The organism is Pseudodesulfovibrio sp. lm2024, assembly GCF_051175575.1.
GTDB lineage: Bacteria > Desulfobacterota > Desulfovibrionia > Desulfovibrionales > Desulfovibrionaceae > Pseudodesulfovibrio > Pseudodesulfovibrio caledoniensis.
On sequence record NZ_CP195092.1, the window covers coordinates 2146458 to 2368880 of the forward strand.

The 222423-nt window shown below is 62.3% G+C and carries 233 protein-coding genes, 8 tRNA genes and 1 pseudogene (2 of these 242 running past the window's edge); 125 read left to right on the forward strand and 117 right to left on the reverse strand.

The genetic code is table 11. The features are described 5' to 3' along the window. On the forward strand, positions 1-455 hold the 3' portion of the coding sequence (locus tag ACR42D_RS10075; RefSeq protein WP_484566680.1) for a hypothetical protein. 379 nt of this gene lie to the left of the window's left edge; 455 of the gene's 834 nt are visible here — the last part of the coding sequence; the start codon falls outside the window, past its left edge; its stop codon occupies positions 453-455. A gap of 137 nt (positions 456-592) precedes the next feature. Here ACR42D_RS10075 and ACR42D_RS10080 read toward each other — a convergent pair whose 3' ends face one another. After that, on the reverse strand, positions 593-787 hold the full coding sequence (locus ACR42D_RS10080) for a hypothetical protein (protein WP_484566681.1): 195 nt from the start codon (positions 785-787) through the stop codon (positions 593-595). 292 nt (positions 788-1079) lie between these two features. Between ACR42D_RS10080 and ACR42D_RS10085 the strand changes: the two genes are divergently transcribed. Then, entirely contained in the window at positions 1080-1343 is a 264-nt protein-coding gene (locus tag ACR42D_RS10085) for a hypothetical protein (protein WP_484566682.1), read from the forward strand. A gap of 10 nt (positions 1344-1353) precedes the next feature. On the opposite strand, the gene ACR42D_RS10090 is transcribed toward ACR42D_RS10085, so the two are convergent. From ACR42D_RS10090 to ACR42D_RS10100, 3 genes are read right to left on the reverse strand one after another with little or no spacing between them, the layout of a single operon-like run. After that, positions 1354-1860: a hypothetical protein gene (locus tag ACR42D_RS10090; RefSeq protein ID WP_484566683.1), complete on the reverse strand. Its 507-nt coding sequence runs from the start codon at positions 1858-1860 to the stop codon at positions 1354-1356. Continuing rightward, positions 1857-2114: a hypothetical protein gene (locus ACR42D_RS10095; RefSeq protein ID WP_484566684.1), complete on the reverse strand. Its 258-nt coding sequence runs from the start codon at positions 2112-2114 to the stop codon at positions 1857-1859. The genes ACR42D_RS10090 and ACR42D_RS10095 overlap by 4 nt, the downstream gene beginning before the upstream one ends. Before the next feature lie 56 nt (positions 2115-2170). Beyond that, positions 2171-2302 carry a hypothetical protein gene (locus ACR42D_RS10100; protein WP_484566685.1) on the reverse strand — a complete coding sequence of 44 codons (132 nt, stop codon included), beginning with the start codon at positions 2300-2302 and terminating at the stop codon, positions 2171-2173. Between the two features lie 351 nt (positions 2303-2653). On the opposite strand from ACR42D_RS10100, the gene ACR42D_RS10105 reads away from it, so the two are divergent. Further along, positions 2654-3106 (forward strand): hypothetical protein, encoded by a 453-nt coding sequence (locus ACR42D_RS10105; RefSeq protein WP_484566686.1) that lies wholly within the window; start codon positions 2654-2656, stop codon positions 3104-3106. 20 nt (positions 3107-3126) lie between these two features. Further along, positions 3127-3582, forward strand: coding sequence for a hypothetical protein (locus ACR42D_RS10110; protein WP_484566687.1), 456 nt, complete (start codon positions 3127-3129; stop codon positions 3580-3582). A gap of 48 nt (positions 3583-3630) precedes the next feature. Here the strand turns inward: ACR42D_RS10110 and ACR42D_RS10115 are convergent, their stop codons facing one another. Further along, the gene (locus tag ACR42D_RS10115) at positions 3631-3858 is read right to left on the reverse strand and encodes a hypothetical protein (protein ID WP_484566688.1); all 228 of its coding nucleotides are present in this window, start codon (positions 3856-3858) and stop codon (positions 3631-3633) included. 112 nt (positions 3859-3970) lie between these two features. Between ACR42D_RS10115 and ACR42D_RS10120 the strand changes: the two genes are divergently transcribed. From ACR42D_RS10120 to ACR42D_RS10180, 13 genes are all read left to right on the forward strand, one after another. Continuing rightward, the gene (locus tag ACR42D_RS10120) at positions 3971-4327 is read left to right on the forward strand and encodes a hypothetical protein (protein WP_484566689.1); all 357 of its coding nucleotides are present in this window, start codon (positions 3971-3973) and stop codon (positions 4325-4327) included. 23 nt (positions 4328-4350) lie between these two features. After that, positions 4351-4725: a dATP/dGTP diphosphohydrolase domain-containing protein gene (locus tag ACR42D_RS10125; RefSeq protein WP_484566690.1), complete on the forward strand. Its 375-nt coding sequence runs from the start codon at positions 4351-4353 to the stop codon at positions 4723-4725. Positions 4726-4781: 56 nt separating this feature from the next. After that, positions 4782-4967, forward strand: coding sequence for a hypothetical protein (locus ACR42D_RS10130; RefSeq protein WP_484566691.1), 186 nt, complete (start codon positions 4782-4784; stop codon positions 4965-4967). Between the two features lie 78 nt (positions 4968-5045). Further along, complete coding sequence (locus ACR42D_RS10135; RefSeq protein WP_484566692.1) at positions 5046-5270, forward strand: helix-turn-helix domain-containing protein; 225 nt, start codon at positions 5046-5048, stop codon at positions 5268-5270. 17 nt (positions 5271-5287) lie between these two features. Continuing rightward, on the forward strand, positions 5288-6361 hold the full coding sequence (locus ACR42D_RS10140) for a site-specific integrase (RefSeq protein ID WP_484566693.1): 1074 nt from the start codon (positions 5288-5290) through the stop codon (positions 6359-6361). Between the two features lie 328 nt (positions 6362-6689). Then, positions 6690-7460, forward strand: a complete 771-nt coding sequence (locus tag ACR42D_RS10145; RefSeq protein ID WP_484566694.1) for a substrate-binding periplasmic protein — start codon at positions 6690-6692, stop codon at positions 7458-7460. Between the two features lie 429 nt (positions 7461-7889). Continuing rightward, positions 7890-8957 (forward strand): DctP family TRAP transporter solute-binding subunit, encoded by a 1068-nt coding sequence (locus ACR42D_RS10150; RefSeq protein WP_484566695.1) that lies wholly within the window; start codon positions 7890-7892, stop codon positions 8955-8957. 103 nt (positions 8958-9060) lie between these two features. Beyond that, entirely contained in the window at positions 9061-9540 is a 480-nt protein-coding gene (locus tag ACR42D_RS10155) for a TRAP transporter small permease (RefSeq protein ID WP_484566696.1), read from the forward strand. A 4-nt stretch (positions 9541-9544) separates the two neighbouring features. Next, entirely contained in the window at positions 9545-10834 is a 1290-nt protein-coding gene (locus tag ACR42D_RS10160; RefSeq protein WP_484566697.1) for a TRAP transporter large permease, read from the forward strand. A 279-nt stretch (positions 10835-11113) separates the two neighbouring features. Then, positions 11114-11950 carry a hypothetical protein gene (locus ACR42D_RS10165; protein ID WP_484566698.1) on the forward strand — a complete coding sequence of 279 codons (837 nt, stop codon included), beginning with the start codon at positions 11114-11116 and terminating at the stop codon, positions 11948-11950. Between the two features lie 181 nt (positions 11951-12131). Next, positions 12132-12389, forward strand: coding sequence for a type II toxin-antitoxin system Phd/YefM family antitoxin (locus ACR42D_RS10170; RefSeq protein ID WP_484566699.1), 258 nt, complete (start codon positions 12132-12134; stop codon positions 12387-12389). Beyond that, on the forward strand, positions 12389-12652 hold the full coding sequence (locus tag ACR42D_RS10175) for a Txe/YoeB family addiction module toxin (protein WP_484566700.1): 264 nt from the start codon (positions 12389-12391) through the stop codon (positions 12650-12652). The genes ACR42D_RS10170 and ACR42D_RS10175 overlap by 1 nt, the downstream gene beginning before the upstream one ends. A gap of 93 nt (positions 12653-12745) precedes the next feature. Further along, the gene (locus tag ACR42D_RS10180) at positions 12746-13240 is read left to right on the forward strand and encodes a hypothetical protein (protein WP_484566701.1); all 495 of its coding nucleotides are present in this window, start codon (positions 12746-12748) and stop codon (positions 13238-13240) included. Positions 13241-13250: 10 nt separating this feature from the next. Here ACR42D_RS10180 and ACR42D_RS10185 read toward each other — a convergent pair whose 3' ends face one another. Beyond that, on the reverse strand, positions 13251-13382 hold the full coding sequence (locus ACR42D_RS10185; protein ID WP_484566702.1) for a hypothetical protein: 132 nt from the start codon (positions 13380-13382) through the stop codon (positions 13251-13253). A gap of 455 nt (positions 13383-13837) precedes the next feature. Beyond that, positions 13838-14170, reverse strand: a complete 333-nt coding sequence (locus tag ACR42D_RS10190; RefSeq protein ID WP_484566703.1) for a zinc ribbon domain-containing protein YjdM — start codon at positions 14168-14170, stop codon at positions 13838-13840. 552 nt (positions 14171-14722) lie between these two features. Here ACR42D_RS10190 and fdnG point away from each other — a divergent pair. The 10 genes from fdnG to thiE all read left to right on the forward strand — a co-directional run bounded on the left by fdnG (position 14723) and on the right by thiE (position 30473). After that, positions 14723-17764, forward strand: coding sequence for a formate dehydrogenase-N subunit alpha (gene fdnG, locus ACR42D_RS10195; RefSeq protein WP_484566704.1), 3042 nt, complete (start codon positions 14723-14725; stop codon positions 17762-17764). A gap of 11 nt (positions 17765-17775) precedes the next feature. After that, complete coding sequence (locus ACR42D_RS10200; RefSeq protein WP_484566705.1) at positions 17776-18510, forward strand: 4Fe-4S dicluster domain-containing protein; 735 nt, start codon at positions 17776-17778, stop codon at positions 18508-18510. 103 nt (positions 18511-18613) lie between these two features. Beyond that, complete coding sequence (locus ACR42D_RS10205; RefSeq protein ID WP_484566706.1) at positions 18614-19408, forward strand: formate dehydrogenase accessory sulfurtransferase FdhD; 795 nt, start codon at positions 18614-18616, stop codon at positions 19406-19408. A gap of 162 nt (positions 19409-19570) precedes the next feature. Continuing rightward, positions 19571-21646: a bacteriohemerythrin gene (locus ACR42D_RS10210; RefSeq protein WP_484566707.1), complete on the forward strand. Its 2076-nt coding sequence runs from the start codon at positions 19571-19573 to the stop codon at positions 21644-21646. Between the two features lie 365 nt (positions 21647-22011). Next, positions 22012-23058, forward strand: a complete 1047-nt coding sequence (locus ACR42D_RS10215; RefSeq protein ID WP_484566708.1) for a hypothetical protein — start codon at positions 22012-22014, stop codon at positions 23056-23058. 76 nt (positions 23059-23134) lie between these two features. Further along, a complete protein-coding gene (locus ACR42D_RS10220; protein ID WP_484566709.1) occupies positions 23135-24517 on the forward strand; it encodes a rhodanese-like domain-containing protein in 1383 nt (460 codons plus the stop codon). 379 nt (positions 24518-24896) lie between these two features. Beyond that, complete coding sequence (nifJ, locus tag ACR42D_RS10225; RefSeq protein ID WP_484566710.1) at positions 24897-28403, forward strand: pyruvate:ferredoxin (flavodoxin) oxidoreductase; 3507 nt, start codon at positions 24897-24899, stop codon at positions 28401-28403. Positions 28404-28723: 320 nt separating this feature from the next. Then, positions 28724-29026: an MTH1187 family thiamine-binding protein gene (locus ACR42D_RS10230; protein WP_484566711.1), complete on the forward strand. Its 303-nt coding sequence runs from the start codon at positions 28724-28726 to the stop codon at positions 29024-29026. Further along, positions 29023-29835, forward strand: coding sequence for a hydroxyethylthiazole kinase (gene thiM, locus ACR42D_RS10235; RefSeq protein ID WP_484566712.1), 813 nt, complete (start codon positions 29023-29025; stop codon positions 29833-29835). The genes ACR42D_RS10230 and thiM overlap by 4 nt, the downstream gene beginning before the upstream one ends. Continuing rightward, on the forward strand, positions 29835-30473 hold the full coding sequence (thiE, locus tag ACR42D_RS10240; RefSeq protein ID WP_484566713.1) for a thiamine phosphate synthase: 639 nt from the start codon (positions 29835-29837) through the stop codon (positions 30471-30473). Before thiM ends, thiE begins: the two co-directional genes overlap by 1 nt. 66 nt (positions 30474-30539) lie before the next feature. On the opposite strand, the gene ACR42D_RS10245 is transcribed toward thiE, so the two are convergent. The 3 genes from ACR42D_RS10245 to ACR42D_RS10255 are packed head-to-tail and all read right to left on the reverse strand — an operon-like array spanning position 30540 to position 36458. Beyond that, positions 30540-33713, reverse strand: coding sequence for an efflux RND transporter permease subunit (locus ACR42D_RS10245; RefSeq protein ID WP_484566714.1), 3174 nt, complete (start codon positions 33711-33713; stop codon positions 30540-30542). Beyond that, a complete protein-coding gene (locus tag ACR42D_RS10250) occupies positions 33706-34974 on the reverse strand; it encodes an efflux RND transporter periplasmic adaptor subunit (RefSeq protein WP_484566715.1) in 1269 nt (422 codons plus the stop codon). Before ACR42D_RS10250 ends, ACR42D_RS10245 begins: the two co-directional genes overlap by 8 nt. A 2-nt stretch (positions 34975-34976) precedes the next feature. Beyond that, positions 34977-36458: an efflux transporter outer membrane subunit gene (locus ACR42D_RS10255; RefSeq protein WP_484566716.1), complete on the reverse strand. Its 1482-nt coding sequence runs from the start codon at positions 36456-36458 to the stop codon at positions 34977-34979. A gap of 147 nt (positions 36459-36605) precedes the next feature. Between ACR42D_RS10255 and ACR42D_RS10260 the strand changes: the two genes are divergently transcribed. From ACR42D_RS10260 to mdoH, 5 genes are all read left to right on the forward strand, one after another. Then, positions 36606-37304, forward strand: coding sequence for a response regulator (locus tag ACR42D_RS10260; protein ID WP_484566717.1), 699 nt, complete (start codon positions 36606-36608; stop codon positions 37302-37304). Next, the gene (locus tag ACR42D_RS10265; protein ID WP_484566718.1) at positions 37301-38677 is read left to right on the forward strand and encodes a HAMP domain-containing sensor histidine kinase; all 1377 of its coding nucleotides are present in this window, start codon (positions 37301-37303) and stop codon (positions 38675-38677) included. Before ACR42D_RS10260 ends, ACR42D_RS10265 begins: the two co-directional genes overlap by 4 nt. Before the next feature lie 275 nt (positions 38678-38952). Further along, a complete protein-coding gene (locus ACR42D_RS10270) occupies positions 38953-40554 on the forward strand; it encodes an OpgD/OpgG family glucan biosynthesis protein (protein ID WP_484566719.1) in 1602 nt (533 codons plus the stop codon). Continuing rightward, positions 40538-40909: a hypothetical protein gene (locus ACR42D_RS10275; RefSeq protein WP_484566720.1), complete on the forward strand. Its 372-nt coding sequence runs from the start codon at positions 40538-40540 to the stop codon at positions 40907-40909. The genes ACR42D_RS10270 and ACR42D_RS10275 overlap by 17 nt, the downstream gene beginning before the upstream one ends. Positions 40910-40917: 8 nt before the next feature. Then, the gene (mdoH, locus tag ACR42D_RS10280; protein ID WP_484566721.1) at positions 40918-43014 is read left to right on the forward strand and encodes a glucans biosynthesis glucosyltransferase MdoH; all 2097 of its coding nucleotides are present in this window, start codon (positions 40918-40920) and stop codon (positions 43012-43014) included. A 248-nt stretch (positions 43015-43262) separates the two neighbouring features. Here the strand turns inward: mdoH and ACR42D_RS10285 are convergent. After that, positions 43263-43338, reverse strand: a tRNA-Lys gene (locus ACR42D_RS10285). A gap of 98 nt (positions 43339-43436) precedes the next feature. Between ACR42D_RS10285 and ACR42D_RS10290 the strand changes: the two genes are divergently transcribed. Next, positions 43437-45269, forward strand: a complete 1833-nt coding sequence (locus ACR42D_RS10290) for a protein-disulfide reductase DsbD family protein (protein ID WP_484566722.1) — start codon at positions 43437-43439, stop codon at positions 45267-45269. Between the two features lie 28 nt (positions 45270-45297). After that, positions 45298-46494, forward strand: a complete 1197-nt coding sequence (locus ACR42D_RS10295) for an iron-containing alcohol dehydrogenase (RefSeq protein WP_484566723.1) — start codon at positions 45298-45300, stop codon at positions 46492-46494. A 51-nt stretch (positions 46495-46545) separates the two neighbouring features. Here ACR42D_RS10295 and ACR42D_RS10300 read toward each other — a convergent pair whose 3' ends face one another. Continuing rightward, positions 46546-46935, reverse strand: a complete 390-nt coding sequence (locus tag ACR42D_RS10300) for a hypothetical protein (RefSeq protein ID WP_484566724.1) — start codon at positions 46933-46935, stop codon at positions 46546-46548. A gap of 90 nt (positions 46936-47025) precedes the next feature. Next, a complete protein-coding gene (locus tag ACR42D_RS10305) occupies positions 47026-48249 on the reverse strand; it encodes a M24 family metallopeptidase (protein ID WP_484566725.1) in 1224 nt (407 codons plus the stop codon). A gap of 85 nt (positions 48250-48334) precedes the next feature. Between ACR42D_RS10305 and ACR42D_RS10310 the strand changes: the two genes are divergently transcribed. The 5 genes from ACR42D_RS10310 (at position 48335) to hisF (ending at position 51547) form a co-directional block, all read left to right on the forward strand. After that, positions 48335-48754, forward strand: coding sequence for a CoA-binding protein (locus ACR42D_RS10310; protein ID WP_484566726.1), 420 nt, complete (start codon positions 48335-48337; stop codon positions 48752-48754). Then, on the forward strand, positions 48751-49188 hold the full coding sequence (locus ACR42D_RS10315) for a YkgJ family cysteine cluster protein (protein WP_484566727.1): 438 nt from the start codon (positions 48751-48753) through the stop codon (positions 49186-49188). The genes ACR42D_RS10310 and ACR42D_RS10315 overlap by 4 nt, the downstream gene beginning before the upstream one ends. Positions 49189-49204: 16 nt before the next feature. After that, positions 49205-49981, forward strand: a complete 777-nt coding sequence (locus ACR42D_RS10320) for a J domain-containing protein (protein ID WP_484566728.1) — start codon at positions 49205-49207, stop codon at positions 49979-49981. A 155-nt stretch (positions 49982-50136) separates the two neighbouring features. Further along, a complete protein-coding gene (hisH, locus tag ACR42D_RS10325; protein WP_484566729.1) occupies positions 50137-50778 on the forward strand; it encodes an imidazole glycerol phosphate synthase subunit HisH in 642 nt (213 codons plus the stop codon). Then, a complete protein-coding gene (gene hisF, locus ACR42D_RS10330) occupies positions 50768-51547 on the forward strand; it encodes an imidazole glycerol phosphate synthase subunit HisF (RefSeq protein WP_484566730.1) in 780 nt (259 codons plus the stop codon). Before hisH ends, hisF begins: the two co-directional genes overlap by 11 nt. A gap of 76 nt (positions 51548-51623) precedes the next feature. Here hisF and moaC read toward each other — a convergent pair whose 3' ends face one another. The 4 genes from moaC to ACR42D_RS10350 are packed head-to-tail and all read right to left on the reverse strand — an operon-like array spanning position 51624 to position 54827. Next, on the reverse strand, positions 51624-52103 hold the full coding sequence (gene moaC / locus ACR42D_RS10335; RefSeq protein WP_484566731.1) for a cyclic pyranopterin monophosphate synthase MoaC: 480 nt from the start codon (positions 52101-52103) through the stop codon (positions 51624-51626). Positions 52104-52106: 3 nt separating this feature from the next. Next, positions 52107-53219: a molecular chaperone DnaJ gene (dnaJ, locus tag ACR42D_RS10340; protein WP_484566732.1), complete on the reverse strand. Its 1113-nt coding sequence runs from the start codon at positions 53217-53219 to the stop codon at positions 52107-52109. Positions 53220-53228: 9 nt separating this feature from the next. Continuing rightward, positions 53229-53456 (reverse strand): DNA-directed RNA polymerase subunit omega, encoded by a 228-nt coding sequence (gene rpoZ, locus ACR42D_RS10345; protein ID WP_484566733.1) that lies wholly within the window; start codon positions 53454-53456, stop codon positions 53229-53231. A gap of 33 nt (positions 53457-53489) precedes the next feature. Next, positions 53490-54827 (reverse strand): DUF4340 domain-containing protein, encoded by a 1338-nt coding sequence (locus ACR42D_RS10350; RefSeq protein WP_484566734.1) that lies wholly within the window; start codon positions 54825-54827, stop codon positions 53490-53492. A gap of 168 nt (positions 54828-54995) precedes the next feature. Between ACR42D_RS10350 and ACR42D_RS10355 the strand changes: the two genes are divergently transcribed. The 14 genes from ACR42D_RS10355 to ACR42D_RS10420 all read left to right on the forward strand — a co-directional run bounded on the left by ACR42D_RS10355 (position 54996) and on the right by ACR42D_RS10420 (position 67293). Continuing rightward, positions 54996-55745: a tRNA lysidine(34) synthetase gene (locus tag ACR42D_RS10355; protein WP_484566735.1), complete on the forward strand. Its 750-nt coding sequence runs from the start codon at positions 54996-54998 to the stop codon at positions 55743-55745. A 62-nt stretch (positions 55746-55807) separates the two neighbouring features. Continuing rightward, entirely contained in the window at positions 55808-56713 is a 906-nt protein-coding gene (locus tag ACR42D_RS10360) for a M23 family metallopeptidase (RefSeq protein ID WP_484566736.1), read from the forward strand. 121 nt (positions 56714-56834) lie between these two features. After that, positions 56835-57623, forward strand: a complete 789-nt coding sequence (gene fliR / locus ACR42D_RS10365; RefSeq protein ID WP_484566737.1) for a flagellar biosynthetic protein FliR — start codon at positions 56835-56837, stop codon at positions 57621-57623. An 8-nt stretch (positions 57624-57631) separates the two neighbouring features. Continuing rightward, positions 57632-58702, forward strand: coding sequence for a flagellar biosynthesis protein FlhB (gene flhB / locus ACR42D_RS10370; RefSeq protein ID WP_484566738.1), 1071 nt, complete (start codon positions 57632-57634; stop codon positions 58700-58702). Between the two features lie 61 nt (positions 58703-58763). Next, positions 58764-60863 (forward strand): flagellar biosynthesis protein FlhA, encoded by a 2100-nt coding sequence (gene flhA, locus ACR42D_RS10375; RefSeq protein ID WP_484566739.1) that lies wholly within the window; start codon positions 58764-58766, stop codon positions 60861-60863. A gap of 9 nt (positions 60864-60872) precedes the next feature. Next, positions 60873-61952, forward strand: a complete 1080-nt coding sequence (locus ACR42D_RS10380; RefSeq protein WP_484566740.1) for a flagellar biosynthesis protein FlhF — start codon at positions 60873-60875, stop codon at positions 61950-61952. Positions 61953-61969: 17 nt separating this feature from the next. Beyond that, positions 61970-62797: a MinD/ParA family protein gene (locus tag ACR42D_RS10385; protein WP_484566741.1), complete on the forward strand. Its 828-nt coding sequence runs from the start codon at positions 61970-61972 to the stop codon at positions 62795-62797. Then, entirely contained in the window at positions 62739-63524 is a 786-nt protein-coding gene (locus tag ACR42D_RS10390) for a FliA/WhiG family RNA polymerase sigma factor (RefSeq protein ID WP_484566742.1), read from the forward strand. Before ACR42D_RS10385 ends, ACR42D_RS10390 begins: the two co-directional genes overlap by 59 nt. Before the next feature lie 23 nt (positions 63525-63547). Continuing rightward, positions 63548-63928: a chemotaxis response regulator CheY gene (locus ACR42D_RS10395; protein WP_066803674.1), complete on the forward strand. Its 381-nt coding sequence runs from the start codon at positions 63548-63550 to the stop codon at positions 63926-63928. Between the two features lie 27 nt (positions 63929-63955). Beyond that, positions 63956-64657, forward strand: coding sequence for a flagellar basal body-associated FliL family protein (locus ACR42D_RS10400; protein WP_484566743.1), 702 nt, complete (start codon positions 63956-63958; stop codon positions 64655-64657). Between the two features lie 3 nt (positions 64658-64660). Continuing rightward, positions 64661-64987 carry a hypothetical protein gene (locus ACR42D_RS10405; protein ID WP_484566744.1) on the forward strand — a complete coding sequence of 109 codons (327 nt, stop codon included), beginning with the start codon at positions 64661-64663 and terminating at the stop codon, positions 64985-64987. A gap of 20 nt (positions 64988-65007) precedes the next feature. After that, a complete protein-coding gene (locus tag ACR42D_RS10410) occupies positions 65008-65415 on the forward strand; it encodes a hypothetical protein (RefSeq protein WP_484566745.1) in 408 nt (135 codons plus the stop codon). 9 nt (positions 65416-65424) lie between these two features. Further along, complete coding sequence (locus ACR42D_RS10415; RefSeq protein ID WP_484566746.1) at positions 65425-66252, forward strand: hypothetical protein; 828 nt, start codon at positions 65425-65427, stop codon at positions 66250-66252. A gap of 275 nt (positions 66253-66527) precedes the next feature. Next, positions 66528-67293, forward strand: a protein-coding gene (locus tag ACR42D_RS10420; protein ID WP_484564834.1) for an IS5 family transposase whose coding sequence is annotated in 2 segments (ribosomal slippage) — positions 66528-66880 and positions 66879-67293 — 768 coding nt in all. Because the reading frame shifts where the segments join, the coding sequence is not laid out codon by codon here. A 139-nt stretch (positions 67294-67432) separates the two neighbouring features. Here the strand turns inward: ACR42D_RS10420 and lpxC are convergent. From lpxC to ACR42D_RS10470, 10 genes are all read right to left on the reverse strand, one after another. Further along, the gene (lpxC, locus tag ACR42D_RS10425) at positions 67433-68350 is read right to left on the reverse strand and encodes a UDP-3-O-acyl-N-acetylglucosamine deacetylase (protein WP_484566747.1); all 918 of its coding nucleotides are present in this window, start codon (positions 68348-68350) and stop codon (positions 67433-67435) included. Between the two features lie 181 nt (positions 68351-68531). Beyond that, on the reverse strand, positions 68532-69383 hold the full coding sequence (gene prmC, locus ACR42D_RS10430) for a peptide chain release factor N(5)-glutamine methyltransferase (RefSeq protein WP_484566748.1): 852 nt from the start codon (positions 69381-69383) through the stop codon (positions 68532-68534). A 22-nt stretch (positions 69384-69405) separates the two neighbouring features. Next, the gene (gene prfA, locus ACR42D_RS10435) at positions 69406-70473 is read right to left on the reverse strand and encodes a peptide chain release factor 1 (protein ID WP_484566749.1); all 1068 of its coding nucleotides are present in this window, start codon (positions 70471-70473) and stop codon (positions 69406-69408) included. Positions 70474-70475: 2 nt separating this feature from the next. Continuing rightward, a complete protein-coding gene (locus ACR42D_RS10440; RefSeq protein ID WP_484566750.1) occupies positions 70476-71405 on the reverse strand; it encodes a DUF1385 domain-containing protein in 930 nt (309 codons plus the stop codon). A gap of 197 nt (positions 71406-71602) precedes the next feature. Continuing rightward, positions 71603-71830 (reverse strand): 50S ribosomal protein L31, encoded by a 228-nt coding sequence (gene rpmE / locus ACR42D_RS10445; protein WP_319585044.1) that lies wholly within the window; start codon positions 71828-71830, stop codon positions 71603-71605. A 181-nt stretch (positions 71831-72011) separates the two neighbouring features. Beyond that, positions 72012-72329 carry a TusE/DsrC/DsvC family sulfur relay protein gene (locus ACR42D_RS10450; protein WP_014321317.1) on the reverse strand — a complete coding sequence of 106 codons (318 nt, stop codon included), beginning with the start codon at positions 72327-72329 and terminating at the stop codon, positions 72012-72014. A gap of 211 nt (positions 72330-72540) precedes the next feature. Beyond that, complete coding sequence (locus ACR42D_RS10455; protein ID WP_484566751.1) at positions 72541-74268, reverse strand: YcaO-like family protein; 1728 nt, start codon at positions 74266-74268, stop codon at positions 72541-72543. Then, a complete protein-coding gene (locus tag ACR42D_RS10460) occupies positions 74265-74990 on the reverse strand; it encodes a class I SAM-dependent methyltransferase (protein WP_484566752.1) in 726 nt (241 codons plus the stop codon). Before ACR42D_RS10460 ends, ACR42D_RS10455 begins: the two co-directional genes overlap by 4 nt. Before the next feature lie 45 nt (positions 74991-75035). Then, positions 75036-75827 (reverse strand): TIM44-like domain-containing protein, encoded by a 792-nt coding sequence (locus tag ACR42D_RS10465; protein ID WP_484566753.1) that lies wholly within the window; start codon positions 75825-75827, stop codon positions 75036-75038. Between the two features lie 35 nt (positions 75828-75862). Further along, positions 75863-76261 carry a response regulator gene (locus ACR42D_RS10470; protein WP_484566754.1) on the reverse strand — a complete coding sequence of 133 codons (399 nt, stop codon included), beginning with the start codon at positions 76259-76261 and terminating at the stop codon, positions 75863-75865. A 188-nt stretch (positions 76262-76449) separates the two neighbouring features. On the opposite strand from ACR42D_RS10470, the gene ACR42D_RS10475 reads away from it, so the two are divergent. The 4 genes from ACR42D_RS10475 (at position 76450) to ACR42D_RS10490 (ending at position 79353) form a co-directional block, all read left to right on the forward strand. Beyond that, positions 76450-76779: an SHOCT domain-containing protein gene (locus ACR42D_RS10475; RefSeq protein WP_484566755.1), complete on the forward strand. Its 330-nt coding sequence runs from the start codon at positions 76450-76452 to the stop codon at positions 76777-76779. Between the two features lie 3 nt (positions 76780-76782). After that, positions 76783-77571 carry an HD domain-containing protein gene (locus tag ACR42D_RS10480; RefSeq protein WP_484566756.1) on the forward strand — a complete coding sequence of 263 codons (789 nt, stop codon included), beginning with the start codon at positions 76783-76785 and terminating at the stop codon, positions 77569-77571. A 17-nt stretch (positions 77572-77588) separates the two neighbouring features. Beyond that, positions 77589-78371 (forward strand): sterol desaturase family protein, encoded by a 783-nt coding sequence (locus ACR42D_RS10485; protein WP_484566757.1) that lies wholly within the window; start codon positions 77589-77591, stop codon positions 78369-78371. A 73-nt stretch (positions 78372-78444) separates the two neighbouring features. Further along, on the forward strand, positions 78445-79353 hold the full coding sequence (locus ACR42D_RS10490) for an NAD(P)/FAD-dependent oxidoreductase (protein ID WP_484566758.1): 909 nt from the start codon (positions 78445-78447) through the stop codon (positions 79351-79353). 10 nt (positions 79354-79363) lie between these two features. On the opposite strand, the gene ACR42D_RS10495 is transcribed toward ACR42D_RS10490, so the two are convergent. Next, a complete protein-coding gene (locus ACR42D_RS10495; RefSeq protein ID WP_484566759.1) occupies positions 79364-79993 on the reverse strand; it encodes a PilZ domain-containing protein in 630 nt (209 codons plus the stop codon). Between the two features lie 65 nt (positions 79994-80058). Between ACR42D_RS10495 and ACR42D_RS10500 the strand changes: the two genes are divergently transcribed. The 11 genes from ACR42D_RS10500 (at position 80059) to ACR42D_RS10550 (ending at position 88611) form a co-directional block, all read left to right on the forward strand. Next, positions 80059-80346 (forward strand): potassium:proton antiporter, encoded by a 288-nt coding sequence (locus tag ACR42D_RS10500; protein WP_484566760.1) that lies wholly within the window; start codon positions 80059-80061, stop codon positions 80344-80346. A 127-nt stretch (positions 80347-80473) separates the two neighbouring features. After that, complete coding sequence (locus ACR42D_RS10505; RefSeq protein WP_484566761.1) at positions 80474-81214, forward strand: cytochrome c3 family protein; 741 nt, start codon at positions 80474-80476, stop codon at positions 81212-81214. A 14-nt stretch (positions 81215-81228) separates the two neighbouring features. Continuing rightward, a complete protein-coding gene (locus ACR42D_RS10510) occupies positions 81229-82434 on the forward strand; it encodes an electron transporter RnfC (protein WP_484566762.1) in 1206 nt (401 codons plus the stop codon). Continuing rightward, a complete protein-coding gene (locus ACR42D_RS10515; RefSeq protein ID WP_484566763.1) occupies positions 82428-83408 on the forward strand; it encodes an RnfABCDGE type electron transport complex subunit D in 981 nt (326 codons plus the stop codon). The genes ACR42D_RS10510 and ACR42D_RS10515 overlap by 7 nt, the downstream gene beginning before the upstream one ends. Beyond that, positions 83409-83987, forward strand: a complete 579-nt coding sequence (rnfG, locus tag ACR42D_RS10520) for an RnfABCDGE type electron transport complex subunit G (protein ID WP_484566764.1) — start codon at positions 83409-83411, stop codon at positions 83985-83987. Positions 83988-83997: 10 nt separating this feature from the next. Next, positions 83998-84675 carry an electron transport complex subunit RsxE gene (rsxE, locus tag ACR42D_RS10525; RefSeq protein WP_484566765.1) on the forward strand — a complete coding sequence of 226 codons (678 nt, stop codon included), beginning with the start codon at positions 83998-84000 and terminating at the stop codon, positions 84673-84675. Between the two features lie 2 nt (positions 84676-84677). Further along, positions 84678-85181 carry a DUF2059 domain-containing protein gene (locus ACR42D_RS10530; RefSeq protein ID WP_484566766.1) on the forward strand — a complete coding sequence of 168 codons (504 nt, stop codon included), beginning with the start codon at positions 84678-84680 and terminating at the stop codon, positions 85179-85181. Beyond that, complete coding sequence (locus ACR42D_RS10535) at positions 85178-85705, forward strand: DUF2059 domain-containing protein (protein ID WP_484566767.1); 528 nt, start codon at positions 85178-85180, stop codon at positions 85703-85705. The genes ACR42D_RS10530 and ACR42D_RS10535 overlap by 4 nt, the downstream gene beginning before the upstream one ends. Then, on the forward strand, positions 85705-86280 hold the full coding sequence (locus ACR42D_RS10540; RefSeq protein ID WP_484566768.1) for an electron transport complex protein RnfA: 576 nt from the start codon (positions 85705-85707) through the stop codon (positions 86278-86280). The genes ACR42D_RS10535 and ACR42D_RS10540 overlap by 1 nt, the downstream gene beginning before the upstream one ends. A 75-nt stretch (positions 86281-86355) precedes the next feature. After that, complete coding sequence (locus ACR42D_RS10545; protein ID WP_484566769.1) at positions 86356-88458, forward strand: FAD-dependent oxidoreductase; 2103 nt, start codon at positions 86356-86358, stop codon at positions 88456-88458. A 76-nt stretch (positions 88459-88534) separates the two neighbouring features. Beyond that, a tRNA-Val gene (locus tag ACR42D_RS10550) sits at positions 88535-88611 on the forward strand. A gap of 83 nt (positions 88612-88694) precedes the next feature. On the opposite strand, the gene ACR42D_RS10555 is transcribed toward ACR42D_RS10550, so the two are convergent. From ACR42D_RS10555 to ACR42D_RS10575, 5 genes are all read right to left on the reverse strand, one after another. Further along, positions 88695-89618 carry a tyrosine-type recombinase/integrase gene (locus tag ACR42D_RS10555; RefSeq protein WP_484566770.1) on the reverse strand — a complete coding sequence of 308 codons (924 nt, stop codon included), beginning with the start codon at positions 89616-89618 and terminating at the stop codon, positions 88695-88697. Between the two features lie 823 nt (positions 89619-90441). Further along, positions 90442-90789 carry a hypothetical protein gene (locus ACR42D_RS10560; protein WP_484566771.1) on the reverse strand — a complete coding sequence of 116 codons (348 nt, stop codon included), beginning with the start codon at positions 90787-90789 and terminating at the stop codon, positions 90442-90444. A 33-nt stretch (positions 90790-90822) separates the two neighbouring features. After that, entirely contained in the window at positions 90823-91191 is a 369-nt protein-coding gene (locus tag ACR42D_RS10565; protein WP_484566772.1) for a hypothetical protein, read from the reverse strand. 25 nt (positions 91192-91216) lie between these two features. After that, positions 91217-91522: a hypothetical protein gene (locus ACR42D_RS10570; RefSeq protein WP_484566773.1), complete on the reverse strand. Its 306-nt coding sequence runs from the start codon at positions 91520-91522 to the stop codon at positions 91217-91219. Between the two features lie 29 nt (positions 91523-91551). Continuing rightward, positions 91552-94065 (reverse strand): DNA methyltransferase, encoded by a 2514-nt coding sequence (locus tag ACR42D_RS10575; protein ID WP_484566774.1) that lies wholly within the window; start codon positions 94063-94065, stop codon positions 91552-91554. Positions 94066-94142: 77 nt separating this feature from the next. Here ACR42D_RS10575 and ACR42D_RS10580 point away from each other — a divergent pair, with 77 nt between their 5' ends. Then, complete coding sequence (locus tag ACR42D_RS10580) at positions 94143-94499, forward strand: hypothetical protein (RefSeq protein ID WP_484566775.1); 357 nt, start codon at positions 94143-94145, stop codon at positions 94497-94499. A gap of 53 nt (positions 94500-94552) precedes the next feature. On the opposite strand, the gene ACR42D_RS10585 is transcribed toward ACR42D_RS10580, so the two are convergent. The 9 genes from ACR42D_RS10585 to ACR42D_RS10625 form a co-directional block, all read right to left on the reverse strand. Next, positions 94553-94774: a hypothetical protein gene (locus tag ACR42D_RS10585; protein WP_484566776.1), complete on the reverse strand. Its 222-nt coding sequence runs from the start codon at positions 94772-94774 to the stop codon at positions 94553-94555. Positions 94775-94786: 12 nt separating this feature from the next. Then, positions 94787-95161 (reverse strand): ASCH domain-containing protein, encoded by a 375-nt coding sequence (locus ACR42D_RS10590; RefSeq protein ID WP_484566777.1) that lies wholly within the window; start codon positions 95159-95161, stop codon positions 94787-94789. Between the two features lie 9 nt (positions 95162-95170). Continuing rightward, positions 95171-95383: a hypothetical protein gene (locus tag ACR42D_RS10595; RefSeq protein ID WP_484566778.1), complete on the reverse strand. Its 213-nt coding sequence runs from the start codon at positions 95381-95383 to the stop codon at positions 95171-95173. Positions 95384-95586: 203 nt separating this feature from the next. Then, a complete protein-coding gene (locus ACR42D_RS10600) occupies positions 95587-95955 on the reverse strand; it encodes a hypothetical protein (protein ID WP_484566779.1) in 369 nt (122 codons plus the stop codon). Continuing rightward, positions 95952-96101: a hypothetical protein gene (locus ACR42D_RS10605; RefSeq protein ID WP_484566780.1), complete on the reverse strand. Its 150-nt coding sequence runs from the start codon at positions 96099-96101 to the stop codon at positions 95952-95954. The genes ACR42D_RS10600 and ACR42D_RS10605 overlap by 4 nt, the downstream gene beginning before the upstream one ends. 106 nt (positions 96102-96207) lie before the next feature. Continuing rightward, on the reverse strand, positions 96208-96672 hold the full coding sequence (locus tag ACR42D_RS10610) for a helix-turn-helix domain-containing protein (protein WP_484566781.1): 465 nt from the start codon (positions 96670-96672) through the stop codon (positions 96208-96210). A gap of 106 nt (positions 96673-96778) precedes the next feature. Beyond that, positions 96779-97012 carry a hypothetical protein gene (locus tag ACR42D_RS10615; protein WP_484566782.1) on the reverse strand — a complete coding sequence of 78 codons (234 nt, stop codon included), beginning with the start codon at positions 97010-97012 and terminating at the stop codon, positions 96779-96781. Between the two features lie 26 nt (positions 97013-97038). Further along, positions 97039-97533 (reverse strand): phage regulatory CII family protein, encoded by a 495-nt coding sequence (locus ACR42D_RS10620; RefSeq protein ID WP_484566783.1) that lies wholly within the window; start codon positions 97531-97533, stop codon positions 97039-97041. A gap of 76 nt (positions 97534-97609) precedes the next feature. Beyond that, entirely contained in the window at positions 97610-97897 is a 288-nt protein-coding gene (locus ACR42D_RS10625) for a hypothetical protein (RefSeq protein ID WP_484566784.1), read from the reverse strand. Between the two features lie 112 nt (positions 97898-98009). Here ACR42D_RS10625 and ACR42D_RS10630 point away from each other — a divergent pair, with 112 nt between their 5' ends. From ACR42D_RS10630 to ACR42D_RS10650, 5 genes are all read left to right on the forward strand, one after another. After that, entirely contained in the window at positions 98010-98567 is a 558-nt protein-coding gene (locus ACR42D_RS10630; protein WP_484566785.1) for a helix-turn-helix domain-containing protein, read from the forward strand. A 198-nt stretch (positions 98568-98765) separates the two neighbouring features. After that, complete coding sequence (locus ACR42D_RS10635; RefSeq protein ID WP_484566786.1) at positions 98766-99578, forward strand: hypothetical protein; 813 nt, start codon at positions 98766-98768, stop codon at positions 99576-99578. Further along, positions 99575-102628, forward strand: a complete 3054-nt coding sequence (locus tag ACR42D_RS10640) for a tetratricopeptide repeat protein (protein WP_484566787.1) — start codon at positions 99575-99577, stop codon at positions 102626-102628. Before ACR42D_RS10635 ends, ACR42D_RS10640 begins: the two co-directional genes overlap by 4 nt. 185 nt (positions 102629-102813) lie before the next feature. Beyond that, positions 102814-103269, forward strand: coding sequence for a thermonuclease family protein (locus ACR42D_RS10645; RefSeq protein WP_484566788.1), 456 nt, complete (start codon positions 102814-102816; stop codon positions 103267-103269). A gap of 4 nt (positions 103270-103273) precedes the next feature. Beyond that, the gene (locus tag ACR42D_RS10650) at positions 103274-103609 is read left to right on the forward strand and encodes an HNH endonuclease signature motif containing protein (RefSeq protein WP_484566789.1); all 336 of its coding nucleotides are present in this window, start codon (positions 103274-103276) and stop codon (positions 103607-103609) included. A 45-nt stretch (positions 103610-103654) separates the two neighbouring features. Here the strand turns inward: ACR42D_RS10650 and ACR42D_RS10655 are convergent, their stop codons facing one another. The 11 genes from ACR42D_RS10655 to ACR42D_RS10705 are packed head-to-tail and all read right to left on the reverse strand — an operon-like array spanning position 103655 to position 113925. After that, complete coding sequence (locus tag ACR42D_RS10655) at positions 103655-103861, reverse strand: hypothetical protein (protein ID WP_371386559.1); 207 nt, start codon at positions 103859-103861, stop codon at positions 103655-103657. 32 nt (positions 103862-103893) lie between these two features. Further along, the gene (locus ACR42D_RS10660) at positions 103894-104250 is read right to left on the reverse strand and encodes a hypothetical protein (RefSeq protein ID WP_484566790.1); all 357 of its coding nucleotides are present in this window, start codon (positions 104248-104250) and stop codon (positions 103894-103896) included. 9 nt (positions 104251-104259) lie between these two features. After that, complete coding sequence (locus ACR42D_RS10665) at positions 104260-104601, reverse strand: phage tail fiber protein (protein WP_484566791.1); 342 nt, start codon at positions 104599-104601, stop codon at positions 104260-104262. A 2-nt stretch (positions 104602-104603) separates the two neighbouring features. Next, positions 104604-106130, reverse strand: a complete 1527-nt coding sequence (locus ACR42D_RS10670; protein WP_484566792.1) for a hypothetical protein — start codon at positions 106128-106130, stop codon at positions 104604-104606. Positions 106131-106132: 2 nt separating this feature from the next. After that, positions 106133-106477: a hypothetical protein gene (locus tag ACR42D_RS10675; RefSeq protein ID WP_484566793.1), complete on the reverse strand. Its 345-nt coding sequence runs from the start codon at positions 106475-106477 to the stop codon at positions 106133-106135. Between the two features lie 8 nt (positions 106478-106485). Then, the gene (locus ACR42D_RS10680) at positions 106486-107421 is read right to left on the reverse strand and encodes a glycine-rich domain-containing protein (protein ID WP_484566794.1); all 936 of its coding nucleotides are present in this window, start codon (positions 107419-107421) and stop codon (positions 106486-106488) included. Then, a complete protein-coding gene (gene gpJ / locus ACR42D_RS10685) occupies positions 107421-110156 on the reverse strand; it encodes a TipJ family phage tail tip protein (protein WP_484566795.1) in 2736 nt (911 codons plus the stop codon). Before gpJ ends, ACR42D_RS10680 begins: the two co-directional genes overlap by 1 nt. Then, positions 110132-110557 carry an NlpC/P60 family protein gene (locus tag ACR42D_RS10690; RefSeq protein ID WP_484566796.1) on the reverse strand — a complete coding sequence of 142 codons (426 nt, stop codon included), beginning with the start codon at positions 110555-110557 and terminating at the stop codon, positions 110132-110134. The genes gpJ and ACR42D_RS10690 overlap by 25 nt, the downstream gene beginning before the upstream one ends. Then, positions 110550-111212, reverse strand: a complete 663-nt coding sequence (locus ACR42D_RS10695; RefSeq protein ID WP_484566797.1) for a hypothetical protein — start codon at positions 111210-111212, stop codon at positions 110550-110552. Before ACR42D_RS10695 ends, ACR42D_RS10690 begins: the two co-directional genes overlap by 8 nt. Continuing rightward, a complete protein-coding gene (locus tag ACR42D_RS10700; protein ID WP_484566798.1) occupies positions 111212-111565 on the reverse strand; it encodes a hypothetical protein in 354 nt (117 codons plus the stop codon). Before ACR42D_RS10700 ends, ACR42D_RS10695 begins: the two co-directional genes overlap by 1 nt. Next, positions 111565-113925 (reverse strand): hypothetical protein, encoded by a 2361-nt coding sequence (locus tag ACR42D_RS10705; protein WP_484566799.1) that lies wholly within the window; start codon positions 113923-113925, stop codon positions 111565-111567. Before ACR42D_RS10705 ends, ACR42D_RS10700 begins: the two co-directional genes overlap by 1 nt. 49 nt (positions 113926-113974) lie before the next feature. Here ACR42D_RS10705 and ACR42D_RS10710 point away from each other — a divergent pair, with 49 nt between their 5' ends. Further along, positions 113975-114190, forward strand: a complete 216-nt coding sequence (locus tag ACR42D_RS10710; protein ID WP_484566800.1) for a hypothetical protein — start codon at positions 113975-113977, stop codon at positions 114188-114190. On the opposite strand, the gene ACR42D_RS10715 is transcribed toward ACR42D_RS10710, so the two are convergent. The 20 genes from ACR42D_RS10715 to ACR42D_RS10810 form a co-directional block, all read right to left on the reverse strand. Then, a complete protein-coding gene (locus tag ACR42D_RS10715; RefSeq protein ID WP_484566801.1) occupies positions 114150-114599 on the reverse strand; it encodes a DUF1799 domain-containing protein in 450 nt (149 codons plus the stop codon). The two genes, ACR42D_RS10710 and ACR42D_RS10715, sit on opposite strands and share 41 nt — an antisense overlap. Next, positions 114482-114784 (reverse strand): hypothetical protein, encoded by a 303-nt coding sequence (locus tag ACR42D_RS10720; protein ID WP_484566802.1) that lies wholly within the window; start codon positions 114782-114784, stop codon positions 114482-114484. The genes ACR42D_RS10715 and ACR42D_RS10720 overlap by 118 nt, the downstream gene beginning before the upstream one ends. 3 nt (positions 114785-114787) lie before the next feature. Continuing rightward, positions 114788-116227: a phage tail tube protein gene (locus ACR42D_RS10725; protein WP_484566803.1), complete on the reverse strand. Its 1440-nt coding sequence runs from the start codon at positions 116225-116227 to the stop codon at positions 114788-114790. A 9-nt stretch (positions 116228-116236) separates the two neighbouring features. Next, entirely contained in the window at positions 116237-116695 is a 459-nt protein-coding gene (locus ACR42D_RS10730) for a hypothetical protein (RefSeq protein ID WP_484566804.1), read from the reverse strand. A gap of 9 nt (positions 116696-116704) precedes the next feature. Continuing rightward, a complete protein-coding gene (locus ACR42D_RS10735) occupies positions 116705-117394 on the reverse strand; it encodes a hypothetical protein (protein WP_484566805.1) in 690 nt (229 codons plus the stop codon). Continuing rightward, complete coding sequence (locus tag ACR42D_RS10740) at positions 117391-117738, reverse strand: hypothetical protein (RefSeq protein WP_484566806.1); 348 nt, start codon at positions 117736-117738, stop codon at positions 117391-117393. The genes ACR42D_RS10735 and ACR42D_RS10740 overlap by 4 nt, the downstream gene beginning before the upstream one ends. Positions 117739-117747: 9 nt before the next feature. Then, complete coding sequence (locus ACR42D_RS10745) at positions 117748-117948, reverse strand: hypothetical protein (RefSeq protein ID WP_484566807.1); 201 nt, start codon at positions 117946-117948, stop codon at positions 117748-117750. A 13-nt stretch (positions 117949-117961) separates the two neighbouring features. Continuing rightward, positions 117962-118447 carry a hypothetical protein gene (locus ACR42D_RS10750; RefSeq protein WP_484566808.1) on the reverse strand — a complete coding sequence of 162 codons (486 nt, stop codon included), beginning with the start codon at positions 118445-118447 and terminating at the stop codon, positions 117962-117964. Continuing rightward, positions 118447-118869 (reverse strand): DUF5675 family protein, encoded by a 423-nt coding sequence (locus tag ACR42D_RS10755; protein WP_484566809.1) that lies wholly within the window; start codon positions 118867-118869, stop codon positions 118447-118449. The genes ACR42D_RS10750 and ACR42D_RS10755 overlap by 1 nt, the downstream gene beginning before the upstream one ends. Next, positions 118862-119140 carry a hypothetical protein gene (locus tag ACR42D_RS10760; RefSeq protein WP_371386538.1) on the reverse strand — a complete coding sequence of 93 codons (279 nt, stop codon included), beginning with the start codon at positions 119138-119140 and terminating at the stop codon, positions 118862-118864. Before ACR42D_RS10760 ends, ACR42D_RS10755 begins: the two co-directional genes overlap by 8 nt. A 93-nt stretch (positions 119141-119233) precedes the next feature. Then, positions 119234-119590 (reverse strand): DUF2190 family protein, encoded by a 357-nt coding sequence (locus ACR42D_RS10765; RefSeq protein WP_484566810.1) that lies wholly within the window; start codon positions 119588-119590, stop codon positions 119234-119236. A 57-nt stretch (positions 119591-119647) separates the two neighbouring features. Then, entirely contained in the window at positions 119648-121819 is a 2172-nt protein-coding gene (locus ACR42D_RS10770) for a phage major capsid protein (protein WP_484566811.1), read from the reverse strand. Continuing rightward, a complete protein-coding gene (locus ACR42D_RS10775) occupies positions 121809-123368 on the reverse strand; it encodes a phage portal protein (protein WP_484566812.1) in 1560 nt (519 codons plus the stop codon). The genes ACR42D_RS10770 and ACR42D_RS10775 overlap by 11 nt, the downstream gene beginning before the upstream one ends. 2 nt (positions 123369-123370) lie before the next feature. Continuing rightward, positions 123371-123586 (reverse strand): hypothetical protein, encoded by a 216-nt coding sequence (locus tag ACR42D_RS10780; protein ID WP_484566813.1) that lies wholly within the window; start codon positions 123584-123586, stop codon positions 123371-123373. A gap of 85 nt (positions 123587-123671) precedes the next feature. After that, positions 123672-125123 carry a KAP family P-loop NTPase fold protein gene (locus tag ACR42D_RS10785; protein WP_484566814.1) on the reverse strand — a complete coding sequence of 484 codons (1452 nt, stop codon included), beginning with the start codon at positions 125121-125123 and terminating at the stop codon, positions 123672-123674. Positions 125124-125398: 275 nt separating this feature from the next. Beyond that, positions 125399-127285 (reverse strand): terminase gpA endonuclease subunit, encoded by a 1887-nt coding sequence (locus tag ACR42D_RS10790; protein WP_484566815.1) that lies wholly within the window; start codon positions 127283-127285, stop codon positions 125399-125401. Continuing rightward, positions 127272-127916: a hypothetical protein gene (locus tag ACR42D_RS10795; RefSeq protein WP_484566816.1), complete on the reverse strand. Its 645-nt coding sequence runs from the start codon at positions 127914-127916 to the stop codon at positions 127272-127274. Before ACR42D_RS10795 ends, ACR42D_RS10790 begins: the two co-directional genes overlap by 14 nt. Beyond that, positions 127909-128187 carry a hypothetical protein gene (locus ACR42D_RS10800; RefSeq protein WP_484566817.1) on the reverse strand — a complete coding sequence of 93 codons (279 nt, stop codon included), beginning with the start codon at positions 128185-128187 and terminating at the stop codon, positions 127909-127911. Before ACR42D_RS10800 ends, ACR42D_RS10795 begins: the two co-directional genes overlap by 8 nt. Continuing rightward, on the reverse strand, positions 128177-129601 hold the full coding sequence (locus tag ACR42D_RS10805) for a primase-helicase zinc-binding domain-containing protein (RefSeq protein ID WP_484566818.1): 1425 nt from the start codon (positions 129599-129601) through the stop codon (positions 128177-128179). The genes ACR42D_RS10800 and ACR42D_RS10805 overlap by 11 nt, the downstream gene beginning before the upstream one ends. A 273-nt stretch (positions 129602-129874) precedes the next feature. Beyond that, positions 129875-131704 carry a DNA primase family protein gene (locus ACR42D_RS10810; protein ID WP_484566819.1) on the reverse strand — a complete coding sequence of 610 codons (1830 nt, stop codon included), beginning with the start codon at positions 131702-131704 and terminating at the stop codon, positions 129875-129877. 416 nt (positions 131705-132120) lie between these two features. Here ACR42D_RS10810 and ACR42D_RS10815 point away from each other — a divergent pair. Then, positions 132121-132190: transfer RNA gene (locus ACR42D_RS10815), tRNA-Leu, on the forward strand. Positions 132191-132297: 107 nt separating this feature from the next. Here the strand turns inward: ACR42D_RS10815 and ACR42D_RS10820 are convergent. Then, on the reverse strand, positions 132298-132897 hold the full coding sequence (locus ACR42D_RS10820; protein WP_484566820.1) for a TetR/AcrR family transcriptional regulator: 600 nt from the start codon (positions 132895-132897) through the stop codon (positions 132298-132300). A gap of 285 nt (positions 132898-133182) precedes the next feature. On the opposite strand from ACR42D_RS10820, the gene ACR42D_RS10825 reads away from it, so the two are divergent. Next, complete coding sequence (locus ACR42D_RS10825) at positions 133183-133923, forward strand: SDR family oxidoreductase (RefSeq protein ID WP_484566821.1); 741 nt, start codon at positions 133183-133185, stop codon at positions 133921-133923. Between the two features lie 89 nt (positions 133924-134012). Here ACR42D_RS10825 and ACR42D_RS10830 read toward each other — a convergent pair whose 3' ends face one another. Together ACR42D_RS10830 and ACR42D_RS10835 are read right to left on the reverse strand one after the other, a co-directional pair. Then, a complete protein-coding gene (locus ACR42D_RS10830; RefSeq protein ID WP_484566822.1) occupies positions 134013-134375 on the reverse strand; it encodes a SpoIIAA family protein in 363 nt (120 codons plus the stop codon). Positions 134376-134481: 106 nt separating this feature from the next. After that, entirely contained in the window at positions 134482-135036 is a 555-nt protein-coding gene (locus tag ACR42D_RS10835) for a hypothetical protein (protein ID WP_484566823.1), read from the reverse strand. Between the two features lie 198 nt (positions 135037-135234). Between ACR42D_RS10835 and ACR42D_RS10840 the strand changes: the two genes are divergently transcribed. From ACR42D_RS10840 to rfbD, 11 genes are all read left to right on the forward strand, one after another. Further along, positions 135235-136962: an aldehyde ferredoxin oxidoreductase family protein gene (locus ACR42D_RS10840; protein WP_484566824.1), complete on the forward strand. Its 1728-nt coding sequence runs from the start codon at positions 135235-135237 to the stop codon at positions 136960-136962. Between the two features lie 92 nt (positions 136963-137054). Continuing rightward, a complete protein-coding gene (locus ACR42D_RS10845) occupies positions 137055-137282 on the forward strand; it encodes a MoaD/ThiS family protein (protein ID WP_484566825.1) in 228 nt (75 codons plus the stop codon). 4 nt (positions 137283-137286) lie between these two features. Next, complete coding sequence (locus ACR42D_RS10850) at positions 137287-138123, forward strand: HesA/MoeB/ThiF family protein (protein ID WP_484566826.1); 837 nt, start codon at positions 137287-137289, stop codon at positions 138121-138123. 124 nt (positions 138124-138247) lie between these two features. Then, the gene (locus ACR42D_RS10855; protein ID WP_484566827.1) at positions 138248-138634 is read left to right on the forward strand and encodes a winged helix-turn-helix domain-containing protein; all 387 of its coding nucleotides are present in this window, start codon (positions 138248-138250) and stop codon (positions 138632-138634) included. Between the two features lie 54 nt (positions 138635-138688). Beyond that, complete coding sequence (locus ACR42D_RS10860) at positions 138689-139513, forward strand: ABC transporter substrate-binding protein (protein ID WP_484566828.1); 825 nt, start codon at positions 138689-138691, stop codon at positions 139511-139513. A gap of 68 nt (positions 139514-139581) precedes the next feature. Next, the gene (locus ACR42D_RS10865) at positions 139582-140277 is read left to right on the forward strand and encodes an ABC transporter permease (protein ID WP_484566829.1); all 696 of its coding nucleotides are present in this window, start codon (positions 139582-139584) and stop codon (positions 140275-140277) included. Further along, positions 140274-140927, forward strand: coding sequence for an energy-coupling factor ABC transporter ATP-binding protein (locus ACR42D_RS10870; RefSeq protein WP_484566830.1), 654 nt, complete (start codon positions 140274-140276; stop codon positions 140925-140927). Before ACR42D_RS10865 ends, ACR42D_RS10870 begins: the two co-directional genes overlap by 4 nt. 15 nt (positions 140928-140942) lie before the next feature. After that, positions 140943-141650 carry a molybdopterin-guanine dinucleotide biosynthesis protein MobB gene (locus ACR42D_RS10875; RefSeq protein WP_484566831.1) on the forward strand — a complete coding sequence of 236 codons (708 nt, stop codon included), beginning with the start codon at positions 140943-140945 and terminating at the stop codon, positions 141648-141650. Between the two features lie 3 nt (positions 141651-141653). After that, complete coding sequence (locus tag ACR42D_RS10880) at positions 141654-142115, forward strand: tRNA (cytidine(34)-2'-O)-methyltransferase (RefSeq protein WP_484566832.1); 462 nt, start codon at positions 141654-141656, stop codon at positions 142113-142115. Positions 142116-142188: 73 nt separating this feature from the next. After that, positions 142189-143205: a dTDP-glucose 4,6-dehydratase gene (rfbB, locus tag ACR42D_RS10885; RefSeq protein ID WP_484566833.1), complete on the forward strand. Its 1017-nt coding sequence runs from the start codon at positions 142189-142191 to the stop codon at positions 143203-143205. Continuing rightward, positions 143205-144080, forward strand: a complete 876-nt coding sequence (gene rfbD, locus ACR42D_RS10890; protein WP_484566834.1) for a dTDP-4-dehydrorhamnose reductase — start codon at positions 143205-143207, stop codon at positions 144078-144080. Before rfbB ends, rfbD begins: the two co-directional genes overlap by 1 nt. Here the strand turns inward: rfbD and ACR42D_RS10895 are convergent. Next, positions 144077-146863 (reverse strand): SulP family inorganic anion transporter, encoded by a 2787-nt coding sequence (locus ACR42D_RS10895; protein ID WP_484566835.1) that lies wholly within the window; start codon positions 146861-146863, stop codon positions 144077-144079. The two genes, rfbD and ACR42D_RS10895, sit on opposite strands and share 4 nt — an antisense overlap. Before the next feature lie 277 nt (positions 146864-147140). On the opposite strand from ACR42D_RS10895, the gene ACR42D_RS10900 reads away from it, so the two are divergent. Next, complete coding sequence (locus ACR42D_RS10900) at positions 147141-148043, forward strand: glycosyltransferase family 2 protein (protein ID WP_484566836.1); 903 nt, start codon at positions 147141-147143, stop codon at positions 148041-148043. Positions 148044-148353: 310 nt separating this feature from the next. On the opposite strand, the gene ACR42D_RS10905 is transcribed toward ACR42D_RS10900, so the two are convergent. The 6 genes and pseudogenes from ACR42D_RS10905 to ACR42D_RS10930 form a co-directional block, all read right to left on the reverse strand. After that, positions 148354-149295, reverse strand: a complete 942-nt coding sequence (locus tag ACR42D_RS10905) for an aminotransferase class IV (RefSeq protein WP_484566837.1) — start codon at positions 149293-149295, stop codon at positions 148354-148356. A gap of 10 nt (positions 149296-149305) precedes the next feature. Further along, a complete protein-coding gene (locus ACR42D_RS10910; RefSeq protein ID WP_484566838.1) occupies positions 149306-150331 on the reverse strand; it encodes an aspartate-semialdehyde dehydrogenase in 1026 nt (341 codons plus the stop codon). A gap of 18 nt (positions 150332-150349) precedes the next feature. Continuing rightward, a complete protein-coding gene (locus tag ACR42D_RS10915; protein ID WP_484566839.1) occupies positions 150350-151222 on the reverse strand; it encodes a methylenetetrahydrofolate reductase in 873 nt (290 codons plus the stop codon). Between the two features lie 123 nt (positions 151223-151345). Next, positions 151346-151735: a (deoxy)nucleoside triphosphate pyrophosphohydrolase gene (locus ACR42D_RS10920; protein ID WP_484566840.1), complete on the reverse strand. Its 390-nt coding sequence runs from the start codon at positions 151733-151735 to the stop codon at positions 151346-151348. Then, positions 151732-153177: an ABC-F family ATP-binding cassette domain-containing protein gene (locus ACR42D_RS10925; protein WP_484568459.1), complete on the reverse strand. Its 1446-nt coding sequence runs from the start codon at positions 153175-153177 to the stop codon at positions 151732-151734. The genes ACR42D_RS10920 and ACR42D_RS10925 overlap by 4 nt, the downstream gene beginning before the upstream one ends. Then, a pseudogene (locus tag ACR42D_RS10930) lies at positions 153163-153807 on the reverse strand (ATP-binding cassette domain-containing protein); the annotation flags it as partial. The gene ACR42D_RS10925 and the pseudogene ACR42D_RS10930, both read right to left, overlap by 15 nt. Between ACR42D_RS10930 and ACR42D_RS10935 the strand changes: the two are divergent. From ACR42D_RS10935 to ACR42D_RS10945, 3 genes are all read left to right on the forward strand, one after another. Continuing rightward, positions 153806-154081 carry a GIY-YIG nuclease family protein gene (locus tag ACR42D_RS10935; RefSeq protein WP_484566841.1) on the forward strand — a complete coding sequence of 92 codons (276 nt, stop codon included), beginning with the start codon at positions 153806-153808 and terminating at the stop codon, positions 154079-154081. The pseudogene ACR42D_RS10930 and the gene ACR42D_RS10935 sit on opposite strands and share 2 nt — an antisense overlap. A gap of 101 nt (positions 154082-154182) precedes the next feature. Next, positions 154183-154431, forward strand: coding sequence for a hypothetical protein (locus ACR42D_RS10940; RefSeq protein ID WP_484566842.1), 249 nt, complete (start codon positions 154183-154185; stop codon positions 154429-154431). Beyond that, on the forward strand, positions 154428-154880 hold the full coding sequence (locus tag ACR42D_RS10945; protein WP_484566843.1) for a hypothetical protein: 453 nt from the start codon (positions 154428-154430) through the stop codon (positions 154878-154880). The genes ACR42D_RS10940 and ACR42D_RS10945 overlap by 4 nt, the downstream gene beginning before the upstream one ends. 77 nt (positions 154881-154957) lie before the next feature. Here the strand turns inward: ACR42D_RS10945 and leuB are convergent, their stop codons facing one another. The 6 genes from leuB to ACR42D_RS10975 form a co-directional block, all read right to left on the reverse strand. Beyond that, on the reverse strand, positions 154958-156025 hold the full coding sequence (gene leuB, locus ACR42D_RS10950; RefSeq protein WP_484566844.1) for a 3-isopropylmalate dehydrogenase: 1068 nt from the start codon (positions 156023-156025) through the stop codon (positions 154958-154960). Positions 156026-156314: 289 nt separating this feature from the next. Continuing rightward, entirely contained in the window at positions 156315-156806 is a 492-nt protein-coding gene (locus tag ACR42D_RS10955) for a 3-isopropylmalate dehydratase small subunit (protein WP_484566845.1), read from the reverse strand. Positions 156807-156818: 12 nt separating this feature from the next. Further along, positions 156819-158078 (reverse strand): 3-isopropylmalate dehydratase large subunit, encoded by a 1260-nt coding sequence (gene leuC, locus ACR42D_RS10960; RefSeq protein ID WP_484566846.1) that lies wholly within the window; start codon positions 158076-158078, stop codon positions 156819-156821. A 4-nt stretch (positions 158079-158082) separates the two neighbouring features. Continuing rightward, positions 158083-159615: a 2-isopropylmalate synthase gene (locus ACR42D_RS10965; protein ID WP_484566847.1), complete on the reverse strand. Its 1533-nt coding sequence runs from the start codon at positions 159613-159615 to the stop codon at positions 158083-158085. A 139-nt stretch (positions 159616-159754) separates the two neighbouring features. Next, entirely contained in the window at positions 159755-160522 is a 768-nt protein-coding gene (gene pssA, locus ACR42D_RS10970; RefSeq protein ID WP_484566848.1) for a CDP-diacylglycerol--serine O-phosphatidyltransferase, read from the reverse strand. A 27-nt stretch (positions 160523-160549) separates the two neighbouring features. Further along, positions 160550-161197: a phosphatidylserine decarboxylase family protein gene (locus ACR42D_RS10975; protein WP_484566849.1), complete on the reverse strand. Its 648-nt coding sequence runs from the start codon at positions 161195-161197 to the stop codon at positions 160550-160552. A gap of 106 nt (positions 161198-161303) precedes the next feature. Here ACR42D_RS10975 and ACR42D_RS10980 point away from each other — a divergent pair, with 106 nt between their 5' ends. Both ACR42D_RS10980 and ACR42D_RS10985 read left to right on the forward strand, forming a co-directional pair. Beyond that, on the forward strand, positions 161304-162305 hold the full coding sequence (locus ACR42D_RS10980; protein WP_484566850.1) for a metal-dependent hydrolase: 1002 nt from the start codon (positions 161304-161306) through the stop codon (positions 162303-162305). Continuing rightward, positions 162302-163168: a DMT family transporter gene (locus ACR42D_RS10985; protein WP_484566851.1), complete on the forward strand. Its 867-nt coding sequence runs from the start codon at positions 162302-162304 to the stop codon at positions 163166-163168. The genes ACR42D_RS10980 and ACR42D_RS10985 overlap by 4 nt, the downstream gene beginning before the upstream one ends. A gap of 396 nt (positions 163169-163564) precedes the next feature. Here ACR42D_RS10985 and ACR42D_RS10990 read toward each other — a convergent pair whose 3' ends face one another. The 5 genes from ACR42D_RS10990 to ACR42D_RS11010 form a co-directional block, all read right to left on the reverse strand. After that, complete coding sequence (locus ACR42D_RS10990; RefSeq protein ID WP_484566852.1) at positions 163565-164584, reverse strand: hypothetical protein; 1020 nt, start codon at positions 164582-164584, stop codon at positions 163565-163567. Positions 164585-164773: 189 nt separating this feature from the next. After that, a tRNA-Gly gene (locus ACR42D_RS10995) sits at positions 164774-164848 on the reverse strand. Between the two features lie 64 nt (positions 164849-164912). Further along, positions 164913-164987, reverse strand: a tRNA-Gly gene (locus ACR42D_RS11000). Between the two features lie 4 nt (positions 164988-164991). Further along, positions 164992-165066 (reverse strand) — tRNA-Cys (locus ACR42D_RS11005). Between the two features lie 7 nt (positions 165067-165073). Beyond that, positions 165074-165148 (reverse strand) — tRNA-Gly (locus tag ACR42D_RS11010). 224 nt (positions 165149-165372) lie between these two features. Between ACR42D_RS11010 and dksA the strand changes: the two genes are divergently transcribed. Together dksA and ACR42D_RS11020 are read left to right on the forward strand one after the other, a co-directional pair. Continuing rightward, positions 165373-165735, forward strand: coding sequence for an RNA polymerase-binding protein DksA (gene dksA / locus ACR42D_RS11015; protein ID WP_484566853.1), 363 nt, complete (start codon positions 165373-165375; stop codon positions 165733-165735). 30 nt (positions 165736-165765) lie between these two features. After that, a complete protein-coding gene (locus tag ACR42D_RS11020; protein ID WP_484566854.1) occupies positions 165766-167283 on the forward strand; it encodes an NFACT RNA binding domain-containing protein in 1518 nt (505 codons plus the stop codon). A gap of 350 nt (positions 167284-167633) precedes the next feature. Here the strand turns inward: ACR42D_RS11020 and ACR42D_RS11025 are convergent, their stop codons facing one another. From ACR42D_RS11025 to ACR42D_RS11045, 5 genes are all read right to left on the reverse strand, one after another. Continuing rightward, on the reverse strand, positions 167634-168599 hold the full coding sequence (locus ACR42D_RS11025) for a VgrG-related protein (RefSeq protein ID WP_484566855.1): 966 nt from the start codon (positions 168597-168599) through the stop codon (positions 167634-167636). Between the two features lie 108 nt (positions 168600-168707). Next, entirely contained in the window at positions 168708-169802 is a 1095-nt protein-coding gene (gene mutY / locus ACR42D_RS11030) for an A/G-specific adenine glycosylase (RefSeq protein WP_484566856.1), read from the reverse strand. A 12-nt stretch (positions 169803-169814) separates the two neighbouring features. After that, on the reverse strand, positions 169815-170561 hold the full coding sequence (gene gpmA / locus ACR42D_RS11035; RefSeq protein WP_484566857.1) for a 2,3-diphosphoglycerate-dependent phosphoglycerate mutase: 747 nt from the start codon (positions 170559-170561) through the stop codon (positions 169815-169817). Between the two features lie 83 nt (positions 170562-170644). After that, complete coding sequence (locus ACR42D_RS11040; protein WP_484566858.1) at positions 170645-173302, reverse strand: tetratricopeptide repeat protein; 2658 nt, start codon at positions 173300-173302, stop codon at positions 170645-170647. Between the two features lie 79 nt (positions 173303-173381). Further along, positions 173382-174242 (reverse strand): glycosyltransferase family 2 protein, encoded by an 861-nt coding sequence (locus ACR42D_RS11045; protein WP_484566859.1) that lies wholly within the window; start codon positions 174240-174242, stop codon positions 173382-173384. A gap of 72 nt (positions 174243-174314) precedes the next feature. Here ACR42D_RS11045 and ACR42D_RS11050 point away from each other — a divergent pair, with 72 nt between their 5' ends. Further along, positions 174315-175424, forward strand: a complete 1110-nt coding sequence (locus tag ACR42D_RS11050; protein WP_484566860.1) for a glycosyltransferase family 4 protein — start codon at positions 174315-174317, stop codon at positions 175422-175424. A gap of 6 nt (positions 175425-175430) precedes the next feature. Here ACR42D_RS11050 and ACR42D_RS11055 read toward each other — a convergent pair whose 3' ends face one another. The 5 genes from ACR42D_RS11055 to ACR42D_RS11075 form a co-directional block, all read right to left on the reverse strand. Continuing rightward, entirely contained in the window at positions 175431-176354 is a 924-nt protein-coding gene (locus tag ACR42D_RS11055; protein ID WP_484566861.1) for a lytic murein transglycosylase, read from the reverse strand. 19 nt (positions 176355-176373) lie between these two features. After that, positions 176374-176580, reverse strand: a complete 207-nt coding sequence (locus ACR42D_RS11060) for a dual CXXC motif small (seleno)protein (protein ID WP_484566862.1) — start codon at positions 176578-176580, stop codon at positions 176374-176376. A gap of 4 nt (positions 176581-176584) precedes the next feature. Then, the gene (locus tag ACR42D_RS11065) at positions 176585-177946 is read right to left on the reverse strand and encodes a TolC family protein (RefSeq protein WP_484566863.1); all 1362 of its coding nucleotides are present in this window, start codon (positions 177944-177946) and stop codon (positions 176585-176587) included. A gap of 98 nt (positions 177947-178044) precedes the next feature. Beyond that, positions 178045-178836 carry a MogA/MoaB family molybdenum cofactor biosynthesis protein gene (locus tag ACR42D_RS11070; protein ID WP_484566864.1) on the reverse strand — a complete coding sequence of 264 codons (792 nt, stop codon included), beginning with the start codon at positions 178834-178836 and terminating at the stop codon, positions 178045-178047. A gap of 17 nt (positions 178837-178853) precedes the next feature. Next, positions 178854-179585, reverse strand: coding sequence for a DUF1614 domain-containing protein (locus tag ACR42D_RS11075; RefSeq protein WP_484566865.1), 732 nt, complete (start codon positions 179583-179585; stop codon positions 178854-178856). A 137-nt stretch (positions 179586-179722) separates the two neighbouring features. Between ACR42D_RS11075 and rfbA the strand changes: the two genes are divergently transcribed. Beyond that, positions 179723-180604 carry a glucose-1-phosphate thymidylyltransferase RfbA gene (gene rfbA / locus ACR42D_RS11080; protein ID WP_484566866.1) on the forward strand — a complete coding sequence of 294 codons (882 nt, stop codon included), beginning with the start codon at positions 179723-179725 and terminating at the stop codon, positions 180602-180604. A gap of 106 nt (positions 180605-180710) precedes the next feature. Here rfbA and ACR42D_RS11085 read toward each other — a convergent pair whose 3' ends face one another. Then, entirely contained in the window at positions 180711-180854 is a 144-nt protein-coding gene (locus ACR42D_RS11085; RefSeq protein WP_207259676.1) for a hypothetical protein, read from the reverse strand. Positions 180855-181109: 255 nt separating this feature from the next. On the opposite strand from ACR42D_RS11085, the gene ACR42D_RS11090 reads away from it, so the two are divergent. Further along, the gene (locus ACR42D_RS11090; RefSeq protein ID WP_484566867.1) at positions 181110-181682 is read left to right on the forward strand and encodes a PilZ domain-containing protein; all 573 of its coding nucleotides are present in this window, start codon (positions 181110-181112) and stop codon (positions 181680-181682) included. Here ACR42D_RS11090 and ACR42D_RS11095 read toward each other — a convergent pair. After that, entirely contained in the window at positions 181679-182056 is a 378-nt protein-coding gene (locus tag ACR42D_RS11095; protein WP_484566868.1) for a hypothetical protein, read from the reverse strand. The genes ACR42D_RS11090 and ACR42D_RS11095 overlap by 4 nt on opposite strands. A gap of 164 nt (positions 182057-182220) precedes the next feature. Between ACR42D_RS11095 and rdgC the strand changes: the two genes are divergently transcribed. From rdgC to ACR42D_RS11110, 3 genes are read left to right on the forward strand one after another with little or no spacing between them, the layout of a single operon-like run. After that, positions 182221-182835 carry a recombination-associated protein RdgC gene (gene rdgC / locus ACR42D_RS11100; protein WP_484566869.1) on the forward strand — a complete coding sequence of 205 codons (615 nt, stop codon included), beginning with the start codon at positions 182221-182223 and terminating at the stop codon, positions 182833-182835. A 9-nt stretch (positions 182836-182844) separates the two neighbouring features. Next, a complete protein-coding gene (locus tag ACR42D_RS11105; protein ID WP_484566870.1) occupies positions 182845-183366 on the forward strand; it encodes a hypothetical protein in 522 nt (173 codons plus the stop codon). A gap of 4 nt (positions 183367-183370) precedes the next feature. Continuing rightward, a complete protein-coding gene (locus tag ACR42D_RS11110) occupies positions 183371-183937 on the forward strand; it encodes a GDSL-type esterase/lipase family protein (protein WP_484566871.1) in 567 nt (188 codons plus the stop codon). On the opposite strand, the gene ACR42D_RS11115 is transcribed toward ACR42D_RS11110, so the two are convergent. Beyond that, positions 183927-184673, reverse strand: coding sequence for a TVP38/TMEM64 family protein (locus tag ACR42D_RS11115; RefSeq protein WP_484566872.1), 747 nt, complete (start codon positions 184671-184673; stop codon positions 183927-183929). The two genes, ACR42D_RS11110 and ACR42D_RS11115, sit on opposite strands and share 11 nt — an antisense overlap. 152 nt (positions 184674-184825) lie before the next feature. Here ACR42D_RS11115 and ACR42D_RS11120 point away from each other — a divergent pair, with 152 nt between their 5' ends. Continuing rightward, positions 184826-186496 carry a YcaO-like family protein gene (locus tag ACR42D_RS11120; protein ID WP_484566873.1) on the forward strand — a complete coding sequence of 557 codons (1671 nt, stop codon included), beginning with the start codon at positions 184826-184828 and terminating at the stop codon, positions 186494-186496. On the opposite strand, the gene ACR42D_RS11125 is transcribed toward ACR42D_RS11120, so the two are convergent. Beyond that, entirely contained in the window at positions 186480-187775 is a 1296-nt protein-coding gene (locus tag ACR42D_RS11125; protein ID WP_484566874.1) for an APC family permease, read from the reverse strand. The genes ACR42D_RS11120 and ACR42D_RS11125 overlap by 17 nt on opposite strands. Positions 187776-188004: 229 nt before the next feature. Here ACR42D_RS11125 and ACR42D_RS11130 point away from each other — a divergent pair. Next, positions 188005-188091 (forward strand) — tRNA-Leu (locus ACR42D_RS11130). Between the two features lie 77 nt (positions 188092-188168). After that, positions 188169-189017, forward strand: a complete 849-nt coding sequence (locus ACR42D_RS11135) for an FRG domain-containing protein (RefSeq protein WP_484566875.1) — start codon at positions 188169-188171, stop codon at positions 189015-189017. A 76-nt stretch (positions 189018-189093) separates the two neighbouring features. On the opposite strand, the gene ACR42D_RS11140 is transcribed toward ACR42D_RS11135, so the two are convergent. Next, positions 189094-190155 carry a TOBE domain-containing protein gene (locus ACR42D_RS11140; protein WP_484566876.1) on the reverse strand — a complete coding sequence of 354 codons (1062 nt, stop codon included), beginning with the start codon at positions 190153-190155 and terminating at the stop codon, positions 189094-189096. A 159-nt stretch (positions 190156-190314) separates the two neighbouring features. Between ACR42D_RS11140 and modA the strand changes: the two genes are divergently transcribed. From modA to ACR42D_RS11220, 16 genes are all read left to right on the forward strand, one after another. Beyond that, on the forward strand, positions 190315-191049 hold the full coding sequence (gene modA, locus ACR42D_RS11145) for a molybdate ABC transporter substrate-binding protein (protein WP_484566877.1): 735 nt from the start codon (positions 190315-190317) through the stop codon (positions 191047-191049). Between the two features lie 3 nt (positions 191050-191052). Beyond that, complete coding sequence (locus ACR42D_RS11150) at positions 191053-191721, forward strand: molybdate ABC transporter permease subunit (RefSeq protein ID WP_484566878.1); 669 nt, start codon at positions 191053-191055, stop codon at positions 191719-191721. 8 nt (positions 191722-191729) lie between these two features. Next, positions 191730-192455 (forward strand): Rossmann-like domain-containing protein, encoded by a 726-nt coding sequence (locus ACR42D_RS11155; protein WP_484566879.1) that lies wholly within the window; start codon positions 191730-191732, stop codon positions 192453-192455. Between the two features lie 224 nt (positions 192456-192679). Continuing rightward, positions 192680-194491, forward strand: a complete 1812-nt coding sequence (locus ACR42D_RS11160) for an ABC transporter ATP-binding protein (protein ID WP_484566880.1) — start codon at positions 192680-192682, stop codon at positions 194489-194491. A gap of 138 nt (positions 194492-194629) precedes the next feature. Next, a complete protein-coding gene (locus tag ACR42D_RS11165; protein WP_484566881.1) occupies positions 194630-196069 on the forward strand; it encodes a glycosyltransferase in 1440 nt (479 codons plus the stop codon). 20 nt (positions 196070-196089) lie between these two features. Beyond that, positions 196090-197205: an FkbM family methyltransferase gene (locus tag ACR42D_RS11170; RefSeq protein WP_484566882.1), complete on the forward strand. Its 1116-nt coding sequence runs from the start codon at positions 196090-196092 to the stop codon at positions 197203-197205. Between the two features lie 429 nt (positions 197206-197634). Further along, positions 197635-198477, forward strand: coding sequence for an FkbM family methyltransferase (locus tag ACR42D_RS11175; protein WP_484566883.1), 843 nt, complete (start codon positions 197635-197637; stop codon positions 198475-198477). 21 nt (positions 198478-198498) lie between these two features. Beyond that, positions 198499-199236 carry a cephalosporin hydroxylase family protein gene (locus tag ACR42D_RS11180; RefSeq protein ID WP_484566884.1) on the forward strand — a complete coding sequence of 246 codons (738 nt, stop codon included), beginning with the start codon at positions 198499-198501 and terminating at the stop codon, positions 199234-199236. Positions 199237-199274: 38 nt separating this feature from the next. After that, positions 199275-200288, forward strand: a complete 1014-nt coding sequence (locus tag ACR42D_RS11185) for a radical SAM/SPASM domain-containing protein (RefSeq protein WP_484566885.1) — start codon at positions 199275-199277, stop codon at positions 200286-200288. Positions 200289-200669: 381 nt separating this feature from the next. Beyond that, positions 200670-202256, forward strand: a complete 1587-nt coding sequence (locus ACR42D_RS11190) for a radical SAM protein (protein ID WP_484566886.1) — start codon at positions 200670-200672, stop codon at positions 202254-202256. A 32-nt stretch (positions 202257-202288) separates the two neighbouring features. Continuing rightward, complete coding sequence (locus ACR42D_RS11195; protein WP_484566887.1) at positions 202289-203359, forward strand: TIGR00180 family glycosyltransferase; 1071 nt, start codon at positions 202289-202291, stop codon at positions 203357-203359. Continuing rightward, positions 203356-204210, forward strand: coding sequence for an NAD-dependent epimerase/dehydratase family protein (locus ACR42D_RS11200; protein ID WP_484566888.1), 855 nt, complete (start codon positions 203356-203358; stop codon positions 204208-204210). Before ACR42D_RS11195 ends, ACR42D_RS11200 begins: the two co-directional genes overlap by 4 nt. Before the next feature lie 49 nt (positions 204211-204259). After that, positions 204260-205039, forward strand: coding sequence for a glucose-1-phosphate cytidylyltransferase (rfbF, locus tag ACR42D_RS11205; protein WP_484566889.1), 780 nt, complete (start codon positions 204260-204262; stop codon positions 205037-205039). 12 nt (positions 205040-205051) lie between these two features. After that, positions 205052-206110, forward strand: coding sequence for a CDP-glucose 4,6-dehydratase (rfbG, locus tag ACR42D_RS11210; protein ID WP_484566890.1), 1059 nt, complete (start codon positions 205052-205054; stop codon positions 206108-206110). Next, a complete protein-coding gene (gene rfbC / locus ACR42D_RS11215) occupies positions 206107-206661 on the forward strand; it encodes a dTDP-4-dehydrorhamnose 3,5-epimerase (RefSeq protein ID WP_484566891.1) in 555 nt (184 codons plus the stop codon). The genes rfbG and rfbC overlap by 4 nt, the downstream gene beginning before the upstream one ends. A gap of 148 nt (positions 206662-206809) precedes the next feature. Beyond that, a complete protein-coding gene (locus ACR42D_RS11220) occupies positions 206810-207379 on the forward strand; it encodes a DUF922 domain-containing Zn-dependent protease (protein WP_484568460.1) in 570 nt (189 codons plus the stop codon). Positions 207380-207790: 411 nt separating this feature from the next. On the opposite strand, the gene ACR42D_RS11225 is transcribed toward ACR42D_RS11220, so the two are convergent. From ACR42D_RS11225 to ACR42D_RS11255, 7 genes are all read right to left on the reverse strand, one after another. Beyond that, a complete protein-coding gene (locus tag ACR42D_RS11225) occupies positions 207791-210118 on the reverse strand; it encodes an FAD-dependent oxidoreductase (RefSeq protein ID WP_484566892.1) in 2328 nt (775 codons plus the stop codon). A 30-nt stretch (positions 210119-210148) separates the two neighbouring features. After that, on the reverse strand, positions 210149-211783 hold the full coding sequence (locus ACR42D_RS11230; protein ID WP_484566893.1) for a glutamate synthase-related protein: 1635 nt from the start codon (positions 211781-211783) through the stop codon (positions 210149-210151). After that, a complete protein-coding gene (locus tag ACR42D_RS11235) occupies positions 211747-212883 on the reverse strand; it encodes a class II glutamine amidotransferase domain-containing protein (RefSeq protein ID WP_484566894.1) in 1137 nt (378 codons plus the stop codon). Before ACR42D_RS11235 ends, ACR42D_RS11230 begins: the two co-directional genes overlap by 37 nt. A gap of 448 nt (positions 212884-213331) precedes the next feature. Further along, entirely contained in the window at positions 213332-213733 is a 402-nt protein-coding gene (locus tag ACR42D_RS11240) for a type II toxin-antitoxin system HicB family antitoxin (RefSeq protein ID WP_484566895.1), read from the reverse strand. Positions 213734-213773: 40 nt separating this feature from the next. Further along, positions 213774-215030 carry a murein transglycosylase A gene (mltA, locus tag ACR42D_RS11245; protein ID WP_484566896.1) on the reverse strand — a complete coding sequence of 419 codons (1257 nt, stop codon included), beginning with the start codon at positions 215028-215030 and terminating at the stop codon, positions 213774-213776. Beyond that, positions 215027-216136, reverse strand: coding sequence for an AI-2E family transporter (locus ACR42D_RS11250; protein WP_484566897.1), 1110 nt, complete (start codon positions 216134-216136; stop codon positions 215027-215029). Before ACR42D_RS11250 ends, mltA begins: the two co-directional genes overlap by 4 nt. A gap of 40 nt (positions 216137-216176) precedes the next feature. Next, on the reverse strand, positions 216177-217742 hold the full coding sequence (locus ACR42D_RS11255) for a response regulator (protein ID WP_484566898.1): 1566 nt from the start codon (positions 217740-217742) through the stop codon (positions 216177-216179). A 419-nt stretch (positions 217743-218161) separates the two neighbouring features. Here ACR42D_RS11255 and ACR42D_RS11260 point away from each other — a divergent pair, with 419 nt between their 5' ends. From ACR42D_RS11260 to ACR42D_RS11275, 4 genes are all read left to right on the forward strand, one after another. Next, a complete protein-coding gene (locus ACR42D_RS11260) occupies positions 218162-218986 on the forward strand; it encodes a transporter substrate-binding domain-containing protein (protein ID WP_484566899.1) in 825 nt (274 codons plus the stop codon). Positions 218987-219061: 75 nt separating this feature from the next. After that, on the forward strand, positions 219062-220072 hold the full coding sequence (locus ACR42D_RS11265; RefSeq protein WP_484566900.1) for an amino acid ABC transporter permease: 1011 nt from the start codon (positions 219062-219064) through the stop codon (positions 220070-220072). A 2-nt stretch (positions 220073-220074) separates the two neighbouring features. Further along, positions 220075-220806, forward strand: a complete 732-nt coding sequence (locus tag ACR42D_RS11270) for an amino acid ABC transporter ATP-binding protein (protein WP_484566901.1) — start codon at positions 220075-220077, stop codon at positions 220804-220806. Positions 220807-221106: 300 nt separating this feature from the next. After that, complete coding sequence (locus tag ACR42D_RS11275) at positions 221107-222141, forward strand: TIGR04372 family glycosyltransferase (RefSeq protein WP_484566902.1); 1035 nt, start codon at positions 221107-221109, stop codon at positions 222139-222141. On the opposite strand, the gene ACR42D_RS11280 is transcribed toward ACR42D_RS11275, so the two are convergent. Beyond that, positions 222142-222423, reverse strand: the final stretch of a protein-coding gene (locus ACR42D_RS11280) for an SDR family oxidoreductase (protein ID WP_484566903.1). 564 nt of this gene lie beyond the right edge of the window; the window shows 282 of its 846 coding nt (coding positions 565-846); its start codon lies beyond the right edge, outside the window; its stop codon occupies positions 222142-222144.

The following is a 222423-nucleotide window of genomic DNA, read 5'->3' on the forward strand; positions in this document are numbered from 1 at the left end:
CGGCCACGTACATCCGACTCGTAAAAGCGACCGCCTTGTACCTGAGAAAAGACTATCAAGAGTCTGCGCAGGAGTTCAAAAGAGCCCTGTCCGAACACGGCCCAGACAACAACGTACCTGACGGCCCGCCCATCAGCTTCCTTGCCTTTTACCCTTCCGCACTGATTAAAGGCGGCGACACGGAACAGGCAAAGGAAGTCCTGCAAACCCCTCTGTACACCCCAGTCAAGGCCATGCTCAAAGGCCGTCAGACATCGCTCCTTTCTTTCACAGGAATTGCAGGCTCAATTCTTAAAATTCCCGAACTGGAAAATTACAGCCTACCGGTACTGGCGCTTGCTGCAATCATCAAAGACACACCCGGCATCCGCTCCAACCCAAACGGAATCCCCTTTATTGACGCCCTACAAACCATCGCCCCGTACACCCCGGTGCCCGACTTGGGCTTGGAGTAAAGAAAGCATCCCCCCAAAACGCCCGCCCAACCAGCGGGCTTTTTTATCCCTTTCCCCCAAACGATAACGCAGACCGCCGCCCCTGAGACACCGCCGGCATGAAACTTCCTGGTCCGGCGGCCTGCATATCCGTTGTATCAGCGGTCGTTTCGATCAAATTGCTGTTCCACCCCGGAATCGGCAATGTCGTCCAGCGCCACCGCAGCGCTCCAGAGTTCCCGCTTCGCCAACGCCGCCGCGGCTCCCGCCTTGTCGTCATCAGTCCCGCTCACAATCAGGTCCAGTACCAGTACCAGTTCGAATAGAGTATCCACAACAGCTTGAATTTCCATTTCCGTCTCCAATCGTTGAATAAGCCGACAGGCCGTCAAAAAGAATGGAAGCCGTCAGCTTTATTCAATCTTTTTGCCAGAATACAATTTTGATTCGATTTTGGAACAGCACGTAGATCATTTTGATCTATTTTTTTCTTGAAAACAAGATCAGATTGATCTAGCATTCTCTTCAACAGGTCGAGGAAACCACCCGCGCGGCAAGACGCCCGCAAACGGTTCCACCCATCCGGCCCCGGCTGGAGCGCACGCGCAGCGGCGTCACGAAGAAAAGGGAAGAGGAGGAAAGAACATGCTGAAGAGAAGACTGGCAAAAGCCCTGGAAAGAATGCCCCGGCTGTTCGAGCGCTGGACGGAATACCGGGTCGGCGTCAAGGGTCGCGGGATAATGTGGCGACAGCGGATGCACTGCCTGGAGGACTTCAAGACCTCGGACCGGGGATTTGAACTCGCCGCGCAAACGCTCTCAGTCCCCATGGAAGAACTGAAATTCATAATGATCCCGCTCTTCCCAAGGTTCACCCCGTGGGAAAACCTGAAAAAACGCTGGGCCTGAGAAGGCTAACCTAGTTCTTTGACATATCGGAGTTCTCGTCGAACTCCCTAAATATGCGATAGGGAACCTCGTGTCCTACTTTAACGCAAAAAGCCATCCACTTTTTGTACTCGCTGTAATCAATCGAGTAATCATACGGGGGGAAATTAATCATAATCGGTGAAAGGCCGGAATGTGTCGTCTGTTCGCTTTGCTCGTCCTCTTCCTCCCATTCGCCCTGCTCATCAAAGCAGTGCAATCCCTCTTCGTCCTCCCAGTAAACGAATCTGTCTTCCAACTGGACGGGAACATCCAGCTCAAGGGGATTGAGAGACACGGGCGCGGCATGGAAAGGATTGGGGCTGCTGCGGTCGGGCGGCCTAGAATGAGGGAAAGGTTTGTCGGAACCAGGAAAGGAACGGTTGCTTTGTCTGTTTGTACTTCTTTTCTTTTTTTTCGGAAGAAAAGGGAGTCCAAGAAAAACCCAGCAAAGAGCGATAATGCATAAAAAGCCGAATAGTCCGGCTTCCCCTTTCATTTCACCGTCCCGTCCTCATTGTAGAACTGCAGATACATCTCATTGTACGCCTTGATCAGTTCTTCATCACCCGGATTGGCGTCAATGGCATGGCGGCAATAGTCGAGAATTAAGTTCACGTCGTCCATGCTCGGTTCTTCATTATCAATGAAAATTTGCTTTGAACCTAAACATGTATTCCGCAGCTGCTGCCGACTCGCACACCCCGCCATCATCAACGCCAGCACCAATACCAACACGAATTTCCACATCATGCGCCTCGGAAATCAAATGGTTGAAACAGTTTCACTCGCTCTTTGACATAGGGAAGTTACTTGGGTGTCCCGTCCTCATTGTAGAACCGCAGATACATCTCATTGTACGCCTTGATCAGCTCTTCATCACCCGGATTCGCGGCAATGGCATGGCGGCAGTAGTTGAGGATGTCGTTCACGTCGTCCATTTTTGGATTCGGTATATCTACATAGAGGTCCTTCAAGATTATACAGTTTTCCTTGAGCTCCTGCCGACTCGCACACCCGGCCAACATCAAAACAGCTATCAAGATCAAAATGAATTTCCACATCGTAATCCTCCTGGTTACAGAGGGACTTACCAGAGGACCGATGGACAATCAACATTCTCGCAACACCTCGCGGGAGAACCGGACCGGCCGGGACCGGGCCAACGCGCCCGGCCCCGGCAAAAGGGGTGAACATGGCAAAGGCGATACTCTACGCGGCGACCCTGGCCGCCTGGTTGGCAACCGTTTTGTACGGGCTCGCGTACCTGCGGGTCCTGGGGGGGGTGATCCATGCCCACATGCAAGTTCAAGCCGTGCGCCGTGCTCCCCAAGTTCAAGGGGAATGCGGGCACGCCCAAGATATCCATATACCCCGCCGAACTCTGGGAAGACGACGGCGGCAGGCCCGGCCTGTACCGCGTCATGCAGGGCGAGGCGTGGCGCACCCGCGAGGGCGAGCCGGTCAGCTTCTTCACCATCGAAGGCATTTCCCGGATCATCCTCCTCCACCTCAGCCAGGGGCTGGGCGCCGGGCTTCACACCCCCGGCGTCCCGCCCGAAACCCCGCAGGGCACGGCCGTGCGCTTCTGGCCCCACGGCCAGACCCAGCCGACCGACACATACACGCGCACGGCCCCGTTCGTTGACGCCCACGGAGAATGGCGCGTCTGGATATTCTTTCGCGACAACGCGGTGCTCCTGGCCGACCTGGAACGCCGCCCGGACCCGAGAGCGGCGGCCTGACGCCGGGAGGAACACACCCAATGACCAGAAGACAACGCAGCCAATATCTCACGCTCCACGCGGTCCGCGAACTCGTCCAGGGCATGGCCGAACAGACCGGCCTCGAGCCCAAAACCCGCGCCTCCCTGGCCCGCATCCGGGCCAAGGCCACGGCGATGCTCCGCGCCTGCGGCGAGATCACCGAGGCCGACGCCCGGTACTTCCGCGAGTGCGTGGACAAGCTCCTGGCCGCATGGAGCGGCGACGGCAACACCCGGCACACCCCGGCGGCCTTTGTGGCCATCGGCCTGACCCTGGTCGCGGACCAGGTCGCGGCCATCCCGACCAAGGCGGCCAAGGTGCGCGCCGACTTCCAGTCCCTGGAAGGCATGCTCGCCACCCTCTACAGCCACTTCGACCCGGACCTCAAAGACCTGGCCGCCAGCAAGGAAGGGGAATCCATAGCCAACGACTACCAAGCCCTGGTGGCCGCGTAAAACAGAGCGCAGGAACGGCCCGGGAGTGAGATCTTTTCAGCTTGAAGATCAAAGAGCTTTAATCAACACACTTAGCTCATCCGTAGACAAGTTACGCACCTGCTCAGGAGTCCAGTGATGCTTTTCAGCAAAGAGATAATACAAGGCTTCGAGGCCATCAGTGAAGTCGACACCACGATCTTTGGCTATCGCAATCGCGTGCTCATAAATAGCGAACCTGAGTTTTGCGTCTCCAACTAGATAATCGAGCGTAGCTTTTTGCAGTTCAGCAGACATTTGGTCCTCCTTCCGGTTGGACGTTTACGTTGGTTGAACACGTGAACAGATACCAGAGGGAGGGCCGCCAAGGGAAGCGACTCATCGCAGGAAAAGGACAAACGGAGGAATTATGCTTTTCGACGAAAAACAACTTGGGCCCAGCCGGGTTATCGCATTCAAGGACAGACCGAAGTTTGACGAGATTTGCGACCAGATTGCCAAGTTGATGCCGGGCGCAACCGTGTCCAGGCTCACGATGCAGCGCTTCACGTCCTCGCCGTCAATCGATGAACCTCTCGCCCCCCTGGAAACATACTCGACGAATAAGAACACCTACGTCGTCAAGGTGGATGGCGTTGAGGTATTCCGCGCGCCGAGCCAAAAGGGGCTTTTGCGCTTGGTCCTCAAACAGGCGGAGAAATGGATCAAGGAAACGGATTTTATCACGCTCGACGAGGAGCGCGAAGCAATCGACCTAGCGATCTAGGTCTTAACATCAGGTGACAGGAAATGAAGAAAGACGGCAACCAAGAAGTGTTCGACAGCCTCGAAGGGGCCAAATTCGACACCGGCAAGCTACGCATGGATCTCATCCCGCCCGAGGCTATCGAGGGGCTGGCCGAAGTCCTGACCATGGGAGCCGAGAAGTACGCCGCCAGGAATTGGGAGAAGGGGTTCGATTGGGGCCGCAGCGTAGCCGCGCTGAAAAGACACCTCACCGCATGGGAAAGGCGGGAGGACTTGGACCCCGAATCCGGCCTGAACCACATGAAGCACGTGCTGTGCAACGCCGTTTTCCTGGTCACGTTTATTGAACGCGAAGTTGGACGGGACACGCGGACATGGGGGCGAATGGAAGTTCCTGATCAGCACGACGAGAACTAGCCGAGATGCAGCAGGAACCTCCGCCGAGCAAGAATACCCAAAAAAGAGACAACCCGATGGACAAGACAATAACCGAACTCGAAGCCAGGAAGAAGCACCACAGCGAACAGGCGAGGTTGTGCGATGAAACCATCCGCAAGCTGCAAGCCCTCTGCGATCACCCGTCATGGGAAGACGACGGGCACGACTCCCACTACAGCTATAAACGCTGCTCGAGATGCGGCAAACGAGCGCAGCGGTAAAATTTCCCCTTCCCTGTACCGGCGTCCCGCCCGGCGCCACGGAAGTTCTCCGGGCGGGACGCAACGAGGACGAAAAAAATGCAACGGCAATGGCTCACCCCGGCCCAAGCGGCCACCCAATACAGCGTACACCCCAAGTCCCTGGCCCGATGGGCGGACGACGGGGTGGTCGAGGTGCGCAAAACGCCGGGTGGCCATCGCCGTTATTCCGTTGAATCGCTGGAAACAGCCCTCGGCATCGAGCAGGTCCAGGCCCATGTGGACCGGGCCGCCATCCGAGCGGCCTTGCGTGGTGCGCAATGATTGGCTATTCAGAGAGCATGAAGTTATCCAGGCGACCCGACACCGGGGCCTACGTCATATGGATAAATGGCAAGCGCCACAGCCTGAAAAAATTCTGTGGCCGGACCATCACGGACGGCGGAGAGGCCAAACGCATTTTCACGGCCGTTCGCCAGGAATGGCTGGCCGGGAAGCTGGCCTACATCAAAGGTGAAACGCACGTCACCATCGGGCAGTTCAAGGAGGAATATCTGGCCTGGGCCCGGGAGGTGCAGAACAGGCACACCTATGCGGGCAACCGCAAGGCCCTGGACAAGCTTGTGGAGTACGGTGGAAAGACTGCCCGCCTGGACCGCATAGGGAAAAAGGTCATCGACGACATGACCCGGGATCTCCTGTCCAAGGGTCGGAAGCCGTCCACGATCAACTGCTATATCCGCCACGCCAAGACGGTGATGAACAAGGCCGTGGAATGGGAATACCTGCGCGCCAACCCGCTCAAGGGCGTGAAGCAGATCGGCGGCGGCGACACCGAGCCCGGCTTCCTCGACGCGGCCCAGGCCGCCGACTACATCCGTAAGATCAAGGATATTGAAGTCCGCCGCATGGCCGTGGCCTACATCCATTCAGGGCTGCGCCGGACGGAATTGCTTGCTTTGGAGTATCCACGGGACATCGACTTCGACCGATCCCTGATCCGCGTCGAGCGCAAGAAAAAACGCCGCCTCGTGGTAGAATGGGTCCCCATGCACCCCATGTTCAAGGCCGTACTGAACTCCATGGACCTGGAAGAGGGAAAGCGCATCTTCCGCCGCTGGGCGCACCCGGATACCATCACCCACAAGATCAAGGACAGCCTCAAGGCGGCAGGATACGGCCACCTCCACCTCCACTCCCTGCGCCACACAACCGGCGCCCTCCTGGCCATGGGCGGCTACGGAGCCAAAACGATAGCCGACCTCCTCGGCCACGCCCAAACCCACACCGCCGACATCTACACCCACGTCACCAAAGAGCACGTTGCAACCGCTCTCCAGGCCGTCAACCTCGGCCCCATAGACCTCGGCAAACCGTCCGATATCCGTCCAGACACCCCGGAAACAAAGGAATAGCAACACCCATCAAATTTCTGTTAATCACTAGGTTCGCGGTTCAAGTCCGTGCTGGGGAGCCAAAGAGAACAAGGCCCTTACGAGAAATCGTAAGGGCTTTTTCTTTTATTGCGCCCTGCCCCGTCCTCCGAGCCCCAGTGTCGGGCGTCGGACGGCGGCCATTCCACTGGACGCAAGGACAAAAAGTATTCTTTTTCCACCGTTAAGACGCTTCACTTTGCGCAAATGGTCGCGTAATAGATGATCCGGTAAACGCGAACCGGAAGCCGGACGGTATGGCCGCCGCACGGGACGCGTACCGGTCTCGACCATAGGATAACAACGGCAAATGGCATTGTTCCGGCGCGTTGCGCCTATCCTTCTGCTCCTCTTCATCTTCTCTCCGATCCCGAGCACGGCGGAAGACGGCGTACTGCGCGTGGCGCTGGACCCTTTTCCTCCGTGGAAATACCTAAACAGCATCGGCGAGCCGTGCGGCATGGACGTGAATCTGATCGACCTGATCGCCGAGCGCATGGGGTTGGAGGTCGAGTATTCCATGTATCCCTTCAGCCGCGCCCTCTACCTGCTGGAGTACGGCGACGCCGACATGATGTCCGGGGTGCTGCGGCGCAAGGAGCGCGAGGCCTACCTCCACTACCTGGAGCCGCCGTACAAGGACCACAGCGACAAGGCCTTTTACATGCTCCGCGGGCGCGAACGCCTGCTGCGGGCCTACGAGGACCTGCACTCACTGAGGGTCGGTACGCAGATCGGCACGAAGTATTTTCCGGAGTTCGACCACGACCCGAAGATCGATAAGACCGCGGCCCGCTCGTTCGAGCTCAATCTGCGCATGCTCCTGGCCAACCGCGTGGATGTCGTGGTCAACACAGAGGTCGCGGGCGACTACGAAATCCGCCAGCTCGGCCTGCAGGGCGCGCTGGTCAAGGCGCCCTATCTCTATAGGAAGAAACAGGAAGTCTACATGGTCCTGTCCAAAAAATCCCCCCTGGCAGCCCGACTCGACGAGTTCAACTCGGTCCTGGCCGATCTCATTCGCGAAGGGGCCTTCCGGGACATCGTGGACCGGTACACCCACAAGGCGCAGAAGCACTAGTGGGCTCCCCTTCCCTTTTGCGCCCCAACCGGGCGGAATGCCCCGGAGAACCGACGCCCAAGGGTGGACTTTTGCATTGACCTGTGCTGATATCCTGCAACTTTTACGGCGCGCGGCCCCGAGCCGCGTGAATCCGCATCCAGAGGATGAGACCGGGGCTTTGGGGGGCCAGGCGTTCCGGAATCTCTTCGAGGTATTTTCAAGGGAGAGCCCTGCCGACGGGATAACGCATATCCTTCCGGCATTCTCCGCAGCAATGCGACGTTGATCGACATCGCCTTAGGTCCTTGCGGCAAGCCGGGATCGGACACGATGCGGGAATCCCTTGTTCACATATAGCTTTTGTTGGAACGCGCCCGTTCCCGGCCGTCAGAATCGCGCCGACGCATGCGCCTCCGGCATTCATTTTTTGCTGTGGAGAGTTTGGTAATGTTCAATTTCAAACTGACTAAACAGTCGGTCGTGTTCGCGGCCGTGTTCGTTCTCATGGCGGCCATCACCGCCAACGCCGGATTCAAGAAAGAATACAAGATGCAGGTGACGGTCGGCCCGAAGCTCTACTGGGGCATGGGCGCCACCAAATTCGCCGAGTTGGTCAAGGAGAAGACCAACGGCCAGATCAACGTCAAACCCTACTTCGGTTCCGCCCTGCTCAAGGGCGCTCAGCTGAAGAGCTCGCAGATGGTCGCCAAAGGCGTCATCGACTGCGCCATCGATTCGACCATCAACATCAGCCCGGTCATTCCCGAGGCCAATATTTTCCATCTTCCGTTCTTTCTGAACGACTTCGAAACTCTGGACAAGGTGAAGTTCGGCCAGGCCGGCGAGGCCGTGTTCACGGCCATGCGCGCCAAGCGCATCGAACCGCTCGGCTGGGCCGAGAACGGCTTCCGCCAGCTGACCAACTCCAAGGTCGCGGTCAAGACCCCGGCCGACATGAAGGGATTGCGCATCCGTGTGGTCGGCAACCCTCTGTTCATCGACACCTTCCGCGCGCTGGGCGCGGACCCCGTGAACATGAACTGGGGCGATGCTGTCGCCGGTTTCCAGCAGGGCGTTGTGGACGGCCAGGAAAACCCGGTCGGCGTCCTCATCCCCATCCAGATTTACCAGTACCACAAGTACGCGACCATGTGGAACTACCTGGTCGACCCCCTGATCATCTACTGGAACCAGAAGGAATGGAACGCATTCCCCAAGGATATCCAGGAAGCCATCCTCGAGGCCGCCAAGGAAGCGGGCCGGTTCGAAACCGCCCTGAGCCGCGCGGGCCTGGACGGCGAGAAGTCCCACAACATTCTGAAGAACGAATTCAACTACACCATGGAAGTTCCGGACCCCATTGCCTTCATGGAGAGCAAGGGTATGGAAATCCACATGCTTACCGACGAAGAACGGGAAGCCTTCGCCCAGGCCACGCGACCTGTCTACGACAAGTGGATTCAGGAGATCGGGCCCGAGGTCTACGAGAAGGCCAAGGCCGACATCGCCCGATAACCCGCCCCTTCGTGACGAACGTGTCCTGCCCCGGAAAGCCGCTTTCCGGGGCAGGTTCTATCATTGGATTCCGCCTGCGGGATCCGAATCGTGGAGTAAGTGTGTGAAAAAGTTATTATTCGGATTTCCTCTCGGTCACTGGCTGGTGGCCATCTGCATGGCCGCCATGGTCGTGATCGCCTTCCTCAACATCCTGAGCCGGTACATCTTCCACTTTTCGCTGGCCGCGACCGAGGAAATCACCATCAATCTTTTCGTCTGGATGACCGTCATCGGCATCGGCATCGCCTTTGAGCGCGGCGGCCACATGGGCATGGTCACCTTCTTCAACATGTTCCCCCGCGCCCTGCAGAAGACGTGGATCGTCATCTATTCCGTGCTGGCGGTCGGCCTCTTCGTGGTCCTGGACTATTATATGATTCAGGCCATCTACGACGAGATCACCCTGTTCCAGGCCCGCTCCGCCGCCCTGGATATCCCGGTGTGGATCTACTACCTGGGGCTGCCGGTCCTGTCCGTCTTCATCTTCAAGGGCATCTACACGGACGCCATGACCAAACTGGCTGAACGGAAGGAGGATTAGCGCCATGGAATTTTTGCTCATCCTCGCCCTGTTCCTGATCCTGATGTTCATCGGTGCGCCCATCGGCACGTCCCTGGGCGTGTCGGCCGTGGCCACCATCATGTACTTCGACCTCGGCGCGGAGATGCTCGGGGTCAACTTCGCCTCGGGCATCGCCTCGTTCCCGCTGCTGGCCATCCCCTTCTTCGTCCTGGCCGGTGTCATCCTCCAGCGGGCGGGCATCGCCGCGCACATCGCCAGCTTCTTCGAGCTGCTCGTGGGGCGCGCCACCGGCGGCCTGTCCATCGTGGCCGTGCTGACCTGCATGTTCTGGGGAGCCATGTCCGGCTCCGGGCCCGCGACCACCGCCGCCGTGGGCATGATCCTGCTCACCCCCATGCTCAACAACGGCTACGGAAAGGCCTTTTCCGGGGCGACCATCGCCAACGCCTCGGACCTGTCCATCATCATCCCGCCGTCCATCGCGTTCATCATCTACGGCAACATCACCTCGGTGTCGGTGTCCGCCTTGTTCGTGGCCGGAATCATCCCCGGCCTGCTGACCGGCGTGGCCACCATGCTCGTGGCCTGGTACATCTCCTACCGGCGCGGCTATCGCGGCCTGGTCTGCCGGGGCTGCATGGCCGACCTTCTCAAGGCCCTGCGCCAGTCGTTCTGGGCGCTCATGGCCCCGGTGGTCATCCTGGGCGGCATCTACACCGGCATCTTCACGCCCACCGAGGCGGCCGTGGTGGCTGTGTTTTATAGCCTGTTCGTGGCCGTGGTCATCTACCGCTCCATCGGCTGGCGCGACCTGATCGAAATCCTGGTGGAGTCGGCGGTGACCAGCTCCGTAATCATGTTCATCGTGGCCTTTGCGGGCATCTTCACCTGGGCTGCCTCGGTCACCGGCGTCATCGACACCCTGGCGGATTTCATCATCCAGATCTCGCCCAACGCCGTGGTCATGATCGTCCTGGTCAACGTCCTGCTGTTCGCCCTGGGCATGATCCTCGACGCCATCTCCATCTCGTACCTGCTCATGCCGATCCTCATCCCGGTCCTGTCGGCCTTCCACGTGGACCCGGTCTTCTACGGGGTCATCTTCATCTCGGCCCTGGCCATCGGACAGGCCACGCCGCCCGTGGGCGTCAACCTGTTCACCGCGGCCAACCTGGTCGGCTGCGAAGTGGACGAGATCGCCAAGGAGGCCATCCCCTACGTGATCATGGACTTCGTGGTCCTGATCGTCATCTCTCTGATCCCGGCGCTGTCGCTGTTCCTGCCCGAGTGGGCCGGACTCTACACGCCATAACGCCCGGACCGAAACGGAACGCCCCCGCTTCCCGGAAACAAAAAAGAGCCCTTGCGATTCTTCGCAGGGGCTCTTTCATATTGTGCCGTATGGCTAAAACAACCTGCACGGCATTACGGCCAATCAAAGAAATAACACACTTCAACTTTCTCTACGAGTCGTAGTGGTAGCAAAATGCTATTTCATCCATAACAGCCAAATAAATGAATCTATACATGTCAAAACTGTCATGATACCCCTTGCATATTACAGACTCTTTGCCAAATAAGGACACCCGTCATGCACACCCCGCTCACCGCTCGCCCGCTCCTCCCCCTGCTCCTCGCCCTCCTGCTCCTCCCGGCCTGCGCGCCCAAGACCCCGCAGACGCAACAGGAATGGACCGACCTTGCCAATGAACAGGTCATGCAATGCCTGAACGGCAACCGACGCGCCTGCAAAAAGCTCGATGAGCTGAAAAACGGCTACGACAAAGCTTACCCATGCCCTTATACCGCCATGCCGCAATCGACTGAAAACAAACTCCAGGATCTTACTCTGGGCATATTCAGAGGGAACGTGGCCGCACTGGACACGGCGATTGAGGAAGCCCGGAAAAACAACTACGGAGACTGCCTGGCACGGGCCAGCCTGGCCACCTCTCTCCGGTTCTTGAAAGCCTTTGGCTTATACATGGCAAAGAATTACCCGGAGTCCGCCCGGACATTCAAAGTCGCCCTGTCGGAAATCGGCCCTGACAATGGCATGGATGACGAGATGACCCCCCTCACCCTCGCATTCTACCCTGCCGCGCTGATCAAATCAGGAAAGATCGAGCAGGCGAAAGAAGTCCTGGGGACCCCCCTCTACACCCCGATCCAGGCCGTACTCAAAGAGCACAAAGTACCCTTCACCCCCTTCGTAAAGTACACTGGGGAGCTTCTGCTGATTCCTGAACCGCAAAACTACAGCTTGCCGACACTGGCACTTGCCGGATTCATCAAGGACAGAAGTCAAGGTCAGTCCAGCTTGAACCCCACGGCACTTGCCTTTATTGATGCCCTCCAGACCATCGCCCCGCACACCCCGGTCCCGGATTTCATCCTGGATTACCCCCAGTCCGCCCCCAAGGAATAAGAACAACGCAGCCCACCGGACCTGGACATGAAACTGCCCGACCGCATCTTCAGGACCCAGGCAAAACTCAGAATGAAAGAATAAGGACACCCGTCATGCGCACCCCGCTCACCGCCCCCATCGCCCCCACTTGACCGCCTCTCAAACCTGTACTATAAATTGTACAGAAAGGAGGAAGACCATGCCCGAAGCAATCACCTACACCGATGCCCGCCAGAACCTGGCAACCAAGATGGCCGAGGTCTGCGACACCCACGAGCCCGTCATCATCACACGCCGCAAGGCGGAAGCCGTGGTCATGATGTCGTTGCGGGACTACAACAGCATTGCGGAAACCGCCTACCTGCTCAAGAGCCCGGCCAACGCCGCCCGCCTCCGCGAAAGCGTCCGGGCCGCTGAATCCGGCCAGACAACAGCGCACCCCCTCGCCAAAGACTGATGTCCCTGCTCACATGGACGCCGCAGGCCTGGGAAGACTATCTGTACTGGCAAAAAACGGACAAGAAGATGCTGAAGCGCATCAACGCCCTTGTCCGCGATGCCCTGCGCACCCCTTTTGACGGCCTGGGCAAACCCGAACCGCTCCGCTTCGACCTCACCGGCTACTGGTCCCGCCGCATGGACCAGGAACACCGTCTGGTGTATAAATTTGACGGAAATGGCGACGCGCTGATCATCATCCAGTGCCGCTACCACTACTAGAAGCATCCCCCAAGACGCCCGCCCCACCAGCGGACTTTCTACCCCTTTCCCCCAAACAATACCGCAGGCCGCCGCCCCTGAGACACCGCCGGCATGAAACTTCCTAGCCCGGCGGACTGCATATCCGTTGTATCAGCGGTTGTGCCGATCAAATCGCATGACCATGAGATAGATGAAGGTCGCAAGGTCACCGAGGAGATAAAGGGGAATAAGCGCTTTCATTTCGAAGTACCGTCCTCATTGCAATACAGTCTGAATTGCAACATCTCACCACGCGTTTTGAAGTCTTCACAGATGGAAGAGGTTGATTCTGTCTCAGATTTATTTGTGGGTGGGCCGTCATACCCGGAAATAGCCTCAACGCCGGATGCGCCCACCCATATAGCCCCGATAACCCCGGTGGGATCGAATAAGGCAGGTATATCCGTTAACTGTTCAACATTACGTGCAACTATGCGGGTATTGCTCTTTGCCTCCTGCCGACTCGCACACCCCGTCATCATCAGGGCCAGAACCAATACCAACACGAATTTCCACATCATGCGCCTCGGAAATCAAATGGTTGAAACAGTTTCACTCGCTCTTTGACATAGGGAAGTTACTTGGGTGTCCCGTCCTCATTGTAGAACCGCAGATACATCTCATTGTACGCCTTGATCAGTTCCGGGTCGTCGGGGTTGGCGTCAATGGCATGGCGGCAGTAGTTGAGAGTACTGTTTACATCGTCCATTTTTGGATTCGGTATATCTACATCAAGGTGCTTCAAGATTATACAGTTTTCCTTGAGTTCCTGCCGACTCGCACACCCCGCCATCATCAGAGCCAGCACCAATACCAACACGAATTTCCACATCGTAATCCTCCTGGTTACAGAGGGACTTACCAGAGGACCAATGGGCAATCAATGCTTCCGCGACGTTACTTAGCTCTGCATCTCCGCAGGCGCCCCCCTTATTCCTTCACTTTTGACAATCTCCAAACAATGGATTCGTTCGCTTGGGTTATCAACTTGCTTTCTTACTACCGCCTAGTGACGTTCCTGCTCGAATGGGCCGGACTCTACACGCCATAGGAACCAGACCCAAAACGGAACGCCCCCGCTTCCCGGAAACAAAAAAGAGCCCTTGCAATTAATCGCAAGGGCTCTTTCCTTTGGCCGTCCCGTTCGTGAAACCGGCTTCCCGATCAGACCTTTTTGACCACCGAGGTCTTGAGGTACATGAAGCCGAATCCCGGTATCTTGCAGGCGATGTCGTGGACGCCGTCCTCCGGCTCGATCAGCCGGATGTTCTTGACCTTGGTCCCCTTCTTGAGCGGCGAGGCGCCCTTGACCTTCAGGTCCTGCGTGATGATGACGTCGTCCCCGTCCACAAGGACATTGCCGTTGGCGTCCTTGTAGACTTTCTCCTGAGCGTCGTCCGCTTGAAATTCATGTCCGCACTCGGGGCAAACGAGGACGGTGCCGTCGGAATACACATACTCGCACCGGCACTTCGGGCAATCAGGTAAATTTTCCATGACTCTCCAATTCGGGTTGTTGTTCCTGCCTCAAGGCCAAACCGGTTTGGGCAATACATAATAGCCGCCGGTGAATCAATAAAAACGGACTGAGAAATGCCCGTTTCGTTCCTCCTTCGGTCCTCATCAGCCATATTTCCCCGCCTCTGCGGACGGTTCTTACATTCCACCGAGTAGACACCGCACCAGATCGCCTGCCAGAAGGCCGACCCGGTCGAGACCGCCCGTATCCGGGCAATTCAACTTTCTCCAGCCCGTTATTTGCGAACTCCACTGCACAACGATTTGGCACAAGCAAAAAAGCTCATTATTTTGATGTGTTGAAAATAACGAATTGGATTTATAAATACCTGTCATTTACGATATCTATATTTAATAAGCCTTCTTCACTGCAACGATTTGACACCAAAAATGCTTGCAAATCCTGGCCTTGCTCAAATGAACATAATGAAATCATGGATTTTTTTGTGATATTTACAAAATCGCTCAACACACTCTTCTCTCTAATGACCGTGCGGTGAGCGGTACGGCAAAACTCAAGGAGGCATCCTCATGAAACTGGATCGCCGAAACTTTCTCAAACTCGCAGGTACGGGAGCTGCGTGTATGACGCTGGGCCAGCTGGGTTTCGACCTTGCTCCCGTACAGGCGTACGCCGCGCAACTCAAGATCAGCGGCGCCAAGGAAATCCTGACCGTCTGCCCGTTCTGCTCCGTGAGCTGCAACGTCATCGGCTACGTCAAGGACGGCAAGCTGGTCAGTTCCGAGGGCGACCCCGACTATCCTGTCAATGAAGGCTCGCTGTGCGCCAAGGGCGCGGCCATGCTGTCCATGACCACCGAGCACAACCGGCTGCAGACCCCCATGTACCGGGCCCCGTTCTCCGACAAATGGGAAGAAAAGAGCTGGGATTGGATCCTCAACCGCATCGCCAAACGGGTGAAGGAAACCCGCGACAAGGACTTCATCCTGCGCAACCAGGACGGCAAGGCCGTCAACCGCATCGAGTCCATGTTCCTGCTCGGCACCTCCCACGCCTCCAACGAGGAATGCGCCCTTACCCACCAGTTCGCCCGTGCGCTGGGCATCGTCTACATGGACCACCAGGCCCGTGTTTGCCACAGCTCCACCGTGTCCGCCCTGGGCGAGTCCTTCGGGCGCGGGGCCATGACCAACCACTGGACCGACATCGCCAATGCCGACTCCATCCTGATCATGGGCAGCAACGCGGCCGAGCACCATCCCATTTCCTTCAAGTTCGTGCTGCGCGCCAAGGACAAAGGCGCCACCGTCATGCATGTGGACCCGAAGTTCTCCCGGACCTCGGCCCGGTCCGACTTCCACGTGCCCCTGCGCTCGGGCACGGACATCGCCTTCCTGGGCGGCATGATCAAATACATCATCGAGAACAAACGCTTCTTCCACGAATACGTGACCGAATACACCAACGCCTCCCTGCTGGTGGACCCGAAGTTCGGCTTCAAGGACGGCCTGTTCACCGGCTACGACCCCATGACACGATCCTACGATAAGTCCACCTGGAACTACCAGATGGACGAGCACGGCGTGCCCAAGAAGGACAAGGGGCTGAAGGATCCGAACTGTGTCTTCCAGCTGCTGAAGAAGCACTACTCCCGCTACGACATCGACACGGTCTCCAAGACCACGGGCGTGGCCCCCAAGATCCTGGAAAAGGTCTACAAGACCTTCTCTGCCACCGGCCGCCCGGACAAGGCGGGCACGGTCATGTACGCGCTCGGCTGGACCCAGCACACCGTGGGCGTGCAGAACATCCGCACCTCGGGCATCATCCAGCTGCTGCTCGGCAACATCGGCGTGGCCGGCGGCGGCATCAACGCCCTGCGCGGCGAGCCCAACGTCCAGGGCTCCACGGACCACGCCATGCTCTACCACATCCTGCCCGGTTACATGGCCATGCCAGCGGCGCCGTGGCAGACGCTTGAACAGTACAACGACGCCAACACCCCGGTCAGCCACGACCCCGAGTCGGCCAACTGGTGGCAGCACAAGCCCGAGTACATGACCAGCCTGCTCAAGGCGTGGTACGGCGACAACGCCACTGCGGAAAACGATTACTGTTACAACCTCCTGCCCAAGATTGAAAAGGGACACGACTACTCGTACCTGTTCCTGTTCGACCGCATGTACAAGGGCGAGATCAAGGGCGGCTTCTTCATGGGCCTCAACCCCATGAACTCGGTGCCCAACACGCACAAGATCCGCAAGGCCATGGACAACCTCGACTGGTGTGTCTGCGCCGAGCTGCACAACTCCGAGACCACGGAGAACTGGCACCGCCCGGACGTCGATCCCAAGACGGTCAAGACCGAGATGTTCCTGCTGCCGTCGGCCCACCGCATGGAAAAGGGCGGCTCGGTGACCAACTCCGGCCGCTGGGTCCTGTGGCACCACAAGTGCGTGGAACCGCAATTCAAGACCCGGCCCTTCGGCGAGATGTACGTGCCGCTGTTCAACATCATCCGCGACATGTACCGCAACGAGGGCGGCACCTTCGCCGCGCCCGTGCTCAACCAGGACTGGCCCGAGAAGTTCGACCCCGAGGACCTCTGCCAGCGCATCAACGGCCGCTTCCATCGCGACACCGAGGTCAAGGGAAAGCTGTACAAGAAGGGCCAGCAGGTGCCCTCCTTCACCGCCCTGACCAACGACGGCGCCACGTCCAGCCTGAACTGGCTGTACTGCGGCAGCTGGACCGAGGAGGACGGCAACAAGTCCCTGCGCCGCTCGCCGGTGCAGACCGAGATGCAGGCCAAGATCGCCCTGTACCCCAACTGGTCCTGGTCCTGGCCGGTCAACCGCCGCATCCTCTACAACCGCGCCTCGGTGGACCTCAACGGCAAGCCGTACAACAAGGACAAGGCGGTCATCGAGTGGAAGGACGGCAAGTGGATCGGCGATGTGCCCGACGGCGGATGGCCGCCCCTGTCCACGGGCAAGGGCAAGCTGCCGTTCATCATGCAGACCCACGGCCTGGGCCACCTGTTCGGCCCCGGGCGCATGGACGGCCCGTTCCCCGAGCACTACGAGCCCGCAGAGACCCCGGTGAACAAGAACCTGTTCTCCAAGCAGCTCTCGAGCCCGGTCTACAAGTTCACCACCAGCGCGCCCGACGTACTGGCCAAACCTGCCGATCCCAACTACCCGATCGTGCTGACCACCTACAGCCTGACCGAGCACTGGTGCGGCGGCGGCGAGACCCGCAACGTGCCCAACCTGCTCGAGGCAGAGCCGCAGCTCTACGTCGAGATGAGCCCGGAACTGGCCAAGGAAAAGGGCATCAAGAACGGTGACGGCGTGGTCATCGAGTCCATTCGTGGCAAGGTCCAGGCCATCGCCATGGTCACGGTGCGCATGCGCCCGCTCAAGGTGCACGGTCGGATCATCCATGAGATCGGCATGCCCTACTGCTTCGGCTGGACCACGCCCGGCAGCGGCGACTCCACCAACCGGCTGACGCCTTCGGTGGGCGACCCGAACACAACCATTCCGGAATACAAAGCGTGCTGCGTGAACATCCGCAAGGCGGACAAGATCACCGAACTGGCACGGTAGAGGAGACAGTCATGCCTAAAACGTTCCTGATAGACACCTCCCGCTGCACCGCGTGCCGCGGTTGCCAACTGGCCTGCAAGGAGTGGCACGGACTTCCCGCCAACAAGACCCTGCAATGGGGAAGCCACCAGAATCCGCCGGACCTGAACCCCAACAACTACAAGCTGGTCCGCTTCCACGACTACATGGACGCGACCGGGACCATCCGCTGGAACTTCTTCCCGGACCAGTGTCGTCACTGCGATGTCCCGCCCTGCAAGGAAGTGGGCGACGTGTACATAGACGGCGCCATCCTCAAGGACGAGAAGACCGGCGCGGTGCTCTACACCGAGAAGACCGCGCGGTTCACCCCGGAACAGGCCGAAGAGGTGCGCGAGGCGTGTCCGTACAACATCCCCCGACGCAACGCGCAGACCGGGCTGCTGTCCAAGTGTACCATGTGCAACGACCGCATCACCAACGGTCTGCCCCCGTCCTGCGTCCGGGCCTGTCCCACCGGGACCATGAACTTCGGCGAACGCGCCGACATGCTCAAGCTGGCCGAGGAGCGGCTCGCGCTCCTGAAGAAAAAATGGCCCAAGGCGTCCCTGGCCGACCCCGAGGAGGTCAACGTCATCTACCTGATGACCGACACGCCCGACACCTACCACAAATACGCGGTGGCCGAGGCCAAGCAGGTCGGCCCCATGACCAAGAAGCAGTTGTTCGCCAAACTGGCGAGCCCGATCAAGGCGATGAAGGCCTAAACCGTCCAGCCTCCGGACCGGGCCGGAGCGTCCCAGCGGCGCTCCGGCCCCCCGAGGCCTGCGGCGATTACCCGGCGCGACAGCAAACCGACAAGGACAGCCGATGCCCTCCACACAGCACTCCCTGCTCATCTCCCCCCTGCCCTCCAGCGAAGCGGCCTCCTGCCCTCTCGGCCCGGCCAAAGCCCCCGAGCTGGTACGCGGGACCGCCCTGGAGCACTATTGCGCGGGCGCCATGCAGGGCCGCACGGCCATGGTGGTCGTGGAGGAGCCGCTGCGCATCACCGTGCCGGGCCGCGAGGACATCATCCTGGCGCGCACGCCGGGCGAGGACGAGCACCTCATCGCCGGACACCTGTTCTCCTGCGGGCTCATCCGGACCCATGCCGACATCCTCGACATCAGCCTACACGGCGACGGCCCGGCCCAGGCCGTGGTCAGGCTCCGGCAGATGCCCCTCCGGCGCACGCCCGGTCCCTTGTCCGGCGGCCCGAGCATAGAGCCCGAACGGATATTCCGGCTGCGCGACGTGTTCGAGCAGCGCCAGCGGCTCTACCACAGCACCCGGGCCACCCACGCGGCCGCCCTGTTCAGGGCGGACGGCGAACTGCTGGCCTACGGCGAGGACGTCAGCCGCCACTGCGCCTTTGACAAGGCCGTGGGCGCGGCCCTGAAAAGCCGCCTTCTGGCCGGTGTGGAAATCGCCATGCTGACCTCCCGCCTGGCCTCGGAGCTGGCGGCCAAGGCGGCCACGGCCCGCATTCCGGTGTTGTGCGGCTTCTCGGCGGCCACCAGTTCGGGCATGGAGCGGGCCGAAAGATCCGGCATCACCCTCATCGGACGCATGGGCGGGGACGGATTCACCGTCTACGCCAACAGCTGGCGAGTCCGCCCGTAAGCCCCGCCTTTCGCAGGCCGAAAAAGCGCGGCCCGGCCGATCTGATCCCTGTTCCGGAATTATAATCTTACAGTCGATATTTTTCTGCTAACATTCTATCCTCATGTTTTAATCAGACAAAATGTCGGCATATTGCCGGTATGCCGACACATGGAGGAGAGAATGAGTCTGCGAGTGAAGCTGTATTCCGCCATCGGGTTGCTGCTGGCCGTGGGCCTGGCCATGTTCGTGGCCACGGTGGTTATAACCGCCGCCCAGAACAAGGACGGACTGGTCATCAACCTGGCGGGCCGCCAACGGATGCTCAGCCAGAAGATGGCCAAAGAGGCCCTGCTCTATCTCGAGGAGCGCCGCGCGGGCAGGGATGGCGCAGAGATCGGCCGACAGGTCGAGACCACTTCCCGCCTGTTTCGCGAGACCCTGACCGCCCTGACGGACTCCGGCCCGGCCCCGATCACCGCGAACCCGGACGGCAAAAAGGGGGACCTGCCTTCCCCGTCCGAACCGGTCAGGGAGCAGCTGCTCAAGGTCCAGAAGCTTTGGGGGACCTACAACTCGGCCCTCAAGGACATCCTGGAACGCCAGACCCTGGGCAACGACTTCAACAAACAGAGCCTGGCGGTGCTGGTCAACATGAACCAGGCCGTGACCATGATGCAGGCCGAGTCCGAGCACCGCGTGGACTTCCTGCTCCTGTCGCAGGTCATCGGCATCGCCATCATGCTCCTGACCACGCTGGTCAGTTTCCTGGCCATCCAGCGCAAGCTGGTCCGTCCGCTGCACACCTTCAGCTCGGCCATGGACGTCATCTGCAAGGGGGACCTGACCCAGGCCTGCGTCAACGACCAGAACGACGAGATAGGTCTGGTGGCCCGCGCCCTGACCGCTATGGAGGAACGTCTCAAGGACGTGGTCAGCCAAGCCAAGGAATCCACCGTGACCATGGCCGAACGGAGCGCCGGGTTGAATGAGATGGCGGGCACCCTGGCCCAGAACGCCACGCGCCAAGCCGGGTCGGTCAGCGACATCGCCTCCCTGATGGAGGGCATGCGCTCCAACATCGCGACCACGGCCGACAACTCAAGACAGACCCACAAGCTGGCCATGAAGGCGGCGGAGGACGCCCGCCAGGGCGGGGAGTCCGTAGGCACCGCCCTGGAGGCCATCACCACCATCGCGGGCAAGATCACGATCATTGAGGAGATCGCCCGGCAGACCAACCTCCTGGCCCTGAACGCGGCCATCGAGGCGGCGCGTGCCGGGGAACACGGCAAGGGATTCGCCGTGGTCGCCTCCGAGGTGCGCAAGCTGGCCGAGCGGTCCGGCGAGGCGGCCAAGGAGATCGGCGAACTGTCCGCCGACACCGTGGGCATCTCCAACCAGGCGGGCGAACTGCTCAAACTGCTGGTGCCCGACATAGAGCAGACCGCCGCCATGATCGAGGAGATCAACGCCTCCAGCTCCGAGCAGCACCGCGACACCGAGATGGTCGGCCGGGCCGTCCAGGACCTGGACGCGGGCATCCAGGACACCGCGCGCATGGCCCGCGAGTTGTCCGACACCACCGAGGATCTTTCCGGCGAGGCGTCCGGCCTGCGCCAGGAGCTGCTCTTCTTCAGGACCGAAGACGACGGCCAGTGCCCGCCCCCGCCCCGCATTGTCAAACCGGGCAGTAAGTTACCGCCTGCGGTGGAGCCCGCGCCGAGGCCCGTCAGGTGGGCCGCCCCCAGGCCGGTCGCTCCCCCGCCGCCCAAACCGGCCGTCGCGGCCGCTCCCGAACCGGCCCGGCCGGTGCGCGGAGCCCCGGTGGAGCTCGGACAGACCAAGCCGCTCATCGTCTGGGATGACTCCATCGCCACGGGCATCGAACTCATCGACGACCAGCACAAGGAGCTGATCGCCCTGATCAACCGCCTCAACAGCGCCATGCAGCAGGGCAAGGGCAAGGCCGTGCTCGGCGAGATCCTGGACGAGGTGAACCGCTACGCCATCTTCCATTTCGGCCAGGAGGAGGCCCTGTTCGACAAATACGGCTACCCCGAGGTCGAGGACCACAAGGCCGTGCACCGGGATCTGCTGGGCCAGGCCGGGGATTTCATCGAGCGGTTCCAGTCGGGGCAGATCGGCATGAGCCACGACCTGTTCTTCTTCCTCAAGGACTGGCTGGTCAACCACATCAAGGGCGTGGACACCCGGTACGTGCCCTTCCTCAAGGAAGCCCTGGAAAACGACAGGTAGCCCATCCTGGGCCGAAGGCTCCGGGCCGCCCTTTGCGGTCCGGGGCCGACGGCCACTTCCCTGCCCGCAGGGCCGCCTCCCGGTCGTTGACGCGGCGAGGCATTCCCGCAAGACAGACTCGATGCGCTCCCTGTGGCCGGTCGCCGTTCTCAGCGCCTCCCCGGTGACCCCGCCGCCCCTTTGACCCGTGCCCGAGCCTTCCGCCCGCCGCTCCCAATGAGGCATTGCCCAAAACCGGCGCTCGGGGTAGCCTTGGGCTCGACGGTCCGGGTTGCCGCCGACACGGCATCGGCCCGCGCCGAAACGGACAACGAATACGATTGCAACACGAAGGTCAACCATCACCCCTGCCGGGAGGCAAGGTCATGAAACAGAATCGGACCGCCCTCATCCTCATCGCCTGCGCCGCGCTGCTCGCCGTCGGCGCCTTTCTCATCCTGAACCGGGGCAGCGAAGAGCCCTCCGCCGTGCGGTCCGAAGTGACCCCGCCCGCGCCCGAGCCCGCCAAGGCCCCGGACTGGGTGGACAAGGGCCAGGAGGCCAAGCCCGATTATTCGCCGTCCACCGCCGAGACCGAAACGGTCACCCCGCCGCCCGCCGCCGAGCCCGACAAGACCGAGGAACCCAAGACCATCGAGGTTTCCGAGGACAAAATGGTCACCTTCACCTTCGTGGAATCCCTGGCCGATTTCCTGCTGCACCGCTTCCAGCCGCGCGGTCCCAACGGCAAGCCCGAATCCCTGGCCACGGCCGTGTCCCTGAACCGCTACTACGGCCGCGAGATGGACGGTTTCGCCGTGAGCGGCGACGACATCCGCGCCTCGCGCAAGGCGGTCTACGACTACGCCTTCAATCCGGCCATGCTGAAAAACTTGTACGACATCTACGTCCCGGCCTTCATGGTCCACCTGGTGGACACGGCGGCCAACACCGAGCGTGAATACGTGGTCGGCGACGACAAGGAGACCCGGACCCTGACCACCGACGAGATCAAGGTCATGCTCCGGCTCAACGCCCGGCGCATCGAGCGCACCGCCGAGGTCTTCCACGCCTTTGCCGACGATCCCGCCATTGTCGAGATGGCCGGCAAGTACCGCCGCGCGGCCAAGGCCGTGGAGCGCGCCAACGGGCAATTGCAGGCCGCCATGGCCGAGAGCAAGGCCACGGGCGAGGCCAGCGACCGGCTCAAGCAGGCCATCCTGTTCCGCGAGCGGACCAGGGCCGAGATTGTCACCCATCTCAGGAAGGTCTGCCAGTCCTGCCCCGAATCCGAACTCTTCTACCTGTCCCAATGGGCCTACCGACGCACCCTCGGACAACCCCAGGAGAAGCTCAAGGCGTTCGGCACGGCCGCCGACCTGATGGACGACCTGGCCGGGCACTTCAGGGCCAAGGCGGACGAACTCAAATAGGTGCTCACATGTTGCATTGGGAGTTCTTTGTGTTATTCTCTCCGTAGCAAGACGAGGATTCACCAAGGAGCTCCCAATGTACTTCAAACAGATCACCACCCCCGGACTCGGTTGCTTTTCCTACGTCATCGGCTGCCCCGCGGCCGGTGAGATGGTCGTCGTGGACCCCAAGCGGGACGTGCAGGACTACCTGGACATCTCCCGCGAGGAAGGCATGAAGATCGTCCACGTCATCGATACCCACGTGCACGCGGACCACGTGTCCGGGGCGCAGGAGCTGAAATCCCAGACCGGCTGCGACATCATGGTCTACGAAACCTCGCCGGTGGACTACGAGTTCACTCCGCTGGTGGAAGGCCAGCAGCTGACCGTGGGCAACGCCAAACTCGAGGTGCTCTTCACCCCGGGGCACACCCCGGACGCCCTGTCCCTGCTGGTCACGGACACCACGCGCGGCGACGAGCCGTGGATGCTGCTGACCGGCGACGTGCTCTTTGTCGGCGACATCGGGCGGCCCGACCTGGTGGGCGGGGCCAAGCTCAACGAGCAGGTCGAAAACCTGTGGAATTCACTGTACGTCAAGTTCGCCAAGTTCCCCGACAGCCTTGAGGTCTTCCCGGCCCACGGCGCGGGGTCGCTGTGCGGGCGCGGCATGTCCTCCAAGCCGAGCTCCACCCTGGGCTTCGAACGCCGTCACAATCCCATGCTCGGCTTCGACAGCTTCGAGGAATTCCACCTGGCCATGAGCCAGAACTTCCCGGCCCGGCCCAAGTCCTTCACCCACATCATCTCCACCAACGCTTCAGGCGCGCCCCTGCTGGAGCGCTGCCCGCTCGACCTGGCCATGAACCCGTACAGGTTCGAGGAGAGGATGCAGGACGGCGCGGTGGTCATCGACGTGCGCGACGCCGCGGCCTATGCCGGGTACCACATCCCCGGCTCCCTGAACATCGGCTTCGAGCCGAGCCTGGCCAACTGGGTGGGCATGACCGTTGAGCCGGACGCGGACATCCTCCTGGTGGTGGACACCCGCGACGACTACGAGCGCATGCGCGTGGAACTGCACCGCATCGGCTACGACAACATCCTCGGGTACCTGTCCGGCGGCATCCAGGCCTGGGTGTACAGCGGACGCGCGGTGGATTCCCTGGCCATCGACTCGGCCCAGGTCCTGCAAAACATCCAGGAGGAGGGCAAGGAGATCAGCCTGATCGACGTGCGCACTCCCGTGGAATGGGAGAACGGCCACATCCCCGGTGCCAGGCACATCCCGCTCATCGACATCCTGGACGGCAAGTTCGACCTCGACGAGAATGCCCACCACCTGCTCTACTGCGCAGCGGGCTATCGAGCGAACATCGCCGCCTCCTACCTCCAGAAGCACGGTTACTGGGACGTTCGCAGCCTGGCGGGCGGCTACCTCGCCTGGAGCCGCGCCGGCTTCAAGACCGAAAAATAATCCCTGCGGAAACGATAAAGGCCCCGTTGCAACGGGGCCTTTTCCATGGCCTGCGGCAACCGCTGCGCGCCCCACGCTATGTGCCTGCAAAAACACCCGATCGCATGCGGACGATATCCGGCTGACAAGACTGAGAATTGTATCAAAAAACCGTTAAACGCCACTCGGCAGTCCGTAAAATTCGGTAAATGGCGTTGATTGATCGGGGAACGGAAGGCAAAGGACTTGACCCCGGAAGGATAAATCGCGAAACAACTATGATGGAACGTGTATCGTAATGCATGATCCGGTCCCAGCGGACCGCACGGACCCCGATAGTCGAGGCCCGCAATATGTCCCCAGGCTGATACAGGTCAAATCAAAACACTTGGAGAAGCAAATGCCCAAGAAGACCATGAAAACAATGGACGGCAACACCGCTGCCGCGCATGTGGCCTACGCCATGAGCGAGACGGCCGCCATCTACCCCATCACCCCGTCCACGCCCATGGGCGAGATCGCCGACGAATGGGCCGCCCATGGACGGAAAAACATTTTCGGCCAGACCGTGCAGATTCGCCAGATGCAGTCCGAAGCGGGCGCGGCGGGCGCGGTTCACGGCTCCCTGGCCGGGGGCGCGCTGACCACCACTTTCACCGCCTCCCAGGGTCTGCTTTTGATGATCCCGAACATGTACAAGATCTCCGGCGAACTGCTGCCCGGCGTCTTCCACGTGTCCGCCCGCGCCATTGCGGCCCACGCCCTGTCCATCTTCGGCGACCATCAGGACGTCATGGCCACCCGCCAGACCGGCTTCGCCATGCTCTTCTCCAACTCCGTCCAGGAGGTCATGGACCTCTCCCTGGTGGCCCACCTCGCCGCCGTCGAGGCGTCCGTCCCGTTCATGTCCGTGTTCGACGGCTTCCGCACATCCCATGAGATCCAGAAGATCGCGGTCATCGATTACGAGGACATGAAGCCCCTGCTGAACATGGACAAGGTGGCCGAGTTCCGCAAACGGGCCATGAACCCCGAGCACCCCGACACCCGGGGCACCGCCCAGAACCCGGACATCTACTTCCAGGGCCGCGAGGCGACCAATACCTATTACGAGGCCATCCCGGACATCGTCACCAACGCCATGAAGCAGGTCGGCAAGATCACCGGCCGCCGCTACAAGCTGTTCGACTACGTGGGCCATCCCAAGGCGGACCGCATCATCATCGCCATGGGCTCCGGCTGCGAGACCATCGAGGAAACCGTCAACTACCTCAACGCCAACGGCAAGAAAGTCGGCCTGGTCAAGGTCCGCCTGTTCCGGCCGTTCTCGGTCAAGCACCTGCTCGCCGCCATCCCCAAGACCGTGAAGAAGATCGCGGTGCTCGACCGCACCAAGGAGCCCGGCTCCCTGGGCGACCCCCTGTATCTCGACATCTGCGCCGCCTATGCGGGCAAGCGCAACGCCCCGGTCATCGTGGGCGGCCGCTACGGCCTGGGTTCCAAGGACTTCACCCCGGCCCAGGTCGAGTCGGTCTACAATTCCCTGGCCAAGCCCAAAAACGGCTTCACCGTGGGCATCCTGGACGACGTCACCCACACCTCGCTGTTCGACTGCGACTGCGTGGACACCACCCCCGAAGGCACGGTCCAGTGCAAGTTCTGGGGCCTTGGCTCCGACGGCACGGTGGGCGCGAACAAGCAGGCCATCAAAATCATCGGCGACAACACCAACCTCTACGCCCAGGGCTATTTCGCCTACGACTCCAAGAAGTCGGGCGGCATCACCATCTCGCACCTGCGCTTCGGCAAGAAGCCCATCCAGTCCACCTACCTGGTCCAGAACGCGGACTATATCGCCTGCCACAACCCGAGCTACGTAAACCTCTACGACGTGCTCGAAGGCATCAAGGACGGCGGCACCTTCGTGCTCAACTGTGCCTGGACCGCCGAGGAAATGGACAAGAAACTGCCCGCTGCCATGCGCCGGACCATCGCCGAGAAGGGGCTGAAGTTCTACACCGTGGACGCCGTCAAGATCGCGGGCGACGTGGGTCTCGGCGGCCGCATCAACATGGTCATGCAGACCGCCTTCTTCAAGCTGGCCGACGTCATCCCGTTCAAGAAGGCGGTGGCCCTGCTCAAGGACGGCATCGAAAAGGCCTACGGCAAGAAAGGCCCGAAGATCGTGGACATGAACTGCGCGGCCGTGGACGCGGCCACCGACGCCATCGTCGAGATCCCGGTCCCCGAATCCTGGAAGAAGCTCAAGGACGACAAGGCCCCCAACCGCCGCGAGCCGGACTACGTCAAGAACGTCATGCGCCCGGTCCTGGCCCAGAAGGGCGACTCCCTGCCCGTATCGGCCTTCTCCCACGACGGCACCATGCCCAACGCCACCTCCAAGTACGAGAAGCGCGGCGTGGCCATTCTGGTTCCCGAGTGGATCAAGGAAAACTGCATCCAGTGCAACCAGTGCGCCTTTGTCTGCCCGCACTCCGCCCTGCGCGCCGTGCTAGCCACCGACGCCGAGATGAAGCAGGCCCCGGCCACCTACGAGACCCTCGACGCCGTGGGCAAGGACGTCAAGGGCATGCACTTCCGCCTCCAGGTCAACACCCTGGACTGCCTGGGCTGCGGCAACTGCGCCGACATCTGCCCGGCCAAGGAAAAGGCCCTGGTCATGAAGCCCATCGCCACCCAGACCGAGGTCCAGGTACCCAACTTCGACTTCTCGGACACCGTCACCTACAAGGACGTCTTCGGCCGCGAAACGGTCAAGGGCTCCCAGTTCCGCAAGTCGCTGATGGAGTTCTCCGGGGCCTGCGCGGGCTGCGGCGAGACCCCGTACGTCAAGGTCATCACCCAGCTCTTCGGTGAACGCATGGTCATCGCCAACGCCACCGGCTGTTCGTCCATCTGGGGCGCTTCCGCTCCCACCGCGCCCTACTGCGTCACCCCCGACGGCCACGGCCCGGCCTGGGGCAACTCCCTGTTCGAGGACGCCGCCGAGTTCGGCTACGGCATCGAGATGGCCACGGACCAGCGCCGTACCCATCTGGCCGCCCTCTGCAAGGAGGCCGCCAAGGCCGAGACCGGCGCGCTCAAGACCAAGCTGAACAAATGGGCCAAGGTCATGAACGATCCCGAGGAGTCCAAGGCCGCGGGCGAGGCCCTCAAGAAGGCCCTCAAGGGCACGCGCAAGAAGGCCCTCAAGGAAATCCTGGACATGTCCGACCTGTTCACCAAACAGTCCATCTGGGTGTTCGGCGGCGACGGCTGGGCCTACGACATCGGCTACGGCGGACTGGACCACGTGCTCGCCTCCGGCAAGGACATCAATGTCCTGGTCCTGGACACCGAGGTCTACTCCAACACCGGCGGCCAGTCCTCCAAGGCCACCCCGCTCGGTTCCATCGCCAAGTTCGCAGCGGCAGGCAAGACGACCAACAAGAAGGACCTCGGCCGCATGGCCATGACCTACGGCTACGTCTACGTGGCCTCCGTGTCCATGGGCGCCAACAAGCAGCAGTTCCTCAAGGCCGTCAAGGAGGCCGAGGCCTACCCCGGCCCGTCCCTGATCATCGCCTACGCCCCGTGCATCAACCAGGGCATCAAGAAGGGCATGGGCAAGACTCAGCTGGAGCAGAAGCTGGCCGTGGATTCCGGCTACTGGCCGCTCTACCGCTACAACCCGCTGCTGGCCGACGAGGGCAAGAACCCGTTCATCCTGGAATCCAAGGCGCCCGACGGCACCCTCCAGGAATTCCTGTCCGGCGAAAACCGCTACGCCATGTTGGAGCGGTTCTACCCCGAATTCTCCAAGGAATACCGGGCCGAAATCGAGAACACCTACAACAAGCGCTACGAAACCCTCAAGCACATGGCGGGCGAAGACTGCAAGGAATAGCCCCGCCATACTCACAATCAATAAAAAAGGCCGGAGCTCACGCTCCGGCCTTTTTTGCCTCCGGCGGCCGGGGGAAGGGGAAGGAAAACCCTTTGAAAAGAGCTTTTCCTTCCCCTCCCCCCGGCCCCCCATCCCCATCCTTTCCTAAACTTTTTAGGTGCCTTCCGGCAGGGGTGTGCGGGCGCGATGAGATGGAGCAACGAACGAAGAGAACGGCATTTTGAAGAGGATGAGCATTGACCTTGGAAGGGAATGGGTCAATCCTGCGTGCACCGGCCGCCCGGCGGCCTTGAACGAATACATTTACAAGGAAGGATACCATGAGCTGTGTAGCCACCTTCAGTCTGTTCCCCCTGGAGCGGCCCGACCAGGACTCGTTCGCGCCCTATGTGGCCCGGACCATAGAGATCGTCCGGGAGTCCGGCCTGCCCCATGAACTCGGTCCCATGGGCACGGTGCTCGAAGGCGATCTGGACGACATCATGCGGACCATAAAGCAGTGCCATGACGACATGCGCAAGGGATGCGGACGGGTCTACCTGACCCTGGCCGTGGATTCCCGGGAAGGCGAATCCGGACGCATGCGTGGCAAGGTGGACAGCGTCGGGGAGTTGCTGAAATGAGCGCTCCCGAAACGCTGATCCAAACGGTCTGGCAGGACATTCAGGCGGTCCGCGAAAAAGCGCCGCTCATCGTCAGCATCACCAACTACGTGGTCACCAACAACACGGCAAACTCCCTGCTCGCCCTGGGGGCATCGCCCGCCATGAGCCATGTGGCCGAGGACCTGCCCGGCCTGGTCGACCTGGCCGGAGCCCTGGTGGTCAACATCGGCACCCTGGCCGACGACTACGTGGTCGGCATGCACACGGCCATGGCCCAGGCCAACGCCATGGGCATGCCCATCGTGCTCGACCCGGTGGCCGCCGGGGTGAACGCTCTGCGCACGGACATCTCCCGTGAATTCCTGGAAAAGTACCGCCCCGCCATCCTCCGGGGGAACGCCTCGGAGATCATGGCCGTGGCGGGCGAAGACGGTAAGCCCAAGGGCGTGGACACCTTCATGGGCGTGGACGAGGCCCATGGCGCGGCCAAGGCCCTGAGCGAGCGCTACGGCTGCGTGGTCCTGGTCAGCGGCGAGACCGATCTGGTGGTCGGCGACGGCCGCGAGACGCGTCTGGCCGGAGGGTCGGCCATGATGCCGCGCGTGACCGGGCTCGGCTGCACCTGCACCGCCCTGGCCGGGGCGTTCGCCGCGGTCCAGCCCGACTTTTTTCAGGCCGCCGAGGACACCGCGGCGGTCATGAACATGGCCGGGGAACGGGCCGCCGAGCTCTCGCCCGGCCCGGGCAGCCTGCAGATGCACTTCCACGACGCGCTCTATCTCCTGGACGAGGACACGGTCCGCGCCCGGCTCAAGGTGGTGGCGTGATGAATACCCGGGATTTGCTCGTCTATCTCGTGACCGACCGCAGCCTCTGCCTGGGCCGGTCCCTGGAAGAGGTCGTGGCCCAGGCCGCCGAGGGCGGCTGCACCATGGTCCAGCTGCGCGAAAAGGAAGCCGACACCGGCGAGTTCGTCCAGCTTGCCCGCGCCCTGCACAAGCTGCTCAAGCCCCTGTCCATCCCCCTGCTCATCAACGATCGCGTGGACGTGGCCCTGGCCGCCGGGGTCGAGGGCGTGCACGTGGGCCAGTCCGACATGCTCGTCGAGGACGTCCGCCGGATAATGGGCCCGGACGCCATCGTCGGCCTGTCCGTGGAGACCGAGGCCGAACTCCTGGACGCCCAGAACCGCCCGGTGGACTACATAGGCATCGGGCCGGTCTACCCCACCCAGACCAAGAAGGACGTCAAGGGATCGCCGTGGGAGCCCGACGGACTCAAACGCGCGGTTGGGCTGTCGTCCATCCCGCTGGTGGCCATCGGCGGCGTGCAGCGCGACAACGCCCGTGCCGTGGCCGGATCTGGCGTGGCGGGCATCGCCGTAGTCTCGGCCATCTGCTCCGCGCCCTCGCCCGCCGAGGCCGCGCGTGAGTTGGTTTACGCCATGAAGGAAGGGGCGCGGTAACACCGCACCCCTTCGCCCGTGCCCCATTGTCCGGGGCGTATGCGCGGCCTCTCTCGAGGGGCCGCGTTATTTTTGTCCGGCCAGTTCCCGAGGCCCGTCGCCGCGCGGTTCGGGCGGCCGCTTGAAGGCCATGATGTGCAGCCTGCGCTGGATGTCCTCCAGGATCATATACAGGGCCGGGACAAGGATCAGGGTGATGACGGTGGCGAACAGGATGCCGAACCCCAGCGACAAGGCCATGGGGATGAGGAACCGGGCCTGCATGGAGGTCTCCAGGATCATCGGGGCCAGCCCGCTGAAGGTGGTCAGGGTGGTCAGCAGGATGGGCCGGAAGCGGGCCGTGCCCGCGTCGAGCACCGCGTCGTGGGCGCATTTGCCCGCCCTGGCGAACCCGTTTGCGCAGTCGATGAGCACCAGCGAGTCGTTGACCACCACGCCGGACAGGGCCACAATGCCGAGCAGGCTCATCAGGCTGATGGAATAGCCGAAGGCCATGTGCCCTAGGATCGCGCCCACCGCGCCGAACGGGATGCTGACCATGATGATCAGCGGCTGGACGTAGCTCTTGAACGGGATGGCCAGCAGGGCGTACACGGCGAGCATGGCCAGCAGCAGTCCCTCGAACAGGGTGTTGGTCGACTCGCTCAGGTCGGCCTGCTTGCCCTGCATGCGGCAGGACAGCCCCGGGTATTCAGCCTTGAGCTTCGGGATGACCTCGGCCAGGACCGACTGCATGACCTGGGTGGCCTGGTTGCGCGGGTCCACGTCCGCCGTGACCGAGAGCACCCGGCGGCCGTCCGTGCGGTTGATGGAGGTGTAGGCGCTGCCCCGCTTGACGTCGACCACGTCGCGCAACAGCACCTCCTTGCCGTCCGGCGTCTTGAGCATCAGCTCCTCCATGTCGTATTCCGAGACGCGCTCGCTCTCGGGCCTGCGGACCACCACCTTGACCTCGTTGCGGCCGCGCTGCTGGCGCAGGACCTCCTTGCCGTAGTAGGCGGCGCGCACCTGGGCGGCCACGCCCTGGGCGGTCAGCCCCAGCGCCCGCCCCGCCGGGGTCATGGTGAAGTCGAGCTGGTCCTTGCCGGGCGAGAATCCGTCGTCCACGTCCTTGACCCTGGGGTACTGCTCCAGGGCGTCGGCCAGGTCGCGGGCCGCCCGCTCCAGGACCTTGGTGTCCGAATGGCTGAGCTCGAATTCCAGGGCGTTGCCCGCGCCCGGGCCGCCCCGGTCCGAGGCGAACGACAGGACCTCGAGGCCGACGATGTCGCCGACCTCGGTCCGCCATTTGTCCACGAACTGCTGGGTGGTGATCGGCCGGACGTCCGCCCCGGCCAGGTAGACGTTGATCTTGACCACGTGCGGACCGGAGAGCTCGCGGCCCGCCCCGCCGATCTTGGAGTCCATGCCCACGACCAGCCGGTCCCCGCCGTTCTCCGCCGCCACCTTGCGGGCGGCGGCCAGAAGCCGGTCGCGGACCGCCTCGGTCTTTTCCACGGGTGAGCCGTAGGGCAGCTCGGCCGTGGCGTAGGCGAAGTCGGACTCCACCTTGGGCATGAGCGTAAAGCCGAGCCTGCCGCTCAAAACATAGGCCGTGCACAGGAGCAGCAGGGCCACGCCTGCGGCCACGGTGGCGTAGCGCCAGTGCAGGCACCAGTCCAGAAACGGGCGGTACACGCCCCGGATGAAGCGCAACAGCCCGTCGGCCGCCTTCTCCTGGTACCGGGTGATCCAGACCATGATCCGGCTCCGGTGGTCTCCCAGATGGGACAGATGAGCGGGCAGGACGAACAGGGATTCGATGAGCGAGATGGCGAATACCGAGATGACCACCACCGGGATGGACCAGAATATCTTGCCCATGACGCCGGGGATGAACAGCAGCGGCATGAAAGCCGCGATGTTGGTCAGCACGCTGAAGACCACGGGCATGCTGATGCTCCTGGCCCCGGCTATGGCCGCCTCAAGGGGCGACATGCCCTGCTGGCGCATGGTGAACACGTTCTCGCCGACCACGATGGCGTCGTCGACCACGATGCCCAGCGCTATGAGGAAGGCGAACATGGTGATCATATTGATGCTCACGCCGAACAGCGAGAGGATCAGAAAGCTGCCCATGAACGAGGTCGGGATGCCCATGGCCACCCAGAAGGCCAGCCTCGGCTCCAGGAACAGGGCCAGGAAGCCGAAGACCAGGGCGAGGCCCAGGTAGCCGTTGCCGAGCAGCAGATCCATGCGCTGGGCGTATACCTCGGACATGTCGTTGAGGATGTCCACGGACACGCCCGAAGGCAGCCGCTCCCTGAAGGCTTCAAGCGACGCCTTGACCGCGTCGGACACGGAGATGGGCGTCTGGTCGCCCACGCGGTACACGTCCACGCGCACGGCGGGCTTGCCGTTGTAGGTGGTGATGATGTCGTCGTCCGCGAACCCGTCGATGACCCGGCCCAGGTCCTCCACGCGCACCTGGGTGCCGTCGTTGCCGGTGACCACCGGGATGCGGGCGAAGTCCCGGCCGTAGTCGCGGCGGTCCTTCATGCGCACCAGGACCTCGCCGGACTCGGCCTTGATGGCCCCGCCGGGCAGGTCCACCGAGGCCTCGCCGATGCGCTGGGCCACCTCGCTCAGGGTCAGGTTGTGGGCCCGCAACCGGCTCTGCGGTATCTCAATGGAGATCTGCAGGTCGCTGACCTCGGCCAGCTCGGCCTGGGTGATGCCCCCGTTGGCGATAAGCTCCTCGCGCAGCTGTTCGGCCAATTCGCGCAGGGTGGTGTCCGGCTGATCGCCCGAGATCATCACCGACAGGACCTGGCGCTGGCGCGAGACCTCGGAGATGACCGGGTCCTCGGCCTCCTCCGGGAATGAGGTGATGCGGTCCACCTCGGTCTTGATGTCCTGGGTCAGCTTCTGCACGTCCGCCCCTTCCAGGGCCTCGACCACCACCATGCCGCTGCCCTCCGAGGACGTGGAAGTGACCTCCTTCACGCCGTCGAGCCCCTGCACGGCCTGCTCGATGGCCAGAACGCACCCCTGCTCCACCTCGGAAGGGCTGGCCCCGGGGTAGGCGATGGAAACCGTCACCGTGTCCAGAGAAAACTCGGGGAAGACCTCCTGCTTGATCTGCATGGCAAAAATCAGCCCGCCCACCAGGAACACGATCATGAGCAGGTTGGCGGCCACGGAATTGCCCGCCATCCAGGCGATGGGCCCCTTGCTACTTTCCTGCTGCGCGTTAGCCATTGCGCGCCTCCCCGGCCGCCGTTACGGTCGATTGCGGGGCCGTTTGCGGGTTGGCGGCTGGCGCACCGCCGCCGTCGTCCACGCCGTTCAGGAGCATGCCCTGCAACGGGGCAGCCAGATCGGACATGACGATCCGCTCGCCCGGCTTGAGCCCCTCCCTGATGACGATGCTGTCCTCGTCCTTCCAGACCGGGTCCACGGTGCGGATGTCCAGGGTGCCGTCATCGGCCAGCACCCAGACCCGGCTGTTGTCGCGAAACGCGGTCCTGGGAACGGCGAAAACGCCCGTGAGCTCGTTGCCTTCGATCTTGACCGAGACGTAGCTGCCGAGCAGCAGCGGCTTGACGCCCGGCCGACCTTCGATATTGAGCGGGTCCTTGATCGAGATGAGCACCCTGGCCATGCGCCCCTCGTCCTCGAGCGACGGCAGCAGCCGGACCACGCGCCCTTCACGAACGCTCTTATCCGCGCCGCTGCCGGAGACGATCCGGGCCTTTGAGCCCTCTGGCCGGATGGCGGACGGCAGGTTGATCCAGCCCAGCCGGTCCACAGGCACCGAGGCCTGTATCCAGAACTCGTCGGTGCCCACCAAGGTTGCCAAGGTACCCTGCTCGGCCACGGCCGCGCCCAGGTCCGTGTCCTTGGATTCGACCATGGCCGCGAACGGAGCGTCGACGCGGGTGCGCGAAAGATCGATGCGCGCCTGTTCCACCTTTGCCCTGGCCGCGCGCAGGTCGGCCTGGGCCTTGGCCAGATGCGGCTTGCGCAGGGCGAGGTCCGCCTCGGCCTGGGTGGACTTGCCCGCCTCCTGCAGCAGGTCCCACTCGCGGGCCGAGACCTTCTGGTACCCCTGCTCCACCTTGAGGTCGTATTCGGCCTCGGTGACCTGGGCCTCGACCTCCTGGACGGCCAGTTCGTAGTCCTTGGCGTCGATGTTCAGGATCGGCTCGCCCGCCCGGAAGAACCCGCCGGGCACGAAGTCCGGGCTGACCTTGACGACCTTGCCGGACACCTGGGACTTCAGGTCGATCTTGCGGGCCGCCGTGACCGTGCCCATGACGTCCACCACCACGCGGTGGTCGGTCAGGGCCGCCTGTCTGGTCTCCACGCTCTGGCGGATGACCTGGGGCGGCCGCATCTTGGCCTTGGGCGCGGAGACCAGGGTTAGATAGGAGCCCGCGCCGGCAGCCACGACAATGGCCAGAGGCACGAGCACCTTGAGCCGGAAAACAGCGCGCAATTTGTTAAAGCAAAGGTTCATGTTTACCCCCTGATTCCAGGATTTATGTCATGAGATTCAATAATTGCGTCATCGGCGGCCGCCTGGTCCGCCGCTGCGGTCGGGTCGGTCAGGGAGTCTGTCCAGGTCCCGCCCAGGGCGCGGTACAGGGCCACGCGGTAGAGCATCAGGTTGGTCCGCTCCGTGGCCATGGTCACCTCCAGGTCCTGCACGGACATCAGCGCGCTCAGGACCGGGAGATAGTCGTCCAGTCCCTGGGCGTAGCGGGACACGGCCTCGCGCAGGCTGACGCGGGAGGCCTCGAGCTGCGCCGAGAGCGCCTCAAGGTACCGCTTCTGCCACGTCTCCTCGGTCAGGGCGTCCTCCACTTCCTTGAAGGCGGTGTACACGGTGGACTTGTAGGCGGCGAGCCGCTCGTCGACCACGGCCCGGGCCTTGTCCACCTCGGCTTTACGGTAGCCGCCGTCGAAGATGGGCCCGGCCACGACTCCGGCCAGGGTCAGTATCCAGTTGTCGAACAGGGTGCCGAGCTGGGCGCCGGAGAACTGGCCGGTCCCGGCCATGGTCAGGGAAGGCAGCCGGTCGGCCCTGGCCGCGGCTACGCCCCAGTCCGCCGAAGACAGGGCCAGCCCGGCGGAGCGCACGTCGGGCCGATTGGCCAGTAGGTCGGCGGGCAGCCCCAGGCCGGGCAACGCCTCGGGCTCCGGCACCTCGGCGTCGGCCACGGTCACGGCCCCGGCGGGCTTGCCCATGAGCAGGGCCAGTTCGTTGAGCAGCAACTGTTCCTGCGACTTGACCGGCGGCAGCAACGCCTTGACCTTGGCCAGGTTCTGGCGCTGCTGGTAGACGTCCAGGGCCGTGGAGATGGAGTTGCGGAAACGCAGTTCGATGAGTTCCAGGTAGGTCTGGTTGGTCTTGATCTGCTCCTCTATGATCCGCTCCTTGCGCCGCTGGGACTGGATCTCCAGCCAGCGGGAGACCACCTCCCCGGCCACGGTCATGGCCGAGGCGCTCAGGTCCTCGCGTGAGGCCTGGTAGTCGAGCTGTCCGCCCTTGGCCTTGGCCTCGACTCGGCCCCACAGGTCGAGTTCGTACCCGGCCTCCAGCCCGATGGAATGGGTCTCGTCGGTGATCGTGCCGCCCCTGGCTCCCTTGGTATGGGACCGGGTGTGCTTGTAGTCGCCGGTGGCGTCCAGGGTCGGGTACTTGTCCGCCGAGGACTGGACGGCCACGGCCCCGGTCTGGCGCAGCCTGGCCCAGGCCTGTTCCAGATCGAAATTTGCGGCCAGGGCGGTCTCCACCATGTGGTTCAGCTCGTCGTTGCCCAGGCTCTCCCACCACTTGCCGGTCTCGGCGGGCTGGTCGGAATAGAGGGTGTACGCCGCGGGCAGCGGGGCCGCGTCGTCAACGCGGGCGTCCGGCCTGAAGGGGGAGCAGGCGGCCAGGAGCACTGCCAGGAGGGTGATCGCCGCCGGAGCGGCCGCCGTTATGAGTTTGCCTTTCACATTGTTCTCCATGGATGGTTTCACTGGACTCGAACCTACTGGAAAAACATGGGAGAAGTGTTGGGGGGATGATAAAAGTTGTTAAAGATTGTAAAAGGCGGCTTGGGAACCTTTTCATTTCGTTCGACATGCGGGTAAGGGGACATCATGAAGAACAACGGCCCGGTGCTGATCATCGACGACGACCAGAAGCTGCGCGAACTGGTGGTGGAATACCTGGAGGAATACGACTACTCCACGGCCACCCTGCCCTCGGGCGCGGGGGCGGCGGAGACCATCCGCTCACTCAACCCGAGCGTCATCATCCTGGACGTGATGATGCCGGGCAGGGACGGGCTCGAGGTCCTGCGCGACATCCGCGCCGAATTCGCCACCCCGGTGATCATGCTCACGGCCAAGGGAGAGGACACGGACCGCATCGTCGGGCTCGAACTCGGGGCCGACGACTACATGGCCAAGCCGTTCAATCCACGCGAGTTGCTGGCCCGGATCAAGGCCGTGCTCCGGCGGGTGGAGGCCTGCGGGGAACGCAAGGCGGGTGCCGAGACCGTGCGCGCGGGCGGGCTCGTCCTGAATCTCTCCCGGCAGGTCCTTACAGTCGACCGCGACGAACTCGAACTGTCCCCCACCGAATTCCGTCTGCTCAAGGCGCTGATGGCCCACGCGGACCACGCCCTGACCCGCGACGAACTCATGGACATGGTCTGGGACAAGGACTTCGCGGCCTACGACCGGTCCATCGACGTGCACATCTCCAAGCTGCGCTCCCAGCTCAAACCGTACCCGGACCACGCGAAAAGGATCAGGACGGTCTGGGGCACGGGCTACATGTTCGTGGGTGAATGATGAAAGTCAGCCGGTTGTACCTCAAGATTCTCGTGGCCTTCATCCTGGTCCAGGCCGTGGCCATCGCGGCCATCGGCGGTCTGCTCAAGATGGGCCACATGCGCCCGCCCTTCGCCCGGCACGCCCTGGACCGCAGCGAGGCGCTGCAACAGATCATCGGCATGGAGATCGACGGAGCGGACAGGCTCACCCCGGAGCTGCGCTCCCGCCTGGACCGCCTCCTCGACGTATACGCCAACGCCTTCAACGGCGAGGCGTGGATCACCAACGAGCGCGGCGAAACCGTGGCCCGGTCCTTCACCACCCCGCCCCTGACCGGCGAGGAGGAGCTGAGCCTCAAGCTGACCACGGCCAAGGGCGACCACATCTACTTCGTACGCAAGGGCGACCAGGGGTCCATCTACGGCTACGGGCCGCTAAAAACGCCCATGGGCACCCTGACCGTGCACCTGCTCAACGCGTGGATCACCCACAACGAAGAGGTCTGGTTCATGGAGGGGCTGGCGCTCATGGCCACGGTGGCCGCCCTGCTGCTCATACCGGTGTCCAGGCGCATCACCTGGCCGATGGTCCAGATGACCGAATCCGCGCAACAGCTCGCCCGGGGCGACTTCTCCCCCAGGGTGGAGGCCCGGCGCAAGGACGAGATGGGCACCCTGGCCCGGACCTTCAACCACATGGCCAGCAGTCTGGAGAAGATGGTCCGGGGCGGGCGCGAGCTGACCGCCAACCTGTCCCACGAGCTGCGCTCCCCCCTGGCGCGCATCCGCATCTCCCAGCAGATCGTCCGCGAACGGCTGGAGGCGGGCCGCACGGACGGCGTGGAAAAGCACGTCCACCGCATGGAAGAGGAAATCGACCACATGGACTCCCTCATCGACCAGATCATCAGGCTGTCCAAGTTCGACCTCCAGGAGCCCCCGCCGCGCGACGACGAGGTCGACATGGGCGAGATGCTCGAAGCGGCGGCCGACCGGGCCAGAACGCTCATCGGCGGGCGGAGCGTCCGGCTCCTTCCGCAGCTTGATCCCGTGCCGCCCTACAAATGCCGCAGGCAGGACATGCGCATCGTCCTGGACAACGTCCTGTCCAACGCGGTCAAGTACTCCCCGGACAACGGCCCGGTGGACATCCGTTGCGCCTTTGACGGCGAGGCCCTGACCATCACGGTGACCAACGCCTACCAGCCCCTGACCGAGACGGAGCTGGAGGCCGTGTTCTCGCCGTTCAGGCGGCTGGGCTACGACAAGGTGGAAGGCAACGGGCTCGGCCTGGCCTTTGCCCGCAAGATCGTCGAGGACCACAACGGGACCATACGGGCCGAAAGCGTGGCCGAGGGATTTCGCATCACCATCCGGCTGCCGCTGGCCTGATGATCCGCAAGACGCCGGCCCGGCCTCGCCGCGAGTATCCATCCCTTTTGCCATAGACATATCCTATGGTTTCCTTCAGGCACGGCTGTCGTTTACAATTCGTTTTTTGACACGCCCGCTGACAACACCTTGAATATCCAGAAAAAAAACACCTTGTGCAAATACGCGTTTCAAAATTGATATAACGATTGGCATCGCGTACTGTCTTTTTTCTTTGAAGCCCGGTACATGCTCTGGCCGGAAACAAATAAAAAAGCGAAGACGCATCAACAACCATGTCGAATATCACACGTTCGCCGAAGCGCGCGCTCCGGCGCATACTGCTCCTGCTCCCGGTCCTGGCCCTGCTCGTCCAGGCATTTCCGGGGACCTTGCACGCGGAACCCGCAAAGCCCGAAGAACCCGAGGGATTCACCCGCCAGGTGGTGGTGGACAAGGCCCGGCTATTGAGCCAGGCCCCGTTCAATCCGGCCCTGGGCGAGGTGCCCCAAGCCCTGCTCGACTTGAGCGATAACGCCTGGGGCGACATCACCTACCGTCCGGAAAAGACCCTGTGGGCAAAGGACAAGCTGCCCTTCCAGGTGCAGTTCTTCCACCCCGGCATGCTCTACGACCGGCTGGTGGCCATCAACATAGTGGACAAGGGCGCGGCCGTGCCGGTGCCCTTTGACCTGGCCATGTTCGACTACGGCAACAACCACACCCTGCCCGAGCAGATTCCGCCGCAATTCGGATTCGCCGGATTCCGCATCGACAGTCCCGGCGACGGGTCCAAGGGGTCCCGGGAGATCGCTTCCTTCCTGGGCGCGAGCTATTTCCAGGCCGTGGCCGACGGCCAGGCCTACGGCCTGTCGGCCCGAGGGCTGGCCGTGGACACGGCCCTGCCCGACGGCGAGGAGTTCCCCTATTTCAAGGAATTCTGGATCGAGAAACCGGCCAAGAAGAATCCGAGCCTGACCGTGCACGCCCTGCTGGACAGCAAGAGCCTGACCGGGGCGTACACCTTCGTCATCAAGGGCGGCAAGACCACCTCCATGGACGTCACCGCCACCCTGTTCCTGCGCGCGCCCGTGACCAAGATCGGCATCGCCCCGCTGACCAGCATGTTCCTGTTCGGCGAGAACACCGACGAGCGCAAGGTCCGCGACTTCCGGCCCGAGGTGCACGACTCCGACGGCCTGCTGATCAAGAACGACTCGGGCGAGTGGTTCTGGCGCCCCCTGGACAACCCCGAGAACCTGGACATCAACGCCTTCCAGGCGGACAACGTGCGCGGCTTCGGCCTTGTCCAGCGGGACAGGGAGTTCAACCACTACCAGGACCTGGAGGCGGCCTACGAACGCCGCCCGACCCTGTGGGTGGAGCCTGTCGGCGACTGGGGATTCGGCCATGTGGAACTGATCAACATCCCCACGGACAAGGAGATCCACGACAACATCGTGGCCTTCTGGAGCCCCAGGGACGATCTGCCCGTGGGCGTGCCCCAAACCTACGAGTACAAGCTGCAGTGGAACGACGGCGGGTTCACCCACCCGCCCCTGGGCTATGTGGAGGCCACCCGCGCCGGGGACGCCGGGAACGGCGGCCAGCGTTTCGTCATCGATTTCAAGAGCAAGGCCCTGAACCTGCTGCTGCCCCCCTCCAAGGTGGAGGGCGTGGTCACCTGCGGCAAGGGCGCGGTCGTGTCCGAGCAGCTGGTGGAAAAGAACGAGCACACCGGCGGCTGGCGGCTGTCCTTCGTGGTCCGGCCCGATCAGGCCCCCTCGGCCCTGGAAAAGGTCCTGCCCAAGCGCAAGCCGCCCGTCGACCTGCGCGCGTTCCTCAAAATCAACGACACCACCCTGACGGAAACCTGGAACTATGCCTATCGCCCCTGACCACAGCCGGGAAACGGACGCTTCGCGCGAGCGGACCGCCCGCTGCCTGCTCAGCTATGCGGAACAGCTCCCCCTGACCACGGAGGAGCGCCTTGAGCTGGTCCTCGCGGCCCTACGCAAGCTGCCCGCCGGGGCCACCCCGGAGCAGGGGCTGGACGCGCTGCTCACTCTGCTGCCTGCCCATGAACCGTCATCGTTTCCGCCGGACCATCCGCGCGTCGAGCGCAGCCACATGCCCGGCCAGTACCTGGGCCGCCCGCGCTCCGGCCTGAGCGGCTTCCTGGCCCAATGGGGCTGGCTGGCCGTGGTCGGCCTGCTGCTGGCCCTGACGCTTTTGCTGAACATCTCCCAGTGAGGCCCCTGATGCAACGCGATCCCCGCGACTCCCGCCTGCAGTTCTCCACCGGAAAACGGCGGCTGATCCTGACCCTGCTCATCCTGATCCCGTCGGCCCTGGCCAGCGCCTATGTGGGTTCCGTCCTGCCCGAAAAGGGGTCCACCCCGCTGGAGCTGGCCATCATCATCGTCTACTCCATCCTGTTCGCCTGGATATCCGTGGGCTTCTGGACCGCCATCATGGGCTGGTTCACGATCATGCGCCGCTATGACCGGTTCGCCACCAGCCACGCCCTGTCCGAACCGCTGGAGCCGGGCGAGAAGCCGCGCACGGCCGTGCTCTTCCCCATCTGCAACGAGGACACCCCCCGAGTCATGGCCGGGGTCAAGACCACCTATCTCTCCCTCAAGGAAACGCCGGGCGCGGACCAGTTCGACATCCACATCCTGAGCGACTCGGGCGGCGCTGACAAATGGATGGAGGAGGAGGCCGCCTGGGCCGCCCTGGTGGAGGAATTGGGCGCGCAGAACCGCATTTTCTACCGCAACCGCAAGGTCAATCTGAAACGCAAGAGCGGCAACGTGGCCGACTTCTGCCGCCGCCACGGCAAGGACTACAAATACATGGCCGTGTTCGACGCGGACAGCGTCATGCGCGGCGACACCCTGAACAAGATGGTCCACATCATGGAGCGGCGGCCCAAGATCGGCATATTGCAGACCGCGCCCGCCTGCTTCGGCCGGGACACCCTGCTCGGCAGGCTGCAACAGTTCGCCAACCGCGCCTACGGGCCCATGTTCGCGGCAGGCCTGCATTTCTGGCAGCTGGGCGACGCCCAGTACTGGGGCCACAACGCGCTCATCCGCGTGGAGCCGTTCATGCGCCATTGCGGCCTGCCCAGGCTTTCGGGCAAGCCGCCGCTGGGCGGCGATATCCTCAGCCACGATTTCGTGGAGGCCGCGCTCATGCGCCGCGCCGGATTCGAGGTCTGGCTGGCCTTCGACCTGACCGGCAGCTGGGAGGAATGCCCGCCCAACCTGCTCTCCGAACTCAAGCGCGACCGCCGCTGGTGCCAGGGCAACCTGCAGCACCTGCGCCTGCTGTTCACCGAAGGGCTCTTCCCGGCCCACCGGGTGCTCTTCCTCAACGGGGCCATGAGCTACGCCTCGGCCCTGCTGTGGTTCCTGTTCCTGATGCTCTCCTCGGTCGAGGCCGTGATCCAGGCCCTGGTCGGACCCAACTATTTCACGGCCACACGCTCCCTGTTCCCGGCCTGGCCCGTGTGGCAGCCCCTGTGGGCCCTGGTCCTGCTGGCCACCACGGGCGTGCTCCTGTTCTTCCCCAAGATCCTGAGCTACCTCCTGATCGTCTTCAAGACGCGCAACTCCAAACTATTCGGCGGCCCGCTGCGGCTGATGGGCAGCATCGTCCTGGAGGTCGCCTTCTCGGCCCTGCTGGCCCCCATCCGCATGCTCTTCCACAGCAAGTTCGTGTGCATCACCCTGCTCGGGCGCAAGATCGGCTGGGGCTCGCAACAGCGCGACGACCGGGCGACCACCTGGGGCGAGGCGCTGCGCTTCCACGGCACCGGTGTGCTGTTCGGCCTGATCTGGGGCGGCATCGTCCTGCTCTACGCCCCGCGCTTCTTCTGGTGGATCGCGCCCATCGTCCTGCCCATCGTCTTCTCCATGCCCCTGTCGGTCCTGACCAGCAGCGACGGGCCGGGCCGCTGGCTGCGCGAAAAGCGGCTGCTGCTCATCCCGGAGGAAACCTTCCCGGACCGGGAGATCCGGGACGTGGTCCGCTACACCGCCGAGATGGAGGCCACGCCCGTGCCGCTCGACCTGCCGCGCGAGTCGGGCTTCCTGCGCGCCCTGCTCGACCCGGGCGTCAACGGCCTGCGCCGCGCCCTGCTCATGCGCCACAAGCGCAACCCCGGCGAAGCCGCCCGCGCCCGCAACGAGCGCATCGTGGAAAAGCTGCTGGAACAAGGCCCCAAGTCGCTGTCCGCAGGCGAAAAGCAATGCCTGCTGCGCGCCCCGGACGCCCTCCTGGAGGTCCACACCCGCGCCTGGACCGCCGACGGCGACTCCGTGCGCAAGGCGTGGCTGAAACGGGCTTGACCGATTTTGGACCGGATATCCCCCGGTCCGTTCCTCAATCAAATATCATCTCATTGACCTGACGCCGGGGTGGGGTAAGATGGATCTGCGCAGGAAAGACCGTTCGCTCCCTTGGGCTGCGCGGGACCGGCAACGTTCAACCACCGATACAGCGACGAGAAATACGATGACCGCAACCGCCGCCTTTTCACCGACCAAAAACCAAAAACGAAAAACCCCGTCATTTCTGACGGGGTGTGTTTTTCGAGTGGTGGGTCACCAAGGAATCGAACCTTGAACCTCCGGATTAAGAGTCCGCTGCTCTGCCAATTGAGCTAGTGACCCACTCGGCCGTGGCGTTGTTCGTCACGACGGAGAGATAACTATAAGTCGGACCCGGAAAAGTCAACCACAAATTTTCACTTTTTTCACATAGGACCTAAATGCCCATAAACAAGCTGCTTTTCGCCCTGCTCCTGAGTGCCCTCCTGCTCCTGCCCGTACGGCCCGCAAACGCCTTGGTGCAGCTGTCTTCCCTGGCCATGAAGACTTCGGTGGCCCCCTTTGCCGTGGCTCCGGACGCCATGGGGCCGGGTACGCCCGGCGGCACGCTGCTGGCCCTGACCATGCACATCGACAAGGAATGGTACGCCTATTCCAACATCCCGGGCGAGACCGGCAAGCCCACGCGGCTGACCGCCACGGCCGCCGACGGGACCGCGTTGTCCGTGTTCTACCCTCGGGGCAAGGAAAAGCCGGACAGCTACGATCCGACCGTGACCATTTTCGCCTACCTGGACGGGACCAGCCTCTTCGTCCTGGTGCCCGACGGCCTGGACAAACCGTTCCCGGTGAGCCTGACCCTGGACCTGCTCCTGTGCCACCCGACCAAGTGCGTCCCGGCGCGGGTGGAGAGCGCCTTCGGCCAGGCCGGGCTGGACACGGCCGGGCTGCCACAGGCTACCGCGCAGCCTTGGTGGGACGGGTTTCTGGCCATGGCCCACGGCAAGGCGCACCCGCAGGCGGCGCTGAATGAGGCCGAGGCGGGCGAGGCCGTCGTGGACTGGCAGTTCACCCCCACCTATTTCCAGCCCGGGCTCGAGGTCGGCGGCCTGCTCTCGGCCATCCTCATGGGGCTGCTGGCCGGGCTCATCCTCAACGTCATGCCGTGCGTCCTGCCCGTGGTCAGCCTGAAACTCTCCTCCCTGCTCGGGGCCGGGGCCGAGCACGACCCCCACGAGCGCATCCGGGCCTTTCGGCAGCACAACGTCTTCTTCGTGCTCGGGGTGCTGACGTTCTTCCTGTTCCTGGCCGCGATCCTGGGGGCCACGGGCTCGGCCTGGGGCGCGCTCTTCCAGAACCGCTGGCTGGTCATCGCCATGGCCGTGGTCATGGGCGCGCTGGCCTTGAGCCTGTTCGGCCTGTTCCACCTGCCGGTCATCGACCTCAAGTTCGGGGCCGGGCACAAGGACCCGCGCAAGCAGGCGTTCTTCACCGGCATGCTGACCACCCTGCTGGCCACCCCGTGCAGCGGCCCGTTCCTGGGCGGCGTGCTCGGCTGGGCGCTCATCCAGGGGCCGGTGGTCATCGCCACAGTCTTCTTCTCCATCGGTCTGGGCATGGCCTCGCCTTATATATTGATGATCATCAGCCCCGGCCTGTCGCGCTTCCTGCCCCGGTCCGGGCCGTGGATCGGGTACGTGGAAAAGGGCATCGCCTTCTTTTTGCTCGGCACGGCCTTCTACCTGGCGGGCATCGCCCTGGGCGGCGCGAGCCTGCGCATCCTGGCCCCGCTGTGGGTCATCCTGTTCGGTGGCTGGCTGTGGGTCCGCTCGCGGACGGCGGGCCAGGGCGTCCAGCTCATCCTGCGCGTGTCCATGCTCGCGCTCCTGGCCGCCACCGTGTACTGGACCACGCCCATGCAGGCCGAGGCCGACCCGTGGGAGCAGTTCGACCCGGCCGTCCTGAATCGCGACCTGGGCAGCGAAAACATCCTTCTGGACTTCACCGCCGACTGGTGCCCCACCTGCAAGGTGCTCGAGGCCACGGTCCTGACAAAAGGAAATGTGACCGCCTGGAAGGAGCGCTACAACGTCCGCTTCATCAAGGTGGACATGACCAAGCGCGATCCCGAGACCGAGGCCCTGCTGGCCGCCCTGGGCAGCCGCAGCCTGCCCACCGCCGCGGTGTTCCGCATAAACGGCCGCGAGACCCCGGTGGTCATCCGCGATCTGTACACCGCCGACCAGCTTGAAAAGCTGCTGAAATCCCTATAGGTAACCGAAAAAAAAGAGGAGACGTTCCGTGCTCGATTTCCAATACTACATGCCCACCCGCATCATCTTCGGCCCCGACAGCCTCGACAAGCTGGGCGAGACCCCGCATCTGCCGCGCGGCGACAAGGCCATGATCGTCATCGGCAAGTCCGGCGTGATGATCGAACAGGGCTACCTGGCCCGAGTCCAGTCCCTGCTCTCCAAGCAGGACGTCCAGACCATCGTCTACGACCGCATCAAGCCCAACCCCGAATCCGACGCCGTGGACGAGGCGGCGGCCGTCTGCCGCAAGATGGGCGTCAAGTTCGTGGTCGGCCTGGGCGGCGGGTCCACCTTGGACTCGGCCAAGGCCATCGCCGCCATGGCCACCAACCCGGGCAAGTACTGGGACTACATGCAGGCCGGTTCGGGCGGCGGCCAGATCCCGGAGAACGAGCCCCTGCCCATCGTGGCCATCCCGACCACGGCGGGCACCGGCACCGAGGCCGACCCGTGGACGGTCATCACCAAGTCGGGCACGGATGCGCGCGAAAAGATCGGCTGGGGCTATGACGGGACCTTCCCGGCCCTGTCCATCGTGGACCCCAGACTGATGCTCTCCGTGCCGCCGAGGCAGACCGCCTACACCGGCATGGACGCTTTTTTCCACGCCACCGAGGCGTACCTGGCCACCTGCCGCCAGCCCGCCAGCGACGCGCTCGCCCTGGAGGCCGTACACCTCATCAGCCACACCCTGCCCCAGGCCGTGGCCGAGGGCGACAACCTGGAGGCGCGGACCGTCATGGCCTGGGCTTCCACCGCCGCCGGGCTGTGCGAAACCTACTCCTCGTGCATCTCCCAGCACTCCCTGGAGCACGCCCTGTCCGCCTTCCACCCCGACCTGCCCCACGGGGCCGGTCTGGTGCTCCTGTCCAAGGCGTATTTCGGCTTCCTGGCCGCACGCGGCGAGGAGCGGTTGGCCGATCTGGCCCTGGCCATGGGCGACACCCTGGCCGAGGACCTGGACGAGGATGTGGCCGGCGTGGCCTTCCTGGACGCCCTGGACACGCTCATCACCGAGGTCGGCCTGTCCGACGAGAAGCTGTCCGACTACGGCGTGACCCGCGAGGAGATTCCGGCCCTGGCCGAAAACGCCCTGGCCGTCATGGGCGAGCTCTTCGAGGTCACCCCGGTGGACATGGACGTGGACGACGTCATCGCCATTTTCGAGGCGGCCTACGAGTAGCCCGGCGACCTTCTGTTCAAACGGAAAAGGCTCCCTTTCGGGAGCCTTTTTTCATTCCTGCGTATGCGGTTCGCGGAGAAGCCACTCCTTGGCCTCCACCTGATTGCTAAAGCTCTTGTAGGAGGCGGAGCGGTTGACCAGGGCGGTTTCCACCATCCGGCTGTTCTCCGGGTTGTGCGGGTTGGACAGGACGGCCAGGCGCAGGCCGAGCTTGGCCGCGCCCTTCTCCTCCATGAAGTTGGCGAAGGTGATGATGTCCAGTGACGAGAGGTTAAGGCGGAAGGTCCGGTTGTCCACGAGCACCTTTGTCCGGCGCGCCTCGCGGGCCCTGGACAAGAGCTTCAGCCCCCACTCGATGAAGGTCTCGGCGTCCAAGACCTCGCCGTCGGTGATGCACAGGAGGTATTCGTCCGTGGACGTGAATATCTGCGAGTAGGCCATGTTCCCCTCTCAGGCTTCGGACCGTACCGGGTCTAATTCACACTCCTTAAGTATACTATATTTGAGGGGAACCGTCCATCGGGGCGTCCGCTATTCCACGGGAACCATGTCGTATTCGTCGCCCGAAATGCAACGGCAGCCATCGGCCGTGATCTCGAAGGTGTTCTCCACGCCGACCATGGACACCCCGCGAATGCCCTGCTTGGGCTCCAGGGCGAGGACCATGCCCTGCTCCAGCGGCTGGGTGAATCCCTTGGCGATAGGCGGGAACTCGTCGATGGTCAGGCCGATGCCGTGGCCCACGAACGGAACCTGGTTCTCGTCCAGCCCCATGAAGCCCTCGGAGTAGCCCCGGCGTTCGGCCTCGTCCAGGCAGTGCAGATAGAGTTCCTCCGGGGACACGCCCGGCTTGGCCGTGGCACACAGCCAGTCCTGCAGTTCGATGCAGAAGTCGTGGGCCCGGCGGATGTCGTCGGGAATGGACGAATCCGGCCCGGCGAAGTAGGCCTGGGTCTTGTCCGTGTGGTAGCCTTCCAGCTGGAAGCCGATGTCGAGCATGAGCGGCTCGCCCGGCTCCCAGATCTTGTTCACGTTGCCCATCAGGGCCGAGGCCGGATGCTCGCCGCGCAGCCCGAGCGGGCCGTTGAACCCACTGGGGTAGTTGCCGGAATCACCGGCGGACACGTGGCCGAGGAAGGCCTCCTCGTCGTGGGCCTGCATGCGCAGGATGCCCATGTGCCCTTGGCTGAAAAAGGTCTCCCACGCCTTGTGGGCGATCTCGCGCTCGGTCATGCCGGGGCGGATCATGGTCGGCAGGATGTCGTGCAGGCAGCGGTGGTGCTTCTCGCCGCAGCGGCGCAGGATGTCCAGCTCGAACTCGGACTTGACCATCTTGGCCAGGGCCACGGCGTGGTCGCCGGGCACGATGGTAAAGTCCTTGAGCTTGGCGGCCAGCATGGTCCCGAGCTGCCAGGTCAGCCCGGCCATGACCGCAGCCAGGATCGGGGTGAAGGGACTGCCCGCGTCCGCGCACAGGACCGGAAGCTCCGAATAGGATTTGAACGGCAGGATGTGTTTGATCCCCGCCTCCAGCCGGGCGCGGTTGACGCCCTTGCGGATGAGCAGCACGGGCTCGCCGGAAAGCGGCAGCCAGAGCACGCCTTGGCCGTAGGTGCCGGTCAGGTAGTAGATATTCAGCCGGGAAAAGACCAGAATACCGCCCGCTTTCGGGGCGACGGACTGCAGATGGCGCCGGACCAAGTCCTGGCGGCGCTGGAGTTCCTCTTCGGGGACGCGGGCGATGGCTTCGAACATGGGGGCTCCTTCGGGGGATATATCGACTAGGCAACCGGAAGGCTTTGCTGTACAACGGCCTTCTCACTCAACGAGGTATCGAGCAATGCTGATCGACATGAAAGAGCTAGCCCCCCTGCTGCGCGAGGTCAAGACCATCGCCGTGGTCGGGGCGGTGGACAAGCCGGGCCGCCCCGTGGACATGGTCGGCCGGGCCCTCATCGACATGGGCTTCACCGTCATCCCGGTGCACCCCAAGCGCACCGACGTCTGGGGGCTGGACACCTGCCCGTCCCTGGGCGACATCCCGGTGGCCGTGGACTTGGTCGACGTGTTCCGGGCCCCGCAGTTCTGTCCGGACCACGCCCGCGAGGTCCTGGCCATGGACCCGCTGCCCAGGATTTTCTGGATGCAGTCCGGCATCACCAGCCCCGAGGCCCGCGAGATACTGGCCGACAGCGGGATCAAGGTGGTCGAGGATCGCTGCACCAAGGTCGAGATGCAGGCCATGGGGATCGGACGATGACCGAAACCGCTTTCGACTGCCGCATGTGCGGCCACTGTTGCCAGGGCGAGGGCGGCATCGTCATGACCGCCAAGGACCGCGAGCGACTGGCCGCGTTCCTTGAGATCGCCGTGGACGAACTGGTCGACCGCTACGCCCACACGCGCGGCGGCAAGATCCACCTCAACGTGGGCGAGGACCAGTTCTGCATATTCTACAAACAAGGGTGCGGCGTGCACCCCGGCCGCCCCGACATCTGCCGCGCCTGGCCCTATTTCCGGGGCAATCTCATCGACGAGACCAGCTGGGAGATGATCCAGGAATACTGTCCCGGCGTGAATCCGAAAGCCGGGCACGCGGAGTTCGTCCGCCAGGGCCGCGCCTATTTGCGTGAGCACGACCTTTTGCGCTATGATCCCGACTCGTCTCCCAACGCATTGATTTCCGACGAATAACCAAGGACGCTAGGCCATGAATCTCCAGGAGTGCCTCAGAGAGCTCAAGCTCGCCCCCGGGGCAACCCTGGACGAGGTCAAGTCCGCTTTCCGCAAACTGGCCTTCAAATACCACCCGGACCTGAACCCCGGCCCGCACGCGGCGGAAAGGTTCCGCGTGGTCAACGAGGCGTACGTCACGGCCAAGAAGCTCTTGGAGACGAGCGGCCCGGCCGCGTCGGCTTCCTCCGGCAGGGAGAACGAGGAACCCCGGGCGAGCCGCGAACAGGGGGCCAGGGCGTACGCCCGCCAGCAGCGCAAAGCGTCCCCCAAGCCCGAGAAAAAGCAGCGCGAACGCTCCACCAGGGCCAGGACCCAGAAATACTACTACAAGGAAGAAGAGGTCCTGCGGACCATCCTCAACGACCCGTTCGCCAAGAAGGTCTTCGAGGACATCTACTCGCAGATCCGCAAGGACAAGCCCGGCTACAAGGGGCCGCTGGAGCTCAAGAAGCGCAACCTGCAGCTGCATTGGGGCGAGCGGACCATCAACCTGGACTTCTCCAAGGGCATCAGGGGATGGCTCAAGAACCAGATGGACTTCGAGCAGACCGTGTACTACCCGGCCTCCCATCTCATGCCCGGCCGCAAGGTGCGCATCACCGTGGAACAGCCCTTTACCAAGGGCACCAAGACCATCGAGGTCACCCTGCCCAGGGACTTCGTGGTCGGCCGCCCCATCCGGCTCAAGGGGCTGGGCCGCAAGCTCGGTCCGTTCAAGGGCGACCTGCTGCTGCGCATCCTCGGGAAATAGCCGTTCCGGTCGCCCGGACGCCCTCCCTCAAGCCCCTGACTCAACGGGCATTTGCCAATCCTGGCATACATTTTTGCCGCAGAAATAAAAGCCTTGTTTTCCCCTGGTAATTTTACTAGTCGCTGTAGCATACCGAGATTTAAATGGAGGAACCCATGCTCGCCATTTTCGATTACAAGGCGGGAAACCAGACCAGTGTCCACAGGGCGCTGGAGCACCTGGGCATCCCCAATGAGATTACCAACGACCCCGCTAAACTGGACCAGGCCAAGGGAATCATCTTCCCCGGCGTCGGCGCCGCGGGCCAGGCCATGGAAGAGCTCGAATCCGGCGGCCTCGACGAGGTCATCAAAAAGCTTATCGCGCAGAGGAAGCCGGTGCTCGGCATCTGCGTGGGCTGCCAGATTCTCCTGGACTACTCCGAAGAGAACGACACCAAGGCCCTGGAAGTGATTCCCGGCGAATGCCGCCTGTTCAACCCCTCCTGGGTGGATTACGAGGACATCCAGATCCGCGTGCCGCACATGGGCTGGAACCAGGTGGAGCTGCTCAAGGAGTGCGAACTGTTCGAGGGCATCGATCCGGACGCGGACTTCTACTTCGTGCACAGCTACTACCCCGCTCCCAAGGAGGAGTTCATCATCGGCATCACGCGCTACGGCATCGACTTCTGCTCGGTGCACGGCCGCAGGGGCTTGTGGGCCGTCCAGTTCCACCCGGAAAAGAGCGGACGCCCCGGCCTGAAGATGCTTTCGAACTTCTACAAATTCTGCCAGGAGGCCAGTGATGCTGAGTAAGCGCGTCATCCCCTGCCTCGACGTGCGCAACGGCCGTCTGACCAAGGGCATCAAGTTCGAGGGCAACGTGGATATCGGCGATCCGGTCGAGTCCGCCAAGAGATATTACGAGGAAGGCGCGGACGAGATCGTCTTCTACGACATCACCGCCTCCCACGAGGCGCGCGGCATCTTCCTGGACGTGGTAGAAAAGGTCGCCTCCCAGATATTCATCCCGTTCTCCGTTGGCGGGGGCATCAACACCGTGGCCGACATGCGCGACGTCCTCGTGGCGGGCGCGGAAAAGGTCTCGGTCAACTCCGGCGCAGTCAAGAACCCGGACATCATCAGCGAAGGCGCGGCCCAGTTCGGCTCCCAGTGCGTGGTGCTCGGCATGGACGTCAAGCGCGTGCCCGTGAGCGAGGACATCCCCTCGGGCTTCGAGATCGTCATCCACGGCGGCCGCAAGTACATGGGCATGGACGCCATCGAGTGGGCCAAGACCGGCGAGGCGCTCGGCGCGGGCGAGATCTGCCTGAACTCCATCGACGCGGACGGCGTCAAGAACGGCTACGACCTGGAACTGACCCGGCTGGTGGCCGAGGCCGTGACCATCCCGGTCATCGCTTCCGGCGGCGCGGGCAACCCCCAGCACATGGTCGACGCGGTGACCGAGGGCAAGGCCACGGCAGCGCTCATCGCCTCCATCGTCCACTACGGCGAATACACCATCCCGGAAATCAAGAAATACATGTCCGAGCACGGCGTCCAGACAAGAATGGTCTGGTAACAACGCCAGCGACGCAATGCATAAAAAAAGCCCCGCCGGATAATCCGGCGGGGCTTTTTTAATTCATTGAACCCTTCTACTCAGCGGTAAAAGTACCGCTCTTGCCGCCCGATTTGAAGACCAAGCGGCAATTGTCGATGACGATGTCCTTCTGAACCGCCTTGCACATGTCGTAGATGGTCGCTGCCGCCACCTGGCAGCCGATCAGGGCCTCCATCTCCACGCCGGTCTTGTAGGTGGTGCGCACCTCGCATTCCAGCTCGATGGTCGAATCAACGTCGTGCACGGTGAAACGCACGTCCACGTAGCTGATGGGCAGAGGGTGGCACATGGGGATGAGGTCGCTGGTCCGCTTGGCGGCCTGGATGCCCGCGATCTTGGCCGTGGTCAACACGTCGCCCTTGGGCAGCGCGTCGGCCTTGAGCAGGCGCATGGTCTCGGCGGACAGACGGACCAGCCCGCGGACAATGGCCGTGCGGTTTGTGTCGTTCTTGGCGGAGACGTCCACCATGCGGGCGTTGCCGTCCTGGTCCATGTGCGAAAAGCCGTCTGCCATCGTCTACTCTCCCATGACCTTGTCCTTGGCCTTCTTGAAGAAGCCCTTGGCCCGGTTTTTGAGTTTTCCGGCCTCGATCTCTGCGAATTCCCTGAGGAGCTCCTCCTGGCGGCTGTTCAGCTTGGACGGCGTCTTCACGCGGATCTCCACGAGCAGGTCGCCGTTCTGGCTGGAGCCGAGATGGGGCAGGCCCAGGCCGCGCAGCCTGAAGACCTCGCCGGACTGGGTACCGCTGGGGATATCCAGGTTGACCGGCTCATCCAGGGTGGGCACCTCCAGGCGATGGCCCAGTGCGGCCTCGACCATGGAGATCTCCCGGCTGATGATCAGGTTCTGGCCCTGACGCTCGAAGGTGTCGTCCGGGGCGACCCGGATGACCACGTAGAGGTCGCCCGGAGGGCCGCCGTTGATGCCGGCCTCGCCCTCGCCGCGCAGCCGCAGCCGGGAGTTGTTGTCCACGCCCGCCGGGATGCGGACGTTGAGGTCCTTGTCCTTGATGACCGAACCGCGCCCCATGCAGGTGTCGCAGGGGTCTGTGATCAGCTTGCCTGCGCCCCGGCACTGGGGGCAGGTGGCGGAAATACGGAAAAAGCCCTGGGACTGCTGCACGGTGCCGGAGCCGCCGCACTGGGGGCAGGTCTCGGGCGTGGAGCCCGGAGCCGCCCCGCTGCCGCCGCAGGTCTCGCAGGAGGTCTCCACCGGAATCTTGATGCCCACCTCGGTGCCCTTGGCCGCATCCCTGAAGGATATCTCCAGGTTGTAGCGCAGGTCGGAACCGGCCCGGGGACGGTTGGACCGTCCGGCCGAGGAAAAGCCGAAGACCTCGCCGAAAATGTCGCTGAAGGCCCCGAAGATGTCCTCGTTGCTGGAGAAGCCGGAAAAGCCGTTGCCGTTCACGCCGTCGTGGCCGAACCGGTCGTAGGCCTGGCGCTTCTCTTCGTTGCCCAGGATCTCGTAGGCCTCGGCGGCCTCCTTGAACTTGGACTCGGCGTCGGGATCGTCCTGGTTCCGGTCCGGATGGTACTTGAAAGCCAGTTTCCGGTACGCCGTCTTGATCTCATCCTTGGTGGCGGTGCGTTCCACCTCCAGGATTTCGTAATAGTCGCGTTTGGACATGGTCGGCTACTAGGCTTCCTCGGTTGAGGCGGAGTGAAGGTGGAGGTCGTCGGAGGTGTCGGGGACAACCTTGCCGGCCGCGATCTCGCGCAGGGCATTGACCACTTCCTTGTTCTTGGTGTCGACCAGGGGATCGTACCCTTCGCGGTACTGCTTGACCCTCTTGATGGCCATCTGGGTGATGAGAAAACGATTGCTCACTTTCGCCAGACAATCTTCTACGGTAATCCTTGCCATGATATTCTCCTTGAGACTTCGTTTGAAGCGTCGTTATTTCGTCTTTGCCTGACCGCCGGGGAACATGCCCTGCAGGTCCTTGAGCAGCCGCGCGGAGACGGGGTAGTACATGCCGTCTCCGTTCTTCATCCAGCACTGGCCCGGCGGCAGCTTCGGGTCCGCATAGAAGGTCACGGCCTTCAATTCGTCCCCATTGCCGTCCAGCAGACGGCAGTGCATGAGCTTCACAGCAGTGGCGGCCAGGTTGTTCAGGGGCAACGCCTCAAACTGTAACTCAGTAAATCGCCAGAGCGCCATGTCAATGCCCGGGACGTTTTTTTCGCCCCCTTCCACGCGCCAGCCACTGTGCTCGCGCCGGACCACATAGCGCCGGTCACCGTTGATGATGACCAGGACGGCCACCTGGCCGATGTCCAGGGAGAACACGTTGCGCCCCTGGACGTCGAAGGCGCTCTTGACCAGCTGGTTGACGCTCTCCGCATCGAGCAGAAACGGCACCGTCAGCCAGGAAGAGCGGCCGAAATAATGTTTGGGGTCGTCCCCGATGGTGAAGAACTCCACCAAAGACGGCTCCTTGGCCTTCCCGGCCCAGACCTTGATGGTCAGGGCCGCCATGCCCCGTTCCGGCTCGGCTGGATGCAGCACCAGCCTGCCCGCCCGCAGCAGGGCCAGGGCGTGCAGGTAGAGCTTGAGCTCCGAGGCGGAAGCCGCCTTGTCCTTGAGGTAGCCGGGCAGGACAAAGGTATATCCGTTGCCCGCGCGCCTGACCAGCCAGCTTGAACCGAAGGGCTGGACGAGCTGCACCTGGCCGACCCGCTCCTCGTCAAACTGAAAAACCTTGGTATCAAGGAAATGGGCGGCGGGTTGGGCGAACTGCCCGTAGACCTCGCCCCCGAACTCGTAGGCCCGGTCCGGCGTCTCGGAATTCCAGCCGTAGGTCCTGCCGGATTCGTCGCGGGAGAACCGGATTTCCAGGGGCTGGACGCTTTCATCCCTGAACCGCACGAGGAGCTTCACCCCGGGGTCGTCCAAACCGTGACGTTTGCGCCCGCCGGTTCCGCCCTCGTCGAAGGAAAGCAGCGGGACCAGTTCGGACAGCCGGTTCAGGTAGTCCCGGACCCGGTTGTTCAGAGCCCGTGCCGAAACACTCGATGACTCGTCCGGAACGCGCGTCACCCAACCGTTTTCCCCGGCGACCAGGGTGTAGGCCTCCCCTTCGTCGAGGACGTTCACGGACTTGACCTTGTCCAGGGAATATGACAGCCAGCGAGTCGCCGCCACCTGCTCATCCATGGTGATTCGGTACCAATACGCGCCACCGGCCAGGACCGCCGCGAGCACGATGAGGACAAGGAACAAAATCCGTCTCAAAACAGGCAGCCTCCGGGGGGAACCTGGTTTCCGGCCGGGAACGGACGATTCCGACCATGACGCGAAAGCTTGTAAAGCTGCCCCAAAGGGGCTTGCAAGTCAAGCAGGAATAACCTATCTGCCTGACCTGGTCCGCCCTGCATACCAAATCAAACGGGAGAAAGACAGATGGCCTCATGGGGCAAACTCACCTTTGCGCAGAAAAAATGCGTCACCGCCACGGGCAAGCTCATGCAGCGCACCGACATGGTCTCCGGCGGAGCCCGCATCGGTCTTGCCATCTCCGGCGGCGTGGACAGCTTCCTCATGCTCAAGGTCATGACCATCCGGCAGGCGATCATGCCCTTCCCGGTAGAGCTCATGGCCCTGCACGTCAACCCCGGCTTCGACGCGTCCTCCCACGCGCCCCTGGTACGCTGGTGCGCCGACAACGGCGTGTCCGCGCACGTCGAGCTGACCGACTTCGGGCCGCGCGCCCACTCGGAAGAGAACCGCAAGAACTCGCCGTGCTTCTGGTGCGCCATGCAGCGCCGCAAGCGCCTCTTCGAACTGTGCCGCGACTACAAACTGACCCACCTCGCCTTCGGGCACAACGCCGACGACAACGTGGTCACCTTCTTCATGAACGTGGTCCAGAACGGGCGGGCCGACGGGTTGTCGGCCAACGAGCCGTTCTTCGGCGGCAAGCTCAAGGTCATCCGGCCGACCATGCTCCTGGACAAGAAAACGGTCATCAAGGCGGCCACTCAGTGGGAGTTGCCCATATGGGAAAACGTCTGTCCTTCAAACGGTTACACCAAACGGGATGAAATACACGAATGGCTTCGAACCATGTGGAAGACGGATAAACGCATAAAAAACAACATCTTCAACGCCATAACCCGGCAACAAGTCGACTTGACAAGCAAAAAAGTCTAGACTAAAAGTACTCAAAGCTCGCATCAGGCTGCTCTACGAACTTATAACATCCTGGAAAGGTAATGCTTTTCCGAAAATACCACATAGTTGTCTTCAAAGACAAACAGGGTTCGTGCAAGAAATTCCAGCTACGAGGCTGGTTTATCGTATTTCTGCTGCTCATGACCGTGTCCATGGCGGCGGGCAACGTCATCCTCTGGAAGAAGTACGCCGAGCACTCTCGCATCGAGCAGGGACTGAACATCGCGGAAAAGACCGTGCAGGAGCAGAAGACCCAGCTCCTGAGCCTCTCCCAGAAGATCACCTCCCTTCAGGGCAACCTGAACCGCATCCGTGATTTCGACTCCAAGCTGCGGGTCATGATCAACCTGGACCAGGACGGCAGCCAGGCGGCCGCGCCCAAAGGCGGCCCGGCCAACGAAAATTTCTCCAAGGGCTATCTGCCCCTCTACCGCCAGGAGCTGCTCGCCCGCAAGATGCATGAATTCCTGCGCCAGCTGAACGTGGAGGCGCGCCTCGAAGAGGTCCGCCAGCAGGAGATCATGCACACCCTGCGTTCCAACCAAAACATCCTTGAGGCCACCCCATCCATCTGGCCGACCTCCGGCTGGGTGACTTCCGGCTTCGCCTGGCGCACCTCGCCCTTCACCGGCAAGCGCGAGTTCCACAAGGGTCTCGACATTTCCGCCCCCAGGGGCACTCCGGTGTACGCCCCGGCCAGGGCTTCCGTGACCTTTGCCGGGCGCGACGGGTCCTACGGCCTGTCCATCCGGCTGAAGCACAACGCCAGCCTGTCCACCCGGTTCGCGCACCTCAACCGCATCGCCATCAAGAACGGCCAGGAGGTCACCCGGGGCGAGTTGATCGGCTACGTCGGCAACACGGGCCGCTCCACCGGTCCCCACCTCCATTACGAGGTCCGCCTGAACGGCGTGCCGGTGAACCCCAAGCGGTACATCCTCAACTAAACCGGCCCCGAATCGTGAATGCTCCAGGCCCTTTTGGAATGCGACGTTCCAGAAGGGCCTGTCCTTTTCGGCCCCGGCCTTATGACGCCCCCGTTGGTTCGGGTTTTGCAGTGAGCTGGTAATGGAGATATTCGGCTTCACCCCGAGCGACATGCTCAGCTACTTCCTGACGCTGTTCCGCCTCAGCGTCGTGCTCTTCCTGTTGCCCTTTTTCGGAGGACAATCCATCCCCAAGATGGTCAAGGCCGCGCTTGTCCTGGTTCTCTCCCTGGCGCTCTGGCCGCAGCTTTCCTTCCCGGCGTCCATGATGCCCACGGGCTGGAACATCGCCATCATGTTCATCGGCGAACTGCTCCTCGGCCTGATCCTCGGTATGCTCGTCAATTTTCTGTTCGCCGCAGTCCAGCTGGGCGGCCAAATCATCGGTTTCCAGATGGGGTTCGCCATGGTCAACGTGGTCGACCCGATCACCGGCACCAGCAACGCGGTCTCGGCCCATTTTCTGTACATGTGCACCATGCTGACCTTCCTGGTCCTCAACGGGCACCTTTACCTGCTCAAGGCCGTGGGCATGACCTTCGAATACATCCCCCCGGGCACCCTCCTGCTCCAGCCCGAACTGGCCAACGACATCTTCCATTTCTCCAACCTGATGTTCACCCTGGCCATCAAGATCGCGGCCCCGGTCATGGCCGCCCTGTTCCTGGTGGATCTCTCCCTGGCGCTGATTTCGCGGGCCGCGCCCCAGATGCACGTGCTCATCCTCGGCTTTCCCATCAAGATCACCGTGGGCTTCTTCTTCCTCGGCTTCATCTTTTCCATCATGGCCCTGTACGTGGGCGACTTCCTGGCCGGGTTGAATAACATGTTTGAAAACGTCATGAAATTCGGAACTTCCGTCATCCCGTAGGAGCTGCCATGATCGGCCAGGAAGATCCGAGTAAAACAGAAAGAGCCACCGACAAACGGCGCAACAAGCAACGCAAGGAGGGCAACGTCGCCAAGGGGCAGGAAATCCCCAAGGTCATGAGCCTGCTCTCCGGGGTCCTGGTCCTGCGCTTCATGATCGGCTTCTACAGCGACCAGTTCACCGAGATCTACCGCTGGACCTTTCTCGAGGCCATCAACTTCAACGTCGACAAGCCCATGGCCTACGCCCTGTTCACCTGGGGGGTCCAGAAGATGGCCCTGCTGGTGGTGCCGTTCATGCTGGTCATCGCCTTCGTGGCCTTCCTCACCATACGATTGCAGGTAGGCTCACTGTGGACCACCAAGCCGCTGAAGCCGAAATTCGGCAAGCTCTTCAACATCATGAGCGGCGTCAAGAAGCTCATGCTCAGCCCGGACGCTCTGCTCAAGCTGGCCAAGAGCTTACTCCAGGCCATGGCCGTGGCCATCGCCCCGTACATCGTCATCAGGCAGGAACTGCCCAACCTGCTCCCGCTCTTCCACACCAACGTCCAGGGCATCCTCTCCTTCATCCTCACCGTGGGCTACAAGATGGTCTGCTACGCGCTGATCCCCATGTTCATCATCGCCGTAGCCGACCTCGTGTACGAGCGCTGGAACTACGAGGAACAGATCAAAATGACCAAGGACGAGATCAAGGACGAGCGCAAGCAGGCAGAAGGCGACCCCAAAGTCAAGCAGCAACAGCGCCAGAAGATGATGCAGGTCATGGCCTCGCGCATGTTTCAGGACATCCCCAAGGCGGACGTGGTCATCACCAACCCGACCCACTACGCCATAGCTTTGCAGTACGACCCATTTCAGGCCCCGGCCCCCCTGGTCCTGGCCAAGGGCGTGAACAAGGTCGCCGAACGAATCAAGGAAGTTGCGCGGGAAAACTCCATCCCCATCGAAGAAAACAAACCCTTGGCACAGGCTTTGTATAAACAGGTTGAGATCGGAGAAACCATCCCGGAGGAACTGTTTCAGGCCGTGGCCGCAATCCTGGCAAAGCTGGAGAAATTCAAGCATCGCCGGTAGTTGTAAAGCCTGACGCCCTCCCTGGAATCCACAGCCCAACCGTCCGAGAGGTGTCAAAAACATGGCCCAGCCTTCAGCCAAGACCGTACTCCCGAAAATCGACTACAACAAGTTCGCCAAGCAGGGCGACATGCTCCTCGCGGGCGGCGTGGTGGTCATCCTCTTCGTGATGCTCATCCCCCTGCCCACTCCGTTCATCGACTTCATGCTCTCGGTCTCCATCTCCCTCGGGCTGGTCATCCTGGTCACGTCCATGTTCATGATCTCGCCGCTCGAATTTTCCATCTTCCCGTCCCTGCTGCTGGTCACCACCCTGCTCCGCCTGGCCCTGAACGTGGCCACCACACGCGCCATCCTGCTGCACGGCGACGAGGGCACCTCTGCCGCAGGATCGGTCATCCAGAGTTTCGGCGAGTTCGTTGTCGGCGGCAACTACGTCATCGGCATCGTCATCTTCATGATCCTGTTCATCCTGAACAAGACCGTCATCGTCACCGGTACCACCCGTATCGCCGAGGTTGCCGCCCGCTTCACCCTGGACGCCATGCCGGGCAAGCAGATGGCCATCGAGGCGGACCTCAACGCCGGGCTCATCGACGAGGAGGAGGCCACCAAGCAGCGCACCAACCTGCGCCGCGAGGCCGACTTCTACGGCGCCATGGACGGTGCGGGCAAGTTCGTTTCCGGAGACGTCAAGGCGGGCCTGATGATCACGGCCATCAACATCATCGGCGGCTTTCTCATCGGCGTGCTGCAAAAGGACATGCAGTGGATGGACGCGGCCCAGACCTACACCCTGCTGACCATCGGCGACGGTCTGGTGGCCACCATCCCCTCGCTGATCATCTCCACCTCCGCGGGTATCATCGTTTCCCGCGCGGCCGCCGAGGCCAAGATGGGCGAGGAATTCATCGGCCAGCTCTCCTTCCACCACCGGGCGCTCAAGCTCGTGTCCGGCATATTGGTCATCTTCGGCATCGTGCCGGGCATGCCGACCATCCCGTTTTTGACCCTGGCCGTCATCGTCTTCACCGTGGGCCAGATTTCCTCCAAGCAGCAGCACAGCCTGGCCCTTGAACAGGAGGAGAAGGAGCAGAGCCAGCCCTCCACCATGGACACCCCGGAGGAAGTCCAGGCACTGCTCCCGCTGGACCAGCTGGAATTGGAGGTGGGCTACGGGCTCATCCCCCTGGTGGACGAGGAGCAGAGCGGCAACCTGCTCTCGCGCATCCGGTCCATCCGCCGCCAGTTCGCTCTGGACATGGGTGTGGTCGTCCCGTCCCTGCACCTGCGCGACAACCTGCAGCTCAAGCCGGGCGAGTACCGCGTGCTCATCAAGGGCAACCCGGTGGCCAGCGCCGAGCTGCTCATAGACCACTACCTGGCCATGGACCCCGGCGACGCCAAACAGCGCATCGAAGGCGTGGAGACGGTGGAACCGGCCTTCAACCTCCCGGCCGTGTGGATTCCCGAAGCCCAGAAGGAAGAGGCCATGCTGGCGGGCTACACCGTGGTCGACCCGTCCACGGTCATCGCCACCCACCTGACCGAGGTCTTCCGACGCAACCTGCACGAATTCCTCGGCCGCCAGGAGACCCAGGAACTGCTCGACAACCTGTCCAAGCGCGCGCCCAAAGCCGTGGAATCCCTGGTGCCCGGCGTGCTCAGCATCGGCGGGGTACAGAAGGTCCTCCAGGGACTGGTCCAGGAGAGCGTGTCCATCCGCGACCTGCTGACCATCGTCGAGACCCTGGCCGACTACGGCGTGGCCACCCAGGACCCGACCCAACTCACGGAATACGTCCGCGCCCGCATGGGCCGGACCATCGTCAAGCCGTATATTGGGGACAACGGGGTGCTGCCCATCATCACCCTGAACCCGCAGATCGACGAGATCCTGAACGGTGCCATGCGCCCGGCCGAACAGGGAGGCTATCTGGCCCTGGAACCGGGTGTGGCCCAACAGATCATCCAGGCCATCAACCGCTCCACCGAGGACGCCATGGTGGCTGACGGCCAGCCCATCCTGCTGGTCACCCCGCAGCTTCGGTCGCAGTTGGCCCAGCTCCTGACCCGGTTCATTCCCACCCTGCCGGTCATCTCCCAGGCCGAGATTCCGGCGGACGTCAAAATTCAGTCGGTCGCAACCGTCGAACTCTAGGACCAGATTATGAGAATGAAGACTTATCGGGCCGCAACGTCCACGGCCGCCTTCGCCAAGGTCAAATCCGAACTCGGCGACGAGGCCGTGATCCTGTCCAACAAGACCGTCACCGAGAACGGCTGCAAGTGCTGCGAGATCGTGGCCGCGGTGGAGAACCAGCCCGTGGCGACGGCCCGCCCGGCGCACGACACCAAGGAAGGCGTGGTCGACGCCGCCCTGCGCGACTCGGTGGGCTGGCAGCGCGAATGGAGCCAGATCAAGGGACAGATCATGGCCCTGATGAAGCCCCAGATGGACCCTTCCCGACTCACCCCCAAGCAGCGTGTGGCCCTGGAATACCTGGAACGCGAGGAAGTGGATGAACGCGTCCTGACCCATGTCTACTGCACCATGCGCGAGACCGAGGACTGCCCGGTCATGACCGCCCTGGACCCGCTGCTCAAGGCCACCCCGTTCAAGGCGGAGACCTGGACAAACACCTTTCACGCCTTTGCCGGGCCCGGCGGCGCGGGCAAGACCTCGAGCCTGGTGCGCCTCGCCCTGCGCATGAAAAAGGAACAGCCCGGCATGCGGCTGTGCCTGGCCACGGCGGACGGCGGCCGGGGCAAGGGCCGCCTGGTGCTCAAGCACTACGCCGAGTTGAGCGGCCTGGCCTTCCGCGAGATCATCACCCGGGAGGACTTCGCCCTGCTCCGGGAAGAGGCCCGGCAGTTCGACATGATCCTCATCGACCTGCCCGGCCTGTCCGGCCGGACCACCCTTGAGGAGTGGGCCCAGCTCTATGGCCTGAACGAGTGCCCGGACCTGTCCATCCACCTGGTCATGAACCCCTATTACAGCAAAGGACAGTTCGAGCGGTTCATGGACAAATACAAAAGTGAACAACTAGCTAGCGTTATCTGGACGAAACTCGATGAAGCCTGTACATTCGGGGCAATATTGAACATGGCATACGCTGGCGGGCTGCCGGTGTCCGCACTTTCATACGGCCCCGGCCTGAAAAACAGCATCAGCCCGGCCACGGAAGAGATGATCTGGCGGGTCTTGTTCATGCGCAGGCTGCCCGACGGCAACACGCAACCCTAAGGAGCGCGACACACGTTATGAGTTCGAATCTCCCCCTGGTCCTCTCCGTCACCTCCGGCAAAGGAGGCGTCGGCAAGACCAACATGTCGGTCAACCTGGCCTATTCTCTGAGCGCCGCGGGCAAGAAGGTTGTCCTTCTCGACGCCGACCTCGGGCTGGCCAACGTGGACGTCATCCTCGGGCTTGCGCCCCAGCACAATCTCTTCCACCTGTTCCACGAGGAAATGACCCTGGACCGCATCCTGTTCGACACCCCCTACGGATTCCGCATCCTCCCTGCCTCGTCGGGCGTCAGCGACATGGTCAACCTGGACAAGGGCCAGAAGCTCGACCTCCTGGACGCCATGGACTCCCTGGAGGACAACGTTGACTACCTCATCGTGGACACGGGCGCGGGCATCAACGACAACGTCCTGTACTTCAACCTGGCCGTGCAGGAGAGGCTGCTGATCATCACCCCGGAGCCCACCTCCCTGACCGACGCCTACGCGCTGATCAAGGTCCTCAAGCTGCACCACGGAGTGGAGAAGTTCCGCGTGTTGGTCAACATGGTCAAGGACGTGAACATGGCCCGCGAGGTCTACCTCAAGCTCCTGAACGCCTGCGACCACTTCCTCGACGGCATTTCGCTCGACCTGGTCGGCTTCGTGCCCTATGACCAGAATGTGCGCAACGCGGTCATCGCGCAGACCCCGTTCTGCCACAAATTTCCCAAGACCCCGGCCAGCGTGGCTGTCCGGCAGACGGCCCAGAAGGTCAAAAACTGGCAGGTAACCCCCAACACCGATGGCAATATTAAATTCTTCTGGAAGAAACTCCTCTTCCAGGAACGATCCGTGGCTTGAGCTGGAGCAGGGCGTCAAGCGCTGGGACGATTTTTCGCCGAGGGATCGGGAAAACATCGTCCGATACTACGCGCCCAAAATCCGGATTCTGGCACTGCGGCTCAAGGCGAAGCTGCCCCAGAGCGTTGAGCTCAACGAGCTCATCAGCGCGGGCAGCCTCGGCCTTCTGGACGCCCTGGGCAAGTTCAACCCGGAGCTGGGGATCAAGTTCGACACCTACTCGGAGAACCGCATCAAGGGGGCCATGCTCGACGAGCTTCGCCGCATGGACTGGTTCTCCAGGGGACTCAGGCAGAAGGTCAAGGTGCTCGAGGACTCCATGCGCCAGATCGAGCACGAAACCGGCTCGCCGGCCACAACGGAGCAGCTCTGCGAACACACCGGCATGACCGACAAGGAGGTCCAGCAGGGACTCGAGGCCCTGAACAACCAGGTCTGCCTCAGCCTCGACACGTTTCAGGAAAATCTCATCGGCCAGAAGAAGATGACCGACAACGAACCTTTCCAATCGGCCGCCTTCCAGGAGATTGTTGACAAAGTAGCCAATCTCATTGAAGAATTGACGCCGAGAGAAAAATTGGTCATATCTCTGTATTACGGGGAGGAGCTGAACATGAAGGAGACGGCCGAGGTTATGGACATAACCGAGGGACGCGTCTCGCAACTCCACTCCCAAGCATTGAATAAATTAAGAAAAACGTTCAGAGCTCGTTACGAAAACGAGTAGCACTCATGTAAAGGAGACTTTCGATGGCTTACGATACCAACATGCGCGTCCTGGTTGTAGACGATTTCTCCACCATGCGTAAAATCATCAAAAACATCCTGCGCCAGCTGGGTTTCAACAACATCGTAGAGGCCGACGACGGCTCCACCGCGTGGGAAGTGCTCAACAAGGACAACATCGACTTCATCGTCTCCGACTGGAACATGCCCACCATGTCCGGCATCGAACTGCTCCGCAAGGTGCGCGCCAGCGAGGAATACGCGGACATCCCCTTCCTCATGGTCACCGCCGAGGCCCAGCAGGAGAACATCATCGAGGCTGTACAGGCCAAGGTGTCCAACTACATCGTCAAGCCGTTCACTCCCGAAACACTGGGCCAGAAGATCGACAAAATCTTCGCCTAAAGCACCTTTGCCGGTTAGGCGTTTGCCATGGTCCTGCTCGTTCCGGATGATGCCGAAGATGTAACCGACGCTCCCGCCGAGCGGAAAGCGGAGTTGGACGACGCCGCCGCGAGCAGGGCCACGCAGAAGGTCGATCTCGACCTCGACGACGCCCCGTTCCTCGAAGACGAGGACGAGGAAGAGGAGATCGAGGAGGTCGAGGCCGAGACGCCGTTCCTGACCGATGACGACTCCAAGTCCAAACCGGGCCTGGTCGCCCTGCTCAAGAACAAGTTCGTGATCGTGGGCATTGGCGTCATCCTGCTCCTGCTGGTCATCATCGTCATCCTCCTGCTGCGCGAACCAGAAGCGCCGCCCCCGCCGCCTCCGCCGCCCGTGGAAGAGGTCGCCCCGGAACCGGCCCCAGAGGAAGTGCCGGAGACGCCCCAGATCATCATCAAGCTCGACCCGTTCCTCATCGAACAGACCGACGCGGAGGGCAAAATCCGCTTCCTCGAGGTCAGCATCCTCCTGTCCACCGAGGACGACGGGCTGGCCCGGCAGTTCAAGCAGGAGACGTTTGCCGTGCGCAACGCCCTGTACTATTATCTCAAGAATAAGGATCTGCAGTTTTTGTCCGATAAGGAGAACAGCGAGAAGCTGAAAAAGGAACTGCTGGTCATCATCAACCAATACATGGGGTTTGGCCAGTTCGATACGTTGATGTTCGAACAATATCTTGTGAGGTGATCCATGAGCACCACGCCTTTGGACCTGCCCATACTCATTTCGCAGCTGCCCTTCGTGCAGAAGATCGCCCATGCGGAAAAGGCCACGCCCGAGATAAAACAGATGCTCTTCGGACCGCTGCTCCAGGAGCAGCTCCGCCAGCGCGAGGGCAAAGTCCAGCAGGTCCAGAAGAAGACCGCCACCGATCCCGTGGACCGCGACGGCCACAACGATCAGCGCCAAGAGGCCGCCCCGGAGCGAAAGAACCGCGAACCGGACGATGACGACCCCGATACCGGGGCCTCCAGCGGGTCCCCCTGGTCCGGCAACATAGTCAACGTCAAGATCTGACCCTGAAGGCAATCCGAATCATGTCCACTCTGCTTATCATGCTCTTCACCATCAGCGAGGTCGTCCTGCTCGGCGTCGTGATCCTCTTTTTCCTGCGCCTGCGCAAATCAGAAACCCTGCTCTCCGGCCTGCACGCCAAGCAGGAGGAATTCATCAAGCGGCTGCAGTTCAACACCCAGCTGGAGAACGAACTGGTATCCACCTTCGAGCAGCGCCAGCAGGAATTGGTCGCTTTGAACACCCAGCTGGAAAACAAGGCCGCCGAGCTCAGGAAGCTGGTCAAGCTCGCCAACGAGTATGCCAAGTCCCCACAATTCATGCGTGAAATCATCATCCAGGGGCACCGCTCCGGCAAGACCCCGATGCAGCTCGCCAAATCCACCGGCCTCGCCCTGGACGAAGTCGAACTGATCATCGACCAGGCCTAGGGGCACGCCGTGCGCGTCTCGGGTTCAGGCACGGGCGGCTCCTACAACGGGGGCGGCAGCCGGTCCGACCGGTTCCGCAGCCGCCATCGTCCCGGCCAGAAGGTCCGGGGCGTGCTCGTCAAAAACCTCCCGGACTCCATAGCCTGGGTGGACATCGACGGCGAGCGGCTCCTGGCGCAGCTCGAAACCGCCCGCCCCGAGGGCAGTCGACTCCTCTTCCTCGTCCAGCAGCTTGTCCCGCAGATCGTCCTCAAGGAACTGACCGGCGAAGCCCACGGCAATGCGGCCACCGCCCTCAGCCGGGTCAGCGATTTCGACTCGGCCCGCACGCTCTTCGAAAACAGGTTCCGCCCCGCGCTCAAGCAATCCGGCCGCTACGGGCACCCTCTGCCCTTGCCCGATTTCCTTACTTTGTTGGCCGGGAACCCTCCATTGCACGCGGCCTACCAGGACGCCGCCAACTGCGCCCTCCCCCTGTCCGAGGCCCTGCTGGAGGCGGACAAGGGCGTCCTCCGCTACCAACCCTGGCTCGCGCCCACCGGCCGGCGGCAAGCCTCTCTTGTCCGCTACGCCCGGGACGAGGCCCGACTGACCGAGATACTCATCGAATTCGACCATACGCGCATGGGCCTCACCCGCGTCCAGTTCCTGCGCAAGGACGAAACCCTGTCCGTCCGCGTACAGCTACAACATCCCGAACACGCAGCCGCCCTGTCGCGCTACCTCGATACCCGCAAACGCCCCGGCAGTCCTTTCCAGATCCAACACCTCGGCGTGGCCAAGCTCCCCCGCACCAGCCACAGCGGCATTCTCGCTGAGTTGCTGTTTCAGAGGTGAGGACGCCTCCGGCGGCCGGGGGAAGGGGAAAAGGGCTTCCCTTTCCCCCTTCCCCCGGACCCCCATCCCCCTTTCCCTCCTAAACTTTTTAAGCGCTTCGCGGGGGTGGCGGGAGACGGGAGAGTGGCTGATTTAGCGGGACGATGGAACGGACTGCAAAGAAGCTGGAAAAGCACGACTGGCTGTTGCGCACAAACCGCGAAGCGGCAACAAAAAGTTCTGGAGATTCTTAGGGTCTGTCGACATTCGACTGCGACCGTGCTACAACATTTTTCATGAAAGTAGCAGCGCAGAAACGTCATGCTTTACGCGATGATCAGTGGGACAAGATCAAGGATTCTCTTCCAGGAAAGAAGAGCGATAGTGGCAGAACCGCTCAAGATAACAGGCTGTTCGTTGATGCGGTTTTATGGATAGGGAAAACCGGTGCCCCTTGGCGAGACCTTCCGGCTTCCTACGGAAAATGGTCTTCCGTGCACAAAAGGTTCATCCGGTGGTCAAAGAAAGGCATTTGGCAAATGGTGTTCAACACCCTCGCAGTTGATGCCGACACAGAGTGGCTCATGATCGACAGCTCTATCGTCCGAGCCCACCAACATTCGGCGGGCGGAAAGGGGGCACCTCTGCCAGCAGATCGGGAGGTCTAGCGGTGGGTTCTCCAGCAAGGTTCATGCTAGCACAGACTCTCTCGGCTGTCCAACCAAATTCATTCTAACACCAGGTAATATTTCAGATTGTACACAAGCCATACCGTTGCTTTCCGGGCAAATTGCGGACTATGTTCTTGCTGACAAAGGATACGATTCCCAGCAGATTGTAGACACCATTTTAGCGATGCCAGCCCAGCCCGTAATCCCTTCACGATCTCTTAGAAAAGAACCTCGCGACTACGATCGCCATCTGTATAAACAGCGCAGCATGGTTGAATGTATGTTTGCGAAATTAAAACAATTTAGACGAATAGCAACGAGATACGACAAGCTCGCCTCTACCTACATGTCATTCTTACATGTTGCAGCGATTTGGATTTGGTTGAAATGAATGTCGACAGACCCTAAGAACCTCTTTCAAGAGGTTCTTAAGCGGGGTCCGGGGCAGCGCCCCGGCCGCCGGAGGCATTCTCAGGCCACAAAAAAGCCCGCCGAATGGCGGGCTTTTTTGTGGCCTGAGAGGCTGAATCCTAAGCCACGGCAGGGGTGGGCTGGAGCTGTTCGCGCGCCGGGGATTCCTTGACGACGGCAGCGCCCTGAACCTTTTCCTCGAGGTAGAGGTCGCGGTTCTCGTCCAGGTGCCGGAGGAAGGCGTTGTTCAGGGCGTGGCCCGAGGCGAAGACCTCGAAGTGGCCCTGCAAACGCGCGCCGAAGGTGGCGATGTCGCCGACGAAGTCGAGCATCTTATGGCGCACGAACTCGTCTTCGAAACGCAGCCCCTCGGCGTTGAGGATGTTGTATTCGTCCAGAACAACCGCGTTATCCAGGGAGCCGCCCAGGGCCAGGCCGTTGGCATGCAGGTAGTCGACTTCCTTGAGGAAACCGAAAGTGCGGGCCTTGGCGAGATGCTGGGAGAAATTCTCGGGGGTGATTTCCATGGCCATGTGCTGGCGGCCGATCAGCGGATGGGCGAACTCGATGGTGTAGTCCACGCACAGACCGTCGTAGGGGCGGGCCTTGATGTACTTGCCGTCCTGCTCGAACTCCACGGCCTTCTTGAAATTCAGGACCTTGCGGGGCTTGTTCAGGGTGCGCACGCCCGCCTGCTTGAGCAGGTAGACGAAGGAACCGGCGCTGCCGTCCATGATGGGCACTTCCTTGCCCGTGACTTCGATATGGATGTTGTCGATGCCCATGCCGTTGATGGTGGCGAGCAGATGTTCGACGGTGGCCACGGTCTCGCGGCCGTCTCCCAGCACCGTGGCCAGGCTGGTCTCAACGACCAGGGACGGGGCGGGGGTCATGAAGGTGGAACCGGTTCCGTCGCGTAGCGAAAACAGGATGCCGGTATCCTCAGCAGCGGGCCGGAGAACCAGATCCACCTGCTTGCCGCTGTGGAGCCCGATACCGGTGCAACGTACTGATCTATGTATGGTTGTCTGAGACATTATTCCTCCGGTTGATTAACCAGTCACTAAATAGCAAGAACAATGCCACGACAGGCGAATCGCCTAACCAGCTGTATTCTATTAAAATTCATTGATGCTGTCGGTCCAAACACGTGTTGCATTCCAGCAACTCTTTGTTTTTTTACAACAAGGGCGAGGGCGAATTGTTGCATTTCTGGGATTATTTTTTTCGCGCGAAGACCACACGGTCATGTCCGGAGAGGTCTTTTTGCACCCCAACCTCTTCGAATTCCGGGCAAACGTCAGCAACGATATCTATTATCATCTTTGCCTGATCGTAACCGATCTCCATGAAAAGGCGCCCTTCCTGCTTGAGCATGGCCGCCACGCCGGGAAGCATGGCCCGGATGTGGTCCAGCCCGTCCGGTCCGCTGACCAACGCGCCGGTCGGCTCGAACCCGGTGACCTCATGACTGGCGGCCACGAATTCGGATTCGCTGACGTAGGGAGGGTTGGAGACCACCAGGTCGAAATCCCCTTCCACGGTCTCGGCTGTGAAATCGGCTTGGACAAATTCCAGGCGGTCCGCAACGTTATGGGCTTGCGCGTTGGCCCGGGCCACGTCCAGGGCGTCGGGGCTGATGTCCACGGCCACGCCCCGGGCCTCGGGGAAAAGCGAGGCGATGGTCACGGCCAATATGCCGGAGCCGGTGCCGAGGTCGGCGAAGCGGAACGGTTGGCCCTTGGCAAAGGACGCCTCCACAGCCTCCACGATGTGTTCGGTCTCGGGACGGGGGATGAGCACGGCGGGCGAGACCGCGAAGTCCAGCCCGTAGAATTCCTTGGTGCCCAGGATGTAGGCCACGGGTTCGCCCGCCTCACGACGGGCCACCAGGGCGTCGAGGACGGCATATTCGCGGTCGCCAAGCACCCTGCCCCGTTCGAGGTTCAGGGACAGGCGCGAACAGCCGAGCACGTGCGCGGCCAGGAGTTCAGCGCTCAGACGGGGCGAGTCCACGCCGGACAGGCGGGACTCGCACTCCTTGAGCACGTCCTGGATATTGCGGGACACGGAGGTTCCTGAGCGGAAACGGCTAGTCGCCCTGCCGCTTGAGCGCTTCGGCCTGGAAATGGCTGATCAACGCCTCGGTCAACTCCTGCAACTCGCCCTCCATGATCTGGGGGAGCTTGTGCAGGGTCAGGTTGATGCGGTGATCGGACACGCGGCCCTGGGGATAGTTGTAGGTACGGATGCGCTCGGACCGGTCGCCGGTGCCCACCTGGCTGCGCCGGGCGGCTTCTTCCTCGGCCTTGGCCTTGTCCTGCTCCATCTGCAGCAGGCGGGAGCGCAGGACCTTCAGGGCCTTGGCCTTGTTCTTGTGCTGCGACTTCTCGTCCTGGCAGATGACCACCAGTCCGGAGGGGATGTGGGTCACGCGGATGGCCGAGTCCGTGGTGTTGACCGACTGGCCGCCGGGACCGGAGGACCGGAACACGTCCACACGCAGGTCTTCGGGGCGGAGGTCCACGTCCACCTCTTCGGCCTCGGGCATGATGGCCACGGTGACGGCCGAGGTGTGGATACGCCCCTGGGACTCGGTGGCCGGGACGCGCTGCACCCGGTGGGTGCCGGACTCGTACTTGAGCTTGCTGTAGACCTTGTCGCCGGAGATGGAGGCGATGACTTCCTTGTAGCCGCCTGAACCGGTGTGGTTGGCGCTCATCTCCTCGACCTTCCAGCGGTTGATCTCGGCGTAACGGGTGTACATGCGGTACAGGTCGGCCGCAAACAGGGCCGCCTCGTCGCCGCCGGTGCCCGCGCGGATTTCCAGGATGATGTTCTTCTCGTCCATCGGGTCCTTGGGCAGCAGCAGTACCTTGAGCTCGTCCTCGAGCTCGGGCAGCTGCTCCTCGATCTCCTCGATCTCGGCCTTGGCCATGTCGCGGATGTCCGGATCGGAGTCGTTCATCATCTCGCGGTTGTTTTCAAGCTCCTGCGCCAGGACCTTGTACTTGCGGAAAACTTCGACCACCTCGCCGAGATCGGCGTGGGCCTTGGAGACCTTCTTGTACCGTTCCTGGTCATTGAAAATATCGGGCTGGGCAAGCTCCTGCTCCAACTCAACGTATTTTTCCTCAATCTCTTCAAGCTTGCCAAACATGGTCAGCACTCCTCGGCGTTGACAGCGCACCGCAGGGCGGCGATGGCCACCTCAAGCTGGCTGTCGTCAGGTTCCTTGGTGGTCAGCATCTGCATCATCAGTCCCGGCCAGCACATCAGCTTGCACAGGCCGTTCTTGCTGTATTTACCGGCGAACTTGATCATCTCGTAGGCCACGCAACTGACCGGGATCATGAGAAGGAGTTTCATGCCGACGATGTACAGATGTTTGACGATGAAATGTTCCGGCGAATAGAACGTCAGCAGCCAGGGCACCAGCACGGCATAGAGCATGATGGACACCGCCAGGACGAACAGCAGAAATGCGGTGCCGCAGCGCGGGTGCAGGCGGCTGTAGAAGCGGCTCGACGCAGGGGAGAGCTCTTTGCCCTCCTCCCAGGTCCAGATGACCTTGTGCTCGGCCCCGTGGTACTGGAAGACCCGGCGGATGTCCGGGATGTAGGAGATGGCCAGGATGTAGCCCACAAAGACGATCATTTTGATCAGGCCGTCCCAGGCGTGGAAGCTCAGGGAATCCACGTCGCCGCCCAGGCCGAGCAGCTCCATACCCACGGACAGGAAGTGCGGCAGGACCACGAACAGGCCGAGCGCCGCTCCGAGCGCCAGGACCATGGTCAGGACGAGATGCCAGGTGGTCAGCTCGCCGCCTTCGTCGTCCTCGACGTCCTCGGCGGCCTGCATGGCGGAATAATTCAGCGCCTTGATGCCGTTGACCATGGTCTCCATGAGCACCGGAAAGCCGCGCAGGAAGGGTTTCTTGAGCAAGGGATGTTTGACCAGGGTGAACCACGGCCGGACATCGGTGACGATCTCTCCGTCCGCCTTGCGGATGGCGATGGCGAGTTTGTCCTTGGCGCGCATCATCACGCCTTCGATCACCGCCTGGCCACCCACGGCCTGGGGTACGGCCATCGTCAGAATTCCTCGCAATCTCAAGCAGATACCCTCCGGTAAAGGCTATATTCCCGGGCGGCAGACGCCATATCCCGCATGGGTGGAGAATCAGGGATTCCCCGCCGATTGTAAAGGCCGGATAAAACAATATGCCTCCGCAGGGTAGACGACCCCAACGAAGGCATATGGTCTCGGCTTGCGCCGAAAAAACGGAGCTACTTGGACTTGGCGGCCAGGCTGCTCAGATCGCCATACTTCTTGCGGAAGCGGTCGATGCGGCCTGCGGTGTCCACGAAGCGCTGCTTACCGGTGTAGAAGGGATGGCAGTTGGAGCAGATTTCCACTTCGAACTCCTCACCCTTGGTGGTCAGCAGCTCGGCCTCGTAGCCGCAGTGGCAGCGAACTTTGGCCTTGTAAGTCTTGGGATGAATATCGTTTTTCATGACTATCTCCTGTCATTCTTTTTGCGTGGAACTCGGTCTTATACGCACTGCCCCACCGCTTGGCAAGGAAAATTTTCCGGGAATCTCCAGGGTCTCGCCCCGCTCCCGCACCCGGCCCGCAAGGGCGTAAAAAAGGCGGGGGCCGAAGCTCCCGCCTTTGTCAGTCGAGTTCGGTCGAGAACTAGACGCAGCCGGTGGGCTTGGGCAGGCCGGCCATCTTACAGGCGCCTTTACCAGGTCCGGACGGGAACAGTTCGTAGATCTGCTTCAGCTTGAAGCCGGTGACCTTGGAGAGGATGCGCACCATGGGAGCGATACCGTTCTTCTTGTAGTAGTCCTGCAGGAAGTCGATGACTTTCTGATGGTCCTCGGAGATCTCCTTGATGCCCTCGGATTCCTTCACGTATTCGACCCAAACCGGGGTCCAATCTTCAAATTTCTGCAGGAAGCCGTCTTCGTCAACTTCGAAAGAAGAGCCCTGGAATTCAACAACAGCCATTGTATCCTCCTAAGTGGATGTTTGTCTTGCTGTAGCCCCGGGGGATTCCCGGAGCGACCTTATCCAAATAAACAGCGATCCGCTGCTTAGCTGCAAATGGTAGACTCGGTGTAAAACCGTGGAGGGACATTACGTCTCCTCCCCAACCTTGTCAAGTACTCGGCACATTTCAATACGACAAAAAGGATTCCCCCGAATTGCCTATAACGGGCTAGGATTCCTCAAGTTCGCGCAGGTGTTCCCGGGCGTATTCCAAGGTCGGGTCCATGTCGAGAGCCGCCTTGAGGTAATCCTCGGCCTCCTGCCGGTTGCCCATGAACTTGTGGCACAGACCGAGGTTGGCCAGATCATGGGGCGATCCGCTGTCGATGTCCAGGGACGCCCGGAAGTTGTCCGCAGCCTCGGCGTAGCGCCCCGCCTTGAAGTGGGCCACGCCGCGCAGGTTGAAAAACTCCCGGCACTCGTCGTCGAGCTCCACGGCCCGGTCGAGCAGGCCCAGGGCGTCCTCCCACTCCTCCACCTGGGACAGGGCGTAGGCCTGGTAGAAGACCGCCAGACCGCGCTCGGCGTCGGCGGGCTGCAGGTCCACGGACGCCTCGAACTGGGCGGCGGCATAGAGCGGGTCACCCATTCGCAGGGCCAGCAGCCCACGGAAGAACGGCAGGAAGTACGCGCCGGGATAGATCTCCTCGAGCACGTCCAACCCTTCCAGAGCCTCGTCGAAGTCGGTGTCCTCGGCCAGGATGCGGCCGACGAACAGGCCGATGGACCGGTGCGGGGTGCGCTCCCGGAAGTCGAAACCGGGCACGAAATTGTAGTTGGCCGTGACCATCAGCTCCGGGTGCCGGGTGTCCACCGCGTACAGGGTGTCGCCCTTCTCGGCGAGGCCCTCGGCCAGGGCCATCAATTCATTATATATATCCCCGTCCTCCACCGTGGGCAGGGAGTCGAGGGTGACCACTTCGCCCTGCCTCAGCCACTCAATCTGGTCGAGCTCGGTGAACTTGGGCAGGCCCGAGGCCTCGTACACCCGGCTGGTCTCGAAGTCGCCCGCCAACTGGGCCACCTCGGTCACGGCGCGGATGGCCGCCTTGACCGGAGAGGCTGCGGTCCCGGCGGTGAAGACGATTTCGCTTAAGCTTGGGAAGGTCTTGCGGTCCCAGGCCACGGCCGCCACCGTGGGCACGGGGTAGCCGAGCGAGAAATCCTTGAGAATGATGCTCACGCCGTTGCGCTCGAAGCAGTCGAGCAGACGGCGCAGGACCGGATCGGCGCAGCTGGCCGGGTCGATGGTCGGGGTGGTCTGCCGGGAGCGGTCGATGAGCGCGCAGACGTGGCGCTCCACCAGTTCGCACGCGCCCTGGGCGATGGACTCCTCGAAGGTGTTTCCGGCGGAGGATCCGTTGAATTCGTTGAGCTTCTTGAACCAGTCCAGGGGCACGTACTCGGTCTTCCCGGTGCGCACGTTCAGGGCCGGATGGAACCGCCAACGGATGAGGTCCATGAGCCGGACGGCCTTGCCCCGGTCGATCTCCTCGTTCACCGAGCGGATCACCTGGGCGATGTCCATGACCTGGCCGGGCCACTTTTCCTGCGCCTCGGACCAGGTCAGTTCCGTGAAGTTGTCCGGGTCGGCCCAGAAGCTGAAATAGGAGAAACGCTCGACCAGCTCCATCAGGGCCGAGGCCTCGGCCTGTTCCGGGGAAGCGCCCTTGCCCATCTGCTTGCGCGTGGGCATGACCTCGCGGGCCTCGGGGCCGCACTGGCTGACGAACACCGGGATGCCGAGCCTGCCGGTGTCCACCCGGTCCGTCTGGGCCAGGACGCCCTTGCACTTCTCGGCCAGGGCGGCCTTGACGCGATTCACGGTCTCCACCGGGGTGCACGCCTTGTCCTGGTCCGTGGTGAAGGATTTGAGGCAGTTCTTGAGTTCGATCACGCGCCCTTCCTCTTCATGCGGAACATGTTGATGACGTTCTCCTCGCCGGTCTCGTTGTCCTTGTACTTGGCCTCGGACTTCATCATGGCGAACAGCCCGTCGGCCTTGTCGAAGAACTTCCTGCCCTGCCGCTTCTTGTCCATGGCCATGAGAACCTCGGCGGACGGTGATTCGGCCAGATGGGCGTCCAGGAAGTCCACCAGCGGCTCGTACACGGCCTCCTCGTAGAGGACCTCGCAGCCGATGACGTAGTCGAAGCGTCTGCCCAGAGTGTCCCTGGTGAAGTCGGCCTTGGTGATGGTCACCCTGTCCTCCAGGCCGTTCTTGAGGATGTTGATGCGGCTGAACAGCAGGGCATTCGGTTCCACGTCGGTCACGGTCACGTCGTGGCCCATCGAGGCCATGACCATGCCGTTCACGGCGCAGCCCGCGCCCACCTCGAGGATGGAGCAGCCGGGCGCGAACGGGAACCGGGTCAGGGTGTAGCCGAGCACCAGACAGGACGGCCAGACCTTGGCCCACAGGGGCAGGGATATCTTCTTGCCCCCCCGGGTCCGGTCCACCAGCTTGTCGAGGTATTTCTGCATCTGCTTGACCTGGAGGACCTCCAGGTTCCGGTCGCCGATGGTCACGGTCTCGAAACCGACCTCGCCGAATTCCCTCACGGCGATGTCGATGAGCGCACCAATAGGCTGGTCCAGGTTGAAAACGGTATCCGCCATTTTTCCCTCCGGAAAACAGTAAGCCTTGCTAGGAGGCTTTTGATTTTACTGGTCTATTGAATTGATCTTTTCCAGGACCCACAGCCCGCCGGGCACGGAGTCTTCGCGGCCGAACTCCCACACGGTGCGAAGCTGGACCGGACGGCCCTCTTCGCCCACGCGCAGTTGCGCGTCGTAGTGGACCGAGGCCACGGTGCGGCCGGCGGCGGTGTTCAGCTCCGTGAGCAGGGCCGAAACCAGCATGACCTCGGTGTGCGGGCGTTCCCCTGCGGCCACCGCGTCGCTGTAGACCTCGTCGGACAGGAAGTCGCGCAGCGCGTCGAAGTCTTCCTTGTCGCGGGCCTGCTGGAAACGGGAGAAAAGGACCTTGGCCCCCTCCAGGAACTCGGCCTCGTCGAACCCGTTCGCGCGCTGTGGCGCGCCCGTGGGCGTGGTCGGCGCCGGGTTGTCACCGGGCTCCGAGCGGAGCATGTCCCAGGTCTGCCGGGCGGCCTCGTGCCGGTCCATGGGCTTGGCCGCGTCACGGGAACCGGCGTCGGGATCGGAACGGCCCTCTTCGCCGGGCTTGGTCGGGTAATCGGTCTTGGACCACTGTCCGGGCCGGGTCTTGTCGTTGCCGCCGCCGGACCGCCGCCTGAACATGCGGACCAGGAAATAGGCGATGAGCACCAGCAGGAGAATGTTCAGGACGGAGCCGGTGCGGCTGGGTGGGGCGGCCTGCGCCAGGGCCGGAGTGGCCGAGAGCAGGACCAGGGCAGGCGCGGACAGCCAAAGGGCCAGGCGGCCGGTCGAACGAACGGCCGAACCGGACGCGTTCACGTAGTTGTCGTTGTGCATGGATGCTTCGTAAAACAAACTGGGCGTACAGGCAATCAATCGATGAGGGCGAGATTGCGCAGGATGGCGTACAGGCTCTCCACCTCGATGGGTTTGGGCAGGTAGGCCGCGGCCCCGCCCTTGTAATAGGCCCGGACCACGGTCTTGGGATCGTTCAGGGCGGTGATCATGATGACCTTGGCCTCGTCGGCGGAAGAGACGCCCGCCTCCTGCTCCATGGCGCGGATGTCCTTCAGGGCCTGGTGGCCGTCCTTGTTGGGCATCATGATGTCCATACAGACCAGGTCATAGGGGCGGCCCTCGTCAAGGGCCTTACGGAAGGCGTCCACGCATTCCACTCCATCGGCGGCGGTATCGCACTCGCCGAAATCGGACAGGAGCGCGGTAAGCAGCTTGCGGCTGGTGAATTCGTCTTCTACTATAAGGATACGCATTGATTCTCCTTCTCAGAGCCGAAATACACCACTCCCGAAAGGATTTCAACGGTCCTGAGAGAAACCGTGCACAATCTATAATGCATTCACAGGCCGACCGCCCCGCCGGCCCGGGGCTTGCCCTGAAGTCGATTGCCACGTAGGAACATGGGCCACGGCGAAACACGCCGCTCCGGAGGAACAATCACATGGACTTTTCGCATATTCCCGCCCTTCTCGGAGGGTTCTTCGATTTCCTGGACAGCCCACAGTGGCGAGCCTGGCCGTTCAACTCCGGGTACGGGGAGCACATCCTGCCCGCCCTGGCCCGGCTGCTCTTCGTCACCATGATCATGGGCGTGATCCTGCTCTTCCTCCGGCTGCTCTTCGGCCCCGGCGGGCCCCTGCGGGACAAGGAGCTCGAAGAGGAGGCCCGCCAGGAGGCCGAACGGGAACGGGCCGAGCTCAAGGAACTGCTCGACGCGGGCGAGATCTCCGAAGCGGACTACAAGGTCAAGATGAAACGGCTCAAGGACTAGACCATGTTCCTGTCCGCCCACAAACAGCTGCTCAGGGAGTTCGCCGAGAGCCACCTCTCCGGCGATGCGACCAACGACTACCACATCCGCCTGAAACTCGACCACTCCATGCGGGTCCTGGACAACGGACTTGCGATCATCGGCGACGAGGGCATCACCGGACGCACCGGGGAGCTGGCGGCCATGGCCTGCCTGTACCACGACATCGGGCGGTTTCCGCAGTTCGCCCGCTGGGGCACCTTCAAGGACGCGGACTCGATCAACCACGGCCGCATGGGCGTGCTGACCCTGCGCCGACTCGACCTGCCCGGCGGGTTCACGGACCGTGAATGGCGCATTATCAAGGGAGCCGTGGGCCTGCACAACGCCAAGGAGGTCAATCCCGGCCTCAAGGGGGACCTGGCCACCATGGTCGGCGTGGTCCGCGACGCGGACAAGGTCGACATCTTCGCCGTGATCCTGGACCACCTGTCCAGCCCGCACACGCCGGACCAGGTGGTCATCCACCGGTTGGAGGAGCATCCCACGCGCTACACCCCGGCGGTCTATGATATGGTCATGTCCGGCGGCCCCTGCGACTACGGCCTGCTGAGGTACGACAAGGATTTCCTGCTGCTTCTGACCGGCTGGCTCTTCTCCCTGAACCACGGTACCTCGGCCCGGCTGCTGCGCGAGCGCGGCCTGGTGGCCCGGACCTTCGAGTTGCTGCCAGACACCGACGAGATCAAGGCCCTCGAGGAGAAGGTCTTCCGCCACCTGGAAACCAAGGAAGCGGAACGGCCCGAAAGGTAAACAGCCAAGGAGGCGCTGTGACCACGGAAACCCTGCTCCGACTCGGTTCGTTCCTGGCCGTCCTCGCGGCCATGGGCGCGGCGGAGACCGTCTGGCCCCGGCGCCGACTGTCCACGGGCAAGGGACGCCGCTGGTTCGCCAACCTGTCCGTGGCCGCCCTCGCCTCCCTCCTGACCCGCGCGCTCATCCCGCTGCTGCCCGCCGGGGTGGCCGCCTACTGCGCGGCCCGCGGCATCGGCCTGCTCAATCTTATCCCCCTGCCGCCGGTCCCCGCCTGGATTATTGCAGTGCTCGTCCTGGACATGGCCATCTACTGGCAGCACGTCCTCTTCCATCGCCAGAAGCTGCTCTGGCGGGTCCACCGCATGCACCACGCGGACCTGGACATCGACGCCTCCACCGGCATCCGCTTCCACCCCATCGAGATCGTCCTGTCCATGCTCATCAAGCTGGCCGTGGTCCTGGTCCTGGGCCCGCCCGCCGGGGCCGTGATCCTGTTCGAGATCCTGCTCAACGGCTGCGCCGTGTTCAACCATGCCAACGTGCGCATCCCGCTTCCCGTCGACCGTGTTCTGCGCCTCTTTCTGGTCACCCCGGACCAGCACCGGGTGCACCACTCCACGGACATGCGCGAGGCCAACATGAATTTCGGCTTCAACTTCCCCTGGTGGGACCGGATGTTTCGGACCTACAAGCCCCAGCCCGACCTGGGCCACGAAGGCATGCGCATCGGGCTGAACATCTTCCGCGACCGCGAGTTCGGCAGGCTGACCCGCATGCTGTCCATCCCGTTTCTCTAAGCCCGCTTTACTTCCTCCTGCGAATGCTTATCCTTTTCGTTAACGCATTCTCATCCGAACACAGGAGAACCTCATGTCCGATACACTCTACGACGTCGTCATACTCGGCTCCGGCCCCGGAGGCCTGCAGGCCGCCATCCACGCCTCGCGCAAGAAGGCCAAGACATTGATGCTCGGACGCATCGACGACTCCAGCCTATACTGGGCCCATGTCGAGAACTACTGCTGCCAGATCAAGATATCCGGCGAGGAAATCCTCAAGAAGGGCCGCGACCAGGCCGAGAGCTTCGGGGCCGAATTCCGGGACGAGGACGTCCTGGCCATCGAACCCGACGGCAAGCTCTTCAGCCTCAAGCTCGAATCCGGCGACGCGGTCCGGGCCAAGACCATCATCCTGGCCACCGGCTCCAGCCGCAACAAGTTGGGCGTGCCCGGTGAAAAGAAACTGCTCGGCAAGGGCGTGAGCTACTGCGTGGACTGCGACGCGGGTTTCTACCGCAACGAGGTGGTGGCCGTGGCCGGTTGCCGCAGCGCCGCCGCAGGCGGGGCCGTGGCCCTGACCAACTTCGCCAGCGAAGTGCACCTCTACTGCGAGGAGCTGGACGTGAACGAAGGGCTGCGCGGACAGCTCCAAGAGACCGGCGTGAAGGTCCACGAGGGCGTATCCATCCAGGAAATTCTGGGGGATAACGCGGTCTCCTCCGTACTCCTCTCCGACGGCTCCAGCCAGGACGTCAGCGGCGTGTTCATCGAACTGGGCGCCAAGGGCGTGCTGGAACTGACCGCCATGCTCGGCGTGCAGCTGGACGAAAACATGAAGTACATCGAAGCGGACAAGAAGCAGCGCACCAACGTCCCCGGCGTGTACGCAGCGGGCGACATCTGCGGCCCGCCCCTGCAGATGGCCAAGGCCGTGGGCGAGGGATGCGTGGCGGGCATCGAAGCGGCAACCTACGCCAAGAAGCTGGAGTCGGACGAATAAACCGAAGAGACTATAGCCCGGGGATGCGGCAGCAGACCTGGGCCTCGATGAAACCGGATATCCGCTTGCGGGCATCCGGTTCTTCGTTGTCGAACCGGAGCACCGCGTAGTGCACGTGGTCCTTCATGAAGGTCTTGAGCACGGTACAGCCCACGGAGATTCCGTCCCCATCCATGTCGAAGGGGTGGAAGGTCAGGCGCACGCTCCCGCCCGGCTCCAAGGGTAGCCCGTCCTCACCGTCGCCCATGAACCGGACGCGGGTGCAGCTGGCGGACATGTCCTCCAACACGCCCCTGGCGGCGGACTGTCCGTTGACCACGAAGGCGGGGAACGAACAGGAACAGCGAGGCTCGCTGCGCTCCTCGGCGTCGAATACCATCTTGGGCGCGGCCAGTTCGAGGATCGTGCCCGGGGCCTCCAGGGCGCTCAGGACCCGGGTGTTGAAGCCGAGCAGCTGGCCGTCGTAGGCGTAACGGACCAGGGCGGAGGCGTCGGTCCTCAGCCGCTGCACCGCCGCTTCGGGCAGGTCGGCAAAGACCATCAACCGGCCGTCGGGCTTGAGCCCGGCCACCATGCCGAGGAAGCGGTCCTCGAATGTGGAGACCTCCAGAATGATGCTGTCACCCACGGCGATGTCCATGCCACCCTCCCGTATTGTTTCATTAAACCATGGCGCATCGGGCCGCAATTATATATACGCTCCCTATGCTCAAAACGCTTGGAATACTCGCCTGGGGCGGATGTCTGCTGACCCTGGCCTGGCAGGGAGCGGCCTGGGCCGTCACCGGGGCCTGGCCCTCCATAACCCTCATGGACGTCTTCGGCAAACTGCTGGGCCTCGACCTGCTCACCCTTGCCCGCCAGCTGCCCCTGGATATCGCGGCCAAGGCCGCCTATGTGCTTTTCACCACGGAACTGACCCTTTTCCTGTGGTGGGCCGGAGTGGCCATGTTCGGTCTGATGTTCGCGCTCGGGCTGCTCGGCCGAAAATAAATTCGGCATAATCCGCTCTTGGCCGGACAACGGCCATCTCTACCCAAAATCTCCTCAGAGGTGTGGACTAAACCCCACGGTTTCAGCTACAAGTTTGTATTGCGCTCCAAATCGTGAGGTCGATCCATTGCAAAAACGGTATTTTCCCATCACCTTGGTGACCGGCATCCTCTTCCTCGTCGCCCTGGGCGGCTATCTGGCCCCGGCCGGATCGGAAGGACCGCCGGTCCGGGTACTTCTGGAGAACAAGGGCGGCAAGGTCATCCTGAACCACGCCCAGCACATCGGCGACATGGACGGCCGGTGCGAGGACTGCCACCACACCTCGGGCGACGATCCCAATCCGCCCGCCTGCTCCACCTGCCACGTGGCCAAATTCGGCAAGGATTTCGCCGCATCGCATCAGAAAACCATGGATGACAAACAGTGCGCTTCCTGCCACCACGCCGGGGCGACCATAGGCAAATTCGACCACGACGGGCACGCCGACGACTACGCCTCGGGCGACTGCCAAACCTGCCACCACGATACGGCCATCGAGCCCGAGCCGCAGGCCTGCTCGAACTGCCACACGGACGGGGCCGACGCCCGCCCGAGCCTGCGCGACGCGGCCCATGCCCGGTGCGCCGACTGCCACGACGACCTGTACAAGGAAGGGACCGTAGGCTGCACCCGCTGCCACGAACGCAAGGCAGAACCCGCGTCCGAAGCGGACTACCGGGCCTGCGCCGACTGCCACGCCGCGCCAGCGGACCAACTGATCCCCACGACCATGGCCGCCTATCACGCGCAGTGCCAGGGCTGCCATGAGGAGAACGGCTCCGGCCCGTTCGGCGACGACGCCTGCTATCAATGCCATATGAAATAAGAGGCCCCAGAACCATGAGCGATTTCAACTTCAGCCTGCTGTGCGGCGAAACCGGGCCCCTGACCACGGCCTCGCGGCCGGACAGGCTCCAGCTTTCCATGGACGGCATGACCCCGGTCCTGGCCGTGGGCGACCAGGTCCTGGGAGGCACCAAGGTGGCTGTGGGCAACGGTCCGGACAAGGGCGATCTGCACGCGCCCCTGGCCGGAACCATTCTCGAACTCGATCCCGATTCCATGCTCATCGAAGTGGACAACGGCGGCAAGGCCGAGCCGCGCACGCCCTGTTCCGAGGGCGGCGACAGGCTGCGGCAGTGGCTCAAATCCATGGGTGTGGACGTGGGCGCCCTGTACAAGGCCCCCACCCTGATCCTCAACGGCGTACCGCCCGAACCGGGCATCTCCGTGTTCGATCCCCTGCTGCGCGACTACCGCAAGACCCTGGAAATGGGGCTGGAGACGGTCCAGAAGGTGATTGAACCGGCCAAGATATTTCTGGTGGCGGCCAAGGGCAACCGGGCCAACGCATTCGCCAACTGCACCGTGGTCCACGTCAACCCGGTCTACCCCAACGGGCTGGACCCGCGGGTCTACAAGACGGTCCTCAAACAGGAGGTCCTGCCCGGCTCCCGGCCGGACAGCGCCACCATGCTGTCGGTCAAGGACCTGTACGCCATCGGCCGGGTCATGGAGACGGGCCGCCCCCTGACCGAGACGGTCATGACCATCGGCGGGCAGAACCAGCTGGTGCGCGTGGGCACGCCCGTGGGCTTTCTGGCCGCCGAGGCCGGGGCGCAGATACAGCCCGGCGACCGCGCCGTGCTGGGCGGCCCCCTGCGCGGCCTGGCCGCCGCCAACCTGGAGCAGGGCGTGGACAAGGACACCTACGGCCTGACCCTCATGCGCCGGGAAACGAGCCTGGAGACCACCGACAACTTCTGCCTCGGTTGCGGAAACTGCGAACGTCACTGTCCGGCCCGGATCATGCCCGGCATGATCAGCCGCTGCGCCGAGTTCAAGCATTTCACCCGGGCCGAGGCGTACCACATCCACTCCTGCATGGAGTGCGGGCTGTGCGGCTACTGGTGCACTGCCCGGCGTCCGCTGCTGCAGTACATCCGCCTGGCCAAGTACGAGCTGGCCCTGCTGGCCGGGGCCCACGAGCCCGCCGCGCCCACGGACGACCAAATCAAGGAGCAGACCGGAGACACGCCATGCTGAAGCCGCTCAACCCCATCCTGACCGTGTCCGTGCCGCCGCACGTGCACTGCGGCCGGTCCATCCCTCGCTACATGGTCGATACTCTGATCGCGCTCATGCCCGCCGCCATCATGGCCGTGGTCGTCTTCGGCCTGGAGGCGCTCCGGGTCATGGCCCTGTCCTGCGCCGTGGCCGTGGCAGCCGAGGTACTGCTCAACCGAATCATGAAGCGCGAACAGTCCGTCGACGATTACAGCGCCCTGGTCACCGGCCTGCTGTTCGCCTTCCTGCTCCCGGCGTCGAGCCCGTGGTGGCTGGTCGCCGTGGGCGCGTTCACCGCCATCGCCATGGGCAAGATGATCTTCGGCGGCCTGGGCGGCAGCCCGCTTTGTCCTCCCCTTGTGGGCTGGGCCGCATGCCGCATCTCCTGGGGGAGCTACATGGACACCAACGCGACCATGCTCTCCTCCCATCTGGCCGCCCCCCTGCAGCAGCTCAAGTATTTCGGCCTGGACGCCATCGGCTCCATCCCCCTGTCGGACCTGCTCCTGGGCGACCAGCTGGGCGGGCTGGGCGCCGTGCGCGTGGCCGCGCTCCTGGTGGGCGCCGCCTACCTGCTCCTGCGCGGGCACATCAAATGGGAGATCCCTGCCGGGTTCATAGGAGGCCTTCTGCTGGCCGCCTGGGTCTACCGGCTCATTGATCCCACGGTCTACGCACCGCCCCTGTTCCACCTGCTGGCGGGCGGCGCGGTCTTCGGGGCCTTTTTCCTGGCCACCGACCCGTCGTCCAGCCCCATCGGGCGGCTGCCCGCCGCGCTCTTCGGGCTCATGGCCGGAGCCATGGTCATCGTCATCCGGGTCTACGGCATGTACCCCGACGGCGTGCCCTTCGCCATTCTGCTGGCCAACCTGTTCACCCCGCTCCTGGACCGCATCCGGCCCAAACCGTTCGGCGGCCCCTACTCCTTCCTGAACGGAACGGAGGGCGCGTAAATGAAGGAAATGATCAAGATGGTCCTGGTCCTGTCGCTCTTCTGCGGCCTGTCCGGCCTGACCCTGGCCACGGTGCGCCAGGCCACGTCGGAGCGCATCGAGGAGCAGGTCATGACCTACGTGCAGGGCCCGGCCCTGAGCCAGATATTCTCCGGCTACGACAACAACCCGGTCAGGGACCGCAAGACCTTCGACCTGCCCGACGGCCCGGTGACCGTGTTCCCGGCCCTGAAGGACGGCAAGCTCATGGGCGTGGCCTTCGAGACCTTCGGCAAGGGGTACGGCGGCCCGGTGGGCATCATGGTCGGCTTCAACACCGACGGCTCCGGGTTGGCCGGTATCGGCACCACCACCCTCAAGGAGACGCCCGGCCTGGGCATGCGTCTGGTGGAGCCCGAGTACCGCGACCAGTTCCGTGGCCACACCACCAAGTCCGTGGCCCTGACCAAGAACGGCGGCGACATCGCGGCCATCGCTGGAGCGACCATATCGTCCACGGCCAGCGTGGCCGCGGTCAACCAGGCGATCCGCATCTTCCAACAGATCAAGGACAAGATCCACGCGACGTGGGCGTCATAGGACTATCGCCATGAGCACATTGTGGAAGGAATTTTCAAAGGGACTGTGGCACGACCTGCCGCCGTTCAAGCTGGTCCTGGGGCTCTGCCCCACCCTGGCCGTGACCAAGACCGCCTACAACGGCTTCGGCATGGGCATGGCCGTCATCTTCGTCCTGGCCCTGTCCAACATGCTGATCTCCATGCTGCGCAAGGTCATCCCGTCCAAGGTGCGCATCGCCTGCTTCATCGTGGTGGCCGCGTCCCTGGTGGTCTGCGTGGAGCTGCTCATGCAGGCCTACGCCTACCCGCTCTACCAACAGCTGGGCATCTTCGTGCCGCTGATCGTGGTCAACTGCATCATCCTGGGCCGGGCCGAAGCGTTCGCCTCCAAAAACCCGGTCCTGCTGTCCGTGGCCGACGGCCTGGGCATGGGCATGGGCTTCACCCTGTCCCTGACCTTTCTCGGCTCCCTGCGCGAGCTGTTCGGCTACGGCACATGGTTCGGCATGCACGTCATGGGGGCCTGGTTCAAGCCCTTCGGATTCATGATCGAGGCCCCGGGCGCGTTCGTCTGCCTGGGCGTGCTGCTCGCGGGCATGAACGCCCTGACCAACTGGCAGCGGAAATCCAAGGGGCTCGAGGCCGTGCAGGGCCCGGTCCACGACTGCAAAACCTGCGGCATGTGCGCCGGCAAGCCGAGGATGTAATCATGAAACGACTGCTCCCCATTGCCCTGGCCGCCGTCCTTCTTTTCGCGGCAGGCACTGCTCTCGCCGAAAAGCCGACGCCGGAATCCGTGGCCGAAGTCCTGAACAAAAGCGGCCAGCTCGATTTGCTGGATCGCCAGCTGAGCTTTGAAATCGAGAATCAATGCAACCTGTTCAGACAACGTTTTCCGGACCAGCCCGAACGCGTCTACGACATATACCGCGACCATATCACCAGCGAATTGCGCGTTGCGGCGCACCAATTGACGATGGACATACAGAACCGTTGGGTTCGGGATTTCAATCGCGACGATGTCGACTACGCGCTCACCGTTTATGATTCCGCTCCCTGGAAGAAATATATGGCCCTGATGCCCACCATAATGCGTCAGGTGCAAGTATTCACCGAGAAATGGGCCAAGGAAAAACTTCCCGTAAGGCTCGCCGAGATCATGGATGACCTGCAACGGCACAGGATCGAATCCGCCAAGGGAGAATTGCAATGACGACTCTGCGTATCACCCTTTGCTGCGTGATCCTTCTTTGCGCCCTGCCCGCTTCCGCGCAGCAGTTCAAAGAGCTGCCGAGCCATGAGGACATCATGACCATGTACCGCCAGTCTGGCGACCTCGATACCCTGAAGACCACCAGCGACATCCTGGCCAACTCCGTGCTGAGTCAGGTCAGCCATATCTATTCGAACAAGCTGGGCGGAGAAAAGATCCCGGACGAGGACGCGGCCTTCCTGAAAGAACGCCTGAACGCCCTGTTCGGGGAATTCTTCGCGGAGGTAATGCTGTTGCTGGAGGACTATACCCAGCAGAACTTCACCAAGGACGAGATCGTGCAGTTGAACGCCCTGTACTCCGATCCGACATGGCAGAAGCTGATCAAATCCAACAAGAAGTTGCAGACGGAAAGCGCAAGAAACGGCCAGATATTCGTTTCCCAGGCAGTCAAACGGGCCATGGAGAAAACCTTGATCCAATGCAAGGTCGAAGGCCTGCCCCTCCCGGCCAAGGAGCAATAATGGACTATTTCGTACTCGTCATCGCCGCCATCTTCGTCAACAACATCGTGTTGGCGCAGTATCTGGGCAACTGCCCGTTCATCGGCACGTCCAAGGAGTCGGGCGTGGCGCTGGGTATGGGGCTGGCCGTGGTCTTCGTGGCCACCCTGGCCGCGGTCATCACCTGGTGCGTCCAGAAGTTCCTGCTCGCGCCCAACGACCTCGGCTATCTCCAGACCATCGCTTTCATCCTGGTCATCGCCGCCCTGGTCCAGTTCGTGGAGATGTTCCTGAAAAAGGCCGTCCCGCCCCTGTACAAGTCCCTGGGCATCTTCCTGCCGCTGATCACCACCAACTGCGCGGTGCTGGGCATCGCCATCATCTGCCAGCGCGAGGAGTTCGGCCTGTTCGAGACCTTCCTCTTCTCCATGGCCTCGGGCGCGGGCTTCATGCTCGCCCTGGTGCTTCTGGCGGGCATCCGCGAGCGGCTGGACCTGTCCCGCGTGCCCATGGCCATGAAGGGTACCCCGCTCGGCCTGGTCATGGCCGGGCTCATGTCCCTGGCCTTCTTCGCCTTCAAGGGCATGGCATCCTAGGAGCGTTGAAAATGCCCGATTGCCGCGTTGCTCGAACATTTTGGACGCTCCCCGTGTAATCAGGAGACAGATGTAATGATCACCGCTTCCGTACTCATCCTCCTCGGCATAGGATTCACCGCCGCCGTCATTCTGGCGGTCGCCTCCAAGCTGCTGTACGTCTACGAGGACCCGCGCATCGCCCGGGTGGAGAGCGTACTGGCCGGGGCCAACTGCGGCGGATGCGGCTTTCCCGGTTGCGCGGGCGCGGCCCAAGGCGTGGTGGACGGCAAGGCCGGGGCCACGGTCTGTGTCATCGGCGGCGACGCCGTGGCGGAAAAGGTGGCCGCCATCATGGGGCTGGAATTCGCGTCCATGGAAAAGCAGATCGCCTTTGTGGACTGCACCGGCGGCGTCCGGGCCGAAGAGGTCTACCGGTACGCCGGGGTCAAGGACTGCCGGGCCCAGCACATGCTCTACGCCGGGGCCAAGATGTGCCCCGAGGGATGCCTGGGCTACGGCACCTGCGTCACGGCCTGCCAGTTCGGGGCCATCGAAATGGGCCCCAACGGCTACCCCGTGGTGGACCCGAACCTGTGCACCGCCTGCGGCGGCTGCGAACAGGTCTGTCCGCGCGGCGTGATCACGGTCTGGGGCATGACCGCGCGCATCACCCACCTGAACCTCGAAACCGACTGCCTGGCCCCCTGCCGCCAACGCTGCCCGGGCCAGATTAACATCCCCCGCTACATCGAGCAGGTCTCGCGCGGCGACTATGCCGGGGCCCTGGAGACCATCCGCGAGCGCATCCCCATGCCCCTGTCCATCGGCCGGGTCTGCCCCCACCCCTGCGAGGGCGTCTGCCGCCGTGGCCATGTGGACGAACCGGTGGGCATCAACATGATAAAAAGGTTCGCGGCCGACTGGGAGATGAACTCCGGGACCCGGCTGCCCATCTCCTGCGCCCCGGACACAGGCCGCAAGGTGGCCGTGGTCGGCGGCGGCCCTGCCGGACTGTCCTGCGCCTTCTTCCTGCGCCGCCTGGGCCACAGCCCGACCATCTTCGAGTCCATGCCCAAGCTGGGCGGCCAGCTGCGCTACGGCATCCCGGAATACCGGCTGCCCAAGGCGGTGCTGGACTGGGAGATCCAGGGCATCCTGGACCTGGGGATCGACGTGCGCCATGAACAATTTTTCGGCAAGGACTTCACCCTGAACACCCTGAAAGAGGAAGGATTCGAGGCCGTGTTCCTCGGCATCGGCGCGTGGATGAACCTGAACCTGCGCATCGACAACGAGAACGCCGAGGGCGTGTCCACGGGTACCGAGTTCCTGACCAAGGTGGGGTTGGGCATGAAAAGCGGCATCGGCCGGAAGGTCGTGGTCGTGGGCGGCGGCAACACCGCCATCGACACGGCCCGGACCAGCGTGCGCCTGGGCGCGGACGTGACGCTGATGTACCGCCGCACGCGCGACGAGATGCCCGCCAACATCGAGGAGATCGTCGGGGCCGAGGAGGAAGGCGTCAAATACCTCTTCCTGGCCGCGCCCACGCGCATCGTCAAGGACGAGGACGGCAAGGTGACCCACATCGAGCACATCAGGATGAAGCTCGGCGAGCCCGACCAGTCCGGCCGCCGCCGCCCCATCCCGGTGGAGGGGTCCGAGTCCCTGCTGGAAGCGGACACCGTGTACACGGCCATCGGCCAGAAGCCCGAGCTGTCCTGCCTGTACGAGAACGGCGTCTGCGATCTGGAGGAGACGCGCTGGCGCACCCTGGCCGCCGATCCCGACACCCTGCGGACGGCCCTGCCCCACGTCTTCACCGGCGGCGACATGCACACCGGCCCGGCCCTGGTCATCACCGCCCTGGGCGAAGGCCGCAAGGCGGCCCGGTCCATCCATCAGTACCTCAACGGCGAGACGCCTCACGTGGCCGAGCGCACCCAGCGCGACCTGCTGCCCTACACCATGTTCACCGACGTGCCGGACGTGGGGTTGCGCGAACGGTCCGTCATGCCCCACCTGATAGAGTGTGATGAGCGCACCTGCACCTTCGGCGAAATCGAAGGCGCGCTGGACGAGGCCCAGGCCAAACACGAGACCTGCCGCTGCCTGCGCTGCGGCCTGACCTGCTACAACCGCGATATGGCCGAAGGCCAGGAGTGCGCCAGCGGGGACTGTGTAAAAAATCAGTAAAAAAGGGTTGCAAAGCGCAAGGCTTGGCGATATACAGTTTCTCCCTTGAGGCGATGTCCTCAAGCAAGACCAAAGTGGGCGATTAACTCAGCTGGTCAGAGTGCCATCTTCACACGGTGGAAGTCACAGGTTCAAATCCCGTATCGCCCACCAGCTATTTCAAAGTGTTAAGAGTCGAATCGTGAGGTAGTATGCAACCTTACTCACCCTTTGACTCACCTTTTCAAAGCCTCCAGTTACTCGCTGGAGGCTTTTTTCATCTCCAGTATACGGCCGCCGAACGTCTGCTCCACGGCCTTGCGCGCGTCCTTCAGGCTATGAATGTAGCGCGCCGTTGTGGTCACCGACTTGTGCCGCAGGATCAGCTGGATCGTCGCCAGGGGCACGCCCGCCTTGTCGAGCATCGACGCGGTCAGGTGCCGTATGGCGTGAAAGCTGAACGCCTTCACCCCGGCCACGGCGCACATGTCGCGCACCATGTCGTTGCCGTAGGCATACGGCTCGTCGGTCTTGGGGTTGATGAACACATGCTCCCGGAACCCCGTCTCCAGCCGCTGCTCCTTGAGCGCGGCCGCCAGCTGCTCGGTCATGGGTATCCAGTCGCCCTCCAGGCCGCTCGTCCGCTTGCGCGTCCACAGCCGGATCCGCTGCCCGGCGAAGTCCACGTCCGACCATCTCAGGTCAAACACCTCGCCCCGGCGCGCCCCGGTGTGCAGATAGGCCAGCAGCATCCGCTTCCGGTGCGGCTGCGCCTCGGTCTCTCCGTTCAGCTTATGAAACGGCCTGCGCACCTGGTCGGCCATCTCGTAGACCTTCCAGAAGTCGGCCTCCGAAGGCACGTACTTGTCGCCCCGGTCGGCCTTGTACATCTCCACGTCCCAGGGGCACTCCCCCAGGACAATGCGCGACCGCTTGGCCCAGTTCCACAGCCGCACGATGTGCTTGCGAAACGTGTTCGCCCGGTGCCCGCTGCGCGTCTGGGCAATGTGGTCCAGGAACTCCCGGACCTTGTCGTGCTTCAGCTCGGCTACCGGCATGACGGGCGATACCCCCGGCCACGACAGCAGCTCGGCAAAGGCCAGCGTCTTGTCATCGTAGGTCCCTTGGGCCACGCCCTTTGCCTTGAGCGCCAGCAGATGCTTTGTAATGAGGGTGTGCAAGGAGACCGCAGGGGTCCCCTCCTCCGAGAAGGATTCGATCAACTTCTGCTTGATCAACACCTCCCAATCGATCGCCGCCCGCTTGCTTGGTTGTCGCTTTTCCTTGCGGCGCCCGTCGGGCAGCAACACCCTTCCGAACCATTCCTTTCTTCCCGTCTTTCGGTTCCGACGTTGTATCGGCATCCGATCCTCCATTGCTGGTGGGTCTGAGCGCTTCCACTATGCTGTTTTCATAGAACTGCCACCGCCCCCCGATCTTGACTCCGCCGAGGTCGGCAGCATGCTTGTAAACCGAATCCACGGACAGGTCCAACGCCTCGGCCACCTCCTGGGCGCTGCAGCGACGTCCGAGCCTGTCCTGAAGTATATCCCGCAAACCCATGGTTCTACCTCCCCCCATCCCCGTCACAAGCCACGCCCAGACAATAGCCGCCGTCCACCAACGGGCAATTCGGAAGCGACTCCCCTGCCGCAGGCGTCCACCCCATGACCTCGCCATGCTCACACGCCTCGATCTGCGCGGCACAATACGCCTTGCACTCGGGCCGATGGTCGCAATGCAAACAATCTCGCTTCATAGCTGCCTCTGCTGAGTGAGCTTATTTCGGCGGGAAATTGTGTTCTGGCTCATAGCTGGTTGTTGGGTACTTCACTTTTTCCCGCATTGTCGCGGCGCACTTCGTGCATTTATGGAGGTACTGAGGAGGCATAGAAGGTAGCACTTCGCCAGTCGCTATAAATTCCCCACCACAAGCACAAAACGCTTGGACTCTGAATACCCGCACTTGGGTCTTGATCACTTCCATACTCATCACCTCGTTCCCTATTCTGCGGCCTGGAGACGGTCGATCTCGGCGGCAATCAGCGCACCGGCAATCTCAAGCTGCCGGATGCGGCTGTGTTGGCCGCGTTTGTCCCATGCGTTGGACTCACTCCCGTCCGGAAACTTGACCTTCCACGGCCAGGGGTCCTTTGCTTTCATCGAAACGGACAATTCGCCGGGTATGTGGCCTGACGTTTCCACTAGGTATAAACGGCGCGGCGTGGCGTAGCAGGCGGCGGCCATTGCCAACGATTGGTCGGTGTGCTCGGCGTCGTGTTCGGGCGTCCAGCCTTCACCATCAATCTGCCGTTGCCGTTCGTCGGCTATACGTTCAACTCCGTTCTTCATGGTTCCTCCAAGAAAATTACAGATAGTCTTGGATTAGCAGCACTCGGCCAAAGGGCAGCCGCTACAGCCATCAAACAGCCACTTCGAGTATTCGTCGAGAAGTTGGGTTGCGGGACATTCGCAGCCGCCTTCGGGTTCGTCGGCCTCCATATAGGGGCATTCGTCCCAGCCCTTTTCTTCGATGAATGTTTGAGCCGCCCGTCGGATTGTCTCAGTGATGCAATCCTTGGCCTTGGAAAGTTCGGCCTTGGCGTCACCGCGTTGCCGCTTCAAAAGCTCAATCCTGGCGGCGAAGGCGTGCGCCGTAGGCTCCATGGCCTTGGGGATGATCGCCAGCGGGGTGTTGGGGTCTTCCTTGACCCACATTGCCAAATCGTGGAAACCCGTCATTGCCAGTTTCATTTTTCACCTCTTTGCGGATAGTGCGTTATTCGCCTCGCCACTTCTTGACGGCTTCTTTGAGTGCGCGGCTATTAACCATGTTCGGGTTAATTCCTTCGACAATTTCAGTGTATGAAAGAAGGCCCGCTATATGGTGTTCCACCTCGGCCCGCTTCGTGTCGTAACGTTCACAGTCGTATAGGCTCCACTGCACGATGGGCGCGACTTCGCTGTCGCTGTAGATGCGGACATTGATTGTCTCGCATCCGGGGTCGCACTCGTCACACATGCTGTCGAACTTGCCGATACAGCCGGTCGGCTTGTGGCGGATATGTTCATTTGCTTCAAACATTGGTCACCTCACTGCTGATAGTCTTCGTTTTACGCCGCCGCTTCCTCGGCCTTGCAGAAATCAAACAGGCTCGGCGCGGTCAGGTCCTGCTCGGCGGTCCGGCAGTACTTCGCCCCGTCGGCCCAATAGTCGGCGTTCAGCTCGATACCGTAGCCGCGGCGACCGAGCTTGATAGCCCGGTACGGCACGGTCATCAGGCCGCCGAAGGGGTCGAGCACCAGCTCGCCCTTGTTCGAGTAGCGTCGGATCATCCGGTCAACGATGTCGAACTGCAGCGGACAGACGTGCATGGCCAGGTTTCGACGGCGTTGCTCGCCGTTCAGGGTGCGCATGCGGTTCACGTCGTGCCAGACGCTCGGATCGTGGCTGCCTGGGGCGATGGCCATGAACGTGGCCGGAAGCGCGCCGCGCAGCTCCAGTGCCTCGCCCACGCGCACGTGCTCCTCGTAGTCGTACACGCCCTCCAGGCTCGCCTCGGTGAAGGTCCTGGCCAGGACGTCAGGGCCGAGCATGGCCAGCTCGTCAGGAGACATGAGCCGGTCGCCGGAGCTGCGCCAGAAAGCATGCGCATCAACCTGCCAGCGGGCGCGGCTGTACTCGTCCTTGGTCTTGGTCACCGGCGTGTCCGCGTACCCCTTGGTCCGGTCAGTCTGCGGCGCGCGGAAGAGCAGGATGTACTCCGGCGAGCCAACGCCCATCTTGGAGCCGTCCTTGCACTGCTCGGTCCAGCCCAACCGGTAGGTCTGATTGTTCTCGCGCACCACGTCGGTGACCACGGTGACCATGCCCATGTAGTCGAAGCCGTGCCGCTGCGCATGGAAGATGGCTTCGGCGTGGAACGGGCTGACCGTGGGCGCGCCCTTGCCGGTCACGTTGCCGAACAGGATCCTGTCCTTGACGTGGCATGCGTAGATGCGGCCAGGGGCCAGGATGCGCAGCAACTCGGGGGTCAGGTAGTCCATCTGCGCCCAGAAGTGCGCATTGTCGTCGGTATGGCCGAAATCGTTGTAGCTCGGGGTGTACTCGTAGTGGTTGGCAAAGGGGATCGAGGTAACGATCAGGTCCACCGACCCCTCGGCCATGGCCCGGGCCTCCTCCACGCAGTCGTTGTGTACGGCCGTGAACAGCCTGCCCTTCACCTCGATGCGCTCCACGCCGATGGACCGGCGCAGCTCGCTCTCCATGTCGGCATGGGAAAGCCCGTACTTGCGGATGATCTCGCTCATCTTCTCCACCATCTCCTCGTGTTGTCGCCATTTCCGCTTGAGCGTCTCCAGAACGCGCGCTTCCGTGTCCGCATAGATGATGTGGATGTGGCACTCCCGCTCTTGCAGGAACCGATAGATGCGGTGCACGGCTTGGATGAAATCGTTGAACTTGAAGCCGATGCCCAGGAAGATGGCCATGCGGCAATGGCGCTGAAAATTGCAGCCCGATCCCGAAAGCACCGGCTTGGTGGCGAAGCGGTGTATCCGCCCCTCGCTGAAGGCCTGCACGCGCGCCTCGCGCACCTCCAGGTCCTGGGAGCCGTAGATGTCCACCACCTCGGGCAGCGCCGCCTTGATGGCGTGGCGCTCGGCCTCCTGGTCGTGCCAGATGATGCAGTGCTCGTCCGGCTCGGCCTCGATCAACTCCGCCATCTTCCCGATGCGCGCGGGCAGGCTCGCCCGCTTCTCGCGGCTGGCCGCCACCATGGACAGCGCCGCGTCCGGCACCAGCCGCACCTGCCCGTCGCGCTCCACGGTCGGGCCGGTGCCCGACTCCACCTCGTGGTAGTGCACGTGCAGCGGCGGCAGCTCGTACCCCTCGTCCGAGTATCCCAGGTCCGAGGGGCGCTGCAGGAAGATGGCCCAGGAGTTCACCCACAGCCAAAACTCCCGCTCCTTGTGCGGATACAAGGTCAGGTTGTTCGCCTTGGTCGAGTCGCGCTGGAAGAACCGGGTCAGGGCCTGGCCGGTGTCCATGATGCCCAGGAACCCGGCGTAGTGGATCAGCTCCTTGTACCGGTTCGGGCTCGGCGTGGCCGTGGCCACGAACCGGTACCGCACGTCCTCGAACAGGCTCAGAAATGTCTGGTAGGTCTTGGACCCGAACGAACGCAGCACGCTCGCCTCGTCCAGGGACACGGCGTCGAACTGGTTGGGGTCCAGCCGCCCGTCCCGCACGGACTCGTAGTTGGTGATGAACAGCCCCTCGCCCCGGACCTCCGCGTCCCGCCGCACGAACCGGTCCATGAGCGACACCCCCAGCTTCTCCGCGTCGTTCCGGAACTCCCCGCGCACCCCCAGCGGGCAGATGATCAGCTGCCGCCCGCCCTCATGCTCCCGGATCTGCCGCATGATCTCGAGCTGCATCACCGTCTTCCCCAGCCCGAACGCCGCAAAGATGCCCCGGCACCCGCCGTCCAGGCACCAACGGACGATATCCCGCTGGTGCGGCTTGAGCATCGGATGGACAGCCTCGGCCGGAACCGAAAACCCGGACTTCCGGGCCGCACACATCTTACCCTCGAGGAACTCGCCATACTGTATCTGCGTGCTCATCCTACATACTCGATTCGGTATAAATATTGCTTAGACTCTAGAGATTGTCTAAAAAATGACAAAAGGAGTTTTTTACTATGGATTTGAGAGAGTTTGTGGCCGAGTCGCTGAAACAGATCATTGATGGAGTGAAGGAAGCTCAAAACCATGCCGGTCAAAACGGGGCAAAGGTCGCCCCAATGATGCACAGAAGGGGCAGTGCTGGAAATGCACAACGCATTGACTATGTGCCTGAAGGCGGAGGGAAGTGTCAGAACATCGTATTCGATGTTGCGGTTACCGCCCAAGAGACTAGCGAGCAAGAGGGGAAGGCTGGCATCCGCATCCCCTACTTCGACTTTGGTGGAAAAATGGCAGCCGGACAAGAAAACGGAACGGTGTCGCGCATCAAGTTTGATGTTCCCATAGTGCTTCCTACCCAGAAAATTGCGTAGCTCTTGCGGCGTGGGCACGTAACCCTCGAGGAACTCGCGGTAGCCGATCATGCTTACAACCGCCCCAGCCGTTCCCGGTGCTCCCTGGCCTCGGCCAGGGTCCCGGAGAGCCACGCGTCGCGCTCGGCCTCATCGGTGTAGTTGTCCGCGGCCTCGGGGTCGCGCCCCAGCGCCATGCGGATGCCCTCGGAAGCTCCGCCCCCACCGGCGAACAGGTCGACCACGATCTCGCCGGGCTTGTCGGCGGCCCCCATCAAATCAAACAGGTCTCGCATCCGTCCCCCTCATCACCACTTGATCAGCGTGCCCTCAAAAGGCACGCCGTGCGTTTTCTCGAAAAAGTCTTTCATCTCCTCGGACGTCTCGAACCCGTCGGCCCGGGCCAGGTCCTCCAGGGGCGGGCCGTAGACCTCGTGCCCGGCCACCACGACCACCCTGCGGTTGTCGGAGAACGTCCGGTCCATGAACACCGGCAGCGCCGCCACGCACGCCGGGTCCGGATCCACCAGCTTGCGGCAGTTCGGCCCCCGCTGCCCGGTGTACAGCTGCAGCGCCTCGCCCGGCCGGGCGTGCCGCCGCTTGCCATTGGCGCGGATCGTCTGCCGCTTCTCCCCGCTCTCCACCCTTTCCGCGAACTGGCTCTTGAAATTGTACGCGACCATGACGCTCTCCTATTCCCCCGCCCCGTTGCCCGGGCCGGACGGGCCACTGGTTTCCTGCCCGGCCCGGACGTATCGAGGTGGTATGGCGTTGCCAGTTATCAGGCACAAACGCGGCCCTTCCACCTCCACGTCCGTGCGGATGCCGAATCCCCGCAGCAGCGGATCAAGCTCCTTGACCCACAGGTAGGCCGAAAGGAATGCTTTAAGAAATTGCCGAGGCATGCCCTACTCCCCCTCTTCCAAGGTCACCGGGTCGATCCGCATGTGGCATTTCCTCGCCTTGGCGCGCCGCGTGCACAGCGGCAGCCACGTAAACCGCCCATCGCCCTTCCACTCCTCGGCCCGCGCACAATCGCCTTCCCACGCCGGGCAATCCTCATCCTGGCACCGCAGCCGGTCGGGCGCGAGGTCTCTGCTCTTGAGAGTCAAGCCCCCACCTCCCGGCAGCGGAAGTTCCCCACCGGTTCTGGGCGGCGACTACGCAGGGCCGCGAAATCCACGTGCAGCCCCTCGCCGGTGCGGGAGCCCACGAACATGGCGGCCGGGGTGTCCAGCCGCAGCCACGCCGTGGGGTGCGCACCCGGCACCACGTCCACGGTCATGCCCGGCACCCGCTGCACCCACCGGGCGAACGTCGTGTAGTTGAAAAACTTGGCCGCCACGTCCAGCCGCTCCATCTCGAAAAGCTCGGCCAGCCGGGTCATCTTCACCTCGGTCTCGCGCGACCGAAACAGCCGCAGCATCACCCTGGCCAGTACCCGCTCCCGCGCCGCCTGTTTCTCCTTCAGGGTCATGGCCGCATCCTCTCGTCGGTGGGCAGCTGCCGCCGCTTCATCCCGCGCCGGAACAACCACCAATCGACCACCGCCGCCCCGGCCCAGGCCAGAGCCACCCCCAGCACGGTGATCAAGCCCGGCAATATCTCGGCGTACCATGTCATGCTCTCCTCCTCTGCTCTCCCCCGGTTCGGGAGGGCGGCCAATCCGCCCTCCCTTGCCAAAGGAGCCGAGTGCCCCGCCGGTCTCAACACCCCGGCGGGAAATTCGTTACTGTCCGCTGCTGCTGAAAACCGAATCGCCCATGGGCTCGAACTCGGGCTGACCGCCGATGGTGATGACCACGTCCGGCAACTTGCCCCGCAGCCGCCGGATCAGTTCCCCGGCGTCGAGGTTGTCCACCTCGGCCCGCACCTCGGCCTCGATCCCGGCGCGGATCTCGGCCGCGTTGACCAGCTCCCCGGCCACGTCCGAGGCCACGGCGAACTTGTGGCCGCACCCGTCGCCGTCCAGAATCCAGGCCGGGGACACGCCCGTATCGTTCCATATCCTCAGCAGCCAGTCGGACGGGATCGACCCGCGCCGCTTGGCGTCGGAGATGGACGACTGCCGCACGCCGATCTTCTCGGCCAGCTGCACCTGGGTGCGCACGCCCAGCTCTTTCATGATGCGGCCCATGCGCTCCTCGAACAGGGCGCGGTCCGCTTCGGTTACGGTCTTCGTTCTCCTGGCCATAATCTTCCTTCCTCCTCGCTCCCGGTTCGGGAGGGCGGCCCATCCGCCCTCCCTTGCACGGGGTGTTCTCGCCGGTTGTCAGGCTTTCGCTCCGGCGGAAAATTCGCTACGCCCGGTCCCCGGCGGGCACGCTGTTGTCCATCCCGCCCCTGGGCACGGAGCCGGACCCGCGCCGGTCGCGCTTGCGGGTATCCTTGATCACGCCGTCCAGGAGCACCCCTGCCACCAGCACCCGCCCCACCTCGGGCAGGTGCACCCCGGTCCTGGGGTCGGCGGCGTCCGCCACCAGCATGTCGATGCGGGCCTTGATCTCCTCAAGTTGGGTAGTCGCGTCGGGCATGGGGAACCTCCTTGTGGTGGTTGTCGTTACCGGTCGTCACCGGCGCATCCGGCCATGGGCCGCACGCCGTTGATCAGGGCCACGCCCTTGGTGATCACATCCTGGACCTCGCGGATGATCCGCTTGGCCTCGGTCCGGTCGATGCGCCGCTCGCCGTCCGGGTCCGGCTCGATGTCCTCGCGCACCTCCTCGGCCACGTCGCCCAGCTCCTTCTCCAGGTCGGTCAACGTGAGCAGCAGGTCCTGCCAGTCCATGGCCGGATGCTCGAAGCGCACCCCGCCCGCCTCGGCCTGGCACGCCAGCCAGTCGATCAGCAGGCTCGACCCGCAGGCCACGCAAAACGCGGGCGCCATGGGCAGGCTCGGCCAATACTCCTCGGCCGGGTTGAAGATGCGGCTGGCCACGGAAGGCGACCACCCCACCTCGGCGGCGATCTCGGCGGCGGGCTTGCCCGAGCCGGACACCATCTGGCTGATCACGTGGGACAGGGACATCTCGGTCAGATCGATTGGCTTTCTCATGGTGTGAAACGACTCCGGTTCACAGGTTGTCAGGGCGTGAAAAATGCGAAATAGACTCTACAGATCGAGAACCTGACTATCCGGCCTCGGCCTGGGAACGCCGGGCCTCTTCCTTCCAGCCGATCTTCGGGCCGGGAGGAATGTCCTTACCCTGGGGGAGGCAGCTTACAGGGATATGCTTGCCGGTCTCGGTCTTGAACCCCGCAAGGCTTTCACGCAGATCAACAGGGACGGTATCGGCCCGCAGAGCAGAACAAATCCGGGAGGGACTCTTGCCGCAATGATCCGCCAGCGCGCGCACCGTGACGCAGTTGTCCCGGAGCCACTGAAACAGATTGTCTTGACGGGAATTTGTGTTTTCCATAGCGTGTATCAAGGTCAAAGTTTGTGATGGTTGTTCACCCAACCTTCGCCCTACCCTTAATTCACGATTCGTGAATTTGTCAACAACAAACGTGAATTTTGCGGACAACTCAATGAAAGACACCATCAGAGATGTGACAATCAAAACGTTTAACGTAAGATTACAAGATGTTATAACAAGTCTCGGTGTGTCGAAAAAAGAGTTTGCCCAGGCGGGCGGGGTAACCCCACAGGCCTTGAGTGGGTATCTGAATGGAAGCAGGAGGCCAGATCATGAAACAATCGCGAAGTGGATTCGCGCTTTCAACATTAACGCCAACTACCTGCTGATTTATCGCGGCACCATGTTCCGGTCTGCGGTCGAAAACGAGCACCCCATGGACCTGGAGGCCCCGGGCGAAGAGATGAACCCGCCCCGGGCAGCCGTTATCGGCACTACCCTTGGCCCCGTGGCCGAGCGCGTGGACGGCATCGAGCGGGCCTCCAAAGGGCTGGCACTGACTGACCTCCTGCCGTATGTGATCAAGATCCTGCGCACCTGGTATCAGGAAGAAGCCGAGAAAATGCCCGGCGACCAGGCCCTGGAGCCGGAAGGAGTGCGCTACGCCCAGGAAACCAACCAACCGAACGGCCCGCCAAGGCCTGCGGGAGACAAACACACCAGGGACTAGACGAGGCTGGAGGTGGAGTCCGGCCAGAATATGCTTACTGGGTGCAATAGAACTGACTATCTTTGACTTGTTTGGGATTATCCAATGCACTGACACAGCCGCAACCAGAGTGAACGGATGAGCAAAACCACGAACTGCCCCGCATGTGACGGCTTGGTGTCCACGGCAGCCCCGACGTGCCCGCACTGCGGACACCCCATGACGGAACCCGAGCAGGAAGTCCGCCAGAAACAGCCTGCGGAAAAGGTTGCCCCACCCAAAACGTCGACAAAATTCCTTTGGGTTTTGATCTTCATGGTGGTCGCCGCTGTTTGGATGGTCCGCCAAAGGGAGGAACCAATCACGCAGGCGAAGTCCAGACCTGCCGCAGTGGAGACGCAGAAATCAGCCGAGAAGCAACATGCCGAGCAGGAAGAACACCTTCAGGCACAGGTTGAATTCGCAGCGGTCAAAAAAGAGGTGATGGACACGCTGGTCAAACTCAGAAAATCCAAAGACTGGATTCAGGCCAAACGTATTGCCGCCAAATATTCAGACGTGGATGATGCCGATTTCAAAGGATTGGTAAACAAGATCCAGGCGGACGAGGATTACCTGTGGGTCAAGAAACTCCCAGCCAGCAAGATCGAGGCGAATTACAACGGCTACAAAGCACTGGTTGCCCTGGCCCCTGACAACGCGCTGTATAAACAGAAGATGGAGCACTACGGGAAAATGGTGCGCAAGCGAATGGCGTTCATCTCAACCTTGGGGCCGAAACCGACCGCGTCTGCTTGGGATGGACATTATTACGAAGTCGAGCGGTATCTCAAATCCCGGCTCAAAGACCCGGGCAGTCTCGAATGGAACGGCTGCACGGAGGTGTATACCAACAACCTTGGTTGGCTGGTAGGCTGCCAATACCGTGCGAAAAACAGTTTCGGCGGCTATGTCATCGAACAGTACTGGTTCACAATAAAAAATGGCCGCGTCGTCAAGATGGAACCGGCCTCAACGTATACATTCCAATGAACAAATCTACCCTCACCACGGCCATGCTCCTCCTGGTCCTGCTGCTTCCTGTCCCCGTCCGGGCGAACCAGCCCGCGCCTGCCGCGTCCATGGCTCCGGCCGTCGATGCCCGCGATGTCATCCAGGACTACCGCATGGACCAGCTCGAAAAGCGTATCGACACCCTGCACGATTCAAACCAGATTGATGTCGCGGCCGCCGAGCGATGGGTAGCCGCACAGCGCTTCTACCTGAATTCGGTCATCGCCCTTTTCACGGTCATCCTGACCATCTTTGCAATCGGCATCCCTGTGGTGCTGTATATCTATGACAAAAAAGTCAAGGAGCAGCAGGCCAAATCCAAGACTGAAATCAACGAGGTCATTGCACGGGCCAAGACAGAGTCTGAACAAGCCCTGAAAAATCTCAAATACATCGAAACCAAATGCAACACATACCTCACAGATATCGAAAAAAGCAGAGACACGGCCACCGCACACGTCCGCGAAACCGAGGCAATCCTTGCCGGTGCGGCTAAGGATGTCAGCTCGGGCAAAAAAATAACCGAGGAAACCCGCGAGAAAGTGGATTCTGTCAAACAGGACAAAAACGCCGCCCCCCTAAACCGCCTCAAGGCCGAAGCCATCGACGCCATGACAACCGAGAATTGGGATAAAGCCCTGGATATATGGCGGGCCATTGTTCAGCTGAATCCTTCTGTCGAGTCGCACTTCCAGGCGGCCTACTGCGCAACTCAAGCTGCCCGAGAATGCACAGACGACGCCGAAGAACGCAGACTGTTGGAAGAGGCGATCGAAAAGTACAAGCGGGCAACAGACATCGACCCGAAACTAGCACAGGCGTTCTCCAACTGGGGAACCGCTCTTTCCGACCTGACCAAACTCGCCCAGGACAACGCAGAACGGCGCGGACTGTTGGAAAAGGCGATCGAAAAGTACAAGCGGGCAACAGACATCGACCCGAAACTTGCAGGGGCGTTCTACAACTGGGGAACCGCTCTTGCCGACCTCGCTGAACTCGCCCAGGACGATGCCGAACGGCGCGGGCTGTGGGAAGAGGCGACCGAAAAGTGCAAGCGGGCAACAGACATCGACCCCAAACTTGCACAGGCGTTCTCCAACTGGGGAGCCGCTCTTGTCGCCCTGGCTAAACTCGTCCAGGACGACGCAGAACGGCGCGGACTGTTGGAAAAGGCGATCGAAAAGTACAAGCGGGCAACAGACATCGACCCGAATTATGCACAGGCGTTCTCCAACTGGGGAGCCGCTCTTGCCGACCTGGCTAAACTCGTCCAGGACGGCCCAGAACGGCGCGGACTGTTGGAAAAGGCGATCGAAAAGTACAAGCGGGCAACAGACATTGACCCGAATTATGCACAGGCGTTCTCCAACCGGGGAGCCGCTCTTGCCGCCCTGGCTAAACTCGCCCAGGACGACGCAGAACGGCGCGGGCTGTGGGAAGAGGCGATCGAAAAGTGCAAGCGGGCAACAGACATCGACCCGAATTATGCAGGGGCGTTCTCCAACTGGGGAGCCGCTCTTGCCGACCTGGCTAAACTCGTCCAGGACGACGCCGAACGGCGCGGACTGTTGGAAAAGGCGATCGAAAAGTACAAGCGGGCAACAGACATCGACCCGAATTATGCACAGGCGTTCTCCAACCGGGGAGCCGCTCTTGCCGACCTGGCTAAACTCGTCCAGGACGACCCAGAACGGCGCGGACTGTTGGAAGAGGCGATCGAAAAGTACAAGCGGGCAACAGACATCGACCCGAATTATGCACAGGCGTTCTCCAACCGGGGAGCCGCTCTTGCCGACCTGGCCAAACTCGCCCAGGACGACGCCGAACGGCGCGGGCTGTTGGAAGAGGCGATCGAAAAGTGCAAGCGGGCAACAGACATCGACCCGAATTATGCAGGGGCGTTCTCCAACTGGGGAACCGCTCTTTCCGACCTGGCCAAACTCGCCCAGGACGACGCCGAACGGCGCGGGCTGTTGGAAGAGGCGATCGAAAAGTGCAAGCGGGCAACAGACATCGACCCGAAACTTGCAGGGGCGTTCTCCAACTGGGGAACCGCTCTTGCCGACCTCGCTGAACTCGTCCAGGACGATGCCGAACGGCGCGGGCTGTGGGAAGAGGCGATCGAAAAGCACAAGCGGGCAACAGACATCAACCCGAAACTTGCACAGGCGTTCTCCAACTGGGGAGCCGCTCTTGCCGACTTGGCTAAACTCGTCCAGGACGACGCCGAACGGCGCGGGCTGTTGGAAGAGGCGATCGAAAAGCACAAGCGGGCAACAGACATCGACCCGAAACTTGCAGGGGCGTTCTCCAACTGGGGAACCGCTCTTGCCGACCTGGCCAAACTCGCCCAGGACGACGCCGAACGGCGCGGGCTGTTGGAAGAGGCGATCGAAAAGCACAAGCGGGCAACAGACATCGACCCGAAACTTGCAGGGGCGTTCTCCAACTGGGGAACCGCTCTTGCCGACCTCGCTGAACTCGTCCAGGACGATGCCGAACGGCGCGGGCTGTGGGAAGAGGCGATCGAAAAGCACAAGCGGGCAACAAACATCGACCCGAAACTTGCACAGGCGTTCTCCAACTGGGGAGCCGCTCGTGCCGACCTGGCTAAACTCGTCCAGGACGACGCAGAACGGCGCGGGCTGTGGGAAGAGGCGATCGAAAAGTACAAGCGGGCAACAGACATCGACCCGAAATTTGCAGAGGCGTTCTCCAACTGGGGAGTCGCCCTTTCCGCCCTGGCCGAACTCGTCCAGAACGACGCAGAACGGCGCGGGCTGTTGGAAGAGGCGATCGAAAAGTACAAGCGGGCAACAGACATCGACCCAAAGCTCGGCTATATATTGTTCAACTGGGCCTGCGCTCTGGTCCGGCTGGGTGACGAGGGCTGGGTGGAAAAGCTCCACACGGCCTTGCCTCTCCTCTCCCAGAGGGATCTCGCCTGGGCCTTGGACGATGACGATTTCGCCAGCGTCAAACATACCCCGGAATTCAAGAATCTTGTAGCCAAATATCGTAACCGATGAGAATCCGCACCCTCAACCAACAGAGCAAACCTATATTGCCATTAATGCCGGGAGCTCCTGGATAAACACCGTCGCTCCATCCAAAGAAGAGGAGAACAAGGACTTCGCATGAGCGCTGGCGGGATTGTCTGCTTCTGGAGGGAATGCCATCAAGCCTTTGAGTTACTTCAAGGAGCACTACAGATATGCCCACCCGTATCCTAGCCCTTATCCTCTTCCTCGCCCTGGCCCTGCCCGCCCTGGCCGGGGACGTCACCCTGCTCGAACCCGGCGACAGGATCGTCGCCCAGGTCCTGGCCGTGACCGACGGCGATTCGCTGGTGGTGGAGGTGCGCGGCCTGCGCATGGCCGTACGCCTGGCCGGGGTGGACTGCCCGGAGTGGAACGCCCCGGGCGGCAAGGCGGCCACGGCCTTCACCTCCGAGTGGGTTGACCGCGGCCGGACCGTGATCCTGGAGGCCGCCCAGGACTGCTACACCAAACGCCCGGACTGTTGGGACCGGTACGGCCGCCTCCTGGCGTTCGTCTGGCGAGACGGCCACCTCCTCCAGGAGGACCTGATCCACACCGGCCACGCCGAGATCAAATACATCAAGGAGCACGACAAACACTATGCGCGGTTGCAGACCGCAAAGGAGTGAAGCCATGGGATTAGGCCTTACAGTATTCAACAGGACCATTCTGGGCGAATCGTTTTCTGAAGACATCAAACGCGCTGTCTGGGCAAAAGGGGAATACGCCCCAGGCTGGGATTATGATCAATACAGGCTCGATGCCTGCGGGGCGCTGATTTGCTGGGATGATTATGGCATCACAGATGACAAGGGCAACGGATGGGAGATCGACCACATTCAACCGGTATCCCGTGGGGGGAGTGACGAACTGAGCAACCTTCAGCCCCTTCAATGGCAGAACAACAGACGGAAAGGGAATCAGTATCCGATATCCCCAAACAGCTACAAGGCCGTCTGGTACGAATAAGCGAACAAGAGAAAGCCCCCGTCGCCGGGGGCTTTTTTATGCTCATCACCAGCCGCGCCTGCGGCGAGTGGCCAGGTGCGCCTCGTGCCGCCGGTTGAACTCGGCGGCGGCCGCGTCAGCAAAGCGGCGGGCCATGCCCTGGATATCGGGGTCGGGCGGGAACACGGCCACGGTCCGGCCGGTCAGGTTGTCCCGGACCACGGCCCCGTCCGCGCCGTCGCGCCGGGCCTGGAATCGCTGCGGGCTGCTCATGCGGGCACTGTACCCGCAGCGGCGGGCGAGGTCTAGACCAGCACCGCTGAGCTGGGCCGGATCCTGACCATCAACCTCGACTCCTTGGTGGCCGGATCGATGATGTCCACGCCCGTGGGCAGATTGTTGACCGTGTCCTTGACCTTGCACTCGTGGTAGTATTCGCCCGCCAGGTCCGCCGTGTCCTCCGGGGACAGCTGGAAGCCGACCGTGTGGCCGCTGCTCACGGTCCCGGTCCTGGTCACCAGCGGGGGACCGCCCTCGCTGGCCGCTATCACGTAGACGAAAGCCGCGCCGGTCAGGTCCGAAGCCTCGCCGTCGGTGGTCACCTCCAGCTCGACGAAACACCCGGTCCCGGCCCGCAGATCGTAGGCGTATTCGATGACCATGGTCACCCCCTACGCGGGATCGTTGTTCAGATCGAGCGAGCCGGAGATACCGGTCACGGTAAAGTCGGCGGGGTCGGTCTTGGTGGAGCTGAGCGCGCCGTACGCCAGCATGTTCCCGGCGGTCGCGGCGTCGAACAGCGCCCAATGGGTGGCCTGATCGCCCCCGGCCACGGTCAGCTGGGGATTGTTCGACAGCGCCCGCGCGCCGTTGGCGGCCGCCGCGTAGGTCGCGGCCACGCGCGCCGCGCTCACCTCGATGCCGGTGTCCGCCGGGTCACCGTCGAACAGGGACGCATACAGGGACGTGTGGGCATTCAACATGGCGTTCTTCGCTACAGTGGTCCAGGGCATGATCAATCTCCTATGTTGCCGGTTAACGTGATGACCAGCCGCCGATCCCCGGCCAGCTGGAAATTGAGGCGACGGTCGCCCGCCAGACGGATGACCTCGCGGATCACGGCGGTGTCGCCCTCGATGTAAAGGGTTGCGCTGCCTCCGCCGGACACGGCCAGGGCCTCGAAGAATCCGACCACGGCCGTCAGCTCGGCCGCACCGCCGCCGGAGATGGACAGGACGTCCTTGAATCCGATCCGGGCCGTGAGCGATGCGCTCCCGCCGCCCGAGACGGCCAGCCCGGCCCGGACCCCGACCCGGTCCAACAGCTCCGCGCCGCCCCCGCCGGACGCGGCCAGGCTGTCCAGAAAGCCGACCTGCGCGGCCAGCTCGGCCGCTCCGCCTCCGGTCGCGGAAAGCGCGGCCAGATAGCCGAGCCGGGCCATGAGGGATGCGCTCCCGCCGCCGGACACGGACAGGCCTTCGTCGAAGTTGACGGGCGTGGATCCGCCGGACTCGATATCGGCGTACATCGAGAACCGATATCCCGCGACCTGGATATCGGCCCACGGATCGGCGTATGATCCCCGGAACGCTCCGTTGGTGTACGAGTCGTAAATCTGCATGACGGCCGTGTTGGTGCCCACGGCCATGAAATACTCATGCGCATCCGTCAGCGAAATGGACAGCCCGGTGGCCGACCGGAAAACGAACGAACTGTTGCCCGCGTAGACAGACTCGTTCGCCACCCGGGAATTGTCCGCCGCGTCGAACACGCCGACGTTGAGACTGCCGGACGAGTATGTCCGCAGCCCCATGTGGATGGCCGTGATCGTATCGCCGGAGGCGGCGGTGTACAAATCAGCCGCGAGGTTGGCGCGGTACGCGGAGGACGCGGCCAGGGCGGACGCGCCCATGGAACTGTAGCCGATGGTCGGGTCCAGCGTGACCGGATAGGCGGCGTTGTCCATCCACGCCGGGTCGATGCCGATGGTCATCTCCCCGTCAGAAATGTCGAGCGTGCCGTAAGTCGTATCGCCGTTGGCGTCCTGGAACTCCGGCCGATAGACGTGGGCGAACTTGCCGGTGCCGTAGCCGTTGTGCATGCGGTCCATGTAAATGGCGTAGGACCCGATCACGTCGTCGGGCCGCTCGTGCCCGGCCGCGATCTCAGCGGGGGTCAACGGCGGCTGCCGGTGGTAGCTGAGATTGCCGGAATCCTTGAGGCCGAACGCCCAGGCATACACGCCCGGATGTTCGACAAACTCGACGTCCCACTTGAGGCGGTCGCCGTAAATATGAAAGATATCCCCGCTCGGCGTGGCCAGCGTCTCGCCGTCGAACGTCTCGCCGGCGGCGGCCGTGGCATCGGTCCGGTTGATGTTCAGCCACGCGACCTCGATCCCGCCGACCTCCAGCGACAGGTTGGCGTTGGGCACCACCACCCCGGGCCAGCGCTCGTCGCTGCCGCCGATGACGGTACGCAGGTCGCGGTCAGGCGCGACCAGGATGTACTCGGAGGTGTTGCGCAGGGTCAGTCCGGTCATCACTACTCCTGGCTCTCCAGCGCGGCCAGCTCGGCCCGCAGCGTGGCGGCCTGGGATTCCAGCGCGACCAGCTTGTCGGTGTCGTCCGTGGTGGCCGTCCCGGCGGCCACGGCCCGCAACGGCCGCACAGCGGCCATGTCCAGCGCGGCCAATTCCGCCTTGACGTCATCAGCCGTCCGCGCCGGGATGGGTGCCGGGCCGAACGATTCGCCGTCCCAGGCCATGCCCGTTGTCACCGTCCCGTCGCACGGCACACAGGCGGCGACGAACCCATCGGCGTACAGCCCGGTCAGGTCCTCAACATCGATGATTTGAGCGACGACGCCATTTTTTACGTAGGCAAACATACTCCCTCCTATCCGAGCCAAATGATGGTCATGCGGCCGTCACTGCCGGGGCCGCCGTTGTACACATAGGGTGTATGGGTACCGCCTCCAGCTCCCCCACACCCATGACCGTTGGCTGCCGCTCCCGTATATTCAGTCCCTTTCGCGACAGTCCCTTCTTTCCACGGGGCAGCCCCATCGCCGCCTTTATAGTTGCCCGAGCCCTCACTCGTCACTCCAGCCCCAGGGGCGCTTTGAATGCCGGAGCTTAACTTATATCCATCCGTTCCGATCACAGGATCGCCGTTCACTCCTGCGGGGGAACCGGGGGTACATGTCCCGCCTTCGGCGGTGAGATACGATCCGAAGGAAGTGGCCCCCCCATTGTTGTTGGCCGCCCCGCCTACACCGATGGTACAGGTGATTTCGTCACCTGGAGTTAAATTGACAGCCAGGCCGAGCAGGTGCTCTCCACATCCACCCCCACCACCAGAATTCCAATAAGTGTAGCTGATGTATGCATTAGCACCGCCCGCACCCGCCCCCACCAAATCCACCAGCGCGGCCTTAGCCCCGGCGGGAACCGTCACGGTCTGAGAGGCCGTGAGTTCGGTGACGCCGATAACCCCAGCTCCACCGTCAACCCAGCCAGGAAGGCCCGACACCGCTCCGAGGATTTTGCCGTCGGCTCCGACGGGCAGCCTGGCGAGCACGCCGTCCTCACCACGGAAAAGCAGGTCTCCGGTGGCCTCGAACGGCAGCTGGACGCCGACCTCCTTCCACGTCGGCGTCACGGCCGTGAGCTGCCACAGGGACTTGTCGTCGAGCTGCAGGGCGAACTTGTACAGGTCGGTGGAAACATAGTCGCCGGAGGCCTCTCGCTGTGCCGCATTCGCGAACTCAAACGAATGCGGCACATGGACTTGCCTGCCTTTGAAACTGCGGTGGAGGGTCGATTCACTCATTAGGTCACCTCGTAGAAATTGCTTTCGGTTTCGCCGATGTATTCCGTGGCCGGCTGTTCCACGCCGTCGATGATCTCGGTGACCATCTCGTACACGCCGCTGATGTCGCCCAGGGTGTAGTCCACCTGGATGGCCTGGCCGCCGCCCGGGGTGTAGTCCGCGGACACGGCGAAATCGTAGATGAAGCCGACCTCCAGGTTGGAGACCGGGAAAGACGGATCGTGCGTCGTGCCGATCCTGGTCCAGGCGGTGACGCCCACGCGCCGCTGAAAGACCTGCCACTGGGTGGCATGGCCGCGCCACGACAGGGTGACGCGGGTCTTGTACAACCCGTCCTCGTGGGCCGGGTGCACCCTGGCCCGCAGCCCCCGGACCGGGTCCAGGTCCACCGGCGCGGCCGGGATGGTCGTGGGCGTGCCCCCGGCCCAAACCACCGCGTTGTATTCCAGGGCGTGGATGGTCCGCGTCCACTTGGTGTCGCGGGAGATGCTGAACACCCGGGCCAGCATCTTGCCCTGCTCCACGTCGTACACGTCGCACACGGCCGAGCGCATGGGCTGGTGGTCCCAGGGGTCGACCAAACTAATCTCGCGCGTGGTCACGGCCTCCTCGGCGGCGGGGTTCACGATGACCCCCTCGTCGATCTGCTCCAACCGCGTCTCGATGTTCATGATGTGCGTGTGCTTGACGATGATCTTGTAGCTGCGCCCGGGCTCGAAGGTGATGTCCCGGTTGATCAGCGCGCCCGACGGGGTGGCCGAGGCGATGCGCCCGCCCTGTCCCCACTTCATCTTGTCGTGGAAGGACTGGATCACGTCGCCCACTTTGCAGCCGATGGCCTCCACGCGCATCTTCTTGGTCAGGGTGCGGGTCAGCCAGCGGTTGCAGTTGAGCATCAGCCGGGCGAAGGACTCGGCCGCCTCGTAGGTCCCGCAGGCCCGCAGGGTGTACTTCTTGACGTTGGGCACCCGCCCGGTGATCTGGCCGTAGTGCGGGCCCAGGAACATGGCCACCTTGCGCACCCCGTCCGGAAAGTAGGTGATCTCGATGGCGTCCGCCTTGTCCTGCACCGGCAGGTACTCGATGCCGAAGGACCCCCGGACGATGTTCGACACCGTGGACACCAGGCTCTGCTCCGGCAGCTCCACAGGCATGTCCACGTTGCACCCCACCTGCGTGCCGTACTGCACCACGGTGAACCGGCCGAACAGGCCGATCTCCTCGAACGCGTTGCCCGAGGCCATCTCGGAGTCGAAGTAGATGTTGCACTCCTGCCCGAGGGTGTCGTTCCAGTCGGCGGCCCGCTTGAAGTCGGCGTAGCGGATGCGGGTGTGCGGCCAGCCCACCCCGTAGCGCGGGTGGCGGATCTGGTCGTACACGATCCACCCGGCGTTCTTGGCCGACTTCTTGGTCCAGGCCGCCAGGTCCTCGTCGTAGACGTCCAGCTCCAACCGGCGCGGGGTGCAGCTGACCACGAACCGGTTGCCGGACAGCTGGTCCGTGGCCATGGCCTCGATGGACAGCTGGGCCGTGAACGGCAACCGGAAATCGTCGCTCACGATCTCATGGTAATACTCCAGGTACATCTCGTTGTTGATCGTGTCGCTGGACTCCGGCTCCTCGGCAAAGGAGACCTGGATCTCGTACTGCCCGGACGGCAGCCCGGACTTGCGGAAATAGCGGTTGAGCTGGGAGCGCTGCGCCCCGGAAATCACCTCGTCGCCCCACAGCGTCCACTCGGTCTCGCCCACCAGGCGGTACTCCAGGCGCACGGTCACCGACGTGGTGGTCAGCTCGGTGGTGAACTTGGCCATGCCCGACCGGGCGCACAGCCCAACGCCCAGGGCGTCGAGGTTGCCGCCCTCGCAGGTGATGACGATGGGCGAGTCGAAGCTGATCTTGGACCCCACGGCGGTCTCGAAAATGGAATCGTTGAAGGCCGGGATGGGCGCCTGGTCCACGGTCCCGGGCCGCCAATCCCAGGTCACCTCCGAGAAGTTGGACAGCGGCTGGTCGTTGATCTTGAGGTCCTGCGGCTCCAGCTGCTCGCCCTCGCCCAGCAGGTACAGCAGGTTCAGGTACTGCTTGTCTCCGTCGGTGCGGATGTACCGGCTGGCCAGGAACGGCTTGATGTTCTTGGGCTCGCCGTAGACCACGGGCAGGACCCGGCCGTTCTGCGTCGGGTTGGTCTCCGCGTTCCACCCGTAGGTCGGGGACTCCTCCCATCCGGTCTTGCCCACGCCGATGGACGGCATGTCCGGACGGCCCCCGCCGAGCACGGCGTTGACCGCGTAGCCGCCGACCATGGTAATGCCGCCGGCGATGATGGCGGTCGTGGTCGGGTACGTTATGCCGGCTATCGTCGCGCCCAATGCCGTGGTGTTGGTGGTAAACAGCCCGGCGGTGATATACGGAGCATAGTACTGCCCGATCATCATGAAGCCCAGCGCTGCGATGGCGGCCAACGGATTCTTGCCCCCGCCCCCGCCGCCCAGGGGGATGACCTTGAACAGGATAAAGTCGTTCGGCTGGACCACGTAGGCCAGCTGCTCAAAGGGGCTCAGGAGGTTGCCGTTGACCGACACGGCCAGCTCGGTCTCCCGCATCAGCTCCACGGTGTGCGGCAGGTAGTCGCGCACCTTCCGGCCCGCGTGCCACCACTCGCGGCAGGTCGGTTCGCCGTGCGGGTCGATGATGTTGAGGATGGTCTTTACCGAGACGTACTGCCGTTCCACCGTCGATACTCCAGGATAAACCGTTTCCAGGGGCGCTCGTTCACCGCGTCGAGATTGACCCCGGCCTCGTCACGCATGTGCAGCATCTTGCCGCTTCCCACGTACACGCCGTAGTGGTTGCAGGCCTCGGGCGCGTCCGGGTGCGTGCGCATGACCACCAGGCACGGGGCGACCGGTTCGGCCAGCAGCTCCCAGCGCCCGCTGTTGCGCTCGTTCTCGTAGACCGCATGGTTGCCGCCCGCGTCCCAGCAGTCCCGGGCAAAGTCGGGCACGGCCACGCCGAACCGGTCGAACACGGCCATGACCAGCCCCCAGCAATCGAACTGGTGGTAGCCGCCGACCACCTGGCCCCGGCCGCCGTTGCGGAACTGCGCCGCCTGCAGGTCGAGCAGATCAGGCAACAAGGGTCGCCCCCCTCTCCACCATGGCGTAGCCGCCGAAGTTGATGGTGTTGCCCCAGGTCTCCCGGCAGGCGGTCAGGGTGTGGTTGCACTGGCTCACGTAGGGGCACTCGTAGTAGTCGCCCAGCCCGTTGGAGTCCCGGTACGGAATCCAGGTGCAGAAATCGCGGTAGATCTTGCGGCGCGGGAACGTCGCCTTGAAAATGTCCTGGGCCCCGGCCTTGAACAGGACCCAACGCATGGGCGGCGGGATGGAGATGCCCGCGTCCTCGAACCAGTACTCCACCTCCGGCTCGGTCTGGTGCAGCAGGTTGGAGTTCACGCCGATCAGCCGCGCGTCGCAGGGCTCGTGCCCGTGCTCCTTGCGCCAGGCGTCCAGCTCCTCCACGTGGCTTACCAGCGCGCCGGTGGCGTTGGAGTTGGACAGCCGGAAGGTGAACTTGCGGTTCTCGTGCTTGTTCGTCTCCTCGATGTCGTCGAACTCGAACTCCAGCCCATGCCACCAGACCCCGGACCCGGTGGGCCACTCGATATCCTCGGTGTTGCGGGCGATGCGGATGTCCTCGCCGCTGGGCAGCAGGACCTCCAGCAGCCAGATGTACGAGCTGGTCGAATACTGGACGTTGCGTTCCTGAATGGATTCCAGGCTTGGCATCAGACGTCCTCCCTTCTGATGGTCATGGTCACGCTGAACATGTCGGGGTACTTGCCGTTCTCGTCGTAGGGGATGCCCTTGCCGATGAAACGGTACTCGCGGGCCTCCTTCCAGGACGGATGGAGCAGGGTGAATTTTGCGGCGCGCACCGTCTTGCGGAAGGTGAGCAGCGCGTCCAGGTCGGCCCGGGGCAGCTTGCCCCAGGTCCAGACCTCGGGGTTCTCCCGGGGCGCGGTGAACTCCGGGCGGCCGCCGCCGTCGCCGGACTCGAACTCGTCCTCGAGGAAGGGATCGTAGGGACCGCCGTAGCTGATGCGGGACGGGGCCTTGATGGTCGGGAAGACGAACGCCATCAGAACTGCCCTCCCTGCAGCAGGGTCGCCACGCCTCGCCGGTTCTCCTCCAGCCCTTTGAGGAAGCAGTCGATGACCAGATCGGTCTCATCGAACCGCGCCGAGTAGCTGCCCATGTCCATGGGCTGGCCGCCCTGGTTGTAGATGTTGATCTTCACGTCGCGGATGCCGCCCTGCCCGCCGCCCAGGCCGGACACGGTGACCGGGATCGTGCGCCCGTCGGGCAGGGGCACGTGCGCCTCCACCGGGATGGCCCCCTCGGAGACCATGGCCAGCTGCGGGCCGTAGGAGATGCCGCCGGTGTCGAACCCGGCGATCTTCTTGAAGAACGATCCCCCGAAATCCATAATCCCATTCATCAACGGCTCGGAAATCCAGGTGTTCATGGCCTTGCGCTGGAGGCTGACCAGGAAGTTGCCGAAGTTGACCTCCTGCATCATCAGGGCGTCGGTGATGACGTTCGCCGCCTGCCGGGTGGAGGACTGCCAGACGTCCGCCGTTTTCTCGGCCACGGACTGGGAGGTCTCGCCCATCCGCTCCATGGCCAGCTCGAAGCCGTCGGCCATGGAATCGGAGGACTCGAGCATCCGGATGTGCGCCTCCTTGATGCCCCGGCTCATCTCCTCGGCGGTGCGGCGGGCGTCCTCGCGCTGGGCTTCGTTGATCTCCGCGATGCGGTCGGCCCGGCTCTGCTCGATGCCGACGGTCTCCCGCCCGGCCGCCTCGGCCCGCTTGACCAGATCGTCGTAGTACCGCTGGGCCTCGCGGCGCTGCGCCTCGTACCGCCCCAGCGTGGCCCGCTCGATCTCGGCGGTCAGGTCCCGCTGGGCCTGGGCCGCCTGCTCGGCCTTCTGTTGGTTCTGCTTGGCCTCCTCTTCGGCGATGGAGGCCAGGGACAACCGCCGCCGCTCCCCGGCCTGGGCGACCAGCTCCTCGCTCTTGCCCGCGATCTCCAGATCCTTCTGGTAGGTCCGCTCGGCCTCGGCCCGGGCAAAGGCGAACTGGTCCATGGTCAGCCGCTTGATCTCCCTGTTCAGGCTCTCCTGCAGCTTGAGCTGCTGGTCGGTCATGGGCGTGGCCGGGGCGGACGGCTCGTACCACGGCTGAGGATGCGCGCCGGAGTAATCCCTGTTCCTGAGATCGACGGACGCCTCGGGCGGTCTCGCCATGAGCAGCGACTTCGGTACACTCCCTTGCCTGGCCGCCTCGAGCACCGCCTTGTAGTCCTCGGTGATCTCGCCGGAGAAATTCCGCTTTCCGGACAGGACATCCGGCACAGTCCCCCACATGAACTCGCGGTAGGCCTTGTCGGCGCTTCCGCCGGGGAGCAAATCGCTGAACGACGACTTCTTGTATCCCTTGGGATCGGGCAACAGCAGCCCCATCCTCTTGGCCGCCGCCTCCATGCCCTTCTCCAGTTCGTCCGTGCCGCGCTTGATGACGTACAGAGCCGCGATGATCTTCCCCGGTCCGGCGCCGAACAGCCGGTATCCGATGTAGCCGAGCCCCGCGGTCTGAAGAAGACCGCCCTCTGCGGAACCCGCCACAATTCCGTTGAAACTCTTTACGTTTTCTATGATCTTCCGGACATAGCCGGGCACGTCCTGGGTGAGCAGCTCCCGGTTTGCCCGCACCCACTCGAAGGTGCTGTTGGCCAGTTCGATGATGTCGGGCGACAGCTCGGCCAGGGTGGACCTGAGGCGGGCCTGGAGCAGTATCTCCATCTTGGTGAGTTGGTCGTTCGCCTTCTCCGAACTGCGAACCAAGCGCTCATCGATAACCAGGCCCAGCTCGTGGGCCTCGCGCCGCATGCCCTTCAACCCCTCGGACCCGCCGCGCAGCATGTTGACCAGGGCCGCGCCCTCGGAGTCGAACAGCTTGAAGGCGATGCGCAGCGCCTCCTGGTCGGACTCGGCATTCTTGATCACCTCGGACCAGTCGCCCAGCAGATCGATGTTGGAGCGCATGGACCCGTCCGCGTTGCGCAGCTCCACGCCGTACTGCTTGGACGTCTTGAGCAGTTCGCCCTGGCCCTGGGACACCTCGCCCAGCCGCCGGGAGAACCGTTGCATGCCCATGTCCAGCTGGGCCTGGGCCACCCCGGCCAGGTTGGCCGCGTAGCGCAGCTCCTGGAGCTGGTCCGTGGTCAGGCCGACCTTGTCCGCCACCTTGCCGATCCGGTCCGTGGCCTCGATGGACTGCCGGACCATGGCCGCCATCCCGGCCACCGCCCCGCCCATCAGGGCGTTGCGCATGCTGAAAAGCTCGTTGGTCAGGTTGCGGCTGACCAAACCAATCCGGCGCATGGTGCCGGTGGCCATATCCTTGGCGGATACGATGATCTGGGTATTCACGCTCACGATCAGCTCGCTTATTGACTTTTGATATTCCTTGACCTATTTAAAAATTATGAAGCCCGTACGACCTGATGATGACTACCGACTCCAGCAGATGCGCGATCCGAGGCTGTACGAACCTCCAACAGCCAAGGACTTTCTCGGCGCGTCCCTTGATGCTGCCGGAAAGGGTGCCAAGGCCGGAGTCGGCGCAATCGAGCAGATCATCAAGTTCATCTTCTGGGCCGTCATCTTCCTGGCCGCTTTGAAGCTTCTGCTTTTCGCTTGATCTCCTCCTCTTCCATCCGCTCCCGCTGCCGTTCCAGCTCGGCCTGCTCCAGGGCCCGCATCTTGGCGAACGTGCGCGGGGTGTAGTCCACCGGGGGCAGCAGCATGGCGGCGGTCTCGCGGATCACCGAATAGTCCAGGCCGATGACCCCGAAGCCCGACGACCGCCACTGCGTGGACATCCCACGCCACAGCCGCCAGGCCCCGGCGTTCTCGGGCCACAGCGCCGGGCCCTGCGAGTTCTCGCACCCCTCGCACTCCGAGCCGGAACCGCCGCACGTCCGGCAGTAATCTATTCGGTCCGGGTCGGTTCGCCATCCCCAGACCTCATGAAGTTTTTTATTTCGCTCCCCAACGAGAAGGTGGAGGTGGTGATCATCGAGTACAGGGTGTTCACCTTGCGGTTGCACACCTTGAGCTGGTCGTAGACATCCGGGCCGTAGGCCGTCTCGATGACCCACTGCGCCAGCTCCATCCCCTTTTCCGGGTCGCTCGCGGTCTCGGCCTCGCGCCGCAGATATTCCTTGGCATCGTCCACGCCGAGAGTCCGGCAGTCATCCGGGGTCTTGGGCATTTCAAACTTTTTCACGGCCATGCTCTATTCCTCCCAGGTCTTGATCTCGTTCTGCAGGGTGACCACGATGGCCGATCCGGCCGCGCCGGTGTCGTAGAACGCGCGGTAGCCGAACTCCTCCTTGATCCCCTTGGGGCCGGAGATGCCGGGCGTCTTGCGCTCGATCTCGGTCTCTTCCATGGACACGGTCAGGCCGTAGCCGCCCTTGTACCAGCCGAACGCCAGGGGGGTGCGGACCTGGGACTCGGCCCGGTCCAGGAACCGGGTGGAGGTGAACAGGCCGGAGATGTTGCCGGACAGTTGCATGATGCCCTCGGGCAGGGCCACACGGCGGCCGCCGGAGCCGATGGTGTACTGGTCGTCGCCCGTGTCCAGGTCGGCGTTGATGCTCAGGGTCACGGAGGAGAACCGGTTGGTGATGGTCTCACCGTCATCCACCACCCGCGCGTCCCCCTGGCTGAAACGCACCAGCGGGAACTGCACGGGAATGTCGTTGTCGTGAGCATCAAACGCGGTGGAGCTTTTCTCCTCGTCCACTCCGGTCAGGGACAGGTTCACGCCCACCACGCCGGAGCCGCCCGCGGACAGCTCGGCGGACCCCACCTTGAGGCCGTAGGCGTGCAGGTACAGCGGCAGGTCCGGGAACCGCTTCTCGGCGGTCATGGACGGCATCTCGAAGCCCAGGGAATCGTCGATGGCGTAGACGTGCCGGTAAAACAGGCAGTCGGCGGTCTCGTCCCCGTTCAAGGTCTCGGCCGCGTAGGTCGCGGTGACCGCGATCACGCTCGCCGTAGAGCCCCGCTTGACCGTGTAGGTCGCGTCGTAGTTCGCGGTGCCGGCCACGGTGATCTCCGCGCCCACGGGCAGGCCGTGGCCCGCGCAGGGCAGCCCCACCAGCCCGCCGCCCAGGTCGGTGACCGGTGCCGCGTCGAGGGTAGCGCGCCGCGTCGGAGTCGCGGTGTCCGAGCTGGCCAGCAGCTCGCTCACGTAGGTGGCGCTGATGACCAGCTGATTGGCCGAGGTCTCCGGGGCCAGGACGTGGTACCCGTCGTAGTTGGTGGTGCCGGAGATGACCACCGGCGCGGACGGCTCCAGGCCGTGCGCGGTGGCGGGCAGCCCCACCTTGCCGCTGCCGAGGTCGACGGCGTTGTCATCGTCCAGGTTCACCGCCCCCACCGCCGTGGTGGTCGGCGCGCCGAACAGCGCCTTGAGCCACAGGCCGATGGCGTGGGCGTCCACCGGTACGGTGGCCGAGCCGGATTCGTCGATGTTGCCGCGCACCGGGGCCGTGGGGTTGCGGGTGCCGCGAATCAGCGGATCATCCTCCAGGGCCTGGCTGGCGCTCGGCTCGAAGTTGTTGAACGGGACCAGGTACGGTTTCCTGGACCCGGCCGCGTTGATCACGCCGAAGGCATCCTCGAAGCCGATCAGGGCCTTGCCCTTGAAGCCTTTAGCCTGTGTCATGGTGTCCTCCTACCGACCCAACGTGTTGGGTATGTTGACGGTGATGAAAATGTGTCTCTCGAAATATCCCTTGCCGGGGTTGGACTTCTCGGCCTGCCAGTCGGACAGGGGGTATTCCAACCCCGCCAGGTACCCGCGCACCTCGACCTCGAACTCCTTGAGCGTCTGGCCGCCCCGGTACCGGACCCCGCGCCCGCCCTCGTCGCGCTCCTTGGCCGCATCCTGGATGCCGAGCACCACCATGACCACGTGCGCGCCCACCTCGATCTCCTGGCCGTCCCGGTCCGAGATGGGGATGAACCCGATGAACGGCGTGTCCTGGCTGCCCTCCATGTCGCGTGGGTCGAAGTCCAGGAAGAGGTTCGGCTTGCGCCCGAACGTCGCCTCGCAAAAATCGTTCACCGGCACGGCCGAGAGCAGGGCTTCGTACCAGGTGGTCGCAATGGCTTGGCTGTCTATGGTGTCCATGTCGTCTCCCTATGCCGCCCGGCTATACCGGCGCTCGGACCGGCCCAGGTACTCGCTGATCTTGGTCTCGATACGCACGCCGATCTCCTTTTTGGACGCCTCGAACACCGGCTGGATCAAGGCGCGCCCTTCGGTCTCGATGGTCTCGCCCTTGGGGATGCCCAGCCCGGCCGCGGCGAAGAAGCGCCGCGTCTTGTCCGTGACCTTGGTGGAGAACCCGGCCTGGAGCCGGGCCGCCTTGGCCGCCGCATCCTGAGAGAGAAAGCCTACGCGCACCCGCATCAGGGCCTTGTCGCGCTTGTAGCCGACCGCCTTGACCAGAGCGCCGAAGGCGTGCGTGGCCGGGTCGCGCAGCTGCTTACCCAGCCGCTCGCGCTTGAGGTCGTCCAGGGTGCGCAGCCGCTGAATGTCGGACAACGCGGGCCAATGGGCGTGCGGCGGATTCTCCGAGTAGGCCGCCTCCTGGATACGCTTGCGCAGCCACCAGCCCACCGACCCCAGCGCCTTGGTGAATTCCTTGGGGAACGTCTTGGCCAGGTAGGCCATGAACGGCGTGACCCCGTCCTTGACGGTGACCATGGAGCCGTTCTTCGTGAAGAACTCATAGTTCCGCATGCGGATCTTGGTTTCCCCGTCCTTGTTCACCCACTGCGTGGGAAGAGTGACGTAACCGTCGAATCCGTAGGACTCTCTGCTCATCGGTACACCCCACCCTGCTGCGCGACACACAGGCACGACCACCAGGCCTGGTCGGACCCCCGACGGGGGAGCGGGCTCACGGCCCGGATCTCGTACTCGAGTTCGCCGCAGCGGAAGGCGTCCGCCTTGGTCGGCTCGCGCCCCACGTCCACGGGCCGCACCCGGATCTCGGCGTAGCGCCCGGTGCCCTCGAACACGGGCGGGCCGGGCCACCCGGCCGGGACGTCGCTCAAGCCGAAGTCCTCCACCATGGCGGTCATCGGCTTGGACATCTCGTCGTGCGGGTAGAACACGACCGGCTCACCGAACGCGTCGAGAAACACCTGGGCGGCTTCGGCAAACACTCCGGCCCCCTACTCCGCCATGGCCGCAACGGCCACGATGATGCAGACCACGGCCACAGCGCACGCGATGATGGTCACCTTGTGCCTGGCCCACAGCCCTTCAGCGGCGTCCTCGGCCTCCTTGTAGGCCTTGGCCGTCTCTTCCTTGAACTCGTTCACGGTATGCTCGGCCGCATCGGCGGCCTGCTGCTTGATCTTGTCGAGGTGCATGGTCTCTCCTTGGTTATCTCTTGCGGCTGAACAGGCCGGTCAGCCCGCTCAGTCCGCCCGTTTTCTCGCTGGAACGGCCCACGAAATAGTAACCGTAGACCCACTGGCTCATGTCGGTCAGGGCCGTGAACCGGGTGGCGCTAACCAAATTGTCGGGCAGCCACACCCCGACCATGATGGCGATGGTCAGCCCCATCAGGCACAGAGGCCGGACGTTCTTGGACATCCACGAATCCGACGCCATGTCGGCCTCGTGCCGCTTGGTCAGCTCCTTGGCGTAGGCCAGGTTGACCTCCTCGACCTTGGCCTCCAGCTGCATGACCAGCTCGGGATTCTTCGCCAGAATCGAGGCGGCGGAATTCGCATCACGAGTCCCGGTCACGGTCTCGACAGCGTCCAGCATCTTCTCGCCAATACCCTTGTCCTTGGCCTCGTCGCCGGTGAAGCATTTGACGATGGACGGAATCTGGGCAAGCAGGGGGATCAGTGCGGCAAGCATTACGCGTCCTCCTGGTAGTCTTCGTCGACGATCTCGAGCGGGAACTGCTCAACGCCGTACAGCTCGTCCATGAACTCGGCGTGGGCGGTCCGGCTGTTCCACACGGCGGGCACGGCGGGGTCGCGCGTGGTGCCGAGCAGGATGCAGCCCATGGTGTTGCCCACGTAGTTGCCCCAGTGGAACAGGATGTGCGTCCGGCCCTGGACGTCGGTCACCTCGAAGGTCTCGCCGTAGGTGGGCGAGACGGTGCGGCGGCAGATGTAGCGCCCGGCGGGGATGCACGAAATATTGGGTTTGTTGTCCAGCCACGGATTTTCGAGGGTGTAGAGCCACGCCTGCTCGACATCACCGTCGATCAGGTACAGCCGCCCCATGGTCACCCGGTCGTCGCGAACATCGCGTTGCAGTCTGATCTCAATCATGATCAATCCCCCTGTCGTTCAGAACTTTCTCCTTGTCTTCACCTGGTCTATCGCTCCAAAGAATCAGCGCGTTGACCTTCCGCTCCACGCTCGACAGCGTCCTACCGATCCCGTCATGCCGCTGGTCGCATTCCTTTTCACAGTCCTTGTGCCTGCGGTCGCAATCCTTTCGTGTCATGTACTTCCCGCCGCGCAGGGTGGGGACCAGAGCGCCGACGAGCAGAGCGGCATTCAAGGCAAGCAATCCGCCTTCGAGTCCTGTCAGTTCCATGGTGTCGGCGTCCCTCTGGTTGCGGTTGCCCCCTGTTCAGGGCGGCCCGGCCTGGTTGCGCAGCCGGGCCGCCCCTTCGAGGAGGTAGGGAAGTTACGCGTTCAGATCGATATGGACTTCGGCGTCATCGCTGGCCGCGGCGGCCCACGAGTGGCCCACCAGGGTGTTGTCCGTGGCCGTGGTGGTCAGCGCGCCGGAACCGGCCACGCCGTCCACCGGGTCGCCGTCCGCGTCGAAGTAGAGCGGCACGCCCTGGGCGATGGCGCCGGTGGCCTTGGGCAGATGGTGAATCTCCTTCATCATCAGCTCGCCGGTCTCGCCGTCCGGGATGTCCACGGTGGCGACGCCCAGGAGCGAACCGACCAGCACCATCTGACCGGACACGATGTCGGATCCGGTGGAGTTGGTGTAGGTCATGAATCTTCCGGGCTGAACATGGTTCAGAGCCATGGTGTTCTCCTTATGCTCGCCCCGGCGCTAGGCCGGGGCGGTTGTCGGTTAGGCAGCCTAGACGCCGGGGTTCTTGAGGAAGCCCTTGGTGTCCATCACGCCCGCGCCGAAGTCGAAACGGCACTTGATGCCCAGGGCATCGCGCTCGAACTCGACATGTTCCTCGATGTAGGGCTGTTCGTCGCCGTCCAGGTAGGCCACGTCGATGGTGTCCACCTGGCTCGGGTCGCCGACCAGGTACCAGGCCGTGACGCTGTGATCCGACAGGCGTCCCTCCGCAATGGGAGTCAGCTTGCCGTTCCAAGGGTTATGCACGCCGCTGGACATGTTTTCCGTGGGCAGGGCCATGGAACGCAACAGGACCTCGGAAGAGGTTTCCTGCTCGTTGGGAATCAGCAGGAAGGCCGGGACCATATCAAGGCGCTGGCCGTTGACGTCCTTCTGTGCCTTGAACTTGGTCCGGGCGGCGGACAGGGTGTCCGAACTGACCACGCCCTTGTCCGTGGACATCAGGTTGCGGTGAGCGGCCGAGAACAAGGCTTCGCCATCGGCCATTTTCGGGTTGGAAGTAATCAGCCCGTAGACGATGTCGGCCGACTTGCGCTTGGCCGCGGCACCGAAGGCGCGCGGGATCTTGCTGAAGGCCCGCAGGTCGTCGTTGATGATCATGGTGCGGGTCAGGTGGACGATGCGCCCGTAGGTCTTGACCCGAAAGGATTCCTGGGAGTCCTTGAACTCGCCGGTCTTGTACTCGCCGTTCTCACCGACCAGCAGCAGCTCGGGCGCGTCGGACAAGGCCATGCCGTACATGTCCTTGAAATCCGTGGCCGTGACGATGTTGACCCACGGCCGCCAGGTCTCGGGCGCGGCGTTGTATGCCTTGAGCATGCGCTTGTTGGCCACATCCATGAAGATGGCCCCGAAATCGCTGGAGCTGGTGCTGCCGGACAGGGTCAGAACCTGGGCGGCGAGCTGCTTCTTGACCAGCCCCCGGGTGTTGACCCCCGAGCGCTCCAGGCACATCCGGGCCAGATCGGACACGGACAGGCCCCGAAACTCCTCGAAGCCAGGAGCGGGTTTTTCTTCGCGCTGGCCCATGCGGAACAGCACGCCGTCCACGGCCGCCATGCGGAACTTGTCCGCTTCGTCAACTCCGGACTGGAGCCGCCCGACGCCGAACGCCGGATTCTTCTCGGCGGCGACCTCGTACAGTCGCAGCTTGGCCTTTTCCTCGCTGGTCTGGTCCTTGAGCGCGGCGGTGATCTCGTCCGTGGTCAGGCCCAAGGTACCGCCGAAAGAGGTCAGGTTGAGAGCCTGATCCACGGTCATCTTGACCTTGGTGGCCGGTGCCGGTTCGGGGTCGGTGGTCTTTTCCGGGGCGGGACCCTTCTCGGGTTTCCGCAGGTCCTCAGTCTTCAGCCCGGCCTCGTTCAGCTCCTCGTCCTCGACGTCCAGCTTCGCAAGAAAGGCCCAAGCCTCCTGTTCGGTCGCATCCTGTTTCAGACCGCGACGTTCCAGGAACATCCTCAAACGCTCGTCCATGGATTCCTCCTGTTGGTTTATCGCGGTAGCCGACATGGCGACCGCCGCAGTATCGTCATCCGCCCCGAAGGAGCAGAAACTCGTCTCGAAGACCGACGCCTTGCGCCAGATGTCGATGGGCCCGTCCACGGTCGTGCCGTTGACCTCGGCGGACTCGCCCTCCTTGAGCACTTCCACGCGCAGGGCCTGCACCCCGATGGACGCCTGCCACGGGTAGCCGTCGGCAGCGTCCCGGCGGACGCCCTGCGCAATGTCGTTGGAAAGAAAGTTGCCGGTGACCAGGAAGCCGCTGTCCGAGGCCGTGCCGCTGTCGATGCCGCCCACCCGCCATTCGCGGACGTGCTCCAGCAGCGCGGGCACCTTGTTCTTGGCCAGGGCCATGCCGCTCAGGTCGATGACAAAGGGGTCCATCCACCACCAGTCGATGACCTTGCCGGTGTAGGCCAGGATCGCGAACTCGCCGTTCTCGTTCCCGGCCTCCACGCTGCCCGGTTCGGACAGCAGGGTGACGGTGTCCTTGTCGGCAATGGCGCTCAGCGTGGCCTTGTTCCAGGCGGCGGCGCAGGCGGGCAGCTGATCCGTGTCGCCGCCCATGCACCGCTTCAGAAAGTCCTGCTTGCTCTCGCCCTGCTCGGGCTTGGCCGCCATCGCGGCTCTCTTGAGTCTGGCCTTTTTGCTAAGCAGCATGGGCCGCCTCCTTGGTTTGTTTTGCTTCACGCGCGTCCAGGGCCTGGGCCACTGCGCTGAGAATCATTTCCTTGGCCCTGCTCAAGGCCTCCTCGTCGCCGGACAGCCCGGCCGAGGCCAGCAGCTTCAACTCTTCCTGGCGCTCCTGGGTGATCTCCTCGAAGTCCAGGCCTCGGTCGGCGCACATCTTGGTCAGGGTGGTGATGCCCAGCTCGTACTCAATGCGGGCGGCCAGGGCGTCGTTGCGCGGGTCCACCCACGGCCAGCCGGGGCACAGCTGCTTGATGTCGACCTCGTACCCGGCCAGGTTCACGAACCCGGCCATGGCGGCGAACTCGACGAACCGCTCGTCGATGGGATCGTTATGCTTGCGGTTGAGGATGGCCTGTTGACGGCGGAAGGAGCGGCGCTCCACCAGGAGGCCCTGGCGGCCGCCCGAGTAGGTGGTCTCGGTCAGGTCCCCGGTGAAGGTCTCATAGCTCACGTTCATGCCCACGCCGCCGCCGCGCAGCTGCGACTTGACCCACGGCTCGTAGTTGGAGCCGGGCCGGTCGAATCCGGCGGCCGTGACCTTGGAGCCCGGAGCCACCGTGGCCACCTGGCCGGGCTGAATGAAGTCACCGGCCTTGAGCGTCTTTTCATCGGACGTAGGATCGACAGGCGCGCCGCCCAGCGGGTTCTCGACCTCGGGGAACGGCGTCTCCACAAAGAAGCCGAACGCGGACAGCAGCCGCATGGCCACCTGCTCCGAGTCCTGGTATTCCTCGAAGTTGCGCATCCACATGATGATCGAGGCCATCCAGGAGATGCCCCGGCTGGAGGAGATGCGCTTGCGCGCGAAGACGTGCTCGATGCTGGCCGCGTCCACACGCTTGGAGTCGGTCAGGGACATCCAGGTCATGTCGCCCGGATGCTCGGGGAAAAGATGGTAGGCCACCACGTTGCCGCTCGCGTCGTACTCGATGCCGCGCTTGGCGTAGTTGCCGTTGCTCAGGGTGCCGTCCACCGTGGCGTCCAGGTGGTCCGCCTCGAGCAGCTCGTAGTTCAGCGGGGGCAGCCCTTTCTTGAGCAGCGTGGTGTCGATGAAAAAGTGGATCAGGTACTCGCCGTCGGTCCACAGGTGGCGCAGTCCCAGCTCCTGTTTTTCGACCGCGCTCACGGCCTTGGCCCAGCGCTTGTGCAGCCGCTCCAGGTCTCGGGCCAGGTCCCGGTTCTGCTCGCCCCTCCGGGTCAGGATGAACTGCGGACGAATGCCGGTGAAGACCACGTTGTCGCAGATCTTCTCGATGGCCCCGGCCACGAACGGCGAGTTCTTGGCCAGGTCGCGGGCGCGGTACACGACGTCCCGCCACTGCTTGCGGATGTTGGCGTCCCCGGACTTCCGGTCCCCGCGCCAGGCGCGGTTCGCCCCATCCCGGCTGGCGGCCTTGTACGAAAGGTAACGCCGCCTGTCGGCCACGTAGGCCACGGCGGCGCGCGGATCGTTCAGGGCGATCATCCCGGCGCGAAGGCTGGTCCAGGAGTCGAAGAGGAAACGCCCGACGCCCACGGCTACCCCCTCCCCACAAACGTGGAGCGGGCGAACCCGCCGCGCCGCACATAGGCGATGCGGTTCTCCAGCTCGACGATCTTGTCCTCGAGCCGGAAGAAGGTCGCCCGGGTGAACTGGTCGCCGCCGACGCTGACCGTCTGGCCGCCGGACAGGATCGCATCCCGCGCCGACTTGTACTTCGCCAGTTCCGCTTTCAGTTCCGCTTCGGTCGCCATAAAAAAACTCCAGGGTGTGTTTCACAAAGAAACTACACCCTGGAGTTTTTTAAGATAAACCCAGTCGTTTACTGATCAGTAAATTTTACTGGGTATCAATGTCGATTTGTTCAATGGGGACAAGGGACTCGGAGAGATCAAGGTAGCGCTTGATAACATCAACCAGATGCTCCCCGGTACTTCTTTCATAATAATAAACATAGTTAGATATATCTATATCAGACGATATTTGCCCTCTGGTCACCGTATATACATTTCCCGTGATATAGTTCTTCTTCATCTTAGCAGGGATGCTTAACTTTGACGCTCCCAAGTGATTGATAATTTCTTCTCCATCCTTCGGACTCAAAGTACTAACAGGATGTCCTCTGATCATCTTATCAAACATTCTTTCGTTCAGCTCTCTAAGATATATAAAAGGAACAAACAATATTGGCACAATCTTATATTCTACTTCATCAAGTCCACGCAATAACACCGTCCCACGAAGAAATGCCTTCTCTATTAATCGCAGGGAATATGCGTCTCCAAGCCTAGCAAACTCTATGATGAATTTCTCCATTACATCTTGACTAACCGACTTAAAGGCTCGGTAGTCTTTTACCCCATACGTATTCACCAAACTACGGACAAATTCTTTTTTTTGTGGCTTAGGTATACGGTATTCCAAATCAATGAAGCGCCGCAAATACCCAACAGCATCAATACCGTCACCATACGCTGCCCGCACGGAATGGCAGAGTTGCTCCCGGTCCAGGGACAACACAAAGATGATACCATCAATATCGAATAGATGCTTTATTACTTCCAGCAATTCAATTGAGTATGTCGGCTTGCATCGGTCTAACTCATCCACGAAGAAGAACATGGGCGGCTTCTTCTCGCCCTTCGTCTGTGTTTTGACGAACTGCCTGACCGCTTTCTTGAAATCCGTCACGACCCGCTTGGTCGTCACCTGTTGAGTGAGCAATTCCTCCGCATAGGCGGCGCCGGTTGTCCCCAGCGCCCCGATCACCTGGTCCGCAAGTTCTCTGCCTTCCTTGTCCTTGGGGTCAATCAACCCGGAACAATCAATCGCCGTTCCCAAAAACAGGCGCGTACCAATCGATAAGGTCGGGACGGCCAATTTTTTCCCGAGATCCCAAATTTTTTCAAAATTCTTTTTAACCTTGCCGGGAGTGGATTGCATTTGAGCCAACTGCGAACCCATCTCCGAAATAAAAGAAAGAAATGGGTTATCGACATAATCGTTCTCCCATGCATTGAACAGGACACAAGGGTGGCCCAGGTATTCAAGGTACGCCTTCCACATCCTCAAAAACGTTGTCTTGCCGGTTCCCCATGGGGAACTGGTCGTCATGACAAATTTCCCCTCAGTGGTCAGCAAAAGATCGGTTATCGCACGGATGTGCTCCCCTCTGTTCAGCAAGTCCGCTTCGAACCACGGAAGGTCGGACGAATTCTGCTCGGCGAGCCTGGCTGCGGCGGCTTCCAGTTCATTCTTATTAAATTTCAGTTCCTGATTTCGTTTCAGCATGGCATCCTCCGAAGATTCAGATAGCCGATAAAGGCACCCTGCTCAACCGGTAATATCCTGCTGAACCGACTTGACCAGCACACCGGAGGACGCCAGCACGCACGCTTTATTCCGGCAGCGATGATACCGGACCTTGGTGTCACCCGACCATTTCGGGGAGCTGACCACAGGGCACCGCTTCCCGCACATCGGGCAGACGGCGCCTTCCTTCGGCGAATAGTCTACCCCCTCCCTGGCCCGGGCCATGGCGGCCACGATTACGGTTTCTGCTGTCATCACATTTCCTTTCCCGTGTAGGGGTTGAACTTCTTCTCGCCTTGAGACGCCCGCTGCGTCTTGGCCGCCGCCCTGGCCGCCATGTCCGCCGCCACCATCGCCTTGAGCGACGGGCTCCATTGCCAGTGCGCCATGGCCAGATGGCCGATCATGCAGTCGAGCCAGTGGTTCGCGCGGACCCGCTTCCAGATGTAGGTGCCCTTCTGCAGCACCTTCTTTTCCGAGCAGAGCTGGTAGAAATATTCGGGCGGCGTCTTGGCGTGGAAGTGGATCGGCTCCAGCCACCGCCCCTCCTTGTCCCTGGCCTCGTCGGACAGCCGCCAGAAGAACAGGTCCTTGAAGGCGTCCGTGTCGATGAAGTGCAGCCGCATGGGCCGCTTGAGCTTCCGGCCGTTGGGCAGTTGCTGCATGGGGTTGCCGAGCCGGACATGGTAGCCCGGCGTCTTCCGGGACATGCCCTTGGTGCCGAAGACCACGCCGGGCCGCTGGCGCAACAGCCACTCATAGGCCTGCATGGTCCTGGTCTCATCCTCCCACTCGTTCTTGCCGCCGCCGGTATCCAGGCCCGCGCGCCACACGCCGAGGAACTCGCTGCGCTTGCCGTCGCGCCGGAACCGGGACTGGAAGATCAGCTCGTGCAGTTCCTTGAAGGTCTCGATCTTTCCCTGGTCGATGATCCACTCCTCGGACCCGTCGTCCTGCCCGGTCGGGTCCACCCAATGGGCGCAGGTGGAATAGAAAAAGTGGTCCTTCTGCATGTCCGTGGACAGGGTGATGGCCTGGGCCTCGGGCGGCACCACCAGCGGCGGCAGCTCCGGCACCATGAACTGTTGCAGCCGCTCCTCGTTGGACTCCGAGGCAATCACGTTGGCCGGCTGCGCCGCGTATCCGTTCCACCACGACTTGAGCTTGTCCGGGTCGCCCTGGGCCGCGAACCAGTCCGCCATGACCGACGACAGGGACACCCAGCGCGAGTTCCACGACGGGATGTGCACCCCGATCTTGACGGGCCGGTCCACTTCCCTGTCGAACTCCAGCCGCCCGTCGCGCACGGCCCGGTTGCGGATCTGGTCGGTCCACCGCCATTCACAGTGGCAGCACTCGTACCACGCCGCCTTGTTCAGCCGGATCTCGGCCGGGTCGCGCACCCCTTCGGGCACCTTGATGTTCTCGAACTGCATGACCTGATAGGTCCCGCAGGCAGGACACCGCGCGGCCCAGCGCACCTTGACGTCGGCCCGGTTGAACTCGTCCCAGATGAAACTCTCGCCGTCGTAGCCGATGGGCTTGCCGATCCACAGCAGCTTGTACAGGGTGGAGAACGTGTTGAAGCGCTCCACGAAATCCTTGTGCGCCCCGGCCGGGAACATGTCCGGCTCGTCGCCCAGGCCGTCCAGGACGGACAGGGACGCGCGCTTGGACAGCGACCCCATCCACCGCCCGGTGAAGGTGGTCCCGTTTTTCAGCGATATCTCGGTCTTGACCACGGCGTTCCGCTCGTCCCCGATGTACCGCCGCAGCTTCGGACTGTTCTCGAACAAAGGGATCAGCTTCTTGTCGAACCAATCCTCGGTCAGGTCCTCGTCTGGCAGGGCGATCTGCCGGGGGCCCGGCCGCTCCACCCCGCGCCGGGCCAGGAACCCCTGGCCGAAGAGCGTCTTGCCGATCTGCGGCCCCGCTGCCACGGCCATCTCCCTGACCCACGCCTGCATGAACAGGTCCCACAGCGGAGGGAAATAGGGCGACAGCCGAGGATCGTAATGCGACCCCTTCATAGGGCCTTCCGGCACGACCACGTTTTCCTGCATCCACTCGCCGGTGGATTGGTCAAGGATGGTCGGCTCCATCACAGCGCACTCGCCGGGGGTGAACTCAAGCCTGAACATCGGCGTCCCCGATGGCTTCATCCAAATCCACCACGAACACCCGTTCGCGGGAAAAGGCCTGGAGCCACTGCTGTTTCTTGACCAGACAGACCTCGGACAGCTCCGGGACCTGCCGCTCGAAATAGGCCGCCAAGTCACGGACCTTGCCCGGATCACCGTCGACCAGGGCGATGATCTTCTCCACCCCGTCGAGGCGCTTGCCGACAAGGACGTCCACGGACGCCTCGGCCTGTTGCACCGCATACCCGTCCAGCTGCAGGGAGAAGAAGGCCATACGCGCGGCCAGGTCGTTCAGATGATCCTCCAACTCGATGATGCCGCCCTCCTCCCGCCGCTGCTTGATCCGCTCGCGTGCCGCCTTGGCCTCGAGCAGGTCCAGCTCGGCCCTGGACTTGGCGTCCATCCGCTCCTTCTCCTCGGCACTCACGGTCTTGCCGGACTCCTTCCGCTTGAGGCGCTGCCGGGCGTAGGCCAGCAGCGCGTCGGCCTCGAACTCGCCTTCCGCGTTCTCACCGATGTACCCGGCCCGGGCGTGCCGACTGAAGGTGGAGGAGTTCACCTTGAACCCTTCGCCGTCCAAGAACTCACGGGCAAGGGTCTGGCTCTTGAACGTTCTGGAATCCTTAACCACGCTGCACCTCCTGGAGCTTCTTGACGTTCACCGCCTTGCGCACTGCGTACCCGTAGACCTCCACGTACAAGGCCTTTTTCCCGTTGGTCAGAATGTGCTCGTAGGGCTCTCCCTTGCATACGACCTGCACCAGCTGCATCCGCCCGCCCACCTTGGTGGACAGGGAGAACCGCGCTCCTCTAAATATTCCTGTTTCACGAGGAACTTTCATATATTCGCTGGACAACGCGGCGTCCAAATCCCGCTCGCTCAGCGTGATGTCATCGCTCATTCCCGGACTCCAACGGTTTGAGAAAATTACGTATCGTCACTTCACATTCGCCGATCTCCCGCAGCCAGCGGGCGACAACCGGACGGTGGGCCAGCAGGGCGACGCGGTCATGGATCTCGGCCGGGCCGCGGCAGCCGAGCAGGTTGCCGTTTTCGCCGACGTGTATCTCCAGACGGTTGGTTGCCAGTAGCAGGCGCAGGGCCTCGACGTCATCCGGGATCTGGAGTTTCTTGTCTTTGGGCGGCGGCGCTGCGGTCACGTTGCCCCTGGGCGGCGGGGCCGTGACCCGTATGACCGGGGAGAGCTGCGACCTGATCCACGCGCCCAGGGCGGACAGCCCGTGCAGCTCCACAAACTCGCCGGGGTCCTTGCCCGCCGGAACCGGCGTGCGGCGGCACTGCGGATATCGCTGGTCCCACCAGAACCGGAACTTGTTCCCATACTGCTCCCCCTTGCCCTGCGGCTCGAAGTCCACGGCATTGAGGATGCCTGTCGCCGCGGCGAGCCAACCGGCCGCCTGCTGGTCCGGATACATGGACAAAGTACCCATGGCGCACATGCCCACCCCCGGCTGCCTGGTCGCCATGACGGCCAGTCCGCAAAGCCCCGCCTCGGTCACGACATAGGCCCGGGCGTTCGGGGTGATCATGATGACCTTCTGCTCCGACCCGGCCACCAGGATGTACTTGTCGTCGTTCTCCCCCAGGTCCTGGTTCGGCCGCCGGATACGCACAGCCGCCAGCTGACCGTCCCGCTCGTTGGGGATCACCAGGCCGCGCGGAATCCATATGGACTGAAGCCGCCCGGTCCTCTTGTTGATTCTCTTGTCGAGCCCCCACCCTTCCCGGTTCCTGTAGATGCACGGGGGCCCGTTCCTTTGCGGCTCCCCGGCGTGCCACCCGAGCTGGTATGCCTGCGCGATGTCCAACGGCACGCCCCGGTGCTCGAGCCACTGCAACAGGTGGGGGTTCGACTGGAGCCGGGCGGCGCACTCCTCGACGAACTTCCGGGCGTGCTCCTGCCACTTCAGCGGCGGGAACGTCACCGGGTTCAGCTGATCGAGCGTGCGGCCCGCCGGGTCACGCCTCTGCCTCTCCCTCTTCGCGCTCGCAGGCCCTGCCGCCTCGCCCTCTACGCTGAGAAAATCGAAAATTTTGGTCCAATCCCACCCCTCGACGTCCACCAACCACTGGACGTAGTCGCCGCTGAGGCCGCACTGACGACACCAGTACCCGCCGGACACCCCGGCCCGTTCGGCCACGTCCCCGCTCGGTGCCTGGTCCGGGAAGACCCGGAAGCGGTCGGTCCCGCCGCACACCGGGCACGGCCCCTGGTATTCGCCCCGGCCGCCGAGGGGACGGTCGAACCCACCGGGTACGCGCGCCCGCACCAGCTCGATCAGTTCAACGGGCATGACGTCCTCCGCCGGGCCTATCGTCCGTATGGTCCGCTATGGTCCGGCCAAAGGTCCAGGCCGGGAAGGCCCGGTGGGCAACGTTTCCCGAAGAGTTGGGACCATAGGGACTAAATCCTTTTCTCTTCATTTAGATACTTCCTTGTTCAAGATATTTATGAATAGGGAGTTTTACTCCCTATCATCCCGTGCACTAATCCATCCCCTGTCATTTCAAGGGCCTGCATGCCGGACCATTGCCCGGACCATAGGCGGACGATACGGACCTTTGCGCTACTCCTCCGGATGGAAACCGTCCTGATGCTCCATCTTGAGGTCGAGCCCGAGGTAGTGGATCGTGCCCGACTTCTGCCGTTCGAACCCCTTGTCGTTCATCCAGTTGCCGAACTTCTTCTGGGCCGGGGGGAACTTCCCGGCGCGTTTGTGGTACCACTCCTCGAAGACGCTATAGAGCTTGGAGCTGCCGACCCGCAGCCCGTCGCCGATCTCGCAGCACTCGAACAGGAACTCGCCCAGGGTGTCCTCGCCCTCGCGGTACTTGTCCGTCGCCTCGGTCACGACAGCCGGCGGACAGAGCCCGTAGGCCCTCCACGCCATGTGCCCCTCCACCAGCCAGGCCAGGACGCCGGGCAGGCAGGCGGCCAGCTTTGACTCGAGACTCTTGTCGATGGGGCGCTCGAAAACCTGGGTCGGCTCCCCATGCACGAACGAGATCCGGTGCGGGATGGCCAGCACGCGCTTCCAGAAGGCGTAGTCCGTGGCCGGGGCCGAGGGCAGGTTGTTGGTCAGCAGGAACATGAGGTGCGTCGGGTCGAACGTCGTGGGGTACTTGTCGTTCGGGTGGCGGCCGGTCAGCGGGTCGCCGCCGGTCAGCCACTTTACCCGCTCGATGGAGAACTTGCGGCCCTCCGCCGTCTCCGACGCCCAGGCCAGGCGCAACCCCTTGAGGGACATGATCGACGGCGTGGGCGAATCGGCGGACCGGCTCACGCCCTGGTCAAGCAGCAGCTCCGAAGGCAGCCCGCAGGCCAGGGGCCCGAGGGTCCAATACAGGGTGTTGAGGAACGTCGATTTACCGTTGCGCCCGCGCCCGGTCAGGATGGGCAGGATATGGTCCGGCGTCGCGCCCAACAGAGCGTACCCCGCAAGTCGCTGTATGAACGGGATCAAATCCGGCTCAGGCTCGCCGATCTCCGGGTTCGTGTACACGTCCCACAAGAACTTCTCCCACGCCGCCCGGTCAAAATCGGCCCCCCTCCACTCCACAGGCGCTGCGCGCACCATCCAGTCGTCCGGACGGCCGGGGCGGAAGTCCCCAGTCTCCAGGTCGATGATGCCGTTGGCCACGGGCAGCAGGTTGGGCCGGTTGTCCAGCCAGCTCGAGCGGCAGTTGAGCGGGAACCCCGCGATGGACCGGGCCTTGGTTATGACCGAAGATTCCCGCGTCGGGGCGCGCAGGGAGTATATCCGCTTGCTCACGCCCTTGGTTCTCTCGGCCAGTTGCTTCTCTAGCGAGTCGATGTCGCCGCGCAGGATCTTCTGATCAGCCTCCGCCGCGGTATGCAGCAGCTCGTTATGCTTGTCCTCGATGGCGGCCTTGAACTTGGAGACCGTGGTCACCTGGTGCGCATGCCAGTAGGCCATGGCCACGTTCTCCACCAGGGAGTAGGCGTACACGCCCGATTCGTCCATCCGCCAATGGTGCCCGGTGAACTCCAACGTCTCCGGAGTCTTCTTGTCTCCGCCAGTGGTGATGTTGATGGCCACTTTGTCCTTGTGCATGGCCGCGTACAGCTCGGCATCGCCGGTTACGTTCCGGCCCATGCACTCGAGGATGAACCCCGGATCCAGGGAGAGCCACGGCATGTCCAGCTCCGGCTCGGCCGGCGGCGCGGCCTGATCCCGAGGGACCGGCGGCGGGGACAACGATTCCTCCAACTGCCGCTTGAGGTCGGTCAATTCGGCCAGGTTCTTCTCGTTCGTCCAGTCGAACCCGTCCGGCACCACCACGTCCCAGCGCCCGGCGGCGTCCTTGCCGAGCGTGTACCCATCCGGCAGGTCGAGGAGGGGCGCGGCCTGAGACATCATGCGATCATCAGCCACGGCACCACCTCCCGGCGACCGACCTCGAACAGACCTCGATCAGCCCCGAAATTGTTTCACAGCCACCCGCCGATATTGCATTTTTCCCAAATTCCCACCCAACAAAAACCCCAAGCACGGCCGAGACCCGAGCTATACGCGACCCCTGTATCCAGGCCTTATAGGAGGACCCAGAGCGGGCTCTAAGGCCATTGGACCTTTGGCTTGCCTCCTCCTCGGAGGGGGGGATGGGGGAGCCGGAAATGCGGCGCCCTTGATGGAGGGGAAGAGCGGAGGCGACCGTCCCGGTCGCGATGATCGAACCATGCTGACCAAGCCCTACGGGGCAGGCAGCACTGCTCACCTTTAACTCACCTTTAAGGGGCAGGGTCAGTCGGTCAAGTCGGGGGAAGTGGCAGCCTATTTCATAGGCTTCCGTGCGATTGCAGGGCATAAAGCACCTTCACACGGTGGAAGTCACAGGTTCAAATCCCGTATCGCCCACCACTTTGATTGCAAAAACGGACGCTTGATACAAGCGTCCGTTTTTTGTTTTTCGGTTGGGATGCGCAACGCTCCCTGAATCCTCCAGCCATTTCCGGATAACGGCCGACTCAGCGGCTTGCCGAAAGGCCCGCAAGGACGGCCGAGACCACTCTTTGCAGCAAAAGCTCCCTGTCCTCATCCTTGTGTTCCAAAACCAGGACCGGATGGTGGAACGAGACGGTGGCCTCGAAGAGGACCTCCATGGCTCTCTCGGGCAACGCTATGTCCAGTTCACCGGAATCCGCCCCTCGCTCCAGCAACGACAGCAACTGATTGCGCATGGTATCCAAATGGCGACGCACGAAGGGCTTGTCCGCTTCCACCGCCATGTTGAATGACCGGTACAGTTCAGGGTCCCGCATGACCTTGTTTCGCTTGTGGCGGTGATACGCCATGAACCATTCAAGGATGGCCAACCGGGCGGGGCCGCCGGTCCGGGCCACCCGCTCCATCGCCTCATCCATCTCGTTCAGCCAGCGCTCCGAGATGGCGTCGAGGATAGCCTCCTTGTTCGGGAAGTGGTTGTACAGGGCCGCGTGCGTCACCCCCAATCCCTTGGCGACATCCACAAGCCGGAACCTGTCCAGACCGACCTGGCGGATGGTATCCCTAGCGATTTCGATGGTCCTCTCGACCATCTCCTCTGAGCTCAATCCGGTTTTCGGCATTCTTCCGCCTTTGGGCGTCCTTCGTGTTTCTTGGCCACGGCCCGTATTTTGGGGCGGTGCCGGGACATAAAAAATCGACCATATTACATTTTCAAAAAATGTAATTAACCCGGTACAGCTTGTCAAACGGCTCGGCTCAAGGAGTCCGCAAACATATGGCTCCTGGTTGACACAACTTTAATTACAACTTATATTAAAAGTAACTTGTAATGAAAGTAATATTTTTACAACGAATATTCAACTGCGGAGCAGAAACCAGCCTGTCGCCGCACAAAGGAGAAAGTCATGGACACTACAGCCAGGACAGCTATCGTCACGGGTGGTTCGCGCGGCATCGGAAAGGCGATTTCACTTCGTCTCGCAAGGGACGGATTCGCCGTGGCGCTGAATTATATCGGCAACAAGGAAGAGGCGGACAGGACGGTCGCCGACATCAAGGGCGCGGGTGGTCATGCCCTGGCCGTTCAAGGCGATGTCGGAAAGCCCGAGGATATGGAGCGCTTGTTCGATAGGGCCGGGGAAACCTTCGGCTCCGTGGACGTTGTCGTGAACAGCGCGGGGATCATGCCCATGCTGCCTATTCAGGAGGCGGACATGGACGTCTTCGACAAGGTCATCGCCGTCAATCTCCGGGGAGCGTTCATCGTTCTGGGGCTGGCGGCCAAGCGCCTTGAGCGAGGGGGACGGATCATCGCCCTTTCCTCCAGTGTCATCGCCCCCGCGTTTCCGGGATATGGCCCCTATATCGCCTCCAAGGCCGGAGTCGAGGGTTTGATCCGCGTTCTGGCCAACGAGATGCGCGGCCATGGCATCACCGTCAACGCCATTGCCCCCGGCCCCATCGGCACCGACCTGTTCCTGAAAGGAAAGACCGAAGAGCAAATCGCCCGCATCGGCGCCATGGCTCCTCTGGAGCCCCGGCTCGGCACGCCGGAGGAAATCGCCGCCGCAGTCGCCTTCCTGGCCGGTCCCGATGGAACCTGGGTTCATGGGCAGGTGCTGCGGGTGAACGGAGGATTCGCGTAAGCCTGGAGAGCACCCCCAAAGGCAGTGTTCCTCTGGCGAGGAACGCCCGCCCAAAAAAACGGACGCCTGCACAGGCGTCCGTTTTTTGGCTAGGCGGAAATCCAATCCAGGGCCTGGTCCAGTTTCTCCGGCGGGTAGAGCTTGACCTCGCAATCCATGAGCAGCTCGCCGAGCTTGACGCCCCATCGGACCCAGGCCGGGCCGCCGACCACGGCCAGTCTGCGGAACCCCTTGCGGTGGGCCATGCCGAACCTGGCGTCATCCCAAAGCGCCTTGGGCTCCCATCCCTTGAAGTCGGCGTCCATGTACAGCAGGGCGTCGGCCCTGCCGTTCTCGTCAATGATCTTTTCCAGCGCCGGGATCCAGGTGTCCCGGTAGTCCTGGTCCGAGAGTTTGCCCGAGGCGCGGACCGCCAACATCCTTGGTGTGGACTGCTCCATAACGGTGATCATGCGAAACCTCCTTGTTCGGATAGAACGCAACGCCGTGAGCATAGCCCATATGCGAGCCCGTGCCCAGCCCCGGACGCGGGATCGCCCGCACGATCCATCCGGCCCGTCAGGAGAAGGTCACCCGGACGGACACCGGGCCGCTCAGGGTGTCGAGCCGGGTGAGGAATTCGTCTGCTTCCAGCCCGTCCCCTTTGAGGAACAACCCCTTCTTCTCGCGCAGGAACCCGGCCAGCAGTCCGGCGTCCACCAGAATGCCTCGGGCCAGCAGCCCGCGCCCGCTCTCCACGGCCAGGGTGCTGAAGACCTTCATGGACAACCGGGCCGGGGCCGCCTCGCTGCGGGAGTGGTCCTTGACCGCGATGCCGCTGCGGAAGCTCTTGTAGAAATTGTCCCGGCCCATGACGATGCCGACCAGGCCGGGCATGGCGCTGCCCAAGGCCATGCGGTCCCCGTCCTTGATAAAGGTATCGTCCAGATCGTCCACCGGGCTGTTGTTCAGGAAGATGGTCCGGACCGTTGATTCGATGAAATCGTCGTCGAAACCCAGCGCCTCATGCAGAAATCGGCGCACGGATGTCCCGGAAACCCCGTCCAGAAAGAAACCTTTCTGGAGAACATAATTCCAGCTCCACGCCGCCTCGGCAACCATCGTAATTTCCATACAACCGTCCTTACTGATCAATTCCATTTCCGCCTTCCGATTGTGTTGTCCCGAAAATGAACATTATGCCGAAGTGAACACAATGTATTGTTTTTTTTGACATTAATTTTGAAAAGGAGGTATGAGGAGACAGTTAGTCCGTTTATCGACTTTGCGTCAAGAGCAACGCTCAATTTCAAAAAGACTGAGGGTGAATCAATGTCAAGAATCCTGAGAATCAACTGTAGAACCAAGGAATATTCCTTTGAGGACGATGGCCCCTATGCCGGTCTCGGCGGCCGTGCCCTGACTTCCAGGGTCATCAACAAGGAAGTCCCCGCAACCTGCCATCCCCTTTCCGGGGAGAACAAGCTGGTCATCGCCACCGGCCTGATGGGCGGCTCCACCGCCGCCAACTCCGGCCGCGTGTCCGTGGGCACCAAGTCCCCGCTGACCGGCGGCATCAAGGAATCCAACTCCGGCGGCCTGTTCGCCCACAAGATGCCCAAGATGGGCCTCAAGGCGATCATCCTCGAGGACAAGCCCGAGGAAGGCGCTCCCTTCTCCACCCTGTTCATCACTGAGGACAAGGTTGAATTTCGCGACGCTTCGGACATCGCCGGCATGGACACCTATCCCGGCCATGACAAGCTCCTGGCCCAGTACGGCGACAAGCTCTGCGCGGCCATGATCGGCCCCGCCGGCGAGACCCTGCGCAAGACCGCCACCATCCAGTTCACCGATCCGTACAAGCGCCCCGCCCGCTCCGCCGGTCGCGGCGGCACCGGCGCGGTCCTGGGCTCCAAGAAGATCAAGGCCATCGTTCTCGACCCCGAGGTCAACAACAAGGTCTCGGCCGCCGATGCGGACACCTTCAAGGAAGCCCGCACCACCTGGGTCAACATCCTCAAGGGCCATCCGGTCACCTCCCAGGGTCTGCCCGGCTTCGGCACCTCCGTGCTGGTCAACATCATCAACGAGGCCGGCGCGCTGCCCACCAAGAACTTCCGCTTTGGTCAGTGCGACCACGCCGCCGACATCTCCGGCGAGAAGATCGCCGACGTCATCAAGGAACGTGGCGGCAAGACCACCGAGGGTTGCCACACCGGCTGCATCATCCAGTGCTCCCAGCAGTACAACGACGCCGATGGCAACTACGTGACCTCCGGCTTCGAGTACGAGACCGTCTGGGCCCTGGGCGCCAACGCCCTGATCAAGGACATCGACGACATCGCCCGGATCGACCGCATCTGCGACGAAAAGGGCATGGACACCATCGAGATCGGCAACACCATCGCCGTGGCCATGGACGGCGGCATCATCCCCTGGGGTGACGGCAAGGCCGCCATCGAGCTGCTCGAAAAGGTCGGCTCCGGCGATCCCCTGGCCATGATCATCGGCAACGGCGTGGACTTCGCCGGCGGCGCGTTCGGCGTGGACCGCCTGCCCACCGTCAAGGGCCAGTCCATGCCCGCCTACGACCCGCGCGCGGTCAAGGGCGTCGGCGTGACCTACGCCACCACCGCCATGGGCGCAGACCACACCGCAGGCTACGGCGTCACCGCCAACGTCCTGGGCGTGGGCGGCTCCATCGACGGCCACAAGAAGGAAGGCAACGTCGAGTTGTCCAAGAACCTTCAGGTAGCCACCGCGGCCATCGACTCCATGGGCTTCTGCCTGTTCGTGGCCTTCGCGGTCCTGGATTCCGACAACGGCGTCCAGACCATGGCCGACCTGGTCCAGTCCTGGACCGGCAACGCCTTCTCCGTGGACGACCTGGTCGCCCTGGGTGCGGGCGCCATGCAGGACGAGCAGGACTTCAACGAGCGCGCGGGCTTCTCCAAGGTCGACGACCAGCTGCCCCGCTTCTTCGAGACCGATCCCCTGCCGCCCCACAACGTTGCCTGGGACTACACCGTGGAAGAACTCCAGGGCGCCAAGGTCTAAGCGACGCATCACGACGAAAGACGAGGGCCGGGGTTTTTCCCCGGCCCCTTTTTATGGTTGACCCCTGTACCCCAACCACCTAGGTTCGCACTATGGGAATTGAACTCAAATGCTTCGCCACGTTGAGGGACCACCTGCCGGAAAACGGCGACGACTACCCCGTCGAGCCGGGCGAGACCGTCCGCTCGCTGGTGGCCAGACTCGGCATTCCGGAAAAGGAAGTGACCATCGTGTTCATCAACGCCCTGCGCTCCGACCTGGACAGCGAGATCAAGGACGGGGACCGCGTGGGGCTGTTCCCCCCGGTGGGCGGAGGCTAGCCGCTTGAGCGCCTCCCTCGAAGACTCCATCCGGGGTCTCGCGCAATCCCTCGCCCTGCCCTGGGGCGGCTTGGGGCCGGTCCTGTACGTCCGCGACGTGGCCGACCTGGCCGAGAGCCACGGCCTGCCGGGCCACGAGATCGAAGCCCGGGCGCTGGAAATGGACGTCACCCCCGCTCGTTACCTGCGCAACCGCCAGTCCATGGGCCGGAAGGACCAGGTCCGCCTGCTGCGGGCGAGCGTCGCCCAGGTAGGGCTCGGCGGCCTGGGCGGCTCCCTGCTGGAGCAGTTCCTGCGCCTGGGCATCGGCCGTGTGCGCGCGGCGGACGGCGACCTTTTCGAACCCTCGAACCTGAACCGCCAGGCCCTGTCCACGCTGGACGGGCTGGGCCGGGAAAAGACCCGTGCGGCCATGCTGCGGGCCGAGGCGGTCAATCCCTCGATGACCCTGGAGACGCGCTCCGAATTTCTCACGGCCGACAGCCTGCCCGGATTCCTCGAAGGCTGTGAGCTGGCCGTGGACGCCCTGGGCGGCCTGACCATGCGCGGCCACCTGCAACAGGCCGCGTCCCGGGCCGCCATCCCCCTGGTGACCGGAGCCCTGGCCGGATGGACCGGCTATGTCGCGGTGGTCATGCCCGGTCAGATCGGCCCGGCCGACCTCATGGGCACGGACAACGGCGGCGAGGAAAAACTCGGCTGCCCGGCCCCGGCCGTAAACCTGGTGGCCTCGATCATGGCCTCGGAAGTCGTCAACGTCCTGACAGGCGCGCCCACCCTGGCGGGAAAGATGCTGGTCATGGATCTGCGTTCGCACGCATTCGAGACCATATCGCTCTGATTTGGTGCCAAGACCCGCCCTATTATGTTTTCATTGACGTAATTCCTAAAAATCGTCTATTTTCCTCACTTGGTAGAACACTTTTCACATCCGTTTTTTTGACCAGTGAACTCCGAGGTACTTCATGAATCAAAACCCCGAAACCATCCTGAGACTGCGCGTCTGGCTTGAACAAGAGGATCAAACCTACATCGGCATCGGCAGCACCCTGCTGCTGCAGCAGGTGGAAAAACTGGGATCCCTGCGCAAGGCTTCCGAAGCCCTGGGCATGTCCTACAGACGGGCATGGGGCAAATTGAAAAACGCCGAGGAGCGCATCGGCAAGCCCCTGGTGGAGAAGACCAAGGGCAAGGGCCAGCGCTTCAACCTCTCGCCCTACGGCAAGGAGGTCATGGAGAAATTCCTGCACTTCTATCTGGACGTGGAGGAATACGCCACCAAGCGCGCCTCGGAACTGCTCGAAATGGACGTCAAGAAATCGGGTGAATTCTACCGCGACGACATGGAATAGATCCTCATCTGGTTTGAGGACTGCGGATACAACTGTTCATCACTGGAGGAAAAAATGAAACGTTTACTTATCGCCGCCCTGTCCAGCCTCATCGTCATGGTCATGGCCCTGCCCGCGCTGGCCGGTCCGACCCTGATGATGGCCACCACCACCAGCACCGCCAACACCGGCCTGCTGGACGAACTGATCGTGCCCAAATTCATGAAGGACACCGGCATCGAGATCAAATTCATGGCCGTGGGCACCGGCAAGGCGCTCAAGATGGCCGAGAACTGCGACGTGGACGTGGTTCTGGTCCACGCCCCGGCCGCCGAGAAGGCCTACATGGACAAAGGCGTGCTCGTTGACCGCAAGGAACTCATGTACAACGACTTCGTCATCATCGGCCCGGCCTCCGATCCGGCGGGCGTCAAGGGCATGAAGGTGGCCGAGGCCCTGAAGACCATCGCCGAGAAGCAGGCCGTTTTCGCCAGCCGCGGCGACAACTCCGGCACCAACAAGAAGGAGCTCTCCCTGTGGAAGGCCGCAGGAATGGCCGTGCCCGAAAAGGACGCCTGGTACATCCAGACCGGCCAGGGCATGCTCCCGACCATCAACATCGCCAACGAGAAGAACGGCTACACCATGACCGACCGCGGCACCTACATCAAGTACGCGGACACCAAGGGCGGCAACCCGCCGCTGGTGGTCCTGGTCGAAGGCGACAAGGTCCTGTTCAACCAGTACAGCGCACTGGCCGTGAACACCGCCAAGTGCAAGGACGCCCAGTACGACCTGGCCACCAAGTTCATCAACTGGATGGCCTCCCCGGACACCCAGAAGGCCATCGGCGACTTCAAGCTGCTCGGCAAGAAGCTGTTCATCCCCAACGCCCAATAAGACCGCACGATTGACTCGACGGGGGAGGGAGGCGGCAACTCCCTCCCCCGTTTTCGCGAGATTACACGATGGATTATCTGCTTGAAGGCTTCCGCCAAGGTTTCCTGCTCCTCTTCTCGGGCGATCCCGAGGCCTATTCGGCCATTTGGGCCACGGTCTACGCCTCGACCCTGTCCATGATCTGCAGCATGGGCATCGGTGTGCCCCTGGGATTTTTGCTCGGCTACAAGAAATTTCCCGGAAAGAAGGTCGTCCGCACCATCGTGGACACCCTGCTTTCCTTCCCCACCGTGGTCATCGGGCTGGTGGTCTACGCCTTCCTGACCCGCAACGGCCCCCTGGGCGGCACCGGCCTGCTCTTCACCATCCCGGGCATGGCCATCGGCCAGACCCTGCTCGGCCTGCCCATCATCATCGCCATGACCGCCAACGCGGTGGAGTCCCTGGACAAGCGGCTGCCCATGACCCTGATCACTCTGGGCGCCAGCCCCGGCCAGATAATGTGGGCCACGGTCCTCGAGGCCCGCTACTCCATCATGCTCGCGGCCATGGCCGCCTACGGGCGCATCGTCTCCGAAGTGGGCATATCCATGATGGTCGGCGGCAACATCAAGTGGCACACCCGGACCATCACCACGGCCATCGCCCTGGAGACCGGCAAGGGCGAGTTTGCGGTGGGCATAGCGCTCGGCATGGTCCTGCTGACCGTGGCCCTGCTGGTCAACATCGGGGCCGCAGGCCTCAAGAAGCGAGCTGTTCAATGACCACCCCGCTGATCACCCTCGACAACATCCGGCAGCGCTACTCGGAGCGGACCGTCCTTGAAATCGAACACATGGAGTTCGAGGAGGGGACCATCACCGGCCTGGCCGGGCCCAACGGCTCGGGCAAGTCCACCCTGCTGCGCATGCTCGCCTTCCTGGAGCCCCCGGCAAAGGGGACCATCCATTTTCTCGGGCAACCCACCTCGGCCAAATCAGCCGTGAACCGGCAGGTCACCCTGCTGGTCCAGGAACCCTACCTGCTCAAGCGCACGGTCTTCGCCAACGTGGCCTACGGCCTGCGCATCCGCAACAAGAACGACATCCCGGCCAAGGTCTTCCGCGCCCTGGAGGTGGTCGGCCTCGATCCCGACGCCTTTGCCAAACGGCAGTGGTTCGAGCTGTCCGGCGGCGAGGTCCAGCGCGTGGCCTTGGCCGCCCGGCTGGTCCTCAAGCCCAAGCTGCTGCTCATGGACGAGCCCACGGCCAGCCTGGACGCCAAGAGCGCCAAGCTGATTCACCAGGCCGCCCTGTCCGCCCGCGACGAATACGGCGCGGCCCTGGTCATCGCGAGCCACGACATGGTCTGGCTCGAAGCGGTCACGGACCACATCCATTACCTCGAAAACGGCCGCCTGGTGCGGACCGTATAACCGTTCGGAGGACCCATGAAGGCTGTCTCCATCATCGGACCGAAAAATTCCGGCAAGACCACCCTGGGCGTGGAACTCGCCCGCCACTTCAAGGAGCGGGGGCTGACCGTGTCCGCCGCCAAGTTCAGCCACCACGGTTTTGACTGGAGCGACGCCGACACCACGGACTACGCCGCCGTGTGCGACACCGTGGCGGGACTGGCCCCCAAGGAGACCTTTGTCCACTGGACCGCCCACAAATTCCTGCCGGACCTGCTGCCGCTGCTGACCAACGACGTGCTCATCGTGGAAGGCGGCAAGGAGCTCGGGTTCCTGCCCCGCATCCTCTGCCTGCGCGGCGACCTGTCCGACGGCATCGACTGGCTCCACCCGGAGCTGGCCATCGCCAGCGTGGGCGATACGTCCGTAGACGGCGTGCCGGTGATCAACGATCTCCCCGCCCTGGCCGACGCGGTCCTGGAAAAGGGATTCTTCCTGCCGGGCATGGACTGCGAGACCTGCGGCCGCCCGGACTGCCGCACCCTGGCCTCGGAGATCGTGGCCGGGAAAACCACCACCCGCGCCTGCCTGGCCATGCACAATTCCATCCAGATGGACATCGACGGCGCGGTGGTCGGCATGAAGCCGTTTGTCGAGGACATCATCTCCGCCTCCATCCGCGAGATGATCCGCACCCTCAAGGGGTACGCGCCGGGCAAGGCGACCATCAAGCTGGACGTCTAGCCCATGCGCATCGTCCTCTTCGAGCCGGAGATTCCGCCCAACACCGGCAACATCGCCCGGCTGTGCGCGGCCACCAGAACCCCGCTGCACCTCATTGAGCCGCTCGGCTTCTCCATCAGCGACAAGCACCTCAAACGCGCCGGGCTGGACTACTGGCCGCACGTGGACGTGACCGTGCACCCAAATTTCGACCAGTTCCTGGAAATCGTGGCCCCACCGCGCCTGGTCATGGCCACCACCAAGGGGAGCACGGCGCACCACCGCTTCGCGTTCAGGCCCGACGACGCCATCGTGCTCGGCCCGGAAACGCGCGGCCTGCCCCCGGAACTCATGGAGGGCCACCCCAAGGTGCGCATCCCCATCTGGGGCGAGGTGCGCAGCCTGAACCTGTCCACGGCCACGGGCATCCTGCTCTTCGAGGCCCTGCGCCAGACCGACGGCATCGTGGAAACCATCCCGGCTTGAGTTTTCGCCGCCCCGGCGGTAGTATTCCAGCGTCAAAGAATTCCCGAACCCTTTCAACCGATAAAAGAACTCCATGAAACTTCTCGTCACCGGCGGCTGCGGCTTCATCGGCACCAACTTCATCCGGCTCATGCTCGCCTCGCACCCGGACTGGGCCATCCTCAACCTGGACAAGCTGACCTATGCGGGCAACCGGCTGAACCTCCTGGACCTGGAGGAGAACGAGCCGCGCTACGAATTCGTCCAGGGCGACATCTGCGACCGGGAGCTGGTCATGGACCTGCTCGGTGGCAAAGGGATAGACGCGGTGGTCAACTTCGCGGCCGAGTCCCACGTGGACCGCTCCATCAACGACCCGTCGCCGTTCGTGACCACCAACGTGGCCGGGGCCCAGAACCTCATGGAGTGCGCCCGCCAGTGCGGCACCGAGCGGTTCGTCCACGTGTCAACGGACGAGGTCTACGGCACCCTCGGCCCCACGGGCAAATTCACCGAGACCACTCCCCTGGCCCCCAACAGCCCGTACTCGGCCAGCAAGGCGGGCGCGGACCTCATGGCCCGGGCCTATTTCGAGACATACGGCTTTCCCGTGCTGATCACCCGCTGCTCCAACAACTACGGGCCGTACCAGTTCCCGGAAAAGCTCATCCCGCTCATGTACCTGAACGCCAAGGCGGACAAGAAGCTTCCGGTCTACGGCGACGGGCTCAACGTGCGCGACTGGATCTACGTGGACGACCACTGCCGGGGCGTGGAGCTGACCCTGACCAAGGGGCGCGAGGGCCAGGCGTACAATTTCGGCGGCAACGCCGAGGAGACCAACATTTCCGTGGTCAGGACCCTGCTGTCCATCGTGGGCAAGCCGGAATCGCTGATCACCCACGTCACGGACCGGCCGGGCCACGACAAGCGGTACGCCATGGACTTCTCCCTGGCGGCCGAGGAACTCGGCTTCGCCCCCACCCTGGCCTTTGACCAGGGGCTGGCCCGGACCATCGCCTGGTACGAGGCCAACACCGCCTGGCTCGAACAGGTCCAGAGCGGCGAATACAGGACGTTCATGGACTCCTGGTACGAGGAGCGCGCCTGATGCGTATCGCGGGCTCGCGCATAGCCATTCTCGGAGGTCGGACCGGGCTGCTCGGCCAGGCCCTGTCCAGGGCCTTCGACAACGCCGGAGCCGTTGCCTTTCCCCTGTCCAGGCAGGACTGCGATGTCCTGGACCCGATGTCCGTGGAGCTATGGCTGGACAAGAACGACCCGGACGTGCTCATCAACGCCACGGGCTACACCCAGGTGGATCTGGCCGAGGACGAGCCGGAGAAGGCGTTCGCCCTGAACGGCACGGTGCCCCCGCTACTGGCCACCCTGGCCGCGCGCCGGGCCATCCCCTTCGTGCACTACAGCACGGACTTCGTGTTCAACGGCCGCAAGCAGACCCCCTACACCGAGTACGACGAGCCCAACGCCTCCTCGGTCTACGGGATCAGCAAGGCGGACGGCGAACGCGGCCTGCTCAAGCTCGGCTACAAGCGCACCCTGATCATCCGCATCGCCTGGCTCTTCGGCCCCGGGCGGACGAATTTCGTGAAGAAGATATTGGGACTGGCCGACGCGCACAAGAAGCTGACCGTGGTCAACGACCAGATCGGCTCCCCGTCCTACACCCCGGATATTGCGGACAACACCGTCAAGCTGTTGGAAAAGGACGCCGCGGGGCTGTTCCACCTGGCCAACTCGGGCAAGACCTCCTGGCACGGGCTGGCCAACACCGCCGTGAACCTGGCGGGCATAAACTGCCTGGTCTCGCCGGTGCCCACCTCGGCATACCCCACCAAGGCCTACCGGCCGCCCTATTCGGTGCTCGACCTGGCCAAGTTCATCCGGACCACGGGCGTGACTCCGCGCCCCTGGGAAGAGGCGCTCAAACAGTACGTGTTGGGCGATCTCGGCCTGGGCGCCTAGAGCATCAGCTCACGGACCCTGGCATTGGAATCGACCAGCCGTTCGGACAGAAGATTGATCAGGAACCTGTTGATGGCCGTGACCAGCCTGGGCACGCGCGCCTCGATGGCGTCGAGCTTGCGCAGGGTCATGCGGTAGAGGACGCACTTCTCCGCCGCCCGGATGGTCGCCGACCTCGGGGACAGGGTGTAGATGCCCATCTCGCCGAAGACCGCGCCCGGTCCGACCTTCTTGAGCCGGATAATCCGCCCGTCGGGCATCTCCAACTCCACGTCCAGCCGGCCCGACTCCACGAAATACATGGCGTCCGAGCTGTCGCCCTGGCGGAAGACCGCCTCGCCCGCCTGGACCACCTCGCGCTTGAGGACCTTCATCAGCGCCGGAATGTACTTGGGCTCCGGGAAGATCGGCACGAGCAGCTCGGGCAGGGTCTTTTGCCGGATATCCAGCATGCCCTCCGCGTCCAGCACGCGGTTCTCGCACCACTCCAGGGCGTAATCCAGGTCGAAGAAAATCTTGAACTGCCCTTGCTCGTCGCCCGCGTACCCCAAGGAGACCAGGTGCGACTCCAACTCCAGCGGAGCGCTGGTGATGACCACCTGGACCCGGTTCTGCGCGGCCAGCTTGTACAGTTTGGCGAAGCCGAGACTGGAGGCCGAGGCGAATCCCCGGGTCAACCGGAAATCCAGGACCAGGTATTCCAGGGAGAGCTGGTTGGGGTCGTCCAGCCGCTTGCGGATGTCGCCGATGAGCCGCTCCATGGACCCCAGGAAGATGAATCCCTGGACGCGCATGATGTGGATGTGGTCGCCGAATTCCTTGAGCACGCGCTGCTGGGCCGAGGCCCGGTCCACGTTGCTGGTGTGCTGGGAACCGGAGAGCACGTTGCGCACCACCCCGCCACGCCCGGCGCGGCTGACCGTGACCATCAGGGCCAGGGCCACGCCGAAGCCGATGCCTTCGAGCAGGCCGAGGAGAACCGTGGCCGCAAAGGTCAGCCGGAGCAGCCACAGCTCGGAACGGCTGGTGAAGGACGAGCGGGTGCGCAGCAACCAGTCGCGGATAAGGTCCAGCCCGGCGTAGACGAGCAGCCCCTCGGGCACGAACCTGGGGATCACGGGCAGAATGAAGTCCGCGTAGAACAGCCCGACCGCGCAAATCAGCCCGGCCACGATACCGGCCAGCGGCCCCCTGCCGCCCGCGGCGTAGCTGCCCGCGCTGCGGCCGAAGGACAGGGAGACCGGCATGCCGCAGCACAGGCCCGAGACCATGTTGGTCACGCCCAGCGCACTGTATTCGCGGCTCAGGTCGCTCTCGCGGCCACGGATCAGCTCCAGCCGGGTGATCCGGTACATGACCGTGAGCACGGCCAGGACGACCATGGCCCCGATGTACAGGCTGTGCGACTTGATCACCGCCCACTGGATGTCGCTGAAGAGCATGGGCGACTTGAGTACCTCCACCAGATGGACCAGCAGCGAGCCCTTGGGAAAGGGTACGGGCTCGGCCAGGTCGCGGACCGACGGGAGCGTGGCCCAGACGCCCGCCGCGTTGCCCGCACCCACGGCCGCCAGGATCAGGGCGAGCAGGAACAGGGAATTCTTGCTGCGGAACATGGCGAAAAACAGGATCAGGCCGAAGATCACGCTCGGCCCCATGGTGTACAGATCCCGATCGAGATGGAAATTGGTCGCCAGGGACAGCCCCAGGCTGTAGACATTGCTCCAGTCGGGGTTCATCCCGCCCATCCAGGAGACAGCTCCGATGAGCACGAACACGCCCACGCCGCCGATGACCCCGCCGATTATCTGCAGCGGAATGTAGCGGACGTATTCGCCGAGACGAAACTGGCCGAGGACCAGCAGGCCCACTCCGGTCAAGAGAGCCGCCAGGGCGATGCCCGCCAGGATGGTCGGCAGGATGAGCTCCGGGGCGAAGGTCTCGGCCATGAAGCGGTACATGCTGCCCATGAACAGGAAGAGCACGGCGGTCAGGACCGTCTCCGGCCCGACCAGGGCAAAGGGAATCCGGGACAGAAAAGAATAGAAGATGGACCCGACGATGACCCCGGCCAGGGCCGCGCCGAGCATGAACGGCAGATACTGGTGCATGCCCCCTTGGGACGCGGCCAGCAGGGACAGGGAATAGACAAAGAAAAGCGACAGCACGCCGGACACAATGCCCGCGTACAAATTCAGGGTCTTGCCGCCGCGCAGGAGTCGCCAGCTGTCCGGGTCCCGGTCCGCTTCGATGCTGGTCCCGTCCGGTCCGCCCTTGAAATCGGCTTCCCAGACCTGCGGTTCAAGGGGCTCGGCCAGGTCGCTGACGTCGATCTCGCTCTCGTCCACTTCGGGCAGTTCCTCAACGACCGCAAGCGGCGCGCCGCACTGGGAGCACTCGCCGCCGTGCACCGGATCCTGGACATGGCCGCATGCGGCGCAGATGACGTCCTCGGGCTCCAGGTCGACGGACAGCTCGTCCCCGTCCAGGTCGATGGGCCTGAGCGGATCGCCGTCCCCGCCCGCCGGATGGGGCTCGTCAACGGACTCGGCGGCCGCCACGCGCACGGCGCCGACAGGCTCCTCATGTTCCGCGACTGGGGGCGTATCCACCGGGACGCTCCCGGCCGCATCTTCGGCTTCGTTGGCGGGCACGTCCCCGGCCGCCACCCCGGCCGCAATGGTCACGCCCCGGCCGCAACCGGGGCACCGGGCCTTTTTGCCTGTCAGCCCGTCCGGGACTTCGCGCTCATAACCGCAGGATTCACACTTGAAAATCGCCACAATGTACCGCCGGATTCAAGAGGTGCTACTTCAGACCGGATACGACGGAACCGGTTTCCACATTGTTTCACGCAGTTAAGTACATACGTCAACCCAGGCCCACGCGCAAGCCGATGGGTCGACGCCTGTCGCATATCTTTTTTCCGAAAAAATACATCCATGGTCTAAAGTTTCCTATCTATGGGTCGATATATTTGGTGCGAGTAAGGTGAATTGTGTACACGGATCGTACCGGCCTTTCTCGGACAAAAACTCGTAATCCCATGGAAGGGCGACCATGCGCAAGCATACCGTTTCCATAATCGTTTCCGACCTGGAAACCCACCCGGGCCTGCCGCGGCTGCTGCAGTCCATCTCCCGACAGTCCGAAGGGCTGGACCGGGCCGAGATCGTGGTGGTTGGAAACGGCGGGCACGCTCCTTCCAACGAGACCCTGTGGCGGGCCATCACCGGCCTGGACGCCGTCCGGCTGGAGACCTTCGACCCGGACGTCACCCCCTCTAGGGCGCGCAACCTCGCGGCCGCCAAGGCCATCGGCGACCGGCTCGTGTTCCTGCGGCCCGACCACCGGCTGGACCCCAAGTACCTGACCACCGTGGACGCGGTCTTCGCGGACCACCCCGACACCGATATCATGTACGCGGACTACATCCGACTCGCGCCGGGCACGAACCGCGCCATGGGCCCGTCCATGATCCAGCTGCCGCCCTACCGCGACGGCCTTCTCCAGACGCGCGGCTTCCTCGGCCCCGGCGTGCTCATCACCCGCGAGGCATTCGGCTGGACCCAGGGATTCCGCGACAACACCTACTACCGCGACTGGGACCTGTGGGTGCAGGCCGCGCAGGCGGGTGCCGAGTTCTATCACGTCGGCTATCCGCTGACCTCCTGCGAACACCGCAAGGTCTCGTTCAAGGAACGGGCCGAAGACGGCCGGTGCAAGGCCGTCCTGGTCATCAACAACCAGCACTTCTTCCACGAGCACACCGTGCGCTGGGCGCTCTCCTACCTGCGCGGCGACGCCTGGGCCGAGGCCTTCGGCTTCATGACCATCCCCGGCCCCATGGACGTGACCCGCATGCTCCACGACCACGCCATGCGCACCATGGGCACCGACAGCCTTGCCGAAGAGGCTATACGGCAGTTCGACCGAGCGGTCATCAACTCCCATCTCCTATAAACCATTCGTTCAGTAAGATAATGGTTTGCGGAGTGCGGCAAAGAGAGCCGCTGCCGGGAGGCTTCGCCACCCGAATCGCTCCCATAAAAAAGGGCCTCCGACCTCATGAAATTCGGAGGCCCATATTTATGCGGCCCGCCCCGCGAAGCGGCGACAATAAGTTTCGGAAGGAAAGGGGGATGGGGGTCCGGGGGAAGGGGGAAAGGAAAGCCCTTTTCAAAGGGTTTCCTTTCCCCCTTCCCCCGGCCGCCGGAGGCGATAAAAGGGCCGCCCTCTGGGCGGCCCTTTTATATTGTATTTGGTGTCCGGCCTAGAGCAGGATGCCGGTGTCCTGGAGGTCCTTTTTGAGGAGCTCACGGATACGCGCGGCCACGGGGCCGGGTTTGACGTCGTGGATGGGTTTGCCGTTGAACCGGACCACGGGGATGGCGTCGCCGGTGGTCCCAACGATGATGACCTCGCGGGCCAGGAGGATTTCCTCTTCGCTGATACTGCGGAAGACGATGGGCACCTCGTCCTTGATCAGGTCCACCGCGCGCATGAGGGTGGTCCCTGCCAGGGCGTTGGTGAACTCCGGGATGACCAGCTTGCCGGTCTCGTCCACGATGCACACGTTTTCGGTGGCCCCTTCGGCCAGGAATCCGTTGCGGTCGAAGCAGAACGGGAAATCGTAGCCCTTTTCCTCGGCCTCGTGCTTCATGAGCACATTGGGCAGATAGTCGATGGACTTGATGGTCGCCAGATACGACTGCTTGGCCGGGATGGAGGTCTTGAAGGCGGTCACGCCCTTCTCATAGACCGACTCCGGCTTGGGATGCAGGTCGTAGGAGACCACGTAGAGGCTCGATTCAGGGCACTCGGACGGATAGATGCCGAAGCCGCCGGGGCCGCGCCCCAGGAGTACGCGGACCATGCCGCTGTCCCGGCCGCCCGCCCGGGCCACGTCGAGGATCAGTTTCCCGATCTCGTCCCAGGAGCACGGCGGAGTCATGTAGATGGCCTGGCAGGACCGCTGCATGCGGGCCATATGCGGCTCCAGCTGGTAGAGCTTCCGGTCCACGAACTTCATGGTCTCGAAGATGCCGTCCCCGCGATGGACCAGATGGTCGTCCCAGGGCATGACCATGAGCCTGGGGTCCGTGCAGATCATGCCCACACGGTGCTCGTAGAAGGCCTGGATCTCGCCCGCGCCGGGCCGTTCGACGGCCAGCATGGCGTCCAGATACGTCTTGGAATCCGCTACCTTGACCACGATGGACTCCTTAGGGCACGCGCACCAGGTCGCGCTCGATCAGGGTCTCGGCGATCTGGACGGTGTTCAGGGCCGCGCCCTTGCGGATGTTGTCGGAAACGACCCACATGTTGATGCCGTTCTCGATGGTCTCGTCCTCGCGGATGCGGCCGACGTAGGTGTCGTCCTCGCCCGAGGCGTTGATGGCCATAGGATAGATGAGCTTTTCCGGGTAGTCCTCGACGGTCACGCCCGGGGCCTTGGCCAGCAGGGCGCGGACATCGTCTGCGGTCAGCTTGAGCTCGGTCTCGATGTTCACGGACTCGGAGTGGCCGTAGAAGACCGGCACGCGCACGCAGGTGGCGGTGACCTTGATGGACGGGTCGCCCATGATCTTGACGGTCTCGTTGACCATCTTCATCTCTTCCTTGGTGTAGCCGTTGTCCATGAAGACGTCGATGTGCGGCAGGCAGTTGAAGGCGATCTGGTGCGGGTACACATCCGCCACAACGGGCTGGCCGGACATGAGGCGGCGCACCTGGTTCTCCAGCTCCTCGATGGCCTTGTGGCCGGTGCCGGACACGGCCTGGTAGGTGGACACGACCACGCGCTTGATCTTGGCCTCGTCATGGATGGGCTTGAGCGCGACCATCATCTGGATGGTGGAACAGTTGGGGTTGGCGATGATGCCCTTGTGCCAGTCCAGATCATGGGGGTTCACTTCGGGAACCACCAGGGGGCACTCGTCGTTCATGCGCCAGGCCGAGGAGTTGTCGACCACCACGCAGCCGGCCTTGGCCGCGATGGGAGCGAACTTCTCGCTGATGGAGCCGCCCGCGGAGAACAGGGCGATGTCCACGCCTTCAAAGGAATCTTCGGTCAGCTCCTGGACGGTCAGTTCCTCGCCCTTGCATTCGACCTTCTTGCCCACGCTGCGGGCCGAGGCCAGGGGAATGACCTTGCTGTAGGGGAAATCCCTCTGCTCCAGGACCTTCAACATCTCCTGGCCAACGGCACCCGTGGCGCCGCAGACCGCGACAACGAAATTCTTGCTCATTTTCCTTACCCCCAAAGACTATATATTGAGATTTTTTCCGATTTCAAGAACCGCCTCGGCGCGGTTGAGCGTGTACAGATGCACGCCCGGCGCGCCGCCGTCGATGAGTTCCTGGGCCTGTTTGGTGGCGTAGTCGATGCCCAGTGCGTACACGGCATCGTCACCGCCCTCCTCATGCGCCTTCTCGAGTGCGCTCAGGAACTTGCCCGGAATGGCCGCGCCACACAGGCTGAGAATGAATTTGGCCGACTTCAGGCTCAGAAGCGGCATGACGCCCGGAATGACCGGCACGTCCGCGCCCATCAGCTTGAGGCGCTCCACGTAGTCGAAATACATACGGTTGTCGAAGAACATCTGGGTGACCAGGAACTCCGCGCCCTTGCGCACCTTGAGATGGACCATGTCCAGGTCGGACTTGATGGACGGAGATTCGCAGTGGGGCTCGGGATAGGCCGCTCCGCCCACGCACAGGTTCGGGTACCGCGCGCAGATGTACTCGATCAGTTCCGAGGCGTGCCGGAACTCCTGGGAGCTGAAATCGAAATCCTCCACGCCCCGGGGCGGGTCGCCGCGCAGGGCCAGGACGTTGTCGATACCGGCCTTGACCAAGCTATCCAAAAAGCCGTCCAGCTTCTCGGCCGAGGCACCCACACTGGTCAGGTGGGTGATGGGCTCGATGCCGTGATCCCGTTTCATCCGGGTGGCGATCTCCAGGGTATTGTCCTGGGTGCCGCCGCCCGCGCCGTAGGTCACGGACGCGAACAGGGGATCGAGGACCTTGAGCCTGTCGACCACCTCGAAAAAGGCGGGCCAGGCTTCCCGCTCCTTGGGAGGAAAGAACTCCAAGGAGATGAACGGGGACTTCCCGTCGATCAGATCACAAACGCGCAATGCTTACTCCTTCAACAATCACTTCAGGTAAAACCCAATTCGGGCAAGTGAAGATACATACTCCTTCTCGGCTCAACCTTCAATGGAGAAATGGCGTAAATCCACGCACGGCGGGCATCGGAATCAGCTATGGAGGGCTTCGACGATGACGATGTCGGCGGGCAGGAAGTCGAGAGCAATGGGCCCCCTGGGGTCGGCCCAGGCCATATTCTGGCCTTCCAGGCTCTTCAACTCTCCTGAATATTTGGTGATGTGATAAAAATGCAGATGGACGGAGAACTCGTCGTACTCGTGGCGCAGGTCCCGCCAGTAGTCGAATTCCTCGGGCATGACGTCCAGCTCCTCGCGAAACTCGCGGACCAGGGCCCGCTCGCGCGTCTCGCCCTGCTCCACCTTGCCGCCCGGGAATTCCCACCAACCGGCCATGGGGCCGCCTTCGGGCCGCTGTACGGCCAGGTAGAGGCCGTCCCGCCAGACGATGCCCGCCACCACCTCCAGGACCGGCTTGCTCATTCCGCCCCCTGGTCGCCCGTGATGGCCTCCATGCGGGCTTCCAGCTCGGCCATCTGCTCCATCAGGGTTTCGGCCCACTCGGTGGCGTCCTTGTAGGCCGCGTTGAGCTTCAGGGCCTGCTCGGGCTTCTCATAGGTAGCGGGATCGTTCATCTTCTCTTCCAGCCCGGCCTGCTCGTCCAGAACCTTTTCCAGGTCCGCCTCAAGCTTGTCGTACTTCTTCTTGAGCGGCTGGAGCTCGCGGTACAGGCGGTTGCGCTCCTCGGCCTGGCGACGCTTCTCCTCCTTGGTCAGCTTGCGCTTTTCCAAGGCATCCTCCGATTCGCAGGCGGCCGGATTGTTGCGGCAGGCCTCCTCCCGCTTCTGCCGGGCGTGGTACTCTTCGAACCCGCCCACGTGCTGGGTCAGCCCGTTCCCGTCCAGGGACCAGACCTCCTCGGCCACCTCGTTCAGCAGGTAGCGGTCATGGGCCACGAAAAGCAGCGTGCCGTCATAGTCCTGCAACGCCCGGATGAGCCCCTCGCGGGTCTCGATATCCAGGTGGTTGGTGGGTTCGTCCAGGATGAGCAGGTTGGCCTTGGCCAGGAACAGCGTGGCCAGGAGCAGGCGGGACTTCTCGCCGCCGGACAACCCCTTGACCTTGCGCTCGAAATACGATTCGCCGAGCAGAAACAGGCCGAGCACGCTCATGACCTGCTCCTCGGTCAGCCCCGGGCTGGACAGCCGCCGGATCTCGCCGATGACCGAGTTGTCCAGGTTGAGAATCTCGTGCTGGTGCTGGCTGAAATAGCCCATTTCGGTGCCCGGGCCGATCTTGACGTGCCCGGCGGACGGCGTCAGCGACCCGGCCAAAAGCTTGAGCAGGGTCGACTTGCCCGCGCCGTTGGGCGCGACCACGGCCACCTTCTTGCCCCGGAAGAGCTGGAAATTGAGAGCGGGCCAGACCGAATGGCCGCCCTCGTAGTGAAATTCGAGGTCCACCACGGACACCGGGACCTTGTCGCCCCGCTTGGGCTCGGGCAGGCGGAAGTTCAGGCTCCGGCCCCGATGATGGGCGGCCTGAACCTGCTTGATCTGGTTGAGCTCCTGTTCGAGCTTCTCCACCTTCTTGAGTTTGCTCTGGGCCTGTGCCGCTTTGCGCGCCTTGACCCGAAATTTGTTAATGTACTTGTATTCGTTGTCGATACGGGCCGACAGCTTGTCCGCTTCCTTGCGCCGCTGCTCGCGGTTCTCCTCGTCCCAGGCCAGGAACTCGTCAAAGGAGCCCCTGCGCAGGAGCGGCTTGGCCCCGCCCAGGAAGAGCACGTGCGTGCCCACGCGGTTCAGGAAGATGCGGTCATGGACCACGAAGGCCAGCGTGCCCCGGAAGTTGAGCAGATAGTCCTCCAGCCACTCCACGGCCTCCAGGTCGAGGTGGTTGGTGGGCTCGTCGAGCAGAAGCACGTCCGCGCCCTGCAGCAGGACACGGCCGAGCTTGGCCCGCTCGCGCCAGCCGCCGGACAGCTCGCCGATGCGCTTAAGCAGGTCTTCCTCGGCAAAACCCAGGCCGGTCAGAATAGCCCGCGCCTTGTGATCCGGGTTGTAGCCGTAGCGCTGCTCGAACTCCGCCTGGCGATGGGACAACTGTTCGATGCGCGCGTTGTCCCCCTCGTGCACGGCCTTTTCCCACGCCTCCCAGAACTCGTTCCAGGAGGGCAGCGCGGACAGGACCCAGGCCAGGAGCTGCTGCTCCAGGACCTCGCCGGTCATCTCCTGGGCCACGTAGCCCACGCGGGCGCCCTTGGTCACCGTGACCTGGCCGCCGTCGGGCTCGACCTCACCGGCCAGGACCTTGAGCAGCGTACTCTTGCCGCAGCCGTTGGGACCGGTCAGGGCCAGACGCATGCCCGGCGAGACCTCGAAGGCCACGTCGGAAAAAATCGGCTCGCCGCCGTAGGATTTCTCGAGACTCTGTACTGTAATGCGCGACATATAATAATGGACCTTTAGCGTTTGCGGATGAGAGATATAATGCGTGAAGCGGATTGGCAACTGTTTTGACCGCGCACGGTCCGGCGGGTACACTGCCCCCATGCAGGCATGGTACGTCTATCTCCTCCGTTGCGCGGACAACAGCCTCTACTGCGGCATCACCAACGACCTGGACCGGCGGATCAGGGCGCACAATGCCGGGACCGCCTCCAAGTACACACGGGCCAGGCTCCCGGTGGCCCTGGCGGCCAGCGTGGAGGTGGACGGCAAGAGCGCGGCCCTGAAACTCGAACTGGCCATCAAGAAACTGCCCGCCGGGCGCAAGATCGAGCGGCTCATGAACCATTCGCGGACAGGACAAGCCACTACCGGGTGACAGGACGGAGAGAGTCGCCTCTCCTTGCCAGACGCCATATTTCCAAGTACCTTGCGCACAACCCGAGGCCCAGCCCGAACCCGACAACCCACAGACACCCAATGCTGGAAGTCAGTACCCTATATCTTCTCCTGGCCATGTTCGGGTTCGTACTCGTGGGGATCATCGTCATCCACCATCACAACAGCTCGGACCTGATCCGGCGCAAGCGAAACGAGGTCCGGCGGCTGACCGTGCATCTCGAAGCCAAGAACTCCATCCTCGAAGAGCAGATCGCCGAACTCAAGGGCAAGGTGAACGAGCTCGACGAACAAATCGGCATCCTGGAACATCGGACGCATACGAGATGACTTTCAGCATGCTCTTCGGCCTGTTTCTGGCCATCTTCTTCGTAGCCTTCCGGATGATCTCCAAATACCGGTACGCGACCATGAACAAACTCCAGAACCGGCAGAACGATCTGGAGACGCGTCACCATTCCCTGCGCGAACAAAAGCGCCTCCTGGATCGGGAGTTAGTCAACAAGGAGCAGGCCCTGGCCACCCTGCGCAGCACCCAGGGCGACATCCGGGGCATCACCGTTGCCGACCTGGAAGCGGCCGAAGCGAACGAGAACGAGAAGATCGGCCGCTACCTGCTCAACCAGGGTAAGATCACCCGCGAACAACATGAGCGGGCCCTGAAAAAGATGGAGATCCTCAAGATGGACTACATCGGCGTGTGCATGGCGCTCGGCTTCATCGACCTGGAAACCGGCAAACAGGCGGAAAAGGCGGGCAAACTCAGCACCAGCCTCTGATTTCTTCTCCCCCCCAAGCAAACAAAAGGGCCGCATCGTCAAGCGACGCGGCCCTTTCTCATTCTCTTGCGACCGGACTACATGTTCGCCAGCACGGCGTCGGCCATGGCGGTGCAGCCGACGGCCTTGCCGCCTTCCTGGACGATATCGCCGGTGCGGTAGCCCTGCTCCAGGGTCTTTTCCACGGCCTGCTCGATGCAGTCCGCCTCCTCGCCCATGTCAAAGGCGTGGCGCAGCATCATGGACACGGACAGGATGGTGGCCAGCGGGTTGGCCAGGTCCTTGCCCGCGATGTCCGGGGCCGAGCCGTGGATGGGCTCGAACAGGCCGGGGTTGGCCGCGCCCAGGGAAGCCGACGGCAGCATGCCGATGGAGCCGGTGATGGCGGCGGCCTCGTCCGACAGGATGTCGCCGAACAGGTTGCCGGTGACGATCACGTCGAACTGAGACGGATCGCGCACCAGCTGCATGGCCGCGTTGTCCACGTACAGGTGGGACAGCTCGATGTCCGGGTAGTTCTTGTGCTCGTCGATGACGATCTCGCGCCACACGCGGGACACGTCCAGCACGTTGGCCTTGTCCACGGAGCAGACGCGGCCGGAACGCTTGCGGGCGGCCTCGAAGGCCACCTTGGCGATGCGCCTGATCTCGTGCTCGAAATAGGTCATGGTGTTGAAGCCGAACCGCTCGCCGTCCTTCTCGCCGTCAAAGCGCGGCTCGCCGAAATAGATGCCGCCGGTCAACTCGCGCACGACCATGACGTCCAGGCCGCGGGCCACGATGTCCGGGCGCAGGTAGCAGGCGCCGGCCAGCTGCTGAAACAGCTTGGCCGGGCGCAGGTTGGCGAACAGCCCGAGCTCCTTGCGGATGCCGAGCAGCCCCTTCTCCGGGCGGATGGCCGGGTCGATGGTGTCCCACTTGGGACCGCCCACCGCGCCCAGCAGCACGGCGTCCGCCTCACGGCACTTGGCCACGGTGTCGGCGGGCAGAGGCACGCCCTCGGCGTCGATGGCGCAACCGCCGATCAACGCTTCGGTGGTCTCGAAGGTGCGGCCGTACTTGTCGGCCACCTTGTCCAGAACCCGCAAGGCCTGGGTCACGATCTCCGGGCCGATCCCGTCACCGGGCAAAACACAAATTTTCATTATTCTCTCCTGTTGTGATGCCTCCGGCGGGCCTACCGGCGGTCGCCTTCGGCGGGACCAGAGGACCTTTTGAAAAAGGTTCTCTGGACTCTCCAAAACTTTTTATCGCGCCTTCGGCGGGGCCGTACGCGCGCATGATCAATGCCATTAGCAAAATTTCGCCCCCCTACCCCACGAAGCGGCCCCAAAAAGTTTGGGAAAAGAAGGGGATGGGGGTCCGGGGGAAGGGGAGGAAAGAACCCTTTTCAAAGGGTTTTTTTCCCCTTCCCCCCGGCCGCCGGAGGCCTTCCTAGGCCAATTTTTTCTTGGCGTACTCGACCAGTCCGCCCGCGTTGAGGATTTCCTGCATGAACGGGGGAACCGGAGCGGCCTGGACGGTCGCGCCGGTGGTCAGGTTCTTGATGACGCCGGTGGCGGTGTCCACTTCGATGTCATCGGTATCGCTGAACTTGTCGATATCGTCGCCGATCTCGAGCAGGACCAGGCCCATGTTGAAGCCGTTGCGGTAGAAGATGCGCGCGAAGCTGTGGGCCAGGACCACGGGGATGCCCGCGCCCAGGATGGAGATGGGCGCGTGCTCGCGGGACGAGCCGCAGCCGAAGTTCACGCCGCCGACCATCACGTCGTTCTGTTTGACGCGCTTGACCCATCCGGCCTCCAGCCCTTCCATGCAGTTGGCGCCCAGTTCCTTGGCGTCGGTGGTCACCAGAAAGCGTGCCGGGATGATGGCGTCCGTATCGATATGGTCGCCCACTTTGTGAGCGGTTCCGTTAACTTTCATTATTGCACCCTCCTACAGCTTGGCGGGGTTGATGATCTCGCCTGCCACGGCGGAAGCGGCGGCCACGGCGGGGTTGGACAGGAAGACCTCGGACTCCAGGGAGCCCATGCGGCCCTTGAAATTCCGGTTGGTGGTGGAGATAGCGCGCTCGCCGCCCGCCAGGATGCCCATGTGGCCGCCCAGGCAGGGTCCGCAGGTGGGCGGACCCACGATGCAGCCCGCGTCCATGAAGATCTCCATCAGCCCTTCCTGCATACACGCCTTCCAGATGGACGGGGTGGCGGGCAGGATGATGCAGCGCACCTTGGGATCGACCTTGCGGCCCTTGAGCACTTCGGCGGCCTGGCGCATGTCCTCGATGCGGCCGTTGGTGCAGGAGCCGATGACGGCCTGGTGGATCTTGAGCCCGGCGGTCTCGTCCACGGGCTTGACGTTGTCGGGCAGGTGCGGACAGGCCACCTGAGGGGCCATGCCGGTAACGTCGATGTCGACCACGCGCTCGTACACGGCGTCGGCGTCCGCGGTCATCATCTCGCCGCCCTTGAACCCGGCGTTGGACGAATAGTCCAGGGTCTTTTGGTCCACCGGGAACAGGCCGACCTTGCCGCCCGCCTCGATGGCCATGTTGGCGATGGTCATGCGGCCCTCGATGGTCATGTTGTCGACCACCTCGCCGCCGTATTCCAACGCCTTGTACAGCGCGCCGGACACGCCGAGGATGCCGATCTGGTTGAGCACGAAGTCCTTGGGGCCGACGTACTTGCCGGGGGTGCCGGTCAGGTTCACGCGGATGGTCGGCGGAACCTTGAACCAGGTCTCGCCCAGCGCCATGCCCGCGCCGACGTCGGTGGAGCCCATGCCCGTGGCGAAAGCGCCCAGGCCGCCGTAGGTGCAGGTGTGGGAATCAGCGCCGATGACCACGTTGCCGGGGCCGACGATGCCCTTCTCGGGCAGCAGCGCATGCTCCACGCCGACCTCGCCGCATTCGTAGTAATGGGTCACGCCCATTTCCTCGGCAAAGTCGCGGACCACCTTCACCTGCTCGGCGGAGTCGATGTCCTTGTTCGGGGTGAAGTGGTCGCAGACCAGGGAGATCTTGTCCCGGTCAAAGACCTTCGTCGCGCCCATGGCCTTGAAGGACTTGATCGCCAGGGGAGCGGTGATGTCGTTGGCAAGGACCATGTCCACCTTGCACTGGACGATCTGCCCCGCGCCGGTGACCTGCTCGTCCGTATGGTTCTGCAGATTTTTTTCAGCTAAGGTCTGACCCATTTGTCTATTTCTCCTCTTTCGCTTTTTCCAAGCGGTTCAATGCGTTGACCATGGCCAAGGCGCTGGCCTTGACCACATCGCCGTCGTTGGCGCGACCCACGGCCTTGACGCCGTCGTGCTCGATGCGCACGGCGACACCGGCCAGGGCGTCGGAACCTTCGGTCACGGCGTTGACCGTATAGCTTTCGAGTTTCGGGGATACGCCCACCAATGAGTAGATGGACTGGAACACGGCGTCAATGGAACCTTCACCGAAATTGCTGGTGCGCTTGACCTCGGCATCGCCCTTGGCCCCGAACTCCATGACGGTCGCCGCGTGCGGCGGCACGTCGCCGGTGCCGGAGAAAACGGACATGTCCACCAACCGGAAGCGGTCCTTGCGGCGGTACACCGACTCCAGGATGAGCGCCTCCACGTCCTCGTCAAAGACCTGCTCCTTCTTGTCGGCCAGATCCTTGACCGCCTTGAAGAGTACGTTGACCTGGTTTTCGTCCAGGGTGTAGCCCAGCTCCTCGGCCTTCTTGCGCACGGCGTGGGAGCCGGAGTGCTTGCCGATGACGATCTCGTTGTTGGTCAGGCCGATGGAGGCCGGAGTCATGATCTCGTAGGTCAGCCGGTTCTTGAGTACGCCGTCCTGGTGCACGCCGGACTCGTGGGCAAAGGCGTTGGCCCCGACAATGGCCTTGTTCGGCGGGATGGGCATGCCGATGATCTGGGACAGGCGGCGGCAGGACGGGAAGATCTGCTCGGTGACGATGCCGGTCTCCACGCCGTACAGCTCCTTGCGGGTGTTCAGCGCCATGACCACGTCCTCGAGCGCCGCGTTGCCCGCGCGCTCGCCGATGCCGAGCACGGTGCACTCCACCTGGCGCGCCCCGGCCCTGATCGCGGCCAGGGAGTTGGCCACGGCCGACCCGAGGTCGTTGTGGCAATGGACCGAGATCATGGCCTTGTCGATGTTGCTCACGTTGTCCATGAGGTATTTGATCAGGTCGTAATATTCGAAGGGCTGGGTGTAGCCCACGGTATCCGGGATATTGATCACGCGAGCACCGGCCTCGATGGCGGTCTCGCAAACCTTGACCAGGAAATCCCAGTCCGAGCGCGAGGCGTCCTCGGCCGAGAACTCCACGTTGTCGGTGTACTGACAGGCGTGGCGCACGGCCTTGTCGATCATCACGATGACCTCGTCCGCGGTCTTGCCCAGCTTATGCTTCATGTGGATTTCGCTGGTGGCCAGAAAAACGTGGATGCGCGGGTGCTTGGCCTCCTTGATGGCCTCCCAGCAACGGTCGATGTCGCCGGTCACGGCGCGGCACAGCCCCGCGATCTGCGGTTTCTCGACGGCCGCCGCAATGGCCTGGACCGCCTCGAAATCGCCCTGGCTGGCGATGGGGAAGCCCGCCTCGATGATGTCCACGCCCAGGGTCTCCAATTGGCGGGCCATGCGGATCTTCTCGTCCAAATTCATGGTCGCGCCGGGAGACTGTTCGCCGTCACGCAAGGTGGTGTCGAATACGTACACTCTTTCTGCCATGGTATCCTCCGGGATAGCTCCCCTTGTGGGGGTATGTTCTAAATGTTTGACAACGGGTATGCAACCGCCAAACGCAAAACCCGCACGGGCAGCGTGGCGATCAAGGTCAGTACGACGTACTAATATGGGATGAGGAGAGCTAGCCTAGCTCTTTCTTGGAGCTGTCCCGTAGTAGTCGTTTGCTTCTGCGGGATAGTAGGAAAAGGGTGTAGAGCGGGCCGGAAATGAGGTAGCCCAGGAAGAAGACGAACCCGAGCACCTTGGGCCGGGACGCGATGAGAGAGAAGATCAGGATCGCGGTCACCATCCAGCTGAAGGGATGGGCCTTGAACGCGCTGATTTCCTTGAAGGAATAGAAACGGATGGTGCTGACCATGAAGAAGGACAGCACGTAGACCAGAACCAGGGTGCCCACCGAGATCACGGAGTGCAGGTACTCCTGCGGCACGTAGTCGGTGAACAACACCAGGGTGGCCAGGGTGCAGGCCGCAGCCGGAATGGGCAGGCCCACGAAATGCTTCTTGGAGGTGGTCGCCGCCTGGACGTTGAACCGGGCGAGGCGCAGGGCCCCGCAGGCCATGAACAGGAAGGCGGCCATCAGGCCGAGACGGCCGAAGTCGTGCAACAGCCAGAGATAGGACATGAGCGCCGGAACCACGCCGAAGGCGACCAGATCGGCCAAGGAGTCGAGCTGGACGCCGAATTCGCTCTGCGTGTTGGTGATCCGCGCCACCTTGCCGTCCAACCCGTCGAACACACAGCTTGCCAGGATGCACAGGGCGCAGGAGGCGATATCCCCCTGGATAGCCCAGGTCAGTCCCAGAAAGCCGATGAACAAGCTGGCCGTGGTCAGCAGGTTCGGCAGGAGGTAGACACTCTTATGGCGCGGCAACTTTTCCTCAACCATGGCAATCAGTTACTTTTATTCTCCGGATCAGGCGGCACGTTTCTCAGCCAGGACCGTCTCGCCGGCGACGGTCTTCTGACCGACGCTGACAGTTGGTACATAGCCATCCGGAATGTAAAGGTCAACTCTTGAACCGAACTTAATCAAACCATACCGCTCACCGCGCTTGAGTTTGTCGCCCGGTTCGGCCCAGCAGACGATGCGCCGGGCGATGAGTCCCGCGATCTGAACCATGGTGAACCGCTGGTTGCCCTTGCCGGTGACGACCACGATGTTGCGCTCGTTGTCCTCGCTGGCCTTGTCGAAGGAAGCGTTGAAAAACTTGCCCGGGATGTAGCGGATGGTCTCGACCTTGCCGCTGACCGGCATGCGGTTCACATGCACGTTGAAGACGTTCATGAAGATGGCGATGTACTGGCGGGAATCCCCGGACACGGGGTCCACGGCCCGGCCGACCTTGATGACCTTGCCGTCCGCCGGGGCGGAAACGGCTTCGGCGTCCTCCGGGCCGACCCGCTCGGGATCGCGGAAGAAATGCCCGATGAAGGCGGTGACGGCGAGGCCGAGCACGGCCACGGGCCAGCAGCCGATGATGGCGAAAATCAGGGTGGTGAATGCCGCGATGACTATGTAAGGCAGCCCTTCCAGGGCGACGCCGACAGACGGTTTCAACATGCGCGTCGAGCTCCTTTTCTGCTAAGTTTCCGCTCCTTACCCTTGGCTCCCCCAAACCGCAAGTTTGTTTTTTACAATATATTCGGCGCAAGGTATACCCCGAGGCATGGACCCGGTAACGCACCTCTCCTCGGGGATCATGGGCGGCCTGGCCGCGCGCAAGTGGTTTCCCGAAGCAAAATTCCTCGTGCCCGCCTGCATGCTCGCGGCCTGGATTCCCGACGTGGACATCTTCTTCGGCGACGGCCCGGAGTTCAACCTGCTCTACCACCGGGGCATCAGCACCTCGTTCTTCGGCACCCTCTTCCTGGCGCTCGCCTTGGCCGGACTCTACAAGCTCGTCTCCCGGCGCACCCCGTTCGTCAAGATCGCGGCTCTGTTCTACGCGCTCTCCCTGACCCACGTCTGGCTCGACCTGATCACCACCTACGGCACCCAGCTCCTGGCCCCATTCTCCAACCACCGCTTCGCCCTGGACGGGGCGTTCATCATCGATCCGATCCTGACCCTGACGGCCCTGGCCCTCATCCTTGCCGCCTGGCTGATCAGGCGACACCGCTACGCCATCGCCCTGGTCGGCATGGCCTGGTTCTTCGCCTACCCGCTGGCCAACATGGGCGCGGGCGCGATCCTCCAGGACGCCTACGCCCGCCGCCTGGACGCCCGGGGCATCGCCTACGACCACGTCCACGTCACCCCGGACGCCCTGTCGCCCCGATTCTGGAAAGTGGTCGTCACCGCCGGGCCGGACTACCTCCTGGACACCATGGACCTGTTCGGCGGCCGCGAACCCGCCGCCCCCCTGCGCGTCAAGCGGGCGGATAAAGCGTTCCTGCGCGCACTCGGCGAGCAAGAGTCCATGTTCGCCACCTACGCATGGTTCACCAAGTGGCCCTACGTGGAGGAGACCGATACGCCCGAGGGCCCGCTATACGTCTTCCACGACCTGCGCTTCACCTCCACCAACCCGGTCATGGCCTGGTATTACGGCGACCAGCAGCAGCCTTTCACCCTGACCGCGCAACTCGACAGGTCGGGCCGGATCACGGCCTGGTCGTACGAAGGCGGCGTCAGCTCCCGGGCCGACGCCGATGCACGGCTCCAATGACCTGGTTCGTCCTCTCTCTGGGGGCGGCCTTTTTCATGGCCTCCAACTCCGCCCTGATAAAGCGGTTCTTCTCCGATCTCACGCCCTGGGAGATGAGCCTCATCCCCTATTTCTACGCCCTGCCGCTCATGTTCCTGGCCCTGCCCTTTGTCGGCATCCCGCCCATCGGACCGCGCTTCCTCCCGGCCCTGGCCTGGGTCCTGCCCACTCTTATGGTCGCCATTGTCCTGCACTACCGGGCCATCCGCATGTCGCCCCTGTCCCTGACCCTGCCGTTTCTGAGCTTCACCCCGGTCTTCGTCCTTTTCACCGGCGGCTTCATCCTGGACGAAACCCTCACCCCGCAGGGCATCGCGGGCATGCTCCTGGTGGTCCTGGGCGGCTACGTGCTCAACCTCGACGCCGCCCGGTACGGTTTTCTCGGTCCCATCAAGGCCATCTGGAGGGAACCCGGCTCGGCCCTGATGCTCGTCGTGGCCTTCCTCTTCGGCCTGACCTCCGTGGGCGGCAAGGTCATGATCCTCGACTCGTCCCCCATGTTCACGGCCCTGGCCGTGTTCCTGCTCTACGGCATCATCCTGACCGCCATCCTGCTCAAGACCGGCAAGGCGACCCTCAAGAACCTGACCCGCAATCCCAAGCTCGGCGCCCTGGCCGGACTGATCGTCTTTGCCGAAATGATCTGCCACAACGTGGCCATGAACATGGTGGCCGCCGCCTACATGATCACCATCAAACGTACGACGGGCATCTTCTCGGTCATCTACGGTTGGCTCCTGTTCCACGAAACCGGCATCCGCTACCGGCTGCTCGGCACCGCCATCATGACCGCCGGCGCCGCCGTCATCGCTCTTTGGGGGTGAGGCGCCTCCGGCGGCCGGGGGAAGGGGGAAAGGAAACCCTTTGAAAAGGGCTTTCCTTTCCCCCTTCCCCCGGACCCCCATCCCCCTTTCCTTCCTAAACTTTTTATTTGCGCATTCGCGCGTGTGGAGGGTCGAGGCGGGCCGTGCTTCCTGGCATAGGTATGTGTGGATGAGGTAGGTTGGTCGTACAGAGACACGGATAAACGCAACCGCACGGCCCCCGCGAAGCGGCGACAAAAAGTTCTGGAGATTCTTAAGAACCTCTTTCAAGAGGTTCTTAAGCGGGGTCCGGGGCAGCGCCCCGGCCGTCGAAGACGCCCGCCCGGCGAGGGCTCGCCGGAGGCACAAAAAAGCCCGGATGCTCCGGGCTCTTTTTTCATACATTAATAAATAGGCCTAAGTCAGGTAGCGGTAGAAATCGCTGCCGAGGCGGTGCATGGGCAGGACCTTGCCTTCGAGGATGAGTCCCTGGGGGATGAACCGTTCGGTCAGGTATTCGGCCGGTGGCTGGAAGCCGTTTTCGCGAGCCAGGATGACCGAGGCGCGCGTGGCGGTGCTGTGGGCGATGAGTCCTTCCGGGAAGAACACGGCGTTGTCCAGGCTGTCGCCCACGGTATCGAGGAACATCCTGTACTTGTTGAAACAGTTGTCCGCGTCCAGGGACTGCTGGATGCCCGCGATGACCTCGTTGGCCACATAGTTGACCGCCCTGCCTCGGACCATGCCGAAGGCGTTGGGCCTCCCCGGATCGGCGAGCATGACCGAGCCCGCGCCGAGCGAATGGACCAGGTCGTGGGTCCGCTCCCCGGACACAGGGTCGCACTGGTAGCCCAGAGTCTGGATGTCGGAGAAGCCGCTGCGCCGGGCCAGGATCTGCAGGGCCAGGAGCATGATGCCGGTCCCGGCCCCTATGTCCACGCCCACGAACGGGCCGCTGCCAGGGCAGGTATCGGCATGGGCCAGGACCGCGCGCATGACGTGGGCCGCGCGCGGGGCGTCGGCCAGCACGCGCAACACCGGGGACCACATGCGCAGCCGGTTCATGATCTCGATGTCGTCGCCCGGCTCGTTCATGGACTGGTGGCGCGAGAACTGTTCGAACAGCCCGGCCAGTTCGCCGTAGGGCACGATGTCGCTGTGGGCGTCCTCGTGCACGTAGGCGAAGAAATATTTCACAGCCACGTTGAGCAGCCGGGTATCGGATACGGGCTCTCCGGGATCGCACAGCCGCTCCACGTCCGAGACCAGGGCGTCGGACGTGTAGAAATCCGGGGCGATGGCCGGGGCCGGAGTGCCGACCATGGTCGTGAAATTCCGGGCCTGCATGCCCGCAGAAGCCAGGGGCGAACCGACCATTGCGCCGGAAACGGGGCCGTACGCCGGGTCGATGATGTGGGGTATGCTCGTCTTGCTCATGGTTGTCCGAACGGTCGCGGTTTTGGGGAAATTGTTGCCGTCCAGCCCCGTATCTGCACGGACCATACCGGGCACGCCCAAAAAGCCGCACAAAAGTCATCTTTTATTCATAAAGGCATGATATCAAATAGATAGGAAATACGCGGGCACGAAAAAGGCCGATCCCTTCGGGACCGGCCTGATCGTTTCTGGAGCGGGAAACGGGATTTGAACCCGCGACTTCAACCTTGGCAAGGTTGCACTCTACCACTGAGTTATTCCCGCGTGTGTTCGGCGGCGTGGGCTCCCCTAAAAAAGCCGGTCTCTCGCGGAGACCGGCTTAATTAGCTGGAGCGGGAAACGGGATTTGAACCCGCGACTTCAACCTTGGCAAGGTTGCACTCTACCACTGAGTTATTCCCGCCGAGTGGAGGCGACATCCGGATTTGAACCGGAGAATGGAGGTTTTGCAGACCTCTGCCTTACCACTTGGCTATGTCGCCGTCGTTTTGGAGCGGGAAACGGGATTTGAACCCGCGACTTCAACCTTGGCAAGGTTGCACTCTACCACTGAGTTATTCCCGCCCTCAAAAGCGAACCACTGTTTACCCGTGACCCTGTTGGGTGTCAAGCGCATTTTAAAATTTTTCTAAATTATGAGTCATATGAACTCCCTGGAATTTTTGGCCTAATGGAAAGACTTTACTTTTTGAGCCATTTTGGTATACCAACGCGCTTTAATTCAGTAGAAAAGGGGTTACACCCTTAGCTCCTCAACAGACTGCTCACTCTCAGAGGGGGAGGTTCAAATGGAAGCGAATGATCTGAAGTACTTTAAGGAAACCCTGGACGGCATGCTCGATGACATCCTCAAGAAAAGTGAGGCCACCATTGAGGACATGACCGAATCGGGCGAGGTTTACGCCGACCCGGCCGACCGGGCCACGGCGGAAAGCGACCGTGCCTTCACGCTGCGTCTGCGCGACCGCGAGCGCAAGCTGATTAAGAAAATCCAGCAAGCCATCAACCGCATCGAAGACGGCGAGTTCGGCATCTGTCAGGAATGCGGCGACGATATCTCCATCGCCCGGCTCAAGGCGCGGCCCATGACCACCCTGTGCATCAACTGCAAAAGCAAGCAGGAAGAGGACGAGGCCGTCCGCGGCGACTAGCCGTACGGCTTCACCTGGACGGAGACGGCCATGGAAGCCAATTTCTTCCGCTTCCTGAGCGCGGAACTATCGTCTACCCTTGCCGGTCGCCGAATAGACAAGGTATTCGGTCCGGCTCCCGGCGTCTGGGTGCTTGCCATCCAGAACACGGGCGACCCCCTTCACCTGATCTTCAGGCCCGCCAAATCGGCGGGCCATTTATTTCTCTCCCCCGTCAAACCGGTCAACCCGCAAACCGCCCCGGCCATGGCCATGTGGTTCCGCAAGCGGTTGCGCAACCGTAAAATCCTGGCCGCGCACACCGACTGGCCCAACCTGCGCCTGGCGCTGGAGCTCACCCCGCGCACCGACCCGGACGGCAAAACCTTCCTCATCCTCGACTGCCGCACCGGCATGTCCCTGGCCGACGAACTGCCGTCTTCCTTTGCCCATGAGCCGGAATGGCCCGCCCTGGAAGACGTCCTGGAAGACCCGGAAGTCTGGCGCGAATACCCGCATATCTCCCCGCCCCTGCGCAAGGTCCTGACCGGGCTGCCCGAAGACGAAGCCCACGCCCTCTATTTCCAGGTGGCCACGGCCTCGGCCGACGTCTTCCACCTCGCCCGGTCCGGCGACACATGGTCACCGCCCACGGCCTGGCCGTCCGGCAAGGAAGACGAGACCTACGCCTCCCCCCTGGACGCAGCCCGCGCCTACGGCGAGCGCACGCTCTTCCCGCTGCTCGACATGGAGGAGGACAAGGTCCAGACCGTCCAGCTCAAGCGCGTGCGCAAGAAACTCAAACGCAACCTCGCCAGCCTGGACCAGGAACAGGCGCGGCTCGAACAGCTCGCGGCCGAACAGGTCAAGGCGGAGGCGCTCCAGGCCGAGCTCTACCGGTTCAAGGACGTCGAAGGCCTCGAATCCGTGGACGTCACCCACCCGGTGCACGGCCCCATGACCGTGCCCCTGAATCCATTTCTCTCGCCCACCGAGAACATGACGCGCTATTTCAAGCTGGCGGCCAAGGGACAACGCGGCTTCCCGCACGTGGAGCGCCGCCGCCGCGAGCTCCTCGCCCAGTTGTCCAAGGCCGAGGACGGCACCCTCGAGATCCACCCCGCAGTGACCGCGCAGGGAACCCCCGAGCCCGAAGGCCCGGCCGCCCTGCCCAAACGGTTCCGTGGGCTGGCCGTAAGCCTGTTCCGCACCACCGACGGGTTCACCGTCATCCGGGGCAAGAGCAAGACCGCCAATCACCACATGCTCAGCCAGGCGGCCTCCCCGTTCGACTACTGGTTCCATGTTGAGGACGGCCCGAGTTCGCACGTCATCCTCAAACGCGACCACCCCGGCCAGGACGTGCCCGAAACCTCCCTGACCCAGGCCGCCGTCCTCTGCGGACTCAAAAGCTACCGCAAAGACGACGGCAAGGCAGACATCATGTACGCCCTGGTCAAGGACGTGCGCAAAGTCAAAGGGTTCAACCTCGGCCAAGTCGCCGTGGACCGCAAACTCGGCACCCTGCGCGTCGACCTCGACCCGTCGCTCGAAGAGAGTTTAGGCTAGGAATGCCTCCGGCGGCTGGGGGAAGGGGAAGGAAAACCCTTTGAAAAGGGCTTTTCCTTCCCCTTCCCCCAGACCCCCATCCCCATCCTTTCCTAAACTTTTTAGCGCCGCTTCGCGGATGCGCGATAGCGTCTATCCCGCTTTCATCCGATACGATTTACCGCATCAGAGCAAACAACGGGAAGAGGCAGGACTTACCTCCGCCCACCACACGCGCGAAAGCGCATACAAAAAGTTTGGGAGGGAGAGAGGGGATTGGGGGGGCCAGGGGGGAAAGGGGAGAGAGGGAACCTTTTGAGAAAAAGGTTCCCTCTCTCCCCTTTCCCCCCTGGCCGCCGGAGGCAATCTTTCTAAACCATGCGGTTCACGGACATCTTTTCCAGCATGTTCAGGGCGAGTTGTTTTTCGGAATCCATGCGGTGGGCCACGCTTTTCTGGACGCGGGCGGTGGACGAGCCGAACTGGTTTTTGCGCGATTCGTACACGCCCTTGATGAGTTGGGTGTTGAAGTCGTCGTTTTGGCCCTTGTGCAGGAACCGGTCGATGACCTTGTTGAAGATATTGGCCGCTCCGGTCGGGCCGTGCTGGACAGAGGTGGACCAAAGGACCTCCTGGAGCGCGGGCGGCGCGTTGTTGAAATCCAGGCCGGTGCGGTCGAGGATCATGCTCCGCGCCGGGTCGTAGGTCTGGCGGGCGATGAAATCGTGCTGGACCTGTTCGAACCCGGCCGGGTCTTCGGCGGCAATGGCCTGCCAGACAGCGGGCATGCCGCCCTGTTTGGAGCCCGTATCGGCGGGCCCGGCATCGCGCAGCCTGTCGGCCCACTCGGGCCGGTTCTGGTCGAGATAAGACAGGAATTCGTCCATGGTGCCGGGCTTGGAGGCGATCTGATATTTGCCGTAGGAGGTCCCGCCCACGCGGTCGTAGCCGATGGCCGCCACGCCCGACTCGCCCGACTCGAACTGAGCCGCCAGCGTACCGGGGGTATGGGCGTTAGCTGTCGTCATGGATGCTTGCGCAGCGGGTTGAGCAGAGGCTTGAGGCCGGACGAGCGGTGCTTTGAGGCCCGCCTCGTCGCGCATGATGCGTGAGATAGCGGACAATGCCTCGAGCATCTGGGAGTCGTTGATGATGGAGACGTCGAAGCCCCCGCCCTCCTCGCTGGACTTGTCGGCCCCGCTGCCGAAAAGGGCCTGGGTCATGCTCATCTGGTTGTCGAAGGCGGTCTGCATAGCCAGCCGCTTGCCGTCGCGGGGCGCGGACGCGTTCCGCGCCGCGTTCAGGGCCTCGTACCCGCCGATCTTGCCAATGGACATAAGCTGCTCCTGCGCTGGAAACGTCAAAATACTGACCCCAAAAGGGGATGCGCAGGAAGAGAAGCAAGGGCTGTGCCTATGGATACAGCCCTTTGGATTCGTTGGAAATCAGGACTTGAAGAAATGGGCGAAGCGCATGTCGGCGAGCATGCGGTCCACCAGCTTGCGATGGCCCGAAGGCAGGGCGTAATCGGACAGCTCGGCGGGACGCACAAACCCGCCCTTGACCGCCTCACGGAAGACCGGTTCCGAGGGCTCGCCGTCGTAGCGGCACAGGAAGCAGTCCATGGTCACCCGATAGCGGGTATAGCTGTAACGGACCACGGTGATCTTCTCCACCGGCTCCACGGCCAGCTCCACTTCTTCCAGATACTCGCGCCTGAGGGCCTGCTCAGCGGTCTCGCCCGGCTCTACGCACCCGCCGGGGAACTCCCACAGGCCGGGCCAGACGTCGCCGGGTCTGCGCTTCTGGATGAGCACCCTGCCCTGGTGGACCAGAAAGCCAGTGGCCATGTCGATGCGGATGGCCTCCTTGGGCGCGGGCAGGACCGGCCGCAGCGGGACCGTGCCTTTTTCGAACGCCCGGCAATATTGGCGCACCGGGCACTGCTCGCAGCGCGGGTTCTTGCGGCAAATCAAGGCCCCGAACTCCATGACCGCCTGATTGAAGTCGCCCGGCCGGTCTTCGGGAATGAGCCGCCGGACCGCGTCCTCGACCATGTTGCGCCCCGCCCTATCCTTGACTGGAATGTCCATGTCGAGCAGCCGGGCGAAGACCCGCAGGACGTTGGCGTCCACGGCGGGCTCGCGCTGGCCGAGCGCGATGGAGGCCACGGCGCCGGCCGTGTACTCGCCCACGCCGGGCAGGGAGCGGATGTCCGCGAAATCGTCGGGAAACTCGCCGTCATATTGATCTTGGATCAACACGGCGGCGCGGTGCAGGTTGCGCGCGCGGGAGTAGTAGCCGAGCCCCTCCCAGAGGTTGAGAACCTCTTCCTCATGGGCTTCGGCCAGGGACTGGACGTCCGGGAAACGGTCCATCCACCGCTTGTAGTACTCCACCACCCGGTCCATCTGGGTCTGCTGGGCCATGATCTCGGAGACCCAGACCCGGTAAGGGGTCGGGTCGCGCCGCCAGGGCAGCTCCCTGTGTTCGGCGTCGTACCATTGAAGCAATGTGCGGGTGAATCCGGCCTGGTCCATGACCGCTGTTGTTTACCCCCCCTTGGCCTGGTTGGCAACCGCTTCGGCGGCCTTGGCGGCGGCCTCCTGGTCGCCCAGGTAGTAGTGCCGGATGGGGGTCAGGTCATCGTTGAGCTCGTAAACCAGGGGCAGCCCGGTGGGGATATTCAGCTTGGTGATGGCCTCGTCGGACATGTTGTCCAGGAATTTGACCAGCCCGCGCAGGGAGTTGCCGTGAGCCACGATGAGGACCTTCTGCCCGGCGCGCACCTGGGGGACGACGGTGTCGAACCAGTAGGGCATGGTCCGGTCGATGGTCAGCTTGAGACTCTCGCAGCGCGGCAGTTCTTCGGGCGTGAGGCCTGCGTAGCGCGGATCGTTACCCGGAAAACGCTCGTCGTCGGCCTCGAGCTCGGGCGGCGGCGTGTCGAAGCTGCGCCGCCAGACGAAGACCTGGTCGTCGCCGTATTTCTGGGCGGTCTCGGCCTTGTTCAGCCCTTGCAGCGCGCCGTAGTGGCGCTCGTTGAGCCGCCAGGTCTTGGAGACCGGCAGCCACATGAGGTCCAGTTCATCCTGGACCAGCCACAGGGTGCGGATGGCCCGCTTGAGCAGGGAGGTGTGGGCCACGTCAAAGGTGAATCCCTCCTCCCTGAGCAGCCGCGCGCCGTCCACGGCCTCGCGCACGCCCTGGCTCGTCAGGTCCACGTCGGTCCAGCCGGTAAACCGGTTTTCCAGGTTCCACTCGCTCTGCCCGTGCCGGATCAAAACCAATTTATGCATGACGCCTCCGCTTCTTGTTTCGGTTCATGAAACAGGAGCATAACCCGAGAACGGGATTCTTGGGAAGGGACGGCGCGAAAAGATCACTTCCGCTTGCGGGGCTTGCGCTTTTCCTTGCCGACCTGGTCGAACAGCTCGCGCTTGCGCTTGTCGAAGGTCACCGCGCTCTTCACGGCGGCCATGGCCACGCACAGGATGCTCAGGATAATGATCAATCCCTTGGATATCTCCCAGCGCTGGCTCGGGTCCTTGATGGTGTCGAGGATCATGTTGCCCTCGATACCCTGGGTGAAATAGATGAGCGACGGCACGGCGATGAGCAGCGCTCCCAGCCCGAGGAGCTCGAGCCAGATGAAGTTGCGCCCGAGCATGAGGATGAACAGGGTGGAGTCCCGGATGATGCGCAGGGTGACCAGCCGGCCCTGGAGGCTGTCGATGTGTTCCTCGACCTCCTCCACGAAACGCAGGGACTTGCGGAAATTATCCGCGTCCTGGAGCCGCTGGGTGCGGATCCAGTTGATCTTGTCCACGCAGTAGTTGAATTCCTTGTTGAACTCCAGGAGCAGCTTGGGAAACGGGAACCAGGCGGCCTCGCGATGGATGTCCCGCACCCGCTCCGCGAGGTATTCGATGTTGGCGTTGACCCGCTTGATCTCGCGCCGGACCTCGTCGTCCAGCGCGGCCTGGAACTTTTCCGCACCCTTGAGCAGCTGGTGGTAGGCCACGTAGTTGTTGATCCGGCCGAAGCTGCGCAGCCGGTCCAGTTCCTCGTTGGCCGTCTCGAAATAGGGGTGGTTCTCGTCGAACCGCCGGGAGATGTCGTCGGTCAGGTCCTCCACCTGGGTCCGGGTGGACTCCACCGTGGTCTTGGCTTCGTTCCACTTCTCCCACATGGCGCTCAACAGCTGCACCCTGCCCCGGTCGAGCTCGGGGTCCACCAGGATGCGGTTGAAGATGTTCGGATCGCGGGCCATCAGGTCGAACAGGGTGTCCATGGCCTGGCCGGTGAAGCCCATTTTGACCATGCAGACGGCCTGCCGGTAGACGGGCTGGAGCCAGGTGGGCGACAGGGAATTGACCCGCTTATAGGTGTTGATGGCGTCCTTGTAGTTGCCCTCCACCTCCATGAGCCGAGCCTGCAGAAAGGCCATGCACCCCTGCTGCATGGTCGTGTAGCTCATGCGCTCGGCCTCCTGCCAGTGGAACATGGCCTGGTTCAGGTCGCCGCTCTCCATGTGCCAGTAGCCCCACAGGGACTGAGGCTGGTAGCTCCTCGGGTATTTGGCCTGGGCCTCCTTGAGCAGCCTCTCCGCCTCTTCCATGTCCCCCTGCCCGAGGTTGTCCATGGCCTCCCAGATGTAGTCGCCCTCCTGGGGGGCGAGCTGCTTGAAGCCGTCCTCCCACTCCTTGCCCCGGCTGCGCCAGACGAGCTTCAGGGTACGCAGCTGGACCGGGGAGTTGATCTCGAAGACCGCACGGGCCAGCAGGCTCTCCAGGTCGTTTTTGGATTCCATTATCCGGAGGATGGAGGAGACGAAGTCCTCTTTGGAGATATCCTTGTCCAGGCCGGAAAAACCGTCGGAAAATTCGTTGACGTCCGCCTTGGCCAGCAGCCGCCAAACCTGGGGCTGCGGGGTGGCGATGTGTTTGCTCGGGCACTCGGACGGTTTGTGGTTCTTGAGCCCGCAGTAGAAGCACTCGTGCTCCCCGTCCGATTCCACCAGGGCGTTGGGCAGGGCCACCTGCATGGTCCCGTAGCCCACGCCGTCGTCGCCGTCCTTGAGGGCCAGGGTGCACCAGGAGTCCAGAGTCACCGAGCCCGCGCCATAGCGGGCCTCGTTCATGCGGAACCAGGGCGAGAGCAGAAAGCCGTCCATGAAGCGCATGTGGGGGTAGTCCGGGGTGAGCCGGTTCCAGTCCAACCCCACCTTGCGGGGCAGGTCGGCGGTGAAATGCAGGTCCCCCTGGGGCACGGCGGCCATGATCACCGGCCAGTATTTTTTGTCCGGGGCCTCCTTGTTGTGCCGAATGAGGTTCATCAACTCGGTGGTGAAACTCTTGAGCAGCCGGAAGTTCTCCAGCGGCAGCAAGAGCGCCCCCTCCTTGACGTCGGAGATGTACTTGAGCCCGAGACGCTGCAGCAGTTCAATGACATCGGTGGAAAAGTCGCGCCAGCCAAGGATGCTCTCCTTGTCCGACATGCGCCCCAGCGGCTTGATGATGAAGAACCAGCGCAGGGTGGACTCATAATCCAGCCCCTGGTCCGCGACCAGCCGCAGCCACTCCACGTTGGCCAACCCGTCCGTGCGCCCGGCCGCCTCGGTGGTCAGCCCTGCCACGGACTGGACCTGATCCTTGAGCTTGGGATGGACGACCACCTCGAAATCGTCGGTCGGGACCACGCTCTGGCGGTCCAGTTCCACGGACAGGGACACGGAGTATTCCATGTCGTAGCCCACCAGGAAAGTCAGGGGCACTATCTGGCAGAACACCGGCATGGGGTTGACCCTGGCCCAGACCTGGAGCCGGGCGATGGCCCGGAAGACCTCCACGGTATTGCAGTACCACAGGGCCTGGTCCACGTCCTTGGCCACGCACAGGGCGCCGTACTCCTGCAGGGTGCTGTCCACCGCGTTGTGCAGCTTGCCCTTCCAGGACACCCAGATACCGAAACCGGAAGCCACCAGCCGCGACTGGTTGATGACGGGAAGGGTATCCAGGATTTTGGCTATGGTCGGCACGGGTCCACCTCACGCCGGCTCACGGCGTCGTTGACAATGGGAAAAGCACGCTCCGCGGCCAGGAGCCGCCCCGCATGCGCTAACTCAACGTATTCAAGGGAATTTCTTTCCCGTCGCGGACCATGCAAAACAGGGTCCAAACGCGCTCGGCCTCATCCTTTTTGCCTCTCTTTTCGCACCCTTGCATATAAATTTCAACCTTGCGGCGCAGGGAGTCCAGGGCCAGCCGGTGCTGCTCTTCGTCAAGTTTTCGGCTTTGCAGGATTTTTACCAGCGCGCGGATGCGGTGCAGGTCGGCGCACGGCACGCACACGGACAGCTGGTCCGGCCTGCCGCCGTGCTTCAGGGTCAGGGGCTCGCGGACCAGCCCCACCGGGAAATGCAGGCAGGCGCGCAGCCACATGTCGTAGTCCTCGCAGGACGGCATGGCCGTATCGAACGGGCCCATGACCTCCCAGGCCGCGTGGGTGAACATGGTGCACGACGGGCTGATCAGGCACATCTCGAGCGCGGCTTCGAAGAACCACCCCTCGGGCTTGGCGTACCGGGCGGGCTGGTTGACCCGCTTGCCGCCCCGGTACCAGATCTCCTCGGTCTGGCAGATCTCGTAGCCGTGCTCGGCCATATAGGAAAGCTGCGTGGCGAGCTTGCCGGGCAGCCACTCGTCGTCGGAGTCGAGCAGGGCCACGACCTCGCCCCGGCACTCGGCCATGCCGTTGTTGCGCGCCCCGGACACGCCCTGGTTCTCCTGTCGGCGGTAGTGGATACGCGGGTCGTCGAACCGGGCCAGGACCGCCTCGGTGTCGTCGGTGGAGCCGTCGTCGATGATCCGGCACTCCCAGTTGGCGTAGGTCTGGGCCAGGACGGATTCGAGCGCCCTGCCGAGGTACTGCGCCCGGTTGTAGGTGGGCAGGATGATGGAGACCAGACTGTTTTTCATGTATGTGAGCCCTTGCCTTCGCCGTCGCGAACTGTCATGTTGTGTATCCAACAGTCCACCCAGGCGCAATCAATGAGAATATTTCAAGTCATAAATGTCCGCTGGTTCAACGCGACGGCGTGGTACGCCATCACCCTGAGCAAACTCCTGGCCGACGCGGGCCACGAGGTGCTGGTCCTGACCCAGGCCGGAACACAATCCGAGGCCGTGGCCCGGGAGGCCGGGCTGAAAACCGTGGCCGTGGACCTGAACTCCACCAATCCCGTACGCTTCGCCGGTGCCGCAAGGCATATCATACAACTGCTGCGGGCGCACCGTCCGGATATCGTCAACTGCCACCGGGGGGAAGGCTTTTTCCTGTGGGGGCTGCTCAAACTCTTCGGCTTCCACTACCGGCTGGTGCGCACCCGTGGCGACCAGCGCCCGCCGCGCTCGGACGCCCTCAACCGCTGGCTCCACGCGGGCGTGGCCGACGCCGTGGTGGTCACCAACCGGCGCATGGCCGACTATTTCCTGCACAGGATGCGCACGCCCGGCCATGGGCTGTGGCTCATCCACGGCGGCGTGGACACCGCGAAATTCCACTTCGACCGGGCCGGTCGGGACCGCGTCCGCGAAGAGTTCGGCTTCGGGCCGGACGACCTGGTGATCGGTCTGCTCGGCCGCTTCGACCGGGTCAAGGGGCACAAGGAGACCATCGAGGCCGTGGCCGCATTGCGCAAGCGCGGCATGGACAACATCCGCCTCTTCCTCATCGGCTTCGACACGGCCATGACCAGCGACCAGATCAAGGCGCACATCCGCGACGCCGGGGCCGAGGACATCACCCGCATCAGCGGCCGCCGCGACGACGTGGCCGCCTGCGTCAGCGCGCTGGACATCGGCGTGGTCGCCTCCTTGTGGTCCGAGGCCATCGCCCGCTCCGCCCTGGAGATCATGGCCGCCGACCGACCGCTGGTGTCCACCAACGTGGGCGTCATGCCGGATTTGGTGGACCCGGCCGTGCTGGTCGAAGCCGAGGACGCGGAAGCCCTGGCCAAGGCCATCGGCGCGGTGGCCGGCGACGCCGACCTGCGCGAACAGGTCCTGGCCGCCCAGAAGCGGACCATGTCCCAGCTCACCCTGGACGAATTCCTCAAACGGACCCTGAATCTCTACCAGAGCCTCGTGGACGGGGACTGATCGCGGTCAGCCGCCGAACAGCTCCCGAGTCTTGGCGATCCGGTCGGCCACGGCCAGAACGGTCATGGCGTAGCTCTCGGAGTGGTTGTAGCGGTAGATGACCTTGCGCTTCTGCGCCTCGGTCATGGAGTCCTTCCAGCCGTGCTCGGCCACGAAGTTGGCCATGGAGTAAAGGGCGTCCCTGATCTCGAACAAATCCACACGGCCGTCGCCCGAGCCGTCACGGCCGTAGTGTTCGGCGTTGGAGGGCATGAACTGGCACAACCCGATGGCCCCGTACACGGAGCTGCGGATGGTCAGCGGGTCCTGGCCGTTGGCCTGGGCGTAGCGAATCAGCGCCTTGAGCTCCTCGTAGGCCCAATCGCCCTTCTCCCGGGTCCTCTTTACCAGCCAGACCATGGTCTCGGCCGGAACGTCCCGACTGTCGACGCTGTCGCGGATAAGCTCGAAATCCCCGGCCAGGGCCATGGAGGCCAGTATGGTGAATCCGTTGTAATCGCCCACGGTCATGCCCAGGCGCGACTCGATGAGCATGAGCGCGGTCAGGATCTCGCCCGGCACCCCGTATCTCTCGTGGATCACGGTCAGCTCCGCCCGGTGCTCGCGGTAGAAGGCGTAGGCCCCGGCGATAAGCAGCGGATTGAGGTAGCGGTCCATGACCTGGGGTTCGGGCTGCGGCCCCGGCTTCTGACCGGACATTTTGGTGTGCAGCAGGACGTTCATCTTGCGGGCCATGATCTCGGGCTGGAACTCGAGGTCCGGGCTGGAAAAAAGGTAGGCGACCTTTCGCCGCTCCAGGCCGTCGGCGGACAGGCGATCCACCAACGGGTCCCACAGCCCCCCGGCCACGGCCGGTCCGGCCATAGTCAACAGGCCCAGGCAACAAAAGAAAACGGCGGCCAACGTTGTATCGATGGCCGCGCGTTTCATGCGCCTTTGTGGCTTTGCGTCAAATCCGGTCCATGGGGACAAAACCCATTTCCTCCTCGAAGTCTTCGTCCATTCTGGCGGAGAACTCCCTGAGATCATAGACCTTGCCGCAGGTTGGGCACTTCAGCGTGACCTCGCGGCATCCCCGGTAGGCGGTCAGGTCCTGACCGCACTTCTCGCACTCCATGCCCCTGGCGCGCCAGGTGCGCTTGCGGCCGGAAAACACGGTGCTACTTGACCTCTTTGAGGCCGAGGTTCTTCTCGCCCATGGCCACATAGAGGGCGGACACGGCGGTTCCGTAGTCGGCCAGGGCCTGCGAAAGCTGGGCCTCGGCCATGCTCAACCGCTCCTGGGCGTTGAGCACGTCGGTGTTGGTGCCCACCTGGGCCTGGTAGCGGGCCACGGCCATGCGGTAGGCCTCTTCGGCCGCCACCACCGACTTCTTGGCCACTGAGATGCGGTCGGCCGCCTCCTGCAGGTTCAGGATGGAGCTCTTGACCTCGAAGCCCGCGTTGAGCCGGGTGTTTTCCAGGTCGGCCTGCATCTGCTTGACCATTTCGTCGTACTGCTTGGATTCGTAGTAGTCGGAGCCCCACTGGAAGATGTCCATGGTGGCGTCCACGCCGGCGGTCCAGTATTCACCGGAGGACTCGGAGGTGTAGCCGGAACCGTTGACCGCGGCGTCGTCACCGCGGGTGACGTAATCCCAGTGGCCGTTGACCGAGGGGTAGAAGCTGCTCTCGGACATGGTCACGTCCTTCTGGGCCATCTCAACGCTCTTCTGGCCCATGATCAGGTCGGGCCGGTGGTCGTAGGCCCGGGTCAGGCACTCCTTGAGGGTCAGGCCGAAAGGGATGTACTTCAATTCGCCCACGTACTGGATCGGGGCTTCCAGGGGGATGTTCAACAGGGTGTTGAGTTGGGCCTCCTGGGTGGAAACATTGTTGCGCGCCCGGAGCAGTTCCTGCCGCGCGGTGGCCAGGTCGACCTCCGCGTCCAGGACCTCGGCCTTGGGCCGCAGGCCGACTTCGTAGAAGGCGCTGGTCACCTTGAGCTGGGATTCCAGGCGGGCCACGGAGTCCTCGGCGCTCTTCACGTCCATGCGCGCCTTGAGCAGGGAGAGGAAGTTGGTCTGGACGTTCTCGACCAGGGTCAATTCCACGTTGGTCAGCTGGGCCTCGGTGGACTCGCGGTTCAGCTTGGCCTTCTGCCAGTTGGCCAGAAGGTTGAAGCCCTGGAAGATGGGCTGGTCCAGGGACAGGGAAGCCACCCAGTCGCCGTCCTTCCCGCTGTATTGGTAATCACGGTTGTAATACTTATATCCGTAAGTGCCGCTCAGGGTCGGTCCGAACTTGCCGAGCGCAGAGCGCTGGCCGTGCTGGGCGCCACGCAGCTGAGCGCGAATGGCCTGCATGTTCGGGTTGTACTCGAGGGCCCGCTGCACGCATCTCTCCAGATCAAAGGGGCCGGAGATGTCCTCAGTTCCGCCTTTGTCCATGGCGGGATCGGCGTCCTGGGCGAAAGCGAGTCCGGCCGACGCCATCAGGGCCGAGAGGATAAGTGCCAAAAACAAAAACCGTGTGCGGTTCATATTGGGATTCCTGCCTGAAATTGCACGTTAAGTTGAACCATCAACAATCATCAATCCAACTATTTAACGACTTTTTCTAGAGGTCGCAAGACAAAACGTCAATCGTCACGCAATGCGGCGCAGTCCGACGGATCGCCCTGAAGCTTCTCCAGCGTGTGCCGGAAAGTCGGCAGCAGCGGCTCCAGGCATTCGGCCACGGCCTTGGGGCTGCCGGGCATGTTGACGATGAGCGCGTTGCCGAGCGTCCCGGCCACGGCCCGCGATATGGCCCCGTGCGGGGTCTTGGCCAGACTGGCCATGGTCATGGCCCGCTCGTAGCCGGGCAGCCGCTTCTCGATGACCGCCAGGGTCGCCTCCGGGGAGACGTCGCGCGGGGCCACGCCCGTGCCGCCCGTGGTCAGAATGAGGTCGACCCCCTGGTTCAGGGCCAGGTCGACTAAAAGTCCCTTGAGCTGGGAAGTCTCGTCCGGGATGACGAATCCCTGGACGTTGTTCAGTTCGAGGACCTCCCCCACCATCCTGCCGACCAGCGGGCCGGATTCGTCCACGCGCTCGCCGCGAGCCCCCTTGTCGCTCAGGGTGATCCAGGCCAGGGCGTAGCCGGTGCGCGAGACCTCGAAAGATCCGTCTCCCGGCCCCATGTCGTCCAGGGCTTCAAGCAGATACTGAGGTTGCGACGAACCGTCCGGTCCGGCGGGCAGCCAGGCCGCGGAGCGGACCTTGAACGCGCCGCCCTCCCCGGCCAGCCGGTCGCCCGCGCGCAGGCCGGGCCGGAACGTGTCCGTGGTCGCGGCCCCCGGCAGCGGATCGCCGGTGCCGCAGCAAAGATGGATGAGGCCGCCCTTGCCCACCGGGACGGCCAGACTGAGATTCAGGCTTTTGCAGGTCATGGTTTCTCCCTTGGTTATCAGGCCAGCAGGACCGACAAGATGCCCGCCACGAACACGCCGCCGAAGGTGCCCGGACCGCCGATGGAGACCATCTGCGTGCCCACCCGGTTGCGGAAGCGCGGCACCAGGAGCGGAATGACGTTGCCGCCGAGCACGGCGCCCATGGTTCCGGCCACGTAGGCGGCCACCGGACGGTACTCGGGGGGCACGAAAAAGTAGACGCACAGAAAGGTGATCAGGGCGGGCAGGACCAGCGGAATGCGCATGCCGGTGAACGGGTCGGGCTTGGACATGGCGTAACACCCGGCCGCGACCATGAGCAGGACGAATCCGATCCAGGGGTAGACCCCGCCCGCCTGAAAGATCATGTGCTGACGGATGATGAAGGTCACGCTCAACAGCAGGGGCATGACGAAGCCCCCCACGTTGAGGGCGAAGACCTGCTTTTTGAGTTCGCTCTCGGCCTCTTCCTCGATGCGCACCGGACGGCCGCCCTCGTCCATGCCGAAGCTTACGGACCGGGGCCGGGTGACCACCACCAGCCGTTCGCTGGTGTGCACCGGGATGTTGATCATCCGCCCGAGCAGAATGGCGATGAGCATGAGCACGCCCTGGGCCGGGGTCAGCCCCAGCTTGGAGAAGGCGTCGGCCACCAGGGACACCGGCAGGAACACGAACAGGAAGAAGAGCGCCACCAGCAGGAGCAGCGCGGGGATGATGCCGCCGGAATATTGAAAATAGGGATTCATTGATCGTACCTTTTGTCAGGACCCGCCCGGGCCGGTTGGTTTTGCTTTTATCCCGGCCCTATAGTAAGGCAATGTCCATGCAGTTGGGGTGTATCCTAACTTGAAATCGAAGTAAATCAAAGCACTCAGAGGCATACATGAAAGGCATCATCCTCGCGGGCGGCTCCGGCACCCGGCTCCATCCCCTGACCAGGGTGGTCAGCAAGCAACTGCTGCCCGTCTACGACAAGCCGATGATCTACTATCCCCTGTCCACCTTGATGCTGGCGGACATCCGGGACATCCTGATCATCTCCACCCCGCACGACCTGCCGAACTTCCAGAAGCTGCTGGGCGACGGGTCCCAGCTCGGCCTGAACCTGAGCTACCTGGTGCAGCCCCGGCCCGAGGGACTGGCCCAGGCCTTTCTCATCGGCGAGGATTTCATCGGCAACAGCAACGTCTGCCTGGTGCTCGGGGACAACATCTTCCACGGCCACGGACTGGGCTCCATCCTGCAGTCGGCGGGCCGCCTGCAAAGGGGCGGCCTGGTCTTCGCCTACCTGGTCAAGGACCCGGAACGCTACGGCGTGGTGGAGTTCGACCGCAATTTCAAGGCGCTGTCCATCGAGGAGAAGCCGGCCAAGCCCAAGTCCAAGTACGCGGTCACCGGCCTGTACTTCTACGACAACGACGTCATCGCCATGGCCAAATCCCTGAAGCCCTCGGAGCGCGGCGAGCTGGAGATCACGGACATCAACAAGCTCTACCTCGAGCGCGGCGACCTGGAGGTCCAGACCCTCGGCCGAGGCTACGCCTGGCTCGACATGGGCACCCACGAATCCCTGCACGGGGCGTCCGGCTTCGTGCGCGCGGTCCAGGCCCGGCAGGGGTACGTCATCTCCAGCCCCGAGGAGATCGCCTACCGCAGGGGGTTCATCGCCCGCGACCAGCTCATGTTCCTGGCCGCCGAGATGAGCAACAACGAATACGGCCAATATCTTCTGGAAGTGGCCAAGGAAGAACCCGGCATCTTTTAGGCTGATTGCGCCAAGGCCCGAAAACAACAAAGCCGCTTCCCCCGACACCGGGAAGCGGCTTCGCCGTAAAAGAGAAAACGCGGCCCGAAGACCGCGTCATTACACTCTAGTGATGGTCGCTGTGCATGGCCTCACGCACGCGGATGATACCGATGGTGAGAATCCAGGCCAGGTAGATGAAAATCAGGGAAACGCCGACAAAGCCGGGTCCGGAACTCTGAGCCATACCGTGAAGCAGTTCGCCAATCATGTTATTCCTCCTCGATCACCCTTTTAGCTTGAAAAGATGTACCTTATTGCCCCTCAAAACGGCTTGTTGTCAACCCCCGTTCCACCATTTCCCCGATCCCTTGCGCTCGGCGGAAAAGCCCTGGCTGGCACGGCCTCTCCAGCCCGGTACCGCCAACTCGCCGCGTCTCGCCCGATCGGCATGGCTTGTCACGGCCCCGGCTTTGCCATATTATTATTCCTCAAGCGTAAAAGACCCTACAACAAGCGGAAGACAATGGGCATTCTGAATTCTCTGGGCAAAATCTTCTCCCGGTCCGGCAAGGACGGCGCACCCACCAAGGGCAAGGCGGCCAAAACGGTCGCGAAATCCGGCAAGGACGTCGCTGTCGAGCTCGGAAAGGCGCCTAAGCCCGCGAACCATGACGAGGGCTTCCATGCGGGCCCGGTGGACGAGGAGGCGCTCGGCTTCAGCATCACCATCAAGGACGGCCGGATCACCAAGCGCAAGGCGTTCAGGGTCACCGTGGACGGGTTGACCGCGTTCATCCCCCGGCTGGGAAAGACTTTTCCGGTGACCGACATCAGCGCCTCGGGCCTGGGCTTCCGTTTTCAGAAGCCCCGGATCAAGTGCGGGGTGAAGATCAAGATGGATCTGCTTATCAACGGGGGGCGCGAGGTCGAGGCCGTGCTGTGCAAGGTCATGCGCCACGAGCGCGGCGTGGTCGGCTGCGCCTTCGTGGACCTGGACCGCAAGCAGGAAGACGCGGTCAGCCGGATCGTCCTGGAAGGCGAGAAGCAGCTGGCCTCCCGCAGGACCCTGGCCAGGAAACCAAAGCCCCAGTCCTAACTTTCGGCCCTCTCGCGCAATTCCTCTATATATGCGTCGAGGTCGTTGGGCTCACCCGGCTTGTGGTCCTCGGGGTAGAGCAGCGCGGTCATGAAGAAGACCGAGCCCAACCGCAGGGCCGTGCTGGCGCTCATGGAGAACTGCTCCAGCCGCCGGGCCACGCCATCCGCCTCATCGTTGGACAGACGCTCCACCAGCACCCACGAATTCTTGGCCAGCCCGGCCAGCAGCTTGGCCTTTTTCTCCAGGCAGGCCTGGAACGCGGTCTGCCCGCCTTCGGCCATGGCCGTTTCCCCGTCGGCCTCTATGCGCTTCACGTCGGCGCTTATGTTTTCCAGAAAGGTTATCAGTTCAGGCAAGGCGGTATCGGACATGGCGATCTCCTGTTTTTTTGCCGAAGCATAGCCGCGAAACTCCTTGAAAACAAGGTCGTGCGGAACCCGGAAGCGCGGGACGGACCGCTGAATCCGCTTTACACGGAGGCCAAGAGGTTTTACCTCATGGGGTCCCGGAACTCGAACATTCAAGGAGACTCGAATTGAGCCTACTCTCCTCCAGCCTCGGGCTGACACGATACCGCATCATCGAAGAGGTTCCCAAGGAACTGCTTCAACAGGTGCCTGAGAAACTGAAACAATTCTGCATGGTGGACATCGACGGCACGGCCGACGAGCGCTCCTTCGGCTGGACCAACTTCGACGACATGCTGGACACCAACTGGGTCGTGTCCCCGCCGGAAAAGGCCGACTACTTCGTCTTCTCCCTGCGCCTGGACACCCGGCGCATCCCGCCCTCCGTGCTCAAGAAGCACAACACCATCGCGGTGAACAAGGAGCTGGAGCACAACAAGGAGCAGGGCAAGAATTTCGTATCCCGCGACCGCAAGCGCGAGATCAAGGAGCAGGTCACGCTCAGGCTGCGCGCCCGCACCCTGCCCATCCCGGCGGTCTTCGACATCGTCTGGAACGCCTCGACCAACCGGATCTACCTGGACACCACCAACGCCAAGGTCCGCGCCCTGTTCGAGGACCACTTCGCCCTGACCTTCGACCTCCACCTGGAACCGCTGACCCCGTTCTTCATGGCCATGGACATTCTCGGCGAAGAAGCCGCGCCCAGGCTGGAAAACCTCGACCCGACCATCTTCGTCTAGGAGCAGACCATGGATCTTTCACTCGTAGAACGCGAAAACACCCTGCTCGGCCAGGATTTCCTGACCTGGCTCTGGTACAAGACCGACGAGGACGCCGTGCTCTTCAAGCTCGAGGACAACCGGACTTTCACCCTGCATATGGAGCAGAAGCTGTCCGTCCAGGGCGGCGAGGGCGAGACCAAGGCCACGGCCACGGTGTCCAGCCCGGCGGGCGAGATGTCCGAAGCCAGGGCGGGCCTGCGCACCGGCAAGAAGGTCCACAAGGCCCAGCTGATGTTCTCCATGGACCAGGATGAATGGCTGGTCACGGTCAGCGCCGCGGACTTCGGCCTGTCCGGCCTGAAGACCCCGAAGATCAACACCAAGGACGACGAGGGCGACGACCCGGACGCCAAGTTCCTGGAAAAGATATTCCTGGTGGATCGATGCCTGGAGATGTTCGACGTGGTCTTCACCCAATTCCTCAACCTGCGCATGAGCAAGGACTGGGCCGAGGAATCCGCCCGGGTCAAGCTCTGGATCAACGGCTAGCATCATGTCCGAACCCCTGCGTATCGCCTGCTTCGGCGACAGTCTTACCGAGGGCTACGGCTTGGCCCGGCAGGAAGCCCTTCCCGCCATCCTGCAGCGCGAACTGTATGAACGGGGCGTCCACGCCCACTGCCTCAACTTCGGCGTTTCCGGCGACACCTCCGAGGACGGCCTGGACCGGTTGGACGACGTCCTCGAAGCCGAGCCCGACCGCGTGGTCCTGGCCTTCGGGGCCAACGACTGTTTCCTGGAAGACCCGGTGGACGAGGTGGCGGCGAGGCTGTCCGCCCTGATCGAGGCGTTCCGCGACCGGGACATCCCGGTCCTGCTGGTGGGCGTCAACGCCGGGCTCACCCCGGACCCGGCCTACCGGGCGCGCTTCGAGGCGATCTTCCCGGCCCTGGCCGAGCGGTATGGAGTTCCCCTGTTCCCGGATCTCCTCGCCCCGTACCAGGGCGACCCTTCCCTGACCCTGCTGGACGGAATGCACCCCAACGAGGCCGGGGTGGAGGCCATGGTCCGCGCCCTGGTCCCCATGGCGGAGGCGCTGGCGCGCGGGGTCACGCCCTAGGCGGCTTTCTAGGCGGCTTTCCCTCCCCTTCACATTCGGCTTCTTCGTCGGCCTCGTCCTTGAGGAACGTCTTCTTCATCCGGTGAACTGTATAGGCCACCGCCACTCCGGCCACGCCCAAAGCCACGGCCGCGCCCACGGAAACGTGGCCGCGCACGCCCGACGAGAGCAGATGCCCGCCCGAGGCCAGAAAAAAGGTCTCGGGCAGCATGGCCAGCCAGGAGAGCAGCGCGTACGGCAGGCAGCGGACCTCGGTGATGCCGAGCAGATAGCTGGTCACCGGAAAGGGCAGGACCGGAATGATCCGGCTCAGGGAGATGAGATGCAGCGGGTGGACGCGGCTCAAGGAGAGCATGCGCCGGTACACGGCATGGTCCGCGAACCGGGCGCGCAGCCGTTCGCGCACGCCGTAGCGGGCCAACAGAAAGGCCATGGTCGCGCCGAGGGTCATGCCCGCCGAGGCGTAGACCGCCCCGAATTTCCAGCCGAAGAGCACCCCGGCCGCCACGGTGAAGAGCACCTGCGGCACCAAAAACATGGTCAGCAGCGCGTTGACCGCGATGAAGACCAGCGGGGCCAGCTCGCCCTGGTCGGCCACGAACTCGGTGACGCGGGACATGTACCGCTCCCCCCAGTGCTCCAGGGCCAGGGAGAGCAGGCCGAGCAGTCCCAGGACCACCGCGAACTTGATGATCATCGGCCAGGACAGGGGCGATTTCTTCCCGTTTCGTACCATGCGAAGCGTCCTCCGGGCGTGTGCGGCGGGGCCGGGTCTTGTGCTCGGGCGGGGAATGCCATAGCGTAACGCCGGATCTCGGCCTCCCCCCTTTTACGGGGTTATGGCCGGAAAATGAAGGCGGAATCGAAGAGGGAAACCAAAGGACGACAATGCGCTACAAATTGCAGATGATGGATACGGATTTCGGGGTGGGCATGTTCGCCGCCCTGCCGGACGTGAACCTGAGCCACAACGAGATGATGGACCACCTCCGCGCGCACCCCATGGACGACCACATGCACGAGTTCGTGCTCCAGGGATTCAAGGAGTTCCGCCCGCGCAAGCTGGAGAAGATGATCACCGAGGCCATGCGCGACCAAGGCAAGTCCGACCCCGTGGGCACTGCGGTCATGTACGAGGCGTGCATCTGCCACCAGCGGCTGAACCGGCTCCTGCCCCTGTTCGACGGCCTTGATCCCGAGGACCTCCTGGACTTCACCCCGGCCATCCACATCCGCTCGCACCTGCTTGCGGACCAGCCCCTGCACCATGAGTGGACACGCATCTTCGGCCGCAACATCTTTGCCATGGCCCCCCTGCCCGCACCGGCGGACGCGCCCGAACCGCTCTTCGGCGACGGGGAGCTGGCCGCACCCGAGCCGGTCGGCGCAGCAAGCGTGCGTGCCGAGCTCGACGGCGAACTGCCCCCGCCCCTGCCCCGCAGGCCCCTCAGGGAGACCATAGACACCGCCCTGCCCGTCCTGGACAAGGCCGACGCCTTCATGGGCCCGGCCATGGAGCACAAGGCTTCGCTGTCGCCCTGCGCCCGGCTGCGCCACTGGTCCGTGAAGACGCGCACGGTCAACGGGAACCTGTCCAACTCCCTGCAGGGGTTGCAGACCTGCTACGGCCGTGGGCTGACCATGGAACGGGCCGAGGCATCCTACGCCATGGAGCTGGCCGAGCGCTTTTCGTCCTACGCCAGCTTCGGCCCCAAGGGCGTGCTCGGCTACGCGCGCGAGTACCCGCTGACCTTTGCGGCATACGACGAACTGGACGTCCCGGCGGTGAACCCGGCGGACATCCGTCTCGAAGTCCCCTACGCGGGCCAGAAGCTCAACTGGCTGGAGGGCCATACCCCGGACGGCCGGGCGATCCTGGTCCCGGCCCAGTTCGTGTTCCTGTTCTGCAACCTGGACGAACCGTCCCTGTTCAGCGCGCTGGGCTCCACGGGCCTGGCCTCGGGCAACACCCTGTTCGAGGCCAAGGCGGCCGCCCTGACCGAGGTTATCGAGCGGGACTCGGACGCGACGCAGCTTTTCACCCTTGATAAATGCTTCCGCGTGGAGAGCAGTGATCCCGAGATCGCCGGGCTGCTCGAAAAATACCGCGAGGACGGCATCGACGTCTGGTTCATGGACATGACCACCGAGTTGGGCGTGCCGTGCTATAAGTCCGTGGTGCTCGGCAGGCACGGCGACGTGAACAAGGGCGGCGGCTGTTCCCTGAGCGGCCCGTCCGCGCTGATCTCGGCCATGACCGAGACGGCCTATCCCTACCCCGGCCCCAAGAGCGGCCCGGCCCCGGAAGGGTTGCCGGTGCGCAGGCTCGAGGATCTGCCCGACCTGTCCACGGGCAGCGCCGAGGGCGACGTGATGGTGCTGGAAAGAACGCTTGAGGCCAACGGCTACCGGCCCGCCTACGTGGACCTGACCCGTCGGGACCTGAACATTCCGGTGGTCCGGGCCATGGTCCCGGGCCTGGAGCTGATCTCAGACTTCGACCAGTATTCGCGGGTCAGCCCGAGGCTGTACCGGAACTACCTCAAAGCGTGCGCGTAACCCTGGCCTGGCGGCGGCGCTTGCGCGGCCCCTTGGTGCCGATGGTCCGGTAGGCCACCTCCAGGACGCCCGCCCCGCCGAAGAGCGCGGCCAGCACCCAGGCCGTGGCCGGGTTGTCGCTCACGCTCTGCCAGACCATGGCGACAAAGGCCGCCGCGCAGGTCAGCACGCCCAGGGCCGACAGGACGCGCCCCGCGCCCCAATCCGCCTCATCCTTGAAATTGGCCGCGTTGACCACGGCGAATACGGATAAAAATCCTGCGCTGCCCAGGGTGGAGATGGCCGAGAGATCGGCCACGTTGGCCAGGATCAGGGCGAGCACGGCGGTGACCACCAGCCCCTCGGCGGGCGCGCCCCACATCTGCCGCTCCAGCTGGACGGGCAACTCCCCTTCCTTGGCGATGGTGTAGCACAGCCGCGAGGAACCATAGAGCGTGGCGTTGATGGCCGAAAAGGTGGACAGGAGCGCGGCCACGGCGATGAGCGTGAACCCGGCCTGGCCCAGAAACGGCTTGGCCGCCTCGGCCAGGGCGTAGTCGCGGGCGTCGGCGATGGCGGCAAGCGGCAGGTTGCCCACCACCACGACCGCGATGGCCACGTAGAGCAGGACCACGAACCCGACCGAGATGTAGAAGGCCAGCGGCAGGTTGCGCTCGGGCTTGCGGATGTCCGCCCCGGTGTTGGCGATGAGCTCGAACCCCTCGTAGGCCACGAAGATGATCATGCCCCCGGCCACCAGCGGGAGCAGCGGCACCCAGGTGTCCGTGGCCAGCCGCGCGGGCTCCACGCCCTTGAATCCCACGGCCAGGAAAAAGAGCAGAATGGCGATCTTGACGACCACAACATAGGTCTCGGCCTTGCCCACCACCTTGGCGCTGGCCAGGTTGAGCACGGCGGGCGCAATGATGGCCAGGGAGATGAGCCCGTGGAGCGTGAACCAGCCGCCTCCCGAAAAGAAGACCGCGCCGTAGGAACCGAAGGCGTGGGCGTACAGGGCGAGCATGACCACGTAGGAAAACCACAGCAGCACGTTGAGCGCGCCCACGTGCATGGAGTTGCCGAAAATCCGGTCCAGAAAGACCACGGTCCCGCCCGGCCCGGCGTAGCGCACGGACAGCCGCGCATAGGACGCGGCGGTGATCAGCGCCACCACCCCGGCCACGGCAAAGGCCACGGGCGTACCGCCCCCGGCCAGCTGCACGCTCAGCCCCAACACGGCGAAGATGCCGCCCCCGACCATGCCGCCCACCCCGATGGAGACGGCTCCCCACAAACCCATTTTATTATCGTTCAACGCCATGATTCGCCTTGTTCGCGGATTGAAGCCGAAACCCCGGCCCGCTATCAGCCGGGTATCCCGCCCGCCGAAACCCGACGGGTGCCGAAAAGATTAGCCCAATCCACGGGAAGAATAAAGCGAGCCGCATTTTTGCACATCCCGTCCCACCGCCAACCGGCCAAAACCATTGACTCCCCGCCGGATTGCACGATACTGAAACACACCCCAAGCCCGGGTGGCGGAACTGGTAGACGCAAGGGACTTAAAATCCCTCGGACATTTGTCTGTGTGGGTTCGATTCCCACCTCGGGTACCATTTTTTAAGCAAGTTGCCGAGTTGCAGCTTGCTTTTTTTTATAAAAATTTCATACGGTGCCGCAAACGGAGGGGGAAATGAGAAGTCAAAATCTAGCATTAAGCGGCAATCTCATCGCAATGGATAAAATCAGCCATTGGGATGCGGAAAATGAGATTTTCAACATAGAGACTCCATTCGCACTCTGCCAAATGGCGGGATATGCAAAATATAAATTATCAAAAGACGGGCCGGTGTTATTCAGAGGCCAAGGATCAAATTATGATCAAATGCGGCCTACGCTCTTCAGAAATGTCGATACTTCCAGTGGATGCACTGCAAGAGTAAAACAATCAAGAGATTTTATAAAATCCGAAGAATGCATATCCTCGTTTCTCAGAGGAACACCAAAAGAAGCATTCGAACCACTCCTTCAACATTATGGATTGGCAACACCATGGATCGACCTTGTTGACAATATTTGGAGCGCCCTGTGGTTCGCCACGCATTCTGCCAGCAGTATAAAAGAGGGCAGATATACGCACTATGAAAAGTCAAAAAAAGAATATTGTTATATTTACATGATGCAGTTTGGGACTAAGGACAAAATAATCACCAATGGCATCCACACAACCAACAAGAGAATGCTGCTCGCGGACTTACGAGTTGCCGCTCCGTCAAACTATTTAAGGCCTCACTCTCAGCACGGACTCCTGGCCATGCGAGGCAACCTAACGGAAGGGACCGGACCGGACTATAGTGATTGCGTTGTTCTGGTAATGAGGATTGCAACGCAGAACGCGCTCAACTGGTTGGGAGACTCTCTATTGACGAAGGGCTCATTTATGTTTCCGCCTCCGATGCACGATCCCGGCTACCAAGTTTTTCTGGACAACCCGTTCACACCGCCCGCAGTGATGGGCAATATATCCATCATAAGCGCATAACCCATTCCAGGTGAGGGAAATCGGCTCGCGGCCTTGCGGCGCGAGCCGATTGCTTTTTCCGGAGGTTATCGTCCTTCTACAACTGCACCGTATTCAACACCACGGACATGGCCTTGAACCAGAACTCGACCTGGTCGCCGGGTTTGAGGGCCAGGTCCTGGGCGCTGTGGGCGGAGATGAGGGCGCAGACGTCGGTGCCGTCCGGGAGGCGGCCCAGGACTTCGGCCAGGACCGGGGTTTCGGTGACCCGGAGGATTTCGGCCTCCAGCCGGTTGCGGGCGCTGCCGGAGATGCGTTCGGCCCGGCGCAGGACGTTCACCAGCGGGGCCTTGACCGTGGCCACCACCGGGCTGCCCACCTGGATCTTGAGGTTGCGCAGGGAGTCCATGGTGATGACCGCACTGATCTTTATGTTCGAGCGGGTCTCCAGGACCACCTGGGCCATGACCGGGTCCGTGTCCACGCGGATGACATGTCCCAAAAAGGAGTTTCGAGCCGAGGTGCGCTTGCGCATGGCCTCATAGGCGGTGCGCACGATGGACTGCACGTCGCCCGGCGAAAACTGCTGGAAGTTGGCGGTCAGGTCCAGGGACGACTGGCCCAGGACCTCCTTGACTATGGTGATGGGCACCCCGCTGCGGAGCATCTCCACGGCCCGGGTGTTGCGCAGGGACTTGGGACAGACCAGCTCCTTGGCCAGGCCGCACTCCTTGCCGCGCTCGTAGCAGATGCGCCGGAAATAACCGGGGTCCACCTGGAAGAGCTCACCGCGCAGGCCGTAGCCCATGGGGCTTTCCAGGAAGGCGGCCAGCTCGGAGTAGAACTCCTCGGGCAGCGGGACCTCGCGGGTGCGGTCCTCCCGGCCCAGGCGCACGAACGGGCCCTCCCCGTCGAACGCATCGGTGTCGTCCAGAGAGAGGATTTCGCCCAGCCGCGCCCCGGTGTGGCGGACAAGCTGAAAAAGCAGCCACAGACGGGTCCGGGCCCGGACGCTGTCCACGCGTCTGGCCGAATCCCTCCACGCGCGGAAGGCCTCTTCCAGGGCGCACATCTGTGACGGCTCAAGGTAGCTCACCTGATCCGAGACGCTGAAAAACTCCCGGGGACACATCTTGCCCGAAGGCTTGTTCTCTTGCATGAACGGCTCACCTGACGGGTTATCACGTTTTTATCCATTCGCGTGACTTGGTTGCGACATAAGAGCACAGAACATAGGGGATTTAATGACGGGACACAACCCGTTCGAAAAGCGCACACTTATCCGCGCCCCGGCGCAGAGACAAAAGGAGATTCCCCAATGCGTTTCATGCGAATCTGCACTCTCATGCTCAGTCTGATCCTCGCCCTCCCCGTGAGCGCCTGGGCCGACGGCGACGTGGTCCTGGCCGCCGGCGCCGGATACAAAAAGATGGTCAACGCCCTGAACGCCGCCTACCAGAAAAAGACCGGCCAGACCCTGGACCTGATCTACGGGAACATGGGCCGCGTGACTACCCTGGCCAAGGAGAGCGGCAAGGTGGACATCGTCCTGGGCGACCAGCAGTTCCTGCTCAAGCGCGCGGCCCTGGCCGTTACCGAAAAGACCGAGCTGGGCCGGGGCAAGCTGGTCCTGGCATTCGCCAAGGGATCCCAATTCTCCAAAGTGGCCGACCTGGACAACCCCGAAGCCGGACGCATCGCCATGCCGGACTCGAGCAAGGCCATCTACGGCAAGGCGGCCCGCGAATACCTGACCACGACCGGCAGGCTGCCGGGCATCAAACCCCGGCTGGTGGAAGTGGCCACCGTGCCCCAGGTCTTCTCCTACCTGGCCACCGGCGAGGTGGACATGGGCTTCATCAACCTGACCCACGCCCTGAACGTCAAGGACAAGCTGGGCGGTTACGAGGTCCTGGACGACAAGGACTACTCGCCCATCAGCATCATCGCGGCTGTGCTCGAGAGTTCCGCCAACAAGGACAAGGCGCAGTCGTTCATCGACTTCGTCAAGACCGACGAGGCCCAGGTCATCGTCAGGGCCAACGGCCTGTAGCACATGGACTTTGTCGGCATCCTGATCCAGCCGGAGACCATAAACCCACTCCGACTCACCCTGAAGGCGTTGGCCGTGTCCGGCGTTCTACACCTGATCGGCGGCGTGCTCATCGCCTACTACCTGACCTCGGGCAAGGGACCGGTGCGCTCGGCGGTGGATTTCTTCGTCACCCTGCCACTGGTCTTTCCGCCCATCGCCACCGGATTCATCCTGCTCATGCTCCTGGGCAGGGCCGGATGGCTCGGCAGGTTCGCGCCCCTGGACATCGTCTTCAACTTCCCCGGAGTCGTCCTGGCCTCATTCGTGTCCGGCCTGCCGCTCATGGTCAAACCGGTGGAGGCGGCGCTCAAGGGCGACGTCCGGCGGCTGGGGGAGATATCCCAGGTTCTGGGCAAGAGCGACTGGCAGACCTTCTGGCTGGTCCTGCTGCCCAACATCAGACGCAACGTGACCGCCGGCTGGTTCCTGGCCCTGGGCCGCTCCCTGGGCGAGGTCGGGGTAACCCTCATGCTCGGCGGCAACATCATCGGCAAGACCAACACCCTGTCACTGGAAATCTACAACGCGGTCTTCAGCGGCGAATTCGACCGGGCCATGGTCCTGGCAGTGATCATCGGCCTGTTCTCGCTGACCATCTTCATCGCGCTGAAAAAACTGTCCGCTGTCTAGGAGAGGCAATGAAAACCGTTTTTGAATCCGTATGCGAACGAGCCCTCGACCTCTGGACCAACGAGGGGCTTCTGGACGAGACCATCACCGTGACCGCCGCGCCCCTGAGCGTGAAGGAGGCCATAGGCACGCCCGAAGGCGACGACTTCCCCATCCAGAAGGGCAAGGAAAAGCTGATGGAGGCCAATTTCCACGGCGCGCGCGGCCAGGCCTTCACCGACCACTACGGCAACTACTCCGGCACCCTGCGCCAGATCGCCGCGCTGCCGCGCGACGACAACTACCACCGGGCCGTGTTCATCTCCACCATGAACGCCGTGAGCCGCTCCCTGGGCCAGACCGGCAACACGGTCCATTGCCGCGACACCGGACCCGCCGAATGCGCCAAGGGCGTGTTCCGCTACATAGACGATTATTACGGCAAGGGACGCGTGACCATCATCGGTTTCCAGCCCGCCCTGGCCCAGGCCGTGAGCAATGAAACCGATGTCCGCCTGGTGGACCTGGACCCGGATAACATCGGCCAGACCCGGCGGGGCGTGCTTGTGGAGGGCGGCGAGGCCACGGCCGACGCCATCGACTGGGCCGACCTGCTGCTGGTCACCGGCACCACCCTGGCCAACGCGTCCATCGATCTTTTTCTCACCGGCAAACCAGTGCTGTTCTACGGCACGACCATAGCCGGAGCGGCCAGCCTTATGGGTTGGAACCGCTACTGTCCGCAGAGCAGCTAGGGGGCCTCCTCCATCCCCCCCCGGCTGCGGGGAAAGGGTTCTCGCTTGCCGCGCGAGAGCCCTTTCCCAAGCGGCGGACCATCCGAAGGGCCTGCCAAACAACCCGGCCCACGCCCTCCCCTTTCCAGCACGCCAACATTACCCTTTACTCATCGCGCCCAACACCTTATTTGAGGGGGGCATCAGAGAACATCAATCCCCATGCGGGATGACGGGAGTTTTTTTTGGCTCGCAAAACCAGTCTGCACAGTTTTTCCAACCGCTATCTTCTCAAGCGTTCCATCAGCTACTTCGGGGCGTACAAGGGACGGGTGGCCCTGGCCGTGGTTTCCATGGTCCTTTTGAGCCCCATCTCTCCAGCCCTGGCCTGGATCGGCAAGTATGTTATGGACGACGTCCTGATCGCCAAGGACATGAACATGCTCAAGCTGTGCATCCTTCTTTTTATCGGATTATGGCTCTTGAGAGGGCTGCTCATGGTCGGCCAGGCATACACCATGCAAGCCACCGGCATGCTGGTTCTGCGCGATCTCCGAAACGAGATGTTCAAGAAAATCATCCGGCTGCCCATGCCCTATTTCGCAGAAAGCGAAATAGGCATGCTCATGAGCCGCATTGGAGCGGACGTCACTTCCGTTCGCGTCTGCCTGCCCAGCGTGCTTATGTTCATCCGGCAGATTTTTACTTTGATCGCCCTCATAGGCACGACCATCTACCTAGACCCCTACTTGTCTTTATGGGCGTTGCTGGTCATGCCCGCCGCCATCTATCCATTTATCTACTTCGGGAAAAAAATCCGCAAATATGGTCGCAAGACCCAGGCCGAACTGTCCGGGGTCAGCGTGGTCCTGCAGGAAAGCTTTTCCGGCATCAAGGTCATCAAGGCCTTTGCCAATGAGATACGGGAAGACTTTAAATTCACCAAAGAGAACAGCAGCCTAACCCGTCTCCTCGTGCGGAAAATACTCTACAACGAAGGGTCTTCGCGAGTTATGGACCTCGTCGGCTCCATTGCCGGAGCCTCGGTTTTGTGGTTCGGCGGCATGCGCGTCATCAACGGGGACATGACCCCCGGCGACCTGACGGCCTTCTCCTTGTGCGTGCTCCAGCTCTATGAACCGATAAAAAAACTGAACAACGCCAACAACGAAATCCAGGGAGGCCTGGCCGGCGCGGAGCGCGTCTTCGACATCCTCGACTCGCCCTCCATCCAGGTAGAGGATGAAGGCAAGATCGAATTCGACGGCAATCTGCGCAGGCTCGAATTCCGATCTGTCCGTTTCACCTACCCCGACTGCCAGGCTCCCGCCGTAAACGGAGTCGATCTGATCGTCGAAGCCGGACAACGCGTTGCCATCGTCGGGCCCAGTGGATCGGGCAAAACCACCCTGGTCAACCTGATACCCCGCTTCTACCAGGCCCAGGAAGGAGTCGTGGAACTGAACGGCGTCCCGCTCGAGGACTACACCCTGGCAAGTCTGCGCACGCACCTGGGCCTAGTCTCACAGGACACCTTCCTGTTCAACGTGTCCATAGCCGAGAACATCGCCTATGCCCATGACGACTACGACATGAACGACGTGCAGCGCGCCGCAGACGCGGCCTTTGCTCATGAATTCATCATCGAAATGCCCCATGGCTACGACACCGTAGTCGGCGAGGGCGGGGTCAAAATTTCCGGCGGTCAGAAGCAGCGGCTGACCATCGCCCGGGCGATCATGAAGAACCCGGCCCTGCTCATCCTGGACGAGGCCACCAGCGCGCTGGACACCGAATCCGAACGGGTGGTCCAGAAAGCCCTGGACAACCTCATGCAAGGCCGCACATCCATCGTCATCGCCCACCGCCTCTCGACCATCCTGACCGCCGACGTTATTGTGGTCATGCAATGCGGCAAGATTATCGCCCAAGGAAAGCACGCGGAACTGCTGGAAACCTGCCCCCTGTACAAGAAGCTGTACCAGATGCAGTTCGACGATTCGCAGGTGGACAGTACGATCTGCCCACAAGAACAAACGGATCATGCAAGGTCTTAAACAGAAGCTGCCCCCTAAGGCATCCGTGTAGCACACCTTGGTAGTACCATGACTAAAATACTCCACATAACCCCTCACCTCGGCGGCGGAGTCGGCCAAGTCGTCACCAACATAGCTCGCAGGTCAGACGCGACAGGCATGTTCGAGCACGAAATTCTTTGCCTCGACCGCCTGAGCGAGTACTCCCGAGACCTGTGCAGAGAAAAGGAGATTTCGGCGCACTCGGAGGTCCCCTACGACATCATCGCGGACAAGATGAATGATGCGGACATCGTCCAGTTGGAATGGTGGAATCACCCGCTCATCCACTTATTTCTGCACAGCGTGCCGTTTCCGAAAACCCGACTTTTGATTTTCTCCCATATTTCCGGGTTCAGCCCTCCTGCCGTCTTCACTCGCGATATTATCGAGCTGGCCGATGTCTTTTGTCTATCCACCCCATATTCGGAAGAACACCCGCTGATACAGACAGTGAATCGGGACAAAATCCGGACTATATTCATTGCGGGCGGAACCGTGGACCGGGTCGCGAGAGTCAGCCCCAAGGCACACCACGGTTTCAATGTGGGATACATTGGCACGCTTGATTTCTGTAAAATGCACCCCGATTTCATTTCCATGAGCGCGGGGGCGGATATCCCAGACATCCATTTCATTCTCTGCGGCGATGGCGACTCCCAACAACAACTTTTGGAAGAAGTGGCTGAGCGAAATGTGGCCTCCCGTTTTTCCTTTAACGGATTCGTCAAGGACATCGGTTCTGTTTTTGAAACCATGGATGTGTTCGGCTACCCGCTCAACCCTCGCCATTACGGCACTGGGGAACAGGCGCTGCTGGAGGCCATGGGCGCCGGGGTGACGCCGGTGGTCTTTGCCAACGGGTGCGAACGCTCCATCGTGCACCACGAGGAAACAGGTCTCATCGTCGAGTCCCCCAAGGAATACACGCGAGCCATCGAATATCTTTACAACAACCCCGACGTCCGGTTCAGGCTGGGGGCCAATGCCAGGCAGTACGCCCTGAAACATTTCACCCTCGCATCCACGGTGAGCAAGCTGCACGCCGTCTACGACGAGTTGATGGGACAGCCCAAGCATGAACGGAAAGCTCCCCTGTGTTCGGTGGCCCTGGGCGAGGCTGAACCGACGGGGCATGAACTGTTCCTGAGTTCCCAGGGCGACTCGGCCGGTGATTTCGCGGTCAGCGCCCATAGCCACGACGACGCGGCCCTCATGGTCGCCGACATGGCCATTGCTCGCAGTACGCCCGAGATGACCACCCCCACCAAGGGCAGCGTCATCCACTATGCCCGCACCTTCCCCGGCGACCCTGTTCTCGATTATTGGCGCGGACTCATCGCCCAAGGCAAGGGAGACCATGAGGACGCGGTCCGATTCTTCACCCAGTCCTGCGAGACTGGCCGCGACGATTGGCGCGTACACTGGTTCATGGCTCTGAGTCTCCGGGAGATGGGCAAGGGCGACGACGCCCGACTCCGGGTCCAACGGGTCCTGGAGTACAGGCCCAGCTTCGGCCCGGCCCGGCAAGCCCTTTCGGAACTCTCGCCGCAGCCGTGAGACGGTAAAGAGAATACGCCATGCAGTCATCCAGGATTATTGAGAAGATTCTCGCCACTCCCCTTCCCGAGCCGCCTCCTCTACGCCCCGTCTCCGCCGCCGGAGTAATTCTCTACGGCGCCGGGAAAATGGGCGAGATGGCCCTGGACTGCATGGAACGCACGGACCTGCATCCCGAATACTTCGTGGATGCCCATGGAGACGGCAGGACCATCCGGGGCATACCCGTCATCCACCCGGACGCCATCCCGGATGCGGACAAGGAATCCCTGACCTTCGTCGTCTGCATCGCCACCATACCCTACGAGCCGATCCGCACCGCCCTGCTTGAACGAGGGTGCCGCGACGTCAGACATTTCTATGATTACAGCGAGATCACCTTCCCTGAGATCATGCCCAACGGCTGGCTCGTCGACTCTCCCGACCAGGAACTGCTGACCCGGGTCCATGAGGCGCTGGCCCATGACGCCCTGTCGGCGGCGCATTTTGAGCAGTTTCTCTGGTGGCGGGTGGCCAGGCGCGAGGTCATCGCCCCCCATCACCCGGTCTTGACGGGCAGGAAATATTTCGGCGCGCCGTGCGTCCCTGCCCCCAAAGACAAGGAGTTTCTGGTAGACTGCGGCGTGCACGAGGGGCAATCCATCCGGGGGTTCCTCGACTATGCGGGCCAGGCCTTCGGCGGCGTGCTCGGCTTCGAGCCGGACCCCGGCATGTGCCAAATCGCCAGAGCCAAGTTCGACCACCCGGACATCACCATCCTGGACAAGGCTGTCTTCGCCCGATCCGGGACAATGGCCTTTCGCAGCAACATGGATTTTGCCTCCACCCTGGCCGACAACGGTGACCTGCATGTAGCCACCGCATGCCTGGACGACATGCCGGAAGTACCGGCCACCTTCCTCAAGCTGCATGTGGAGGGCGCGGAGCTCTCCGTGCTCAAGGGCAGTCGAGAATTTATCCAGCAACACCGGCCGGTGGTCATGGTCCTTGCCGACCACAACAGCGACGGCTTGCAGGGCATTCCCGAATTCCTGCTCGAACTGGAAAGGTACACGTTGTATTTCTACCTACACGACTACTGCGGGAATTCCGGAGTGTACTATGCGGTGCCGGAAGAACGGAAAACATACCGATGAAGGTTGCGACGAGGCTGGATGTAAATGGGAAGAGATACGCCCCGGTTTTTTCTAGGCTTATCAAGAATGATTTGACTAAGCGTGCCATGCCGGGCAAACTTTTTGCCTTCTGTTTTTATCAGGACAATCGAACAAACGTTGTGCGGCAACCGATGGGCACCGACCAAACCTATGGACTCTGAAATGACTAATAGATACTCCTCGCAATCAATAGACGCTCAGGTCGACACTCTGCGGCCTCTCGTCGATCAAATCGAACAGGCAGTATCGGACGGTGTCGTCATATATGGAGCCGGATTCATAGGGGAATGGTGCTGCTCTTATTTGCGGGACTCCGGCGTCCCAGTTCTGTATGGCCTAGACGGCAACGCTAATCTCCATGGCACGCAGATGGCGGGGGTGGACATATTCACCCCGACGAGACCGTTGATGGACGACGCTCCCGTCATTTTCATCACCGCTCGCCACGCAGTTCAACCAATCAAGAACGTTATCGGCAATCACCCACGAACGATCGCCTTTGATGCCTATTTCGTTGTGAAGAATTACGAACGGCTGAGTTCGGTTCGCGACCGCTTGGCGGACCCGCAGAGCGTTGAGGTCTTCAACGCCCTTCTTCAAGCGCTGCTCACCGGCTCCAATGAGCCGTGTCTCCACACCATGGAGAAGGACACCTACTTTGCCTTGCCCCAATTCAGCGGTTCCTTTGACGAAATCTTCGTCGACGCCGGGGCGTTCGTCGGGGATTCTGTGGAACGGTTCATCTGGGAAAATCTCGGGACCTTCAAACACATATACGCATTCGAACCAGGCAAACGGCAATTCCAGGCGATGGAAATCCGGATGGAACGCCTGACCCGGGAATGGGCTCTTAATCCGGAGACGATCACCCTTGTGCAGGCAGGCTTGGGCGGATCCAACCGCAAGGTAGCTGCTCCTTCGCATGCCCTGTTGATTCAAAGCTGCCTGGCAGATGCGGGTGAAGCCTCAAATGACGAGGAAAGCGTTCCCATCTATTCCCTTGACGACTTTCTCAAAGATCGTCCGGTGACACTCATCAAGTCGGACATAGAGGGAATGGAATTGGAACTGCTGGAAGGGGCCACGCATACGATCCAACAATATCGTCCGAAAATGGCCTTATCGATCTATCACTATCCGACCGACCTCTTCACCATCATAGAGCGGGTTCATTCGATTGTACCGGATTACCGCTTTTCCATGAGACTCCATGCCCCCATGTTGGTCGATTATATGTTGTATTGTTACTAGATCAATAAATAGAGGTACAGTATGAACGAGTTAAAGGAATTTTCGAAATCCGTTAAGAATAATATCCAGAAACTGGGTGAATCGAAGAAATGCAAGGAATTGTCCCAGCAGTGGCTGTCGGCGACCCTTGAATACAACTACTGCCACAACTTCCTGTGGATGGGAGTTCCTATCATCCAGGCGCCACAAGACATCGTTGCGATGCAGGAACTGATCTGGGAGGTTAAACCGGATCTGATCATAGAGACAGGCGTTGCCCGGGGAGGCTCCGTGGTGTTTTACGCCTCCATGATGGAGATGATGGGCATCGACGGCCATGTCCTCGGAATCGACATTGACATCCGGGACCACAACTACGGCGTGATTGTCCGCCACCCCATGTACCGCCGTATCACTCTGATCGAAGGCAGCTCGATTGCCGAACCGGTCACCAACAAGGTCAGGGAGTTCGCCCAGGGAAAAGAGAGGATCATGGTGGTGCTGGATTCGAACCACACGCATGACCACGTCCTCAGCGAACTGAACGCCTATGCCGACCTGGTTTCCGTGGGCAGCTATTGCGTGGTCTTTGATTCTGGAATCGAGGACTTGCCGAACAACCCCACCTGCAACGACCGCCCCTGGGGCAAGGGCAACAATCCCAAGACTGCGGTTCATGAGTACCTCAAAACCACCGACTCTTTTGAGGTCGCGAAGGAAATTGAGAACAAGCTTCTGATCACCGCCTGCTCCGACGGCTACCTCAGAAGAATCAAGTAACCAGACGAAGCAAACTCAACACACCTGGACACAGCATTATGGTAGTACTGGAAACGCGCATAAGTCAGAAAGATCGTACCCCCCTACAAAATGTCATCCCTCTTGAGACACCTTTTGTCCTTTTTCTCGATCCGTCCAGTTCTTGTAATTTCCGATGCAACTTTTGCCCGACAGGCAATGCAAAGCTCCTCAAGGACGCACGCAGAAAGAACACATTGTTGGACCTCGGGACGTTCAAGAAGATCATTGATGACCTTCAAGACTTCTCTAACCCGATAAAGGTGTTGAGGTTGTACAAGGATGGAGAGCCGTTCCTGAATCCCAATCTGGCTGAAATGGTTGCATACGCCAGACAAAGCGAAAAAATCTTATCCATCGACACAACGACCAATGGGTCATTGTTGACCCCGCAAAAGGCGATTCCTGTCGTCGAAGCGGGTATCGACCAGATCAACATTTCCCTGGACGGAATGAGCGACGAACAGTTCAAGAACTTTACCCACACAAAAGTCGATTTCAAGAAATTCCGCGAGAACCTGTCGGTGCTCTACGATAACCGGGGTGACTGCAAAATTCTTATCAAGACGGTGAAGGAAATACTCACGCCGGAACAGGAGAAGATGTTCTTCGATTATTTCGGACCAATCTCCGACAAAATTTACGTTGAACACGTGGCTCCCTGCTGGCCCGAGTTCGACGTGACCGAAAAGGTCGACGCCTCGCTTGAGACGGGTATTTACGGCCAGCCACTCGACGCGGTGGATACCTGTCCGTATGTCTTCTATTCGCTGTCGATCAATGCCGACGGCTTAGCCAGCATCTGCTTCCTGGACTGGAAGCAGGAGTACATCATTGGAGATGCCAATACCGAATCGGTCAAAAGCATCTGGAATTCGAAAAAGATGAATTCCTACCGAGTACAGTTCCTCAAGGGGGAAAGAAAGGATATGCCCTTTTGCAAGGATTGCATGCAACTGGCTTACGGCATGGCCGACAACATCGATCCCTACAGGGAAGAGCTTCTTCTCAAGGTTCAGCAATCATTGGATTAGGCATCCTTTCTCAAGGATTTCACAATCGGCTTGTGTAGTTCAATCGCCGTATAATGAATAGACGGATACAGGTAGAGCGTTGTCTCCCCGCGCGAAACGATTACGCCCGAGCGCATGGTGAACAGTTCCGCTGCGATCATACGGCACCTTCATTTCTGAGCCTCAAAATCGGCATCATAAGTCGACTGTTCTCTATCATCAACAGCAGATATTGTTTGTAAAATGACGGGCTTCTTGAGAAATTATTGTAGCTTTTACTTTTCATGTTTCACCCAAATGAAGTTCCGGCAAACGATTGATCCGGTGGTTTTAAAGGGGCTGTAGCCAAGCCTACAGAGCGGCCCTAAACCGAGCCATACAAGCAGCAACAGGACTACAGGAATGAAAAACGCGCTCAAGAAAATCCTTTTTGTCATACCGAGCTATAGCAATGAGGAAATCGACAAGCACACTAACACCGTGACTATTCCGTTCGGGGTCCTCTCCATCGCCTCATACCTCATGCACAATGTCGAAGGCGTGGAGTGCCAGGTCTTAGACATGAACACTGTTTCGGACTACAGCCGGACCAACGAAATCCTTTTGGAGAGCCTGAAGGACTTCTCCCCCGACATGGTGGGACTGTCCCTCATGTACAACTCCTGCCTCTCCTACGTAGCCTCGTTCTGTGATGTCATCCACTCCTTCGACAAGGATATCCTCATCACCGCGGGGGGGATCATGGCGACCAACCTGCCGGGTGACGTTTTTTCCACCAGCCCGCTGGTGGCCGCAATATGCCACGCCGAAGGCGAACTCCCCTTCGAAGCGCTGCTGACGAGCAACGATATGGTCCAAACGCTCAAGGAACATCCTTCCTGGATCACCCCTGAGGGATACCGAGCGGGCAAGAAGACCGCCCCGACCTTTGTCCGCGACCTGGATGATATCCCGCCGATCGAATACTCACTCGTTGATCTGACCCTCTACGGGTCCAGGATCAAGGAGAAAGACGGCGAGCAAAAACTCACGCTCCCCATCCACTCCACCCGAGGCTGTCCCTTCAACTGCGTCTTCTGCTGCTCCGGAGCCAACCACGGCAAGAAAATCCGGAAGATGTCGGCCCCTCGGTTTTTATCCGATGTCCAAGCGATGATTGAAAAGTACGGCATCAACAAACTGTCCATCGATGACGATCAATTCCTGTTTGACCGTCAACGAAGCATCGATATCCTCGAGGGACTGGCAAAGCTCGATATCGAAGTGGAAATGGCCAACGGCCTGTCCATCAAATTTATTGACGACCGCATCGCCAAATTGCTCAAAGAGGCGGGCTGCAAAATTGCGGTCATCGCCGTTGAGTCCGGATCTCCGAGAGTCCTTAAACACATCATGCGCAAGCCTTTGAAAATTGAGCAGATCAAGCCTGCCGTCGAAGCCCTGAAGAAACAGGGGTTGGCGGTACACACCTTTTTCGTCATCGGCCTGCCCGGAGAAACGGACGAAGACAGGATGCTCACTAGGCAACTCATTCTTGATTCCAAGTTCGATTGGAGCCTCATTTCCATTGCTACGCCGTTCAAAGGAAGCGATCTCTATGACATGTGCGAAAAAGAGGGTTACCTGCTTTCCAAGGATTTCACGGCGTACAATGTGTACAGCGGCCAGATCAACGCACCGGGCGTGGATGCCAGGACTATCGGCAAGACGGCGTACCTGATGAACCTGGATGTCAATTTCGTAAACAACAACAATTACCGAGAAGGCAATTACGAGGTGGCCCGAAGCTACCTACAGACGATTGTCGAACGCTATCCGTTCCATGCCTTTGCCCATTATTATCTGGCCAAGACATTGGAGAAATTGCCTCACCAGTCTCCAGAGACAATAAACATGCACTATGCGGAATTCAACAAACGCATCGCCACCGATGCTGAGTGGAAGGAGTACGCGGACCATTTCGGACTGACCACAGTGGAAACACAGTAACACCCTACTCATGCTTTACCGATTACAAAACCATGAGCAATCCTTACGATAAAATCACCATAGTCATCCCGACGTACCGCCGCCATCATCTCCTTGGCAGGCTGTTGCCTTATATTGCCGAAATTGGTTTCCAGGCCCTGGTCGTTGATTGTTCGGACACCCCTTATCAGGACTGCCAGGCGCATCCTACCATCGAGTACATCCACACGACCGAGGAAGACGGGGTATCCAGACTAAAGAAATACGCCCTCGACCGCATCAAGACCCCTTACATACTCCTGAATGCCGACGATATGTTTCCATCCCGAAGCTTTATCCTTAATGCAGTCGAAACCCTGGAGGCGATTCCGGGGAGTTCAGCTGTGATCGGAGATTGTCTCGGATATAAAGATGGCAGAATCCGTTTCCAACACTGCGAGGGCCATCACCACTATCCGACGGACTGTGATCGCCCGTCGGCGAGGTTGCTGCAACATTTCGCCCGGCATTGCCCCCTCACCTATTCCGTCATGCGGACAGATTGCTGGATCGAGACGCTCATGCGCGTCCCCAGGACGATCACGAACTACAATTTCCAAGAATTTTACGTATGCATGATCATTCTCATTTACGGAAAAGTGACCCGTATCCCGGGGGTTGCCCATATTGTAGACGACATTCCCTCCACTAACATCTCTTCAAAAAAACACCGTGGATCGACCAAGGACATGCGCTCTGACCCCATGTACTATCCTCAGTTGAACGCGCTAAAAGAGACTGTACAGACCTTCCTGAGCGAAAGGGAGCAGCTTCCGCCGGCAATAGCCATGCGCTATGTCGAAGCTGCCTTGGACATGTATTTTGCCCGGATTCTGCCGTCCAGAGAGTACTACTGGCTTCGAAACAAGCCGCCCAAAACCTTCAGAGATCGCTTGCAGCGGGAATGGGCGAACCTCATGGGCAAGCTGTTCCCCAAAGAACGAAGGGAGTCCGAACGGATTTCCCGTATGGCACGGGTTGCACGCGAGGATGCGGCGGCTGCCCAGAGTATTGTCGGACGGGAAGATGAATGCAGCCGTATAAGCGATATCCTTTCAGGCAAAGCCTCTCAGCCAAAAACATGAAGATACTAGTGACCGGAGCAACCGGCTTTATTGGCAACCACATTGTCAAAGCGCTGATCAGACGTAACTTAGACATCGTTGCGACCGGTCGGGACAACGATAAACTTGCCAGCGCCGAATGGGCTGCTGATGTTGAAACCGTACCGCTCGATATCACAGCCCCTCCGAAGGACCTTTTTAATAAACTCGGCTCTCCCACCCATTGCATCCATCTGGCTTGGGGAAGCCTTTCGAATTTTAAATCAGACGATCACGCAACTCTCCACCTGCCCGCGAACTTGGCTTTTTTGTCCCAGCTCATTGACGGCGGATTGAAGAATTTGCTGGTTTCTGGCACCTGTTTTGAATATGGCCTCCAAGAAGGGGAATTGACCGAACGGACGCCAGCGAAACCTCATGTAGCCTATGGTATAGCCAAAAACGCCCTCAGGGAAGAACTGGAAGCGCGCAGCAGGTCCTTCGCTTGCCGGCTTCAGTGGGCGCGACTGTTTTATCTCTATGGGCCAGGTCAAAATCAGCGCACCCTCTTTGCGCAACTCCAGAAGGCCATTGACGGGAAACGGGACTCCTTTGACATGTCCGGCGGCGAGCAGGTTCGCGACTACCTCCACGTGACCGAGGTGGCCGATGCGCTGGCCGACATCGCCCTACACCCGACCTTCTGCGGCATTGTCAACGTTTGCTCCGGAAGAAATTCGACGTTGCGCACTTTGGTAGAGGAGTATATTTCAGAACGGAACGTTTCCCTGCGCCTCAATCTGGGGGTCTATCCGTATCCGGACTGGGAACCTTTCCGTTTCTGGGGGGCTCCTGGCGTATTGGCGAGAATAAGGGAAGAGACGAGACAATAGCTCTCCCCCTCACACGGTTTACAAGAATTTAGACATCTAGGAAATTCAGATGGAAGTAGTCATTTTGTGCGGCGGGCTTGGTACTCGCCTTCGGGAAGAGACCGAGTTTCGCCCCAAGCCCATGGTTAACATCGGGGAACGTCCCATTTTATGGCATATCATGAAAGTGTACGCCCATTATGGGCACGACAACTTCATTCTTCCTCTGGGCTACAAGGGTGAAATGATCCGGGATTATTTCGTCAACTACCAGTGGATGAACAACGATGTGACCATCAATCTGGGCAACCCCGAAAGCCTCTGCCGCCACAATGACCACGACGAGTCGGATTGGACGATCACGCTTTGCAACACCGGCCAAAAGACTCTCAAAGGGGGCCGGATCAAGCGTATCCAGAAATACATCAAAGGCGACACGTTCATGTTGACCTACGGAGACGGGGTCGCGGATATCAATATTCCCGAGCTGATCGCCTTTCACAAATCCCACGGCAAAATGGCGACCATATCGGGAGTGAGCCCTTCCCAACAATTCGGCGAAGTCAGTACCGTAGGGGACCGGGTAACATCCTTTGCCGAAAAACCGGCTCACAGCAAACGGGGACGTATCAATGGTGGATTCTTCGTACTCAACCGAGAGGTCTTCGACATCCTCACCGAGGACGAAAATTGCGATTTCGAATACGGCCCCCTTGAAGAGATTACCCGGGCCGGGGAACTGATGCTTTATCAACACGACGGTTTTTGGGCCTGCATGGACACACTCCGGGACACGGAGCACCTGAACAGGCTATGGGACCAAGGCAAGGCAAAATGGAAGGTATGGTAGCGGGAGCCTAAGGTGTTCGATACTTTTTTTGCAGGCAAACGGGTATTCATGACCGGCCATACGGGCTTCAAAGGCAGTTGGCTGACCTTGTGGCTCTCCATGCTCGGGGCACAGGTATTCGGTTACTCCGACCTGCCCCCGTCCAATCCGTTCATGTTCAAGCTCATCAGCCTTGACGACGAATTCACCGGCACGCGCGGCGACATCGCCGATTTGGACCACCTTACCCAAGCCATGAACGCCTGCTCGCCCGATCTGGTCATCCACATGGCCGCCCAACCTCTGGTGCGCCGCTCCTACGTCGAACCGGTGCAAACATTCCGGACCAACGTCCTCGGCACCGTCAACGTCATGGAGGCTGTGCGCAGGACGCCGTCCGTTAAGGCATTGATCAACGTGACCAGCGACAAATGCTACGACAATCAGGAGACCGGTCGCGCTTTCAGGGAAACCGACCCCATGGGCGGATCGGACCCCTATTCGGCCAGCAAGGGGTGCGCCGAACTGGTGGCCCGGTCCTGGCAGTCGTCCTTCATGCAGGATGATGGCCCCATCCTGCTTTCGGTCAGGGCTGGCAACGTCATCGGTGGCGGCGACTTCGCTGAAGACCGGTTGGTGCCCGATATGGCCAGGGCTTTTTCCCGCGGCGACGCCGTGCGCATCCGTTCCCCCAAGGCCGTCAGGCCCTGGCAACTAGTGCTTGAACCTCTTTCCGGTTATCTGGCTCTGGCCGTCAAAGCCCTTAAAGGCGACAGATCCTTTGCCGGCGGCTGGAACTTTGGTCCAGTCAGTGAAGACACCAAAAGCGTGGGGTACGTGGTGGAAGGTTTTGCCCAACGATGGAGAGATGATGCAACAGTCCTTTTGGACTCAGCTCCACAGCCTCACGAGGCCACGCTCCTGCGCCTGGATTGCACCAAGGCCGAAGAGAAGCTGGGCTGGTGTCCCCGGACTGACTTCGACACGACTATGGACTGGACTGTCGAATGGTACAAGGCCTGGGCAGAGGGAACCGCCGACCTCCGCGCCCTGACGGAAGATCAGATACGGCGATTCGAAGCACTGAAATGAAATTCTGCCCACTGCCCCTCAAAGGCGTTTATATGATCGAAGCAGACTGCTTCGAGGATCACCGTGGTCGATTCGCTCGAATCTTTTGCACCTCGGAATTCTCCTCCATAGGACACACCAAGCCCTTAATCCAGGCAAACATCTCCGTCACCAAGAAGACGGGATGCGTGCGCGGCATGCACTTCCAGTATCCCCCTATGGCGGAATGCAAAGTAGTCCGGTGCGTTGAGGGGCGTATCTTCGACGTGATCGTTGACCTGCGGCCAGATTCCCCAACCTTCCTCAACTGGCACGGTGAGGAACTGACATCTGAACGCATGAACGCAATGTATGTGCCGGAAGGGTTCGCCCACGGTTTTCAGGCATTGGAGCCAAACACGCAAATCGTTTACATGATCACGGCCCCCTATTCCCCTGCCGACGAAGGGGGCATCCGCCCGGACGATCCAGCCATCGGTATAAACTGGCCGCTCCCCGTGTCGGACATCTCGGAGAAGGATCGCGGACATCCTCTTATCAATTCGGATTTTAAGGGAATAGCCCTAACCTGACCCGAAGCTCCATCCCAAATACATCCTCAGCTTGATGGTCGCGAAACAGGTACGCCTGTCCAGTTTCTGGTTATGCCCGGCCGTCCTTGCGCGGCGGCGCAGGAATGTTTATCTTTTCTAAATGGATAAATATTCTCATTTTCGCGTGATGCGATTCTTCCTGGCCGCACTCATTTGCATGGTCCTGTTCGTCTCGCCGGCCATGGCCGACGTGGTGCGCACGGTATCCACCGAATACTATATGGTGGACGGGACCAAACCGGCGAACATCGTCATGAACCTCAAGCACAACTCGCCGCTGAACGAGGGGGCCAAGACCTATCAGGCCAACACGCGCACGGACATACGGACCACCTACAACATCGAGCAGCGAGGCGACACCTGCCGGGTCACCAACGTCATCGTCTATCTCCACCTGACCTACCTCTACCCCAAGCTCAAGCACAGCGTGGACTTCGAGACCCGCAAGTGGTGGCGCAAGTTCTACCGCCAGCTCGAAAAGCACGAGCTTATCCACGGCGAGATATCCACCAAGGCGGCCCACAAACTGAGCGACACCCTGGAGAGCCTCAAGCCCGGCGACTGCTATAATTTCAAGAGCACGGTCAAGGTCAAGGCCCGCAAGATCATCGACCAGATGAAAAAGGACCAGGTGGCCTATGACGCACTCACCCAACACGGATTCAAACAACAGAGAAATATGGGGCGCTACCCTTAAGCGGCTTCCGATAGCGGGTCATCTGCTCATTTTTTCCGGCCGGGGCAACCGCAGCGTAGCCGTCTACGTAAGGATTGGCCCGGCCGGAAGAAAATGCACAGCTGACCCACTCTCGAAAGCCTTGTGCCAGCGCGATAAAGAGAGCCGCTGTCCGGTGCTGCGCACCTGAATTGCTCCAAAGAAAAGATAAGGCCTCCGCCTCAGAACTGAGTCGGAGGCCCTTTATTCTGCGCTTCAGCCCCGCGAAGCGGCGACAAGAAGTTTAGGAAAGGATGGGGATGGGGGTCCGGGGGAAGGGGAAGGAAAAGCCCTTTTCAAAGGGTTTTCCTTCCCCTTCCCCCGGCCGCCGGAGGCATAAAAAAGGGGCGACGGTTACACCGTCGCCCCTTTTTTATTTGTGTCGGATGCGCCCTATTCCATGGGGGCCGGGTTTTTCATATCCCAGATGCCGCAGGGGCAGGCGTCGGCGCAAAAGCCGCAGGCGATGCACTTGTCCGGGTCGACCACACGCTCAAAACCGCCGTCGGGCAGCTCATTGCGTTTGATGGCGTTTTGCGGACAGAGCGTGTCGCAGATGTAGCAGTCGCGGCAGGAACCGCAGCTGGAACATTCCGCGCCGCACTGGTTGGCGTCGCTGAACTCGATGACGCGCGGGTCGAAGTACTCCAGCGTCATGCGGGTGTAGTCGATCATGTCGCGGGTATCGCTTTGCGGACGACGGTTGTTGAAGATGTCGTCGATAACCTCGGCGGCGCGGCGGCCGTGGCCGATGGCGTGGGTCAGCAGACCGGGACGGACCGCGTCACCGATGGCGAAGACGCGGGAGTCCGTGGTCTGGTAGTCGTCGTTGACGACCACGTGGCCGCGATCCAGGGCGATGTTCTCGGGCAGGAAGTCCACGTCCGGCTGGTCGCCGATGGACATGATGGCCGTGTCCGCCTCGAGCAGTTCGCCGGATTGCAGCAGGACACCCTTGTCGGTGATCTCCTTGGTGAAGCAGGGCCACTTGAAGCGCGCGCCCACGGCCTCGGCCTCCTTGCGTTCCTTGCCGAAGGAGGCGGGTTCCTGGATGTCGATGAGGGTGATGTCCTCGGCGCCCACGGAGGCGGCCATGGTGGCCACGTCGCAACCCACGTTGCCCGCGCCGATGATGACCACCTTCTTGCCGATCTCGGCCGTACCCGCCTTGGCGTCCTTGAGGAAGGTCAGGGCCGGATAGATGCGCTCGTGGCCGGGCACCGGGATGATGCGCGGCTTCTGGGCGCCGATGGCCAGGACGACGAAGTCGTATTCCGTCAGGAGTTCCTCGAACTCCTTGGCCTTGAGCTGCTGCTGCAGATGCACGTGGGGGATGACCTTGGCGGCGCGCTCGACTTCCTTTTCCACCACTTCCTTGGGAACGCGGCTGTAGGGAATGGCCGAGGAAATCTTGCCGCCCAGGGTCTTGGCCATGTCGTAGACCACGGCCTCGTGGCCCTTCATGCGGATCTGCCAGGCAACAGAGATGCCGGCCGGGCCGCCGCCGATAACGGCCACGCGCTTGCCGGACAGGGTCGGCAGGTCCGGGGCCTTGGACTTGTGCCCTTCCCTGCCGAGCTTGGTGATGTCCACGGCGGCCATGTTCTGCTGGGTGGACCGGGTACAGCCCTCCATGCACAGGTTCGGGCAGAGGTAGCCGCAGACCGTGGCCGGAAACGGCGTATAGGCCAGCGCCAGATCAACGGCCTCGTCCACCAGCCCGTCGCGGACGAGCTGCCAGCGCTTCTGCACGGGCATGCCCGTGGGACAGCTGGCCTGGCACGGGGCCATGTACTTGCGGTTTTCCCACACGGGCACCTTGCGGCGCAGGTCGCCGTGGACCACGAGCGGGATGGGGGAACGGTCCAGATCGGTCAGGTCGCCGATGATGCCGCCCTTGCCCAGCTCCGCGTCCCAGGTGTTGACCCGGAAGTCGTGCATGGCCCGGCGGACCTTGCCCTTCTTCTCGAACGGGGTCTTGGCCCGGATAAGCTGCCACTCCTCGCGGCGGGTCAGCCGTTTGAGCAGGCGCGAGCGTTTGATTTTCTTGAGGAACTCTTCGATATTCCTGGTCAGCCAGGCCCAGGTCTCGTCGTCGATGGGCTCCATGAGCGCATCGGCCTGGGAGAAGCCGTCGATGGGGCCGCGCACGAAGATGCGGCCGCCGACCATGCCCACGCAGGGGCGGTAGCCGAGCACGTTCTTGGAGTTCTGGGCCTCGTGGCCGCAGACCACGGCCGTGCCGCCGGCCATGAACTCGGCGAAGTAATCGCCCACCGAGCCCAGGACCCACAGCTCGGGCGGGTCGAAGCGGGGGTTGGTCTTGGTCATGGTCATGCCGCGCGAGCCGATGTTGCCCGCGATGAAGACCTTGCCCTGGGCCATGGCGTTGCACACGCCGTTGGAGGCGTTGCCGTTGACGATGACCTCCGCGCCCGCGTTGAGCCAGGCCACGTCGTCAGAGGCCGGGCCCATGACCTGGATGGTCGTGCCCGGGAACCCCTTGGAGCCGATGCGCTGGCCCGGAGAGCCGGTGATGGTTACGGAAATGGGCTCTTCCTTGGAAATCCAGAGCCTGCCGCCCAGGCCGTGCTGGCCCATGGCGTCGATCTCCAGTCGGCGCGCGCCCTGCCGGACCGCCGCCTGGATGCGTTCCTCCAGGATGCGGGATTCCACGCGGACACCGTTCTCGTGTCCGTCTATGCGTATTTTCTTTGCCATTGTGTACTCCGATATATCCTGAAGCTTCGATTAGATGACGTACTTGATGTCCAGGCGATCCGCCGCGTCCTTGTCCGAGATGCCCAGCGCGTCGGACATGCCGACGGGCAAGGACGTGGACCGGCCGAGCGGTGCGATGACCTTGCGCAGTTCCGTGTCGAAGCTCAGGTAGAAGTCAACCACCCTCTCGGCGACCTTTTCGGGGTCGAGGCGGCGATAGACTCTCGGGTCCTGGGAGGTGATGCCCTTGGGGCATACGCCGATGTTGCAGACGTTACAGCGGTCCTTCTCGCTTCCGAGACAGCCCGCGCCGGCCTGCATGACGTACTTGCCGATCTGGACCATGGAGGCCCCGAGCATGATCAGAGCAGCGGCGTTGGCGGCCAGGTTGCCGTGCTTGCCGATACCGCCGCCCGCGATGAGCGGGATCTCGTTCTGGGCCCCGGCCATGCACAGCGCCTTGTAGCAGTCGCGCAGGTTGGAGGCGATGGGATGGCCCATGTGGTTCATGGACACGTTGTAGGCCGCGCCCGTGCCGCCGTCCTCGCCGTCGATGGCCAGGCCTGCGGCGTAGGGGTTGCGGACCAGGTTGTTGAGCACGGCGAGCGAGGTGGAGGACGCCGAAATCTTCGGATAGACCGGCACGCGGAAGCCCCAGGCCATGGACATGGACTGGATCATCTTGGCCACGGCCTCCTCGATGGAGTACTTGGTCTGATGGGTCGGCGGGCTGGGCAGGGAGACGCCGGACGGCACGCCGCGAATGGCCGCGATGAGCTTGTTGACCTTGTACCACATGAGCAAGCCGCCGTCGCCGGGCTTGGCGCCCTGGCCGTACTTGATCTCGATGGCGCAGGGATCTTCCTTCATCTCGGGGATGGCGTGGATGATCTCGTCCCAGCCGAAATAGCCCGAAGCGATCTGCAGGATGACGTACTTGAGGAAGCGGGAGCGCAGCAGGCGCGGCGGACAGCCGCCCTCGCCAGTGCAGATGCGCACCGGCATGTTCATTTCCTCGTTCAGGTAGGCCACGCCCATCTGCAACCCTTCCCACATGTTCGGGGAGAGCGCGCCGAAGGACATGCCGCCGATGACCAGGGGATATATCTCCCGGACCGGCGGTTTCCAGCCGTTTTCGCGGAAACACTTGATCTCGGCCTCGGGCGAGAGCACCCGGCCGAGCAGCGTGCGCACGTCGAATTCGTGGCGGCCCGCGTCGAGCGCCGGGTCGGTGAGCATGGAGATGCGGATGAACTTGATCTGGTCCAGCAGGGATTCAGAGCTGTTCCTGCGGCCGCCGCGCGTCCTGGGCTGGCCGCCCCGGTTGTTCTGGAACTGAAGCGTGGTGGAGTCGTACTGACGGTTCGGCTCGATGGCGTTGTTCGGGCAGACCATGTTGCACATGGCGCAGCCGATGCAGGCGTAGGCCGGATCGGTCCGCTGGCGGATGCCGTAGAAGGTGGAGAATTCGGTGGTCGGCTTGGCCGACAGCCCCATGGGCGGCTTGACGTCCCGCTTGCGGAACACGCCCAGTTCAATGGCGTTGACCGGACAGACCGAGGTACACCGGCCGCACTTGGTGCAGGCGTTGATGTCCCACTTGATCTGCCAGGGCAGGTCCTTGCGGCTTAAAGTTGCTGGCGTAATGGGTCTTTCTGCGAGCATTGGAGAACCTCCCGGCAATCGGGTCCGACGATCGCCGTGTCGAGATGCATGGGTTGAAAATCCTTGGTCCGGTCACGGTCGGGAATGGCGGCGTTGAGCCCGCAGATCTCGGAGGAGAATCCGTAGATGCCGAGCTCGGGGTTGCCGCCGACCACGCCGGGACGAAGTTTCTTGCGGTCCTGGGCCATGAACATGGAACCGTCGGGCAGACAGCCGATGACGCAGTTCGGCCCGTCGATGATCAGCTTGCGGCAGGCGCGCTTGAGATCGGACAGGAATTCCCGGTCCGGATGGTCGCGCATCTCGTCGTCGTTCATGGGCGTGATGACGTGCTTGTAGGAGCTGATGTCCAGACCAAGCCGCTTGGTGGCGTAGTGGGCGATGTGGGTGAACACCTCGGAGTCGGACTGGTAGCCCTGGTAGCCGGTGACCCCGCGCGACATGAGATATTCGCGGATGGGCACGAAGGCGGTGTTCTCGCCGTTGGTCATGGTGGAGATGCCTTCTATGAAGAAGGGATGGCAGGCGTACAGATTGATGGCGTAGTTGGTGTTCTGCCTGCCCTGGGCCAGGATGTGGCGGGCGTAGAGTTCCTCGCGGTCGAGCTTGAGGTACTCGCCGATGGCCATGGGGTCGCCCACTTCCTTAATCATGATGGTGTCGGGCCAGAACGAGAATACCATGATGTCGCCCTCGGCCTCGCCCATGGTCCGGAGGTCAAGGCGCATCTGGACCAGATTGGAATCGATCTGGGCCTGGCTCATGCCCTTCCACTCGTCCGGGATCTTGAAGGCGATGGAGGCGTAGGTGCCCCGCTTGGGCGTCCCGACCGGCGGTTCGACGTCCGGCTTGAAGGTCGCGGAATACTTGGACTGAAATCCATTTTTCGTCATGTATTCCGACATCCGCGCCAGTCCGGCGTCGGTAAAGATACCGGACAGGATGGGATATTCCTTGAGTTCCTCCCACGGTCCACCCAGACCGCTCAGGAACAGCCCCACACCGGAGCCGTCGTGCCCTTCCTTCATGACGTTGAGGGCATCGATGGCGCGCATGGGTGACACTGGGTCACGGCTTGTAAGCGCAAACAAACGGCACATGGTCTCGCTTCACTCCACAGTTAGAGGTCTCGCCCCGCCGCGAACAAACGACGGCACGCACGGCAGACACCGGAAAAAATCCAATGATTCCTCAAAAAACTCAGCACCGCGGGGAGCGCATCCGGCAGGGGCAAAAAAGCCTGCGATGCGATCGGCAGGCGGTCGCGGCAGGCTCTCAGGCTCAGGCTTTTTACAATAATGCAACTTCCAAGGAGCTGTTTACCGTTGCAATGTATATTGGCTCTATACAAATCCCGGAAGCTGAACCTAAATCAAAACGGAAGATCGTGCAACCGTAACACATTAATAACCTTTGCCAATTTTGTTAATACACAAAAATGGACATGACAAAAATGCACCTAGCCCCCAAGAATGACAGGAGAATCAAATTCTCACGCCAAAGGAAAGACGGCTTAAAATAAATTATGAAACGGTGGGATCAGGGGTGTCAGGCAGCGAAAATATCGGTTTTGATCGCCAGACGTGACGCGGCCGCCAGAAAATCAGCCGGGGAAACCCCATACTGACGGCAATATTTCTCAATTCTGGCCAGAAGGTGAGCATGCATGACCATTTCGAACTCCTCAAAGTCGCTTCCATCCCCTTGAACCGAGATATTGATCGCCTTTCGGCCCTGATTTTCGGGTTGAGCGAGCAAATCCTTCTTTTTCGAGGGCTCCGGAAGGAGTTCGCCGCCCTGAAGACGGTCTTCAACGAACATAGCCAGGGCTTCGTGAGCGTTGTCCACGGCCTCGTCCAGGTCTTCGCCGAAACTGGTGCACTCCGGAAAATCCGGGAACGTCACGGACAGGCCGTGCTTCTCCTGTTCGAACAGCGCCACATACTGCATTGGTCGCCTCCTCGGCTGCTGGATGGTGATGAGTGAAAGCTTACTCGGGGCGGCCCTTCAGAGACGCGATGACCCGCTTGCTCAGGAGCATGTAGACCTCGGCCCCCTCCTGCAGGTGCCCGGCCAGGGTCTCGGCCTCCTCGCCCGCGCCGCAGAACAGGTCCATGCGCGTGCCCTGGATGGCCCCGCCCGTGTCCTGGGCCAGGACCAGGGAGAAGAACGGATCGGCCTGGCCGGTGTCGTAGTCCATGAGCGAGGTCTTGAGGGCCACCACGCTGCCAAGGGGGATCATGGACCGGTCCACGGCCACGCTGACACGCGGGGTCAGGATGGAATTGATGGAGCCGAACGGCCCCTCGTCCGCCAGCCGGAAGAACACGTAGCTCGGATTGCGGAAGAGGACGTCCTCGGCCACGTCCGGGTGCTCGTTCAGGAAACTGCGGATGCGCTGCATGCTCATCTCTTCCTTGGGTATATACCCCTTGTCGATGAGCACCTTGCCGATGGACACATACTGGCGGCCGTTCTTGCCGCCGTAGAGGATGTGCTTGAAGCTGCCGTCGGGCAGGTCCAGCCTGCCCGAGCCCTGGACCTGGAGAAAGAAGACGTCCACCGGGTCGGCGGCCCAGGCGATCTCGTTGCCCGTCCCCTCCAGAGCGCCCAGGCCGTCGATGGCCGCGCGGTCGAAATACGGCTCCACCTGGTCCCCTTCCACGCGATAGACGAGCTTCTGCCCGGCCCAGCGCGGGTGGAAACTGCCCAGATCCACCACCTTGAGGTCGTCGGGCACGCCATAGAGCGGATATTTGTGGGTCGCGTCCCGGGTGAGCGAGGCATCGAGCCACGGCTCGTAATAGCCGGTCAGCAATGTGCCGGGCTCAAGCTTGTACCAGGTGAACCGCTCGGCCAGCAGGGACGGCGCATGGTCCAGCAGGGCGAGGGTGGAGGCCAGTTCGGCCACGGAATCGCGCAACTGCCCCCAGGTCAGACGCAGGCCGGGCTGGTCCACGCAGACCGCGTCCTGGGGCCGGGAGCGGATGTAGTGCAGGCTGGACTCGATGCCCGGACGCAGGTCGTTCCAGGAGCAGAGGTTCTGCGGCTTGAAGGAGAGGGCCCCGGCCAGATCGAGGGCCGCGCCCTCCCCCACCGGCACGAAGGCCGGGACCTGCGGGGCCGGAGGCGCCGGAGTCTCGGCCGGGGCCGGGACCGGGGTCGGAGCCGGGGCCTTGGGAGCGCAACCGGCTGCGAGAAGGAGAAGGAGAATGACTATACCGGACAGGGAATTCCTTGAAATCATTGAACCGCCTCTTCGTGGTCGTCCAGGTCGTCGGCGTATTCCTCAAGGTAGATCTGCAGCATGACCATGACGAAACTCAGGATCAGCGGGCCGTAGAAGATGCCCAGCATGCCGAAGGAATAGATGCCGCCGAGGATGGCGATGAAGATGTAGAAGGTGGATACGCGCGAAGCCTCGCGCATGAATATGGGACGCAGGATGGTGTCGATGCCGACAACGAAGATGCCGCACCACAGGGCCAGGAAGATGGCCATCTTCCACTGGCCGGACAGGAACAGGTAGCCCACGGCGGGCACCCAGACCAGGCCGGTGCCGACCACCGGAATGAGCGATGACAGGGCCATCATGCCGCCCCAGAAAAAGGCGGGGATGCCCGCCACGGCCAACCCGACGCCGCCGGCGAAGCCCTGGAGCACGGCCACCAGCAGACAGCCCATGAGCACGCCCCGGGCGACCCGCTTCAGGCTGTCGATGATGTAGTCCTCCTGCTTGGGCCGCAGCGGCGACAGGCGCTTGATGTAGGCGACCATCTTGGTGCCGTCGCGCATGAAGTAGAACAGGATGAAGACCATCAAAAGGAAGTGCATGACCAGCTTGGCCCCGTCCCGGGCCAGCGAGGTGCCGAAGGAAAGCATGTTCTGGGCGAACTCGCGGGAATACTGGAGCACGCCCGCCTGGATCTGCATTTCGTCGATGCGCAGAAACGGCAGCTGCTCGTGGATCAGGACCGCGTACTTGTCGAGCATCTCCAGGCTGAGGAAGGACTTGTAGGTTCCCTGGGCGATCCAGGCGTTCAGGGCCACCAGGGATTCCACGCCCTGGCTGATTAGGGCCATGAACAGGAAGGCCAGGGGCAGAACCAGAGCGAAGACGATGATCCCCACGGTCAGGGCCGAGGCCCAGGTGCGCCGCCCCTTGCACAGCTTCAGCGCCCAGTTGAACACCGGGGTGAACAGCACGGCCAGCACGGTCGAGAAGATCATGGTGTGCATGAAGGGCTCCACCAGCGAGAATCCCAGGTACAGGGAAAACAGCAGGAGGATGATCAGAAACACCTTGTAGATGCCGCCGCTGATCAGAGGGGTCGGTCCGTTGGAATCGCTCATACTCTCTCAAACTCCGTGGAAGGGAACAGCCAGACTGGATTCATTCCTTCTTCAGGGTTGATTGTATGATTGCGGCGACGGTGTCAACGTCAACCGGCTTGGAAACGTAGTCGTCCATGCCCGCGTGGATGCAGCGCTGCTCGTCCCCCCACATGGCCCGCGCGGTCAGGGCCACGATGGGCACGGACGGGTCCAGGCAGCCGGTTTGCCGGTCGCGGATGCACCGGGTGGCCTCGATGCCGTCCATCTCCGGCATCTCCACATCCATGAGCACGAGATCGAAAGAATCCTTTTTCAGGGCGTCCACGGCCTGGGTGCCGGTCTCGGCCAGGGTCACCGCGCAGCCCATCTTCTCCAGCAGCCGGACCAGGTAGCGCTGGTTGACCAGGTCGTCCTCGGCCACCAGTATCCGGATGTCCTTGAGCGGCGAATCCACGCCCAGGACGGATGCGGACGGCGAGGAAGCCTCGAACGGGCTGTATTCCAGCGGCACGCAGACCGAGAAGACGCTGCCCTTGCCCTCCTCGCTCGAACAGCGCAGGCTGCCGCCCAGGAATTCCACCAGCCGGCCGGCGATGGCCAGCCCCAGGCCAAGGCCCCCGGAGGAATGGTGGAGGTGGTCCTCGCCCTGCCGGAAGCTCTCGAATATCTCATCCAGCTTTTCGCGCGGAATGCCCACACCGCTGTCCCTGACCAGTATCTGCACGGCCAGCTTGCCGTTTTCCCGAGCCGCCTGGTCGCCCGTATCGGCCATGGAGATGTCGACCAGGACCTGCCCCGCCGGGGTGAACTTGACCCCGTTGGCGATGAGGTTGCCGACCACCTGGCGCAGCTTGGCGGGATCGCCCCGAACCCAATCGGGTATGGCCGGATCGATGGTGTACTCCAGGCTCACCCCCTTGGCCGCGGCCGGGCGACGGTGCTGGGAGAGAATGCCGGTGACCATGTCCTCGAGGCGGAAATCCATCATGCGGGCGGTCAGGGAGCTGGTCTCGAGTTTGGAATAGTCGATGATCTGGTTGAGCACGGACAGCAGCCCCATGGACGATTCCTTGATGAGCCGGACGTTCTCGCGGTACGGCTCGTCCAGGTCGGACATAAGCAGCAATTCGGTCATGCCGAGCACGCCGGTCATGGGGGTGCGCAATTCGTGGCTGACCGTGGCCAGGAACGAGGCCTTGGCCCGGCTAGCCGCCTCGGCGGCCAGCTTGGCCTTGCGCAGTTCACGCTCCATCTGGTGCTTGTACAGCCCGACCTCGATGGCCGAGCGCAATTCGTTATGGTCCACGGGCTTGACCAGATACCCGAAGGGGCCGGTCACCTTGGCCCAGTGCAGGGTCTCCTCGTCCACGACCACGGTGAGATATATGACGGGAATGTCGAATCGGTTGCGCAGCTCACTCGCCGCCTCGAGCCCGTCCATCTCCCCTTCGAGGCGGATGTCCATGAGCACTATGTCCGGGGCCAGCCGGTCGGCCAGGACAAGGGCCTCCTCGCCGCTTCCGGTCATGCCGATCACGCCGTATCCCGCCCGCTCCAGGGCCAGCTTGACGTCCAACTGCGCGACGGCGTCGTCTTCCACAACCAATATCTTATTGCTAGGCATGATTTTCTCCGTTGGAGGACCGCCGCAAGGCACATAATGATCGCTGCGGCCACCGTAACGCAGACCATACCATAGAAAAATGATAAATTTAATTTCAGGAGCGCCTTCTTCCCTTTTTTTCTGGACGGCAGAATAGTCAACTCATTATCGGGATATTTTCCCACAAAACCACGTTTCTTATTCTGCTTCTTTATACAATATCAGCATTACATTCTGTTTAAAACAAGAAACGGGCAATCGCCGCCGCCAGAGAACTCCCTTGAAGTTTTCGGGTATTGAGGCTATGAATTACTGTCGTTCTGTGAACAAAATCGTTCAATACGGAAACGATGGAGAGGAACCCATGCCCCGGGAACGTGTACCCGGACGGAAACGGGGCGACGGATATCAACCAACCTAATGTTTCATTGGAGGAAAGGATGAAACGCATCATTACTCTTGTGGCCGTGCTGTCTCTGCTGATGTGCGCCGCCATGTCCGCTCAGGCCGCCGACATCGAACTCGCCAGAAAATCCACCTTGGAGCAGGTCGTCCAGAGCGGCACCCTGCGCGTGGGTCTCGAAGCCGGCTACATGCCCTTCGAAATGACCGACAAAAAGGGCAACATCGTCGGCTTCGACGTCGACATGGTCAGAGAAATGGCCAAGGCCATGGGCGTGAAGCTCGAACTCGTCAACACCGCCTGGGACGGCATCATCCCCGGCCTGCTCTCCGGCAAGTATGACATCATCGCCTCCGGCATGACCATCAACCAGGAGCGCAATCTGAAGGTCAACTTCGCCAACCCCTACATCATCGTCGGCCAGACCGCCCTGGTCGCCAAGAAGTCCGCCGACAAGATCAAGTCCTGGAAGGACCTGAACAAGCCTGGCGTGATCATCACCTCCAAGCTGGGCACCACCGGCGAACAGGCCGCCAAGCGCCTCTTCCCCAAGGCCACCTACAAGTCCTTCGAGATGGAGGACCAGGCCATGCTGGAGACCATGAACGGCAAGGCCGACGCCACCGTCTACGACCTGCCCATGACCTCCATCTTCTACTCCCAGCACGGCAAGGAAGCGGGTATGGTCTTCCTGGACGAGCCCTTTACCTACGAACCCCTGGGTTGGGCCATCAACAAGGGTGACCCGGATTTCCTGAACTGGCTGAACAACTTCATCGTCCAGATCAAGAACGACGGCCGTTACGAGCGGATCTACAACAAGTGGTTCGGCTCCAACGACTGGTACGCCAACATCCAGTAACCGCCGACCGATTCTCCGGGGGCCGCTTTACGCGGCCCCCGGTTTTTTCCGCGCACCTATCCTATCGAGCTGACAATGAATGAAACCGCGAATGTCGAGCCCAAGAGGGAAATCGACAAGAATCTGATTTGGAAAGCGGCATATGCGGTCGCTCTCGTCGCGGTGTGCCTGGGATTCTACTGGGCCACCACGCAGACCGACTACATCTGGCGCTGGAACCGCATCCCCAGATATTTCTATTATATCGACACCGTCAACGTGACCGCTGAAATGGAAGGCGACGTGACCTCCATCACCAAGAAGGACGAGGATTCCGTGGTCATCGTCTCCGACGGCACCGACTCGGAATACTACACCGTCCCGGGCTCCAAGCTCGAGGTGAGCGAGGGCCAGACCGTCTTCGTGGGCGATACCATCGGCACCTATTCCGAGGGCCGCATGGGGTTGCTGGTGGAGGGAACGATCATCACCATCGAGGTCAGTATCGTGTCGATCTTCTTCGGCATCCTCATCGGCCTCTTCACCGGCCTGTCGAGAATATCGACCAACCCGTTCCTCAAGATGTCGGCCATTACCTACATCGAGATCATCCGAGGCACCCCGCTGCTGGTCCAGATCATGATCTGGTACTTCGTGCTCGGCACCATCATCAACAACCTGCTGAGCAAGGCGGGCCTGTTCCAGGTCCCGGAGCTGTGGTTCGGCGTGGCCTCCCTGGCCATCTTCGCCGGAGCATACGTGGCCGAGATCGTCCGCGCTGGCATCCAATCCATCCACAAGGGACAGATGGAGGCCGCCCGATCGCTCGGCATGACCAAGACCACGGCCATGCGCAAGATCATCCTGCCCCAGGCCTTCAAGCGCATCCTGCCGCCCCTGGCGGGCCAGTTCATCAGCCTGATCAAGGACTCCTCGCTGCTCGGCGTCATCGCCATCCGCGAGCTGACCAAGGCCACCCGCGAGGCGGTCACCACCAGCCTGATGCCCTACGAACTGTGGTTCGTGTGCGGCGTGCTCTACCTGGTCATCACCTTCACCCTGTCCATGTTCGTCCAGTACCTTGAAAAAAGGACAGCGGAGGCCTAGCCATGATCGATGTAAAAAACGTATACAAGACATTCTTCGTCCCGCACGAGGTCCAGGCCCTGCACGATGTGTCCTACCACATCAACCCCGGCGAGGTGGTCGTGGTCATCGGCCCGTCCGGGTCCGGCAAGTCCACATTCCTGCGCTGCCTGAACCGCCTGGAAAAGGCCAACTCCGGCCACATTATGATCGACGGCGTGGACATCCTCGACCCCAAGACCAACATCAACAAGGTGCGCATGGAAGTGGGCATGGTCTTCCAGTCCTTCAACCTCTTCCCGCACCTGACCGTGCTGGAAAACGTCACCGTGGGCCAGACCTCGGTGCGCAAGAGAGGCAAGAGGGAATCCGCTGAAAAGGCCATGATCCTGCTGAACAAGGTCGGCATCCACGCCAAGGCGGACAACTATCCCGGCCAGCTGTCCGGCGGCCAGATGCAGCGCGTGGCCATCGCCCGCGCCCTGGCCATGGACCCCAAGGTCATGCTCTTCGACGAACCGACCTCGGCGCTCGACCCCGAGATGGTCGGCGAGGTCCTGGACGTCATGAAGACCCTCGCCAAGGAAGGCATGACCATGGTCGTGGTCACCCACGAAATGGGCTTCGCCCGCGAAGTGGCCGACCAGGTCGTCTTCATGGACGAAGGCAAGATCGTCGAAGTCGGCACCCCGGAACACTTCTTCACCGATCCGCAAAACGAGCGGACGAAGTTGTTCCTGAGTCAGATATTGTAGACGGCGCAGATGGATTGAAATATAGGGGGTGCGGCGTACATGCCGTACCCCCTTTTCCATGATAAGACTCGATGGAAGAACCAGACGGCGACAAAAAACCGTTCCCGCTCCAATGACAACCCCTTACTGCCAAGGACCAAATTCGTGGGCAAGCAACCTGATTACAGAATAAATCTGAGACCATACCGCATCCTGTTCTTTCCGTTTCTCCTCCCCGTCGCATTGATTCTGGCCCTGTTCAATAGAGTTTCACCGATTCCCTTCAAGATATACGCCCTGCGTGTTGAACGGATCGGCCAAATGGCCGGGAACCAGGAGGAACTCCTCTGCAAGTGGGATCTCGGTCTGCTCCCCCGTGAATTCCGGGTGTTCATCCACCGTGACTACCCGAGCAACCGCGTTCTGCTGGACATCCAGAAACGGGTCCTGCCCATAAAGCAGTATTTCCTGCCCCTCTTCGACGTCTGTCACAAGCTGGGCGGGCTGGGTGTCGTCTCCCTGGAATACACCCGCATCACAGGCCGCGATGAGGAACACCTAATGATGCGCACGAATGGCCACTTCTCGTTATCCGAGCAGGAAGAGCGGGGCGGAGAAAAGGAATTCAAAGAGCTGGGGCTGTCCACGGACATGCCCTTCGTCACCGTTCTGGGCCGCGACTCCGCCTACCTGAACCATCTGGGCGAACCCACGGACGACGACAACTACCGTAACGTGGACATCAACACCTTCGTGCCCGCCCTGGAGTTCCTGGCCGAAAAGCACCAGGTCGTGCGCATGGGCAGCGTGGTCAAGGACGCGCTCGCCACCGATAATCCGAACATTCTCGACTACAGCCTGTCAGGTAAACGGACCGAACTGCTCGATGTCTACCTGTCCGCCCGATGCCGTTTCTACATGACCTGCGGGTCAGGGCCGGACGGCATCGCGGCCTACAATTTCCGTATTCCCACTCTGTACGTCAATTACCTGCCCCCCATGTATGCACCGCCCCTGCGGGCCTGGGCCATGTTCATCCTGAAAAAATACTGGAGCACAACGGAGAACCGCTATCTGACCCTCGGCGAATTGCTCGACAGCGACATGCGCACCATGTGCACACCGCGCGAACTCAACCCGCTGGGTGTGACGATTCACGACAACACCCCGGAAGAGATTTTGGAGGTGACCCAAGAAATGTCCGCCCGGCTGGATGGAACCTGGGTGGAAACGGACGAGGACAGGGACTTGCAGGAACGGTTCTGGGCCCAGTACGCCAAGCGGTTCAGCGGGATCAAATACGCGGCAAGGATTGGCTCGGCCTATCTGCGGCAAAACACCTATTGGCTAGAGTAGTTAACGGGCGGCCACAAGGACGGTTGAGGCGAGAGAGGGCGGCTGCAGGCCGAGCCCTCTGCGCAACCGCGCAATGCTCAAAGCCGCATACCTCGGGGCAGGCAGATTCCTACCCGTGGAAGCCACCGTACACCCCTTGATCAGATTTTCGTCCGCACCCGCGTCCCGCGCGATCAGCCGTACGGCGTCGGCATAGGACATCTCCGTTTCCGCCGAGACGTGCCAGATTCCGCCTCCGGGACAATAGGCCGCGCGGACCGTCGCATTCACGGCGAAATCCAG

Bases quoted from the DNA above. Each gene is read 5' to 3' on its own strand.
- ACR42D_RS11150 (WP_484566878.1), top strand. From the start codon at position 191,053: ATGGACTTTGTCGGCATCCTGATCCAGCCGGAGACCATAAACCCACTC.
- ACR42D_RS11055 (WP_484566861.1), bottom strand. From the start codon at position 176,354: ATGAAACGCGCGGCCATCGATACAACGTTGGCCGCCGTTTTCTTTTGT.
- ACR42D_RS11230 (WP_484566893.1), bottom strand. From the start codon at position 211,783: ATGCTCGCAGAAAGACCCATTACGCCAGCAACTTTAAGCCGCAAGGAC.
- ACR42D_RS11170 (WP_484566882.1), top strand. From the start codon at position 196,090: ATGCAGTCATCCAGGATTATTGAGAAGATTCTCGCCACTCCCCTTCCC.
- ACR42D_RS10600 (WP_484566779.1), bottom strand. From the start codon at position 95,955: ATGACCCTGAAGGAGAAACAGGCGGCGCGGGAGCGGGTACTGGCCAGG.
- ACR42D_RS10100 (WP_484566685.1), bottom strand. From the start codon at position 2,302: ATGGACGACGTGAACGACATCCTCAACTACTGCCGCCATGCCATTGCC.
- ACR42D_RS10535 (WP_484566767.1), top strand. From the start codon at position 85,178: ATGACGACTCTGCGTATCACCCTTTGCTGCGTGATCCTTCTTTGCGCC.
- ACR42D_RS10680 (WP_484566794.1), bottom strand. From the start codon at position 107,421: ATGAGTGAATCGACCCTCCACCGCAGTTTCAAAGGCAGGCAAGTCCAT.
- ACR42D_RS10250 (WP_484566715.1), bottom strand. From the start codon at position 34,974: ATGAACCTTTGCTTTAACAAATTGCGCGCTGTTTTCCGGCTCAAGGTG.
- rnfG (WP_484566764.1), top strand. From the start codon at position 83,409: ATGAAGGAAATGATCAAGATGGTCCTGGTCCTGTCGCTCTTCTGCGGC.
- ACR42D_RS10675 (WP_484566793.1), bottom strand. From the start codon at position 106,477: ATGTTTGCCTACGTAAAAAATGGCGTCGTCGCTCAAATCATCGATGTT.
- ACR42D_RS10610 (WP_484566781.1), bottom strand. From the start codon at position 96,672: ATGGCCAGGAGAACGAAGACCGTAACCGAAGCGGACCGCGCCCTGTTC.
- ACR42D_RS11105 (WP_484566870.1), top strand. From the start codon at position 182,845: ATGGATCTTTCACTCGTAGAACGCGAAAACACCCTGCTCGGCCAGGAT.
- gpmA (WP_484566857.1), bottom strand. From the start codon at position 170,561: ATGCATAAATTGGTTTTGATCCGGCACGGGCAGAGCGAGTGGAACCTG.
- ACR42D_RS10580 (WP_484566775.1), top strand. From the start codon at position 94,143: ATGGATTTGAGAGAGTTTGTGGCCGAGTCGCTGAAACAGATCATTGAT.
- ACR42D_RS10495 (WP_484566759.1), bottom strand. From the start codon at position 79,993: ATGGACATCGCCGTGGGTGACAGCATCATTCTGGAGGTCTCCACATTC.
- ACR42D_RS11200 (WP_484566888.1), top strand. From the start codon at position 203,356: ATGAAGATACTAGTGACCGGAGCAACCGGCTTTATTGGCAACCACATT.
- ACR42D_RS10990 (WP_484566852.1), bottom strand. From the start codon at position 164,584: ATGAGCAAGACGAGCATACCCCACATCATCGACCCGGCGTACGGCCCC.
- ACR42D_RS10590 (WP_484566777.1), bottom strand. From the start codon at position 95,161: ATGGTCGCGTACAATTTCAAGAGCCAGTTCGCGGAAAGGGTGGAGAGC.
- ACR42D_RS10270 (WP_484566719.1), top strand. From the start codon at position 38,953: ATGTCGAATATCACACGTTCGCCGAAGCGCGCGCTCCGGCGCATACTG.
- ACR42D_RS11115 (WP_484566872.1), bottom strand. From the start codon at position 184,673: ATGGTACGAAACGGGAAGAAATCGCCCCTGTCCTGGCCGATGATCATC.
- ACR42D_RS10560 (WP_484566771.1), bottom strand. From the start codon at position 90,789: ATGAAGAACGGAGTTGAACGTATAGCCGACGAACGGCAACGGCAGATT.
- ACR42D_RS10920 (WP_484566840.1), bottom strand. From the start codon at position 151,735: ATGAGCAAGCCGGTCCTGGAGGTGGTGGCGGGCATCGTCTGGCGGGAC.
- ACR42D_RS10820 (WP_484566820.1), bottom strand. From the start codon at position 132,897: ATGCCGAAAACCGGATTGAGCTCAGAGGAGATGGTCGAGAGGACCATC.
- ACR42D_RS11020 (WP_484566854.1), top strand. From the start codon at position 165,766: ATGGAAGCCAATTTCTTCCGCTTCCTGAGCGCGGAACTATCGTCTACC.
- ACR42D_RS10825 (WP_484566821.1), top strand. From the start codon at position 133,183: ATGGACACTACAGCCAGGACAGCTATCGTCACGGGTGGTTCGCGCGGC.
- ACR42D_RS10595 (WP_484566778.1), bottom strand. From the start codon at position 95,383: ATGCCTCGGCAATTTCTTAAAGCATTCCTTTCGGCCTACCTGTGGGTC.
- ACR42D_RS10545 (WP_484566769.1), top strand. From the start codon at position 86,356: ATGATCACCGCTTCCGTACTCATCCTCCTCGGCATAGGATTCACCGCC.
- ACR42D_RS10205 (WP_484566706.1), top strand. From the start codon at position 18,614: ATGCCCTCCACACAGCACTCCCTGCTCATCTCCCCCCTGCCCTCCAGC.
- rfbC (WP_484566891.1), top strand. From the start codon at position 206,107: ATGAAATTCTGCCCACTGCCCCTCAAAGGCGTTTATATGATCGAAGCA.
- ACR42D_RS10395 (WP_066803674.1), top strand. From the start codon at position 63,548: ATGGCTTACGATACCAACATGCGCGTCCTGGTTGTAGACGATTTCTCC.
- ACR42D_RS11250 (WP_484566897.1), bottom strand. From the start codon at position 216,136: ATGAGCGATTCCAACGGACCGACCCCTCTGATCAGCGGCGGCATCTAC.
- leuC (WP_484566846.1), bottom strand. From the start codon at position 158,078: ATGGGTCAGACCTTAGCTGAAAAAAATCTGCAGAACCATACGGACGAG.
- ACR42D_RS10830 (WP_484566822.1), bottom strand. From the start codon at position 134,375: ATGATCACCGTTATGGAGCAGTCCACACCAAGGATGTTGGCGGTCCGC.
- ACR42D_RS11045 (WP_484566859.1), bottom strand. From the start codon at position 174,242: ATGAAAAACAGTCTGGTCTCCATCATCCTGCCCACCTACAACCGGGCG.
- ACR42D_RS10130 (WP_484566691.1), top strand. From the start codon at position 4,782: ATGGACAAGACAATAACCGAACTCGAAGCCAGGAAGAAGCACCACAGC.
- fdnG (WP_484566704.1), top strand. From the start codon at position 14,723: ATGAAACTGGATCGCCGAAACTTTCTCAAACTCGCAGGTACGGGAGCT.
- pssA (WP_484566848.1), bottom strand. From the start codon at position 160,522: ATGGTTGAGGAAAAGTTGCCGCGCCATAAGAGTGTCTACCTCCTGCCG.
- ACR42D_RS10475 (WP_484566755.1), top strand. From the start codon at position 76,450: ATGGACTTTTCGCATATTCCCGCCCTTCTCGGAGGGTTCTTCGATTTC.
- ACR42D_RS10320 (WP_484566728.1), top strand. From the start codon at position 49,205: ATGAATCTCCAGGAGTGCCTCAGAGAGCTCAAGCTCGCCCCCGGGGCA.
- ACR42D_RS10735 (WP_484566805.1), bottom strand. From the start codon at position 117,394: ATGAGCAGAGAGTCCTACGGATTCGACGGTTACGTCACTCTTCCCACG.
- ACR42D_RS11255 (WP_484566898.1), bottom strand. From the start codon at position 217,742: ATGCCTAGCAATAAGATATTGGTTGTGGAAGACGACGCCGTCGCGCAG.
- ACR42D_RS11175 (WP_484566883.1), top strand. From the start codon at position 197,635: ATGGACGACGCTCCCGTCATTTTCATCACCGCTCGCCACGCAGTTCAA.
- ACR42D_RS10840 (WP_484566824.1), top strand. From the start codon at position 135,235: ATGTCAAGAATCCTGAGAATCAACTGTAGAACCAAGGAATATTCCTTT.
- ACR42D_RS10665 (WP_484566791.1), bottom strand. From the start codon at position 104,601: ATGCCCTGGACCACTGTAGCGAAGAACGCCATGTTGAATGCCCACACG.
- ACR42D_RS10770 (WP_484566811.1), bottom strand. From the start codon at position 121,819: ATGCTGCTTAGCAAAAAGGCCAGACTCAAGAGAGCCGCGATGGCGGCC.
- ACR42D_RS10480 (WP_484566756.1), top strand. From the start codon at position 76,783: ATGTTCCTGTCCGCCCACAAACAGCTGCTCAGGGAGTTCGCCGAGAGC.
- ACR42D_RS10935 (WP_484566841.1), top strand. From the start codon at position 153,806: ATGCAGGCATGGTACGTCTATCTCCTCCGTTGCGCGGACAACAGCCTC.
- ACR42D_RS10300 (WP_484566724.1), bottom strand. From the start codon at position 46,935: ATGGCCTACTCGCAGATATTCACGTCCACGGACGAATACCTCCTGTGC.
- modA (WP_484566877.1), top strand. From the start codon at position 190,315: ATGCGTTTCATGCGAATCTGCACTCTCATGCTCAGTCTGATCCTCGCC.
- ACR42D_RS10095 (WP_484566684.1), bottom strand. From the start codon at position 2,114: ATGATGTGGAAATTCGTGTTGGTATTGGTGCTGGCGTTGATGATGGCG.
- ACR42D_RS10645 (WP_484566788.1), top strand. From the start codon at position 102,814: ATGCCCACCCGTATCCTAGCCCTTATCCTCTTCCTCGCCCTGGCCCTG.
- ACR42D_RS10315 (WP_484566727.1), top strand. From the start codon at position 48,751: ATGACCGAAACCGCTTTCGACTGCCGCATGTGCGGCCACTGTTGCCAG.
- ACR42D_RS10865 (WP_484566829.1), top strand. From the start codon at position 139,582: ATGGATTATCTGCTTGAAGGCTTCCGCCAAGGTTTCCTGCTCCTCTTC.
- ACR42D_RS10650 (WP_484566789.1), top strand. From the start codon at position 103,274: ATGGGATTAGGCCTTACAGTATTCAACAGGACCATTCTGGGCGAATCG.
- ACR42D_RS11220 (WP_484568460.1), top strand. From the start codon at position 206,810: ATGCGATTCTTCCTGGCCGCACTCATTTGCATGGTCCTGTTCGTCTCG.
- ACR42D_RS10965 (WP_484566847.1), bottom strand. From the start codon at position 159,615: ATGGCAGAAAGAGTGTACGTATTCGACACCACCTTGCGTGACGGCGAA.
- ACR42D_RS10945 (WP_484566843.1), top strand. From the start codon at position 154,428: ATGACTTTCAGCATGCTCTTCGGCCTGTTTCTGGCCATCTTCTTCGTA.
- ACR42D_RS10585 (WP_484566776.1), bottom strand. From the start codon at position 94,774: ATGCGAGACCTGTTTGATTTGATGGGGGCCGCCGACAAGCCCGGCGAG.
- mutY (WP_484566856.1), bottom strand. From the start codon at position 169,802: ATGGACCAGGCCGGATTCACCCGCACATTGCTTCAATGGTACGACGCC.
- ACR42D_RS10955 (WP_484566845.1), bottom strand. From the start codon at position 156,806: ATGAAAGTTAACGGAACCGCTCACAAAGTGGGCGACCATATCGATACG.
- ACR42D_RS11235 (WP_484566894.1), bottom strand. From the start codon at position 212,883: ATGTGCCGTTTGTTTGCGCTTACAAGCCGTGACCCAGTGTCACCCATG.
- ACR42D_RS10275 (WP_484566720.1), top strand. From the start codon at position 40,538: ATGCCTATCGCCCCTGACCACAGCCGGGAAACGGACGCTTCGCGCGAG.
- mltA (WP_484566896.1), bottom strand. From the start codon at position 215,030: ATGATTTCAAGGAATTCCCTGTCCGGTATAGTCATTCTCCTTCTCCTT.
- ACR42D_RS10500 (WP_484566760.1), top strand. From the start codon at position 80,059: ATGCTCAAAACGCTTGGAATACTCGCCTGGGGCGGATGTCTGCTGACC.
- ACR42D_RS10670 (WP_484566792.1), bottom strand. From the start codon at position 106,130: ATGACCGGACTGACCCTGCGCAACACCTCCGAGTACATCCTGGTCGCG.
- ACR42D_RS10135 (WP_484566692.1), top strand. From the start codon at position 5,046: ATGCAACGGCAATGGCTCACCCCGGCCCAAGCGGCCACCCAATACAGC.
- rfbD (WP_484566834.1), top strand. From the start codon at position 143,205: ATGCGTATCGCGGGCTCGCGCATAGCCATTCTCGGAGGTCGGACCGGG.
- ACR42D_RS10400 (WP_484566743.1), top strand. From the start codon at position 63,956: ATGGTCCTGCTCGTTCCGGATGATGCCGAAGATGTAACCGACGCTCCC.
- ACR42D_RS10855 (WP_484566827.1), top strand. From the start codon at position 138,248: ATGAATCAAAACCCCGAAACCATCCTGAGACTGCGCGTCTGGCTTGAA.
- dksA (WP_484566853.1), top strand. From the start codon at position 165,373: ATGGAAGCGAATGATCTGAAGTACTTTAAGGAAACCCTGGACGGCATG.
- lpxC (WP_484566747.1), bottom strand. From the start codon at position 68,350: ATGTCTCAGACAACCATACATAGATCAGTACGTTGCACCGGTATCGGG.
- ACR42D_RS11265 (WP_484566900.1), top strand. From the start codon at position 219,062: ATGAATGAAACCGCGAATGTCGAGCCCAAGAGGGAAATCGACAAGAAT.
- ACR42D_RS10695 (WP_484566797.1), bottom strand. From the start codon at position 111,212: ATGCCAAGCCTGGAATCCATTCAGGAACGCAACGTCCAGTATTCGACC.
- ACR42D_RS10080 (WP_484566681.1), bottom strand. From the start codon at position 787: ATGGAAATTCAAGCTGTTGTGGATACTCTATTCGAACTGGTACTGGTA.
- ACR42D_RS10800 (WP_484566817.1), bottom strand. From the start codon at position 128,187: ATGAGCGATGACATCACGCTGAGCGAGCGGGATTTGGACGCCGCGTTG.
- rpmE (WP_319585044.1), bottom strand. From the start codon at position 71,830: ATGAAAAACGATATTCATCCCAAGACTTACAAGGCCAAAGTTCGCTGC.
- ACR42D_RS10780 (WP_484566813.1), bottom strand. From the start codon at position 123,586: ATGGCGACCGAAGCGGAACTGAAAGCGGAACTGGCGAAGTACAAGTCG.
- rpoZ (WP_484566733.1), bottom strand. From the start codon at position 53,456: ATGGCAAGGATTACCGTAGAAGATTGTCTGGCGAAAGTGAGCAATCGT.
- ACR42D_RS11225 (WP_484566892.1), bottom strand. From the start codon at position 210,118: ATGGCAAAGAAAATACGCATAGACGGACACGAGAACGGTGTCCGCGTG.
- ACR42D_RS10110 (WP_484566687.1), top strand. From the start codon at position 3,127: ATGACCAGAAGACAACGCAGCCAATATCTCACGCTCCACGCGGTCCGC.
- ACR42D_RS10215 (WP_484566708.1), top strand. From the start codon at position 22,012: ATGAAACAGAATCGGACCGCCCTCATCCTCATCGCCTGCGCCGCGCTG.
- ACR42D_RS10730 (WP_484566804.1), bottom strand. From the start codon at position 116,695: ATGGACACCATAGACAGCCAAGCCATTGCGACCACCTGGTACGAAGCC.
- ACR42D_RS10635 (WP_484566786.1), top strand. From the start codon at position 98,766: ATGACGGAACCCGAGCAGGAAGTCCGCCAGAAACAGCCTGCGGAAAAG.
- ACR42D_RS10145 (WP_484566694.1), top strand. From the start codon at position 6,690: ATGGCATTGTTCCGGCGCGTTGCGCCTATCCTTCTGCTCCTCTTCATC.
- ACR42D_RS10880 (WP_484566832.1), top strand. From the start codon at position 141,654: ATGCGCATCGTCCTCTTCGAGCCGGAGATTCCGCCCAACACCGGCAAC.
- ACR42D_RS10985 (WP_484566851.1), top strand. From the start codon at position 162,302: ATGACCTGGTTCGTCCTCTCTCTGGGGGCGGCCTTTTTCATGGCCTCC.
- ACR42D_RS10975 (WP_484566849.1), bottom strand. From the start codon at position 161,197: ATGTTGAAACCGTCTGTCGGCGTCGCCCTGGAAGGGCTGCCTTACATA.
- ACR42D_RS10860 (WP_484566828.1), top strand. From the start codon at position 138,689: ATGAAACGTTTACTTATCGCCGCCCTGTCCAGCCTCATCGTCATGGTC.
- rfbF (WP_484566889.1), top strand. From the start codon at position 204,260: ATGGAAGTAGTCATTTTGTGCGGCGGGCTTGGTACTCGCCTTCGGGAA.
- ACR42D_RS10470 (WP_484566754.1), bottom strand. From the start codon at position 76,261: ATGCGTATCCTTATAGTAGAAGACGAATTCACCAGCCGCAAGCTGCTT.
- ACR42D_RS10515 (WP_484566763.1), top strand. From the start codon at position 82,428: ATGCTGAAGCCGCTCAACCCCATCCTGACCGTGTCCGTGCCGCCGCAC.
- ACR42D_RS10845 (WP_484566825.1), top strand. From the start codon at position 137,055: ATGGGAATTGAACTCAAATGCTTCGCCACGTTGAGGGACCACCTGCCG.
- ACR42D_RS10530 (WP_484566766.1), top strand. From the start codon at position 84,678: ATGAAACGACTGCTCCCCATTGCCCTGGCCGCCGTCCTTCTTTTCGCG.
- flhA (WP_484566739.1), top strand. From the start codon at position 58,764: ATGGCCCAGCCTTCAGCCAAGACCGTACTCCCGAAAATCGACTACAAC.
- ACR42D_RS10900 (WP_484566836.1), top strand. From the start codon at position 147,141: ATGCGCAAGCATACCGTTTCCATAATCGTTTCCGACCTGGAAACCCAC.
- ACR42D_RS10180 (WP_484566701.1), top strand. From the start codon at position 12,746: ATGAAACTTCCTAGCCCGGCGGACTGCATATCCGTTGTATCAGCGGTT.
- ACR42D_RS11275 (WP_484566902.1), top strand. From the start codon at position 221,107: ATGGCCGGGAACCAGGAGGAACTCCTCTGCAAGTGGGATCTCGGTCTG.
- ACR42D_RS10120 (WP_484566689.1), top strand. From the start codon at position 3,971: ATGCTTTTCGACGAAAAACAACTTGGGCCCAGCCGGGTTATCGCATTC.
- ACR42D_RS10790 (WP_484566815.1), bottom strand. From the start codon at position 127,285: ATGTTCAGGCTTGAGTTCACCCCCGGCGAGTGCGCTGTGATGGAGCCG.
- ACR42D_RS10125 (WP_484566690.1), top strand. From the start codon at position 4,351: ATGAAGAAAGACGGCAACCAAGAAGTGTTCGACAGCCTCGAAGGGGCC.
- ACR42D_RS10220 (WP_484566709.1), top strand. From the start codon at position 23,135: ATGTACTTCAAACAGATCACCACCCCCGGACTCGGTTGCTTTTCCTAC.
- ACR42D_RS10405 (WP_484566744.1), top strand. From the start codon at position 64,661: ATGAGCACCACGCCTTTGGACCTGCCCATACTCATTTCGCAGCTGCCC.
- thiE (WP_484566713.1), top strand. From the start codon at position 29,835: ATGAATACCCGGGATTTGCTCGTCTATCTCGTGACCGACCGCAGCCTC.
- hisH (WP_484566729.1), top strand. From the start codon at position 50,137: ATGCTCGCCATTTTCGATTACAAGGCGGGAAACCAGACCAGTGTCCAC.
- ACR42D_RS10175 (WP_484566700.1), top strand. From the start codon at position 12,389: ATGTCCCTGCTCACATGGACGCCGCAGGCCTGGGAAGACTATCTGTAC.
- ACR42D_RS10230 (WP_484566711.1), top strand. From the start codon at position 28,724: ATGAGCTGTGTAGCCACCTTCAGTCTGTTCCCCCTGGAGCGGCCCGAC.
- ACR42D_RS11095 (WP_484566868.1), bottom strand. From the start codon at position 182,056: ATGTCCGATACCGCCTTGCCTGAACTGATAACCTTTCTGGAAAACATA.
- ACR42D_RS10565 (WP_484566772.1), bottom strand. From the start codon at position 91,191: ATGAAACTGGCAATGACGGGTTTCCACGATTTGGCAATGTGGGTCAAG.
- ACR42D_RS11165 (WP_484566881.1), top strand. From the start codon at position 194,630: ATGTTCGAGCACGAAATTCTTTGCCTCGACCGCCTGAGCGAGTACTCC.
- ACR42D_RS11120 (WP_484566873.1), top strand. From the start codon at position 184,826: ATGCGCTACAAATTGCAGATGATGGATACGGATTTCGGGGTGGGCATG.
- ACR42D_RS10660 (WP_484566790.1), bottom strand. From the start codon at position 104,250: ATGGTCATCGAATACGCCTACGATCTGCGGGCCGGGACCGGGTGTTTC.
- rfbA (WP_484566866.1), top strand. From the start codon at position 179,723: ATGAAAGGCATCATCCTCGCGGGCGGCTCCGGCACCCGGCTCCATCCC.
- ACR42D_RS10570 (WP_484566773.1), bottom strand. From the start codon at position 91,522: ATGTTTGAAGCAAATGAACATATCCGCCACAAGCCGACCGGCTGTATC.
- ACR42D_RS10785 (WP_484566814.1), bottom strand. From the start codon at position 125,123: ATGCTGAAACGAAATCAGGAACTGAAATTTAATAAGAATGAACTGGAA.
- ACR42D_RS10615 (WP_484566782.1), bottom strand. From the start codon at position 97,012: ATGCCCGACGCGACTACCCAACTTGAGGAGATCAAGGCCCGCATCGAC.
- ACR42D_RS11190 (WP_484566886.1), top strand. From the start codon at position 200,670: ATGAAAAACGCGCTCAAGAAAATCCTTTTTGTCATACCGAGCTATAGC.
- hisF (WP_484566730.1), top strand. From the start codon at position 50,768: ATGCTGAGTAAGCGCGTCATCCCCTGCCTCGACGTGCGCAACGGCCGT.
- fliR (WP_484566737.1), top strand. From the start codon at position 56,835: ATGGAGATATTCGGCTTCACCCCGAGCGACATGCTCAGCTACTTCCTG.
- ACR42D_RS10710 (WP_484566800.1), top strand. From the start codon at position 113,975: ATGAAGCCCGTACGACCTGATGATGACTACCGACTCCAGCAGATGCGC.
- ACR42D_RS11050 (WP_484566860.1), top strand. From the start codon at position 174,315: ATGAGAATATTTCAAGTCATAAATGTCCGCTGGTTCAACGCGACGGCG.
- ACR42D_RS10085 (WP_484566682.1), top strand. From the start codon at position 1,080: ATGCTGAAGAGAAGACTGGCAAAAGCCCTGGAAAGAATGCCCCGGCTG.
- ACR42D_RS10185 (WP_484566702.1), bottom strand. From the start codon at position 13,382: ATGGACGATGTAAACAGTACTCTCAACTACTGCCGCCATGCCATTGAC.
- ACR42D_RS10245 (WP_484566714.1), bottom strand. From the start codon at position 33,713: ATGGCTAACGCGCAGCAGGAAAGTAGCAAGGGGCCCATCGCCTGGATG.
- ACR42D_RS10410 (WP_484566745.1), top strand. From the start codon at position 65,008: ATGTCCACTCTGCTTATCATGCTCTTCACCATCAGCGAGGTCGTCCTG.
- ACR42D_RS10260 (WP_484566717.1), top strand. From the start codon at position 36,606: ATGAAGAACAACGGCCCGGTGCTGATCATCGACGACGACCAGAAGCTG.
- ACR42D_RS10380 (WP_484566740.1), top strand. From the start codon at position 60,873: ATGAGAATGAAGACTTATCGGGCCGCAACGTCCACGGCCGCCTTCGCC.
- ACR42D_RS10630 (WP_484566785.1), top strand. From the start codon at position 98,010: ATGAAAGACACCATCAGAGATGTGACAATCAAAACGTTTAACGTAAGA.
- prfA (WP_484566749.1), bottom strand. From the start codon at position 70,473: ATGTTTGGCAAGCTTGAAGAGATTGAGGAAAAATACGTTGAGTTGGAG.
- ACR42D_RS10765 (WP_484566810.1), bottom strand. From the start codon at position 119,590: ATGGCTCTGAACCATGTTCAGCCCGGAAGATTCATGACCTACACCAAC.
- ACR42D_RS10115 (WP_484566688.1), bottom strand. From the start codon at position 3,858: ATGTCTGCTGAACTGCAAAAAGCTACGCTCGATTATCTAGTTGGAGAC.
- moaC (WP_484566731.1), bottom strand. From the start codon at position 52,103: ATGGCAGACGGCTTTTCGCACATGGACCAGGACGGCAACGCCCGCATG.
- ACR42D_RS11270 (WP_484566901.1), top strand. From the start codon at position 220,075: ATGATCGATGTAAAAAACGTATACAAGACATTCTTCGTCCCGCACGAG.
- ACR42D_RS10760 (WP_371386538.1), bottom strand. From the start codon at position 119,140: ATGGAACTGACAGGACTCGAAGGCGGATTGCTTGCCTTGAATGCCGCT.
- ACR42D_RS11135 (WP_484566875.1), top strand. From the start codon at position 188,169: ATGAGAAGTCAAAATCTAGCATTAAGCGGCAATCTCATCGCAATGGAT.
- ACR42D_RS10265 (WP_484566718.1), top strand. From the start codon at position 37,301: ATGATGAAAGTCAGCCGGTTGTACCTCAAGATTCTCGTGGCCTTCATC.
- ACR42D_RS11125 (WP_484566874.1), bottom strand. From the start codon at position 187,775: ATGGGTTTGTGGGGAGCCGTCTCCATCGGGGTGGGCGGCATGGTCGGG.
- thiM (WP_484566712.1), top strand. From the start codon at position 29,023: ATGAGCGCTCCCGAAACGCTGATCCAAACGGTCTGGCAGGACATTCAG.
- rsxE (WP_484566765.1), top strand. From the start codon at position 83,998: ATGAGCACATTGTGGAAGGAATTTTCAAAGGGACTGTGGCACGACCTG.
- ACR42D_RS10450 (WP_014321317.1), bottom strand. From the start codon at position 72,329: ATGGCTGTTGTTGAATTCCAGGGCTCTTCTTTCGAAGTTGACGAAGAC.
- ACR42D_RS10745 (WP_484566807.1), bottom strand. From the start codon at position 117,948: ATGCACCTCGACAAGATCAAGCAGCAGGCCGCCGATGCGGCCGAGCAT.
- ACR42D_RS10910 (WP_484566838.1), bottom strand. From the start codon at position 150,331: ATGAGCAAGAATTTCGTTGTCGCGGTCTGCGGCGCCACGGGTGCCGTT.
- ACR42D_RS10805 (WP_484566818.1), bottom strand. From the start codon at position 129,601: ATGCCCGTTGAACTGATCGAGCTGGTGCGGGCGCGCGTACCCGGTGGG.
- ACR42D_RS11195 (WP_484566887.1), top strand. From the start codon at position 202,289: ATGAGCAATCCTTACGATAAAATCACCATAGTCATCCCGACGTACCGC.
- ACR42D_RS10755 (WP_484566809.1), bottom strand. From the start codon at position 118,869: ATGATTGAGATCAGACTGCAACGCGATGTTCGCGACGACCGGGTGACC.
- ACR42D_RS11260 (WP_484566899.1), top strand. From the start codon at position 218,162: ATGAAACGCATCATTACTCTTGTGGCCGTGCTGTCTCTGCTGATGTGC.
- ACR42D_RS11180 (WP_484566884.1), top strand. From the start codon at position 198,499: ATGAACGAGTTAAAGGAATTTTCGAAATCCGTTAAGAATAATATCCAG.
- ACR42D_RS11075 (WP_484566865.1), bottom strand. From the start codon at position 179,585: ATGAATCCCTATTTTCAATATTCCGGCGGCATCATCCCCGCGCTGCTC.
- rfbB (WP_484566833.1), top strand. From the start codon at position 142,189: ATGAAACTTCTCGTCACCGGCGGCTGCGGCTTCATCGGCACCAACTTC.
- ACR42D_RS10165 (WP_484566698.1), top strand. From the start codon at position 11,114: ATGCACACCCCGCTCACCGCTCGCCCGCTCCTCCCCCTGCTCCTCGCC.
- ACR42D_RS10200 (WP_484566705.1), top strand. From the start codon at position 17,776: ATGCCTAAAACGTTCCTGATAGACACCTCCCGCTGCACCGCGTGCCGC.
- ACR42D_RS10875 (WP_484566831.1), top strand. From the start codon at position 140,943: ATGAAGGCTGTCTCCATCATCGGACCGAAAAATTCCGGCAAGACCACC.
- ACR42D_RS10310 (WP_484566726.1), top strand. From the start codon at position 48,335: ATGCTGATCGACATGAAAGAGCTAGCCCCCCTGCTGCGCGAGGTCAAG.
- ACR42D_RS11240 (WP_484566895.1), bottom strand. From the start codon at position 213,733: ATGCAGTATGTGGCGCTGTTCGAACAGGAGAAGCACGGCCTGTCCGTG.
- ACR42D_RS10440 (WP_484566750.1), bottom strand. From the start codon at position 71,405: ATGGCCGTACCCCAGGCCGTGGGTGGCCAGGCGGTGATCGAAGGCGTG.
- ACR42D_RS10170 (WP_484566699.1), top strand. From the start codon at position 12,132: ATGCCCGAAGCAATCACCTACACCGATGCCCGCCAGAACCTGGCAACC.
- nifJ (WP_484566710.1), top strand. From the start codon at position 24,897: ATGCCCAAGAAGACCATGAAAACAATGGACGGCAACACCGCTGCCGCG.
- ACR42D_RS10835 (WP_484566823.1), bottom strand. From the start codon at position 135,036: ATGGAAATTACGATGGTTGCCGAGGCGGCGTGGAGCTGGAATTATGTT.
- ACR42D_RS11025 (WP_484566855.1), bottom strand. From the start codon at position 168,599: ATGTCCATTGGCAAGATCGGCGGGTACGAGGCCCTGAACGCGGCGCGG.
- ACR42D_RS10490 (WP_484566758.1), top strand. From the start codon at position 78,445: ATGTCCGATACACTCTACGACGTCGTCATACTCGGCTCCGGCCCCGGA.
- ACR42D_RS10360 (WP_484566736.1), top strand. From the start codon at position 55,808: ATGCTTTTCCGAAAATACCACATAGTTGTCTTCAAAGACAAACAGGGT.
- ACR42D_RS11140 (WP_484566876.1), bottom strand. From the start codon at position 190,155: ATGCAAGAGAACAAGCCTTCGGGCAAGATGTGTCCCCGGGAGTTTTTC.
- ACR42D_RS11110 (WP_484566871.1), top strand. From the start codon at position 183,371: ATGTCCGAACCCCTGCGTATCGCCTGCTTCGGCGACAGTCTTACCGAG.
- ACR42D_RS10390 (WP_484566742.1), top strand. From the start codon at position 62,739: ATGGCAATATTAAATTCTTCTGGAAGAAACTCCTCTTCCAGGAACGAT.
- ACR42D_RS10160 (WP_484566697.1), top strand. From the start codon at position 9,545: ATGGAATTTTTGCTCATCCTCGCCCTGTTCCTGATCCTGATGTTCATC.
- ACR42D_RS10720 (WP_484566802.1), bottom strand. From the start codon at position 114,784: ATGGCCGTGAAAAAGTTTGAAATGCCCAAGACCCCGGATGACTGCCGG.
- dnaJ (WP_484566732.1), bottom strand. From the start codon at position 53,219: ATGTCCAAACGCGACTATTACGAAATCCTGGAGGTGGAACGCACCGCC.
- ACR42D_RS10750 (WP_484566808.1), bottom strand. From the start codon at position 118,447: ATGCTTGCCGCACTGATCCCCCTGCTTGCCCAGATTCCGTCCATCGTC.
- ACR42D_RS10605 (WP_484566780.1), bottom strand. From the start codon at position 96,101: ATGACATGGTACGCCGAGATATTGCCGGGCTTGATCACCGTGCTGGGG.
- ACR42D_RS10190 (WP_484566703.1), bottom strand. From the start codon at position 14,170: ATGGAAAATTTACCTGATTGCCCGAAGTGCCGGTGCGAGTATGTGTAT.
- ACR42D_RS11155 (WP_484566879.1), top strand. From the start codon at position 191,730: ATGAAAACCGTTTTTGAATCCGTATGCGAACGAGCCCTCGACCTCTGG.
- ACR42D_RS10355 (WP_484566735.1), top strand. From the start codon at position 54,996: ATGGCCTCATGGGGCAAACTCACCTTTGCGCAGAAAAAATGCGTCACC.
- leuB (WP_484566844.1), bottom strand. From the start codon at position 156,025: ATGAAAATTTGTGTTTTGCCCGGTGACGGGATCGGCCCGGAGATCGTG.
- ACR42D_RS10540 (WP_484566768.1), top strand. From the start codon at position 85,705: ATGGACTATTTCGTACTCGTCATCGCCGCCATCTTCGTCAACAACATC.
- ACR42D_RS10140 (WP_484566693.1), top strand. From the start codon at position 5,288: ATGAAGTTATCCAGGCGACCCGACACCGGGGCCTACGTCATATGGATA.
- ACR42D_RS10510 (WP_484566762.1), top strand. From the start codon at position 81,229: ATGAGCGATTTCAACTTCAGCCTGCTGTGCGGCGAAACCGGGCCCCTG.
- ACR42D_RS10150 (WP_484566695.1), top strand. From the start codon at position 7,890: ATGTTCAATTTCAAACTGACTAAACAGTCGGTCGTGTTCGCGGCCGTG.
- ACR42D_RS11070 (WP_484566864.1), bottom strand. From the start codon at position 178,836: ATGACCTGCAAAAGCCTGAATCTCAGTCTGGCCGTCCCGGTGGGCAAG.
- ACR42D_RS10940 (WP_484566842.1), top strand. From the start codon at position 154,183: ATGCTGGAAGTCAGTACCCTATATCTTCTCCTGGCCATGTTCGGGTTC.
- ACR42D_RS10980 (WP_484566850.1), top strand. From the start codon at position 161,304: ATGGACCCGGTAACGCACCTCTCCTCGGGGATCATGGGCGGCCTGGCC.
- ACR42D_RS10625 (WP_484566784.1), bottom strand. From the start codon at position 97,897: ATGGAAAACACAAATTCCCGTCAAGACAATCTGTTTCAGTGGCTCCGG.
- ACR42D_RS11085 (WP_207259676.1), bottom strand. From the start codon at position 180,854: ATGATTGGCGAACTGCTTCACGGTATGGCTCAGAGTTCCGGACCCGGC.
- ACR42D_RS10465 (WP_484566753.1), bottom strand. From the start codon at position 75,827: ATGCACAACGACAACTACGTGAACGCGTCCGGTTCGGCCGTTCGTTCG.
- ACR42D_RS10700 (WP_484566798.1), bottom strand. From the start codon at position 111,565: ATGGCGTTCGTCTTCCCGACCATCAAGGCCCCGTCCCGCATCAGCTAC.
- ACR42D_RS10655 (WP_371386559.1), bottom strand. From the start codon at position 103,861: ATGAGCAGCCCGCAGCGATTCCAGGCCCGGCGCGACGGCGCGGACGGG.
- ACR42D_RS10105 (WP_484566686.1), top strand. From the start codon at position 2,654: ATGCCCACATGCAAGTTCAAGCCGTGCGCCGTGCTCCCCAAGTTCAAG.
- ACR42D_RS10290 (WP_484566722.1), top strand. From the start codon at position 43,437: ATGCCCATAAACAAGCTGCTTTTCGCCCTGCTCCTGAGTGCCCTCCTG.
- ACR42D_RS10640 (WP_484566787.1), top strand. From the start codon at position 99,575: ATGAACAAATCTACCCTCACCACGGCCATGCTCCTCCTGGTCCTGCTG.
- ACR42D_RS11065 (WP_484566863.1), bottom strand. From the start codon at position 177,946: ATGAACCGCACACGGTTTTTGTTTTTGGCACTTATCCTCTCGGCCCTG.
- ACR42D_RS10305 (WP_484566725.1), bottom strand. From the start codon at position 48,249: ATGTTCGAAGCCATCGCCCGCGTCCCCGAAGAGGAACTCCAGCGCCGC.
- ACR42D_RS10460 (WP_484566752.1), bottom strand. From the start codon at position 74,990: ATGGCGGATACCGTTTTCAACCTGGACCAGCCTATTGGTGCGCTCATC.
- flhB (WP_484566738.1), top strand. From the start codon at position 57,632: ATGATCGGCCAGGAAGATCCGAGTAAAACAGAAAGAGCCACCGACAAA.
- mdoH (WP_484566721.1), top strand. From the start codon at position 40,918: ATGCAACGCGATCCCCGCGACTCCCGCCTGCAGTTCTCCACCGGAAAA.
- ACR42D_RS10090 (WP_484566683.1), bottom strand. From the start codon at position 1,860: ATGAAAGGGGAAGCCGGACTATTCGGCTTTTTATGCATTATCGCTCTT.
- ACR42D_RS10575 (WP_484566774.1), bottom strand. From the start codon at position 94,065: ATGAGCACGCAGATACAGTATGGCGAGTTCCTCGAGGGTAAGATGTGT.
- ACR42D_RS10620 (WP_484566783.1), bottom strand. From the start codon at position 97,533: ATGAGAAAGCCAATCGATCTGACCGAGATGTCCCTGTCCCACGTGATC.
- ACR42D_RS10725 (WP_484566803.1), bottom strand. From the start codon at position 116,227: ATGACACAGGCTAAAGGCTTCAAGGGCAAGGCCCTGATCGGCTTCGAG.
- ACR42D_RS11185 (WP_484566885.1), top strand. From the start codon at position 199,275: ATGGTAGTACTGGAAACGCGCATAAGTCAGAAAGATCGTACCCCCCTA.
- ACR42D_RS10210 (WP_484566707.1), top strand. From the start codon at position 19,571: ATGAGTCTGCGAGTGAAGCTGTATTCCGCCATCGGGTTGCTGCTGGCC.
- ACR42D_RS11090 (WP_484566867.1), top strand. From the start codon at position 181,110: ATGGGCATTCTGAATTCTCTGGGCAAAATCTTCTCCCGGTCCGGCAAG.
- ACR42D_RS10385 (WP_484566741.1), top strand. From the start codon at position 61,970: ATGAGTTCGAATCTCCCCCTGGTCCTCTCCGTCACCTCCGGCAAAGGA.
- ACR42D_RS10870 (WP_484566830.1), top strand. From the start codon at position 140,274: ATGACCACCCCGCTGATCACCCTCGACAACATCCGGCAGCGCTACTCG.